188 protein-coding genes, 1 tRNA gene, 1 other RNA gene, 1 pseudogene, 1 riboswitch and 1 other annotated feature (2 of these 193 cut by a window edge) are annotated in these 230,686 nt (G+C 51.0%); of the genes and pseudogenes, 81 read left to right on the forward strand and 110 right to left on the reverse strand.

Translation table 11 applies throughout. The annotated features are described in order from the left end of the window. The 3 genes from lapD to AB1E22_RS05480 form a co-directional block, all read left to right on the forward strand. Nucleotides 1-916: the 3' end of a cyclic di-GMP receptor LapD gene (gene lapD / locus AB1E22_RS05470; RefSeq protein WP_367594426.1), read on the forward strand. The gene continues 1,022 nt to the left of window position 1, outside the view; the window shows 916 of its 1,938 coding nt (coding positions 1,023-1,938); the start codon falls outside the window, past its left edge; it ends in the stop codon at nt 914-916. A gap of 428 nt (nt 917-1,344) precedes the next feature. Continuing rightward, entirely contained in the window at nt 1,345-1,779 is a 435-nt protein-coding gene (locus AB1E22_RS05475; protein WP_367594427.1) for a winged helix-turn-helix domain-containing protein, read from the forward strand. Nucleotides 1,780-2,046: 267 nt separating this feature from the next. Then, entirely contained in the window at nt 2,047-2,952 is a 906-nt protein-coding gene (locus AB1E22_RS05480; protein WP_367594428.1) for a LysR family transcriptional regulator, read from the forward strand. 175 nt (nt 2,953-3,127) lie between these two features. Here the strand turns inward: AB1E22_RS05480 and AB1E22_RS05485 are convergent, their stop codons facing one another. From AB1E22_RS05485 to AB1E22_RS05505, 5 genes are all read right to left on the reverse strand, one after another. After that, nucleotides 3,128-3,463, reverse strand: coding sequence for a phage holin family protein (locus AB1E22_RS05485; RefSeq protein WP_367594429.1), 336 nt, complete (start codon nt 3,461-3,463; stop codon nt 3,128-3,130). Between the two features lie 75 nt (nt 3,464-3,538). After that, the gene (locus tag AB1E22_RS05490) at nt 3,539-4,558 is read right to left on the reverse strand and encodes an RHS repeat-associated core domain-containing protein (protein ID WP_367594430.1); all 1,020 of its coding nucleotides are present in this window, start codon (nt 4,556-4,558) and stop codon (nt 3,539-3,541) included. 76 nt (nt 4,559-4,634) lie between these two features. Next, complete coding sequence (locus AB1E22_RS05495) at nt 4,635-5,633, reverse strand: RHS repeat-associated core domain-containing protein (protein ID WP_367594431.1); 999 nt, start codon at nt 5,631-5,633, stop codon at nt 4,635-4,637. After that, on the reverse strand, nt 5,633-5,836 hold the full coding sequence (locus AB1E22_RS05500) for a hypothetical protein (RefSeq protein WP_367594432.1): 204 nt from the start codon (nt 5,834-5,836) through the stop codon (nt 5,633-5,635). The genes AB1E22_RS05495 and AB1E22_RS05500 overlap by 1 nt, the downstream gene beginning before the upstream one ends. An 89-nt stretch (nt 5,837-5,925) precedes the next feature. Further along, nucleotides 5,926-9,717 carry a hypothetical protein gene (locus tag AB1E22_RS05505; RefSeq protein ID WP_367594433.1) on the reverse strand — a complete coding sequence of 1,264 codons (3,792 nt, stop codon included), beginning with the start codon at nt 9,715-9,717 and terminating at the stop codon, nt 5,926-5,928. 316 nt (nt 9,718-10,033) lie between these two features. Here AB1E22_RS05505 and AB1E22_RS05510 point away from each other — a divergent pair, with 316 nt between their 5' ends. Next, nucleotides 10,034-11,767 (forward strand): hypothetical protein, encoded by a 1,734-nt coding sequence (locus AB1E22_RS05510; RefSeq protein WP_367594434.1) that lies wholly within the window; start codon nt 10,034-10,036, stop codon nt 11,765-11,767. Between the two features lie 118 nt (nt 11,768-11,885). Here AB1E22_RS05510 and AB1E22_RS05515 read toward each other — a convergent pair whose 3' ends face one another. Together AB1E22_RS05515 and AB1E22_RS05520 are read right to left on the reverse strand one after the other, a co-directional pair. Continuing rightward, nucleotides 11,886-12,236, reverse strand: coding sequence for a tryptophan synthase subunit beta (locus AB1E22_RS05515; protein WP_367594435.1), 351 nt, complete (start codon nt 12,234-12,236; stop codon nt 11,886-11,888). Between the two features lie 67 nt (nt 12,237-12,303). Beyond that, nucleotides 12,304-29,214 (reverse strand): retention module-containing protein, encoded by a 16,911-nt coding sequence (locus AB1E22_RS05520; protein WP_367594436.1) that lies wholly within the window; start codon nt 29,212-29,214, stop codon nt 12,304-12,306. A 403-nt stretch (nt 29,215-29,617) separates the two neighbouring features. On the opposite strand from AB1E22_RS05520, the gene AB1E22_RS05525 reads away from it, so the two are divergent. From AB1E22_RS05525 to AB1E22_RS05535, 3 genes are all read left to right on the forward strand, one after another. Further along, the gene (locus tag AB1E22_RS05525; RefSeq protein ID WP_367594437.1) at nt 29,618-30,961 is read left to right on the forward strand and encodes a TolC family outer membrane protein; all 1,344 of its coding nucleotides are present in this window, start codon (nt 29,618-29,620) and stop codon (nt 30,959-30,961) included. A gap of 116 nt (nt 30,962-31,077) precedes the next feature. Next, nucleotides 31,078-33,249, forward strand: coding sequence for a type I secretion system permease/ATPase (locus AB1E22_RS05530; RefSeq protein WP_367597335.1), 2,172 nt, complete (start codon nt 31,078-31,080; stop codon nt 33,247-33,249). Beyond that, complete coding sequence (locus AB1E22_RS05535; protein WP_367594438.1) at nt 33,236-34,618, forward strand: HlyD family type I secretion periplasmic adaptor subunit; 1,383 nt, start codon at nt 33,236-33,238, stop codon at nt 34,616-34,618. The genes AB1E22_RS05530 and AB1E22_RS05535 overlap by 14 nt, the downstream gene beginning before the upstream one ends. Nucleotides 34,619-34,803: 185 nt before the next feature. On the opposite strand, the gene AB1E22_RS05540 is transcribed toward AB1E22_RS05535, so the two are convergent. Continuing rightward, nucleotides 34,804-35,406, reverse strand: coding sequence for a helix-turn-helix domain-containing protein (locus AB1E22_RS05540; protein ID WP_367594439.1), 603 nt, complete (start codon nt 35,404-35,406; stop codon nt 34,804-34,806). A 917-nt stretch (nt 35,407-36,323) separates the two neighbouring features. On the opposite strand from AB1E22_RS05540, the gene AB1E22_RS05545 reads away from it, so the two are divergent. The 5 genes from AB1E22_RS05545 (at nt 36,324) to AB1E22_RS05565 (ending at nt 44,049) form a co-directional block, all read left to right on the forward strand. Then, nucleotides 36,324-37,109 (forward strand): winged helix-turn-helix domain-containing protein, encoded by a 786-nt coding sequence (locus tag AB1E22_RS05545; RefSeq protein ID WP_367594440.1) that lies wholly within the window; start codon nt 36,324-36,326, stop codon nt 37,107-37,109. Then, nucleotides 37,106-37,630 carry a hypothetical protein gene (locus AB1E22_RS05550; RefSeq protein WP_367594441.1) on the forward strand — a complete coding sequence of 175 codons (525 nt, stop codon included), beginning with the start codon at nt 37,106-37,108 and terminating at the stop codon, nt 37,628-37,630. The genes AB1E22_RS05545 and AB1E22_RS05550 overlap by 4 nt, the downstream gene beginning before the upstream one ends. Nucleotides 37,631-38,189: 559 nt before the next feature. Further along, nucleotides 38,190-40,238 (forward strand): EAL domain-containing protein, encoded by a 2,049-nt coding sequence (locus AB1E22_RS05555; protein WP_367594442.1) that lies wholly within the window; start codon nt 38,190-38,192, stop codon nt 40,236-40,238. 224 nt (nt 40,239-40,462) lie between these two features. Next, on the forward strand, nt 40,463-41,707 hold the full coding sequence (locus AB1E22_RS05560; RefSeq protein WP_367594443.1) for a sensor domain-containing diguanylate cyclase: 1,245 nt from the start codon (nt 40,463-40,465) through the stop codon (nt 41,705-41,707). Nucleotides 41,708-41,826: 119 nt separating this feature from the next. After that, nucleotides 41,827-44,049, forward strand: coding sequence for an EAL domain-containing protein (locus tag AB1E22_RS05565; protein WP_367597336.1), 2,223 nt, complete (start codon nt 41,827-41,829; stop codon nt 44,047-44,049). 55 nt (nt 44,050-44,104) lie between these two features. Here AB1E22_RS05565 and brnQ read toward each other — a convergent pair whose 3' ends face one another. The 11 genes from brnQ to xerD all read right to left on the reverse strand — a co-directional run bounded on the left by brnQ (nt 44,105) and on the right by xerD (nt 56,160). Then, nucleotides 44,105-45,274 (reverse strand): branched-chain amino acid transport system II carrier protein, encoded by a 1,170-nt coding sequence (gene brnQ / locus AB1E22_RS05570; RefSeq protein WP_367594444.1) that lies wholly within the window; start codon nt 45,272-45,274, stop codon nt 44,105-44,107. 300 nt (nt 45,275-45,574) lie between these two features. After that, nucleotides 45,575-46,000 carry a glutaredoxin-dependent arsenate reductase gene (arsC, locus tag AB1E22_RS05575; RefSeq protein WP_367594445.1) on the reverse strand — a complete coding sequence of 142 codons (426 nt, stop codon included), beginning with the start codon at nt 45,998-46,000 and terminating at the stop codon, nt 45,575-45,577. Nucleotides 46,001-46,188: 188 nt separating this feature from the next. Further along, nucleotides 46,189-46,262 (reverse strand) — tRNA-Gly (locus AB1E22_RS05580). A 268-nt stretch (nt 46,263-46,530) separates the two neighbouring features. Further along, nucleotides 46,531-47,730, reverse strand: a complete 1,200-nt coding sequence (locus tag AB1E22_RS05585; RefSeq protein WP_367594446.1) for an MFS transporter — start codon at nt 47,728-47,730, stop codon at nt 46,531-46,533. Next, entirely contained in the window at nt 47,727-48,974 is a 1,248-nt protein-coding gene (pepT, locus tag AB1E22_RS05590) for a peptidase T (protein WP_367594447.1), read from the reverse strand. The genes AB1E22_RS05585 and pepT overlap by 4 nt, the downstream gene beginning before the upstream one ends. Nucleotides 48,975-49,107: 133 nt before the next feature. Further along, nucleotides 49,108-49,818, reverse strand: a complete 711-nt coding sequence (gene actS / locus AB1E22_RS05595; protein ID WP_437178373.1) for an amidase activator ActS — start codon at nt 49,816-49,818, stop codon at nt 49,108-49,110. 120 nt (nt 49,819-49,938) lie between these two features. After that, on the reverse strand, nt 49,939-51,453 hold the full coding sequence (gene lysS / locus AB1E22_RS05600) for a lysine--tRNA ligase (protein WP_367594449.1): 1,515 nt from the start codon (nt 51,451-51,453) through the stop codon (nt 49,939-49,941). Nucleotides 51,454-51,462: 9 nt separating this feature from the next. Next, a protein-coding gene (gene prfB, locus AB1E22_RS05605) for a peptide chain release factor 2 (RefSeq protein ID WP_367594450.1) occupies nt 51,463-52,561 on the reverse strand; the annotation gives its coding sequence in 2 pieces (ribosomal slippage) (nt 51,463-52,485 and nt 52,487-52,561; 1,098 coding nt in all). 221 nt (nt 52,562-52,782) lie between these two features. Then, on the reverse strand, nt 52,783-54,516 hold the full coding sequence (gene recJ, locus AB1E22_RS05610) for a single-stranded-DNA-specific exonuclease RecJ (protein ID WP_367594451.1): 1,734 nt from the start codon (nt 54,514-54,516) through the stop codon (nt 52,783-52,785). Nucleotides 54,517-54,523: 7 nt separating this feature from the next. Beyond that, nucleotides 54,524-55,240 (reverse strand): bifunctional protein-disulfide isomerase/oxidoreductase DsbC, encoded by a 717-nt coding sequence (gene dsbC, locus AB1E22_RS05615; RefSeq protein ID WP_367594452.1) that lies wholly within the window; start codon nt 55,238-55,240, stop codon nt 54,524-54,526. A gap of 23 nt (nt 55,241-55,263) precedes the next feature. After that, on the reverse strand, nt 55,264-56,160 hold the full coding sequence (gene xerD, locus AB1E22_RS05620) for a site-specific tyrosine recombinase XerD (RefSeq protein WP_367594453.1): 897 nt from the start codon (nt 56,158-56,160) through the stop codon (nt 55,264-55,266). 100 nt (nt 56,161-56,260) lie between these two features. Here xerD and fldB point away from each other — a divergent pair, with 100 nt between their 5' ends. Then, a complete protein-coding gene (gene fldB / locus AB1E22_RS05625; RefSeq protein WP_367594454.1) occupies nt 56,261-56,782 on the forward strand; it encodes a flavodoxin FldB in 522 nt (173 codons plus the stop codon). Nucleotides 56,783-56,789: 7 nt separating this feature from the next. On the opposite strand, the gene AB1E22_RS05630 is transcribed toward fldB, so the two are convergent. Beyond that, the gene (locus AB1E22_RS05630) at nt 56,790-57,212 is read right to left on the reverse strand and encodes a protein YgfX (RefSeq protein ID WP_367594455.1); all 423 of its coding nucleotides are present in this window, start codon (nt 57,210-57,212) and stop codon (nt 56,790-56,792) included. After that, nucleotides 57,193-57,459 carry an FAD assembly factor SdhE gene (gene sdhE / locus AB1E22_RS05635; RefSeq protein ID WP_120064912.1) on the reverse strand — a complete coding sequence of 89 codons (267 nt, stop codon included), beginning with the start codon at nt 57,457-57,459 and terminating at the stop codon, nt 57,193-57,195. Before sdhE ends, AB1E22_RS05630 begins: the two co-directional genes overlap by 20 nt. Nucleotides 57,460-57,706: 247 nt before the next feature. On the opposite strand from sdhE, the gene ygfZ reads away from it, so the two are divergent. Further along, complete coding sequence (ygfZ, locus tag AB1E22_RS05640) at nt 57,707-58,696, forward strand: tRNA-modifying protein YgfZ (RefSeq protein ID WP_367594456.1); 990 nt, start codon at nt 57,707-57,709, stop codon at nt 58,694-58,696. Between the two features lie 42 nt (nt 58,697-58,738). Here the strand turns inward: ygfZ and trhA are convergent, their stop codons facing one another. Then, complete coding sequence (gene trhA, locus AB1E22_RS05645) at nt 58,739-59,392, reverse strand: PAQR family membrane homeostasis protein TrhA (RefSeq protein ID WP_367594457.1); 654 nt, start codon at nt 59,390-59,392, stop codon at nt 58,739-58,741. A 283-nt stretch (nt 59,393-59,675) separates the two neighbouring features. Between trhA and AB1E22_RS05650 the strand changes: the two genes are divergently transcribed. Together AB1E22_RS05650 and AB1E22_RS05655 are read left to right on the forward strand one after the other, a co-directional pair. Next, nucleotides 59,676-60,404, forward strand: coding sequence for a MurR/RpiR family transcriptional regulator (locus AB1E22_RS05650; protein ID WP_367594458.1), 729 nt, complete (start codon nt 59,676-59,678; stop codon nt 60,402-60,404). Nucleotides 60,405-60,569: 165 nt separating this feature from the next. Continuing rightward, nucleotides 60,570-62,003: a 6-phospho-beta-glucosidase gene (locus AB1E22_RS05655; protein WP_367594459.1), complete on the forward strand. Its 1,434-nt coding sequence runs from the start codon at nt 60,570-60,572 to the stop codon at nt 62,001-62,003. 42 nt (nt 62,004-62,045) lie between these two features. Here the strand turns inward: AB1E22_RS05655 and AB1E22_RS05660 are convergent, their stop codons facing one another. The 10 genes from AB1E22_RS05660 to AB1E22_RS05705 all read right to left on the reverse strand — a co-directional run bounded on the left by AB1E22_RS05660 (nt 62,046) and on the right by AB1E22_RS05705 (nt 74,419). Continuing rightward, nucleotides 62,046-63,512, reverse strand: coding sequence for a sensor histidine kinase (locus tag AB1E22_RS05660; RefSeq protein ID WP_367594460.1), 1,467 nt, complete (start codon nt 63,510-63,512; stop codon nt 62,046-62,048). Between the two features lie 3 nt (nt 63,513-63,515). Beyond that, the gene (locus AB1E22_RS05665) at nt 63,516-64,229 is read right to left on the reverse strand and encodes a response regulator transcription factor (protein WP_367594461.1); all 714 of its coding nucleotides are present in this window, start codon (nt 64,227-64,229) and stop codon (nt 63,516-63,518) included. An 83-nt stretch (nt 64,230-64,312) separates the two neighbouring features. Next, entirely contained in the window at nt 64,313-65,056 is a 744-nt protein-coding gene (locus tag AB1E22_RS05670) for an SDR family oxidoreductase (RefSeq protein ID WP_367594462.1), read from the reverse strand. Between the two features lie 107 nt (nt 65,057-65,163). Beyond that, nucleotides 65,164-68,037 (reverse strand): aminomethyl-transferring glycine dehydrogenase, encoded by a 2,874-nt coding sequence (gcvP, locus tag AB1E22_RS05675; RefSeq protein ID WP_367594463.1) that lies wholly within the window; start codon nt 68,035-68,037, stop codon nt 65,164-65,166. 115 nt (nt 68,038-68,152) lie between these two features. Next, nucleotides 68,153-68,542 carry a glycine cleavage system protein GcvH gene (gene gcvH / locus AB1E22_RS05680; RefSeq protein WP_367594464.1) on the reverse strand — a complete coding sequence of 130 codons (390 nt, stop codon included), beginning with the start codon at nt 68,540-68,542 and terminating at the stop codon, nt 68,153-68,155. A gap of 23 nt (nt 68,543-68,565) precedes the next feature. Further along, a complete protein-coding gene (gcvT, locus tag AB1E22_RS05685) occupies nt 68,566-69,663 on the reverse strand; it encodes a glycine cleavage system aminomethyltransferase GcvT (RefSeq protein WP_367594465.1) in 1,098 nt (365 codons plus the stop codon). Between the two features lie 435 nt (nt 69,664-70,098). Beyond that, nucleotides 70,099-71,301 (reverse strand): FAD-dependent 2-octaprenylphenol hydroxylase, encoded by a 1,203-nt coding sequence (gene ubiI / locus AB1E22_RS05690; RefSeq protein ID WP_367594466.1) that lies wholly within the window; start codon nt 71,299-71,301, stop codon nt 70,099-70,101. 23 nt (nt 71,302-71,324) lie between these two features. Then, complete coding sequence (gene ubiH, locus AB1E22_RS05695; protein ID WP_367594467.1) at nt 71,325-72,503, reverse strand: 2-octaprenyl-6-methoxyphenyl hydroxylase; 1,179 nt, start codon at nt 72,501-72,503, stop codon at nt 71,325-71,327. After that, on the reverse strand, nt 72,500-73,816 hold the full coding sequence (gene pepP / locus AB1E22_RS05700) for a Xaa-Pro aminopeptidase (RefSeq protein ID WP_367594468.1): 1,317 nt from the start codon (nt 73,814-73,816) through the stop codon (nt 72,500-72,502). The genes ubiH and pepP overlap by 4 nt, the downstream gene beginning before the upstream one ends. A 24-nt stretch (nt 73,817-73,840) precedes the next feature. Next, a complete protein-coding gene (locus AB1E22_RS05705) occupies nt 73,841-74,419 on the reverse strand; it encodes a YecA family protein (protein ID WP_367594469.1) in 579 nt (192 codons plus the stop codon). Between the two features lie 168 nt (nt 74,420-74,587). Here AB1E22_RS05705 and zapA point away from each other — a divergent pair, with 168 nt between their 5' ends. The 3 genes from zapA to AB1E22_RS05720 all read left to right on the forward strand — a co-directional run bounded on the left by zapA (nt 74,588) and on the right by AB1E22_RS05720 (nt 75,764). Beyond that, a complete protein-coding gene (zapA, locus tag AB1E22_RS05710; protein ID WP_139878673.1) occupies nt 74,588-74,917 on the forward strand; it encodes a cell division protein ZapA in 330 nt (109 codons plus the stop codon). A gap of 41 nt (nt 74,918-74,958) precedes the next feature. Then, nucleotides 74,959-75,142: non-coding RNA, 6S RNA (gene ssrS / locus AB1E22_RS05715), on the forward strand. 25 nt (nt 75,143-75,167) lie between these two features. After that, entirely contained in the window at nt 75,168-75,764 is a 597-nt protein-coding gene (locus AB1E22_RS05720; RefSeq protein WP_367594470.1) for a 5-formyltetrahydrofolate cyclo-ligase, read from the forward strand. 2 nt (nt 75,765-75,766) lie between these two features. Here the strand turns inward: AB1E22_RS05720 and AB1E22_RS05725 are convergent, their stop codons facing one another. The 3 genes from AB1E22_RS05725 to rpiA all read right to left on the reverse strand — a co-directional run bounded on the left by AB1E22_RS05725 (nt 75,767) and on the right by rpiA (nt 78,687). Continuing rightward, nucleotides 75,767-76,390, reverse strand: coding sequence for a DUF2238 domain-containing protein (locus tag AB1E22_RS05725; protein WP_367594471.1), 624 nt, complete (start codon nt 76,388-76,390; stop codon nt 75,767-75,769). 116 nt (nt 76,391-76,506) lie between these two features. Further along, the gene (gene serA / locus AB1E22_RS05730) at nt 76,507-77,745 is read right to left on the reverse strand and encodes a phosphoglycerate dehydrogenase (RefSeq protein WP_367594472.1); all 1,239 of its coding nucleotides are present in this window, start codon (nt 77,743-77,745) and stop codon (nt 76,507-76,509) included. Nucleotides 77,746-78,027: 282 nt separating this feature from the next. Continuing rightward, complete coding sequence (gene rpiA, locus AB1E22_RS05735) at nt 78,028-78,687, reverse strand: ribose-5-phosphate isomerase RpiA (RefSeq protein ID WP_367594473.1); 660 nt, start codon at nt 78,685-78,687, stop codon at nt 78,028-78,030. A gap of 166 nt (nt 78,688-78,853) precedes the next feature. On the opposite strand from rpiA, the gene argP reads away from it, so the two are divergent. Then, nucleotides 78,854-79,753 carry a DNA-binding transcriptional regulator ArgP gene (gene argP / locus AB1E22_RS05740; protein WP_271123477.1) on the forward strand — a complete coding sequence of 300 codons (900 nt, stop codon included), beginning with the start codon at nt 78,854-78,856 and terminating at the stop codon, nt 79,751-79,753. Between the two features lie 110 nt (nt 79,754-79,863). On the opposite strand, the gene AB1E22_RS05745 is transcribed toward argP, so the two are convergent. From AB1E22_RS05745 to tkt, 20 genes are all read right to left on the reverse strand, one after another. After that, entirely contained in the window at nt 79,864-80,598 is a 735-nt protein-coding gene (locus tag AB1E22_RS05745; protein ID WP_367594474.1) for an oxidative stress defense protein, read from the reverse strand. Nucleotides 80,599-80,706: 108 nt separating this feature from the next. After that, complete coding sequence (gene argO, locus AB1E22_RS05750; protein WP_367594475.1) at nt 80,707-81,342, reverse strand: arginine exporter ArgO; 636 nt, start codon at nt 81,340-81,342, stop codon at nt 80,707-80,709. A gap of 149 nt (nt 81,343-81,491) precedes the next feature. After that, nucleotides 81,492-82,352, reverse strand: coding sequence for a small-conductance mechanosensitive channel MscS (locus AB1E22_RS05755; RefSeq protein WP_367594476.1), 861 nt, complete (start codon nt 82,350-82,352; stop codon nt 81,492-81,494). Between the two features lie 159 nt (nt 82,353-82,511). Then, nucleotides 82,512-84,806: a formate C-acetyltransferase gene (gene pflB / locus AB1E22_RS05760; protein ID WP_367594477.1), complete on the reverse strand. Its 2,295-nt coding sequence runs from the start codon at nt 84,804-84,806 to the stop codon at nt 82,512-82,514. A 30-nt stretch (nt 84,807-84,836) separates the two neighbouring features. Next, nucleotides 84,837-86,045: a propionate kinase gene (tdcD, locus tag AB1E22_RS05765; RefSeq protein WP_367594478.1), complete on the reverse strand. Its 1,209-nt coding sequence runs from the start codon at nt 86,043-86,045 to the stop codon at nt 84,837-84,839. A 37-nt stretch (nt 86,046-86,082) separates the two neighbouring features. Further along, nucleotides 86,083-87,414, reverse strand: a complete 1,332-nt coding sequence (gene tdcC, locus AB1E22_RS05770) for a threonine/serine transporter TdcC (RefSeq protein WP_367594479.1) — start codon at nt 87,412-87,414, stop codon at nt 86,083-86,085. An 85-nt stretch (nt 87,415-87,499) separates the two neighbouring features. Continuing rightward, nucleotides 87,500-88,489 (reverse strand): bifunctional threonine ammonia-lyase/L-serine ammonia-lyase TdcB, encoded by a 990-nt coding sequence (gene tdcB / locus AB1E22_RS05775; protein WP_367597337.1) that lies wholly within the window; start codon nt 88,487-88,489, stop codon nt 87,500-87,502. 97 nt (nt 88,490-88,586) lie between these two features. Continuing rightward, the gene (gene tdcA, locus AB1E22_RS05780; protein ID WP_367594480.1) at nt 88,587-89,525 is read right to left on the reverse strand and encodes a transcriptional regulator TdcA; all 939 of its coding nucleotides are present in this window, start codon (nt 89,523-89,525) and stop codon (nt 88,587-88,589) included. A gap of 462 nt (nt 89,526-89,987) precedes the next feature. Next, entirely contained in the window at nt 89,988-91,067 is a 1,080-nt protein-coding gene (fbaA, locus tag AB1E22_RS05785; protein ID WP_367594481.1) for a class II fructose-bisphosphate aldolase, read from the reverse strand. Between the two features lie 98 nt (nt 91,068-91,165). After that, nucleotides 91,166-92,329: a phosphoglycerate kinase gene (gene pgk, locus AB1E22_RS05790; protein WP_367594482.1), complete on the reverse strand. Its 1,164-nt coding sequence runs from the start codon at nt 92,327-92,329 to the stop codon at nt 91,166-91,168. Between the two features lie 49 nt (nt 92,330-92,378). Beyond that, nucleotides 92,379-93,398, reverse strand: a complete 1,020-nt coding sequence (gene epd, locus AB1E22_RS05795; protein WP_367594483.1) for an erythrose-4-phosphate dehydrogenase — start codon at nt 93,396-93,398, stop codon at nt 92,379-92,381. Between the two features lie 317 nt (nt 93,399-93,715). Next, a complete protein-coding gene (locus AB1E22_RS05800) occupies nt 93,716-94,423 on the reverse strand; it encodes a nucleoside/nucleotide kinase family protein (RefSeq protein WP_367594484.1) in 708 nt (235 codons plus the stop codon). Further along, nucleotides 94,420-94,929 (reverse strand): MltR family transcriptional regulator, encoded by a 510-nt coding sequence (locus AB1E22_RS05805; RefSeq protein WP_367594485.1) that lies wholly within the window; start codon nt 94,927-94,929, stop codon nt 94,420-94,422. The genes AB1E22_RS05800 and AB1E22_RS05805 overlap by 4 nt, the downstream gene beginning before the upstream one ends. Before the next feature lie 15 nt (nt 94,930-94,944). Beyond that, nucleotides 94,945-95,916: a class II fructose-bisphosphatase gene (gene glpX, locus AB1E22_RS05810; RefSeq protein WP_367594486.1), complete on the reverse strand. Its 972-nt coding sequence runs from the start codon at nt 95,914-95,916 to the stop codon at nt 94,945-94,947. Nucleotides 95,917-95,918: 2 nt separating this feature from the next. Beyond that, complete coding sequence (locus tag AB1E22_RS05815; RefSeq protein WP_367594487.1) at nt 95,919-97,193, reverse strand: zinc-binding dehydrogenase; 1,275 nt, start codon at nt 97,191-97,193, stop codon at nt 95,919-95,921. An 11-nt stretch (nt 97,194-97,204) separates the two neighbouring features. After that, a complete protein-coding gene (locus AB1E22_RS05820) occupies nt 97,205-98,590 on the reverse strand; it encodes a PTS mannitol transporter subunit IICB (RefSeq protein ID WP_367594488.1) in 1,386 nt (461 codons plus the stop codon). Nucleotides 98,591-98,612: 22 nt separating this feature from the next. Beyond that, nucleotides 98,613-99,056: a PTS mannitol transporter subunit IIA gene (gene cmtB / locus AB1E22_RS05825; RefSeq protein ID WP_367597338.1), complete on the reverse strand. Its 444-nt coding sequence runs from the start codon at nt 99,054-99,056 to the stop codon at nt 98,613-98,615. A 357-nt stretch (nt 99,057-99,413) separates the two neighbouring features. Then, complete coding sequence (locus AB1E22_RS05830; RefSeq protein WP_367594489.1) at nt 99,414-101,417, reverse strand: TonB-dependent receptor domain-containing protein; 2,004 nt, start codon at nt 101,415-101,417, stop codon at nt 99,414-99,416. Nucleotides 101,418-101,505: 88 nt separating this feature from the next. Next, nucleotides 101,506-102,576: a YncE family protein gene (locus tag AB1E22_RS05835; RefSeq protein WP_437178374.1), complete on the reverse strand. Its 1,071-nt coding sequence runs from the start codon at nt 102,574-102,576 to the stop codon at nt 101,506-101,508. A gap of 230 nt (nt 102,577-102,806) precedes the next feature. Further along, nucleotides 102,807-104,798, reverse strand: a complete 1,992-nt coding sequence (gene tkt / locus AB1E22_RS05840) for a transketolase (protein ID WP_367594490.1) — start codon at nt 104,796-104,798, stop codon at nt 102,807-102,809. A gap of 263 nt (nt 104,799-105,061) precedes the next feature. On the opposite strand from tkt, the gene AB1E22_RS05845 reads away from it, so the two are divergent. Further along, nucleotides 105,062-105,820, forward strand: coding sequence for a M48 family metallopeptidase (locus AB1E22_RS05845; protein ID WP_367594491.1), 759 nt, complete (start codon nt 105,062-105,064; stop codon nt 105,818-105,820). A gap of 13 nt (nt 105,821-105,833) precedes the next feature. Here AB1E22_RS05845 and AB1E22_RS05850 read toward each other — a convergent pair whose 3' ends face one another. The 5 genes from AB1E22_RS05850 to AB1E22_RS21805 form a co-directional block, all read right to left on the reverse strand. Further along, nucleotides 105,834-107,123, reverse strand: a complete 1,290-nt coding sequence (locus AB1E22_RS05850; protein WP_367594492.1) for an HD-GYP domain-containing protein — start codon at nt 107,121-107,123, stop codon at nt 105,834-105,836. A 344-nt stretch (nt 107,124-107,467) separates the two neighbouring features. After that, the gene (gene speB, locus AB1E22_RS05855) at nt 107,468-108,388 is read right to left on the reverse strand and encodes an agmatinase (RefSeq protein ID WP_367594493.1); all 921 of its coding nucleotides are present in this window, start codon (nt 108,386-108,388) and stop codon (nt 107,468-107,470) included. 146 nt (nt 108,389-108,534) lie between these two features. Beyond that, nucleotides 108,535-110,511: a biosynthetic arginine decarboxylase gene (gene speA / locus AB1E22_RS05860; RefSeq protein ID WP_367594494.1), complete on the reverse strand. Its 1,977-nt coding sequence runs from the start codon at nt 110,509-110,511 to the stop codon at nt 108,535-108,537. Next, nucleotides 110,504-110,650, reverse strand: a complete 147-nt coding sequence (gene yqgB, locus AB1E22_RS05865; RefSeq protein ID WP_367594495.1) for an acid stress response protein YqgB — start codon at nt 110,648-110,650, stop codon at nt 110,504-110,506. The genes speA and yqgB overlap by 8 nt, the downstream gene beginning before the upstream one ends. Before the next feature lie 102 nt (nt 110,651-110,752). Beyond that, a complete protein-coding gene (locus AB1E22_RS21805) occupies nt 110,753-110,890 on the reverse strand; it encodes a hypothetical protein (protein WP_437178375.1) in 138 nt (45 codons plus the stop codon). Between the two features lie 422 nt (nt 110,891-111,312). Here AB1E22_RS21805 and metK point away from each other — a divergent pair, with 422 nt between their 5' ends. The 8 genes from metK to ruvX all read left to right on the forward strand — a co-directional run bounded on the left by metK (nt 111,313) and on the right by ruvX (nt 118,517). Continuing rightward, on the forward strand, nt 111,313-112,467 hold the full coding sequence (metK, locus tag AB1E22_RS05870; RefSeq protein ID WP_367594496.1) for a methionine adenosyltransferase: 1,155 nt from the start codon (nt 111,313-111,315) through the stop codon (nt 112,465-112,467). 391 nt (nt 112,468-112,858) lie between these two features. Then, a complete protein-coding gene (locus tag AB1E22_RS05875; protein WP_367594497.1) occupies nt 112,859-114,253 on the forward strand; it encodes a sugar porter family MFS transporter in 1,395 nt (464 codons plus the stop codon). A gap of 71 nt (nt 114,254-114,324) precedes the next feature. Then, the gene (locus AB1E22_RS05880; protein ID WP_367594498.1) at nt 114,325-114,840 is read left to right on the forward strand and encodes a SprT family zinc-dependent metalloprotease; all 516 of its coding nucleotides are present in this window, start codon (nt 114,325-114,327) and stop codon (nt 114,838-114,840) included. A gap of 92 nt (nt 114,841-114,932) precedes the next feature. Continuing rightward, nucleotides 114,933-115,640 (forward strand): deoxyribonuclease I, encoded by a 708-nt coding sequence (gene endA, locus AB1E22_RS05885; RefSeq protein ID WP_367594499.1) that lies wholly within the window; start codon nt 114,933-114,935, stop codon nt 115,638-115,640. Nucleotides 115,641-115,737: 97 nt separating this feature from the next. Continuing rightward, nucleotides 115,738-116,469, forward strand: coding sequence for a 16S rRNA (uracil(1498)-N(3))-methyltransferase (gene rsmE, locus AB1E22_RS05890; RefSeq protein ID WP_367594500.1), 732 nt, complete (start codon nt 115,738-115,740; stop codon nt 116,467-116,469). A 15-nt stretch (nt 116,470-116,484) separates the two neighbouring features. Continuing rightward, nucleotides 116,485-117,432, forward strand: a complete 948-nt coding sequence (gshB, locus tag AB1E22_RS05895) for a glutathione synthase (RefSeq protein WP_367594501.1) — start codon at nt 116,485-116,487, stop codon at nt 117,430-117,432. 102 nt (nt 117,433-117,534) lie between these two features. After that, nucleotides 117,535-118,098, forward strand: coding sequence for a YqgE/AlgH family protein (locus AB1E22_RS05900; protein ID WP_367594502.1), 564 nt, complete (start codon nt 117,535-117,537; stop codon nt 118,096-118,098). Next, nucleotides 118,098-118,517, forward strand: coding sequence for a Holliday junction resolvase RuvX (ruvX, locus tag AB1E22_RS05905; RefSeq protein WP_324118624.1), 420 nt, complete (start codon nt 118,098-118,100; stop codon nt 118,515-118,517). The genes AB1E22_RS05900 and ruvX overlap by 1 nt, the downstream gene beginning before the upstream one ends. A 108-nt stretch (nt 118,518-118,625) precedes the next feature. Here ruvX and AB1E22_RS05910 read toward each other — a convergent pair whose 3' ends face one another. Genes AB1E22_RS05910 through AB1E22_RS05920 form a run of 3 tightly spaced genes read right to left on the reverse strand, consistent with a single transcriptional unit; the run spans nt 118,626 to nt 120,361 of the window. Further along, nucleotides 118,626-119,069, reverse strand: coding sequence for a type II toxin-antitoxin system HicB family antitoxin (locus tag AB1E22_RS05910; RefSeq protein ID WP_367594503.1), 444 nt, complete (start codon nt 119,067-119,069; stop codon nt 118,626-118,628). Nucleotides 119,070-119,092: 23 nt separating this feature from the next. Continuing rightward, nucleotides 119,093-119,275: a type II toxin-antitoxin system HicA family toxin gene (locus AB1E22_RS05915; protein ID WP_367594504.1), complete on the reverse strand. Its 183-nt coding sequence runs from the start codon at nt 119,273-119,275 to the stop codon at nt 119,093-119,095. A 54-nt stretch (nt 119,276-119,329) separates the two neighbouring features. Continuing rightward, a complete protein-coding gene (locus tag AB1E22_RS05920) occupies nt 119,330-120,361 on the reverse strand; it encodes a type IV pilus twitching motility protein PilT (protein WP_367594505.1) in 1,032 nt (343 codons plus the stop codon). Nucleotides 120,362-120,376: 15 nt separating this feature from the next. Here AB1E22_RS05920 and AB1E22_RS05925 point away from each other — a divergent pair, with 15 nt between their 5' ends. The 5 genes from AB1E22_RS05925 to hemW are packed head-to-tail and all read left to right on the forward strand — an operon-like array spanning nt 120,377 to nt 123,687. Next, the gene (locus AB1E22_RS05925) at nt 120,377-121,081 is read left to right on the forward strand and encodes a YggS family pyridoxal phosphate-dependent enzyme (protein ID WP_367597340.1); all 705 of its coding nucleotides are present in this window, start codon (nt 120,377-120,379) and stop codon (nt 121,079-121,081) included. 24 nt (nt 121,082-121,105) lie between these two features. Further along, nucleotides 121,106-121,660, forward strand: a complete 555-nt coding sequence (locus AB1E22_RS05930) for a YggT family protein (protein ID WP_367594506.1) — start codon at nt 121,106-121,108, stop codon at nt 121,658-121,660. Beyond that, a complete protein-coding gene (gene yggU / locus AB1E22_RS05935; RefSeq protein WP_367594507.1) occupies nt 121,657-121,947 on the forward strand; it encodes a DUF167 family protein YggU in 291 nt (96 codons plus the stop codon). Before AB1E22_RS05930 ends, yggU begins: the two co-directional genes overlap by 4 nt. A gap of 17 nt (nt 121,948-121,964) precedes the next feature. Further along, entirely contained in the window at nt 121,965-122,558 is a 594-nt protein-coding gene (locus AB1E22_RS05940) for an XTP/dITP diphosphatase (RefSeq protein ID WP_367594508.1), read from the forward strand. Further along, nucleotides 122,551-123,687 (forward strand): radical SAM family heme chaperone HemW, encoded by a 1,137-nt coding sequence (gene hemW, locus AB1E22_RS05945; RefSeq protein ID WP_367594509.1) that lies wholly within the window; start codon nt 122,551-122,553, stop codon nt 123,685-123,687. The genes AB1E22_RS05940 and hemW overlap by 8 nt, the downstream gene beginning before the upstream one ends. A gap of 83 nt (nt 123,688-123,770) precedes the next feature. On the opposite strand, the gene AB1E22_RS05950 is transcribed toward hemW, so the two are convergent. Together AB1E22_RS05950 and sgrT are read right to left on the reverse strand one after the other, a co-directional pair. Next, complete coding sequence (locus AB1E22_RS05950) at nt 123,771-124,949, reverse strand: sugar efflux transporter (protein WP_367594510.1); 1,179 nt, start codon at nt 124,947-124,949, stop codon at nt 123,771-123,773. Nucleotides 124,950-125,130: 181 nt separating this feature from the next. Then, nucleotides 125,131-125,292 carry a glucose uptake inhibitor SgrT gene (gene sgrT / locus AB1E22_RS05955; RefSeq protein ID WP_367594511.1) on the reverse strand — a complete coding sequence of 54 codons (162 nt, stop codon included), beginning with the start codon at nt 125,290-125,292 and terminating at the stop codon, nt 125,131-125,133. 88 nt (nt 125,293-125,380) lie between these two features. On the opposite strand from sgrT, the gene sgrR reads away from it, so the two are divergent. The 4 genes from sgrR to thiQ all read left to right on the forward strand — a co-directional run bounded on the left by sgrR (nt 125,381) and on the right by thiQ (nt 130,584). Then, nucleotides 125,381-127,039 (forward strand): HTH-type transcriptional regulator SgrR, encoded by a 1,659-nt coding sequence (gene sgrR, locus AB1E22_RS05960; protein WP_367594512.1) that lies wholly within the window; start codon nt 125,381-125,383, stop codon nt 127,037-127,039. Between the two features lie 36 nt (nt 127,040-127,075). Further along, nucleotides 127,076-127,175, forward strand: a riboswitch (TPP riboswitch). 36 nt (nt 127,176-127,211) lie between these two features. After that, a complete protein-coding gene (gene thiB / locus AB1E22_RS05965; protein WP_367594513.1) occupies nt 127,212-128,195 on the forward strand; it encodes a thiamine ABC transporter substrate binding subunit in 984 nt (327 codons plus the stop codon). Then, nucleotides 128,171-129,808, forward strand: coding sequence for a thiamine/thiamine pyrophosphate ABC transporter permease ThiP (thiP, locus tag AB1E22_RS05970; RefSeq protein ID WP_367594514.1), 1,638 nt, complete (start codon nt 128,171-128,173; stop codon nt 129,806-129,808). Before thiB ends, thiP begins: the two co-directional genes overlap by 25 nt. A gap of 77 nt (nt 129,809-129,885) precedes the next feature. Continuing rightward, nucleotides 129,886-130,584, forward strand: coding sequence for a thiamine ABC transporter ATP-binding protein ThiQ (thiQ, locus tag AB1E22_RS05975; RefSeq protein ID WP_367594515.1), 699 nt, complete (start codon nt 129,886-129,888; stop codon nt 130,582-130,584). On the opposite strand, the gene AB1E22_RS05980 is transcribed toward thiQ, so the two are convergent. Both AB1E22_RS05980 and araC read right to left on the reverse strand, forming a co-directional pair. Further along, nucleotides 130,581-131,354 carry a DedA family protein gene (locus AB1E22_RS05980; protein WP_367594516.1) on the reverse strand — a complete coding sequence of 258 codons (774 nt, stop codon included), beginning with the start codon at nt 131,352-131,354 and terminating at the stop codon, nt 130,581-130,583. The genes thiQ and AB1E22_RS05980 overlap by 4 nt on opposite strands. 87 nt (nt 131,355-131,441) lie before the next feature. Further along, a complete protein-coding gene (gene araC, locus AB1E22_RS05985; protein WP_367594517.1) occupies nt 131,442-132,287 on the reverse strand; it encodes an arabinose operon transcriptional regulator AraC in 846 nt (281 codons plus the stop codon). Nucleotides 132,288-132,628: 341 nt separating this feature from the next. Between araC and araB the strand changes: the two genes are divergently transcribed. From araB to rluA, 6 genes are all read left to right on the forward strand, one after another. Continuing rightward, complete coding sequence (gene araB / locus AB1E22_RS05990) at nt 132,629-134,302, forward strand: ribulokinase (RefSeq protein WP_367594518.1); 1,674 nt, start codon at nt 132,629-132,631, stop codon at nt 134,300-134,302. Nucleotides 134,303-134,312: 10 nt separating this feature from the next. Beyond that, nucleotides 134,313-135,815 (forward strand): L-arabinose isomerase, encoded by a 1,503-nt coding sequence (gene araA / locus AB1E22_RS05995; RefSeq protein ID WP_367594519.1) that lies wholly within the window; start codon nt 134,313-134,315, stop codon nt 135,813-135,815. A 90-nt stretch (nt 135,816-135,905) separates the two neighbouring features. Next, nucleotides 135,906-136,601, forward strand: a complete 696-nt coding sequence (gene araD, locus AB1E22_RS06000) for an L-ribulose-5-phosphate 4-epimerase (protein ID WP_367594520.1) — start codon at nt 135,906-135,908, stop codon at nt 136,599-136,601. Nucleotides 136,602-136,677: 76 nt separating this feature from the next. After that, entirely contained in the window at nt 136,678-139,038 is a 2,361-nt protein-coding gene (gene polB, locus AB1E22_RS06005) for a DNA polymerase II (RefSeq protein ID WP_367594521.1), read from the forward strand. A 145-nt stretch (nt 139,039-139,183) separates the two neighbouring features. After that, complete coding sequence (gene rapA, locus AB1E22_RS06010; protein WP_367594522.1) at nt 139,184-142,090, forward strand: RNA polymerase-associated protein RapA; 2,907 nt, start codon at nt 139,184-139,186, stop codon at nt 142,088-142,090. Between the two features lie 137 nt (nt 142,091-142,227). Further along, nucleotides 142,228-142,887 carry a bifunctional tRNA pseudouridine(32) synthase/23S rRNA pseudouridine(746) synthase RluA gene (rluA, locus tag AB1E22_RS06015; RefSeq protein WP_367594523.1) on the forward strand — a complete coding sequence of 220 codons (660 nt, stop codon included), beginning with the start codon at nt 142,228-142,230 and terminating at the stop codon, nt 142,885-142,887. A 31-nt stretch (nt 142,888-142,918) separates the two neighbouring features. Here rluA and djlA read toward each other — a convergent pair whose 3' ends face one another. Further along, a complete protein-coding gene (djlA, locus tag AB1E22_RS06020) occupies nt 142,919-143,728 on the reverse strand; it encodes a co-chaperone DjlA (protein WP_367594524.1) in 810 nt (269 codons plus the stop codon). 182 nt (nt 143,729-143,910) lie between these two features. Here djlA and lptD point away from each other — a divergent pair, with 182 nt between their 5' ends. The 9 genes from lptD (at nt 143,911) to AB1E22_RS06065 (ending at nt 155,835) form a co-directional block, all read left to right on the forward strand. After that, nucleotides 143,911-146,343, forward strand: coding sequence for an LPS assembly protein LptD (gene lptD / locus AB1E22_RS06025; RefSeq protein ID WP_367594525.1), 2,433 nt, complete (start codon nt 143,911-143,913; stop codon nt 146,341-146,343). A 54-nt stretch (nt 146,344-146,397) separates the two neighbouring features. Then, entirely contained in the window at nt 146,398-147,690 is a 1,293-nt protein-coding gene (gene surA, locus AB1E22_RS06030; protein WP_367594526.1) for a peptidylprolyl isomerase SurA, read from the forward strand. Further along, nucleotides 147,683-148,672 (forward strand): 4-hydroxythreonine-4-phosphate dehydrogenase PdxA, encoded by a 990-nt coding sequence (gene pdxA / locus AB1E22_RS06035; protein ID WP_367594527.1) that lies wholly within the window; start codon nt 147,683-147,685, stop codon nt 148,670-148,672. The genes surA and pdxA overlap by 8 nt, the downstream gene beginning before the upstream one ends. Beyond that, entirely contained in the window at nt 148,669-149,493 is an 825-nt protein-coding gene (gene rsmA, locus AB1E22_RS06040; RefSeq protein WP_367594528.1) for a 16S rRNA (adenine(1518)-N(6)/adenine(1519)-N(6))-dimethyltransferase RsmA, read from the forward strand. Before pdxA ends, rsmA begins: the two co-directional genes overlap by 4 nt. 2 nt (nt 149,494-149,495) lie before the next feature. Next, a complete protein-coding gene (gene apaG / locus AB1E22_RS06045; protein ID WP_034498452.1) occupies nt 149,496-149,873 on the forward strand; it encodes a Co2+/Mg2+ efflux protein ApaG in 378 nt (125 codons plus the stop codon). Between the two features lie 4 nt (nt 149,874-149,877). After that, nucleotides 149,878-150,729: a bis(5'-nucleosyl)-tetraphosphatase (symmetrical) ApaH gene (gene apaH / locus AB1E22_RS06050; protein WP_367594529.1), complete on the forward strand. Its 852-nt coding sequence runs from the start codon at nt 149,878-149,880 to the stop codon at nt 150,727-150,729. 262 nt (nt 150,730-150,991) lie between these two features. Next, a complete protein-coding gene (tssI, locus tag AB1E22_RS06055) occupies nt 150,992-153,157 on the forward strand; it encodes a type VI secretion system tip protein TssI/VgrG (protein WP_367594530.1) in 2,166 nt (721 codons plus the stop codon). Nucleotides 153,158-153,226: 69 nt separating this feature from the next. Next, complete coding sequence (locus AB1E22_RS06060; RefSeq protein WP_367594531.1) at nt 153,227-155,275, forward strand: peptidase M23; 2,049 nt, start codon at nt 153,227-153,229, stop codon at nt 155,273-155,275. A gap of 14 nt (nt 155,276-155,289) precedes the next feature. Beyond that, complete coding sequence (locus tag AB1E22_RS06065) at nt 155,290-155,835, forward strand: hypothetical protein (RefSeq protein WP_367594532.1); 546 nt, start codon at nt 155,290-155,292, stop codon at nt 155,833-155,835. Between the two features lie 206 nt (nt 155,836-156,041). Here the strand turns inward: AB1E22_RS06065 and folA are convergent, their stop codons facing one another. Further along, nucleotides 156,042-156,521 carry a type 3 dihydrofolate reductase gene (folA, locus tag AB1E22_RS06070; protein WP_034459339.1) on the reverse strand — a complete coding sequence of 160 codons (480 nt, stop codon included), beginning with the start codon at nt 156,519-156,521 and terminating at the stop codon, nt 156,042-156,044. A 271-nt stretch (nt 156,522-156,792) separates the two neighbouring features. Between folA and AB1E22_RS06075 the strand changes: the two genes are divergently transcribed. Next, nucleotides 156,793-157,407 carry a LysE family transporter gene (locus AB1E22_RS06075; RefSeq protein WP_367594533.1) on the forward strand — a complete coding sequence of 205 codons (615 nt, stop codon included), beginning with the start codon at nt 156,793-156,795 and terminating at the stop codon, nt 157,405-157,407. A 34-nt stretch (nt 157,408-157,441) separates the two neighbouring features. Here AB1E22_RS06075 and kefC read toward each other — a convergent pair whose 3' ends face one another. From kefC to AB1E22_RS06115, 8 genes are all read right to left on the reverse strand, one after another. Further along, on the reverse strand, nt 157,442-159,301 hold the full coding sequence (kefC, locus tag AB1E22_RS06080; protein WP_367594534.1) for a glutathione-regulated potassium-efflux system protein KefC: 1,860 nt from the start codon (nt 159,299-159,301) through the stop codon (nt 157,442-157,444). Then, a complete protein-coding gene (kefF, locus tag AB1E22_RS06085) occupies nt 159,294-159,824 on the reverse strand; it encodes a glutathione-regulated potassium-efflux system oxidoreductase KefF (RefSeq protein ID WP_367594535.1) in 531 nt (176 codons plus the stop codon). Before kefF ends, kefC begins: the two co-directional genes overlap by 8 nt. Nucleotides 159,825-160,088: 264 nt before the next feature. Then, entirely contained in the window at nt 160,089-160,322 is a 234-nt protein-coding gene (locus AB1E22_RS06090; RefSeq protein WP_367594536.1) for a YgdI/YgdR family lipoprotein, read from the reverse strand. Between the two features lie 123 nt (nt 160,323-160,445). Next, nucleotides 160,446-160,934 carry a toxin-antitoxin system YwqK family antitoxin gene (locus tag AB1E22_RS06095; protein WP_367594537.1) on the reverse strand — a complete coding sequence of 163 codons (489 nt, stop codon included), beginning with the start codon at nt 160,932-160,934 and terminating at the stop codon, nt 160,446-160,448. Nucleotides 160,935-161,060: 126 nt separating this feature from the next. Beyond that, nucleotides 161,061-164,285, reverse strand: a complete 3,225-nt coding sequence (gene carB / locus AB1E22_RS06100; RefSeq protein ID WP_367594538.1) for a carbamoyl-phosphate synthase large subunit — start codon at nt 164,283-164,285, stop codon at nt 161,061-161,063. Nucleotides 164,286-164,300: 15 nt separating this feature from the next. Beyond that, nucleotides 164,301-165,449, reverse strand: a complete 1,149-nt coding sequence (gene carA, locus AB1E22_RS06105; RefSeq protein ID WP_367594539.1) for a glutamine-hydrolyzing carbamoyl-phosphate synthase small subunit — start codon at nt 165,447-165,449, stop codon at nt 164,301-164,303. 467 nt (nt 165,450-165,916) lie between these two features. Next, entirely contained in the window at nt 165,917-166,738 is an 822-nt protein-coding gene (gene dapB / locus AB1E22_RS06110) for a 4-hydroxy-tetrahydrodipicolinate reductase (RefSeq protein WP_367597341.1), read from the reverse strand. Between the two features lie 149 nt (nt 166,739-166,887). Then, on the reverse strand, nt 166,888-167,955 hold the full coding sequence (locus AB1E22_RS06115; protein WP_367594540.1) for a LacI family DNA-binding transcriptional regulator: 1,068 nt from the start codon (nt 167,953-167,955) through the stop codon (nt 166,888-166,890). Nucleotides 167,956-168,190: 235 nt separating this feature from the next. Between AB1E22_RS06115 and AB1E22_RS06120 the strand changes: the two genes are divergently transcribed. The 5 genes from AB1E22_RS06120 (at nt 168,191) to AB1E22_RS06140 (ending at nt 174,175) form a co-directional block, all read left to right on the forward strand. Then, nucleotides 168,191-169,366, forward strand: a complete 1,176-nt coding sequence (locus AB1E22_RS06120) for a Gfo/Idh/MocA family protein (RefSeq protein ID WP_367594541.1) — start codon at nt 168,191-168,193, stop codon at nt 169,364-169,366. Further along, entirely contained in the window at nt 169,363-170,430 is a 1,068-nt protein-coding gene (locus AB1E22_RS06125) for a Gfo/Idh/MocA family protein (protein ID WP_367594542.1), read from the forward strand. Before AB1E22_RS06120 ends, AB1E22_RS06125 begins: the two co-directional genes overlap by 4 nt. Further along, a complete protein-coding gene (locus AB1E22_RS06130) occupies nt 170,430-171,446 on the forward strand; it encodes a Gfo/Idh/MocA family protein (protein WP_367594543.1) in 1,017 nt (338 codons plus the stop codon). Before AB1E22_RS06125 ends, AB1E22_RS06130 begins: the two co-directional genes overlap by 1 nt. 100 nt (nt 171,447-171,546) lie before the next feature. Beyond that, complete coding sequence (locus AB1E22_RS06135; protein WP_367594544.1) at nt 171,547-173,088, forward strand: MFS transporter; 1,542 nt, start codon at nt 171,547-171,549, stop codon at nt 173,086-173,088. Nucleotides 173,089-173,098: 10 nt separating this feature from the next. Beyond that, on the forward strand, nt 173,099-174,175 hold the full coding sequence (locus tag AB1E22_RS06140) for a cellulase family glycosylhydrolase (RefSeq protein WP_367594545.1): 1,077 nt from the start codon (nt 173,099-173,101) through the stop codon (nt 174,173-174,175). Here AB1E22_RS06140 and AB1E22_RS06145 read toward each other — a convergent pair. Beyond that, nucleotides 174,161-175,180 (reverse strand): LacI family DNA-binding transcriptional regulator, encoded by a 1,020-nt coding sequence (locus AB1E22_RS06145; protein ID WP_367594546.1) that lies wholly within the window; start codon nt 175,178-175,180, stop codon nt 174,161-174,163. The genes AB1E22_RS06140 and AB1E22_RS06145 overlap by 15 nt on opposite strands. Before the next feature lie 198 nt (nt 175,181-175,378). On the opposite strand from AB1E22_RS06145, the gene AB1E22_RS06150 reads away from it, so the two are divergent. The 5 genes from AB1E22_RS06150 to AB1E22_RS06170 are packed head-to-tail and all read left to right on the forward strand — an operon-like array spanning nt 175,379 to nt 179,683. Then, nucleotides 175,379-177,124, forward strand: coding sequence for a class I mannose-6-phosphate isomerase (locus tag AB1E22_RS06150; RefSeq protein WP_367594547.1), 1,746 nt, complete (start codon nt 175,379-175,381; stop codon nt 177,122-177,124). A gap of 2 nt (nt 177,125-177,126) precedes the next feature. Further along, nucleotides 177,127-177,555 carry a PTS sugar transporter subunit IIA gene (locus tag AB1E22_RS06155; protein ID WP_367594548.1) on the forward strand — a complete coding sequence of 143 codons (429 nt, stop codon included), beginning with the start codon at nt 177,127-177,129 and terminating at the stop codon, nt 177,553-177,555. Nucleotides 177,556-177,564: 9 nt separating this feature from the next. Beyond that, complete coding sequence (locus AB1E22_RS06160; RefSeq protein WP_367594549.1) at nt 177,565-178,059, forward strand: PTS system mannose/fructose/N-acetylgalactosamine-transporter subunit IIB; 495 nt, start codon at nt 177,565-177,567, stop codon at nt 178,057-178,059. Nucleotides 178,060-178,070: 11 nt separating this feature from the next. Continuing rightward, complete coding sequence (locus tag AB1E22_RS06165) at nt 178,071-178,868, forward strand: PTS mannose/fructose/sorbose/N-acetylgalactosamine transporter subunit IIC (protein WP_367594550.1); 798 nt, start codon at nt 178,071-178,073, stop codon at nt 178,866-178,868. After that, the gene (locus AB1E22_RS06170; protein ID WP_367594551.1) at nt 178,868-179,683 is read left to right on the forward strand and encodes a PTS system mannose/fructose/sorbose family transporter subunit IID; all 816 of its coding nucleotides are present in this window, start codon (nt 178,868-178,870) and stop codon (nt 179,681-179,683) included. Before AB1E22_RS06165 ends, AB1E22_RS06170 begins: the two co-directional genes overlap by 1 nt. 61 nt (nt 179,684-179,744) lie before the next feature. Here the strand turns inward: AB1E22_RS06170 and AB1E22_RS06175 are convergent, their stop codons facing one another. The 3 genes from AB1E22_RS06175 to rihC all read right to left on the reverse strand — a co-directional run bounded on the left by AB1E22_RS06175 (nt 179,745) and on the right by rihC (nt 182,101). Further along, nucleotides 179,745-180,527 (reverse strand): glucose-6-phosphate isomerase family protein, encoded by a 783-nt coding sequence (locus tag AB1E22_RS06175; RefSeq protein WP_367594552.1) that lies wholly within the window; start codon nt 180,525-180,527, stop codon nt 179,745-179,747. Continuing rightward, on the reverse strand, nt 180,520-181,083 hold the full coding sequence (locus AB1E22_RS06180; RefSeq protein WP_367594553.1) for a glucose-6-phosphate isomerase family protein: 564 nt from the start codon (nt 181,081-181,083) through the stop codon (nt 180,520-180,522). The genes AB1E22_RS06175 and AB1E22_RS06180 overlap by 8 nt, the downstream gene beginning before the upstream one ends. Before the next feature lie 103 nt (nt 181,084-181,186). Beyond that, a complete protein-coding gene (gene rihC / locus AB1E22_RS06185; RefSeq protein ID WP_367597342.1) occupies nt 181,187-182,101 on the reverse strand; it encodes a ribonucleoside hydrolase RihC in 915 nt (304 codons plus the stop codon). 103 nt (nt 182,102-182,204) lie between these two features. Here rihC and AB1E22_RS06190 point away from each other — a divergent pair, with 103 nt between their 5' ends. From AB1E22_RS06190 to AB1E22_RS06220, 7 genes are all read left to right on the forward strand, one after another. Further along, nucleotides 182,205-182,936, forward strand: coding sequence for a FadR/GntR family transcriptional regulator (locus tag AB1E22_RS06190; RefSeq protein ID WP_367594554.1), 732 nt, complete (start codon nt 182,205-182,207; stop codon nt 182,934-182,936). 97 nt (nt 182,937-183,033) lie between these two features. Beyond that, nucleotides 183,034-183,933, forward strand: coding sequence for a 2-dehydro-3-deoxygalactonokinase (locus AB1E22_RS06195; protein WP_367594555.1), 900 nt, complete (start codon nt 183,034-183,036; stop codon nt 183,931-183,933). Beyond that, nucleotides 183,933-184,580 (forward strand): 2-dehydro-3-deoxy-6-phosphogalactonate aldolase, encoded by a 648-nt coding sequence (locus tag AB1E22_RS06200; protein WP_367594556.1) that lies wholly within the window; start codon nt 183,933-183,935, stop codon nt 184,578-184,580. Before AB1E22_RS06195 ends, AB1E22_RS06200 begins: the two co-directional genes overlap by 1 nt. 146 nt (nt 184,581-184,726) lie before the next feature. After that, a complete protein-coding gene (locus AB1E22_RS06205) occupies nt 184,727-186,127 on the forward strand; it encodes an MFS transporter (RefSeq protein WP_367594557.1) in 1,401 nt (466 codons plus the stop codon). A gap of 20 nt (nt 186,128-186,147) precedes the next feature. After that, on the forward strand, nt 186,148-187,857 hold the full coding sequence (gene ilvD, locus AB1E22_RS06210; protein WP_367594558.1) for a dihydroxy-acid dehydratase: 1,710 nt from the start codon (nt 186,148-186,150) through the stop codon (nt 187,855-187,857). After that, nucleotides 187,857-188,762, forward strand: coding sequence for a dihydrodipicolinate synthase family protein (locus tag AB1E22_RS06215; RefSeq protein WP_367594559.1), 906 nt, complete (start codon nt 187,857-187,859; stop codon nt 188,760-188,762). Before ilvD ends, AB1E22_RS06215 begins: the two co-directional genes overlap by 1 nt. Before the next feature lie 40 nt (nt 188,763-188,802). Further along, entirely contained in the window at nt 188,803-189,585 is a 783-nt protein-coding gene (locus tag AB1E22_RS06220) for an SDR family NAD(P)-dependent oxidoreductase (RefSeq protein ID WP_367594560.1), read from the forward strand. Between the two features lie 62 nt (nt 189,586-189,647). Here the strand turns inward: AB1E22_RS06220 and ispH are convergent, their stop codons facing one another. From ispH to ribF, 5 genes are read right to left on the reverse strand one after another with little or no spacing between them, the layout of a single operon-like run. Further along, nucleotides 189,648-190,598, reverse strand: coding sequence for a 4-hydroxy-3-methylbut-2-enyl diphosphate reductase (ispH, locus tag AB1E22_RS06225; RefSeq protein ID WP_367594561.1), 951 nt, complete (start codon nt 190,596-190,598; stop codon nt 189,648-189,650). Next, a complete protein-coding gene (gene fkpB / locus AB1E22_RS06230; protein WP_367594562.1) occupies nt 190,579-191,049 on the reverse strand; it encodes an FKBP-type peptidyl-prolyl cis-trans isomerase in 471 nt (156 codons plus the stop codon). Before fkpB ends, ispH begins: the two co-directional genes overlap by 20 nt. A gap of 3 nt (nt 191,050-191,052) precedes the next feature. Beyond that, nucleotides 191,053-191,559 carry a signal peptidase II gene (lspA, locus tag AB1E22_RS06235; RefSeq protein WP_367594563.1) on the reverse strand — a complete coding sequence of 169 codons (507 nt, stop codon included), beginning with the start codon at nt 191,557-191,559 and terminating at the stop codon, nt 191,053-191,055. Continuing rightward, nucleotides 191,559-194,375: an isoleucine--tRNA ligase gene (ileS, locus tag AB1E22_RS06240; RefSeq protein ID WP_367594564.1), complete on the reverse strand. Its 2,817-nt coding sequence runs from the start codon at nt 194,373-194,375 to the stop codon at nt 191,559-191,561. Before ileS ends, lspA begins: the two co-directional genes overlap by 1 nt. A gap of 28 nt (nt 194,376-194,403) precedes the next feature. Further along, nucleotides 194,404-195,336: a bifunctional riboflavin kinase/FAD synthetase gene (gene ribF / locus AB1E22_RS06245; protein ID WP_367594565.1), complete on the reverse strand. Its 933-nt coding sequence runs from the start codon at nt 195,334-195,336 to the stop codon at nt 194,404-194,406. A 326-nt stretch (nt 195,337-195,662) separates the two neighbouring features. On the opposite strand from ribF, the gene rpsT reads away from it, so the two are divergent. Continuing rightward, nucleotides 195,663-195,926 (forward strand): 30S ribosomal protein S20, encoded by a 264-nt coding sequence (gene rpsT / locus AB1E22_RS06250; RefSeq protein WP_034459390.1) that lies wholly within the window; start codon nt 195,663-195,665, stop codon nt 195,924-195,926. A 68-nt stretch (nt 195,927-195,994) separates the two neighbouring features. Here rpsT and nhaR read toward each other — a convergent pair whose 3' ends face one another. The 5 genes from nhaR to AB1E22_RS06275 all read right to left on the reverse strand — a co-directional run bounded on the left by nhaR (nt 195,995) and on the right by AB1E22_RS06275 (nt 201,691). Next, the gene (gene nhaR, locus AB1E22_RS06255; protein ID WP_367594566.1) at nt 195,995-196,882 is read right to left on the reverse strand and encodes a transcriptional activator NhaR; all 888 of its coding nucleotides are present in this window, start codon (nt 196,880-196,882) and stop codon (nt 195,995-195,997) included. A gap of 66 nt (nt 196,883-196,948) precedes the next feature. Continuing rightward, nucleotides 196,949-198,127 (reverse strand): Na+/H+ antiporter NhaA, encoded by a 1,179-nt coding sequence (nhaA, locus tag AB1E22_RS06260; protein ID WP_367594567.1) that lies wholly within the window; start codon nt 198,125-198,127, stop codon nt 196,949-196,951. A gap of 234 nt (nt 198,128-198,361) precedes the next feature. Further along, nucleotides 198,362-199,501, reverse strand: a complete 1,140-nt coding sequence (gene dnaJ, locus AB1E22_RS06265) for a molecular chaperone DnaJ (RefSeq protein WP_367594568.1) — start codon at nt 199,499-199,501, stop codon at nt 198,362-198,364. 100 nt (nt 199,502-199,601) lie between these two features. After that, entirely contained in the window at nt 199,602-201,518 is a 1,917-nt protein-coding gene (gene dnaK / locus AB1E22_RS06270; protein ID WP_367594569.1) for a molecular chaperone DnaK, read from the reverse strand. A 14-nt stretch (nt 201,519-201,532) separates the two neighbouring features. Continuing rightward, nucleotides 201,533-201,691 carry a hypothetical protein gene (locus tag AB1E22_RS06275; RefSeq protein WP_367594570.1) on the reverse strand — a complete coding sequence of 53 codons (159 nt, stop codon included), beginning with the start codon at nt 201,689-201,691 and terminating at the stop codon, nt 201,533-201,535. Nucleotides 201,692-201,814: 123 nt separating this feature from the next. Here AB1E22_RS06275 and satP point away from each other — a divergent pair, with 123 nt between their 5' ends. After that, complete coding sequence (gene satP / locus AB1E22_RS06280) at nt 201,815-202,381, forward strand: acetate uptake transporter (RefSeq protein ID WP_367594571.1); 567 nt, start codon at nt 201,815-201,817, stop codon at nt 202,379-202,381. Nucleotides 202,382-202,437: 56 nt separating this feature from the next. Here the strand turns inward: satP and AB1E22_RS06285 are convergent, their stop codons facing one another. The 3 genes from AB1E22_RS06285 to tal form a co-directional block, all read right to left on the reverse strand. Next, nucleotides 202,438-203,763, reverse strand: a complete 1,326-nt coding sequence (locus tag AB1E22_RS06285; RefSeq protein WP_367594572.1) for an MFS transporter — start codon at nt 203,761-203,763, stop codon at nt 202,438-202,440. A 125-nt stretch (nt 203,764-203,888) separates the two neighbouring features. Further along, entirely contained in the window at nt 203,889-204,476 is a 588-nt protein-coding gene (mog, locus tag AB1E22_RS06290) for a molybdopterin adenylyltransferase (RefSeq protein ID WP_367594573.1), read from the reverse strand. Between the two features lie 109 nt (nt 204,477-204,585). Then, nucleotides 204,586-205,539, reverse strand: coding sequence for a transaldolase (tal, locus tag AB1E22_RS06295; protein ID WP_367594574.1), 954 nt, complete (start codon nt 205,537-205,539; stop codon nt 204,586-204,588). Nucleotides 205,540-205,856: 317 nt separating this feature from the next. Between tal and AB1E22_RS06300 the strand changes: the two genes are divergently transcribed. Next, nucleotides 205,857-207,302: an alanine/glycine:cation symporter family protein gene (locus tag AB1E22_RS06300; RefSeq protein ID WP_367594575.1), complete on the forward strand. Its 1,446-nt coding sequence runs from the start codon at nt 205,857-205,859 to the stop codon at nt 207,300-207,302. A gap of 68 nt (nt 207,303-207,370) precedes the next feature. Then, nucleotides 207,371-208,144 (forward strand): peroxide stress protein YaaA, encoded by a 774-nt coding sequence (gene yaaA / locus AB1E22_RS06305; RefSeq protein ID WP_367594576.1) that lies wholly within the window; start codon nt 207,371-207,373, stop codon nt 208,142-208,144. A 32-nt stretch (nt 208,145-208,176) separates the two neighbouring features. Here yaaA and AB1E22_RS06310 read toward each other — a convergent pair whose 3' ends face one another. From AB1E22_RS06310 to yjjY, 7 genes and pseudogenes are all read right to left on the reverse strand, one after another. Continuing rightward, the gene (locus tag AB1E22_RS06310; protein WP_367594577.1) at nt 208,177-208,473 is read right to left on the reverse strand and encodes a DUF2502 domain-containing protein; all 297 of its coding nucleotides are present in this window, start codon (nt 208,471-208,473) and stop codon (nt 208,177-208,179) included. Nucleotides 208,474-208,688: 215 nt separating this feature from the next. Further along, the gene (thrC, locus tag AB1E22_RS06315) at nt 208,689-209,975 is read right to left on the reverse strand and encodes a threonine synthase (RefSeq protein WP_367594578.1); all 1,287 of its coding nucleotides are present in this window, start codon (nt 209,973-209,975) and stop codon (nt 208,689-208,691) included. Nucleotides 209,976-209,978: 3 nt separating this feature from the next. Beyond that, nucleotides 209,979-210,908 (reverse strand): homoserine kinase, encoded by a 930-nt coding sequence (gene thrB, locus AB1E22_RS06320; RefSeq protein WP_367594579.1) that lies wholly within the window; start codon nt 210,906-210,908, stop codon nt 209,979-209,981. Nucleotide 210,909: 1 nt separating this feature from the next. Beyond that, nucleotides 210,910-213,372: a bifunctional aspartate kinase/homoserine dehydrogenase I gene (gene thrA / locus AB1E22_RS06325; RefSeq protein ID WP_367594580.1), complete on the reverse strand. Its 2,463-nt coding sequence runs from the start codon at nt 213,370-213,372 to the stop codon at nt 210,910-210,912. 26 nt (nt 213,373-213,398) lie between these two features. Continuing rightward, nucleotides 213,399-213,515, reverse strand: a sequence feature (Thr leader region). Beyond that, nucleotides 213,454-213,522 carry a thr operon leader peptide gene (thrL, locus tag AB1E22_RS06330; RefSeq protein ID WP_072009468.1) on the reverse strand — a complete coding sequence of 23 codons (69 nt, stop codon included), beginning with the start codon at nt 213,520-213,522 and terminating at the stop codon, nt 213,454-213,456. (Overlaps the previous feature by 62 nt.) A 184-nt stretch (nt 213,523-213,706) precedes the next feature. Then, nucleotides 213,707-214,408 (reverse strand): tRNA/rRNA methyltransferase, encoded by a 702-nt coding sequence (locus tag AB1E22_RS06335; protein WP_367594581.1) that lies wholly within the window; start codon nt 214,406-214,408, stop codon nt 213,707-213,709. A 401-nt stretch (nt 214,409-214,809) separates the two neighbouring features. Beyond that, a pseudogene (yjjY, locus tag AB1E22_RS06340) lies at nt 214,810-214,951 on the reverse strand (protein YjjY). 219 nt (nt 214,952-215,170) lie between these two features. Between yjjY and arcA the strand changes: the two are divergent. Then, on the forward strand, nt 215,171-215,887 hold the full coding sequence (gene arcA, locus AB1E22_RS06345; RefSeq protein ID WP_120064781.1) for a two-component system response regulator ArcA: 717 nt from the start codon (nt 215,171-215,173) through the stop codon (nt 215,885-215,887). A gap of 83 nt (nt 215,888-215,970) precedes the next feature. Here arcA and creA read toward each other — a convergent pair whose 3' ends face one another. Next, nucleotides 215,971-216,441: a protein CreA gene (gene creA, locus AB1E22_RS06350; RefSeq protein WP_367594582.1), complete on the reverse strand. Its 471-nt coding sequence runs from the start codon at nt 216,439-216,441 to the stop codon at nt 215,971-215,973. Nucleotides 216,442-216,648: 207 nt separating this feature from the next. Here creA and robA point away from each other — a divergent pair, with 207 nt between their 5' ends. Beyond that, nucleotides 216,649-217,518 carry an MDR efflux pump AcrAB transcriptional activator RobA gene (gene robA / locus AB1E22_RS06355; protein WP_367594583.1) on the forward strand — a complete coding sequence of 290 codons (870 nt, stop codon included), beginning with the start codon at nt 216,649-216,651 and terminating at the stop codon, nt 217,516-217,518. On the opposite strand, the gene gpmB is transcribed toward robA, so the two are convergent. Further along, nucleotides 217,515-218,162 (reverse strand): 2,3-diphosphoglycerate-dependent phosphoglycerate mutase GpmB, encoded by a 648-nt coding sequence (gene gpmB / locus AB1E22_RS06360; RefSeq protein ID WP_367594584.1) that lies wholly within the window; start codon nt 218,160-218,162, stop codon nt 217,515-217,517. The two genes, robA and gpmB, sit on opposite strands and share 4 nt — an antisense overlap. A 51-nt stretch (nt 218,163-218,213) precedes the next feature. Between gpmB and yjjX the strand changes: the two genes are divergently transcribed. Further along, on the forward strand, nt 218,214-218,729 hold the full coding sequence (gene yjjX / locus AB1E22_RS06365) for an inosine/xanthosine triphosphatase (RefSeq protein ID WP_367597343.1): 516 nt from the start codon (nt 218,214-218,216) through the stop codon (nt 218,727-218,729). Here yjjX and trpR read toward each other — a convergent pair. After that, nucleotides 218,726-219,055 carry a trp operon repressor gene (gene trpR, locus AB1E22_RS06370; protein ID WP_367594585.1) on the reverse strand — a complete coding sequence of 110 codons (330 nt, stop codon included), beginning with the start codon at nt 219,053-219,055 and terminating at the stop codon, nt 218,726-218,728. The genes yjjX and trpR overlap by 4 nt on opposite strands. 100 nt (nt 219,056-219,155) lie before the next feature. After that, nucleotides 219,156-221,090: a murein transglycosylase gene (gene sltY, locus AB1E22_RS06375; protein ID WP_367594586.1), complete on the reverse strand. Its 1,935-nt coding sequence runs from the start codon at nt 221,088-221,090 to the stop codon at nt 219,156-219,158. A 230-nt stretch (nt 221,091-221,320) separates the two neighbouring features. Between sltY and ettA the strand changes: the two genes are divergently transcribed. Next, nucleotides 221,321-222,988, forward strand: coding sequence for an energy-dependent translational throttle protein EttA (gene ettA / locus AB1E22_RS06380; protein ID WP_367594587.1), 1,668 nt, complete (start codon nt 221,321-221,323; stop codon nt 222,986-222,988). 124 nt (nt 222,989-223,112) lie between these two features. Here the strand turns inward: ettA and nadR are convergent, their stop codons facing one another. From nadR to serB, 3 genes are read right to left on the reverse strand one after another with little or no spacing between them, the layout of a single operon-like run. Beyond that, nucleotides 223,113-224,345, reverse strand: coding sequence for a multifunctional transcriptional regulator/nicotinamide-nucleotide adenylyltransferase/ribosylnicotinamide kinase NadR (gene nadR, locus AB1E22_RS06385; protein WP_367594588.1), 1,233 nt, complete (start codon nt 224,343-224,345; stop codon nt 223,113-223,115). A 32-nt stretch (nt 224,346-224,377) separates the two neighbouring features. After that, nucleotides 224,378-225,760, reverse strand: a complete 1,383-nt coding sequence (gene radA / locus AB1E22_RS06390) for a DNA repair protein RadA (RefSeq protein WP_367594589.1) — start codon at nt 225,758-225,760, stop codon at nt 224,378-224,380. Then, nucleotides 225,760-226,737 carry a phosphoserine phosphatase gene (serB, locus tag AB1E22_RS06395; RefSeq protein ID WP_367594590.1) on the reverse strand — a complete coding sequence of 326 codons (978 nt, stop codon included), beginning with the start codon at nt 226,735-226,737 and terminating at the stop codon, nt 225,760-225,762. Before serB ends, radA begins: the two co-directional genes overlap by 1 nt. 180 nt (nt 226,738-226,917) lie before the next feature. Here serB and AB1E22_RS06400 point away from each other — a divergent pair, with 180 nt between their 5' ends. Both AB1E22_RS06400 and lplA read left to right on the forward strand, forming a co-directional pair. Then, the gene (locus tag AB1E22_RS06400) at nt 226,918-227,568 is read left to right on the forward strand and encodes a YtjB family periplasmic protein (RefSeq protein WP_367594591.1); all 651 of its coding nucleotides are present in this window, start codon (nt 226,918-226,920) and stop codon (nt 227,566-227,568) included. Between the two features lie 19 nt (nt 227,569-227,587). Continuing rightward, a complete protein-coding gene (gene lplA, locus AB1E22_RS06405) occupies nt 227,588-228,604 on the forward strand; it encodes a lipoate--protein ligase LplA (RefSeq protein WP_367594592.1) in 1,017 nt (338 codons plus the stop codon). Here the strand turns inward: lplA and yjjJ are convergent. Both yjjJ and deoD read right to left on the reverse strand, forming a co-directional pair. Beyond that, the gene (gene yjjJ / locus AB1E22_RS06410) at nt 228,601-229,929 is read right to left on the reverse strand and encodes a type II toxin-antitoxin system HipA family toxin YjjJ (RefSeq protein WP_367594593.1); all 1,329 of its coding nucleotides are present in this window, start codon (nt 229,927-229,929) and stop codon (nt 228,601-228,603) included. The genes lplA and yjjJ overlap by 4 nt on opposite strands. Nucleotides 229,930-230,064: 135 nt before the next feature. Continuing rightward, nucleotides 230,065-230,686, reverse strand: partial view of a purine-nucleoside phosphorylase gene (gene deoD, locus AB1E22_RS06415; protein ID WP_367594594.1) — the 3' portion only. It continues 98 nt past the right edge of the window; only the last 622 of its 720 coding nucleotides appear in the window; its start codon lies off the right edge, out of view — the gene reads right to left on this strand; the stop codon is at nt 230,065-230,067.

Consider the following 230,686-nt stretch of genomic DNA (forward strand, 5'->3'; position numbering starts at 1 on the left):
CCAGCAGCTTTCCGCGTTTTACGCCACCGGCATGTCCGACATTAACCCTGTCGCACACACCGGCATGGTTCCGTTTAGCTCCGGCGATGCTCCGCACGCGCTTATCGTTCAGGCGGACCGCGCCTTGATGGAAGCAGAAACGCGTACCACACACCAAACTAACGATGTGCCCGTGCCTGACAGCGCTGCGGCAGAAGACCAGCATCTGTGGTTTAACCGTCTTGAGAACGCGCTGAATAAAGAGCTGTTCCAGCTATTCTTCCAGCCGGTCGTGGACTGTAAAAATCCGCAAAAAATCATTCATTACAAAGTACTGTCGCGCATCGTTGATGAAGACGGGAACAGCATTACGGCGGGCCGTTTCTTGCCGTGGATTCACCGATTTGGCTGGAGCCATCGCCTCGATCAGGTGATGTTGAGCCTGACGCTGAAACAGTTGAAAACCTATTCAGGTTCGTTGGCGCTCAGTTTGTCTGGTCATTCGCTTGCCAATGAAGTGACCATTAAGCAGTTGCTTACTCCATTGAAAATGCACCCGCAGCTCGCCAGCCGGTTAATTCTGGAGCTGGATGAGAATCAACTGCCAGAGCCAGAACAGATGGAAGTGTTTGTTAAATCGCTCAATCAGTATGGCTGTCGCCTGGGTCTGCAACACTTCGGTAGCCGCTTCGATATGATCGGCCACTTCTCGCAGTGGGGTCTGGCTTACCTGAAAATCGACTCCAGCTATATCCGCCATATTGATGTCGAAAATGATAAGCGTCTATTTATCGATGTGCTGCATAACGCCACCAACAACATTGATTTGCCGTTGATCGCCGAACGCGTTGAAACCGAAGGTGAATTGCGCGTTCTGCAGGAAGTGGGAATTTATGGGGCGATGGGTCAGTTGTTGGGTGAACCTGCGCCGTTTTGATGTGAGAAGTTTTGATTCAACTGAAATGACCCCCTCCCAGCCTCCCCCTTTCCAGGGGGAGGAGTAGAACCAAGCTCCCTCCCCTTGTCAGGGGAGGGCTGGAGTGGGGTCAATTTCTTACCACAGCACCACCCGACACATACCCTCAGGAATAATTTTTCCGCAAAAATCATTTATATTTATGACGCTAATATATAAACTCTCTCGATATTATTATTTGTATGATTCCATACAAACATGGGTTTTCCTCATTTAGCTGAAAGTAAAAATGACTTCCTGCCAGACAAAAATGACATGTAATTTTTATGACTGAGTCACAGAGTCTATAATTAGAAAGTCAATGCGCCATATTTTTATAGTAAAAAAAACCACTTAATATAATCTTGATATTCAGACAACCCCTATTAATGGATCTGGATATAAATACTATGGCTATTTTTCGCATTGATAATAAATACGTGTTTAATGATTCGACCAAAGAAATAAAGAAACTGTATAGCAATAAAAAGTTAAAGCTCACCTTTATGCGCGCGCAATGCCTGTCTTATATACTTTCGCATGCGGAAGATGAAATCATTTCTAAGCATAGTGTATCGCAGGTGCTTTGGGGTGAAAAAAGCCCTTTCACCAGTGATGCCAGCCTGACACAGGCCTTATATTTAATCAGGCGGGATCTTAAAACAATTGGCATCGATGACTTATTTCTGACCGTTCCAAAGTTGGGGGTTGCAGTCAATAAAGAGTCCTTAATTGAAGTTCTCTGCGACAAGCCAGGTAAAACCCGGTTCAAAAAAACCCTATCTTATATTATTTTTATTGCTGTTTTTATGCTGATGACCGCAGGACTTGCTGTGTTTACTTAGATACCGCCTCATATTGATAGCATTTCAGGCAACGAATTGGAAAAAATGTTTTTTGTGATGCTCAATAGCACACGGGGTAATCGTCATTAAGAATTAGCAAAAGCGAAGCTTTTGTTTATGGCTGATTAAATATACATGCCAATATATCAAACTCATTAGCATTACCGATTCCCATTGGGAGTTATAACAGAAGTTGAATGTCTTATTGGTTTTCATAACCCATTTTTTCTAATTATACTGCTATTATTTTGTATAATGAGGTAAGAAATGACTGGCAGCAAAACAAAAGAGTTTGATTATAATTTGATCAAAACAATGAACGAAGTCATCGTCTCAGGAAACTTGTCCAGGGCCGCGACTAATCTCAATATTTCCGTTTCTGCCGTGAGCTCATCGCTTAAAAAATTAAGGCAACATTTTGGTGGCGATCTGTTCTACCGCACGGTAAATGGCCTTAAACCCACCAGTGCAGCACTTGAGATCCATCATTCCTTTTCAAAGGCAATTTTCATTATTGAGAATGTGGTCAGAAATAAAGAAGTGATGCACCCGGGAAATTCAACGCTGAAGGTAATATGTCCGGATATTCTGGAACCTTACTTTATTATTGAAAAAAATGAAAATATTGAATTCTCAAGTTATGGTAACAGCGACCATGATGACGTGATTCAACGTTTTTTGCATAAGAATATTGATATCCTCGTCAGTAATACGTTTTTGCATCATGAAAAGGTGGTGACTAAAAAATTGACCGTGCTGGATGATTTTGTGGTGGTTTGTAGCGCACACAGTATGCTGACCACTCAACAGGCATTTACGTTAACGCACTATTTCACCTATCCTCACGCCTGCTATTGCCATCCGCTTCTAGGGCCTGCGAAAACGCCTTTCGGCGGCCAGATTTATATCGACACTCCTTTCCCTGGCAAAATCAGAACGGCCTATATTTCATCAACCATTAACGGGCTGATTAATGCACTGGAGCACAGTGATATGCTGGCGATCTTACCGCGGAAAATCGCACATTATTTTATTCATCATCGCCAGTATCATCTTGCTGAATTTGAGTTACCTGCCGAAATAAAGATTATTTGTCCTCCGCTATATGTTAACTATCTACTCGACGAGACGAGAGATAAACCGATTAGCGAAATCATCAAGTGGAATATCTAGCCTCATAAACCTATATTTAATAATTAATCTCTTCATTCATGTTAATCAAGAAAACTGACTAACATTTAAACTCGCCATTTTAATATGACATACCAGCAGCGTATTTCACGCTTCAGGTATGTCATATCTTATTTAGAAATAATGATATTTCAGGATCGTCAATATTGTAGGGGAACTATCTATTTCTTGGCGGAGTGTTTTCAACCCAGTCAGCAAGTTTCTTTCCTAAAACATTCAGAATGGGTCCAGAAAAAACGCCTCCTAACCCGGCAAGAATCAATACTCTATTATCATTGATACTTCTGTTGATAAGAATAATACTCAGCATCGCTCCGCAGAAGCAGGAAACGATTATCTGCATAATACAGTTAATAATATCCTGCATGAAACTGTAGTTTACTCTCAGCATGATGTACCGAACAATGCCCCCCCAGGCTGACATCAGTAAAATGGAAAATATTATTTCATGATTCATCAACAATATATTATTGGCACCTTCTGTTACGCTCATTCTGTATTTCCTTATGAGTGATTAAAGTGCGGGGAAAGAGAGTTCGGCTTTCAATAGTGAAAGCCGATGTGAAAATTACTGAATGAAATCCATAGCATCATAAAGGGCGCGTTGCCAAATTGGGAATTTTGCCCGGTCAAAAAGAGGTAAGAACAGAGTGCCCCCGGCCAGATTAATTGCAGAACCGGCAGCGGTCACGCCAGCATTCTTGTATTCACCGGCCCTGAGCGACGTCAGTGCATCCCGCGCAAATACCCTAAATTCACGAAGTGAGGCAGCAGATTCCGTTCGTCCACCGGTATTAACGAGTCGGATATTTTCAGAAATGCTCTCAAAAGCAGATTCACTCAATCCGATTTTAGCGTTTTTCAATATCTGATTAACGGTGCTGACGCCCTGAATATAAATTGAATCACCATGGTAATTATCCGGTATACAGGCGGCTAAAATATCTCTGCGTGCAAGATCTGGATTATCTACAGCCACGATACTGCGTTTCGGCACAATATCCTGAGAAGTGGACGCAGCTTCCATTTTAGGCAACGCCAGGTTATCTGCGGCACTCGTTTCCGATGCCACCTCATCGACATGACGAAGTGCAGAAACTTTATTCCTTTTAAGCATTTCTTCTGGAGCCTGGACTGCATCGGCGGTAGCCGATTGCGCTTCCATTGCGCCGATATTTCGTCCTTTACCGTGAGTAACTTTTGGTGTGCTGCCAATTTCCTGAACGGTATCAAAAACCGTATCAATCGCAGTGAGTACTTTCTTAAACAATGCGTGGCCGCTCGGGTCAACATTATTTACAGGGTCGCCTTCACAATAGACATAAGCATTGATGCCCCCTTCTCCAAAAGGGCTAAAGCTATCGGGACAGGTAAAGCGCATTAATACCGGACTGTAAGCACGATAACCATTACCTAAATGCGTCGTTCCGGTTGTTGGATCGCGGCGTTCGCCGTTAAAACCCAGCAGATTAGCTTGCAGATTATTGGTCCCACCACAGGCACCGTAACTGAAAGTTTGTGATACTTTTCCATTTAAATTTAGCAGAGTGCTACCGGTTGAGCCGGAGCCAATAAGTTGTAATGACATTTTGATATTCCTTTAAAAATGAACGATTAAATATTACGCGGGTTAAACCGACGTAATGCCCTCTCTGGGAAACAGGTTATTGTTCAGCCTGCGGGGTCTTTTTAAAGTAAGCCGATTTATAGGATTGTTGATGCAGAGTGCGATTATTCATGCCAAAAATGCTCGCTCCCATAATCATCCCGTTATTACTCTCTTTTTCAGCTGACTTATCCGATGACGCGGCCTGATTTAACCCTTGCACGTCTGTATTGGCCTGCAATCTGGAAGGGTGGTACCCCATCGATTGAAGGAAGGTTCGTCGCGCAGGTGTGCCTTGCACGCCTGCTGAATTTCCAGTGTCAGGCTTCTGTACGGAAGTTAGCGTCCGGTTGCTGTTTAGCAAGCTGCCTGAATTAGCGTAGTTAATGCCTGTCGAATAAAGCGTGGTACTTTCCACCGGCCCATAGGCAGCCTGAGCGGACAAAAGCTGCTCAAGGGAATAGTTATCGGAGACGGCCATTTCGGCTGCGGCAATGGCGTTATTTTCCGCCACTTTTCTGCCTAGTTTGGTGTAGAAAGAGGCAGCCAGACCGCCATACTCCACTCCAAGCCCAATGGCCATTTGCCCCACGGTCATACTCGAGACCTGAATAGCCGTACCGATGGCGGCGTTAACAACGCCTAACGTAGCACTAGCGGAAGCCGGGATGACCGACATTTCCGCAGCGGTCCCTGCCACAACTGCCGCCGCAGTGGCACCGGTGCTGAGGGCGGTTCCCACGCCGCCAAAGGCCGCCGATGTGCTGGCGACAGAAGAGGCAGCGGCAACTTCTGTCGCCGCGACCGCTGCGCCGGCTTCCGCACCGGTCGCCACACCCGCCGCAACGCCTGTTTCCACGCCGATAGCCGCCACGGCCGTCCCCACTGCATCAATCGCGGCGGTAGCCAGTGAACTAAACAATGAGGCAAAAAAGGCAATCAGGAAAAAATGGCCTGTCGGATCGGTGTGATTGATCGGGTCTGACTCACAATAAACGTAAGGGTTGATCCCCCCTTTACCGAAGGGGCTAAAGCTGTCGGGACAGGTGAAGCGCATCAGAACCGGCTGTAAGCACGATAGCCATTACCCAGATGATTCACTCCAGTTAAAGGATCATGGCGCTGGCCGTTAAACCCCAGCAGGCCGCTATTTTTCTGGTCGGTGCTACCCCACGGTGAATAGTTAAAACGGGTGGTATTCCCCTCATGCAAGGCGCACAGGGGGGTACCACTGAGGAGATTGCCTGTTAATTTCAACATTATCTTCTTCCTTAAAAATTGTAAGTTACGCATCCGCTTTACAACGAATGCGTAATTAACTTAATGAAATAAATGACTTTACCTGGCCTTTATCCCTGAGTGACGAAGCTGTCTTCGCTGACCGCTGCGCTACCGCTATTTCCCGGAATAAATCGAGTGATTTTCTGAGTTTTACTGCACGCTTCATTCACCAGCCGTGTGCCGGTGTAGAACAGTTGACGGTCATCATCGACCAGCGATTGCATCACCAATGTGTTGAGTGCGTCGTAGTGATAGGTACTGAGCGGTTTGTTGCTGGTGTCCCGGACACTGGTCAGTCGCCCAAGCGAGTCATAGCTGAGCATTCGCCCTGCTTCGTCGCGCGTCATGCGGCCATTGCTGTCATATTCGAGGACAATATGGGCTGGATAGCAGGAGGTGAGAGTGTGTTTCACTTCGCTGAGCTGGGTCGGATCCTGTGGATTGGTAAACAGATACGTTGCGGTATCGGTACCTCCGCCAGCAATAACGGTGACGCACTGGGTGATGTTACTCAAGGCATCAAGGATAAAGGTCTGCGATTTCACCGGTTGGCCGTAACCGTCTACTGTCGGCTCACTGCCGCTGCATTCGTACTTTGTCAGTCGGTTACGAATATCATAGGTAAACGTCTCCGATCGGATGACAGTGCTGCCATCAGAAAGCTGGCGTGTGGCCACAAGATCGTCGGCCGTAAATGTTTGAACGATGGTCAACGCTTTACCGCCGGAAGGGGAAATGACCCGTTTAATTTCCCGATTAAAATCATCCCAGGTCAGCGTGGTCAGCAAGCTGCTCCCGTCTTTCGCCACGGCATTTTGCGAGCTCACTCGCCCGGCTGCATCATAGGATAAATGTACCGTCACCTGCGGATCGCTGATGGTGATAACCCGCCCAAAGCCGTCGTAATCCAGGGTTTGCACGTTGCCCGCCACATCAATGTATTTCAACGGCTGGCCCTGTAGCGTCCATGCATAGCTTGCTGTGTGCGTCTTTTTACCTGGCATGATGAACGTTTCTTGCTCAAGTTCTCCGGTTGGCCACCAGCTCATGGTTTTGCTCTGGCCTTTTGCCTGATGCGCCTCAAGCATTTTTCCCGTTTGCGTGGCGTAAACAAAACGTTGATCGATATCACCGCCGCTACTTTTCACCGAAGCAACAGCATCATCAAGCTCGGCAATATACGAATAAGTGAGCTGATTTTTCATGTTGTCACGGACGGTTGCAGGGGAAGTGCATGAGCCGGTGTAGGTATAAGTTTGGGTTCGCCCGCCGCTGGTGCTGGAGGTCAAGCGGCCCAGACCATCGAAGGTTTGGGTTCCCATCACAATGGCTTTCCCGCCCTTAGGGGTGACGGAAATAGAGGTGATCAGTTTATCGGTTGAGTTTGCGTCGTAGGTTTTTGTCACCACGGTGCCGTCAGGCAGTGTCTGGGTGAGCACGCGGCCAAAAGCGTCCCAGGTGTAATGCGTGACATTATTTTTAGTATCCACATGTTCACGCACACGCCCAAGGCCATCGTGACGCAGTTGCTGCATCGCAGCCTGTACGCCACTGGCTGTAGCTTTGGTGATTTTTTCAGGCAGATTGAGTTTGTTATAAAGCGTGTTTTGTCGAGCCAGCTTGAGCATATTGCCGCTGGTCACCTGCAACTGTTCCGTTTTTTCACGGGTAATTGGATCGAATTGCTGCTGATGCTGCTGGCCGGAACTCAGGACGTTCATGTAGTTCTGCCCCCAACTGTCAAATAGCGCATTCTGCGCCATCGTCATTCTGGAACTGACGTCGCCTGGTTTTTTGTAATCAATATCCTGCGTTTTGATCAGACGACTTGCCGCATCATAAAGGTGCTCTTTAATCTGATAGAACGCGCTGGCGCTATTCTCTTTGTCATTGATCCATTCCGTGAGCACACGCCCCATGCGGTCAAAGTTTTTACGGTGCGCATTCCCTTCGCTGTCGGTGTAGGTGGTCGTGATTTCACTTGCCATACCGCCGCTGGTTTTAATCGCATAAGCGATAGCCAGTTCGTTTCTGAAACTGTTATCCGGGTTGATGACACGGCGAATAAGACGCCCCAGTGAATCGTAGGTCAGGGCTGTTTTCACTCCCTGCGTATTGATAAATGAGCGCAATTTATTGGTGAAGCGGGAATGCTCTCTGATGGTGGTTTGCTTTGTGGCATCGTGGCCTGAGAAGGTGCGGGTATGAATCAGCGAATCACCGGATTTAACGTAGGTAAACGCATTTTCAGAGGTGGTTTGCTGGGTGCTGCCTACACGAATTTGCGCGTTTTTAATCCGGCCATAGCTCACTTTGTCTGAAGAGGTGACGTGATACGTTATCTCACGAACCAGATGGCTAACGCCGTCATGCAGACGGGTCATTTTCACCGGCACAATATGGTAGGGCGAACTGGTGCGGTCGAGGGTCGCTACCTGGTCGAATTTACTGTAAGTCAGCGTGACGGGAGTGGCGAAACTGGTAAGTGCGGGAGTGATTTTGCGGCTTTTCTCAAAACGCACAAAACCGTGTGGATCTGCAGGGCAGCCGACTTCCGCCGTTGCCTGAGTTTCGCCGGCTGCCGGGTAATAAATTATCTCGGTCATTGCGCCGCTGGGATCGACTTGCTTTGTCAAATTGCCGTGGGTGTCATATTCCGTAGTGGTCGTTTCAGAATATTTTTTTGACCCGCTATTAATCCAGGTAATCACCTGTTTTTTCAGGCATTGCAGCTGCGCTGGCTGCATGTCGAACCCTTTACCTGAATCTTCGTAATAGGTCATTGCGGTCTGTTTATTTTCACCACCCTGCTTTTCTTCCGACAGCGTCATTAAATGGTAATGGTTATAAACACGGCGTGTGGAAAGGGAGACCGATGAAGTGGTATCCACCACTTTTTCAGTACTTTCATAGGTATAAGTGACCGGCAGCGAATAGGTGAAATCGCTGTCTGCGCTCCAGACCGCGCTGCCACCATATCCCAGATAGTTATTGCTACTGTAGGAATACGTACGCACCAGATCAGGTTGCCCCATACCCGGTTGAATAGAGTAAGTGACCACCGCAGGAAGTGCTTTCTGGCCTGATGATGCCGGGAATTTCATCAAGTCCTTCTGATATGACACAGACTTTTTAAGCCCCATTGGCGTGGTCATCCCCGTCAGGATCGGGTTGCTCATCAAGCCGGAGGTATACGTCAGGTTCCAGGTTAAGGTGATGTCTGCGCTGGAATGGGTGAGCGCGGTCAGGAAGTTATTCTGCGTTGTCAGCGTAACGTTATACTTTTCGCTATTATTCGGCGTGAAATGGAAAATGGTATTTGCCAGATATTCCACGGAACAATGCACTTCATTGTCCATATCGACAATTTTCATTAAGCGCGGGGTGCCGTGACTACCATCCCATGTGAGTGTCAGATAATGGCCAAATGTACCGATGATTTTTACTGGTAAATAGAGATTCTGGCACACCAGCCCGAGAATTTCGGTCACACCACTTTTATGGACCACCTGATAACCTGAAGACGTTTTCGTCATGACAAAAGTTTTCAGTTTCATCTGCTTAATATTGATCGTATTGCCATTTTCGTTAACGACATAATGTTCACCAGTATTAAGCGTCACGCGTTTATTCTGGCTATCGTACATTGTCATCCCGGTAGTAAAACCGATACCAAAACCAATATTCGTTTCTGAAGTTGGAGAATAACTAATAGTAAAAGGGATTTCAGGCCCATTACCATTATTAGCGATAATACTTCCCAGGCTCAGGCTCGCACTATAAAGACCGGTACGCGGATCGACTTCATCGTTTACTGCGCTCATAAAATTATTGGTTTGCGTATAGTAATTCTTACTCATGATTAATTCCTTCATCTTTAATAACGTCATTGTAATAACCGCTATCCATTAAGGATTGTCGGTCTGCTTTTGATAATCATAACTATCGTTACAAAGATGAATAATAAAGGCATCATGAAATTAATCACGTCATCCTGCATCATGTTATCAATTTCTATTTTTAATAATCACAAAAACAACTGGTGATGATATAAAACAATAACAACCTGAGTATATTTGATGCGCAATGAGTTGCTTGAGTTTCCTGACCCTTTATTATCCACACCGTTGTCACCAATTTCGGTGGCGCGAAACTCAATCGAAAAGGATTATGATTATGGCTAATATATGGGCTAACTTTGACCACTTTGAAAAGCTGGATATTTTCTTTAAATATAATGATGCACAAACTGCCTTTGCGAATTATTCCAGTTCAAAAGTCACACAATTGACCGTAAAGGTCAGAGCCAGGGCGGTGGATAAAACTGGCAAAATATTGCCAATAACATCAGCTGATTTAAAAGCTATCGCCAGGCTTTGTGTCTATGAAAGTAACGGCACGTTCTATCAGGACAATAGTTCATGGACGTTGTATCAGCAGGCTGATATGCATGATTACCGGTCAGTATTGACAGAGAAAGTATCGGCTCCAAATATTTATAATATCTTTGGCACAGCTAAAGAAACGGGTGATGTAGAATGTGAGGTTTATATCGCACCAAATGGAACCCCATTTGATTTAATTAACATTGCAGTACAGGTTGACGTTCCTGGCCACGGGCAATCGAGCACAGCTAAAGATCGCGCTAAAGGCGTGTATCCGGAGTGTTATCTTTCCGTCACAGGGATTTCAAACGTCTGGGATGTCTGTAAAAACATCTCGAGCCTCGCTATTTCATTTGCTGACAGCTCAGGGGCAAAATCGACGATTTATGCAAACGGCCGTAATCAAGTACCTGTTATCATTTCGGTAGCTGCTGCCGATGCACAAGGTCACTATCTAAATCTGTTTGCCAGTGATTTTTATATTGAGAAAAATAAACATTACCCGACGCCGAGAATAGAACTTGTCAATGCACATAATAATGATGATGTGCTTTCTTTTGACGGAACAAAAGGCGTTTGCTATTCGTTTTCGGCCAGTGAATGGGGAAACCCGATCAGTTATACCTACGCGAAACGTATAATGTCTTCAGTGGACAACGGTATTTGCAATATTCCTGCTTATATTTCCAGTTACACGGCGAGTCCTGGCAAAGAGGTTGCAGTGCGTCTGAATATCCCTGGCTTTGCCTGTATTACTACAGCGATTACCTCTACTGGACAATGGGAGTCCTATACGACGTCTAAAGTTTCTTTAACTTTCCTGGAGAAAATAGATTACTCCGATGCTTCAAATTTGCAGATTGTTGATAAAGGGTGGACCACGCTCGATAGTAGTGTTCACTATACCTATCACCCGAATAGCTGGAAAGGGAAAAGCAAAGTACAGGATAATGGGACTGTCAGAAATAAACAGGTATTAATAAAACCCAACGTGGGTAATTCTGAGGTGAAATTCCTGAGCGAAAAAACCGTCGTAGACGATCGAGCTCATTACGCACCTTATAATACCAGCGATAAAATTGGGATGTTTGGTTATCCTGATAAACATTCCACGCAGACCTATGTTCAGTCTCTTCTTGATTATACTCCAGACCACGGCGGGCATATTGTCGCCTGGGGTGTTGAAGTTCCTGAAGATATGAAACAGTTCGGTTTTGCTCATACCTCTGGTCATGATTGTCAGAAAGAAACCAATTATGAACCGAATGGCTGGCATTATATGCTGGATATTAAAGAAGGTTGCGGGAGAATAACGTGGATCGCTTCCCCGAAAAAAGTCGCTGGTGCAGTCACGCTTTATGCCATGGAAGCGGCACATAGCGTCGATAACTCCGTTCACCACACCACTTCATGGCCACAAAAGACGCAGCCTGCTCGTGTTACCGTCTATGATAATTTCGGCAATAGCGGAACGTTCAGAATCTCCTGGGATCAGCGAACTTATAGCCCGTCTCTTTCCAGTTAATTCTGCCGATATTATTCTTTAATCACGCCCTGGCATTTTGTGTCAGGGCTTTTTTATTTTCATAATACCGTTGATAAATAAATCACTCCGCCCACTTTAGAGGTAAACACGACGGTATTTAAAAAATCCCCTGATCGTCGCTATTCAACAAATCCTCTAACCCGCCCAATCCCTGGCGCGCATGCGCACGATTCATCAACTTAACCTGCGCCATTGGCGGCAGATCGGTAATCGTAATCACCCCTTTTTGAATCAGTAAGAAGATCAGGTCGTCCAGCACGCGGACCATTTCAAGGTCGCTTCGTTGCAGTAGCTCTTTATGATGCAGGCTTTCATCAACCACGTTGCGGGCATTATTCCAGGCAGTGATCTCTGGCGTATCGGAAAAAATCTCGCCCGTCATGCCGGTAAACGGTGTTTTTTCGACGCGTATTAACTGGCCGTCGTCATTACGTTGAATGTAATACATTTTTCTACCTTTTATGGCATTGAATGGCATTTGAAACCACCGCCCGGTTAAGGGCGGTGTCGCTCAATTATGAATGGTAATGCTCAGGCTTTGGGATTAAGTGATCCAGTGAATGGGTTGAAGAGCCATACGAGTCCGCAATCTGCGGCACCGCCGATGCATCACCATGATGAGCAGGTGTTGCAGCCGTTGCCGCAGAACCCACTTTGTCATGATGTGAATCCGCGCCCTTAATCAACTGCGTAATATCGTCGCTATGATGCAGCTCATGCGCCAAATCGCTGAGATCAACTTTCCCATGATCGTTGCCCTCTTTACCGGTAAAGACCTTATGATCTTCCTCGCCAGACTTAACCTTCCCATCTTGATGAAGATTAAAGGAGAGCGAATCATCGCTGTCATCAAACAGGTTGCTTAAACCCTGATCGTGAGAAGCTGAAGTTGCCGCATGGTGTGATTTATCACTGCTATCCACGTCATGCTTTCCACGATGAGCAGGATCATCCATCGTGAAATCACTTTTTTGATGGATAACATCTGAGTTGCCATGGTTATCGTGAGCGATAACGGAAACATCCACGCTATTCTTGCCGATATTAAGATCGTGAGTATCAACCGGAATGTCATAGGTTAAGTGCCCATTATCGTCGTGCAGTACCGCGTCATAATGTTTGCCATTGATCGTGGCATTGATATGTTCGTTGGCCTGCACATCAGCGCTGTCGATATGGCCGGTAATATGAGTCACATGATGACGCGCTTCTTGCGAGTCCAGGTGGTCATCGCCGGTTACTTTATCGATAGTGATAGTGGCATCGGCGTGGGTATCCAGCTCGACTTTTTGCGTGTGCGAAGCCGTTGTAGTGTTGCCCGCGTCATCTGACACATGCAGGGTCACTTTCACATCGTTGGAGCCTTCATTAAACCACGCCTTGTCGACCGGCGTGGTGTACGTCAGATGTCCTGGCGTTCCCTGAACGTGTACCGTGATTTTGTGGCCGTTCAGCTCCAGATCCACGTCATCACCCGGCTTCGCATCCAGCCCTACCGTGCCGCTGATGGTGATGTGATCGGACTCTTTCGCGTTGATCACATTGTCGCCAGTCACCTTATCAATATCGATTGTGCCTGCAATCTGCGTATCCAGCGTGATGGTCTGAGAATGCTCAACGGCACTGACGTTACCCGCATCGTCTGAGACGTGCAGAGTCACTTTCACATCGTTGGAGCCTTCGTTAAACCACGCTTTGTCGACCGGCGTGGTGTACGTCAGATGTCCTGGCGTTCCCTGAACCTGTACGGTGATCTTATGGCCGTTCAGCTCCAGATCCACGTCATCACCCGGCTTCGCATCCAGCCCTACCGTGCCGCTGACGGTGATGTGATCGGACTCTTTCGCGTTGATTACATTGTCGCCAGCCACCTTATCGATATCGATTCTGCCTGCAATCTGCGTATCCAGCGTGATGGTCTGAGAATGCTCAACGGCACTAACGTTACCCGCATCGTCTGAGACATGCAGGGTCACTTTCACATTGTTGGAGCCTTCGTTAAACCACGCTTTGTCGACCGGCGTGGTGTACGTCAGATTTCCTGGCGTTCCCTGAACCTGTACGGTGATCTTATGGCCGTTAAGCTCCAGATCCACGTCATCACCCGGCTTCGCATCCAGCCCTACCGTGCCGCTGACGGTGATGTGATCGGACTCTTTCGCGTTGATTACATTGTCGCCGGCCACCTTGTCGATATCGATTCTGCCTGCAATCTGCGTATCGACGAAGATCTGATGGCTTTCCTGCGGGGTGGTGTAGTGGTTCCCAGCCGCGTCATTTACCGACACGCTGACCTTGATCTCGTTATTACCTTCACTGAGCCACGTTTGTTTCACCGGAACTTCATAGCCCAGGTGATCGCCCACTTTTATCACGTCAGTGGTGATGGTATGGCCGTTTATCTCCAGCGTCACCTTATCACCTTCGACGGCGTCTCCATCAACCGCGCCGCTCACCGTCAGGTGCTTCGCTTCTCGCGCGTTAACCACATCATCTGACGCGACAGTGTTAACGGTGATGGTTGCATCCGCATGGGTATCGAGCGTCACGACCTGGTTGTAGGCAGGGTTGAGGTGGTTACCGGCATCGTCAACAATCTGCACGTTGACGGTGACGTTATTCTCGCCTTCGTTCAGCCAGGTTTTATCCAGTTGAACGTCATAGCCCAGGTGACCATCAACGGTGACCACTTTCGTATGCGTAACGTGGCCGTTAACGTTCAGCGTTACCAAATCACCTTCCCGCGCATCGCCATCAACGGTGCCGGTCACGTGGATGTGCTGGGACTCTTTGGCGTTGATTACGTTGTCAGTGGCAATCGGAGCAATGTTAATCGAGCCAGTAATTGTCGTATCCAGCGTGATGGTGTGAGTATCGGTCGATGTCGCCGGGTTGCCCGCTTCATCTTGCCCGCTAACCGTCACCACTACGGTGTTGTCGCCTTCTTTTAACACGCTGTTGGCAACCGGAATTTCGAAGGTTCTGTTACCATGGCTGTCTTCAAGAACGACCCCACCCGTGACCGACTGGCCGTTGACCGTAAGTGTGATTGGGTCTCCGCCGTGGGCATCACCTGTGACCACACCGCGAAGCATCGTGGTGGTCGCGTGAGATTCTTCGATATTGACGCGGTTATCACCGGCAATCACTTTATCGAAGTGAATCTCGTTTTGCGCATCCTGATCGATACGGATATCCACGAAGCCGACGCCCGGCTGGGTGTTACCCACATCATCAACGGCGAGCACTTTATAGGTGATGTGCTGATCTTGCAGAAGCTCTGAGGTATTCACTTCACGTGTAAAGGTAAACCCACCTTTGCCATCGCTATGAAGTGTCGCAGTCAGATCATTACCATTTACGGTAATCACCATCGTGTCACCCTCTTTCACATCGCCTGTGACCGAGCCACTAATCGTTGTGGTTGGGTTATGGCTTTCGGCGAGGTTGAGCACGTTATCCCCTGACACATTATTCAGGGTTAAATTCACATCAGCATGGTCATCGATGGTGATCGTTTGATCTTCACTGTTGCTGAAGGCATTGCCCGCCTCGTCAGTGCCGGTGACCGTCACGGTGATATGTGGCTTGGCTGTTGATTGCGAGTCTAACTCGGCTTTTAAATCGGCCGTGTTGACCTTCATGGTGTAGCCAAGATCCCCGTTCATATAAGGAAGCTCGATTACTGTCGTGTGGACCGGGGTGCCGTTGAGTACGACCGTCACTTCATCGCCCACCCGAGCGTCTTTGCCCACGGTTCCGCTGATCTCGGTTTGATCTGCGGCAAGATCTTTCGCGCTCAGGATATTGTCGCCGGAGACCGTGTTGACGGTGATCGAAGCCTCGGCGGTAAAATCGGTAGTGTAATGCTGAGTCGCACCTTTATCGATGGTATTACCCGCAGCGTCATAGCCGTGAACGCTGGCGGTGATGGTGTCCCCCTTCAGCAGATCGCTGGTAAAGACATCTACGCTGTAATGCAGATTTTGATCAACAGTAACGTCTGGATAATCCACCCCGTTAACGTGAATAGTGACTTTGTCGCCAGGATGAACATCCCCGCCGACTTGCCCCGTGATAGTGGTCTTCGGATCATGGGATTCATTAAGGTTAATAACGTTATCTGGCGTCACTTTGTCGATAGTGACTGACGCATCAATATCGGTATCAACTTTCACGGTGGTATCGGCGGATTTAGTCGCTATGTTCCCGTGGTCATCGTGCCCGGTCACACTCACGGTGACATGCGGATCCTGACGCAGATCGTTAATGCTGACGTCTTTGCTGAATCTCATCACGCCGTTAGCATCAGTAAATACCTGAGTGGTGATCGCGTGGCCGTTAACCATGATGGTGACGTTGCTGCCGTCATGGACGTCTTTACCCGTCACGATGCCGCTCACCGGCGTTTTGCCCGTTTGTGATTCCACAATATTGATGGTGTCGTCACCGGCAATCTTATCCAGTTGGATATCGATGCTCACATCGGTATCCACGGTGACGGTGGTTTGCGGAGCATTATCCGTAAAGCCAGGCATTTTTACCGTGATATCAGGGTGCTGCATCAGGGTCTGCGTATCGACAGGGATTGCATAGCTGAACTCACCCGGCAGATTTGGGCGCTCAATGACGATGCCAGGATATTTAACCCCGCCAAGATAGACATCAATCGCCTCGCCACCATGAACGTCACCCACGACAGTGCCGCGTATCACCGTGGTTGTTGAGTGAGATTCGGCCTCATTAATCGTGTTGTCACCCGCCACCGGACTGATGGTAATAGTGGCATGAGGGTCGGTATGCGTTGGGGTGGTGGTTCCACCGTCGTGATGGCCAGTACCACCCGTTCCCGTGCCAGAAGATTGTGGATGAATCACCGCAGTCGCCGTTGCAGCATTACCGTATTGATCGTGACTGGTTACCTGAATGACAACATCAGTATTAGCATCGATTGCTCCGCGATTCAGTCCAGTATCACCGGTATCAGGAAGCCCCGTTTTCGGGTCGATTAAGTGGTCGGTGTTATACCCCAGTTTACCATCTGGCAATTTCTGGACTGTCGTATAGTATTTATCTCCACCGACGGTGATGGTCACCAAGTCACCGACTTTTGCATCACCATCAACATACCCGGCGACACGATAAAAATCCATATTGCCAGTAAGTCCTAGCTGGTTGTCATGGAAATTGACATCGGCACGCGTATCAATATTCACCACTCGGTCAAACTCGGCCAGGTGTGTATTACCCGCCGCGTCGTAACCCGTCACCTCTGCGTGAATCACCGGTTTATTACCAGCTGAAATCAAATCGTCGGTGCTAACGTCAATGCTGTAGCGTCCCTTATCATTAACGCTGCCGTAGTAGTGTTGCCCGTTAACGGTGAGATCGACTACATCGCCAAGATGGACATCCCCGGTCACATGACCCGTAATGGTTGTTTTTCCCTGATGAGCTTCTTCATTATTAATTGTGTTGTCGTCAGTAACCGGATCAATCGTGATCGTCGCAGTCGCACTATCATCCCTGGAAACATCGTGGTCGGCATGGGCCGTAACGGTGTTCCCTGCGTCATCTTTCGCATCAACAGTTGCAACAATATGCCCGTTGGCGAGCAGGTCAGATGTCTTCGCCTCGAATGAATAACCCAGTTTATTCCCCAGATAAGCCTGAGGTTCAACCTTCACATCGTACGTCACACCGTTAATCGTCAGATGGACGAAGTCACCAGCTTTCACATCCCCGGTTACCACACCGTTGATGACGGTGGTTGGATGTTTTTGATCTAATCCATTAAGAACGTCGTCCCCTGAGACTACGTTGATGGTGACCGTCGCGTCAGCGTGAGAGTCAATATCCACATGGTGATCGGCTGTGACAACTTTATGGTTAAGCGCTTTATCAGTCACATCAATGCTGGCGTGAATATTCGGATCCTGATGAAGATCCGTCGTTTCCACCATAATGTTATAGCCTTTGCTGCCATCAGACTGAAGCTGCACCGTTCCATGGTATTCGTGGCCGTTAATTTTCAACGTCAGCTCTTTGCCCACCTCGACTTCACCCGTCACTGTGCCGCTGACCAACGTGTAATGATGGTTCAGCTCTTCGTCATTCAAGGTGTTATCCGGCGTGACAGAATCCACGGAGATAGTCGCTTCAACGCGAGTATCAATAATAATCTTCTGCTCCGCGCCCGCCGTTGCCGTGTTATTGGCATTATCCGTGGCGGTGACCGTAACCTGTACGTTCGGGTCGGCCAGCAAGTCGTGGGTACTCACTTCGCGGTGGTAGACCAACTTGCCATTTTCACTGACCACTTTCGTCGTCAGTTCTTGCCCGTTAACCAGAATATGAACGTAATCCCCCACTTTAACGTCGCCGTCAACGGTTCCGCTGATCATGGTCGTCGATACTTTCGACTCATCACCATTAATCATATTGTCGCCCGCGATCGGGTTGATGGTGATGTGTGCCTCAGCCTTCAGGTCGATTTTTAAATCTGTCGTTACATCAATCGGGTGTTCGTTACCTGCCGCGTCGTAACCCACAACGTGGGCCGTCACCTTAACGGTGGTGTCGTTGTTGGTATCAGAAGATGCGCCTTTCTTATCTGACATCAGATCTTTGGTGTTCACATCAACGCTATAACCCAGGGCACCATTGGAGAATGGCAGCTTGATCACCGTCGTTTCATATTTGTGGTCATGCACGGTGACAATAACTTTATCGCCCTCGTGAACGTCACCGCTGACAGTACCGGTGATGCGGGTATGCGCCTGTTGTGACTCCGTAAAGTTGATGATGTCATCGCCCGTCACCTTATCCAGATGAATCACCGGATCGGCGTGGTTATCAATTTTGACATCGTGTGTTTCAGACTTCGTCAGTTCGTTACCCGCAGCATCATGCACTTTGACGGAGACCGTCATGGTGACGTGCCCGTCTACATCTTTGCTGTTGTCATTAAAGGCAGAAGGATCAACCGCGACCTGGTAGCCAAGCTGGCCTGGAGCAATAAAGATAACGTTGCCGTGGAAGTGTCTGCCGCCGATTTCGATATCAACTGCATCCCCAAACTGAGCGTCGCCACCCACCGTTCCGTGAACAAACTGCTTAGTAGCCGCCAGTTCATCGTGGTTCAGGATGTTATCTTTGGTGACATCAGCAATGGTGAGCGTGGCGTCAGCATGCGTATCCACAACCACGTCTTTATGCTCGGTCGACACCACTTCATTGTTGGCCGCATCATGACTGGTCACTTTGACCTGAACGTCATTACTGCCCTCTTTTAAAACCCCGACCGGCACGGCCACGCTGTAGCGCAGATGCCCATTCGCATCGGCATAGACTGTGCCTGGATAGTTGTTACCGTGCACGGTGACCATCACCGCGTCACCCGGCTGGGCATCTTCGCCTTTCACATGGCCGGTAATCAGGGTTTCGCGATGGGATTCATTGAGGTTAACAACGTCATCCCCCGCCACGGTGCTGATGGTCTGGTTGTTGTATGCGTGGTTATCGATATGCACCGTGTGCTCAGTGCTCACCGTCACTTCGTTATGCGCGGCGTCATGGGAGGTCACACTCGCGGTGAATGTTACATCTTTATCGACATTACCTTTGTTATCGCTGAAGTCAGACGTTTTCACCTCAATGCGGTAACCAAGATGACCGTGACCGTCCAGATCGACTACGTGACCGGTGCCAATAGGCTTATCGCCAATCTTCAGCACGACTTCATCGCCAACTTTCGCGTCAACGCCCACTGTCCCGGTAATCATCTGTTTACCCGCCGCCAGTTCGGCGTGGTTCAGGACGTTATCTGTCGTCACCGCGTCAATAGTGATGGTGGCATCAGCGTGGTTGTCGATATGTACCGTTTTATCGTAATGCGCGACAACTTCGTTACCCGCAGCATCGTGCGACGTGACTTTCGCATGAATGTTGACGTCGCCGTCGACATTGCCTCGGTTATGGCTGAACACCGCAGGATCGACATCAATTTTGTAGCCAAGCTGGCCCGGGCTCAATTCAACAACTTCACCTGGGATTTTCGTGCCATTGATCTCAAGAACAACTTTATCGCCAATTTGCGCATCACCACCGACGATACCGGTGACCGTCTGTTTCGCCGCATCCAGCTCGTCATGATTGAGAATGTTGTCCTGAGTGACGCCACCAATGTCGATGTTAGCCACAGCAAAGTTATCAATATGCACCGTATGCTCGGTGGTCTGAATCACTTCGTTTTTCACGTCATCAAAAGAGGTAACGGTGGCGGTGAATTTCACAGTGGTATCAATCTGGCCGCGGTTATCCGTCAGCGCGTAGGTGTCTACCGCAATACGGTACCCTAATTGATGGTTGCCCAAATCAATGACATTACCTGGATATTTATAACCATTGATCTCAATAACAACATCATCCCCGGCTTTGGCATCGCCACCCACCGTTCCGGTAATGAGCTGCTTCGGATTCGCCAGCTCATCCTGGTTAAGAATGTTGTCACTGGTCACTGAGTCAACGGAGATAGTGGCATGCGCCTGGGTATCGAGCGTGACATTGACATGCTCAACCGCGTGCGCGGTATTACCTACCCCATCATGGCTGGTGACCGTAACTTTAACGTCGTTGACACCATCGTGGAATTTCTCGGTTGGGACATGCACTTCGTAGCGAAGCTGCCCGTCGTCGCCCACAACCACTTTGCCTTTGAAGTCCTCGCCCTGCACTCGCACGACAACCGCATCCCCAGCCTTCGCATCAACACCGGTTACTACGCCGCTGATAAGCGTCGGCATGCGGGATTCATTCATGCTGATGGTGTTATCGCCCGCCACCGTTTCAACCGTCACGTGGTTGTTCGCGTGGTTATCGATATGAACCGTGTGCTCAGTGGTTTCGATAGCGGTGTTACCCGCCTGGTCATGGGAGGTGACGGTAGCGGTAAAGGTGACATCTTTATCCACTTCACCTTTGTTATCGCTAAAATCAGAAGGTTTCACATCGATGCGGTAACCCAAATGCCCCTTACCGTCTAAATCCACCACGGTATTTTGGCCGATAATCTTGTCGCCAATTTTCAGGACAACTTCGTCACCAACATGCGCATCCCCACCGACTGTGCCGGTAATCGTCTGCGTTTTCGCATTCAGTTCCGAGTGGTTCAGGACATTGTCTTTGGTAACAGCGTCAACAGTGATGGTGTCATTAGCGTGGTTATCGATAAACACGGTGCGATCGGCATGCGCGACCACTTCATTACCCGCGGCATCGTGCGACGTCACTTTCACATGGATGTCGATGCTGCCGTCCACTTCGCCTTTGTTACGGCTGAACACGCCTGGATTGACGTCGATGCTGTATCCCAGGTGGCCGTTAGGCAGGGTGCTGACTTCGCCGGTGAATTTCGTGCCATTGATGACCAGCTCGACTTTATCCCCGAGCTTCGCATCACCGGTCACTTCGCCGCTGATAGTCTGTTTATCCGCGCTCAGTTCATCATGGTTAAGAATATTATCTTGCGTGACATCGCCAATATTGATGGTGGCATGCGCCGTGTTATCAATCTGCACCGTGTGCTCGGTGGTCTGGATAACTTCGTTACCCGCCGGATCGTGAGACTTGATCGTCGCCTTCACTTTGACGCCGGTATCCACATCCCCCTGATTATTGCTGAATGCGGAGGAGTCCACCGGGATCTGGTAACCCAGATGACCGTTGCCCAGATCGATAACATGCCCGGTGAAATATTTGCCGTTAACGTTAAGGCTGACCACATCCCCGACGTGGGCGTCATCACCTTCTACCGTTCCGCTGACCAGCTGTTTTGGTACATTCAGCTCATCGTGGTTCAGCACATTGTCGTCGGTCACATCGTTAAGTTTGATGGTGGCGTCCGCGTGGGTGTCGAGCACCACGTCTTTGTGCTCCACCGCAATGGCTTCGTTACCCGCCGTATCGTGGCTGATAACCATCACCTGAACGTCGTTGTGACCTTCGATTAAAGTGCCCGTTGAAACGGCTACCTGGTAGTAAAGATGCCCATCCGCATCCGCTAACACTTCACCCGTGAAGTCTTTACCCTGCACAGAGACCACCACGCGGTCACCTTCCTGCGCATCTTTCCCGCTCACATGGCCGGTGACTAACGTCTCGTGCTGAGATTCCTGATGGTTAACCACGTCGTCGCCCGCGACCGTGCTGATGGTCAGGCCGTTATGCGCCTGGGTGTCCAGGAAGACCGTTTTGTGCTCAACCGCAATCGCGGTGTTGCCGACATTATCCGTGCCGGTGATCATCACCTGCACGTCATTGCTGCCTTCGGTCAGGGCAGAAGTCGGGACCGGTACGGTGTAGCGCAGGTGGCCGTTTTCGTCGGTAATCACTTCTCCACGGTATTCATGGCCGTTCACGCTGACCACGACTTTATCGCCCGCCTGGGCGTCACCGCTTACGGTGCCGCTGATCATGGTAGGCATGCGGGATTCGGTGGCGTTCACCGTGTCATCGCCCGCCACGGTTTCAATGGTCAGGGTATTCTGTGCCTGGGTGTCGAGCACGATGGTTTTGGTTTCCACCGCAATAGCCGTGTTACCGGCGTTGTCCGTGCCGGTGATCATCACCTGCACGTCGTTGCTGCCTTCATGCAGGGCGGAAGTCGGGACCGGTACGGTGTAGCGCAGGTGGCCGTTTTCGTCGGAAATCACTTCTCCACGGTATTCATGGCCGTTCACGCTGACCACCACTTTATCGCCCGCCTGGGCGTCACCGCTTACGGTGCCGCTGATCATCGTCGGCATGCGGGATTCGGTGGCATTCACCGTATCGTCGCCTGACACAGTTTCAATGGTCAGTGCGTTCTGTGCCTGCGTGTCGAGCACGATGGTTTTGGTTTCCACCGCAATCGCCGTGTTACCGGCGTTATCCGTGCCGGTGATCATCACCTGCACGTCGTTGCTGCCTTCATGCAGGGCGGAAGTCGGGACCGGTACGGTGTAGCGCAGCTGACCGTTGTCGTCGGTCACCCGGCTTTCAAAGCGCTGGCCGTTGACGTTCACCACCACGTGGTCGCCCGCGTGCGCATCACCGCTCACGGTGCCGCTGATCATCGTCGGCATGCGGCTTTCGGTGGCGTTCACCGTGTCATCGCCCGCCACGGTTTCAATGGTCAGGGCGTTCTGCGCCTGAGTGTCGAGCACGATGGTTTTGGTTTCCACCGCAATCGCGGTGTTGCCGGATGCATCGACGCCGGTGATCATCACCTGCACATCGTTGCTGCCTTCGGTCAGGGCAGATGTCGGGACCGGTACGGTGTAGCGTAGCTGACCGTTTTCATCAGTAACCACTTCTCCACGGTATTCATGGCCGTTGACACTGACCACCACTTTATCGCCCGCCTGAGCGTCACCGCTTACCGTGCCGCTGATCATCGTCGGCATGCGGGATTCGGTGGCATTCACCGTATCGTCGCCCGCCACGGTTTCAATGGTCAGGGCGTTCTGCGCCTGGGTGTCGAGTACGATGGTTTTGGTTTCCACCGCAATTGCGGTGTTGCCGGCTGCGTCGACACCGGTGATCATCACCTGCACGTCGTTGCTGCCTTCGGTCAGGGCTGATGTCGGCACCGGCACGGTATAGCGTAACTGACCGTTGTCGTCGGTCACCAGGCTTTCAAAGCGCTGGCCGTTGACGTTCACCACCACGTGGTCGCCCGCGTGCGCATCCCCGCTTACGGTGCCGCTGATCATGGTCGGCATACGGCTTTCGGTGGCGTTCACCGTGTCATCGCCCGCCACGTTTTCAATGGTGAAGCCGTTCTGCGCCTGGGTGTCGAGCACGATGGTTTTGGTTTCCACCGCAATCGCGGTGTTACCGACGTTGTCCGTGCCGGTGATCATCACCTGCACGTCGTTGCTGCCTTCATGCAGGGCGGAAGTCGGGACCGGCACTGTGTAGCGTAACTGACCGTTGTCGTCGGTCACCAGGCTTTCAAAGCGCTGGCCGTTGACGTTCACCACCACGTGGTCGCCCGCGTGCGCATCCCCGCTTACGGTGCCGCTGATCATGGTCGGCATACGGGATTCGGTGGCGTTCACCGTGTCATCGCCCGCCACGGTTTCAATGGTGAAGCCGTTCTGCGCCTGGGTGTCGAGCACGATGGTTTTGGTTTCTACGGCAATTGCGGTATTACCGGCTGCGTCGACGCCAGTGATCATCACCTGCACATCGTTGCTGCCTTCGGTCAGAGCAGATGTCGGGACCGGCACGGCATAGTGCAGGTGGCCGTTTTCATCAGTCACTACCAGACCGTTAAAGCTGTGGCCATTAACACTTACAACCACACCATCGCCCGCCTGAGCGTCACCGCTTACGGTGCCGCTGATCATGGTCGGCATGCGGCTTTCGCTGGCGTTCACCGTGTCATCGCCTGCCACGGTTTCAATGGTCAGGACGTTCTGCGCCTGGGTGTCCAGCACCACGGTTTTATGCTCCACCGCAATCGCGGTGTTACCGGATGCATCGACGCCGGTGATCATCACCTGCACGTCGTTGCTGCCTTCGGTCAGGGCTGAAGTCGGAACCGGCACGGTGTAGCGCAGGTGGCCGTTTTCATCAGTAACCACTTCTCCACGGTATTCATGCCCGTTGACGCTGACCACGACTTTATCGCCCGCCTGGGCGTCACCGCTCACGGTGCCGCTGATCATGGTAGGCATGCGGGATTCGGTAGCGTTCACCGTGTCATCGCCCGCCACGGTTTCAATGGTCAGGGCGTTCTGTGCCTGAGTATCGAGCACGATGGTTTTGGTTTCTACGGCAATCGCGGTGTTACCGGCTGCGTCGACGCCGGTGATCATCACCTGCACGTCGTTGCTGCCTTCGGTCAGGGCTGATGTCGGGACCGGCACGGCGTAGTGCAGGTGGCCGTTTTCATCAGTCACTACCAGGCCGTTAAAGCTGTGGCCATTAACACTTACAACCACACCATCGCCCGCCTGAGCGTCACCGCTCACGGTGCCGCTGATCATGGTCGGCATGCGGGATTCAGTCGCGTTGACGACGTTGTCATCCGCCACGGTGCCGATGGTCAGGGCATTGTGCGCCTGGGTGTCCAGCACGATGGTTTTGGTTTCCACCGCAATTGCGGTATTACCGGCTGCGTCGACACCGGTGATCATCACCTGCACATCGTTGCTGCCTTCGGTCAGAGCAGATGTCGGGACCGGCACGGCATAGTGCAACTGGCCGTTTGCATCCGCCACCACATCACCGCGGTATTCATGCCCGTTGACGCTGACCACCACTTTATCGCCCGCCTGGGCGTCACCGCTTACCGTGCCGCTGATCATGGTTGGCATGCGGGATTCGCTGGCGTTTACCGTGTTGTCATCCGCCACAGTAGCGATAGTCAGAGCATTGTGCGCCTGGGTGTCGAGCACAATGGTTTTGGTTTCCACCGCAATTGCGGTGTTACCGGCGTTGTCCGTGCCGGTGATTATCACCTGCACGTCGTTACTGCCTTCATGCAGGGCGGAAGTCGGGACCGGCACGGTGTAGCGCAGCTGGCCATTGTCGTCGGTCACCCGGCTTTCAAAGCGCTGGCCGTTAACGTTCACTACCACGTGGTCGCCCGCGTGTGCATCCCCGCTTACGGTGCCGCTGATCATAGTCGGCATGCGGCTTTCGGTGGCGTTCACCGTGTCATCGCCCGCCACGGTTTCAATGGTGAAGCTGTTCTGCGCCTGGGTGTCGAGCACGATGGTTTTGGTTTCCACCGCAATCGCCGTGTTACCGGCGTTGTCCGTGCCGGTGATCATCACCTGCACGTCGTTGCTGCCTTCATGCAGGGCACTGGTCGGGACCGGCACGGTGTAGCGCAACTGGCCGTTGTCGTCGGTCACCCGGCTTTCAAAGCGCTGGCCGTTGACGTTCACCACCACGTGGTCACCCGCGTGCGCATCCCCACTCACCGTACCGCTGATCATGGTCGGCATGCGGGATTCGGTGGCATTCACCGTGTCATCGCCGGCCACGGTTTCAATGGTGAAGCCGTTCTGCGCCTGGGTGTCGAGCACGATGGTTTTGGTTTCTACGGCAATTGCGGTGTTGCCGGATGCATCGACGCCGGTGATCATCACCTGCACGTCGTTGCTGCCTTCGGTCAGGGCAGATGTCGGGACCGGCACGGCGTAGTGCAGCTGATCGTTTTCATCAGTCACTACCAGGCCGTTAAAGCTGTGGCCATTAACGCTTACAACCACACCATCACCCGCCTGAGCGTCCCCACTCACGGTGCCGCTGATCATGGTCGGCATGCGGCTTTCGGTGGCATTCACCGTGTCATCGCCCGCCACGGTGCCGATGGTCAGGGCATTGTGCGCCTGGGTGTCCAGCACGATGGTTTTGGTTTCCACCGCAATTGCGGTATTACCGGCTGCGTCGACACCGGTGATCATCACCTGCACATCGTTGCTGCCTTCGGTCAGAGCAGATGTCGGGACCGGCACGGCATAGTGCAACTGGCCGTTTGCATCCGCCACCACATCACCGCGGTATTCATGCCCGTTGACGCTGACCACCACTTTATCGCCCGCCTGGGCGTCACCGCTTACCGTGCCGCTGATCATGGTTGGCATGCGGGATTCGCTGGCGTTTACCGTGTTGTCATCCGCCACAGTAGCGATAGTCAGAGCATTGTGCGCCTGGGTGTCGAGCACAATGGTTTTGGTTTCCACCGCAATTGCGGTGTTACCGGCGTTGTCCGTGCCGGTGATCATCACCTGCACGTCGTTGCTGCCTTCATGCAGGGCGGAAGTCGGGACCGGCACGGTGTAGCGCAGCTGGCCATTGTCGTCGGTCACCCGGCTTTCAAAGCGCTGGCCGTTAACGTTCACTACCACGTGGTCGCCCGCGTGTGCATCCCCGCTTACGGTGCCGCTGATCATCGTCGGCATACGGGATTCGGTGGCGTTCACCGTGTCATCGCCCGCCACGGTCTCGATGGTGAAGCCGTTCTGCGCCTGGGTGTCGAGCACGATGGTTTTGGTTTCCATCGCAATTGCGGTGTTACCGGCGTTGTCCGTGCCGGTGATCATCACCTGCACGTCGTTGCTGCCTTCATGCAGGGCAGATGTCGGGACCGGTACGGTGTAGCGCAGCTGGCCGTTGTCGTCGGTCACCCGGCTTTCAAAGCGCTGGCCGTTGACGTTCACCACCACGTGGTCACCCGCGTGCGCATCCCCACTCACCGTACCGCTGATCATGGTCGGCATGCGGGATTCGGTGGCATTCACCGTGTCATCGCCGGCCACGGTTTCAATGGTGAAGCCGTTCTGCGCCTGGGTGTCGAGCACGATGGTTTTGGTTTCTACGGCAATTGCGGTGTTGCCGGCGTTGTCCGTGCCGGTGATCATCACCTGCACGTCGTTGCTGCCTTCGGTCAGGGCGGAAGTCGGGACCGGTACGGTGTAGCGCAGATGGCCGTTTTCGTCGGTCACTACCTGGCCGTTAAAGCTGTGGCCGTTGACACTGACTACCACTTTATCGCCCGCCTGGGCGTCACCGCTTACGGTGCCGCTGATCATGGTAGGCATGCGGGATTCGGTAGCGTTCACCGTGTCATCGCCCGCCACGGTTTCAATGGTCAGGGCGTTCTGCGCCTGGGTGTCCAGCACCACGGTTTTATGCTCCACCGCAATCGCGGTGTTACCGGCAGCGTCGACGCCGGTGATCATCACCTGCACGTCGTTGCTGCCTTCGGTCAGGGCGGATGTCGGGACCGGCACGGTGTAGCGCAGGTGGCCATTTTCATCCGTGACCACCTGGCTGTTAAAGCTCTGGCCGTTAACGCTTACTACCACGTGGTCTCCCGCCTGGGCATCACCGCTCACGGTGCCGCTGATCAGGGTTGGCATGCGGGATTCACTGCTGTTAACGGTGTTGTCATCCGCCACGGCGCTGATAGTCAGGGCGTTATGTGCCTGGGTGTCGAGGGTGACTGTTTTGTGCTCAACGGCAATCGCTTCGTTACCCGCTACGTCATGGCTTACCACCTGGACCTGTACGTCATTGGCCCCTTCGCGGAGAAGATTAGTAGGAACGGGAACGCTGTAACGCAACTGGCCGTTGTCGTTAATCACCACGCCGTGGAACTGCTGACCCTGAACCGTCACAGTGACGGGATCGCCCGCCTGCGCATCTCCGCCAACAGCGCCTGTTACCAGCGTTGGCATACGGGATTCGGCACGGTTAACAACATCGTCATTTGCGACAGTTTCAATGGTGATGGAGTTATGAATATCCAGGTCAATATCAACGTGGTGATCGCTTGAGGCCTGAGTGGTATTCCCCGCTTCATCCGTTGATGTCACCGTGGCGTGGATGTTTTGGTTAGCCAGCAGCCCCTGGGTTGAGACATTAATCTGATAGCCCAGGGTGCCGTTACCGAGATCGATAACCACATCGCTGTACTCTTTTCCATCAACGGTTAGCGTGACCTTATCGCCAATTTTCGCATCGCCGGAAACATTGCCGTGGATTAAGGTCTGCGGTTGGTGGGATTCCGCGATATTAATAATGTTATCTGGGGTGACGCTGTCGATAGTGATGTGGTCTACCGGGCCGGTAATATCAATCTGCGCATCATCGGTACTTGTTGCGGTGCGCCCGGAGACATCGGTGGCCGTTGCCAGAACGGTAATTTTCCCTTCCACCAGGCCGCTGAGATCGGGCTGCGCTGTCCAACGACCGTTATTCACCGGAACATCAATCGTAATTGTGTTTTTTTGGCTATCGGTAAAAACAAGCGTGACGTGATTTTGGTTGCTGGTGCCGTTAATAGGCGTGTGGTTTATTTCATTTTTGTTAATAAAACCGTCGTTACCGGCAAAGTCGTTAATCTGAATCAGGGGAGGAAGAACGGGGGAAGAACTTGAAGTGAAATCTGTCGCTAATCCACCCTCTGGCAGGTGAAGTTCTGGAGTAGGTACACCCAGCCCTGCGGTATTGAAACCAGCCGTAGGATCAACCACTTGCCCGGTTAAATCTAGCTGGACGAGTGTGTGACCACCGCCACCGCCTTCAATTTGTACCGGCGGCTCATTACCCGCGGCGGTCGCTTCTAACGCTTGCGTCGGGTCAGCGCCGTCGGCAATGGATTTCTGTAACGATGCGACATCCTGAGTGTCATGTTCTGCGCTATTAACCGCATTCAGACCATGCTCAGACCAGTGGCTGTTGCGGCCGAGATCGAGAGTTTTGCCGTTCGGCAGGGCTACGCTTACCGCCCCGCTATCGCCTGTGACAATCTCTTCGCCACTGTAGATTCTGTCACCTTCTTTCAAGAGACGCTGCGAGCCATCTGCTTCAACTACATAAACCAAGCCAATGACAGCTTTAATCACACCGAGTAAATTGCTCACCGTTTCCTCTCTTGAATATCTTCGTTATTTTTATAAATGCCGCGTTAAATTAAATAATTTAATAACATTATTTTTTCATTCGAAACACATTGCCAAAATGGACAAGAATAGCCATTAATGGACATTCGCCATTTCGTAATAATTTAAAATGTAGAAAAAAACACAGTTATTAGATCTCTATTAGCGGAGACTTGACTGAGCATTAAATATAATCAAAAATGACGCAAAGTGAAACATCACATTACAAAACATTAAATGTCATTTCGAATGAAAGTTGAATTTAATGTAATCAGATAAACACCTCTGCACTTGTTAATTAATATGATGTTTCGTGTTAAAAACAGAAATGGAAATAAGGCGTGATATAGGGATATCGTTAACGCGCGTAATAAGGCTTCAAACAATGCAGAAGTTTTTATTTTTTTTACTTGGTTTTTTTTCAATACAATCTGTTAACGCAGAAAGCTTACAAAATACCGTTCAGCAAGCCTTATCCAGCCATCCAGAAGTTAATGCTTCGGTAAACAGCCGCTACTCCGCAGAACAGGATTTACGCGCGGCGCGCGGGGGTTATCTTCCGACGTTAAATATTGATGCCGAAGCGGGTCAGAAAAACGTTAACGATGCGACCACGCGTGCAGGCGGCAGCAACAGCGGGATGAACCTTTCCCCAAACGACGCCACCGTTAGCCTTAATCAAAATATTTTTGACGGCTTTGCCACGTCCAGCGAAGTGAACCGCCAGAAAGCCACGGTGAATTCCCGCTCGTTCAGCGTGCTGAATATCAGCGAAACAACGGCGCTTAACGTGGTTCAGGCTTATCTTGATGTGTTACAACGTCAGGAGTATGTCCACCTGGCACAAGATGATTTGGCAAACCATGAGCGTATTTACGACCAGATCCGTTTGCGTACCGATCAAGGCGTGGGCCGTTCTGGCGATTTAATGCAGGCGGAAGCACGTCTGGCACAGGCGCGGAATAATTTACTGACCGAGCAGACCAATCTCGAAGATGCGAATACCACGTTTATGAGCGTGACGGGCGAAGCGCCTGAAAACCTGAGCCTGCCTGAGAGCATCGATGCGTTTTTACCGACTTCCCTTGAAGACGCTAAGCGTACGATGGAGTCAAACAGCCCGCTGTTGAAATCCGCCAATGCCGATATTGAAGCGGCGCGTCAGCAGTATGAAGCCTCAAAATCAACGTTTTATCCGCGCGTTGATGTCGCGCTGTCTCGTAGCGTCGCGAATGACACAGACACCACGCGTGCGCATTCGGAAGAGTGGCAGGCGATGGTGAAGATGCACTACAACCTGTACCAGGGTGGAAGCGATAAAGCCGCGATGGAGTCTCGCGCATATCTGCAAAAACAAGCTCAGGATATTCGCAATAACACGCTGCGCCAGATGAACCAGGAAATGGGTCTGGCATGGTCTGCGTTAAAAAGTGCCAAAGATCAGCTCCCGGCAGCTGCGGATTACGCCGATCGTAGCGTAAAAGTGCGTACCGCTTATCAGGACCAATTTAGTCTTGGCGAGCGTACTCTGCTGGATTTATTGGACAGTGAAAACGAAGTGTTTTCATCTAAGCGCCGTTTAGTTGAATTACGTTATCTGGAAATTGCCTCGGGTTATCGTATTTGTGCCCGTTCCGGGGAATTATTAAAAGCCCTTAAAATTAATCCGGTCTCGGCAGGCCAACCTTTAGACTCCGCAGATAATAACGAATTACCTGAACTGAAATAACATCTCCTTAACTGAAATAGTTCCTCCGGGAGCTATTTCAGTATTCATTCGCTATTTATTTTTGCTGGATAGTTGCGTCAGGAACATTCCTATAAATGAATTCACAAGTTGAACACATGAATACAATGTCAGAGGCTCCTCCCATTGAAGAGTCGCATTATCATGATCCCCGCAGTCGCAATGATGATCCTTTACTCGATTGCCTGCTGGTTCTTTGCTCCGTTCACGGTAAATCTGCCAGCCGTTCGACGTTAAGTAGCGGTCTGCCGCTGGAAAACGATCGTTTGACGTTGTCTATTTTACCGCGTGCAGCGGCTCGTGCAGGCTTGAAAGCGCGAGTGATTAAACGTGCGCTCAATAAAATCCCTGCGATGTCGCTGCCTGCGATTGTTCTGCTTCGTGATGGCGGAGCCGCCGTGTTGCTGGCCTGGAATGAAAACGGCACCGCACGCATTATGCCAAGCGAAAGCGAAGGCGGTGAAATCACTATTGATGTGGCCGAGCTTGAACAAAACTATGCGGGCCAGGTGATTTTCGCGCACCCTCGCCATGAGTTTGATTTACAGTCTGAATCCTTCCTGCCGCGGACTAAATCCTGGTTCAAAGACACGCTGATGCTGTCGCGTTATTTGTACATGGATGCGGTGCTGGCGAGCCTGCTGATTAACCTGATTGCCCTCGGTACGCCGCTGTTTACCATGAACGTGTATGACCGGGTTGTTCCCAATCATGCCACGGTGACGTTGTGGGTTCTGGCGGTGGGTATTTGCCTGGCGTTCGTTTTTGATTTGATATTGAAAATGCTGCGCGGCGTTTGCCTTGATATTGCGGGTAAAAAGAGCGACCTGATTATTTCAGCCACGCTTTTCGAGCGCATTACCGGCATGGAGATGAAAGCGCGCCCTGCCCGCGTGGGGAGCTTTGCGCAAAATATCCATGAGTTTCAGTCGCTGCGCGATTTCCTCTCTTCGCTTACGCTGACCACGCTTATCGATCTGCCGTTTACGCTGGTGCTGTTGCTGGTGATGGCGATTATCGGTGGGTCGCTTGCCTGGATCCCGCTTCTGACCTTCCCTATCGCGCTGGCGATCAGTTGGGCACTGCAGAAGCCGGTAAACGCCGCCGTCGCTAAAACCATGAGTCTGGCAAGCGAGCGTCAGGCATTGCTGATCGAAACGCTCAGTGGCCTGGATGCGATTAAAGTGAACAATGCCCAAAGCGAGCGCCAGTATCAGTGGGAGCAAACGCTGGGGAGTTTAAGTCGCCTGGAATTGCGCGTTAAAACGTTATCCAGCTTTGCCAGTAATTTGACCGGCTGGTTCCAGCAAATGTCTGGCGTGGTGATGATTATCGTCGGCGTTTATATGATTATCGGCGGCAAGCTGAGTATGGGGGGATTGATTGCCTGCTACATGCTCAATGGCCGCGCGCTGATGCCGATGGGCCAGCTCACGGGTTTAATTGCCCGTTATCATCAGGCGCGTTTGACCATTAAAAATACCGAGCAAATGATGTCCATGCCGCAGGAACGCCGCGAGCATGAGCATCCGCTAAAACGTGAAAACTTCCGCGGTAGCATTGAGTTCAAAGATGTTGATTTCAGCTATCCGGAGCAGAAAAATCCTTCGCTGCAAAAGGTCAACCTGACCATCAAACCGGGTGAGAAAGTCGGTATTATCGGCCGCAGCGGGTCAGGCAAAAGCTCGCTCAGTAAGTTAATCATCAACCTCTACCAGCCTACCGCCGGGAACATTTTGATCGACGATGTGGATGCGCGTCAGTTAGACGTGAACGATCTGCGTCATAGCATCGGCTACGTTCCGCAAGACATTCAGCTATTTAACGGCTCACTGCGCGATAACCTGATTTGCGGTGCCCGTTATGTGGATGATGAAACCATGCTGCGTGCCGCTGAACTGGCAGGTGTGAACGAGTTCGCACGTATTCATCCTGATGGTTATAACCTGCAGGTGGGTGAGCGTGGTATGCAACTTTCAGGCGGGCAACGCCAGGCCGTAGCGCTCGCTCGTGCCCTGCTGCTAGAGCCGCCAGTGTTGCTGCTTGATGAACCGACCAGTTCCATGGACAACACCAGTGAAGACAAAATTAAACAGGCGCTGGTGCCGTTTGTCGCCGACAAAACCTTATTACTGGTGACTCACCGTGCGTCGATGCTCTCTTTGGTTGATCGCCTGATTATTGTTGATAAAGGACGCATTATTGCTGATGGCCCGAAAGCCATTGTTATGGATGCGCTGAAAAAAGGTCAAATCAATGCGTCTCGCTGATTTTATTGCACGTTTACCCCATTACCGTCAGCAGTTGCGCCACTATTTTCAGGGGCGTGATGAGAACCAGGCCGATAACATTAACGAAGTGAGTCATGCGCTTATCGATGATTCTCCGCGTGTGATTCGCCTGACGCTATGGACTATCCTGGTACTGGTAGTGATAGCGTTTATTTGGGCCGGTTTCGCGAAACTTGATGAAGTCACTCGCGGCGAGGGCAAAGCGATTCCCTCTTCGCGCCTGCAAAAAGTACAAAACCTGGAAGGCGGTATTGTCACGGAGCTGTTTGTTCATGAAGGGCAAATCGTTGAGGCAGGCGCGCCACTTATCCATCTGGATGACACTCGCTTTGCTTCAAACGTCGGCGAAACGGAAGCGGATAAACTCGGCTTACAGGCGAAAATCGACCGTCTGACCGCAGAGGCGGAAGGCAAAGAATTTATTATTGCCGATGATATTGCGAAGCGTGCGCCAGAGGTTGCTCGCGGGGAAGTCGACTTATTTAATAGCCGTCGCCGCCAGTTCCAGAATGAAATTGAAGGGCTTCAGGAGCAGTTGGTTCAGAAGAAACAAGAGCTGCGTGATTTCCAGTCCAAGCAGGCGCAATACAAAAACAGCCTGGGGTTGCTGCAACAAGAGATCAAAATGTCTGAGCCACTGCTGGCGTCTGGCGCGATCTCTAAAGTAGAAATCCTGCGTTTGCGCCGCACCGAAGTGGAAACCAAAGGGTTGTTGGACTCCGTTACGCTGTCGATTCCGAAATCTGATTCCGAAGCTAAAGAGATCGAAAACAAAATTGGCGAGAGCCGAAACCGTTTCCAGAGCGATGCGCTTTCACAACTTAACGAAGCCCGCACTAACCTGAGCAAAGCGCAAGCCACCGGTAAGGCGCTTGAAGACCGAGTGAACCGCACCATGGTTGTTTCCCCGGTTCGCGGTATCGTTCAGCAGATTATGGTTAATACCATTGGCGGCGTCATTCAGCCGGGCAGTGATTTAGTGGAAATTGTTCCGCTTGATGACAAGCTGCTGATTGAAGTGAAAATTCAGCCGCGTGACATCGCGTTCCTGCATCCGGGCCAGCATGCCGTGGTGAAATTCACCGCGTATGATTACACCACTTACGGTGGGCTTGACGGTGAGCTGGTGCAAATTAGCCCGGATACCGTAACGGATAAAGAAGGCCACAGTTATTACATTGCCCGCCTGCGTACGGATAAGAACTACCTGGGGACCAAAGAGCATCCGATGCTTATTATTCCTGGTATGGTCGCATCGGTTGATATTCTGACGGGCAAAAAATCGATTCTGAGTTATCTGCTAAAACCGATTATTCGGGCCAAAGCAGAAGCGCTTCGAGAGCGATAAGTGATAAAGGGTTTTGTACCCGACATCTCGTATTAAAGGGTGGATGGCGCGTTCGCTTATCCACCCTACAAAACCTTGCATCTATGTTTGCCTCAAATAAAAAAACCGCAACGTTATCCGTCGCGGTTTTTTTATTGGGCGATGAGTTCGAGGTATAAACTCTGCGCCCGCCTCAGCAAATTTGATTAGCCGTTAAACGAAGAGAGCTTGCCGCGATTTAGCGTTAACTTGCCCTCGTTGACTAACTCCTGAAGCACCTTATGAATCGCGCTACGAGAGATAAGGTTTCGGCTTAAAATAAAGGTATAAACCGATGTTTTTTCACGAATTTCAGGGTCAAGCGACCAAATGTGCTTAACGTGCTCGGTGACGATTTCACGAATCGTTTTGTGAGAGCGCATATTTTCACGCTGGAAATAGCGGTGTAGATGATTGGTTAAGATATTAAAGGCGTACTGCCACAAATTTCTCTTATTGAACATCTCGTTGGCATTGTTCGCACTCATCACCCACATCTCGCAGTCCGTATCACAACGCAGGTAATGAGACATGACATCATTACGCATCTGGGCCAGACCCAGTATCGCAGGCGCGGTGAAACTTATCGTGACCAGGTCGTTTTCTACGCGGTAAACCGAGACTGACCCTTTCTCAAGATAAAATATGTTGCCATCCTTTCTCATTTCGATGCGCTGACGTTTTTTTCTCAGTGAGAAATAGGCGTTTTCAGATTTTTTTATCTCGTCTCCAATGAGCGTTACAGATTCATCAAAATTCGGAGTGGACATCAGCTTCTCTTACTCGGGTTGTGGGATTGAGATTATCTCCTGTTGCGAAGCAAAGGAGACCGCTCTAAAGCCAGGGTTGTCAGGATTGCCGAAGGGTGACTTAAATGAATAACCTTATGACTTCCGTGCCAATATAATACATTACACCCGTGTACAACCGTAAAATTTAATACCGCGCAATAATATAACCACTGAAATAATAACTCGTAAAAATCACATTATGGCGCATTATTTTTCAAACTATCGCAACTGTTATTCCATAAACAGAGGCTATTAAAAATAAGTTGCAAAAGAACATATAGCAAATAAAATGGCCAAACAATTGAAAGCGCAATAACAGTATCAATCTTCTCTTTGAACCAGGCGATACCGTCCTGTTCGCGTTTCTTCATCTGTGCAATCAGTAATACTATTCTAAATAGCATAAACATCAGGGTTGAAACACCGTAGATGCATACTATTAATTGAAAGAGTTTATTCAATGGCCGCGCCCCATTGTTCTATTAAAACATCATCAACGATGAGTAAAGACGACCGAAATACTCAGGTATTAAATTTATTGGTACCCTTTTTTACGTTGAACGTGCGGCACTGAAAGACCCGCACCAGTGGGGGCCTCATGCCACTGCGTCAATGAGTATATTTATCTGATGCAAAAATGTAATGTTTTTAGTCTTTCTGCCCGACGCGTTATCTTTCTGATAGTAAAAAAAACACAAAAAATATTTAACCAATTGATTTTAAGTGGTATTTTTCGTATATAAAGTGTAAATGCTTTGTTGTTGGTTTGTGTCATCCTGAGATAAAAAGCTCAGGTATGAGGTAAAGCCACGAAAACACAGCGTTATTCCCTGTCCCATTATGCTTATAATGGCGCGTGTCAAAAACCTGCCTGGGTCAACGAGAGTGCTGGCAACATGTACGAAGCAGACAACTTATGTTATCTCATTGAAAATAAAATAATATTCATTCCTGAGAAGCAATGTCTGGTGCATGCAGACAGCCATGAGCAGATAAAACTCAAGCCAACGGCATCACAATGTCTGCTGTTGTTGCTCAGAAACCACGGTGAGATTGTTACTCAAAACGAGCTGCTGGCATTTGCATGGGGAGAAAGCCACAGGCAGGTGAGTTTTAACGCCTTTTATCAAAGTATTCTTTCGTTAAGAAAGTCTTTTCTACAAATGAATGTGGAAAAACAGATTATCACCACGATTCCTCGCAAGGGTCTTCTCATTGAGCAAGAAATAGCGGTTGAGGAAAAGATCGATCTTGTAAGCGAAATAGAAGCCGATCCTCTCCCCTTAGAAATCAGCAATGAAACGGCTGAAAATAAAACTAAGAATGCCAGGCCGGCTATTGTGAATATGACAGAAGCCCTGATAATTACGTTAACCGTGATAATTATCGGTGTGCTCCTCTACCCACGCATGTTTAGCCAGCAATATTTCTCGGGATATGTGTCTTCAAAGAAATACGATGGGCAATGTCATTATTTTTTTAACGGCGATGCCAGCAATCATATCCGCCATGAGCATTTCATTAAGGAACATCCCGACTTGTGCCGCGATGATAAATTCCTCTATGTTACGGCTTATCCCGAAACCAAAAACATTTCCGTTATTCTTTGCACAAACCGTATGGAGTTATCACACGATAACGCCTGTCAGTCCGTCTACTACCCTCGGTATGATAGTAAATGAAGCCATTCACAGCGATTGCCTCGTTAAGAACCCAGACGTGCGTCATTTTTGTCGTCTGCGCCGCGATTCTTTCAAGCCTTGGGCTTTATCTTTATCTGACGGCGAACGATCACCCGCACCACCTTGTATGCCGGGCGACGCTACAGGTGGTGAGAGACAATACGTCATTTCGTGGGATTGTTGATTTTAAATCTGAGGAGGGTGACGGCAAAGGCATCGCGCACATTAACGGCATTATCAATCTCAATCCGCATGAAGAGTACACCGTCCAGCGCACGATTCTTTTCACCCATTCTGACTACGGCCTGAGTCCGGTGTGGGTATCCCGCCAGATTATCATCTCAAATCGCGAAACCTCTCCCCCTGGCGTTCTCCAGCAATTCCTGCCGAATTTTTATCTGAAAAATTCTGATGTCACCGACATTGATATTTTTTCACTTAACAAAGAGGCCAATCTCATCACTCGCGAAGGCATTCCTTATCTGTATTGCCAGAAGTATTTGCTTCCTGAAGACGAGTAACACTTGAGCTTTTCTAACGCGAACTACGTCGTGCCCTCCCCTGCAAATCATCCTATCGCCCCTTTCTATATCAAAAATATCGCCTGAATATACTGTTCAGACCAGAGATTTACTTTCCAGCGACGTAAAAACAACATACATATTAACAACCATGTTCCTTATAAAAAGTAACAAGCCAATAGATTATACCGATCTGTATTTCATAAATTGATCACCCTAACCTATCAATTGCACCTATTAATTATTAGCTATTGATCGACAATACCGATCTATGTTTATATTTCGTACATAAAACTTGGAATTAATGACGCTTACATCCAGACATCTAAACCGCTTAACCGTTATTTCTTTCGATAAATTCTTTTTACGCGTCACCATTTTATAATTCAGAAGAAACATTTATATGTTCAATAAAAAAAACCATTAGATACCGCTGAATAAAACATCTGGCAAGGTTGCATTAGCAATGCATTAAAATCATAACTCAACGGTGGTTTTCACAATGGTTCGTGTGTGGTTTCATAACAATTTCATTTATCAACTGAACACCAGTAAGGTAATGTTATTTAACAATAATATTGTGAAATCCATTGTCGCCTGCTCCTTAGCTATTGTTCCCTTCGCCATTATTCGTGCGCTACTTCTTGTGTGCTCTGTTATTTCCAGCTATTTGGGATGGTCTGCTTTTGCGGGCTGGCTGGATCAACTACAACAAACGCTAATGGATTTCATGCCCATTCTGATGAATGCTTTTATGGCATTACATTGGGCAATTCGTAACCGACGTTCAGTTATCCATTTTCTTACAGTAAATATATGTAGCCTGCTATTTATCAGCCGCGCAATCAGCAATGACCGCCTGTTCTTCCTGGATATTTCGATCCCGGTCGCGCTGCTTTCAGGTATTATTGTTAACTCAATTTTGGACAAGTTTATTGAGCAGGTTGATAAACATTTAGGGACTCAAACAAAAAATACCAAAAACACCACGCTGTTCTTTCTTTCTATACTGATCATTTCATTCTGTACTTTTATTATTAGCTATCTGGCTCATCATTTATTCGCACTTGTGCCGGGCTACATTGACCATGCTCTTCAGCACAGTTACCCCACGTCATTCTCATCCGGGCTGCTCTACCTCTTTTTGCGATGCATCCCCTGGTTTTTCGGCGTGCACGGTTATTTTTTGTTCTGCGATATGGATGCAAACTTTATTGCTGAAGCCCAGGCGAACATTGCAGCGTGGCACGCCGGGCAGGCAGAGCTGAACATTCTAAGCCCGGAGTTCTACAATATATGGTGCACCATGGGTGGCACCGGCAGCACGTTGAGTATGCTGCTGTGTATCATCTTTTCTAAGGATAGCCCCCATCGCCATATCATCGGCCCCTCGCTTCCTCTGGCCCTCTTTAACATTAACGAGCCTTTGATTTTCGGCCTCCCTATCGTCATGAATCCGGTGCTGATTATTCCTTTTATTCTGGTACCCATCGTTTCATATATCATTGCTTACACGGCAACCGCGTGGCACCTGGTGCCAGCCATTTCCGTAGCGGTTAACTGGAGCGTGCCTCCCATTCTCAGTACCTGGATTGGTACCAACGGTTCGATGACGGCGATCATCCTGAATTTGATTATCATCGCGGTCGGGATGCTGATTTATGTACCGTTTTTACAACGCTGGACCATCAGCACCAAAAACAACCCGGAGCAGCATTTATTCTTGCAGCCGACTAACCTTGAGTTGATTCCTAACCACCGAAAACTCAATGAAGAGAAAGAGTATCTGGAGGCTCTGGAGCATGTTCACCAGTTACAATCCAGCGGGCATTTCATACTCTATTTCCAGCCCCAGGTTCGTCTTTCGGACAGGCGCATTATTGGGATGGAGGCGCTGATTCGCCATCAGGGTAACGACGGGAAAATTTCGCCCCCAACTTTCCTGCAATATTACGATCGCCTGCATGCAATGGCCGATATCGATTTCTGGGTGATGGAACAAGCCGTTAGCTACCTTCGTCAGCACCTGAGCCATTACACCGGAATGACGCTCTCAGTTAACGTTTCGCCGCAAACCTTGACCGACAAGCGCTTGTTTAATGTTATCTCACGTATTTTGAGCGAACCGTTGCCCAAGGGGTGGACGCTGGAAATTGAAATTACCGAATCGCAGGCGGTTAATGCCCCGGAACATGTTGCAGATATTCTCGTCCAGCTTAAACAGCGGGGGATCAGGATTGCTCTTGATGATTTCGGGGCAGGATATTCGACGCTCAACTACCTGACGCGCTACCCGCTGGACAAAATCAAGCTCGATCGCTCCCTGGTGCAGGGGCTCGCGAAAAAAGGTGGCCTGGCGTTTTTAAGGCAGGTTACAAAGCTGTGCAAGATTACTGAGTGCCATGTGGTGATTGAAGGGGTGGAAACGGAAGATGAACTGCGCCAGATCTTGATCGAGGGGGTGGAAACCGAACAGGAAATGGCGCTGGTGCGCTCAGCAGGTATTGAGCTGGCACAAGGCTATTTATTCTGGCGCCCGTTACCGATCAAGGAGATATGTCAGGTACTTGAAAAAAACAGTCACTCTCAGACGACAGCAGAAAAATAATGGCTCTGTAATTTTGCAACGACGTAAAAGGCGACCTTTTTTTTGTTTGCCTTTTATTTACGTAAAAGAATAAAAACCTCTTGAAGATAGTAAGTACATCGTTATTATCCACCGGATATTTAAGATTATAAAAATCCTGTACGCTCACAAGAGTAAATTTTACGTTAAATATGTTACTTAATTATGATATCCCGTTGGTTTTGCTCGCCCTAATAATTTCGAGCATGGCTTTTTATGTCTCTTTTTGGGTATGTAAAACAGGCGTACGTAAACCTCATTTCTGCTGGCCATTATTTAGTGGTCCAATGATGGGGTGTGGGATCTGGGTTTTGCATTATATGGTGATGCAGGCGCATCACCACAACCATGTGCTGCGCTACGATATTATGAAAACATTGCTTTCATTATTAATCGTCGTAGTCGGTTGCTCATTAGGATTCGGGTGTTTTTTATTCAAGAAATTGCGTAAAAATAACCATATTGTTGCGGCGTTGATATTTTCTGGCAGTGCAGCGGGCATGCATTATTTGGGTATGGCGGCGGTCATCAGTTCAGAAGACTGGAAGGTCAATAATGGTTACATCGCTTTATCACTAGGTGTCATATTTGTTACCTACTTAATTATGCTGCGATTAACTTACCAGATGTTGGTCATGACGCGGAGAAATGATAGTTTTGCTAACTTCTACCGGCTTGGTGCAACAACAGTGTTATGCATGGGTGTTTCTGCCATGCATATCTTAGGCACAAATCATACCCACAGCAGCGGGATGATGTCTCAGTCGATGGAGATGCATACTGTAGATTACATTGAAGATACCATCGCCATTCCGTTAGTGATGCTTGTTGGGCTGGTATTTCTGTTAGTCATTTTTATCTGGTTTTTTGATTTTAAAGAACGTTTAAGTAATGAAAAACTAAAAAAAGAGTTAATTGAAAAGAACTTACAATTAAAAAAAATGGCACAGCACGACTCATTAACACATTTGCCTAACCGTTTTTACCTGCAAAAGCATTTGAATACTTTGTTCAGTAAGCAGATTAACCCTTTATTTATTCTGTTTATTGATCTTGATGGTTTCAAACGTGTTAACGATGTCTGGGGACATGCCATCGGTGACGAGCTATTGGTAAAGATTTCCCAAATGCTCAAAGATGTTGTGGGCAATGAAGGCTTTGTTGCAAGGATTGGTGGTGATGAATTTATCATCGAGGTTAGCCAAAAAGAGAAGCAAGAGGTGATTAAAATTGCACAGAAATTGCTCTCGAAAATCTCAGGCCGTTACGAACTTTCGGCCACCACAGTAGACTTTTTGTCTGCCAGCATTGGGGTTTCGGTTTACCCTGAGCATGGTCAGGATGTCGCTACGCTTTTGAAAAAAGCGGATGTCGCAATGTATTACATAAAAGATAAAGGAAAAAACAACGTCACATTTTACGATGAAATTGAAATGCCATTACCTATTTGATAGTGAGTTTCATAGTAGTTGATTTAAAATCATCGAGTATAAAATACTCTTCCGTAAGCAATGGATGCTTGTAAATCATTCCAGTACGTGGAATTTGTGAATAAAAGCTGACATTGATGATGAAATTTTCTTCGCTTTACAACAAATATAAAGATAAATGGTGGGGACTACCACTTATCCTGCCTTCCATTCTATACCCCATCACTGAGCACATGAGCGCTTATGTTGTTGTCGATGGGTTTGAGATCTCTTTCTATTATCTCAATATGGCTCTTCTGACTGCCTTCACCATGATTTATGGTTTTAAGGCGATACCGGGAGTCATGGCCTGCATCTTTTTCCGGGTCTTCCCGGACAGAGGGTTAGAACCGGCATTTATGTCGATAATGCACTACTTTACCTCTGCCGCTATAAGTTGTGCCGCCTATTACTACTTTACCGGTAAAAGAGGCCGTGCAAGTTTTGGCCGCCATAGCCTGACCTGGCACCGCATTGTTTGGCTGGTATTTATTAATGCCACTCTATTCCTCAATTATTTCCAGGCAGTGCTCTATCTGGGAATGTTTGGCGGATATTCCCAAATGATGTACGTAAATCCTTTTACAACAAGTACATTAATTAACTATCAGGCAATGCTGGTAGGGAATATGACCGGATTACCTATGTTTTACCTGGTGATTCGTTCTATCAGAACGCCAACGTTTCTTATTAAATACTTTAATAAAACTCGCAATCAGGTCGCAGAAGATCTACGGATACCGGAAGTTATTTGCTTCCTGGGCGCTATAACATTGCTAACGGTATTAATGGTTTGGCCAAGAAGCCACACCTTAACCTTGATGAACTCTGTTTATACGCTGACCTTACTTTTACCGGTGATGATATGGGGAACGTTACGTCTGGGTCATGCCGCTATATCAATGATCTGGTGGGTTGTTTTGATCGTATTGTGCAATAACTTTCAGAGCTACATCCCTGAGGAAGCAGATTACAAATTGCATATTGCGGTTGCTACATCCAGCTTTGCTGCATTCTCTATTACCATCATTTTGATGGCGATAAATATTTCTCGTCAGCGTGTTTTAAATATTAAAACGAAACGGTTAATGAGTGTGGATCCGGTGGTGCATTTACCCAATTTATTGGCGCTAAATGCCGACCTCAATAAAAACACGATTTCTGTGTTATGCCAGCTGTATATGCCGGAGCTTGAATTACTGGGTCGCCATTATGGTTTACTCATGCAAATTGAGTACAAACAGCAATTAGCGCATTTTCTACAGCCCGTGTTGAATAGCGATGAACTGATCTATTCAAGTTCTGCCCACGATTTAATCGTTCGTTTATGCCCGACAAATGCTGAAAAACGAATCTCTGAACTGCATAACAGAGCGAAAAAATTCCGTTTTATTCGCGATGGCGTAAAACTCTATCCCCAAATCGGCTGTAGCTACTGCATCATTAACTACCCCGTTGGGCACCTTTATTTACTGATTGGGGAACTGCGTGCGTTGGCCGAGATCTCTCTTACGACAAATTTGCCTGTTGATATGAGAAAACAAAGCAGTCGCAAAGTGCAGAATCAGGTTAAAAGCAAAGTCGACATGATGCATCAGCTTCAACGAGCGCTAGAGCTGGATCGCTTTGAGCTCATGGTGCAGCCCATTGAGAGCAAAAACGGCGATCGCTACCATGAAGTGCTTCTCAGAATGCGCGGCAATAATGATGAACTCATTTTCCCAAATACCTTCTTGCCGCTGGCGAATGAGTTTGGCATGTCTTCAAGTATCGATATATGGGTTTTACATAACACCATGAAATTTATGGATGAAAATCGCCTTTCACAACCGGATCGGCGCTTCGCCATTAATCTCACCCCAGCCTCGATTTGCCGGGAAGATATGGCGCATCTGATTAAAAACTTGCTGATTCTGCACGGTATTTCACCCGAGCAAATTATTCTGGAAGTCACCGAAACTGATGAACTGACCAACAATGAGCAGGCAGCTAAAACACTGGATGCTTTACAGCGCCTGGGCTGCAAAATTGCGATTGATGATTTCGGCACTGGCTACGCCAGCTATGCCCGTTTGAAAAATATGCAGGCTGATATTCTTAAAATTGATGGCAGTTTTGTTCACAATATTCTTTCCAGCGAAATGGACTACAAAATCGTAGAATCTATTTGTGAGCTGGCGAGAATGAAGAATATGACTCTCGTGGCAGAGTTTGTTGAAACAGAAGACATTCGCCATGCGCTGTTCAGAATGGGAATCGATTATGTCCAGGGGTATTTGATCGGCAAACCCGCACCGATTGAAAACTTGCAGTCGGCCATCTAGTTTGTATGCCCTGCCAATAGATAGTTTTTGTTGGCAGGGCAAGAAGATAATTATTTTAGCTTTGAACAAAAAGACTAATAATCCCAATTCCTAATGCGCTATAAAATATTACTCGATAAAGGTTATGGGGAATCGTAACCACTTTCTTGATAATTCCCAACCCCACCACCACCAACGCCGCTGGATAAATAGCACATAATACGGGTACCGCCAGAGCGGTTAATACATTCAGGCCCAGAACTGATATAGCCGCAGAAACCACGAGTGAAGCAATAACCAGGAGGCCATAAGAGATATGGGTATTCTGGCTAAAATACCGCGCGGTACCGGTAGTCAGCCCAATAGCGGTCACCAAACAGGCAAGCGTAATAATCGTTTTAAGCAGCGCGCCGCCATAAACACCAAACACGGTATTCACATAGGCTGCCATAATCTGAAGCCCATTAGTGGCCCCAACGAGTGGGCTATGCGCCCCCATCGACAAATAACAGATATAAATCAATGTTAAACCGGCTGCGGCAATCACAGCGGCAATGGTGGAATAGCGAAATATACTGCGGTTACCGGCAATACCACGCTGCTTTAATGTATGTGTGATGATAGCCCCAAAACAAAGCGCACTGATCACATCTAACGTCTGGTAACCATTTATAAAACCAGTTCCAAATGCACTAACCTGATAGGCCGCCGTGGTTGGGGTTATATTTGCGATAGGATAATACCAGGCGCAAATACCAATAAAAATCAACGCGCTGATTTTTATTGGTGAAAGGAAAAAGCCGACAATCTCTAAAAGCTTACCTGGTTTAGCCAGCGTTATGCCCGCCAGAAAAAAGAAGATTAATGAAAATAATACCTTCCCTGCCCACGAGGGTGTTTCACCGTTGCTTATGATCTCATAACTAATTGATGCTGTGCGTGGTGTACCAAAGAAAACCCCGAGAGTGAGGAAGCAAATACTGATGAAAATTAAGCTAACGCGTTTCCCTAAAGGCCGCGTGAGCTCATTAATATCTCCGCCATTGATTGCCAGCGATATGATTGCCAGCGCGGGGAATAATACTGCGGTGATAATAAAGCCAAACCCGGCATTAAAAGAATTAGCGCCAGCCTGCATACCAACTAAAGGTGGAAAAATAATATTACCTGCACCAAGAAACAGCGCCAGCGTCATACATCCCAGAGCTATTGTCTCCGGGAAGGAAAGTTTACTATTTTTAGGCATAATTGTGTTATTTATGTAAATTAATATAAGTTGTGTGTTTTGCAGAATCAAATAGATCTTATTGCATCTTTCACGCTATTAAATTTTTAAAAAATGCCTAATTTTTTAAAATATTCTTGTACCTGTTCAAATAGAGAACGCTTCAAACGCTTTTCTGGAGTTTTTAACTGCTTGCGATTTTACCTCATGAAGTAGAGAGGCACTTTGTTTTAGGGGACAAGGAATGTAAGGCTCGCTGTTTCCTGTCACTGCCTGTCCCAAATTATGACCAAAACATCAGTGCATTGATTATTTAATAATCTATTTCAGTCGGTTACCTGCAACATCAATCACTTTTTCGCCATCTTCTTTAGCAAAAGCTCCTTTTTGATCACCCGGAAGAATATCTAGCACAACCTCCGAAGGGCGGCACAGACGCGTCCCCAGCGGCGTTACCACGATAGGTCGGTTAATCAGGATCGGATGCTCGAGCATAAGGTCGATAAGTTGCTCATCACTAAATTTATCTTCCGCAAGCCCCAGCTTTTCATAGGGTTCAACGTTTTTTCGCAGCAGTGCTCGTACCATGATCCCCATATCCACAACCAGTTTGACCAACTCATCGCGTGAAGGAGGGTTTTCAAGATAATGAATAACTGTCGGCTCAGTACCACTGTTGCGAATCATCTCCAGTGTATTACGCGACGTACCGCAGGCCGGGTTGTGGTAAATGGTGATTTTGCTCATATCAATATCTCATTACAAAGTGAAAGAGAGACGTAGCGCCAGCGCGACCAGCGTTACAAACAGAATAATACGTCCGGATTCTGCCAGTATAGGGGTACAGATTAGGAGTAACAGGATAATGAAAAAAGAAGGAAAGGCTTTTGTTTATTGGGTTAGCTGACGTGAGGAGGCGTTGCGAAAGGCTTGTCTGGAGCGGGTGAAGGGAATCGAACCCTCGTATGCAGCTTGGGAAGCTGCCGTTCTACCATTGAACTACACCCGCTTTGAAGTGCGTAGGCATTATAGACGTTCAATTTGCGCAGGCAAGCGCCTTTTCTGTTTATGTGATGGATTTTTAAGCGATTGTTTCTGCTCCATGCATTGCGCACGTCGTTTTCTGTCAACTCACATCTTTCCCGCTCTGGGCAACGACGTTTTGCTGCATTCTACAAAGTTCTAAAATGGCGATACTGAAAGAGATTGCCGCAGCGGGTAGCGCTGACGCTTACCCGACTTACATCAGGGGAAACCCATTGGTTTCCCCTTTATTTTTATGCGTAACTCTGCGCTTTTTTCGGGAATACAAACAGCGCGACGATCGGAGAGACAACCATTAGCGCAAACACCCAGATAAAGCCCATCGTGAAACCGCCGGTGGCATCGATTGACCAGCCGATCAACTGGCTGTTGGCGGTCGCGATACCGAAGGTGCACACCCAGAATGTTGACATGGTGTAGGTTACGGTTTGGGTATTGGCACCTTTTAGCATCTCTTTCGGAATGGAGAAGATAAAGGCAAACCAGGTCGCAAACACAAAACCAGTCAGGAACGAACAGACCAGAATCAGAATGTCATTGGTCGCGAACAGCATGACGAAGGTGGTAATCGCCATTACGATACTGGTGCTAAACAGCCAGTTTTTGTAATGGAAGCCTTTAGATTTGCAGAACGGGCCAACGATTGCCCCAAGCATAATCCCTACCTGGTTTACGGTGCCGCTCAAATGAGCATGCGATTCCGGTGGAAGATGTGCGTATTTTGCGTAATACAACGGCAAGAAGGTGAACATGAAAATCATCATGATCATCGCCCCGGTATATTGGGCAATCATCCCCCACACCACGCGATTAAAAATAGCATCTTTCATGACGCGCATTTTATCTACGCTGCCATCCTGCTGCGCCTGGCTCGCTGAAACTTCTTCGTCAGAGAAGAAGATGAACCAGACCGCGCCCAGCACCAGAGTAATCGCACCATAAACCGCCAGCAGATTTCTCCAGCCACCGAAATAGAGCGACAGGCTACCCGCCAGCGTCAGCGCAATGATAGTGCCGATAATATTGGAGGTGCAGTTCAGGCTGTTGAGCGCAGAGGCGGTTTTGTTATCAAAGTAGCGCGCGACGGTTGGCACCAGTGAAACCAGGCAAATTGCGCCTCCCAGGCCTCCCATAAAACGAATGACTAACAGCAAGTCAAAATTATTGGTCCACGGGATGAATACCGATAACCCCGTCAACACGCAGCCAAGAAGGTAGGATTTCTTTGCACCAAGCTGGGCGGTAAGAACGGACGTGCCGAAAGCACCGAGGATTTTCGCCCACAGGATGACGTTCGACATCAATGCGGCATGAGAAACATCGATATTAAAATCAGCCATGATTTGCGGCATGACCGCGCCAGTTGTTGCCCAGGCCGCACCAAAAACCAGGTAAACGGCATACAGAACAAACTCAATTATCCACTTATTCACGCAGCAACCTCATCAGCACTTAACGCAACAATTTCTAAAAGCATTTCGCTTGCCAGGCGCAAAGATTCTGCTGGCAGGAACTCTTTAGTTGAGTGGAAATTATGAGCGCCGGTAAAGATGTTTACCGTCGGCAGACCCGCAGGCGTGATGACGCTGCCGTCATATCCACCACGCATAATTAGCGGCTTCGGTTCAATTCCCAGGTTCGCCATAGCTTGCTGAACGCTGGCGATAATCGCCGGTTTTTTATCCAGACCCGCTTTAACATTATCGTAGATATCCGATAATTCCATGGTAATATTTTCCTGACCATAGCGATTTTGCAGTTTTTCAGTAATAGCCTGCAGGGTCGCTTTTCTATTTTGATAGCCGTCGATTTCGAAATCACGCAATGCAATTTCAAGCGTAGCGCTGACGGTATTACCCGACATTTTATTAACCCAGAAATAACCTTCACGCCCTTCTGTTAATTCTGGTCGTTCATTTTCAGGTAAAGCGTTAATAACTTCGTTAGCAATTAACAAAGCATTTACTAATTTTCCTTTGGCACTCATTGGGTGAGCGGTAACACCTTTGAAGGTCATTTTTGCACTGCCCGCATACCAGTTTTCAATAACGTATTCCCCGATGCCGCAGCAATCCAGGCAAATACCAAAATCAGCATTCAACTGCGCCACGTTTAATGCTTTGGCTCCGCGAATACCAATTTCTTCATCGGGTAATAACACGAGTTTAATATCGCCATGTTTGAAGTCAGGCGTCGCTATCATGTAGCGAATGGCTTCGACCGCCGCCGCGATAGCCGCCTTGTCATCAGCCCCCAGAAGGCTTGTGCCATCGGTGGTAATGATGTCCTGGCCAACATAGTTCAACAATTCCGGGAACGCCTCAACGGCAATCAGCTCGCCTGAGGCGGGAAGCACAATATCGGTCCCATCATACTTTTGCACGCGGATAGCATGCGTGTCACCAGTGTGATCGGGTGCGGTATCCAGGTGTGCGAAGAAGACAATCGATGGCATTCCTGTGCAGTTTGCCGGAAGGCTTAGAACAGTAATGGCATTATCATTAATCGTGGTTTCGACGGTGCTTTCAGCGGCAAACTCACCGGCAACTAATTGCGCTAATTTGTACTGATTTTCGCAGCTTGGGAGATGTTGATTTTCTGGAACGGAAGTGGTGTTAATTGTTGTATACCTGATAAAGGTATCTATTATTTGGTTTGCGTTAATACGTATTGTCATTATTGGCTATTTACCATTCATATTATAAATATATCTCCATGGCATTATTAGTCAGGAAAATTGAAAGGGAGGTGATAAAGATCAAGCGGGATTCTAATTATTAGCAGCCAAACAGATGCCTGGCTGCTGAAAATTAACAGGAGGGTTTACTGCCAGCCGGTGGTAAGTAGCGTTGCGGATCGATAGCTGTCGCGCGGTAACGAATCTGGAAGTGCAGATTGACCGAGTCTGAACCGCTGCTGCCCATGGTGGCAATTTTCTGCCCTGCGCTGACTTTCTGGCTGGTGTTTACGAGTGTGGTTTCATTGTGAGCGTAGGCTGTGATGTAGTCTTCACTGTGTTTAATCATCACTAAGTTGCCGTAACCCCGAAGCTGGTTTCCGACATAGACCACCGTTCCGGCAGCGGAGGCGTAAATGGGTTGCCCGCGCTTACCCGCGATATCAATGCCTTTGTTGCCGCCGTCGCTATTGGAGAAAGGCTCAATCACCTTGCCCGTTGTTGGCCACAGCCAGCATTTTGAGCCAACAGGCGGGGCTGCGACACTTGCGACACTGCTCGCAGAAGATGCACGTGGCTTAGACGTTTTCGCAACGGCTGTTTTTTTCGATGACGAAGAACTGGAACTGCCTTTGACGCGCAATTTTTGCCCGATTTCAAGGGTGTACGGAGCGGAAATGCCATTGAGACGCGCCAGTTCACCGACGCTTGAGCCGGTCATACGTGAGATACGGGAGAGCGTGTCGCCACGTTTTACGGTATAAACCGAACCACTGTAGCTGCCTGCGGATGCTTTAGAAGTACTCGCTTTATTGGATGAGCAAGCGACGAGTAACAGGCCCATGAGCAAGACAACGGCTTTGGGGGCCCACTTTCTGATTGTGCATTCCTTGCGCACACTAATCCTCTGAATGCGTTAAATAAAATGAAGAAGTTCCTCCCCGAAGGGAGGAACCAGAACGTCTTACTTAACCGGACGCAGAGCCGGGAACAGGATAACGTCGCGAATGGTGTGGCTGTCGGTGAACAGCATAACCATACGGTCGATACCAATACCCAGACCCGCCGTTGGTGGCAAGCCGTGCTCCAGTGCAGTCACGTAGTCTTCGTCGAAGAACATCGCTTCGTCGTCACCTGCGTCTTTGGCAGAAACCTGGTCTGCAAAGCGCTGCGCCTGATCTTCTGCATCGTTAAGCTCAGAGAAGCCGTTACCGATTTCACGGCCGCCGATGAAGAACTCAAAGCGGTCAGTGATTTCTGGGTTTTCGTCATTACGACGCGCCAGCGGGGAAACTTCTGCCGGGTATTCAGTGATGAAGGTCGGCTGAATCAGATGGCTTTCTGCCACTTCTTCAAAGATCTCAGTTACTACGCGGCCCAGACCCCAGCTCTTCTCAACTTTAATGCCGATAGACGCTGCGATTTCCAGTGCTTTTGCCATATCGTCCAGATCTGCAATATCAGTTTCCGGACGGTATTTTTTGATCGCTTCACGCATGGTCAGTTTTGCGAACGGCTGGTCGAAGTCAAAAATCTCTTCGCCATATTTCACCTGCGCGGTACCCAGCACGTCGTGTGCCAGAGTACGGAACAAGGATTCGGTCAGTTCAATCAGATCTTTGTAATCCGCATACGCCATGTAGAGTTCCATCATGGTGAACTCTGGGTTGTGACGCGGCGAAATCCCTTCGTTACGGAAGTTACGGTTGATCTCGAAGACGCGATCGAAGCCACCTACCACCAGACGTTTCAGATACAGTTCCGGCGCAATACGCAGGTACATATCGATGTCCAGCGCATTGTGGTGAGTGATAAATGGACGGGCAGAGGCACCGCCAGGAATCACCTGCATCATTGGCGTTTCAACTTCCATAAAGCCACGCTCTACCATGAAGTTACGAACGCCAGCCATGATTTGCGAACGGATTTTAAAGGTGTTGCGGGATTCGTCGTTAGAGATCAGATCCAAATAACGTTGGCGATAACGCGCTTCTTGATCCTGCAGGCCGTGGAATTTATCCGGCAGCGGGCGCAGAGCTTTGGTCAGCAGACGCAGTTCAGTACAGTGAATAGAAAGCTCACCGGTTTTAGTTTTGAACAGTTTGCCGCGCGCGCCAAGGATGTCACCGAGGTCCCACTTTTTGAATTGCTCGTTGTAGATGCCTTCTGGCAGGTCATCGCGCGCAACGTAAAGCTGAATGCGGCCGCCAACATCTTGCAGGGTAACGAAAGACGCTTTACCCATAATACGACGTGTCATCATACGACCGGCAACGGCCACTTCGATGCCCAGTTCTTCCAGCTCTTCGTTTTCTTTAGCGTCGAAGTCAGCGTGCAATTGGTCTGAGGTATGATCGCGACGGAAGTCATTTGGGAAAGGGATGCCCTGCTCACGCAGGCCAGCCAGCTTCTCACGGCGAGATTTCAGTTCATTATTTAGATCGACCGCTTCGGTGCCCTGTGCTTGTTGTTCAGACATGTTGGTTCCTCATAACCCTGCTTTCAAACTTGCTTCGATAAATTTGTCCAGATCGCCATCCAGTACCGCCTGCGTGTTACGGGTTTCTACACCGGTACGCAAGTCTTTGATACGGGAGTCGTCAAGGACGTAAGAACGAATCTGGCTGCCCCAGCCGATATCCGATTTGTTGTCTTCGAGCGATTGCTTCTCAGCATTTTTCTTTTGCATTTCCAGCTCGTACAACTTCGCCTTCATCTGCTTCATCGCCTGATCTTTGTTCTTATGCTGCGAACGATCGTTCTGGCACTGGGTCACAGTGTTGGTTGGAAGATGGGTAATACGTACCGCAGATTCTGTACGGTTAACGTGCTGACCACCCGCGCCAGATGCGCGATAAACGTCGATACGCAGATCGGCCGGATTGATTTCGATATCAATATCATCATCCACTTCTGGATAGATAAAGGCCGAGCTAAAGGAGGTATGGCGACGGCCACCGGAATCGAACGGGCTCTTACGCACCAGGCGATGAACGCCAGTTTCAGTACGCAACCAGCCAAATGCATATTCACCCTGAATGCGAATGGTCACGGATTTAATACCGGCAACTTCACCTTCAGACTCTTCAATAATTTCGGTTTTGAAGCCACGTGCTTCTGCCCAACGCAGATACATACGCATCAACATGCTGGCCCAGTCTTGCGCTTCGGTGCCGCCAGAACCCGCCTGAATATCGATATAGCAATCAGCGCTGTCATACTCGCCGGAGAACATACGACGGAATTCCAGCTGTGCCAGTTTGGCTTCCAGCTGATCTAACTCAACAACGGCTTCGTTGAAGGTTTCTTCGTCGTCGGCTTCAATGGCCAGTTCCAGCAGGCCGGAGACATCTTCAAGGCCCTGCGTCATTTGGTCTAATGTTTCGACAATCGCTTCCAGCGCGGAACGCTCTTTACCTAACGCTTGTGCGCGTTCAGGTTCGTTCCACACATCGGGCTGTTCCAGCTCTGCGTTTACTTCTTCCAGGCGCTCTTTCTTGGCATCGTAGTCAAAGATACCCCCTAAGAACGTCGCTGCGCTCTGTGAGGTCCTGGATGCGGTTTTTTACCGGGTTAATTTCAAACATGGTCTTTATTATCTTATGTTGGGGACTAAGACGAAAATGCGGTCGTAAACCGGAAAGTTTACCGGATTTACGACGTTTTTTATAGCATTCCCTGGCTTTAAATAGCCAAGTAATTGGTGTTGCAGCAAGGCGACCAGGGAGCTCATCCCGATGAGCTTACTTTAGTAACTGATTCGGGTGAGTAAGTGCAGTTAACGCCGCTGCAGCGTCCAGAACGCAGGCTATATAGGCCAAATATGATCGATGAGAAGTTGCACGCTTCGGTTGCCGCGGAATTCGTTTACGTCGAGCTTGAAGGCCAGCTCCACTTCACGCACGCCGTTATCCGGCCAGTATGCGGTATCTACGTTAAAGGCAATGCCGTCGATAAGCGGCCCGCCGCCGATGGGCTCAACCATGACTTTGAGGTGGCGCTCGCCCACCAACCGCTGCTGTAACAGGCGGAACTTTCCGTCAAAGAGTGGCTCCGGGAACATCTGCCCCCACGGCCCGGCATCACGCAGCATCTCGGCGGTTTCCAGCGTCATCTCTTGCGCGCTGAGTGCACCATCAGACCAAACCACACCCTGAAGTAGCGCGGGGTCGAGCCATTCACCTACCAGATCGCCAAAGCGCTGACGGAACTCTTCAAATTTCGGCTCTTCCAGGGATAAACCCGCCGCCATGGCGTGGCCACCGAATTTCAGCATTAAGCCAGGGTACAAGGTATCAAGGCGTTCAAGGGCATCGCGCATATGCAAACCTTGCACCGAACGTCCGGAACCTTTAAGCGTGCCGTCTCCCGCTGGGGCAAAGGCGATAACCGGGCGGTTAAAGCGTTCTTTAATGCGTGAAGCCAGAATCCCGACCACACCCTGATGCCATTCTGGGTGGTACATCGCAAGGCCATAAGGCAGCTCGTCATGGTTACGTTCGAGTTGCTGGCATAGCGTCAGCGCTTCGACCTGCATACCCTGCTCAATTTCTTTTCGCGTCTGATTTAACGCGTCCAGTTCATTGGCAAGCATGCGCGCTTCGCCGATGTTTTCGCTCAGCAATAAAGCAACGCCAACGGACATATCATCCAGACGCCCCGCCGCATTCAGGCGCGGGCCAAGAGCAAAACCTAAGTCGCTTGCGGCTAATTTTTGCGGCTCACGGTTGGCGACTTCGAGCAGCGCTTTTATACCCGGCCGGCATTTCCCCGCACGAATGCGGCTCAGACCCTGCCAGGTCAAAATACGGTTATTGGTATCGAGCGGTACAACGTCTGCAACCGTACCCAACGCCACCAAATCCAGCAGTTCCGCCACGTTGGGAATCGCCAGCCCTTGCTGTTCGAACCAGCCGCAGTCGCGTAAATGGGTGCGCAGCGCCAGCATTAAATAGAAGGCAACGCCCACGCCCGCGAGAGCTTTTGAAGGGAACTCACAGTCAACCAGATTCGGGTTGATGATAGCTTCTGCCGCCGGAAGTTCTGGCCCCGGCAAATGGTGGTCAGTTACCACGACCGGAATGCCCAGCTCATGCGCACGCTCAACGCCGCTATGAGATGAGATGCCGTTATCGACGGTCAAAATCATTTGTGCGCCGCGAGCATGGGCTTGATCCACCACTTCCGGGCTCAGGCCATACCCATCTTCAAAACGATTTGGAACGAGATAACTGACATTTTGGCAGCCGAGACTACGCAGACCCAGAACGCTTAGCGCTGTGCTGGTCGCGCCATCGGCATCAAAATCGCCCACGACGATAATGCGCAGGCCTTCGCGGAAAGCGTTGTGTAGCAGCTCAACGGCTTTATCCATACCAGATAATTGCTGCCACGGAAGCATGCCTTTCACGCTACGCTCCAGGTCTTGCTCACCGCGCACGCCTCGACTGGCGTAAAGGCGCTTTAAAAGCGGATGCAGTTGCTGGGATAACACCACTGATTCATCGACTACACGGCGGCGAAGTTGAGTTTGCTGTTTCACCCGTTAACTACCCACCGATGTTCGTAAGTTGCTGGTGCGCATCCAACATTTGCTTCATCTCTTTCGGCCCCTGATAGCCTGGGATCACTGTACCGTTGCTCAACACAATGGCCGGGGTTCCCTGAATGCCAAACTGCACGCCGAGGTTATAGTGATTCGCAATATTGGTGTTACAGGTAGCCCCCGCGACAGCCTCGCCTTTCATGGCGGCATCAAATGCTTTATTGCGATCTTTTGCACACCAAATCGCTTTCATATCGCTTTCAGTCTGACTTTGCAGACCCTGGCGAGGGAAAGCCAAATAACGCACGGTAATCCCCAATGCGTTGTAGTCTTTCATCTCTTCATGCAGCTTATGGCAGTAGCCACAGGTGATGTCGGTAAACACGGTAATGACGTGTTTCTCTTGCGGCGCTTTGTAGACGATCATCTCTTTTTCGAGGGCGTTAAGTTTGCCCACCAGCAAGGTGTTGGTGACGTTAACCGGCTGCGCGCCGCTCACATCGTACAGCGGGCCCTGAATAATATGTTTACCGTCTTCAGTCACATACAGAACACCGCTGTCGGTCAGTACCGTTTTCATCCCCGCAACCGGTGCGGACTGAACGTCAGCATTTTGCACGCCTAACTTAGCCAGAGACTGCTTGATCGCTGCATCGTCAGCATGAACAAAACCGGACACGGAGACCGCGAATATTGAGAGCAGCCACAAACGCTTTTTCATGATGATTCCTTATCTTCTGCCACTCACGCTCGTGGGTGGTGCTGTTGATGTAGCTGGCGCAAGCGCTCTGTCGCTACATGCGTATAAATTTGGGTGGTGGACAAATCGCTATGTCCAAGCAACATCTGTACGACTCGCAGATCCGCACCATGGTTCAGTAAATGTGTGGCAAAAGCATGCCGAAGAACGTGGGGCGAGAGCTTTTCGCTGTCTATTCCGGCCTGCACTGCGTAATGCTTAATGCGGTGCCAGAATGTCTGGCGCGTCATCTGCTGCGCACGGTTGCTCGGGAATACCACATCAATCGACACCCCATTGAGTAACCACGGGCGGCCATGTTCCAGGTAGTTTTCCACCCAGTAAACGGCTTCTTCCCCCATAGGTACCAGGCGCTCTTTATTGCCTTTACCGATAACGCGCACCACGCCCTGGCGTAGACTGACGTCACTCATGGTCAGGCCGACTAACTCCGAGACGCGTAGACCTGTAGCATACAATAATTCAAGCATCGCTTTGTCTCGCAGCTCAATAGGCTGATCGATACAGGGTGCCTGGAGCAGACGCTCAACCTGCGCTTCGCTTAAATCTTTCGGCAAACGCTGTGGTAACTTGGGCGATGAGAGCATGACGCTCGGGTCGTCTTCACGCAATTTTTCACGGTAGAGGTACTGAAACAGCCGACGCATCGCGCTTAGCATGCGTGCCGAGCTCGTTGCTTTATAGCCGCCTTCAAGGCGTTCAGCAAACAGTGATTGCAAATCGCCGGTTTGCACGTTTAGCAAATTCAAATCATGACGTGCCAGCCACTCCGCCACCATATTCAGATCCCGGCGATAGGAGTCTAACGTGTTTTGTGCCAGATTCCGCTCAAGCCAGAGCGCATCAAGAAATTGTTCGATTCGGGCCTGATCCTGTTCCACAACAGCCTCACTTTTGGTGAATTGTGTCCATTATGCATGATGCACAATGGGATCTGATACACTTGCCATCCTGCACGTTTTTAAAAGAGTTGTTAACGCGATGAACATTGGCCTTTTTTATGGCTCCAGCACTTGTTACACCGAAATGGCTGCCGAAAAAATTCGTGACATCATTGGCCCTGAACTGGTGACGCTGCACAATCTGAAAGATGATTCACCTGCCATGATGGAACAGTACGATGTGTTGATTCTCGGCATCCCTACCTGGGATTTCGGCGAAATACAGGAAGACTGGGAAGCCATCTGGGATCAGTTGGATACGCTGAATCTTGAAGGTAAACCCGTTGCGCTTTATGGCATGGGCGATCAGCTCGGCTACGGTGAATGGTTCCTTGATGCACTGGGTATGCTGCACGATAAACTTGCCCCACGAGGCGCTCAGTTTATTGGCTATTGGCCAACCGAAGGCTATGAATTTACTAGCCCAAAACCAGTCATTGCCGACGGGCAGTTGTTCGTAGGCTTAGCGCTTGATGAAACCAATCAGTACGATTTAAGCGATGAGCGAATCCAAAACTGGTGCGAGCAAATTCTTGCAGAAATGGCCGAGAAGTTTGCCTGATTCAGGCTTAAACTTCGCCGCTCCCGCTCGCCTGTTGTTGCAGCATCAGGCGGCGTAAATCTCGCCATTCGCCGGTATCCATGCTGTCAGCAGATAACCATAAATGCTGGCAGCGTTTACGACCTATACGGCGTAAACGCAGCATCATGCCACTGCGTAATACCCACGGCGTTCCCACGATTTCCCACTCCTGATTTTGCCAGCGTAGGTGATAATCGGTCAGGATTTTCATTTCACCCTGGCAGGCGTGAATGCGACGCTGACTGCGCACACTGTCAAAAACAACCAGTGAAAGCAGCAGCATCCAGATTAGCGTATAGCTCATCGGCCACGGCATCAGAAGCACAAACAGTGCAATAAGACCATGAACCAATAGTGAGAGCCATTGCGCCCGCCAGGAGACGCGGAGATCAGATTGCCACAGGACCACGTTCTTTATTCCGTGTCTGAATCAGTGTCACCATCCGTTGCAGCTCTGTATCTGCCGGTTTGCCATGATTCATTAACCAATTGAACAGGTCAGGATCATCACTTTCCAGTAAACGGACAAACAACTGTTTATCCTCAGGGCTTAACGAGTCATATTCATATTCGAAGAACGGCATAATAGAAATATCCAGCTCGCGCATTCCTCGGCGGCACGCCCAATGAATTCGGGCTTTGTTATTGATATCCATGTGCTCTTTCCTGGTTATCTGACAAAGAAGGTACAAATCTTAGTGTAACGTGTTTTCTCTGCACGCATTATACGAATGTTACCGTTTGCGCGCGTTATCGTGAGAAATTTATGCAATGCGTTGCTGTTGCATTAAGCTTGCGAGAAATCTCGTAAGCGCACGATTCGCCTTATCAAACTGCTTGCATTGGTTAATGGCTCTTTTACCATTGAGCCAATACATCTGCTCAACAACCTGGGACATAACTATGGCTTTCACTCCATTTCCTCCACGTCAGCCTACAGCCGCAGCCCGCCTGCCGCTAACACTCATGACGCTTGACGATTGGGCACTGGCGAACGTGACGGGCAACGATGCAGAAACTTATTTGCAAGGCCAGGTCACGGCTGATGTTGCACAGCTGGCGGCTAACCAGCACACCCTTTGCGCGCACTGTGACGCGAAAGGGAAAATGTGGAGCAACCTGCGCCTGTTCCGTCGCGGCGAAGGTTTTTCCATCATTGAACGCCGTAATCTGCGTGATGCGCAGCTTGTTGAATTGAAAAAATATGCGGTGTTTTCCAAAGTCACTATTGTCGCTGACGATGAAAGCGTGCTTCTGGGACTCGCCGGTTTCCAGGCTCGCGCAGCACTCGCCAATGTGTTCACCACACTGCCTGATGCAGAAAATCCTGTCGTACAAGAAGGTGGCACTACGCTGCTGTGGTTTAACCTTCCAGCCGAGCGTTTCATGTTGGTTACTGATGAATCTACCGCACAGGCATTAGCTGAAAAATTGCAGGGCGAAGCCCAACGTAATGATAGCCAACAATGGCTGGCGCTGGAGATTGAAGCCGGTATCCCGGTCATCGAACCGGTGAACAGCGCGCAGTTTATTCCGCAGGCGACCAATCTTCAGGCGCTTGGCGGTATCAGCTTCAAAAAAGGCTGCTACACCGGCCAGGAAATGGTGGCACGTGCGAAGTTTCGTGGCGCGAATAAGCGTGCGCTGTGGTTCCTCGCAGGCAAAGCCAGCCGCTTACCTGAAGCAGGCGAAGATTTAGAACTGAAAATGGGTGATAACTGGCGTCGTACCGGCACCGTGTTGGCTGCCAGCCAGCTTGATGATGGCCGTGTATTGGTTCAGGTTGTTATGAACAACGATCTGGAAGCCGACAGCGTATTGCGTGTGCGCGACGATAACGGCAGCGAGCTGGTTATTGAGCGTCTACCTTACTCCCTGGAAGACGAACAATAACAAATACTTAAACGTCGCTCCCGAATGCGGGGGCGACAGGCATTAATGAATATAAAGATAGATCGCGAGGAAGTGGCACACGCTGCCGCCGAGTACAAAACCGTGCCAGATTGCATGATTATAGGGGATACGCTTGCAGACGTAGAAAATTACCCCCAATGAATAAATCACGCCGCCGACGGCTAATAACGTAATACTGCCAGCGTCTAACTTCATTGCCAGTTGATAGACCACAGCCAGAGACAGCCAGCCCATCAGCAGATAAGTCACAAGCGAGAGCACTTTAAAGCGATGTGCAATCGTCAGTTTGAACAGAATCCCCAGCAGTGCCAGGCCCCATATCACCACCATCATGATGTGGGCAAAAGGCGAGTCCAGCCCAACAAGTAAAAATGGTGTGTAAGTACCCGCTATCAAAAGGTAAATTGCGCAGTGGTCAAATTTCTTCAGCCATCGTTTGGCGCGTTGATGGGGAATGGCGTGATACAGCGTTGAGGCAAGAAACAGCAAAATCATGCTGCCACCGTACAAGCTGTAGCTGGTTATCGCCGTTACGCTCGCGTTGCTATCAACCGCCTGTATCAGTAGCAAAACCAGCCCGACAATCCCAAACACTAGCCCAATACCGTGGCTAATACTGTTGGCGATCTCCTCCGCCAGTGAATATCCTTTCGTTACCAATGGTTTGTCAGCCATAAGGCTACTCCCGGTGAGACAAAAGATAGAAAATGCATCCCATCTAGCATAACTGAGAATGATTCCAGCTAACACATGTACGCCAAAATAAATCCATAACATGTAATAACCATAACCCTACAATTTATACATGAATATCCAACAAGTTCTGAACCACAATGCATGGGTGGGCGAAAGCTGGCCCGAATTATGGCAACATGTCGTTGGTCATTTATATTCAGCGTAATAAAAGAGTGGGTTACGATAAGCCCCTTCCCAATCGGAACATTCAGGAAAACCTACCATGTTCACTCATGCGGCAATTGCTAATCTCAACGGACTGGAAATGATGGTCTACAACTTTGTCATTAAGAACCGCGACAAAGTGATGTACATGACTATCCGCGAATTAGCCGATGCGGCGGGGGTTTCTACGACTACCGTGCTGCGCTTTTGCCGCAAGCTGAATTGTGAAGGGTATTCTGAATTTCGCGTTCGTTTTAAATTATATCTTGAACAAAATGATGAGCAGTTAGTTAATTTTGGCCCGTGTGAAATTATCAGCTTTTTTAAAAGTACTAATAATGAAGAGTTCGATAATTTAATCGATCAGGCCGTTGATATTATTTGCTCCTCCGAACGTATTATATTTGTCGGCGCAGGGACATCAGGTGCATTAGCAAAATATGGGGCACGTTTCTTTTCTAACGTCGGGAAATTTAGCAATCATATTGATGACCCCTATTTCCCTGTCACTAATGATATGGCAAAAAACGCGCTGGCAATTGTACTTTCGGTATCCGGTGAAACCGAAGAGATTTTGCGTTTCGCCAGCCAGTTCAGCCTGCACAACTGCAAAGTGCTCTCCATCACCAGCCATGAAAACTCAGCTCTGGCGAAGCTTGCCGACTTTAACATCTCCTGGCATATTCCTCTGACGCGCGTTGCCGGGGTGTATGACATCACGACACAAATTCCTGTCATTTATATTTTAGAGACCATCGGCCGTAAATTGGCTAAGAAAATGGCATAAAAAAACAGCCTGTTTTTTACGTGTAACAAATCACATTAACCGTGATTTGTTATATCGTGACAATTAAATCTCATTTGTTAGACTCCCCATCAGAGCTTATTACCGCAACGCTATTGTGTGACTTACCGCACATTAATAATGGCGCTAACAGTGAGATTAAAAAATATGAAAAAACTGACCTTACCAAAAGACTTTTTATGGGGCGGCGCCGTTGCTGCGCACCAGGTTGAAGGCGGCTGGAACAAAGAAGGTAAAGGCCCAAGTATTTGTGATGTGCTCACCGGTGGTGCCCACGGTGTACCTCGCGAAATCACTCAGGAAGTCGTGCCTGGCAAATATTATCCTAACCACGAAGCCATCGACTTCCACGGTCATTACAAAGAAGACATCGCGCTGTTAGCCGAAATGGGCTTCAAATGCTTCCGCACCTCTATCGCCTGGACGCGCATTTTCCCGAAAGGTGACGAGCAGCAGCCGAACGAAGAAGGCCTGAAGTTCTACGACGACATGTTCGATGAGCTATTGAAGTACAACATCGAGCCGGTTATCACCCTCTCCCACTTTGAGATGCCGCATTACCTGGTCACCGAATACGGTGGCTGGACCAACCGTAAAGTGGTCGATTTCTTTGTTCGTTTTGCTGAAGTGGTGTTTGAGCGCTACAAGAGCAAAGTGAAATACTGGATGACTTTTAACGAGATCAACAACCAGCGTAACTGGCGTGCACCGCTGTTTGGCTACTGTTGCTCTGGGGTGGTTTACACCGAACATGACAACCCTGAAGAAGTGATGTACCAGGTTCTGCATCACCAGTTTGTGGCCAGCGCCATGGCGGTGAAAATTGGCCATCGCATCAATCCTGAAACGAAAATCGGCTGTATGTTAGCGATGGTGCCGCTCTATCCGTTCTCCTGTAAACCAGAAGACCAGATGTACGCTCAGGAATCCATGCGTGAACGCTATGTCTTTACCGATGTGCAACTGCGCGGCTACTACCCATCTTATGTACTGAACGAGTGGGAACGCCGCGAGTTCAACATCAAAATGGAAGCCGGTGACGAGCAAATTCTGCGTGAAGGCGTGTGCGATTACCTCGGCTTTAGTTACTACATGACAAACGCGGTGAAAGCCGACGGTGGCAGCGGTGATGCGTTATCCGGCTTCCAGGGTAGCGTGCCAAACCCACACGTAAAAGCCTCCGACTGGGGTTGGCAGATTGACCCGGTTGGCCTGCGCTACGCGTTGTGCGAACTCTACGAACGCTACCAGAAACCACTATTTATCGTCGAAAACGGTTTTGGTGCCTACGACAAAGTAGAAGAGGACGGCTCAATCAATGACGACTACCGCATCGACTATCTGAAAGCGCACGTTTCCGAGATGGTGAAAGCGGTCACTTACGATGGCGTAGATTTGATGGGTTACACCCCTTGGGGCTGTATCGACTGCGTTTCGTTCACCACGGGTCAGTACAGCAAGCGCTACGGCTTTATCTATGTAAACAAGCACGACGACGGCACCGGGGATATGTCTCGTTCACGCAAGAAAAGTTTTAACTGGTACAAAGAAGTGATTGCCAGCAACGGCGAAAATCTTTAATTGCCAGAGCTTATGTTAGCCCCGTTCGCGGGGCTTTTTCATTTAGATCGGTAAACCAAATCGGAAACAGGCTCCGGTTTCAGGTCTTTCCACAAGCGTAATATCGCTGCCGTGGAGCTGGAGCATCTGGCGCACAATCATCAATCCTAGCCCTCCGCCCCTCAGCTGTGACTGGCTGGCAATGGACGGGCGAACAAATAGCCCCTCTTTTAATTCCTGCGCCACTCCCGGCCCGTTATCGCTGACCTGCACCAGCACTTTTTCGCCTTCCGCCCACAGGCGCACCGAGATGATCCCTTTTTCCGGGGCATGGCGAATGGCATTATCAAGAAGATTGGTGAGAACACGTTCGATCATACCAACATCCGCATCAATCATCGGCAGACCAGGCTCAATGTCCACCAGCATTTGTTGCTGACGGGTCTGTGCGGCCAGCTCGAATTTCTGGAACACATCCTGCAAAAGTTCGCTCAGGGAGAAATGCTCTTTTTGTGGTTTCACCACGCCATATTCCAGACGCGCTAATTCAAACAGCGACTGGGCAAGCGTACGCACTTTCTGGCTTTGCGCTAACGCGATATCCAGATAGCGTTTTTTATCTGAGTCAGACAGTGTCGATGACATCACCGACAGACTTTCCAGATAGCCATGCAGTGAGGTCAACGGCGTGCGTAAATCATGGGAGATATTGGCAATAAACTCGCGGCGGAGCTGGTCTTGTTGCGAAAGCCTGTGCCACTGTTCGGCAATCCGCCGCGCCATCATGACAACGCCCTGGCGCAGCAGACTTATTTCATCTTTATGATGCACGCTTTCCAGAGGTAGCGCCGCCACCGCCTGTATTTCCGCCATTCCTCCCGTTTCCACGGCATTTACCTGGCGTGAGAGCGAACGCAGCGGTCGAGTGATCCAACGAAACGCCAGCCCACCCACGATCAGACCCAACAGGGCGACTAAACTGATTGAAAGCAGAACGATTTTTAATAACGCGTTGAATTGCGCATCGCTATTTAACGCCGTGTATTTTTCACCAAGCAGGATGACGTAAAGATAGCCTTTAATTTGCCCGTCCTGACGCATAGGGGCGACGCTAAACACTTTTTTACCATCCAGACTGCGCGGATCGTCGCCATAAACCGGATATTGATGGTTGTTCAGGGCAGTCTGAACGGGCTGCAAGTCAACACGCTGGCGCTTGATATGCCCGGCAGGTGCGCCATCTCCAACGATATTTCCCTGATTATCCAGGAGATAAACTTCAACGCTTGGATTCACGGCCATAAGATGATCGAACAGCGTGCGCACTGAATCTTTATTGAGCCCATCCTGCCCAAGCAGCGGGTAGCTCTGGTTGATGTGCTGCGCAAGATCGGCTGAAAGTTGTTGGATCACCGCCTGGCTATACTGCGTGCTGGTACGAATTTGCAGCCAGCCCAACAATGAGCAGGAAGCGATAAGCAGCAGCGCAAAAACCAGAGTCAGGCGCTGGGAAAGGGTGAGTTTTCGCATGATTTACTCGCGTGAAGATGCGGTGAATTTATAGCCTTTACCCCATACCGTTAAAATAAATTCGGGTTCGGCGGGGTTATCTTCAATCTTGATGCGTAGCCGGTTGATGTGCGTGTTAACCGTGTGTTCGTAGCCTTCGTGCTGATAGCCCCAAACTTGGTTGAGGAGGTTAAGACGAGAGAAAACTTTGCCAGGATGTTTTGCAAAAAACCATAGCAGATCAAATTCACGCGGCGTCAGCTCTACAGGCTGTTCTCTCAGACGCACATCGCGGGAGAGGGGGTCGATACTCAGCCTTGCAAAAGTGAGCGTGCCTGCGTCCTGCCTCAGGTTTTGGCTCATCGCTTCCTGGCGACGAAACAGCGCTTTAACGCGAGCGACCAGTTCCAGCATTGAGAACGGTTTTGCCAGGTAATCATCTGCTCCCAGCTCCAGGCCTAAAACGCGATGCGTTTCGCTGGATCGCGCACTGATCATCACGATCGGCGTGTAACGCGTCATCGTCCGGGCATGGCGGCAAATCTCCAGCCCATCAACTCCTGGCAGCATGAGATCTAGAATTAACGCATCCCAACCGCCCTGTTTGAGCAATTCCAGCCCCAGGGAACCGTCCGCCGCATGGACAATTTCATAGCCCTCTTTTTGCAGATGTAACTGCAAAAGCTCGGCAATGTTTTCATCGTCTTCAACGATTAGCAGCTTTTTTGACGGATTCACTCGCACGCTCCCACATTTATGTCGTAATGAAAGTCTACACAACAAGCGTCCGGGAAGTTGTCACATTTTGTTGAAGATTGGTGCTATTTCCCGCCAGCCAGATCGAGGAAACTACCCGTGACGTAAGAGGCCTGATCGCTCAGCAGCCAGGCAATCGCCTGCGCGACTTCTTCTGGCTGGCCGCCACGCTTCATGGGTAAGAGATCTTTGACCCGATCGACTCGCCCCGCTTCCCCGCCAGACGCATGCATTTCGGTATAGATAAAACCTGGACGCACACCGTTGACGCGAATACCTTGCGCCGCCACTTCCACAGAAAGCCCGGTGGTCAGCGTATCCACAGCGCCTTTTGAAGCCGCATAATCGACATATTCACCAGGAGCCCCTAAGCGCGACGCTGCCGATGAAACGTTAACAATCGCTCCACCTTTTCCACCATGACGAATGGCCATGCGTTTGACCGCCTCGCGGCAGCAAAGGAAATAGCCGGTAACGTTAGTCGCCAGCACGCGATTAATTCGTTCCGCAGAAAGTTCTTCGATGGTGGATTGTTGAAACAGGATCCCCGCGTTGTTGACCAGGGCGGTCACGGGGCCGAAAGCATTGTCGATTTCGATAAACATCGCCATGACGTGTAATTCATCCGCAATGTCGGCTTTGATGGCAATAGCCTCACCGCCAGCCTCGCGAATAGTGTTAATCACTTCATCCGCAGCCTGCTTGTTGCGTTGATAGTTTACGACGACTTTGTAGCCAGACTGCGCCAACAGTAGCGATGTCGCTTTACCGATACCGCGGCTGCCGCCGGTTACGAGTGCTACGCTCATTTCGACCTCCTTTATGCCCCCAACAGACCCCCACCCAGCCTCCCCCTTGCCAGGGGGAGGAGCTAAAACTACTCCCTCCCCTTGTCAGGGGAGGGTAGTTTCAGAACTTACTGGTATTCGCTCATCGGCACACAAGAGCAGAACAAATTACGGTCACCGAACACATCATCCAGGCGCTTCACCGTCGGCCAGTATTTATTGCCATGGCCTGCCGGGAATACCGCCAGCTCGCGGGTGTACGGATGTGCCCAGTCAGCCACAATCTCATCCTGAGTATGCGGGGCGTTAACCAGCGGGTTATCTTCCAGCGGCCATTCACCACGAGATACGCGGTCGATTTCAGTACGGATTGTCAGCATCGCATCGATAAAGCGATCCAGTTCCAGTTTGCTCTCGGATTCAGTTGGCTCAACCATTAGCGTACCCGCAACCGGGAATGACATGGTTGGCGCATGGAAGCCGAAATCAATCAGTCGCTTAGCAATATCCAGCTCGCTGATGCCCGTCTCTTCCTTCAGTGGGCGAATGTCGAGAATACATTCATGCGCCACGTGACCGCTGCGCCCGGTATAAAGAATCGGGAAAGCAGACTTCAGGCGAGTCGCAATATAGTTAGCATTCAGGATTGCGACCTGGCTTGCTTTCTTAAGACCCTGCGCACCCATCATGCGGATGTACATCCAGCTAATTGGCAGGATAGATGCGCTGCCAAACGGAGCCGCAGAAACCGCCCCCTGCTGAGTCAACATCTCTTCAATTTGCACCACGCTGTGGCCTGGTACGAACGGAGCCAGGTGCGCTTTCACGCCGATTGGCCCCATACCCGGGCCGCCACCGCCGTGTGGAATGCAGAAAGTTTTGTGCAGGTTAAGGTGCGAAACATCTGCGCCGATGTAGCCTGGGGAAGTGATCCCCACCTGGGCATTCATGTTTGCGCCATCCAGATAGACCTGGCCGCCGAACTGGTGAACAATCTGGCACACTTCGCGGATCGTCTCTTCGTACACGCCATGTGTAGACGGGTACGTCACCATGATGCAAGACAGCGCATCTCCCGCTTGCTCAGCCTTAACACGCAGATCGTGAAGATCGATGTTGCCTTGTTTATCGCACGCAACAACCACAACTTCCATGCCCGCCATTTGCGCGGATGCCGGGTTGGTGCCGTGCGCAGAGCTTGGGATCAGGCAAAGATTACGGCTGCCTTCATTGCGGCTTTCGTGGTAGCGGCGAATTGCCAGCAGGCCCGCATATTCACCCTGTGCGCCGGAGTTCGGCTGCATACAAAGCGCGTCGTAACCGGTCAGTTTTACCAGCCAGTCTGAAAGCTGGGCGATCATCTGGTGATAACCTTCCGCCTGGTTTGCCGGGCAGAACGGGTGCAGTTCTGCGAATTCAGGCCAGGTGATGGGGATCATTTCAGCGGCCGCATTTAGCTTCATGGTGCAGGAACCCAGCGGGATCATCGCCTGATTAAGCGCCAGATCTTTACGCTCGAGCGAGTGCATATAACGCATCATTTCGGTTTCGCTGTGGTAGCGATTAAATACCGGATGGGTCAGGATCGCGTCTTCACGCAGCATTTCTGCCGGGATCGACAGGCTGTCGCCCGCCACGTTTTGATCTAATTTATCGATATCCAGGCCGTGGTTTTCGCCCAGCAGCACACCGAACAGCGCCTGCACATCTTCACGCGTGGTCGCTTCATCAAGCGTGATACCCACCGCATTCAGAATGTCGCTGCGTAGGTTGATTTCATTGGCTTCGGCGCGAGCCAGAACGGCGGCTTTATCCGTCACTTCAACACAGAGTGTGTCGAACCAATGTTTGTGGCGCAGTACCAGACCTTTTTGCTGCAGGCCAGCCGCCAGAATATCGGTCAGGCGGTGAATACGCCCTGCAATGCGTTTCAGTCCTGCCGGGCCGTGGAATACCGCGTACAGGCTTGCAATGTTTGCCAGCAAAACCTGAGAAGTACAAATGTTAGAGTTCGCTTTTTCACGGCGGATATGTTGCTCGCGAGTTTGCATTGCCATGCGCAGTGCTGTGCGGCCTGCGGCATCGCGGGATACGCCGATAATACGGCCAGGCATAGAGCGTTTGAATTCGTCGCGGGCGGCAAAGAAAGCGGCATGTGGGCCACCGTAGCCCATTGGCACACCGAAGCGTTGTGCGGAACCAAACACGATGTCTGCACCCTGTTTGCCCGGAGCCGTCAGCAGAACCAGCGTCATAAAGTCAGCGGCAACACTCACGATGACTTTACGTTGTTTCAGCTCGCTAATCAGGGCGCTGTAATCATGCACTTCGCCCGTGGTGCCCACTTGTTGGAGCAGCACACCAAACACATCCTGATGATCCAGCACTTTCGCCGCATCATCGACAATCACGTCAAAGCCAAAGGTTTCAGCGCGGGTACGCACAACGTCCAGCGTTTGCGGGTGAACGTCTGCGGCAACAAAGAAACGGTTAGCGTTTTTCAGTTTGCTGACGCGTTTTGCCATCGCCATGGCTTCAGCCGCTGCGGTCGCTTCGTCGAGCAAAGAAGCAGAGGCGATGTCCAGCCCGGTCAAATCCAGCGTTACTTGCTGGAAGTTAAGCAGCGCTTCGAGACGGCCCTGTGAAACTTCTGGTTGATACGGGGTGTAGGCGGTATACCAGCCTGGGTTTTCCAGCATGTTACGCAGGATCACCGGCGGGGTTTGCACCGCGGTGTAACCCATACCGATATACGTTTTAAAACGCTTGTTACGGCTGGCAATCGTCTTTAATTCAGCCAGGGCCGCGAATTCTGTAGCAGCCTCACCCACCTGTGGTGGCTCGGCGAGCTGGATATCAGCTGGAACGATTGACGCAATCAGCTCGTTTAAAGAACGAGCACCTACCGTCTCCAGCATTTCGTGTTGCTGTTGCGCGTTTGGTCCAATGTGACGGTCGATAAACGCTTCGTGATTTTCAAGCTGACGTAAAGACTGGGTCATGAGCGGTGATTCCTGAAACATGCGGGACTTTAGCGGTGGATGGCGCAAAGCTTATCCACCCTACAAATTCTGAGATGTTTTTCCCCCTCTCTCAGGAGAGGGGGAATAATAAGGATTACTCGTCTTCCAACAGGGCTGCATACGCGGTGGCATCCAGCAAACCGTCCAGCTCGGACTCATCGCTGGCTTTGATCTTAAAGATCCAACCGGCTGCATAAGGCTCGCTGTTAATCAGCTCCGGCGAGTCGCTGAGTTCAGTGTTAACTTCGATGATTTCGCCGCTGATGGGGGCGTAAATATCGGAGGCCGCTTTTACCGATTCGGCTACGGCGCAATCATCACCGGTGCTCACGGTTGAACCCACTTCTGGCAGATCAACAAACACCATATCGCCCAGCAACTCTTGGGCATGCTCGGTGATACCGACGGTGTAAGTCCCATCCGCTTCTTTACGCAGCCACTCATGCTCTTTGCTGTATTTCAATTCGTTCGGCACATTGCTCATTGTTTTTCTCCTGATTTCGAAATTCACTGCGCGACAGCTTTACCGCCGCGAACAAAAATTGGTTTAGTCACTTTTACCGGCATTTCTCGGTTACGGATTTGAACGATAGCGGTTTCGCCAATACCCGCAGGAACACGTGCCAGAGCAATGCTGTAACCGAGCGTAGGCGAGAAGGTTCCGCTGGTAATTACCCCTTCCTGGACGTTACCGGATTCATCTGTAAAACGGACAGGCAGCTCATTACGTAATACGCCTTTTTCGGTCATGATCAAGCCAACGAGCTGGTCAGTTCCTCTTTCACGCTGGAGTTCCAGCGCTTCGCGGCCAATAAAATCACGATCTTCAGGCTGCCATGCGATAGTCCAGCCCATGTTCGCCGCCAGAGGAGAGACGCTCTCGTCCATTTCCTGGCTGTAAAGGTTCATACCGGATTCCAGACGAAGCGTGTCGCGTGCGCCGAGGCCGCAAGGTTTCACGCCAATCTCTACCAGTTGTGCCCAAAACTCGGCCGCTTTTTCATTGGGCATCGCAATTTCATAACCCGCTTCGCCGGTATAGCCGGTCGTCGCAATAAACAGGTCACCGGCCTGAACACCAAAGAATGGCTTCATGCCAGCAACGGCATTGCGTTGCTCTTCAGTAAACAACTGCGCGGCTTTTGCCTGCGCGTTTGGCCCCTGAACGGCAATCAGCGACAGGTCATCGCGCACGGTAACGGAAACGGAGAACGGTTCTGCGTGTTGATTAATCCACGCCAGATCGTTTTCACGTGTTGCGGAGTTCACCACCAGGCGAAAATAGTCTTCCGTCTGGAAATAGATAATCAGGTCATCGATAACACCGCCGGAAGCGTTGAGCATTGCGGTGTAGAGGGCTTTGCCCGGCTGGGTCAGTTTGGCAACGTCGTTGGCGACGAGGTAACGCAGGAATTCGCGGGTGCGGCTGCCTTTCAAATCAACGATGGTCATGTGGGAGACATCAAACATTCCGGCATCGTTGCGCACCGCATGGTGTTCATCAATCTGCGAGCCATAGTGCAATGGCATCATCCAGCCATGGAAATCCACCATACGCGCGCCGCAGAGATTGTGCTGTTCAAACAAAGGGGTCTTTTGAGTCATTTTTTCCTCTTTAACCATCTGGTTGAAAAGCGCTGTTCGCTTTTCTTTTCGTCAGACGAAACCCAGCATCACTACCGATCCGGATAGTGACGCAAACGTTACCTTTTGCCTGAACTTACCACTGAATGAGGGAGTAAACCATAAGGTACAAACGGTCATTGCATTAGCTTATGACCAAAATCAGAGGTGCAGCTTGCAGAGTATTCGACTGGAAAAATGCGAGACACTACGCATAAACAAGAAGTGTTTTGGCGAGAATTTGGCGTTAGCTAACATTTATAACCATTCCAGAAACAAATTCACTACATCACGAAAAACGTGGGATGAGAAAAAGTAATCCGAAATAAGAGGTGAGATTAGAATTTTTCAAATGAGGAGGGTATTTCCCTTTCCAATAAGCGGAAAGGGAAATGTGACGCGGTTCTCAGAATAAATTTAACGCAGCCAGTGCGGTAAATCTTGTAGACCCATCGCCTGGCGAACTAATTGTTGTTTCACGCCCGGAAGGGTGTCTGCTAATTTCAGGCCGATATCACGCAGCAGTTTCTTCGCCGGATGACTTCCGGCAAACAGGTCTCGGAAGCCCTGCATACTGGCAAGCATCAGGGCGGCACTGTGTTTGCGGCTACGTTCGTAGCGGCGCAGATAGAGATGCTGCCCGATATCTTTACCCTGGCGATGCAAACGGCGCACTTCATCGATCAGTTCGGCCGCATCCATAAAGCCCAGGTTCACGCCCTGCCCGGCTAACGGGTGAATGGTGTGCGCAGCGTCCCCCACTAGCGCTAGACGATGCCCGGCAAAATTACGCGCATAACGGCCTGTGAGCGGGAAAACCTGGCGTTCACTTTCAACACTGCACAAGCCCAAACGCATATCGAATGCCACGGAGAGCGCCTGGTTAAATTCCTCAACGCCTGCCTGCTGCAAACGCTCAGCCTCCAGCGGTGGCAATGACCAGACGATGGAACACAAATGTGGGTCGCTTAACGGCAGGAAAGCCAGAATGCCGTCGCCATGGAAGACCTGGCGGGCAACTGCTTCGTGTGGTTCAGCGGTACGAATAGTAGCAACCAGCGCATGATGGCGATAATCCCAGAACGTCAGTGGAATGTCGGCCTGATTACGCAGCCAGGAATTTGCGCCATCAGCCCCAACCACCAGACGCGCGGTCAGCATTGCGCCATCTTTCAGCGTAATAAAGGCTTCGTTTTCGCCCCATGCCACCTGCTGCAATTCGGCGGGAGCCATCAGAGTGACGTCGCTGCACTGCTCGGCACGCTGCCACAGCGCATGATGAATGACCGCGTTTTCGATAATGTGACCAAGATGGCCGAAACCAAAGGATTTATCATCGAAAACGATATGCCCGAAGCTGTCTTGATCCCAGACTTCCATACCGTGATAGCAACTGGCGCGTTGGGCGATAATTTTCGGCCAGACGCCAAGATGAGTCAGCAGTTTTTCGCTGGCGGCATTGATGGCCGAAACGCGTAATGCTGGTGCAGATTCAGGGGCTAACGGTTGTGGAAGATGATTCTCTAGTACCGCCACTCGCAAACCACTGCCTTGCAGGCCGCAGGCGACCGCCAGCCCAACCATGCCACCACCCACAATTGCCACATCAACGCTTTGCAAAATGACTCTCCTGTAAACCTGTTTTAACGCGCAACCCAGCCAAGCGTGCGCTCTGCCAGCACATTACGCGCCGGAGTTAAATGTTCCATTGCCATCAGCCCCAAATTGCGCCCTACTACCAGCGGAGCCCAACGGTTAGCGAACAGTTGAACTAAACCGTCCGTCACGCCAATGGTAGCCATTTTATCTTCGCTGCGGCGCCGCTGATATTCAGCCAACACGCCATAACTGCCCACGTCTTGAGAGGCTTCGTGCGCAGCAGCCAAATTCTCAGCGAGCGACATTACATCCCGCAAACCAAGATTAAAGCCCTGCCCGGCAATAGGATGCAGGGTTTGAGCGGCGTTCCCCACCAGCGCAACGCGATGTGAAACCGACTGCGAAGCGGTGGTCAGCGCCAGAGGATACTGCGTACGCGCACCGGCGTGGGTGATGCGCCCAAGCCGCCAGCCAAAAGCATCCTGCAATTCATTGCAGAAACGCTCGTCATCCCACTGGGCGATCTCCGCCTGCGCGTCCAACGCCTGGCACCACACCAACGAACAGCGCCCGTCAGACATCGGTAGCATCGCCAGAGGGCCATGCTCGGTAAAACGCTCAAACGCGCGTCCGCTATGCGGTTCAGAAGTGGTGATATTGGCGATAACCGCCACCTGGCGGTAATCCTGCTGCTGCCAGGTGATTCCGGACTTCGCCGCAAGCGGGGAACGCGAACCGTCTGCCGCCACCAGCAATTTGCTTTCGATATGTTCACCGTTATCAAGCTGGACGCTGACTTTATCGATTTCACGAGTAAACGAGGCCACACGTTGCGGGCAATGCAACGTCACACCGGGCGCTTTACGCAGCAAAGCGAATAAACGCAGACCGACATCGTGCAGTTCGACTACCTGGCCCAGCGCTGGAATCTGATAATCCCGCGCCTCAAGGGTAACGAACCCCGCATGGCCGCGATCGCTAACATGCACGGTGGTAATTGCCGTCGCGCAATCTTTAATTGCAGGCCATACGCCGATACGAGTTAGCTGCTGGCAAGTTCCCTGGGCAATGGCGATGGCGCGAGCATCAAACCCAGGGTGTGCCGCCGATTCCGGCGCTGCCGCTTCAACTAAATGAACCGGCAGTTTTCCGCTCGTTAAATGTGATATCGCCAGCGCAAGCGTTGCACCAGCCATACCTCCACCGACAATAATTACGCTCATGACTGACGTGCCGCCGCCATAAGGGCTTCGATGTCGTCTGCCGATTTCACTACGCTGGCGGTCAGATTTTCGTTGCCGTCTGCGGTAATGAGAATATCGTCTTCGATACGAATGCCGATGCCGCGGTACTCAGCGGGGACATCTGCATCTGGCGAAATATACAGACCCGGCTCAACGGTGATAACCATGCCAGGTTCAAGCAGACGTGAACGATCCTGGCCGTAAACGCCAACATCATGCACATCGAGCCCCAGCCAGTGGCTTAGGCCGTGCATAAAGAACGGGCGATGGGCGTTTTCAGCAATTAATTTATCCACTTCGCCATTGAGAATGCCGAGCTTCACCAGCCCCGTCACCATGATGCGCACCACTTCTCCGGTCACGGCCTGCATGGAGGTTCCCGGACGGTAAAGTTTAAGTGCGGTTTCCAGTGATTCGAGCACGATGTCGTAAATCGCCCGCTGCGGCGCGGTAAATTTGCCGCTCACCGGGAAGGTGCGGGTGATGTCACCGGCATAGCCTTTGTATTCACAACCGGCGTCGATTAACACCAAATCGCCGTCGCGCATTTGGCTCTCGTTTTCGGTGTAATGCAAAATGCAGCCGTTTTCGCCGCTGCCCACAATCGTGTTGTACGACGGAAAGCGTGCGCCGTGGCGGTTAAATTCATGAAGAATTTCGCCTTCTAGCTGGTATTCATACATGCCAGGGCGGCATTTTTCCATCGCTCGGGTATGCGCCAGGGCCGTGATTTCCCCCGCGCGACGCAAAGCGGCTATCTCTTCTTCAGATTTAAACACCCGCAGTTCATGTACCCACGGACGCCAGTCGGTCAGTGTTGATGGAGCCGTTAGATTCTGGCGCGAACCATTGCGTAATTTTTCGAGTGCGGCAAAAACAATGCTATCGGCATAGTCGTATGCGCCCTGCGCGTGGTACACCACATCAAGCCCATTGAGTAACTGATGAAGCTGCTGGCCGATCTCAGAGAACGCCAGCGCTCGGTCAACGCCTAATTTTTCAGGAGCGGCTTCCTGCCCAAGACGGCGACCAAACCAGATTTCAGCGGTTTTATCGCGCAGGCGATTAAACAAAACGCTGTGATTGTGGGTTTCGTCGCTTTTAATCAGAACCAGTACGGCTTCCGGTTCGTTAAAACCGGTGAAATACCAGAAATCGCTGTTCTGCCGATACGGGTATTCGCTGTCTGCACTTCGTGTTACCTCGGGAGCGGCAAAGATGAGCGCGGCGCTTGCCGGAGCCATTTTGGCCAGTAACGCCTGACGGCGCCGGAGAAATTCGTGCTGATTCATCACACCTCCTGGGGCTTATTATTTTTAGTGTAGTGTTGGCTTCTGCACTTCTGGTGCGGTCGGAACCGGACGCGTAAAGGTGTCGTGGCACAGCAACGCCGCCACGCGCACGTACTCGACGATCTCTTCGAGCGACATTTCCAGCTCTTCTTGATCTTCGTCTTCGTCGTAGCCCAGTTGCGCAATGTTACGCAAATCGTCGATAGCTTCACCGGTTTCACCCGGGACTTTATCGAGTTTCGGCTGCGTTACGCCCAGGCCAAGCAGGAAGTGGTTTACCCAGCCCGCTAATGCATCGGCACGATCAAACACCGAAACATCGTCGCCATCCGGCAGATAAAGCTGGAACATAAAGCCGTCGTCTTCGAGGGTATCACCGGTCGCACCGTGCATTTGGCGCAGCGTGTCCGCAAGATTTTGGCTAAAGGCCAACCCTTCGTTAGTCAGGTCGTGTAGCAACGGTTGCCAACTGGTGTCTTTGTTGCCACCACACAGCATACCGCTGATTAAGCCGTGCATTTCTGCGGGCGTCAGGCCCACACCCTGTTGGTTCAATAGTTGGCCGACTAAGTCGTAGTCAGGCATCGTGTTCTGTATAGACATGCGCATTCGCCATCGTTGGCAGGGAGAGTTCATGTTATGCTACCACCAGGGACCCCAAGGCACCAGAAAAGGGCTTGTATCTTCATTTTGGGATAGCTATAGTGACGCCCCTTTCGTAACCTGGCACAGGTTAGCGGGAGGCTGGCGAGTTAACAGCAGGAAGGTGGCATGTCTGCACAACCAGTCGATATCCAAATTTTCGGTCGTTCATTGCGCGTGAATTGCCCGCCTGAACAACAGGATGCACTGAATCTTGCGGCGGAAGAGCTCAATCAGCGGTTGCAAGATTTAAAAGTTCGCACTAGAGTCACAAATACTGAGCAGCTAGTTTTCATCGCAGCATTGAACATTTGTTATGAGCTGGCTCAGGAAAAATCGAAAACCCGCGACTACGCAGCCAATATGGAAGAGCGTATTCGGATGTTACAGCAGACCATCGAACAAGCGTTGCTTGAGCAAGGTCGCATAACAGAAAGACAGGGTCCAAATTTTGAATAACACTTCACTGTTACCTATGGTAGAGTAACTTTGAAGAACAAATTTCTCTGAGATGTTTGCATGCGGGCCAGTCCCCTGAGCCGATATTTCATACCACAAGAATGTGGTGCTCCAGATTCTGTGAGCATGCTCGGTCCGTCCGAGAAGCCTGATGATTCTGACGCTACATTCACCTTGAACCAAGGGTTCAAGGGTTACAGCCTGCGGCGGCATCTCGGAGATTCCCTCTTTCTACCAAGTAGTCATCATCATGACGAAAATGCAGTTAATCCCATCGCTTCGACAAGAAATCCGACAGCACATTCGGCAACGACGCCGGACACTCACGCCAACAGAACAACAGCACTTTGCGGAATCAGCCGCTGCGCGCATGCTTGCTTACGAACCCGTAATGAAGGCGGCGACGGTTGCTACGTTTCTGTCATTTGATGGCGAGCTGGATACCACGCCGTTAATTCGTGCGTTGTGGCAGGCAGGCAAAACCGTTTATTTACCGGTTCTTCACCCATTCAGCAAAGGCAATTTGCTGTTTCTTCGTTATGCCAAAAACAGCCATCTGGTGATGAATCGTCTGAAAATTCTTGAGCCCAAGCTGGATGTCCGCGACGTATTGCCGCTAAATAAACTCGATGTGCTTATCACGCCCTTAGTGGCATTTGATGAGCAGGGGCAACGGCTGGGAATGGGGGGCGGTTTTTACGATCGCACATTGCAGAACTGGCAGCAGCACGGTGTTTGGCCGGTTGGGCTGGCACATGATTGCCAGCGCGTTCAGGCATTACCGACTGAAGAGTGGGATATCCCCTTGCCCGCAGTGGTAACGCCATCACGAATCTGGCAGTGGTAGCCTTACGCTGTAGGCAATCGCAGTAGCTGCTTCGTATGCCAATACTGCAGGAGCAAAACGGTGGTCAGCGCCCCCAGCAGTGCGCAAAACATATCGGATTGCGTATCCCACATGTCGCCCTGGGTTCCAAGAAATTCATCCGCACCCTGCCCAAGCGCCAGCGCTGCCGCCCATTCAATGAGTTCGTACAGAGCGCTGATAGCCAGTGCGACACAACAGACCAGAAATGCGACCATTTTACGCCCGCGAATATAACTTCCGCGAATCAGTATTTCCCGCGCAGCAAGTGCAGGCACTAATCCCTGGAAAAAATGGCCCAATTTGTCATAAGGGTTACGGCTCAAACCAAACCACTCCTGCACATCAAAACCGATCGGCACTTTAGCGTAGGTATACAAACCGCCGACCATCAAAATAATCGCATGCAGGAAAATCAAAAAATAGAGCAGTGGCGTGAGCGGGTAGCGCGACCGGGTGGCTAATAGCAGGGGAACAATAATAATGACCGGCGTCACTTCCATCAGCCAGGTCATGCGGTCTGCGGTACTAAAACCGGTATAGATAAGGATCATCAGGAGTATAAACGCACCGAATTTCACGAATGCGCTGGAAAACGTCGTTGTCATAGGGCTTCGCCGGAAAGCTAAAAGCCTAACTATCAGCCGGATAGGCCAGAAATACAACTTAGGAAAGGGATGAAATCGTAGCGCGGGGAGCCTTGGCTCGCTCCCCGGCGTAGAGATTAGTAAAGCAAACGAGCGCGGATGGTACCCGGAATCGCTTTCATCGATTTCAGCGCGGCTTCGGCAACATCTTCCTCAGCATCGACATCAATTACTACGTAACCCATTTTCGGGGTCGTTTGCAGGTACTGTGCGGCAATGTTGATGCCCTGGTCTGCAAAAATCTGGTTCAGTGCGGTCAAAATACCCGGGCGGTTTTCGTGAATGTGCAGTAAACGGCTGGTGCTACCGCCGTGCAACGGCAGGGAAACCTCAGGGAAATTCACCGCAGATAATGTTGAACCGTTATCGGAATATTTCGCCAGCTTGCCTGCGACTTCCAGGCCGATATTTTCCTGCGCTTCCTGAGTCGAACCGCCGATGTGTGGCGTCAAAATAACGTTATCAAACTCGCACAGCGGAGAAGTGAACGGATCGCTGTTGGTTGCAGGTTCTGTCGGGAAGACGTCGATTGCCGCCCCCGCCAGATGTTTACGCGCCAGCGCATCACACAGCGCAGGAATATCGACCACCGTGCCACGGGCGCAGTTGATCAACAGCGAGCCTGGTTTCATCAGTGCCAGTTCATTTGCACCGATCATGTTCTTGGTAGAAGCATTCTCAGGCACATGCAGGCTGATAACGTCGCTCATGTTAAGGAGGTCAGAAAGATGCTGAACCTGAGTTGCATTGCCCAGCGTCAGTTTGTTCTCGATATCGTAGAAGTAAACGTGCATCCCCAGCGCTTCAGCCAGAATCCCCAACTGCGTCCCGATATGGCCGTAGCCAATAATACCGAGCTTTTTACCGCGCGCTTCATACGAACCGACAGCCAGTTTATTCCACACGCCACGGTGTGCTTTCGCGTTAGCTTCAGGTACGCCGCGCAGCAGCAGCAGCAGTTGACCAATGACCAATTCAGCAACGGAGCGCGTGTTAGAGAACGGAGCATTAAACACGGGCACGCCACGTTTTGCCGCAGCATCCAGGTCAACCTGGTTAGTGCCGATGCAGAAACAGCCCACGGCCACCAGCTTTTCAGCCGCCGACAGAATATCTTCAGTTAGGTTAGTGCGGGAACGCAGACCGATGAAATGCGCATCACGGATCGACTCTTTCAAAGCATCGCTATCCAGCGCGCCTTTATGGTATTCGATGTTGGTATAGCCTGCTGCGCGAAGGTTATCCACGGCTTTCTGGTGTACGCCTTCCACCAGCAGGAATTTAATTTTGTCTTTATCCAGTGATACTTTTGCCATTTCCCGACCCTATTTTTTAGAACTGATGTTGTGCTGTGTGATAAGACACCCTTCTGCCAAAATATCAAAAAATACGGGCGGGGCAATATAAACGATTGCGCGGTCAACTTATTGAAAAAGGAATAAGCGGCGGCAGGCAGCATAAAATGCCAGGGAGAGGAGAAAAGCAGGAATGAAAAATAGGCGCTGGTTAAGAATGTGACATATGTCACCAAATTTGCCGTTAGATTATTTTGTCATTTTTTATTCATTATTTGGGGCGCATGACACGCCCCGGTCAGATCATTTCACTATGGTTTTCACACCATCGGCGGTTCCAATCAACGCCACATCCGCACCACGGTTAGCAAACAAACCAACCGTCACCACGCCTGGCAGGCCGTTGATAGCATTTTCCAGCGCGATAGGATCGATAATGCTCAGGCCATAAACATCCAGAATGATGTTGCCGTTATCAGTCACCACGCCCTGGCGGTATTCCGGGCGGCCGCCCAGTTTGACCAGTTCACGCGCCACACAGCTACGCGCCATTGGAATCACTTCCACCGGCAGAGGGAAATTACCCAGGACACCGACCTGTTTGGATGCGTCGGCGATACAAATAAATTTGTCCGCGACAGACGCGATGATCTTCTCGCGCGTCAACGCAGCACCGCCGCCTTTGATCATCTGCATCTGGCCGTTGATCTCATCGGCACCATCCACGTAGATCCCAAGAGAATCAACTTCGTTAAGATCGTAAACGGTGATCCCAAGGCTTTTCAGTTTTGCGGTGGAAGCGTCGGAGCTAGAAACGGCACCATCAATTTGATGTTTGATCGTTCCGAGGGCATCAATGAAGTGTGCGGCGGTAGAGCCGGTGCCTACGCCCACGATGGTGCCCGGCTGCACGTATTGTAGTGCTGCCCAGCCGACTGCTTTTTTCAGTTCATCCTGCGTCATGGTTATTTGCCTGTGCTGTGAAAACTGACGCGCATTATAGTGCATGCTTAATAAGAAAGTCCTCGCCAATGGCCGCACTCATCCGATCTTTATGGATTCAGTCTGGATTGGCTGCAAATTTATGTCATAGTGCTGACATAACTAAAACAGGAGTTAGCTAATAACAATGAAACGCCCGGACTATAGAACGCTACAGGCGCTGGATGCAGTGATTCGTGAACGAGGATTTGAACGCGCGGCACAAAAGCTCTGCATTACTCAATCAGCGGTTTCACAGCGTATCAAGCAACTGGAAAATATGTTCGGCCAGCCATTGTTAGTGCGCACGGTTCCCCCTCGTCCTACCGAGCAAGGCCAAAAACTTCTCGCGTTATTACGCCAGGTTGAATTGCTTGAAGAAGAGTGGCTGGGTGACGAACAAACCGGTTCTACGCCGCTGCTATTGTCGCTCGCGGTGAACGCCGACAGTCTGGCAACCTGGCTGTTGCCCGCGCTGGCGCCTGTTCTTGCCGACTCCCCTATTCGTCTCAATCTTCAGGTTGAAGATGAAACCCGTACCCAGGAACGCCTGCGCCGCGGTGAAGTAGTCGGCGCGGTTTCTATTCAGCCACAGCCGCTGCCAAGTTGCCTGGTCGACAGGCTCGGCGCGCTGGATTATCTGTTTGTCGGTTCGAAAGATTTTGCGGCGCGTTATTTTCCTAACGGTGTGACGCGCTCGGCTCTGCTAAAAGCCCCTGCCGTGGCGTTTGACCATCTCGACGATATGCACCAGGCGTTTTTACAACAGAATTTCGATTTGTCGCCGGGCAGCGTGCCATGCCATATCGTTAACTCGTCAGAAGCCTTCGTGCAACTGGCGCGTCAGGGCACCACCTGCTGCATGATCCCGCATTTGCAGATTGAAAGAGAGCTCAATAGCGGCGAGTTAATCGACCTGACGCCGGGCCTGATGCAGCGGCGTATGCTTTATTGGCATCGCTTTGCACCAGAAAGCCGCATGATGCGTAATGTGACCGATGCGTTGTTGGAATATGGGCATCGTGTCCTGCGCCAGGACGCTGAATAGAAAAAGGCCGCTAATTTAGCGGCCTTTTTTTTGTCGGATGACGCTAACGCTTATCCGACCTACATTTTACGGTTTTGTAGGGTGGATAAGCGCAAGCGCCATCCACCATTTTATTGAGCAGGCTGCTCGCTCTTAGCGCGTTCCAACTCAAACACTACATCAACCTGATCGCCAAACTGAATCGTTTGCTGATCGTAAGTATCCTGGGCTGAAACTGGCGCTGCCGCATCGGCCTTCATCATCCGCACCATCGGCGCTGGCTGGTAGTTAGAAACGTGATAACGCACGCTATAAACCGGCCCCAGCTTGCTGTTAAAGCCTTCCGCTAATAGCTTCGCCTGACGCATTGCATCATCGATAGCTTCTTTACGCGCTTTGTCTTTGTACTGCTCAGGGTTCGCGACCCCAAGCGAAACAGAACGAATTTCGTTAAGACCGGCTTTCAGCGCCTCATCAAGTAACTCATTCATTTTATCGAGTTTACGCAGCGTGACTTCAACCTGACGCACGGCGCGATAGCCTTTTAGCTGCGTCTTACCGTCTTTCAGGTATTCGTATTCTGGTTGGGTGCGCAAATTGGCAGCATTAATATCTTTCTTCTCAACACCGCTTTGCTGCAAGAAAGTCAGATACTGTGCCACGCGATCGTCAGCCTGTTTCTTCGCTGAAGCCGCATCTTTGGCAGATACATTTACTTCGATAGCAAGCGTAGCAATGTCAGGAACGGCATCCACACTTGAAGTACCGGATGTCACAACATGCGGGCCGTTTGGCAATTCATCGGCCAGCACCGGAACCGAACCAAATCCCACCAGAGCGGCTAATGCCAGGGTTTTAAACTTCACTGTAATTCCTCCATGCTACATTCCACTGTCATTACACCCGCAGAGAACACGGGTGTCTGGCTGGAAGCTTAGCCTGGAATAACAACTTGTCTATCGGAAAAAGGCGAATTAACTCAACAGAGAAGTCAGATGACGAACACCGTCAGCGGCGAGTTGCAATGCGATAAACCACATTACCAACCCCACTACCCCATTGATTATACGCTGGGCTTTCGCAGTGCGCAGGCGCGGTGCCAGCCATGCGGCAAGAATCGCCAGGCCATAAAACCACAGGATAGACGCGCTCACCGTTCCCAGCGCAAACCAACGTTTTGGCTCATCTGCCAACTGCCCACCGAGACTGCCTAAAACCACAAAAGTATCGAGATAAACATGAGGGTTAAGCCAGGTGACGGCCAACACGGTCGCAATGATTTTCCATCGCCCTTGCTTGAGCACTTCCGCAGAAGCCAGTTCTACACTGCTGCTCATCGCAGTACGCAATGCCCCCCAACCGTACCAGAGCAAAAAGGCCACGCCGCCCCAGGTAACAATCGCCAGCAGCCACGGCGACTGCATCAGAAGTGCGCTCCCGCCAAATATCCCGCCGCAAATCAGCAACAAATCACTTAATGCGCAAAGGGACGCAATCATCAAGTGGTATTCGCGACGAATCCCCTGGTTCATGACAAAAGCATTTTGCGGCCCAAGAGGCAGAATTAACGCAGCGCCTAAGGTAAGACCTTGAAAAAAATAAGATAACATGATGGTTCACTCTTCAATATTTAGCCCTGTTTAGCCATTGAGAGAGAGTGTAATGGGGAAAAATTATTAGAGGAAATGGATAATTTTAATGGTTTATCAGATTTACTAATAACTAGCAGGCCAGCCGAAGCTGGCCCAAGAAACCATGTTTACGCGGCTTCTGCTTCTCTTACGCGTCTGAAGTTCACGTCCATTTGTGGATAAGGGAAGCTGATACCCTGGGCATCAAACTCTTTCTTAATACGCTCCAGCACGTCCCAATAAACATTTTGCAGGTCGCCGCTGTTGCTCCAGGTGCGCACCACAAAGTTGATTGACGATGCACCGAGCTCGTTGAGGCGCACGGTCATTTCGCGATCTTTTAAGATGCGCTCATCGCTGTTGATAATATCCGTCAGGATCTTTTTAACCTGATCGATATCTGAGTCATACGCCACGCTGATAATAAACTCGTTACGGCGCACCGGCTCGCGGGAGTAGTTAATAATATTACCCGCAATGATTTTGCCGTTTGGCACCACGACGATTTTGCCGTCTACAGTGCGCATGGTCGTAGAGAAAATCTGTACGTTAAGCACGGTTCCGGCAATACCACCCAGATCAACATACTCACCTGCACGGAACGGACGGAAAGTGACCAGCAGCACGCCCGCAGCCAAGTTGGAAAGCGAACCCTGCAAAGCCAGGCCAATCGCCAAACCTGCGGCACCCAATACGGCGATAACCGACGCCGTTTGCACGCCAACGCGGCCAAGTGCGGCAATTAACGTAAAAGCGATAATGCCGTAACGCACCAGAGCTGAGAGGAAATCCGCAACCGTTGCATCGATATGACGAGCTAACATCACGCGGTTAATGCCGTTGGACACCACACGAGCGACGATCATGCCGACGATAATAATAGCAATCGCCGCCACAATGTTGACCGCATAGCTCAGCAGTAACGCCTGGTTGCGCACCAGCCAGCCCCCGGCATTATTAATACTGTCTACTACATTGAGATCTTCCATTCACGGTTCCTTGTTATTACTAAAATTCTGCACCCTAAAGGCACAAGTGAGACTTTAAAGGGTAATCAAAACAAGCGAATATGCCAAGGCGGTCACAAAAATGATTGAAAAATCAAACTGTACAGAGAGGGAAATAAACCCGCCGAAGCGGGCTATTAACTAAAGTGCATGGGTGAAAGTGCGGGAGATAACATCTTGCTGCTGCTCGCGCGTTAAGGCATTAAAACGCACGGCGTAGCCGGAAACGCGAATCGTCAGCGTCGGGTAATTTTCAGGGTGTTTAACAGCATCCATCAACATTTCCCGATTCATCACGTTCACATTCAAATGCTGCCCGCCCTCGGTTTTCACATCGTGATGGAAATAACCATCCAGCAGCCCAACCAGGTTTAACTGGCGCACGGCGTCATCTTTGCCCAGTGCCGCAGGAACAATAGAGAAGGTGTATGAGATGCCGTCTTTTGCATAACTGAACGGCAGTTTCGCCACCGACGTTAAAGAAGCCACGGCCCCTTTACGATCTCTGCCGTGCATAGGGTTAGCCCCCGGTGCAAATGGCGTTCCACCGCGGCGGCCGTCTGGTGTATTCCCCGTTTTTTGCCCATACACCACGTTTGAGGTGATCGTCAGGATCGATTGCGTCGGCACGGCATTGCGATAAGTCGGCAGCGCCTGGATCTTCTTCATAAAGCGCTCAACAAGATCGCAGGCGATAGCATCAACACGATCGTCATTATTGCCGTACTGCGGGTAATCCCCTTCGATCACAAAATCGAGCGCCAGCCCGTTATGGTCGCGCACCGGTTTTACAGTGGCGTACTTAATCGCGGAGAGAGAATCCACCGCAACCGATAATCCGGCAATGCCACACGCCATGGTGCGATAAACGTCCCTGTCATGCAGAGCCATCAGCGACGCTTCGTAGCTGTATTTGTCGTGCATGTAGTGGATGAGATTGAGCGCGGTTATGTATTGCGCCGCCAGCCAGTCCATAAAGTGGTCGAGGCTGCTCATCACCGTTTCATAATCCAGGACGTCATCCAGCAGCATGGGCATTTTCGGCCCGACCTGGATTTTGAGTTTTTCATCCATGCCGCCGTTGATGCAATACAGCAGCGTTTTTGCCAGGTTGGCACGTGCGCCAAAGAACTGCATCTGCTTACCGATAACCATCGGGCTTACGCAGCAGGCAATGGCGTAATCATCGCTGTCAAAATCGCAGCGCATCAGGTCATCGTTTTCATACTGCAACGATGAGGTTTCTATCGAGACTTTTGCCGCATACACTTTGAACGCTTTCGGCAGGGCTTCCGACCACAAAATAGTGAGATTCGGCTCCGGTGCAGGGCCCATGGTGTAAAGGGTGTTCAGATAGCGATAGGCGTTTTTGGTGACCAGCGTGCGCCCATCAAGCCCCATCCCGCCGATGACCTCTGTCGCCCAGATAGGGTCGCCTGAGAAGAGGGAATCAAACTCAGGCGTACGGAGGAAACGCACCATGCGGATCTTCATAATGAAATGGTCGACCAGCTCCTGGGCCTGAACTTCTGTCAGCAAGCCTGCTTTCAGATCGCGCTCGATATAAATATCGATAAACGTTGTGGTGCGCCCGAGGGACATCGCCCCACCGTTTTGCGATTTCACCGCCGCCAGATAGGCAAAATAGAGCCATTGCAACGCTTCCTGCGCGTTACGCGCCGGGCGTGAAATATCAAAGCCGTAATTCTCCGCCATCTCTTGAATTTGCAGCAGCGCACGACGATGCTCAGACAACTCTTCGCGCAGGCGGATTACCGCCTCCAGATTTTCACCGCGTTCGAGCTGGCCTTGTAGATCGGCAAACTGCAACTCACGCTCGCGAACCAGGAAAGCAATGCCGTACAGCGCCACGCGGCGATAGTCCCCAATGATTCGCCCGCGTCCGTAACCGTCCGGTAAACCGGTCAGCACGCCTGATTTACGGCAGCGCAGAATATCCGGTGAATAAACGTCAAATACGCCCTGATTATGGGTTTTACGCAGCGAGGTAAACTGGTATTCGAAGTCAGCATCCATTTCACGACCATAAGCCTCAAACGAGCTTTTGATCATATTGATTCCGCCGTAAGGATGCAGGGCACGCTTTAAAGGTTTATCAGTTTGCAACCCAACAATCTTTTCCCGCTCTTTAATAATATAGCCCGGCGCATGGGCGGTAATTGTTGTGGCAATATTCGTGTCGAAATCCACCGGTGCATGAGTAGCGTTTTCGATACGAATACCGTCCATCACTTTTTCCCAAAGCGCACTTGTGGCGGGAGTGGCTCCAGCTAAAAAAGATTCATCGCCTTCATACGGGGTATAATTCTGCTGGATAAAATCCCGAACATTTATTTTCTTTTTCCATTCGTCACCGGAGAATTTCTGCCAGGCATGGGAATAACTATCGATGTTAATATCAATATCCACATTCATTACTTCATTCCTTTAGACCAGATAATTAATTCAGGCGTATTGCGCTACCAGGCTCTCTTTTCCCAAATGCAGCGCATCAAGGGCAATCATTTTCTCTTCATTTGTAGGAATAACGGCGCAGAAAATAGGTGACTCAGGTTTTGAAATAACTCGCTCGCCTTCCCGGTTAGAGTATTTATTTTTTTCTTCGTCCAGAATAATGCCGAATACGCGTAAGTGCTCGCTGACCAGTTGCCGAATAAATATTGAGTTTTCACCAATACCGCCGGTAAAAATAACACCATCAAAGCGATTTAAAGATGCGGCATGCGCGCCAATAGTTCTGGCAATACGATGAACAAAGGTCTTAATAGTTAACTGCGCTCGAACATCGCCATTGTGCCTGGCTTTCTCCAGCGTCCGTAAATCCGAAGATAAACCGGAAAGCCCCAATAGGCCGGACTCCTTATTAACCACTTGTTCAAGGTCATCAAGAGATTGCCCGCTCTGGCGAGCAAGCCAGGCCATCGCGCCAAAATCCACATCACCGCAGCGCGTGCCCATAATCAGCCCTTCGAGCGGCGTCATGCCCATCGACGTATCGACGCTCTCACCATTCTGAACCGCACAAATTGAAGCCCCATTTCCTAAGTGAGCAATCACTAACCCCGAATTTCCTGGCTCCAGCCCTAATAATTCGGCGGCCTGCCGGGCGACATAGCGGTGCGAGGTGCCATGAAATCCATAGCGGCGCACGCCATACTCTTCGAAGTAACGGTATGGCAGCCCATACAAATACGCTTCAGGTTTCAGAGTCTGGTGGAAACTGGTATCGAATACTGCGACCTGTGGAACGCCAGGAAAACGTAGCAGTGATGATTCCACCCCGTGCAAATTGGCGTAATTATGCAAAGGCGCCAGTGGTGAAACCTGGCGAATTTTCTCAATCACGTCCTCAGTGATTAACACCGATTCACTAAATAAAGATCCGCCATGAGCAATTCGGTGGCCTATAAAAGCTACGCTATCAGATAAATCACGAATTTCGAGCTCCGCAGATATTGCTGCAAGTGCATCTTCATAATTCTGGCGAGCCAGAATTACTGGCTCCCCATCATTAACGATTATAAATGCACGCTCTGTATTAATCCCTTCGCAAATCCCGGATAAAAGCACATCGTACGTTTCTGCATCCAGTACTGAAAATTTAACCGAGGAAGAACCACAATTAATCGTCAGTACAACTGGGTAATCGTTCATTTTTAAGTTCCACTCATCCTGAGTAAATCACAAACAATCAGATTAATTTGTAGACAATATTAAGAATCGTCAACAATCCAATGACGGTGACAAAAATGTTCTCGGTTTTACCTTTGTATTTCGCAAGCGCAGGCGTTTTGCGAATTGCATACATCGGCAGCAGGCAAAGCAGTGAGGCGATAATTGGCGCACCCATGGCTTCAATTAAATCCAGGATGTTCGGGTTGGCGTAAGCCACAATCCAGGTGGAGCCCATGATAAAGATCATGCTGATAAAATTAAGTTTTCCGCCGGAAACTTTGGTTTTATCACCTTTATAACCAAACTTGAGGATCAGCCCGTTCAGCCCTTCCAGCGTGCCGAGGTAGTGGCCGAAGAAGGATTTGAAGATAGCCACCAGTGCAATCACCGACGCGCCATATTCCAGCGTAGTTGCGAAGGTGGATTTTGTGCCGGACATCGAAGAGAAGTGGTTTGCCAGATAAGAAAGCACGGGAATATTCTGCGCTTTCGCTTCGGCCATATTCTGTGGCGAGAGCGTAAACAGGCAGCTAAAGGCAAAGAACATCACAACGGCCACCATCAGGATGCTGGCGCGGGAAATAATCTTCGAGCACTTGTCTTCAGTAAACTGTCTGCCAAAGTCATGCTCGTACTCTTCGCGTTTGGACACCACAAAAGAAGAGACAATCGGTGAGAAGTTAAAGGAGAAGACCATAATGGAAATGCCTAGCCAGACAGTGACCAGAATGCCGTCGCTACCGGTGAAAGAGATGTCACTCAGGCTGGCTTGATCAATGACCGCAGAGTTCCAGTAAGGGATCAGCGACAGCGAAATCACGACGAGGCAGGCGATGAAAGGAAAGACCAAATAACTCATGACCTTAACCATCAAATCTTTACCGAAGAAGATGACAAAAGCCATCAACAGCAGCAAAAACAGCGCCACTACGCCACGGTTAAGCGGCATAAGCTGAAGCTGATTCTCCCAGAAAGTCATAAAAGTATTGGTAATCGTGACGCCATAAATCCAGAGCAGCGGGCAAATAGCAAAAAAGTACAGGAAAGTAATAACCACACCGCCTGTCTTACCAAAATGCTCTTCTACCGTTTCAGTGATATTTCCCGAAGGATTGCTGCCAGAAAGACAAAGGCGAGCCAGTGCCCGATGGCAATAAAAGGCTATCGGAAAAGCCAGGAACAGCATGATTACAATCGGAATTAAGCCACCGTAACCTGCGCGGATGGGGAAAAATAAAACCCCTGCGCCAATAGCGGTGCCAAATAACCCTAGAGTCCATGTGGTGTCAGATTTACGCCATGGCGCAGTGGCTTGTTGACCAATGAGGGTTGCATCAGTATTACTCATAATAGAGTTCCTTAAATTATATATCCGTTGCATTTCTGGCTACATTACTCATCATTGCCCTGCAGCCAGAATTATGGGGAGTATATCAAATATCTGCTGAGCCCGTAATTTGTGAAACACGCGAAAGATCGATGTTTCCACCTGAGATAATGCTTACTGTTTTACGCCCTTTAATATAATGGTCGAGCTTACCGCTTAATAAAGCCGCAGAGGCTAATGCTCCCGCACCTTCGGTAATCACTTTATTGCGTTGAATGAGCGCCACCATACTATTTTTGATTTCTTCTTCGCTGACTAAAATAATATCCGTCACTAATTTTTTCACAATTTCAAACGTTAAACGGCCCGGACGTGAAACATCGCAGCCATCAGCTAACGTACCTGCATTACGATGTGCCATCAGCTCACCTTTATAAAACGAGGCCGCCATTCCATGTACGTTTTCTGCCTGTACGCCGATAATATTGATTGTTGGGTTAATAGATTTTATCGCCAACGCAATACCGGCGATTAGACCACCGCCGCCAATCGGAACAATCACATTATCCACGTCATATAAATCTTCGAGAATCTCAAGGCCTATTGTACCTTGGCCGGCAATCACTTTTTCATCGTCATAAGGTGGAATAAAGATGCGCCCTTCCATCTCCACAATTTCGCTAACCTTGGCGATAGTGTCATTGAAATTATCGCCATGCATAACGACCTGCGCCGAATAATCAGTCGTTGCAGCCACTTTAGATTTTGGTGCGCCGTTAGGCATAACGACTTTGCCATCAATCCCCAGAATAGCGCAGGAAAGTGAGACGCCTTGCGCATGGTTACCTGCAGAACAAGCCACCACCCCTTTTTTTCTTTCTTCTTCAGTCAGGGAACTGAGCTTATTAAAAGCGCCACGTATTTTAAATGAACCTGTACGCTGCATGTTTTCAAATTTTAAAAATATTTCTCCCTGACAGCATTCGCTGAGATAATTAGACCTTGGCATTCCTGTCTTGTATATATAACCCGCTAATCTTTTTTTCGCTTCAAGAACATCAATAATAGTGACAGGGAGTTCATAATCGATATGCATGTTGACCTCAAGAATTAAAAGCAAAAATAATATCGGCGGTGACATTTTTAATATGCCACCTTGATTGAATTTTATATTTATCAGTTACTGGATAAAGCTACGCGACTTCAGTTAATTGAGTGCGTTGAAACTGGCTACGTAATGAATGTTTTCTGGCAAGCTCAACTAATGTCGCGGCAGATCGATTTATTCGATAATTTTTAGACCAAACCGCAGCGTAGCGAGCGACCGGTAACTTATCCTCAACGGGAACTTTAATAAATTGGTTAGAGCCAAACGGGGAAATCATATCTCGGGGAATAACCGTTAAGAAACCGGCATTAAGTACCAGGTTATAAATCGTCACTACCGAATCTGTTTTAACGATGTTTTCACTTTTGATGTTGTTCTTTTGAAGGGTAGTGAGAAGTTCACTGTAATAACCCATTTCCGTTTGCGGTAATACCCATTGCTCATGACTTAATGCGCTAAGCGTGGTCGTGCCTCTAATCACTCGCGTTCGGTTTGCTACCAGAATAAATTCTGACTCAAACAGAGGCTCAATGTGGAGATCCTGGAGCAGCATTTCATCGCTCAATGTTCCGATGGCAAAATCCAGGCGACCATCACGAATAGCGGGCAAGAAAGAAGAAAGCTGGGCTTCGAACATCGAAACCTGAACCTGCGGGAATAGCTCCTTAAATTCTTTCATCATTCCCGGTAAAAAAGTAAAACCGATAAGCGACGGGTAGCCAAATGAGACGTCGATAACCGTGTTGCCGATCATACCATTCATTTCGCTACACATATTTCTTAACTCACGCGTGATGGATTCTGCGTGAGTCAGGAGCACTTTTCCTGCTTCGGTTAATTTTACACCGGTATTTTTTCTGATAATTAGCTCTAAACCAAAATAGGTTTCCATGTCGCTAATAATTTTACTGACAGCGGGCTGAGTCAGGCTAAGTTGTTTTGCGGCTGAACCAAATGATCCACTTCTGACCACTTCCTGAAAAACAAGCAAATGCTGTGTCTTCGGTAATGAGTTATTGTCCATGAAGATCCGCGCCTAATTAACTTTCCCTGCGGCAGATGATAGCGAATTATGTGCTCGTTGTTATGTGCAGTGACTCACAATTACTTGCGCAATGATTGTATGCAAATCACTCGAACCATGGAAAATACATATAAATCATAATGTTATATATTGTTCATTTGCAATTTATATGACAAAGGTCAACCTTAATCTCGGGAATAAAATAAATTTATGGTGATAAATAAATCATATCTGTACAAATAACTTCCTTTTCTAAACGAATCTGAAATGAAAATAAAATATTCTCTTGAAGGCGCTGAAATAAAAGCCGCCCACTATTTATTCCTTTCATAAAATAACGCATCTGATATCAGTTTATTTGAAAGGAAGAGGGGATGACTTCGATAGCCAAAAAATTAATTTCCTCCAGGCACAAAAAAGCCCGCACGAGGCGGGCTTGATTCAAGCATTTAAAGCGTCAAATTACAGAACGTCGATTGCGTTCAGTTCTTTGAAAGCCTGCTCCAGACGGGTAATCATAGAGCTCTGCGCTGCACGCAGCCATACGCGTGGATCGTAGTATTTCTTGTTCGGCTGATCTTCGCCTTTCGGGTTGCCCAACTGGCCCTGCAGGTAAGCTTCGTTAGTTTTGTAGTAGTTCAGGATACCTTCCCAAGTTGCCCACTGGGTATCGGTATCGATGTTCATTTTAACTACGCCGTAGCTTACAGAGTCTTTGATTTCTTGAGCAGAAGAACCAGAACCGCCGTGGAATACGAAGTTCAGGCTGTTGTGCGGCAGGTTATGTTTCTTAGAAACATAGTCCTGAGAATCACGCAGGATAGTTGGAGTCAGAACAACGTTACCTGGTTTGTAAACGCCATGAACGTTACCGAAAGATGCCGCGATAGTGAAACGTGGGCTGATTGCGTTCAGTTTAGTGTACGCGTAATCAACATCTTCTGGCTGAGTGTACAGAGCAGAAGCGTCCATATGGCTGTTATCTACGCCATCTTCTTCGCCACCGGTGCAACCCAGTTCGATTTCCAGAGTCATACCGATTTTAGACATGCGCTCCAGGTATTTAGAACAGATTTCGATGTTCTCTTCCAGTGACTCTTCAGACAGGTCAATCATGTGAGAAGAGAACAGTGGTTTGCCGGTTGCTGCGAAGTGTTTTTCACCCGCGTCTAACAGGCCATCGATCCACGGCAGCAGTTTCTTAGCGCAGTGGTCAGTGTGCAGGATTACTGGCACGCCGTAATGTTCAGCCATCTGGTGTACGTGATGTGCGCCAGAAATAGCACCCAGGATTGCAGCACCCTGAGGAACGTCAGTTTTCACGCCTTTACCCGCGATGAAAGCAGCGCCGCCGTTGGAGAACTGAACGATGACTGGAGCTTTCGCTTTTGCAGCGGTTTCCAGTACGGCGTTGATAGAGTCGGTGCCTACGCAGTTAACTGCTGGCAGAGCAAAATTGTTCTCTTTTGCTACCTGGAAAACTTTCTGTACGTCATCACCAGTGATTACACCTGGTTTTACGAAATCAAAAATTTTAGACATGTTACGTTGTCCTGTATCGTTGGCCGTTAGAAAAACTGTGCCACCCGCGCCTGCAGGCGACTAAAAAACAACGGGCAGGAAACCCTGCCCGTAATCAATTACTTCTTAGCGCGCTCTTCGAGCATTGCTACTGCTGGCAGAACTTTGCCTTCCACGAATTCGAGGAATGCGCCGCCACCAGTGGAGATGTAGGAGATTTTGTCTTCAATACCGAACAGGTCGATAGCTGCCAGAGTGTCGCCGCCGCCTGCGATAGAGAATGCTTCGCTCTCTGCGATAGCGTTAGCAACGACTTCGGTACCTTTGCGGAAGTTCGGGAATTCGAACACGCCAACCGGGCCGTTCCACAGAATGGTTTTTGCATTCTTCAGGATTTCAGCCAGTTGTGCTGCAGATGCATCACCGATATCCAGAATCTGTTCGTCAGCTTTCACATCGTTAACAGATTTCAGCGTTGCGGTTGCTGATTCAGAGAACTCCGTTGCTACGCGAACGTCAGCAGGAACTGGGATATCACAGGTCGTCAGCAGGCGTTTAGCTTCATCAACCAGGTCCGCTTCGTACAGGGATTTGCCCACGTTGTGGCCTTGAGCAGCAATGAAGGTGTTCGCGATGCCACCGCCAACAATCAGTTGGTCAGCGATTTTTGACAGGGAATCCAGAACAGTCAGTTTGGTAGAAACTTTAGAACCGCCAACGATAGCAACCATTGGGCGAGCTGGTTCTTTCAGTGCTTTACCCAGCGCGTCCAGCTCTTCAGCCAGCAGCGGGCCTGCACAAGCGATGTCTGCAAATTTGCCAACGCCGTGAGTAGAAGCCTGTGCACGGTGTGCAGTACCGAAAGCATCCATTACAAACACGTCGCACAGTGCAGCGTATTTTTTAGACAGAGTTTCGTCGTCTTTCTTTTCGCCTTTGTTGAAGCGAACGTTTTCCAGAACAACCAGTTCACCCGCAGCAACTTCAACGCCGTCCAGGTAATCTTTAGCCAGACGAACCGGAGCAGACAATTTGTCTTTCAGGTAGTTAACAACCGGCAGCAGAGAGAATTCTTCGTTGTACTCGCCTTCAGTCGGACGACCCAGGTGAGAAGTTACCATCACTTTAGCGCCTTGTTTCAGGGCCAGTTCGATGGTTGGCAGGGATGCACGGATACGTGCGTCAGATGTCACTTTCCCTTCTTTAACTGGTACGTTCAAATCTGCACGGATCAGAACACGCTTTCCAGCCAGATCCAGATCGGTCATCTTAATTACAGACATGGTGAATCCTCTCGTTGATTCTTAAAGTTTTGCGGACGCTTTATGCGCCTTACCTGAAACCACTTGCGGCCATGACTAACGTCGTGTCGAGCATTCGGTTAGCAAAGCCCCATTCGTTATCACACCAGACTAAAGTTTTAATCAGATGCTGCCCACTGACCCGGGTCTGCGTGCCATCAACAATGGCGCTGTGCGGATCGTGGTTAAAATCAGTCGAGACCAACGGTAATTCCGTATAGTCAACTATACCATGAAATGAATCCCGTGCTGCTTTTTGCAGCAACTTGTTGACTTCACTGGCTTTAACTGCATTTTTCACTGTCACGCTTAAATCAATAGCCGTGACATTAATGGTCGGTACACGCACCGCAATCGCTTCAAAACGATCGTTAAATTGTGGAAAAATGCGTGTGATACCTGCGGCAAGACGCGTATCTACGGGAATAATTGACTGGCTGGCAGCACGGGTGCGGCGCAAGTCAGGGTGATAGGCGTCAATAACCTGTTGATCATGCATCGCGGAATGAATGGTGGTCACAGTGCCCCATTCAATGCCCCAGGCATCATCAAGCAATTTGATAATAGGAATGATGCAGTTTGTGGTGCAGGAAGCATTAGAAACAATGCGATGTTCAGCAACCACACTTTCATGATTCACACCGTAAACTACGGTGGCGTCGAGGTCGTTACCGCCAGGATGAGAGAAGAGGACTTTTTTGGCACCGGCGGCCAGATGCGCTTCACCGTCTGCACGGGAGCCAAACACACCGGTACAATCCAGCACCACATCTACGCCCAATTCACGCCACGGCAAATTCTCGATTTCCGGTTCGTGCAAGATACGGATGGTGTCGTCGCCTACCCATAGCTGGTTGCGTTCCTGACGGACGTCCCAGGCGAAGCGACCATGGCTGGTGTCATACTTCAACAGATGTGCCATACCCGCAGCATCAGCCAGTTCATTGATTGCTACGACGGTAATTTCCGCACGGCGACCGGATTCGTACAAAGCACGTACCACGTTGCGCCCAATGCGACCGAAGCCATTAATTGCTATGCGTACGGTCATATCTCTCCTGCCAGAATCCCTGGAACTTAGTGGCTGACAGAGTAATCCAGCAACCGCCTAAGGGGAATCCTCGCACTCTCGAAACTGCAATTGTTTGCTCAATTGTCGAACATTTATTCGACTGAAACGCTTCAGCTATGTTAAGCGATAAGCGGAATAAATGGAACGTTACCCCATGGCAGCAAACCAAACTTCTGACACAGGTCACAAATTTGATGGAATAAATGCAACAACAAAAGGTTAGAGGACGAATAATAGCCAGTTGAAATCAAGAATAATGGAAAAGGGACGGGCCGTTCTAACCGCCCGTATTGAGATTAATTTTGATGGTAACCGCCCTGCTCATCCATGCACAACAGCATGTCAGCGGGTTGGCTCTGCTCAAGAACACGCCGCACATTTTCCCCGTCGGTCACCCGGAAAAACTCCTCTGCCTGTTGTCGACTCAACCCTCCGCGCATTTTCCTGCCAATCAGACGTTCTGAAAGCCGTTCAGGTGGGGCCGAAATAAAGACTGAAAAATCACATAGCGCCCGCAGTGGCTGCCATTCAGGCTGATTGAGCAGCAACCAGTTTCCCTCAACCACGACAATCGGAGCCTTCACCGCGATCGCATTTTCCACCGGATCATGCAAATTGCGATCGTACTGCGGCCATTCACTTTCGGGCTGATGCAAAGTACGCAGCGCATCAGTTAGCTTTTGAACATTAAAAGTATGTGGTGCGCCTTTATGCTGCTTGAGATTATTTGCGAGCAGATAGTCGTTATAGTGGTGGAAGCCATCCATCGGTAAGGCCTGTAAAACAGGCAATGACGAATCTTGCACCATCAGATATTCCCAAAATGCCGCCAGAGTCGATTTACCGGTGCCGGGCGGAGCCGCCAGAAACACAACCAACCGACGCTGCAACTGCTTTTGTTTTTCGGCTAACTGTCTTAACAATGGTTTGTGTAACGCCTCGACCTCCTGGTCGTTAAATCGGGCGTGCGTCTCTAATCCATTAATCATTAATGTGACATTCACCAGACTAACTCCTTCAATAATGAAGTCACTGCCAGAGATAACGCCGTTTTCACGAGGTTGCCGTAACGCACTTCGGAATAAATAGAGAAGTCCGAATACTTCATGCTTTTAATTGCATTAAACAGCGTTGCGTTTTGGGTAATTGAATTAAGGTTCGCCATGAAATCGTAAGTGACGTCATCATGAAACTGAGGCGTCTCTTTGCTGTATTGCACAAACTCACAAAACTGAGCAAAACAGGTAATGTCGGCATACAGCCATTTATCCATTTTCCCCAACGCGTAAATCAGGCGTAGCGCAACGTCGATATCATCTAGCGGCCCACTTCTGGCAAGCAAGGGCTTAACGGCGTACTCGACTATCTCTTCATCATTATCAACAAATAACGAAGGCAGAAATTGCCTGATACCGGTTAGCAAAATATCGTGTGCGACGCTCATAAATGAGGCCAGATCATTTTGCGCTTCCAGCCTTTCAAGCACATCATCTTCGTTCAACGTGGTCATCAATAGCTCAGTACATTAAAGGTGATGTAGAGAGTCTATAATATTACAGGTGCGCTCTATACCATTAATGAAGAGCGTTTGAGTGCGTACCACATCACCTTCTTCACGCACGCCATACAGAATATCGCCTCCCGTAACGCCCGTTGCGGAAAATAAAACCGCCTCGCTTTTGACAATTTCATTCAGGCTATAAATACGGTTCACCTCGACACCCATTTCAGCGCAGCGTCGATGTTCTGAATCCGCAATCTGGCGATTGACGGGAGACTCCCCTTTTGCCTGGCAAAAATCTAATAACTCGACCTGCATTTCACCACCCAGCGCTTTCACAGCACACGCTGAAATCACCCCCTCTGGCGCACCGCCGATGCTGTACATCACGTCGTATTGGTTTTCCAGCAAGCACGTCATCACACTGGCGGCGACGTCACCATCGGGCAAGGCAATTACTTTCACCCCCAGCCTTGTGGCGACGGCGATAGCATCCTGATGCCGTGGTTTATCGAGCGTGACCATTCGTAGCCGCTCAAGCGGTTTGCCCAATGCCGCGGCAATATTTCGCAGGTTTTCTTCGAGCGTTGCCGCAAGATTGATCGCTCCTTTAGCTTTTTTGCCGACCACCAACTTCTTCATATACATGTCGGGGGCATGAAGCAGCGATCCTTCCGGCGCGCAGGCCATGACCGCCAGAGCGTTGTTTTGCCCCATCGCCACCATACGCGTCCCTTCAATGGGATCGACGGCGATATCGATTTTCGGGGATTGTCCATTACCTAACATCTCACCAATATAGAGCATCGGCGCATGGTCGATTTCCCCTTCACCAATGACAATCTTCCCCTGCATATCGATTTGATTAAGCGCATCACGCATCGCCTGCACAGCGACACCATCGATACGATTCTTGTCACCGCAACCGATGAGTGGCCAGGCAGCCAAAGCCGCCTGTTCCGTGGTGCGGAAAAAAGGATAAGCCAGCGTTTTCATGCTTAATTCTCCACGCCGGTATCAACGCCAAAATACGCTAACAGATATTTTTCTGCCGCTTCGTTCCATACACCGTGCGTTTCCGCAACCAGCTCTGCAAGGCGGTGGAATAAGGGATCGGTTTCCCCTAAGCGGGCAAAATCGATAATAGCGGTAAGGGGCATGGTGACGCCGTTGTAAATCAGCTTTTTGCCACCCGGAATATCCGGCAGATTAAGGACTGTTTCAGGCACCGCATCCAATCCGCCTACATGCGTAACCATAAACGAAGGCTGCAATCGCCCGCTGGCGGCAAGTTCAATCGCTTCGAGCATATCATCGGTTGAACCGCCAGAAGTGCCCACAATATGCGTGCTGCCGTAGTGCACATTGTAAAAATTAAACGGCACTTTGAAGTTTTTATCCGTTGGCCCGGCGAAGAAATTCAGGCAGCCATCGTCAGCCAGCAAATCGTCTCCAAGCTCAATGACTGCGGGCACTGCAGCATAGACGAAGACATCATCAAAACCCGCACCACCAGTCATATCTCGCAACGCAGCCACAGGGTTATCCAGGTGCTTGCTGTTCACATAAATTAGCTCAATGCCATTTTTTGCCGCCAACTCTACCGGCAGGAGTTTTTGCGCCTGCGCCAGTCGGGCTTCATCAATATCCACCACCACGACTTTGCCCGGCTTAATATTGCCGTTGATGGCGTAATCAATCGCACCGATCCCCATCGGGCCTGCACAGGCTAATAGCGCCAGATTACCGCCGGGTTTAATTCCCATGCGGTGTTCGTAGACATATTGCGTAGTGTGGTAGTTCGCTTTATACGCACCAATAATGCAGCACATAGGTTCAGCCAATGACGCTGCTGCAAAATAAGAGCCGTGATAAGGCAGAACGCATCCCAAATCAATTGCCTGCTTGGGGATGATCATATATGTCGCATTGCCACCAAAATATTCATAGCTGTATCCCGCTGAATATCCGCTTGGCAACCCCATTGCTGGCTGTAAAACAAAACGCTGACCTTTTTTATACCTTCCTGCCAGATTGTTTCCCACTTCAACAATCACCCCAGCACATTCATGCCCGGTAATAACAGGATGATTATTTAGGTCGTCAGGAACACGTTTATGATCGCTTGCCAGCAGTGCTGCTTTCCATGTTGATAAACAGACGCTATCAGAAATAACGCTCACCAATAATTCATCATCGCTAATTTTTGGTAATTCAAACTCACGGATGCGGACATCCCGCTTGCCATAAATGGCAGCAACTTTAGTTTTCATAGCAATCCTTATTATTTTACCTGGGCGGTTAATTCATTAAATAACGCGTCGAGTTTCGGGTCACCAATATAATTATTAATCAGTATCAGCGGTTTGTTCGTCACCATTTTAACGCGCCCTTCCAGGCTGGCATGCGTGACGATGATCTCTGCATGTTCAGGCACGTTTTCTATTGCATAGTGTTTTACTTCCGTTTCCATGCCCTGCTTTTGCAGGCGCTTCCGAAACGTGGTGGCTCCCATCGCGCTCGAGCCCATTCCCGCATCGCAGACAAACGCGACCAGTTTCACCGGGCCTGCACTCCACGCCCCTTCCTGCTTCATCGCTTTCATTGCGCTGGCTGTTTCATCAAAATTGTCTTCTTTCTCGGCCTCTTTGCTGCGATCAAGTTTCAGAATGAACGCGGTGATAACAAAGGAGACAGCGGTTGCCACGGTGACACCCGCAATGGTGGCAAAGAATGCACCGCGAGGAGTAAGGGCAAGATAGGCAAAAATAGAGCCCGGACTTGGCCCTGCAACCAGGCCACCACCTAACAGATTAAAGGTGTAAATCCCGGACATGCCGCCTGCAATCATGGCAATCAGCGTCAGCGGCTTCATCAATACATACGGGAAATAAAGTTCATGAATGCCACCGAGGAAGTGAATAATCATCGCTCCAGGAGCAGATTTCTTCGCCATTCCTTTGCCAAATACCGCGAATCCAAGCAGCAACCCCAGCCCTGGGCCTGGATTCGATGCCACCATAAAGAAGATAGATTTACCGGTATCAGACGCTTGCTGCATTCCGAGTGGATAGTAAACCCCCTGGTCGATAGCATTGTTCAGGAACAGAATCTTCGCCGGTTCGTTAATCAGGGATAGCAGCGGCAAATAACCGGTGCTGACCAATGCTTCAATGCACTCTTTTACAAAGTTGTTCGCCACTAATACCGCAGGGCCAATGACTTCGAAGGCCAACAGACAAAGCAGCATCCCGGCAATACCCAATGAGAAATTATTGATAACCATCTCAAAGCCTGGCGGAATACGCTTTTCCAGCGTTCTGTCGATAACTTTGATAACCCAACCGCCGAGTGGGCCCATGATCATAGCGCCGATGAACATCGGAATATCGGCACCCACAATCACACCGATAGTGCCAATCCCGCCCATCACCGCACCGCGTTTTCCACCAATTAAATGGCCGCCGGTCGAGCCAATCATCACCGGAAGCAAATAAGTGATCATTGGGCCAACTATTTTGGCGAAATGTTCGTTAGGTAGCCAACCGGTTGGAATAAATAGCGCGGTAATAAAACCCCACGCGATAAATGCGCCAATATTAGGGATAACCATAGCTGTAAGAAATCCGCCGAAAGCCTGGACTTTGGCACGAGCTGATTTATTTTTCATATTTATCCTGACGAGAGAATGATTACTCTTGAGTGATAATATCCATGAGTTGCCGCTCGGTACTCGCATTCAGCAAAGCATCAATCTTTGACTCTTCACAAAACATTTCGCTCAGTGCCTGAATGGCACCAATATGCTCATCAGAATCAGCCGCAGACAATCCGATTAATAACTTTACAGGCTCTTTATTTTCGCCAAAAGCAACGGCAGTGTTTAACAGCGTGAGTGACAATCCAGTTTTTATTGCTCCGCATTCCGGCCTAGAATGCGGCATAGCGACAAAGGGAGCCAGAATATAATACGGCCCCGTTTCCTGGGTGGTCTTTTTTATGGCAGTAATATAGCCAGAGGTGACATATCCTTTTTGCAATAGAACTTCCATTGAATAATCTATTGCCTGCTGCCAGTCAGAGGCAGAGTTTTTTATGGATATGGAAGCATCAGGGAAATAATCTATTAACCGCATACTGACTTCCTCGTTTGTAGGGTGTTTTTTATTTTTAATTAAAGTATGACGGCGCGGGAAATAAATCAAATGAGGTCTGGAAAGGAATGCATTTTTAAGTGAAAATAATTTACTCAATTAATTCAAAGCATTAGTTTTAATCAAAATAAAAAACACAATTTGTCAATAGACATAATTTGATGTCATTCACAAATATTCAATAATTGTTAATGGCAAAATTGCAATTCAGATCACAATAAAGATCTTGATTACCCCTATTTTTGAGATATACCGCCAAGTTAAATCAAACCACTTCAAAAGAAAAAAGCCAGTCACAGGTATTGCTGACTGGCTATTGTTTACCTAACAAGCTATCAATCAAAACTCAATGCGTGCACCCAGGTTGTAACGACGCCCTTCAACCAGGCCATAATCACCCCATTGGCTAACGCGCTGCGGATCGGCATCAAACAAGTTGTAAATTCCGGCCATCAATTGAGTGTTTTTGTTCAATTGATAACGAGCGCCGAGATCAACCATCGTCCAGGTATCGTAATCAATATGATCCCCGGCATCACGGTTGCTGCTGCGGTAATTGACTTTACTCCAGAGATCTAACGCATATGTCGCCGACCAGGTGAGTGACAGATTCGCCATATGACGCGGGAAATCATTCAGCGCATAGCCTTTATTCACGCCGGTTTTCTGCTCGCTGTGGTTATAGGTATAGTTGGCATTGGCTTTAACCGTTTCAGTCACCTGCCAGTCGGCATTCAGCTCCAGCCCGTAAACATCAGCTTTACCGACGTTAAAATATTTACTGATAGAGTCGGCTTTGTAGCCGTTCATCTGGCACTGGTGGGTCGCCGTTGTTTCACAGATCGTCTCTTCAGAGATTTTGTCTTTGAATTGGGTATAGAAAACCGTACCGTCTAATGCCAGTTTCTCAGCCGCCCAGTACAGACCTAGTTCGGAGTTAACACTTTTCTCAGGTTTGAGATCGTCGTTACCCACGGTCAAATAGGGGTACGGCGGTAAAGAGCCGCGTGGCGTCACGAAATTAGACGATGTTTCGCGCAGCTCCGGTTTTTTATAGCCCGCGGAGACGCCCCCTTTCAGTGCCCAGGCATCTGTTATCACCCAGTTACCATACAATTTCGGCGTAATATGTGTGCCGAAATAGTTATCACGATCTAAACGAGCCGAAGTGGTGAGAGTGAAATCGCCCAACTGCCAGCCGTCTTCTGCAAACAGCGCCCAGCCGTCACGGCTGATTTTGGTCACCGGTTCCACGCCCGGCGCTTCTTTACTCGAAACGGCAAACTGATCGTTAAGTTCCTCGCGAGTAAAATTGGCCCCAACGGTTAATTTATGGGCATCAAACGTAAACGTCGTCTGACTATTGGCAACGTAGTTTTCAGTCTGGATATACTGCGGCGCATCGTCGTTCAGGTTATATCTGGAGCGCCCTTTCTCGTAGTTAATGTAGTTTTTGGTCGCAATTGTATCTTCGGCGTACCAACCGCTGTGGCTGAGCGTGAACGCATCGCGATCAAACGTCCACTTCCACGGTGCTTCATCGCGGTTTTTCTTTTGTTTTCCCGTCACAACATTCAGGTCAAACAAATTCGTTTCATTTGCCGCAAGGCCAACGGTCATATCAATCGACTTGCGATCGTTTTTGCTAAAGTAATTATTACGTTCGTCATCGCGGCGGTTAAGCCAGTCAGCCGCGACGCTAACCCCCAGCACATCAGGTACGATTGGGCCCATGGCGAATAAATTCATCTGGTTGGTATTACCAAATGAACTGTCTTCCTGAATAAAGCTATTTGCGGCTAATGCGCCCGTCCAGTCAGCAACGCCATAGGGCTTTTTCGTAATAACGTTAACCACGCCGCCAATGGCATCAGATCCATAAAGAGACGACATAGGTCCACGAATAACCTCTATGCGCTCAATCGCTTCCATTGGTGGCAGGAAATTAACCTCTGCCCCAATATCCTGCCCGTAGGGACGCGCCTCTCCGGTATTCTGTTTAACGCTGTTGACCATAAATGCGGTATAGCTCGAATCCATCCCGCGCATCATAATATCGCCGGATGACATATCGCTTGATCCGGTGCCCACATTAACACCGGGCAAATCCTGAATAGCCTCCGCAACATTACGGTTGGGCTTTTCATCAAGCTGCTTTCTGTCGATAACGGAAATAGTCGCCGGTGCTTCTTTCTTTTCCTGAGAAAAGCCCGAAGCTGTCACCACCATTTGGTCTTCAGATTCGCTAACCGCTGTATTATTTTCTTCTGCTATTACCGGAAGCACCGTGCTTCCGGCGAAGACAACTAACCCTGCCAATGCCAAACGTTTATTGTTTCTCATTTTTTAATTACCTGAGATATTGAAAAAAGTCTGCTAGCCCTGTGAATTTCCACCACAGGGCTTTATTGTTCTTTTGATTTATATTGAGTTAAATCTTATTAAGATCGACTTTTATGATGTAATCCGGTTGGGTAAGCATCTCTTTTTCGCCCTGCTTTACGCTAGCATAAAGAGTGTTTCCATCGGGAGAAAGCGCAAGGCTGTTAGGCAGCGCCGTTGTCGAAATGCTGGATTTCACTTTATACGTTTTACTGTCAACGATACTGATAAGCTTCGCATTGCGGTGCGTGATATAAATTTCATGGCGAGCCGCGTTATAGATCACTGCCAGAGAGTTAGTCACATCGATACGATGGAGGATTTTCCCATCGTTAAGTGAAACGACTAATACATCAGGTAAATCGGGATCGGTAATAAATGCCCGCTCATTTTTATTATCCACAGCAATATTTAAGAAGAAGTGTTTTTTCTGCGGTTCAACTTTTACACGGGAAATAATTTTATTATCGCTGGCATCAAGCGTAATTAATTCCCCGATACCGTTAACGGCATAAATGCGACCTTTCTGCTCATCGATTGCTAACCCTGTTGGATATTCACCGACATTTTCAATGGTCGCAATGTGCTGCAGTTTTTGTGTATCGATAACCCAAATAATCCCTTTCTCAGCCACACCCGAAACATACAAACGCTGGTGCTTCTTATCCAGCACCATTTCTCGGGTATGAATAATCGCTTCAGGATTACTCATGTCGCTGAGTTGTACCGTCTTAATTTCTTTGCCATTACGGGTATCAATGAGCGTGACAGACCCTTCAAGGGTGTTACCGATATACAGAATATGGTTTTCTTGATCGAGCACGGTGGCAAATGCACGTCGGTCAGTGGCGATATTTCCCGTTGCCGCCAGTGTGTCCGGGCTCAGCGTGTAGACCAGGCCATGCGTTTTATCTTTATCAAATGAAGGGGCAGAGGCCACAAACAACACGTTTCTGGAGGCATCGAACGCCAGCTCGTAAACACCTTTTCCGGCTGGAACGGTGAGAAAATCCTTTTCGGGAAGCGGTTTTGCATTGATACCAAAGGAGCCCATCAACAGCGCAGCCGTTAAAGCAATGAAGCCCGAATTCTTGTAACCACACAAAGTATGTCGATTCATTTACTTATGTTCACATTAATTTACGTAATGCAAATGATAATGATTTTCACTTGCATGATCAACACAAATGAACAAATGTGAACAGTGGAGGTAGTGACTTGTTTTAAAAGGTATTTAGATGAATGCTGGGGATCATTGCAGGGCTAAGGCAGGGAGTTTGATTTTTTGACGGGAGGATTTTTGTATCTGGGGCATTAAAGAAAAGGCCAGCAATGCTGGCCTTATTCACATTACAGAACGGCTTTAGCCTGTTTCACCACGTTCTCAACGGTGAAGCCAAACTCTTCAAACAACTGCTCTGCCGGAGCAGACTCACCGAAGGTGGTCATGCCCACAACCGCACCGTTCAGGCCAACGTATTTGTACCAGTAGTCAGCAATGCTGGCTTCGATAGCAACACGCGCAGCAACCGCTTTCGGCAGCACGGCTTCACGGTAAGCGGGATCTTGTTTATCGAATGCATCGGTAGACGGCATGGAAACCACGCGCGCTTTGATGCCTTCAGCAGACAGTTGATCCCATGCCGCAACGGCCAGTTCAACTTCAGAACCGGTTGCGATCAGAATCAGCTCAGGCTGGCCTGCACAATCTTTCAGGATGTATGCGCCGCGAGCGATATCTGCAAGTTGCTGCTCAGTACGATCCTGTTGCGCCAGGTTCTGACGGGAGAAGATCAGCGCGGTCGGGCCGTCGTGACGTTCTACTGCGTATTTCCACGCCACCGCAGATTCAACCTGGTCACACGGACGCCACGTGCTCATGTTTGGCGTTACACGCAGGGCAGCAAGCTGCTCTACCGGCTGGTGAGTTGGGCCATCTTCGCCCAGACCGATTGAGTCGTGGGTATAAACCATCACCTGGCGTTGCTTCATCAGCGCTGCCATACGCACCGCGTTACGGGCATATTCAACAAACATCAGGAAGGTAGAGGTGTACGGCAGGAAACCACCGTGCAGCGCGATACCGTTAGCAATCGCCGTCATACCGAATTCACGTACACCGTAATGGATGTAGTTACCGGCCAGGTCTTCGTTGATGGCTTTAGAACCAGACCAGATAGTCAGGTTTGATGGTGCCAGGTCAGCAGAACCGCCGAGGAATTCTGGCAGCAAGTGACCGAATGCTTCGATGGTGTTCTGAGAGGCTTTACGGCTAGCGATTTTCGCAGGGTTAGCTTGCAGGTTCGCGATGAACTCTTGCGCTTTTGCTGCGAAATCAGCAGGCATATCGCCTTTCATACGGCGGGTAAATTCTGCGGCTTCCTGCGGGAAAGCTTTTGCGTAAGCTGCAAATTTCTCGTTCCATGCCGCTTCTTTAGCCTGGCCTGCTTCTTTAGCATCCCACTGAGCGTAGATCTCAGACGGGATTTCGAATGGCGCGTGTTTCCAGCCAAGCTGCTCACGAGTCAATGCGATTTCCGCATCACCCAAAGGTGCGCCGTGAGAATCATGCGTACCGGCTTTGTTTGGAGAACCGAAACCGATGATGGTTTTGCACATCAGCAGTGAAGGTTTGTCTGTGACCGCTTTAGCTTCTTCAACAGCGCGTTTGATTGCGTCTGCATTGTGGCCATCAACGCCGCGCACCACGTGCCAGCCGTAGGCTTCAAAGCGTTTTGCGGTATCGTCAGTGAACCAGCCTTCAACGTGGCCGTCGATGGAGATGCCGTTGTCATCATAGAAGGCAACCAGTTTACCCAGACCCAGCGTACCCGCCAGAGAGCAAACTTCATGGGAAATACCTTCCATCATGCAGCCATCACCCAGGAATGTGTAGGTGAAGTGGTCAACGATGTCATGGCCTGGACGGTTGAACTGTGCGGCCATAGTACGTTCCGCAATCGCCATACCAACAGCGTTCGCAACACCCTGACCCAGCGGGCCAGTCGTGGTTTCTACGCCAGCGGTGTAGCCCACTTCCGGGTGGCCCGGAGTTTTGGAATGCAGCTGACGGAAGTTTTTCAGTTCTTCAATCGGCAGGTCATAACCTGTGAGGTGCAACAGGCTGTAAATCAGCATTGAACCGTGGCCGTTAGAAAGAACGAAACGGTCGCGGTCAGCCCATGCAGGGTTCTGCGGGTTATGGTTCAGGAAATCGCGCCACAGGACTTCGGCAATGTCGGCCATACCCATAGGGGCACCCGGGTGACCGGATTTGGCTTTTTGTACTGCGTCCATGCTGAGTGCACGAATAGCATTGGCAAGCTCTTTACGAGAGGACATTTTGACTCCAGATCGGATGGTTGAAGGTCACGCCTTGACTACTATGCGTTATGGGCTACGCCCAAAAAATTGCCCTCAATGTACCGCAAGCGGTGTGTCATGTACATGGAGCATCCTTTTGTCCGGATAAGAAATCTCTGGATCCTGCTCGCATGTTGCGCAACTTAATGCGCAGCCGCGGTTAACTTCTTTATACTCAAACCAGTCACCAGCCCTCTCTGGCTGAATTCCCCTGAGCTGTGGTCACTTTTAAGGATATTGGCATGAAAATACGCCCAATTTTACTGAGCCTGAGCGTTGCTGCCCTACTGAGCGGCTGCCAGAATATGGACTCGAACGGCCTGATGGCTTCCGGAGCTGAAGCCTTCCAGGCATACACGTTAAGCGATGCGCAGGTGAAAGCACTTAGCGACAAATCCTGTGCCGAGCTCGACAGCAAAGCCACCATCGCTCCAGCCAATAGCGAATATGCGCAACGCCTGGCGAAAATCGCCAGCGCCCTGGGCGATAACATTAACGGCATGCCGGTGAACTATAAGGTTTACGTCACCAAAGAGGTGAACGCCTTCGCTATGGCAAACGGCTGTATTCGCGTTTATAGCGGCCTGATGGACATGATGAACGATAACGAAGTCGAAGCGGTTATCGGCCATGAAATGGGCCACGTCGCACTCGGCCATGTGAAGAAAGGCATGCAGGTCGCATTGGGCACTAACGCCGCACGCGTTGCAGCAGCTTCTGCGGGCGGAGTTATCGGTAGCCTGTCACAGTCGCAGCTCGGTGATTTAGGGGAAAAGCTGATTAATGCGCAATTCTCCCAGCGCCAGGAATCTGAAGCGGATGACTACTCGTATGATCTGCTAAGAAAACGTGGGATCAACCCGATTGGCCTGGCAACCAGTTTTGAAAAACTGGCTAAAGAGGAAGAAGGCCGCCAGAGCTCAATGCTTGACGACCACCCAGCTTCAGCAGAACGCGCACAGCATATTCGTGATCGCATGACGGCGGATGGCTTGAAATAATCGCGCGAGGCTCTTAGCTAGCCTGGGCTAAATCCATATCATCCGTGATAGCCATAACCTCTTGTCGGCCCGCCAGCAAGAGGTTTACCAGCTCGCTATCAAGTGAACCATTGGCGGCTTCACGAAGAAGAATTTCATTGACCTTCTCAGGAGGCATCGCGGTTCGGTAAGGGCGGTTTTCCGTCAGGGCGACAAACACATCCGCAACGGAAATGATGCGGCACTCCCGTTCAATTTCATCTCCTACAAGGCTAAACGGATAACCCATTCCATTGGGTCTTTCATGGTGCATTGATGCCCAGCGAGTGATATCGGCGATAGCGTCTATGGAGGAGAGAAGCTCAAAGGTGTGGTAACTGTGGCTTTTTAATGCCGCGATATCTTCAGCATCAAGTTTGCCTTCTTTATGCAATAAGCCCATCGGCATCGCCAGTTTGCCGATGTCATGCAAGTAGCCCGCTAATTCAATTTTCTTGCAGTCAACTTCCGAATAATTGCATTTTTCTGCCAGGAATCTGGCAACAATTCCCACATGCAGTGAATGACGGCAAGTGAAGTTACAGTGCATATCAATAATGTTATTCAGTAACAGTCCGTAATCCATTAGCTCATCGAGATTGATTGTCTTGCCGGCTATCGGTGAATAAATACTTAACAGGTGCAATGGCAAGAGCTTGCCTATCGCTAACCAAAAATAGGTTTTCTTTGCCAGGCGAAGAAACGCCTCCAGAACCCGCGGATGGAAAAATGTCTCCGCTTCATTTTTAATCAACTCTATGCAGCGTTCAATCGGCGCTTCATGCCCGCTTTTTCTCAACTTCAGATATTGAATATCGATTCGGTCGGCTAAATAAATGATGTGGCTTGCGAAGGGAATACGTTCATCGCCACAAAACTCGCCACGGCCATTATCCCATCGTTGGTGGTGATGACGGATGATAGATGCTTTATCTCTGAGCGAAGGGACCAGATTAAAAATAGAGGCACCATACGCTGCGTGGGCATGGCGATAAGGCTCTTGATCGTCGATGGCGATTAAATAATCTTTTTTTACCAAACCGCCAATATCATGAAGTAATGCAGAAATAAAAACATCTTCACGGTCTTTAGGTTCTAAATTGAGTTCTGCGGCAAGCGCATTTGCGATGAACGCCGTCCGCTTATGATGACCGTTCAGTTCAGGCGCACTGGTTTCAATAGCTAGCGCAATCGTTGATAAAACCTGAAAAAGATTTATTTCCACATTTGTTCCTATCGAACACCAGGAGATTAACATATCTGCATATAAAACAACCTCAAGCATGGCTTATATCAGCAATGTTTGATTTTATATGGACAAGTTTTAATTAGATGATGGGATGTGTTTATTTAAAGCATTTAATTGTTAATTAATTTCACACTTTATTGGCAAAATATCTGTATCTCACACAAAAAATATAAATTAATAGATGCTTACAGTTTTGATATTAATGTGCGCTGATTTAAACCAATTACCCAATGAAAAGCAATACGTAATTCAGCAGGGAGAAGATGGCTCTTACGGGGTAGAGCCAGGAATACGGGCTGCGCTCAACCACCAAAACGCACCTTAGTGCGTAGTGGTAGTGAACGCCGCCCTGGCTCAAAACGGCAAACGGGTTTGCCTGATTATTCGCCTTTCTTCGCAGCCTGGATGTACAGCATTTCCAGCGCTAATGTCGCACCGGCCAACGCAGTAATTTCAGACTGATCGTAAGCTGGAGAAACTTCCACTACGTCCATACCCACGATATTTAGATCTTTCAGGCCACGCACCAGTTTCAGCGCACGGTCTGTCGTCAGACCACCAATAACCGGCGTACCGGTACCTGGCGCGAAAGCCGGGTCCAGGCAGTCGATATCAAAGGTCAGATAAACAGGCATATCGCCAACAATTTGCTTCACCTGCGCCAGCACATCATCAACGGTACGGTCGTTAACCTGGCCCGCATCCAGCACGGTAAAGCCGTTGTCTTTATCAAACTCAGTACGAATACCGATTTGCACGGAATGGTTCGGGTCGATCAGACCTTCATTTGGCGCAGTGTAGAACATGGTGCCGTGGTCGAACTCGCAGCCGTTCGCGTAGGTATCAGTGTGAGCATCGAAATGCACCAACGCCATTTTACCGAAGTGTTTTGCGTGGGCACGCAGCAATGGCAGAGTCACAAAGTGGTCACCGCCGAAAGAGAGCATACGTTTCCCAGCCGCCAGCAGTTTTTCTGCGTGCGCCTGCAGACGTTCACTCATATCACGCGCATCACCGAAGGCGTAAACCAGGTCACCGCAGTCAACAACGTTCAAGCGCTCACGCACGTCGAAGTTCCACGGGAAGCGGTTGCCTTCCCATGCCAGGTTGGTAGAAACCTGGCGAATCGCCGCAGGGCCATGACGGCCACCCGCGCGACCTGAAGTCGCAGCATCAAACGGTACGCCAGTGATGACCCAATCGGCATCGCTGTCGTAGGGCATGAAGTTCAGCGGAAAACGCAAAAAACCGAAGGCGTTGGAAACCAGGGAATTGTCGTACTGATGGCCTAAGGTGCTCATTATCTGACCTCGCGGTAAGTGAATTTATGTCAAAAAAAAGTCCCTTCCGCGTCGTTAAACCCGACGAGGAAGGGACTGTATTCATTCAGACTGCTTGTTTGCGCGAATTATCGCCGTAATTTCGCTCGGGTTCAATAGCTCTTAATTTACTCGTCTTCGAGATAAGTATAGCCATACAAACCGGCCTCGAACTCTTCGAGGAACTGCTGCTGTAAGCCCGCATCCAGATCGGTCTGTTTCACCTGATCGCGGAAGTGAGTCAGCAGAGTGTTCGGGTCAAGCTGAACGTATTGCAGCATATCCGCCACGGTGTCGCCTTCGTCAGACAGCTCAACTTCCACGCTGCCGTCAGGGAACACGAACACGTCAACCGCTTCGGTGTCACCAAACAAGTTGTGCATGTTGCCCAGAATTTCCTGGTACGCGCCAACCATAAAGAAGCCCAACAGCGGCGGGTTTTCCGCATCGTATTCCGGCATCGGCATCGTGGTCGCAATGCCGTCACCGTCGATGTAATGATCGATAGCGCCATCGGAGTCACAGGTGATATCCAGCAGCACAGCACGGCGTTCAGGGATTTGGTTCAGCCCTTCAAGCGGCAGCACCGGGAAGAGCTGATCGATACCCCACGCATCCGGCATAGACTGGAACAGCGAGAAGTTGACGTAAATCTTATCCGCCATACGTTCTTGCAGTTCGTCGATAATCGGACGGTGCGCGCGGTTGCTCGGATCCAGCAGGCGCTGAATTTCATGGCACATGCTCAGATAAAGCTGCTCCGCCCAGGCACGCTCTTGCAGGGAATAACCCCCTGATGCATAGCCGGTGTGAATATCGTGCAGATCAATCTGGCTGTCGTGCAGCCATTCGCGCAACGAACGGCGGTTATTCGGCTGGTGCATTTCGCCCCAGGTTTCCCACATGCTTTGCAACGCACGCGGCGCGTCTTCAGCAGGTGCCGTTGGCGTCGTATATTCGTTACGCTCAACGCCGATGATATTAGAAACCAGCACGGTGTGGTGCGCGGTAACCGCACGGCCAGATTCGGTGATGACCGTTGGGTGCGGCAAACCGTGCTCTTCACACGCATCGCCAATCGCCCAGATGATATTGTTCGCGTACTCGTTCAGGCCGTAGTTCACCGAACAGTCGGACTGAGAACGCGTTCCTTCATAATCCACGCCCAGGCCACCGCCCACGTCGAAGCATTCGATGTTAACGCCCATCTTATGCAGTTCCACGTAGAAGCGAGCCGATTCACGCACGCCGGTAGCGATGTCGCGAATATTCGCCATCTGCGAACCCAGGTGGAAGTGCAGCAGTTGCAGGCTGTCGATACGACCCGCTTCGCGCAGCATATCAACCAGTTGCAGAACCTGCGTCGCCGCAAGGCCAAATTTGGATTTCTCACCGCCGGAAGACTGCCATTTGCCGGAGCCTTGCGATGCCAGACGCGCACGTACGCCAAGGCGTGGAACCACGTTCAGGCGCTCGGCTTCTTCCAGCACGATGCGAATTTCAGACATCTTCTCGATGACCAGATAAACCTTATGGCCCATCTTTTCGCCAATCAGCGCCAGGCGGATGTATTCGCGGTCTTTATAACCGTTACAGACAATCACCGAACGCGTCATGCCTGCATGCGCCAGCACGGCCATCAGCTCCGCTTTAGAACCCGCTTCCAGACCCAGCGGTTCACCGGAATGAATCAGCGACTCAATCACGCGGCGGTGCTGGTTTACCTTAATAGGGTAAACGAGGAAGTAGTTGCCTTTATAGCCGTAAGACTCACGCGCACGTTTGAACGCGGCGTTAATCGAACGCAGGCGGTGCTGCAAAATTTGTGGGAAGCAGAACAGTGCAGGCAAACGCTGCCCCTGTGCTTCACGGGCTTTTACGAGTTCAGCGAGATCAACACGCGCCTCTGGGACATCCGGGTCCGGGCAAACGGTAATGTGACCTAATTCGTTGACGTCGTAATAGTTATTGCCCCACCAGGCAATATTGTAAGTACGCAGCATCTTGCTGGCTTCCTGGGAGCTCATAGCAACCTCCTGCATGGAGCGGTGTACATCCTGCTCGCCCACTGACGAACCCGAAACAGAAGAGATTTTGTCAGACATGGCGAACCTCAAATTTAGACGAATGTGCAAAACAGTTGACTACTATCGCAGGGGTATCCCGCAATAACAACCCATTAACAGCGCGTAGCGGCAGCATAAGACGCTGACAGACAAACTGTGCGACCGGTTTCTTTTTCATATCATTGTAAAACACGTTACCGAACACCGTAGAACGGGTCAGCGAAACCTTGAGAATACTCCTGTCAGAGACAAGAGAGCCCTTGTTCAGTTATCACGGAGATCAGTGACCAGCCCGAGAGTCCTGAGAAGCGCCGAGATGGGTATAACATCGGCAGGAATTGATGCACGAAATGCAGGTTGCGAGGAGAAAGTGCACACCAGGGTGGCGCGCCAGATTGTTCAGATTACAGCGGTTCATTAATCGTATCACCTCCACGCATACGGTTTGCGTATGCGACAAGCCAAAGCTAAGAAATTTGCTCAACCCGGCTGGAAGTGGGCAACACAAAAATGTGTGCTTGTTGAATGAGCCGCGCGCGCCGCTTTATACCGATAACAGGCAAAAATTGCAAAGCAAAAATCCCTGGTTTGCGGCACTGTCAGTAAAATTTGCCATGTAAGATTACCCTCTGAAACTTGCGAGCAGAAAAATCACTGGTAATCTGATTAATGGATAACCTAGAATAGACGTCCAGATGTTAATCCATCTATACCGATTAACTGTTAGACTGCCTGAAATTAATCCTGTGGCTAGAACTCTTTAAATCAGTACATCGCACTGATACGAGCGCCAATTAGCAGCAGTCTGCACTAACCTAATTCTCTTAGGGTGAATAAAACATGGCTAAACACCTCTTTACGTCCGAGTCTGTATCAGAAGGACATCCCGATAAAATCGCTGACCAAATCTCCGATGCGGTGCTTGATGCAATCCTTGAACAGGATCCAAAAGCGCGCGTAGCGTGTGAAACCTACGTTAAAACCGGCATGGTCATGGTAGGCGGCGAAATCACCACCAGCGCATGGGTTGATATCGAAGAAATCACCCGTAACACCGTGCGTGAAATCGGCTATGTGCATTCTGATATGGGCTTTGATGCCAACTCTTGTGCGGTGCTGAGCGCTATCGGTAAACAGTCTCCTGATATCAACCAGGGCGTTGACCGTACCGATCCACTGGAACAAGGCGCGGGCGACCAGGGCCTGATGTTTGGTTATGCAACCAACGAAACCGACGTGCTGATGCCGGCGCCAATCACTTACGCACACCGTCTGGTTCAACGCCAGGCTGAAGTGCGTAAAAATGGCTCACTGCCATGGTTGCGCCCGGATGCAAAAAGCCAGATCACTTTCCAGTATGACGACGGCAAAATCGTCGGCATCGATGCGGTAGTGCTGTCAACTCAGCACTCCGAAGACGTTGCGCTTAAAACGCTGCAAGAAGCGGTCATGGAAGAGATCATCAAGCCAGTTCTGCCAGCAGAATGGCTGAATGCTTCCACCAAATACCACATCAATCCAACTGGCCGTTTTGTTATCGGTGGCCCAATGGGTGACTGCGGTCTGACCGGTCGTAAGATTATCGTTGATACCTACGGCGGCATGGCTCGTCACGGCGGCGGCGCATTCTCCGGTAAAGATCCTTCTAAAGTTGACCGTTCTGCGGCGTATGCGGCGCGTTATGTTGCGAAAAACATCGTTGCAGCAGGTCTTGCAGATCGCTGTGAAATCCAGGTTTCTTACGCAATCGGCGTAGCTGAACCGACTTCCATCATGGTTGAAACCTTCGGCACCGAGAAAATCTCTACCGAACAACTGACCCTGCTGGTACGTGAGTTCTTCGACCTGCGTCCATACGGCCTGATTCAGATGCTGGATCTGCTGCACCCAATCTATAAAGAAACCGCAGCATACGGTCACTTTGGTCGTGAGCATTTCCCTTGGGAAAAAACCGACAAAGCCGCCTTGCTGCGTGACGCTGCCGGTCTGAAATAAAACCTGTCCGTTAGCAAATGACAAAGGCCAGCGCTTCGCTGGCCTTTTTAGTTTCTGAACCTTCTTAACCCGCCTCCGACATCCCTCTCATCAAAAAAATAACATACAGTGGAAGCGGTTACATTGATGTTGTAAAGGCATTAATTAAGACTATTCTTCATGACAACAGTTTGTTGCTGCGCTAGTTACAAATTATTTCAGATTAGTCTTGCTCGCATTTTTTTGGTTCTATTTTCCACGCATAACGCTATGTTTTTACTCGCAAAATATCATTTACAGTTCTTGACTTTAGTGTAACCGATTACACTAACGTGAGTTGAATCACACAATTTTACGTGATGTTAACCTACTCTTAATACCGGTAAAGTTAATAATTCAACTGGAGAGCAGTATGCCTGAAATAAAAAAACAAGGGCGCTCGAACAAAAGCATGACCTTTTTTGTCTGTTTCCTTGCAGCCCTGGCCGGTTTGTTATTTGGCCTTGATATCGGCGTTATTGCCGGTGCATTACCGTTTATCGCTAAAGATTTCCAGATAACTGCACATCAGCAAGAGTGGGTAGTGAGTTCGATGATGTTTGGCGCGGCAGTAGGCGCTATCGGCAGTGGCTGGCTCTCCTTCCGTATCGGTCGTAAATACAGCCTGATGATCGGTGCTGTGCTTTTCGTTGCCGGTTCGCTGTGCTCTGCTTTCGCACCAAATACCGAAATCCTGATTATCTCCCGCGTGTTGCTTGGCCTGGCTGTTGGCGTTGCGTCTTACACCGCACCGCTTTACCTGTCTGAGATTGCACCGGAAAAAATCCGCGGCAGTATGATCTCAATGTACCAGTTGATGATCACCATCGGTATTCTTGGCGCTTACCTTTCCGATACCGCCTTCAGCTACAGCGGCTCATGGCGTTGGATGCTGGGGGTCATTACCATCCCAGCCATAATCCTGCTGGTCGGCGTATTCTTCCTGCCAGACAGCCCGCGCTGGTTCGCGGCAAAACGCCGCTTCCACGACGCCGAACGCGTTCTGCTGCGTCTGCGAGATACCAGTGCAGAAGCTAAAAACGAACTGGAAGAAATTCGCGAAAGTCTGAAGGTGAAACAAAGCGGCTGGTCACTGTTTAAAGACAACAGCCACTTCCGTCGCGCGGTATTCCTCGGGGTTCTGCTCCAGGTGATGCAGCAGTTCACCGGTATGAACGTCATTATGTACTACGCGCCAAAAATCTTTGAAATCGCAGGCTTCGCCAACACCACACAACAAATGTGGGGCACGGTAATCGTCGGGCTTATCAACGTGCTGGCGACATTTATTGCCATCGGTCTGGTAGACAGATGGGGCCGTAAACCAACACTGGTGCTGGGCTTCCTGGTCATGGCAGTAGGTATGGGCGTATTGGGTACCATGCTGCATATGGGGATTCATTCCCAGGGCGCGCAATACTTCGCTATCGCTATGCTGCTGATGTTTATCGTTGGCTTTGCAATGAGTGCCGGTCCGCTGATTTGGGTTCTGTGTTCTGAAATTCAGCCGCTGAAAGGCCGTGATTTCGGTATCACTTGCTCAACCACCACCAACTGGATTGCGAACATGATTGTCGGCGCAACATTCCTGACCATGCTGAACACGCTGGGCAATGCGAACACCTTCTGGGTCTACGCGGCGTTGAACCTGTTCTTTATTGTTCTCACTCTGTGGCTGGTTCCGGAAACCAAACACGTCTCCCTGGAGCACATCGAACGTAACCTGATGAAAGGTCGTAAGTTACGCGAGATTGGTGCTCACAACTAAGACACCCAGGCCCCTTTCCTTCACGGAGAGGGGCTTGCACCCCGCCCCACCTCGCACTATTCTTGCCCGTTATGAAATCCCCAAGACTCCCCATCGCCATCCAACAGGCCGTCATGCGCTGCCTGCGGGAAAAACTTCAGCAGGCGAATCTGCACTTAGGTCGCAACTATCCGGAACCCAAACTGGTTTACCAGCAACGAGGAACAGCGGCTGGCACCGCATGGATGGACAGCTACGAAATTCGGCTCAATCCGGTATTGCTGATGGAAAATCAGCAGACGTTTATCGATGAAGTTGTTCCGCACGAACTGGCGCACCTTTTGGTCTGGAAACACTTTGGCCGTGTCGCCCCACACGGGAAAGAGTGGAAATGGATGATGGAAAGCGTGCTCGGCGTTCCGGCCCGCCGTACCCATCAGTTTGAAGTGCAGTCCGTTCGCAAAAATACCTTTCCCTACCGCTGCCGTTGCCAGCAGCATCAGCTCACCGTCAGACGCCACAATCGGGTCGTTCGAGGCGAAGCGGAATATCGCTGCGTTCATTGCGGTGACCTGTTAAAACCAGAAGTTACAACTGCCTGTAATTGAAAATATTAATCGTAAAATTTCCTGATTAAGCTGATTGAATCCAGATAACTCGTGAGGTAGTGTGCGGGCTCATTTTTGTATGGATTCTGGAAATGTCTCGCAAATTCTCAATTGCTGTTGCAGCTTTTGCAGCGCTGATTTCTTTCTCTGCTTTTAGCACCGGTATCAATAATTTCTCTCAAGCCAAAGCGGCTGGCGTGAAGGTTAACGCCGATGCCCCGGGTGACTTTTATTGTGGCTGCAAGATTAACTGGCAAGGCAAAAAAGGCATTCCTGACCTTGAGTCCTGCGGTTATAAAGTCCGTAAAAATGAAAACCGCGCCACGCGCATCGAATGGGAACATGTCGTTCCGGCCTGGCAATTCGGCCATCAGCGCCAGTGCTGGCAGGATGGTGGACGTAAAAACTGCGCCAAAGATCCTGAATATCGCAAAATGGAAGGCGACATGCACAACCTGCAACCTGCAGTAGGTGAAGTGAATGCTGACCGCAATAACTTCATGTACAGCCAGTGGAATGGGGGCGAAGGCCAGTACGGGCAGTGCGAAATGAAAGTCGACTTCAAAGACAAAATTGCCGAACCGCCTGCTCGGGCGCGGGGCACCATCGCCCGCACCTACTTCTATATGCGTGACCAATATCAGCTCACCCTCTCTCGCCAGCAAACCCAACTGTTTGAGGCGTGGAACAAGCAATATCCGGTCACGGCGTGGGAGTGCGAGCGCGATGAACGCATCGCTAAACTTCAGGGCAATCATAACCCTTATGTGCTGCGGGCTTGCCAGGCACAAAACAGCTAACCTACACTAGCGGGAATTACTCATTTAGCGCGGTTTTCCTCCTTCTCCCCAGGATAGGGGACTAAAATCGCGCACCTTTGTCTGGATCATAAAAACTATGCGTATACCCCGCATTCATCACCCTGAATTACTCACCGTCGGCCAGGATGTAGCGCTTTGCGAAGATGCCGCTAACCACGTTGGCCGCGTACTGCGCATGAGTGCAGGCCATGCGCTGCAATTGTTCGATGGAAGTAATCAGGTTTTCGATGCTGAAATCGTTCAGGCCGATAAAAAAAGTGTGCGGGTAAAAGTACTTAACGCGAACATTGATAACCGCGAATCCCCGCTACACTTGCATCTTGGCCAGGTGATGTCGCGCGGCGAAAAGATGGAATTCACGATTCAGAAAGCCGTTGAACTGGGCGTAAACGTGATTACACCTTTGTTTTCTGAGCGCTGTGGCGTGAAACTGGATGCCGAACGCCTGAATAAGAAGCTCCAGCAGTGGCAGAAAATTGCCATTGCCGCCTGCGAACAATGCGGTCGCAACACGGTGCCAGAAATTCGCCCGGCAATAGATCTTGAAGCCTGGTGTGCGGAGCAGGATGAGAGCCTGAAATTAAACCTCCATCCACGCGCCAGCGCCAGTATCAATACCTTGCCGCAGCCTGTTGAACGAGTCCGCCTGCTGATTGGCCCGGAAGGCGGGTTAACGGCTGATGAAATTGCCATGACCGCACGTCATCAGTTTACTGATATTCTGTTGGGACCTCGCGTTCTGCGTACTGAGACTACCGCGCTAACCGCCATTACCGCGCTTCAAGTGCGATTTGGCGACCTGGGATAAAACCGGAGAAAAACAATGATTAAGCTCGGCATCGTGATGGACCCCATCGCAAACATTAACATCAAGAAAGATTCAAGTTTTGCTATGCTGCTGGAAGCCCAGCGCCGTGGTTACGAACTGCACTATATGGAAATGGCAGATCTGTATTTGATCAACGGTGAAGCGCGTGCGCGCACCCGCCTGGTCAATGTCGAGCAGAACTACGATAAATGGTACGAATTTGGCAGCGAGCAAGATATTCAGCTTGCCGATCTCGACGCGGTGTTAATGCGTAAAGATCCTCCTTTTGATACCGAATTCATCTACGCGACCTATATTCTTGAACGTGCCGAAGAACAAGGCACGTTGATCGTTAACAAACCGCAGAGCCTGCGCGACTGTAACGAAAAGCTATTCACCGCCTGGTTTGCTGATTTAACACCGGAAACGCTGGTCACACGCAATAAAGCGCAGCTTAAAGCGTTCTGGCAAAAACACGGCGATATTATCCTCAAGCCGTTGGACGGTATGGGTGGCACCTCTATTTTCCGCGTAAAAGAAGGTGACCCTAACCTCGGCGTGATTGCTGAAACGCTGACTGAACTCGGCAACCGCTATTGCATGGCGCAAAACTACCTGCCAGCCATTGTTGATGGTGACAAACGCGTTCTGGTCGTTGATGGCGAACCTGTTCCCTATTGCCTGGCTCGCATTCCGCAAGGTGGTGAAACGCGTGGCAATCTGGCGGCCGGTGGCCGTGGCGAACCGCGTCCGCTGACCGAAAGCGACTGGGAAATTGCCCGCCGCGTGGGTCCAACGCTTAAAGCGAAAGGTCTTATCTTCGTAGGTCTGGACATCATCGGCGACCGCCTGACCGAGATTAACGTCACCAGCCCAACCTGTATCCGCGAAATCGAAGCCGAGTTCCCGGTGTCGATTACCGGCATGCTGTTTGACGCCATTGAGAAGCGCCTCGCGAAGTAATCTCTGAGTGGCGGTAGGGAAACCGCCAGCTAGTGACAGCCTGCCACTTTCCCCGCATACTGGGTGCTGTCGCTTTTTCAACCGGGATCAGAACCTCTGACAATGAATTTACAGCATCACTTTCTAATTGCCATGCCGGCGCTCCAGGACCCACTGTTTAAGCGTGCTGTCGTTTATATTTGCGAATACAACGACGAAGGCGCGATGGGGATAATTATTAACAAACCCCTTGAAAATCTTCAGGTTGACGGTGTTCTTGAAAAACTAAAAATTGAACCAGAACCACGTGACCCAGCAATTCGCCTTGATAAACCTGTCTTTATTGGCGGCCCGCTGGCGGAAGACCGTGGGTTTATTCTGCATTCGCCACCAGATTGTTTTGCTTCCAGCATCCGCATTTCTGACGAAACCGTGATTACCACATCCCGCGATGTACTCGAAACCATCGGTACGGCAAAACAGCCTGCGGATGTAATTGTCGCGCTCGGTTACTCCTCGTGGGAAAAAGGGCAACTGGAACAAGAGATTCTGGACAATGCCTGGCTCACGGCCCCTGCCGATGCCTCTATTCTTTTCCATACCCCTATTTCCGAACGCTGGCGTGAAGCCGCTAAATTAATCGGAATTGATATTCACAATATGCCAAGTGAAGCGGGGCACGCTTAATGAGCAGTGGAACATTGTTAGCCTTCGATTTTGGCACCAAAAGCATTGGTGTTGCGATTGGCCAACGCATTACCGGTACCGCACGCCCTCTTACCGCGTTAAAAGCGCAGGACGGCACACCAGACTGGAACGTAATCGAAAAAATCCTTAAAGAGTGGCAGCCCGATGAAGTTATCGTTGGCCTGCCGCTGAATATGGATGGCACCGAACAACCGCTGACCGTTCGGGCTCGCAAGTTTGCCAACCGCCTGCATGGGCGCTTTGGCGTTAAAGTCTCTTTGCAGGATGAGCGCCTTAGCACCGTTGAAGCACGTGCCGGGTTGTTTGAGCACGGCGGCTTCCGTGCTCTGAACAAAGGCAGCATTGATTCAGCTTCAGCCGTGATTATTCTTGAAAGCTGGTTTGACTATAATCCCTGATTTTACCCGTCATACTTCGAGCTGTGAGGGTGTTGGCTGCACTCGCTTACCCACAGCTCGAATGATTTAGGGTATAAAATCATCAAGGCGGAAATCTCTAGCTGGCCGCTATTTTCGTTTAGCCTCAGTTAATTCATGCCTTGCCGCGACGGCCAGAAAATGGCTCCGATCGCGATAGCCCGATGCTGGCTGCTGCACACGGTTATCAATACGTTCCAGAAGCGCGTCCGGAAGCGAAATATTTATTCGCTGCTGTTTCCCTTCCAGGGCAGATAAATCGACATCCACCATCACCCATTGATTACAATGGGCGTAATCAGGATGAGCAGCATAAACAAAAGGCCCAGCATCTTTTATCAGGGTGATATCTACACCGCTTTTCACCATCATATCGGCAATCATTAAAATGGCTTCGCGCACTGTTACGGCAATTTCATCCTGATTATCCGCCGCTGAGACACAGCCAAATTTATCAACACACAACGCAGGCACAACCAGACCATACGCTTCGTTCTCATTTGCAGGCATTTCCACACCAACAGAAAAAAACATGAGTTACCTCCGGGAGCGTGGGATTAAATCCCCGCAAGTTTACGAATAAATCTGACAGTGCCGATGGGTAAATCTTTTTTAGGATGTGGAACCGGGAACGTATTCCCTGTATTTGGCGACCACCCTATCCAGTGGCTGCCACCAGTGTTTCTGACGGGTTCGCATCCTGCGGCCTTCAGTTCTTTTATGAGATCAGAAGATTTCATTGCTTCCCCCTGATCTGACAAAATCATACACACGCAAACACACACAAACAATATTTACGATGGCCATTTTTCATCCTGCCAATCACGATGGTTATCTTGTTTCTCCCCAAGCCTTCCCTGCGCCCGCATTACCACCTCACTCTGCGCAAAACTCTGCATGCCATACTGCTGTCCGGTTTGTATCTGCCCCGGTAATTGATGCGTTTTCCCTTCGCGGATAAGACTCGCTATGGCGGGCGTATTCACCAGCAATTCATATAGTGCAACTCGGCCACCGTGAAGGTCTGGCACGAGTTTCTGCGCAAGCACCGCTTTTAAACTTCCTGCAAGCTGGCTACGCACCATGTTTTTTTCCTCGGCGGGGAAAACGTCCACCAGCCGCTCCACTGCCTGTGCGGCCCCCCGAGTGTGAAGCGTCGCCAATACCAGATGCCCCGTTTCTGCGGCGGTCAGCGCAAGGCGGATGGTTTCGCTGTCGCGTAATTCCCCCAATAAAATAACATCCGGATCCTCGCGCAACGCAGCGCGTAATCCTGCCGCGAAAGAGTGACAATGCAGGCCGGGTTCTCGCTGTTGAATCAAACAGCGCTGTGAGTGGTGCACAAACTCAATTGGGTCCTCCAGGGTGAGAATATGCCCGTCCAGATTCTGATTAAGATGGTCCACCATGGCGGCAAGGGTGGTGGATTTCCCGCTGCCGGTGGCGCCGGTCACCAGAATTAAACCGTCAGGCAATTTGAGTAATTCGGGAATCAGCCCAGGGGCGTGTAGCGCATCAAGTTGTGGGCTGTGAGACGCCAGTAAACGCAAAGCGAGCGAGTACCCCTGCAACTGCCGGAAAGCGTTCGCTCGCAGGCGCATGCCTCCCTTTAGCGTGACCGCAAAATCCAGTTGCCCGTTATCTTTGAGGTGCTCTCTTTGCTCTTGAGTGATCCAGGCATCCAGCAGGGTATCGGGTTCGGGCGCACTTTCAGGCAGGTTTTCAAGCCGCCCTTGCCTGCGCCAGCGAGCAGGAAGCTTCGCGCACAGGTGTAGATCAGAGGCGTTATGCTTTACACTAAGGGCCACAATTTCTTCGATATCCATATCACTTTCCAACCTATGAACGAGATAGCGCACAATCTGGCACAGGTTCAGAATAAAATCCTGGCGGCAACTGAACGCTGCGGCCGTGCTCCAGAAGAAGTTACTTTGCTTGCAGTAAGCAAAACTAAGCCTGCGAGCGCCATCGCAGAAGCGATAGAGGCCGGGCAGCGCGCCTTCGGTGAAAACTACGTCCAGGAAGGCGTGGATAAAATTCGCTACTTTGCCGAAAACGGAGAAGTCGAGCTGGAATGGCACTTTATCGGCCCATTGCAGTCGAACAAAAGTCGCCTGGTGGCGGAGCATTTTGACTGGTGTCATACCGTTGATAGGTTACGCATTGCCGCTCGCCTGAGCGAACAGCGCCCGGCTGAACTGTCGCCGCTTAACGTACTGATTCAAATAAATATCAGCGATGAACAAAGCAAATCCGGTATTACGCTGAGCGAACTTGATGCTCTTGCAGCAGAGGTCGCAGCACTTCCGGGTTTGCTGTTACGAGGTTTAATGGCAATTCCTGCCCCTGAACCTGATTACGAGCATCAGTTAGCGGTTTGCCAGAAAATGGCCGACGCTTTCACATCGCTCAAAAACCGTTATGCAACGGTTGATACGTTGTCCCTGGGCATGACCGATGACATGGACGCCGCGATTGCCGCAGGCAGCACCATGGTGCGCATTGGAACCGCTATTTTCGGCGCGCGGGATTACTCCGCTCGCTAACCATTCTAATTATTGAGGAACGCCATGCTGACGTTGACTTTCCTGGTCAAGACACTGATTGAACTGTATGTGATGGTGCTGTTAATTCGCATCTGGATGCAGTGGTCACGTTGTGATTTTTATAATCCTTTTGCACAATTTATCGTCAAAATTACTCAGCCGATTGTTGGGCCGTTGCGCCGGGTAATTCCGTCTATTGGGCCGATTGATACTTCTTCCCTGCTGGTGGCGTTTATTCTCACCACGCTGAAGTATCCGATTCTGCTGCTGATTCAGGTGGGCGCCCTGTCGCTTGACCCAATGAATCTGCTGGTTGGTTTGTTATCACTGCTGAAATCTGCCGGTACGCTAGTGTTCTGGGTGATTATTATCCGTTCGCTGATGAGCTGGATTAGCCAGGGCCGCAGCCCAATCGAATATGTTCTGATGCAAATGACCGAGCCAATGATGGCACCGATTCGCCGTATTATTCCTGCTATGGGCGGCATCGATTTCTCTGCAATGGTGGTGATTTTGATCCTCTATGCATTGAATTACCTTGGCATGGATCTGTTCCCGGGGCTGTGGTATTTGCTGTGAGTGCAGTAAGTCTTAGCGCCGACGGGCTGGTTTTACGGCTGTATATTCAGCCGAAAGCCAGCCGCGACAGCATTATCGGGCTGCATGGCGACGAGCTAAAAGTCGCCATCACCGCCCCACCGATTGACGGCAAAGCCAACGCCCACCTGGTAAAATATCTGGCTAAACAGTTTCGCGTCGCCAAAAGCCAGGTGTTGGTTGAGAAAGGCGAACTGGGCCGTCATAAGCAAATTAAGATTATCGACCCGCAACACATCCCGACGGAAGTCGCGGCATTGCTCGAATAATTTCACAGGAATTCACTATGCAAAAAGTTGTCCTCGCGACCGGCAATGCCGGAAAGGTGCGCGAACTCGCTGATTTACTCGGCGATTTTGGCCTGGATGTAGTGGCACAGACAGAACTCGGCGTGGAATCAGTTGAAGAAACCGGCCTGACGTTTATTGAGAACGCGATTCTGAAAGCCCGCCACGCTGCACAGGTGACCGGTTTACCGGCGATTGCCGATGATTCTGGTTTAGCTGTAGACGTGCTGGGCGGTGCGCCGGGGATCTACTCCGCGCGTTACGCGGGCCTTGATGCCTCTGATCAACAGAACCTGGAAAAGCTGCTGGTGGCGCTGAAAGATGTGCCTGACGAGCAGCGCAAAGCGCGTTTCCACTGTGTGCTGGTGTATATGCGTCATGCTGAAGACCCAACGCCGCTCGTGTGTCACGGCAGTTGGGAAGGCCAGATTACTCGCGAATCAGCGGGGGCCGGCGGCTTTGGCTACGACCCGATTTTCTTTGTCCCGAGCGAAGGCAAAACTGCCGCAGAACTGACTCGAGACGAAAAACGCGCGATTTCCCATCGTGGACAAGCGCTAAAACTGTTACTGGAAGCAATGAAAAATGGCTAATTTGCCGCCACTGAGTCTCTATATTCACATCCCGTGGTGCGTGCAGAAGTGCCCCTACTGTGACTTCAATTCTCATGCACTTAAAGGCGACGTGCCGCACGACGAGTATGTCGCCCATCTGCTGCGCGATCTGGATAACGACGCGCCAATGGCGCAAGCACGTGAAATAAAGACTATTTTTATTGGTGGCGGAACGCCGAGCCTGCTTTCCAGCGAGGCGATGCAAACCCTGCTCGACGGCGTGCGTGCCCGTCTGCCGTTGGCAGCAGATGCAGAAATTACCATGGAAGCCAACCCTGGCACGGTAGAAGCAGACCGTTTTGTTGGCTACCAGCGCGCGGGTGTGAACCGAATCTCCATCGGCGTGCAGAGTTTCAGCGAGCCTAAACTCAAACGTCTGGGGCGTATTCATGACTCTGGCGAGGCAAAACGCGCGGCGAACCTGGCGAGCGGGTTAGGCTTACGCAGCTTTAACCTGGATTTAATGCACGGCCTGCCGGATCAATCCCTTGAAGAGGCGCTGGACGATTTGCGCCAGGCAATTGAACTCAATCCCCCGCATCTTTCCTGGTATCAGCTAACCATTGAGCCAAATACGCTATTTGGCTCACGCCCGCCAAAATTGCCGGACGACGATGCGCTGTGGGATATTTTCGAGCAAGGCGACAAATTGCTTACGGCCGCAGGCTATCAGCAATACGAAACCTCGGCCTACGCCAAACCGGGCTATCAGTGTCAGCATAATCTGAACTACTGGCGTTTTGGTGACTATCTGGGGATTGGCTGCGGGGCGCACGGCAAAGTGACATTCCCGGACGGGCGTATTTTGCGCACCGCTAAAACACGCCATCCGCGCGGTTATATGGAAGGGAAATATCTCGATCGCCAGCACGATGTGGAACAGGCAGACAAACCGTTTGAATTCTTTATGAACCGTTTCCGCCTGCTGGAAGCCGCGCCGCGGAATGAATTTAGTCTTTATACCGGGCTGGATGAGTCAGCAATTCGTGCGCAACTGGATGAGGCTATTACCAAAAATTATCTGGTTGAGACGCCGGAATACTGGCAGATCACCGAGCACGGTAAGCTGTTCCTCAACTCATTGCTGGAGCTGTTTTTGGCTGAGTAATTCTGTTGTAAATGGCGGGTGGCGCTGCGCTTACCCGCCCTACACAACCCAGTCCACCCGAAATTATTTTTAATTACAAAAACTTAAATATTCTTCACTCTACTAGTCAAAATCAGCGCCAGCACCGCAAGCCCGGCAATCAGCCAATATACCGAATAGTGGCCAAAACTTTCCGCCAGGGCGCCCTGAAGAACCCCCGCCAGAATCACGCCCGTCGAAATGCTATTGGTAAATAACGTGGTCGCAGAACCCGGTCTGCCCGGCATTAAATCCTGGAACCACAGCATGCCGATACCGGCGACAATCCCGATAAATACCGCGTTAAAGAGCTGGAGTAATATCAGCGCCGTGTGGCTGTGGAACAGAATCAGCCCCACATAGAACAGCACGCCCGCCGCCACCGCAATCACCATCATACGGCGTTTCCCAAAACGCTTCACGTAGTAACCTGCAAGGATCATCGCTGGGATCTCAAGGCCCGCCGCCGTTCCCATCAGAAGCCCGGCTAACGATTCCGGCAGCCCTAAATCGGTACTGATCCACAGCGGCATATCGATGATGTACATGGTGTTGCAGGTCCACATCAGCATGGAGGCGATAAATAGCATGCGTACGTTTTTATCTTGCCAGCCGCTGACCTGCGTGAGCGCCACATCTGCAGGCTGCTCAATTCTCTTAACCGAAGGGAGGGCGAAAAAGATAAGCGCCAGCGAGATAACAAAAATCCCCGCAGCGATAAGAAACATGGTGGTAAAACCGTAATTTAGCGCCAGCATAAACGACAGCGGCGGGCCAATAACCCAGGCAAGCGAAAGCTGCGCACGCATGATTGAGCTGAACATCACCACTTCGCGCGCCGAGTTATCCGCATACTCCCGAGCCAGGGCAAAAATTTGCGGCATCGCGGTGTTAGCAATAGAGGCGAACATCACGCCAATAGTGATTAACGTCAGGTAGTGGCGGTTAAAAGCAAAGAGCACGCAGTTTGCCACGGCCATTACGCAGCAAACCATAATCAGTTTGCGCCTGTCACCCCGGCTGTCGGAACGCTTCGCCAGCATCAGGCTGACTAAAATACCGGCGATAGCATTAACGGTGTAAAACAACCCGACCCAAAATGGCCGCACTTGCACTTCACGCGTTAAAAAAAGGCTAAGAGTGGGAGCCTGCAACGCGCCCGCAATCCCCATCATAAAAGCCACTACCATGAATGCAGCGTACACCGGATTAAGGCGTCGTCCTTGTGTCAAAAACCAGGCCATGCGGAAAGATCCTTTTGCTTGAGCGGGTGATTAAATTGCAAGCTCTCAACTATACCCTAACTTATTCAAGTTACAGCCAACACCCCTGCAGCTTGAAGAATGACGGGTATAAAAAAGCCAGCAGTAATAATCTGCTGGCCTGGTGAATTCACCAATACTCAGTCACACATGTATAGGTGAGTTAGTGCTTCACAGTCGCGGGGGTTGTCATCTCCCACTGCATTAAGTCTTCGAGCATCCTCAGACGTTGCGATGCTGTCAGGCGAGCCAGCCATCCAGCAGAAACACTTTGTGTTGCGGCAAAATACTGTTGATAAAACTTAACCACTGGCGACCGTTTCATATGCACCTCCTCACTTTCAACGTTGATGATTATTGACGTAATATGAGGAAAGTTAAATTGATGAGTTTCTGGCGGGAGTTCCTCTTTTATGTCTTCAGGTCGTCTGCAACAACAGTTCATACGCTTATGGCAATGCTTTGAAGGCAAGCCGCAGGAAACGACGTTAAATGATTTAGCCTCGCTGCTGAATTGTTCCCGGCGCCATATGCGGACTTTACTCAGCGCGATGCAGGAAAAAGGTTGGCTCAGTTGGAAAGCGGAAGCCGGCCGCGGCAAGCGCTCACAGCTTGAATTCCTTTATACCGGCCTTGCACTCCAGCAGCAGCGGGCAGAAGATCTTCTCGAGCAGGACAGGATCGATCAGCTCGTACAGATAGTGGGCGATAAAGCCGCAGTTCGTCAGATGTTGATCTCCCATCTTGGGCGTAGCTTCCGCCAGGGGCGGCATATTCTGCGCGTTCTCTACTATCGCCCCCTGCTCAATCTGTTGCCTGGCTCGGCGTTACGCCGTTCAGAAACCCATATTGCCCGGCAAATTTTCAGCGGATTGATCCGAATAAATGAGGAAAATGGGGAACTGGAAGCGGATATTGCGCACCACTGGCAGCAAATTTCCCCCTTACACTGGCGCTTTTATTTGCGCCCCGGCATTCATTTTCACCATGGCCGCGAACTGGACATGCTGGATGTCGTGACATCGCTGCAACGTATTAATGCCCTGCCGCTCTACTCACACATTACGCAAATTACCTCGCCAACCGCGTGGACGTTAGATATCACGCTTTCGCAACCGGATAACTGGTTGCCGTGGTTGTTGGGCAGCGTGAACGCAATGATCCTGCCCCGTGAATGGCAAACGTTAAACAATTTTGCCCGCCAGCCGGTCGGTTCTGGCCCGTATTCCGTGGTGCGCAATAACACCAATCAGCTAAAAATTCAGGCTTACGATGATTACTTTGGCTATCGCGCATTAATTGACGAGGTGAATTTCTGGGTGTTACCGGAGATCGGCGAGGAAGTCAGTTGCGCAGTGCAATTATCCGGGATGCCTGATAGCGAGAAAGCGGTTGAGAGCCGTCTTGAAGAAGGCTGTTACTACATTTTGTTTGATAGCCGCTCTCAATGCGGCAGCAATAAAGAGGTGCGCCGCTGGCTGAGCCACATTCTGGCCCCCATTCATCTGCTGTATAGCGCAGGCGAACAAAATCAGCAGTACTGGTTCCCGGCCTATGGTTTGCTCCCACGCTGGCACCATACGCGCCCGCAGCCGGTTCTTGAGAAACCCGCCGGGCTGGAATCCGTCACGCTGACGTTTTATCGCGATCACGTCGAGCACCGCGTGATCAGTAAAGTGATGGAAGCGTTGCTGGCGCGGCAAGGCGTTAAACTTATCGTCGAGGAAGTGAGTTATGAAGAGTGGCATCAGGGCGATGCGGAAAGCGATATCTGGCTAAATAGCGCAAACTTTACCTTGCCGCTGGAATTTTCCCTTTATTCACATCTTTATGAAGTGCCGCTGATTCAAAAATGTATCTCGATGGATTGGGAAACGGATACCCGTAAATGGCATAACGGCGAACTTTCTCTCCCGGAGTGGTGCCAGCAGCGCGTTGAAAATAATGATATTTTGCCCCTCATTCACCACTGGCTGCGTATCGAAGGGCAACGCAGTATGCGCGGTGTGAGGATGAATACCTTGGGGTGGTTCGACTTTAAATCCGCGTGGTTTGCGCCACCGGAACCGTAGAGCTTTCGCAACATTCACAAAGTCATTACAATGCACGCGTTCTCAACGGGGTGCTAAGACAAAAGTCTGGCTGAGATAATACCCGTCGAACCTGATCCGGATAACGCCGGCGAAGGGATTTGAGGCTCAATTCTCAAAGTCCTTTGCCACCCCTAATCCTAAGAGGTGCAAAGTGTTCAAAAAATTCCTGCCGTTACTGGCGCTCATCGCCGCCCCTGTTTTCGCAAAACCCCTGCTGACTGTTTACACCTACGACTCCTTTGCCGCCGACTGGGGCCCTGGCCCTGCGGTGAAAAAAGCTTTCGAAGCGGACTGCAATTGCGAGCTGAAATTTGTCGCACTGGAAGATGGTGTTTCCCTGCTGAACCGCCTGCGCATGGAAGGCAAAAACAGTAAGGCGGACGTGATTCTTGGTCTGGATAACAATCTGCTGGAAGCGGCGGCGCAAACCAAACTGTTTGCCCCGAGCAATGTGGATACAAGCGCACTGAAAATCCCTGGCGGCTGGAATAACAACACCTTCGTGCCGTTCGATTACGGCTACTTCGCGTTTGTTTACGATAAAAACAAACTGCAAAATCCGCCGAAGAGCCTGAAAGAGCTGGTCGAAAGTGACCAAAAATGGAAGGTGATTTATCAGGATCCGCGCACCAGTACGCCAGGGCTTGGTCTGCTGTTGTGGATGCAAAAAGTGTATGGCGACAAAGCGCCTGAAGCCTGGCAAAAACTGGCGAAGAAAACCGTCACCGTCACCAAAGGCTGGTCTGAAGCCTACGGCCTGTTCCTGAAAGGCGAAGGCGATCTGGTAATGAGCTACACCACGTCCCCGGCCTACCACATTATCGAAGAGAAGAAAGATAACTACGCGGCGGCGAATTTCAGCGAAGGCCATTATTTGCAGGTCGAAGTGGCAGGCCGCCTGGCTTCCAGCAAACAGCCTGAGCTTGCCGAAAAGTTCATGAAATTTATCGCGTCCCCTGGCTTCCAGAACACTATCCCAACCGGCAACTGGATGTATCCGGTGACCGATGTGAAATTGCCGGAAGGCTTTAACGGCCTGGTAAAACCGCAAACGACGCTGGAATACAGCGCGCAAGACGTTTCTAAACAACGCGCCAACTGGATTAACGAATGGCAACGCGCCGTCAGCCGCTAATTGCAGGCTGGCTGATCCCAGGGCTATGTGCCGCCACGCTGGTGGTGGCTGTAGCCCTCGCGGCTTTTATGGCGCTGTGGTTTAACGCGCCGCAAACCGATATCCGCGCGCTTTTGCAGGATAGCTATTTGTGGCACGTGCTGCGTTTCTCTTTCTGGCAGGCGTTTCTCTCTGCGGCATTGTCCGTGTTTCCGGCAATTTTTTTGGCGCGAGCGCTGTATCGCCGCCGGTTCCCCGGACGTGTTGCGCTCCTGCGTCTTTGCGCTATGACGTTGGTTCTGCCGGTGCTGGTGGCGGTGTTCGGTATTCTGACGGTCTACGGGCGTGAAGGCTGGCTGGCCTCCCTTTGTGACCGGCTGGGAATCGAGTGGGCGTTTTCGCCGTACGGCTTAAAAGGCATTTTACTGGCGCACGTCTTTTTCAATATGCCAATGGCGACACGGCTTTTGCTTCAGGCGTTAGAAAATATCCCCAGCGAACAACGCCAGGTCGCCGCCCAGCTTGGGATGCAGGGCTGGAATTTCTTTCGTTTCGTGGAGTGGCCCTGGCTGCGCCGCCAGATATTGCCGGCTGCTGCGCTGATTTTCATGCTCTGTTTCGCAAGTTTTGCCACAGTGCTTTCGCTGGGCGGCGGGCCGCAGGCCACCACTATCGAGCTGGCAATCTTCCAGGCGCTGAGTTACGACTACGATCCTGCCCGTGCGGCACTGCTCGCATTAGTACAAATGATTTGCTGTTTGGGCCTGGTGCTGATGAGCCAGCGGCTCAGCAAAGCGATTGCCCCAGGCATCAGCCAGATGCAAGGCTGGCGCGATCCGCAAGATAACCTGCGCCGTAAGCTTTGCGATGGGGTGTTAATTACGCTCGCCCTGCTACTGCTACTGCCTCCGTTGCTGGCCGTCATTATCGACGGGATGAATAGCGGTTTTAGTTCGGTGCTTTCGCAGCCGATTCTCTGGCAGGCACTGTTTACCTCGTTAAGAATCGCCGTCGGGGCGGGATTAATCTGCATAGCGATCACCATGATGCTGCTGTGGAGTTCGCGAGAGTTACGTCTGCGCAACCGGGCTTTCGCGGGCCAGGCGTTGGAACTCAGCGGAATGTTAATTCTGGCGATGCCCGGCATTGTGCTCGCGACGGGATTTTTCCTGTTGCTCAATAACACCGTCGGGCTACCGCAATCAGCAGACGGCATTGTGATTTTCACCAATGCTTTGATGGCGATCCCCTATGCGTTGAAAGTGCTGGAAAACCCGATGCTGGATGTCGCGGAACGCTATAACAAACTGTGCCAGTCCCTGAATATCAACGGGCTAAACCGCCTGCGTTACATTGAATTGCGCGCGTTAAAACGCCCGCTGGCACAGGCGCTGGCGTTTGCCTGCGTGCTGTCGATTGGTGATTTCGGCGTGGTTGCGCTATTTGGCAACGACGATTTCCGCACCCTGCCGTTCTATCTCTATCAACAAATTGGTTCATATCGCAGCCAGGACGGCGCCGTGACGGCGCTAATCCTGCTGATACTGTGCTTTGCTTTATTCACATTGATTGAAAAACTTCCGGGACGCCATTCCCAAAATCATTCGGGTTGCGGGAAGGCGGCAAGTGAATGAAGCCTGGAAGCATAGAAAACTATGTGACCTGGATGAAAGAAGGCAGCCAACGCACCTGCAACTTGAAGGAGAAGGGAATGCTAACTCTGACTGATATAACCTGGCTCTATCACCATTTGCCGATGCGCTTTTCTGTGAAGATTAATGCCGGAGAACGCGTTGCGGTGCTGGGGCCAAGTGGGGCGGGGAAAAGTACGCTGCTCAGTTTGATCGCCGGTTTTCTTACTCCCGCCAGCGGGCAGATTCTGCTGCACGGCGATGACCACACGCGTACCGCTCCGGCCCAGCGACCGGTGTCGATGCTGTTCCAGGAGAATAACCTTTTCACGCATTTGACGGTGCGCCAGAACATTGGCCTGGGGCTAAATCCCGGCCTTAAACTCAATGCCGCGCAGCTTGAGCGCCTGACGACAATTGCCCGCCAAATGGCGATAAGCGATTTGCTTGACCGACTGCCCTCACAGCTTTCCGGCGGCCAGCGTCAGCGCGTCGCCCTCGCCCGCTGCCTGGTGCGCGAGCAACCCATTTTGCTGCTGGATGAACCGTTCTCAGCGCTGGACCCGGCGTTACGTCAGGAAATGCTTCAATTGCTGGATGATCTTTGTCGCGAGCAGCAACTGACGCTGCTGATGGTTTCACACAGTATTGAAGACGCCGCGCGGATAGCGCAAAGAAGCCTGGTGGTGGTGGATGGCCGCATCGCCTGGGATGGCGATACGGCAACGTTATTGAGCGGAGAAGCCAGCGCCTCGGCGCTGTTGGGAATTGGCCGTTAAGCGTGGCCGGTGAGCACTTTCCAAAGAATAGTGCGATAAATCGGCATTAACGGGTGCATTTGAATCGCGACGAAACTGCCTACCGCCACTGCCGCCATAGTTGGCGCCAGCCAATGCAAACGGGCGCGAGGCAGATAGTGTGTTAAACGGTCACCACTCGATTTACCGCTACGCCACCAACGCCAGCACAACCAAGCCGCGAGCCAGATAACCAAAGCCACCAGCAGGAGCAGCCACTTAAAGCTGCTGCTTTGCATATCCGCAGGGATATCAATCGCCGCTCCGGCCAGAATCCCAGGCAGAAAATAGATCGGCGGCCAGAAGAGACAACCAATAATATTCGGGATGATAAATTTCGAAACCGGCAGGTCTAACATCCCCGCCACCATCGGCACCAGCGGGCGCGTCGGGCCAACAAAGCGGCCAACCAGAATAGTAAACATGCTGTGCTGATGCAGTGCGTGTTCAGTTTTATCCAGCAGCGCTTTGTTCTTTTTCATGAACGACCAGCGATGCAAAGGCCCTTTAAAACGGCCCCCCAACCAAAATGAAAGCCAGTCACCGAGCAGGCAGCCGACAATCCCCGCAGCCCAGGCATGATAAAAACCAACCTGGCCGCCACCGATCAGCGCGCCTAGCCCTGCCATCATCACGGTGCCAGGAAGGATGAGCCCAACCAGCGCCAGTGATTCCAGAAAAGCCACCAGCATCACCGCGATAAGTGAATACGCCACCGACTGAGTAATAAAGTGTTCCAGCAAAGCTTCCATAAAGCATCCGTCGAGAAACGAGTGGGCGATTCTCCTGAGTGAGTACTAACCCGTCAAGTCATCATTTGTATGAATCAATTATAGGATTCATTCACATCCCGCACGAAACTCGCTTGGACTGGCCCCGGTACATTTCTTAAATACCCGGGAAAAGTAGAGCTGATCTTCAAAGCCGACATTGCGTCCGACGCTGGCAATAGGCATGCGAGTGGTGCTTAACAGCAGTTTTGCCTGGAGAATACGTTGATCCTCACGCCAGCTTAAAACGCTGACGCCAAGCTGCTGACGGAACAGATGCGAGAGGCGTGAGGGTGACAAACAGACGTGCTGCGCAACGCTTGCTATATCAAAATGGTTATCGGCCAAATGGTCGCTGATGTACTGGCACGCATCACGGACACGGTTATCAAGCGGAGGATTTAGCGAGGCGTTGAGCACTTCCATTCGCCGCAATAACAATTGCTCCAGCAGGTTAATCGCCAGTAATTCTGCATAGCGCCCTTCCGCCTGCCCGGCTTCAATAATCTGACCAAAAAGCTGAGAAAAACTTTGCTGATGAGCATCATCCGGACGAAAAAACCCCGTATGCGCGAAGATAGGCTCCCAGTTTAACCACTCCTGCCAGTACGCCCGCGGGCGGAAGTAAACCCACTGGTGATACCACTCTTTGCTGTCTGGCGCGCGGCCATAGTGGTGCACTTCACCCGGTGGAAACAGCAAGATATCGCCGGGGCGACAGACGTAATTTTTCCCCTGATTATTAATCACCCCTTCACCGCGAATCGTTAAATTGAGGATGTAGCCTTTCATGCCAAGCGGGCGGTCGATGAAAAAATCCAGCGGCCCTTCGGCGTCAATCGGCGTTAATCCTGCCACCAAATGGGCGTTAAAAGAGTACCCCGGTAAGAGGGGATCATTTTGCATTTCAGGCATCACCAGGCTCGCTCTTTAAGGGGGCTAACGGGAACAATTTGTCCATATCCATGCATTTCGTCACAACGGCTGCACTGCTGAAACAATAAGCAGCCTGATTTTCATCATAAAGCCGCAATTTGCCTGAGAACATGCTTTTGAATAGGTAATCATGGCGTTTGGTGAAGATAACCAAAGTGTTTATAAAAGTAGCAGAAATGTCCACATCAATTATTTGCGGGGCGTCACACTTCTCCACCGCACAGCACATTTCTCCATAACTACAGCGAATACGACCTGACGGTTTCTCTGCATAAAAACTAATGTCATTTTCATAGATAACCAGGTCAGGGAGTTAAAAAATGTCGATTGCGCTGGGCCTCGATTTCGGTAGCGATTCCGTTCGCGCTTTAGCCGTGGATTGTGAAGAGGGTACCGAACTGGCAACAAGCGTTGAGTGGTATCCGCGCTGGCAGGAAGGCCAATATTGCGACGCCGCCAACAATCAGTTTCGCCACCATCCTCGGGACTACATTGAATCCATGGAACGGGCGATAAAAACCGTTATCGCCGAACTCACCTCCGAACAACGCGCCCAGGTTTGTGGCATTGGCGTCGACAGTACCGGCTCCACCCCTGCCCCCATTGATGCCAAAGGCAACGTGCTGGCTTTAACCCCTGAATTTGCCGACAACCCAAACGCCATGTTTGTGTTGTGGAAAGATCACACCGCCGTTGAAGAAGCGGAAGCGATCACCCGCCTGTGCCATCAGCCTGGCAAAAATGATTATTCCCGTTATATCGGCGGCATTTATTCGAGCGAATGGTTCTGGGCGAAAATTCTGCATGTCACTCGTGCCGACGCAAAAGTGGCGCAGGCGGCGGTTTCGTGGATCGAACTGTGCGATTGGGTTCCGGCGCTGCTTTCCGGCACCACTCGCCCACAGGATATTCGCCGCGGTCGCTGTAGCGCCGGGCATAAATCGCTCTGGCATGAAAGCTGGGGCGGCCTGCCTCCAGCCAGTTTCTTTGATGAGTTAGATCCGGTCATTAACCAGAGTCTGGCTTACCCAATGTTTAACGAAACCTGGACTGCCGATATTCCGGTGGGGAATCTCTGTGCTGAATGGTCTGAGCGTTTAGGTCTGCCGCAAAGCGTGGTGATTTCCGGCGGGGCGTTTGACTGCCATATGGGTGCCGTCGGCGCAGGTGCGCAGCCAAATACGCTGGTGAAAGTCATCGGCACATCGACCTGCGACATTCTGATTGCCGACAAAGCAACCGTGGGCGAGCGCGCGGTGAAAGGGATTTGCGGGCAGGTCGACGGCAGCGTGGTGCCGGATTTTATCGGCCTCGAAGCCGGGCAATCTGCCTTCGGCGACATCTATGCCTGGTTTGGACGCGTGCTCGGCTGGCCGCTGGAACAACTGGCGCAGCAGCATCCGGAATTGCGCGAGCAAATCAATGCCAGTAAGAAGCAACTTCTTCCGGCGCTGACGGAAGCCTGGGCGAAAAACCCATCTCTTGAACATCTTCCGGTAGTGCTTGACTGGTTTAACGGCCGCCGCACGCCGAATGCCAACCAGCGCCTGAAAGGGGTGATTACCGATTTAAACCTGGCAACCGATGCACCGGCACTGTTCGGCGGGCTGATTGCTGCCACCGCCTTTGGTGCCCGCGCCATTCAGGAATGTTTTACCGAACAAGGGATTCCCGTCACCCACGTGATGGCTTTGGGCGGTATTGCACGTAAATCACCGACGATCATGCAGGTCTGCTGCGACGTATTAAATCGCCCTCTTCAGATTGTTGCCTCCGACCAATGTTGCGCGTTAGGCGCTGCCATTTTCGCCGCCGTTGCCGCAGGCGAACACGCTGATATTGCCCGGGCACAGCTTGCGATGGCGAGCCAAATCGAAAGCACCTTACAACCGATCCCTCAACGCGCTGCGCGCTTTGAGCAGCTTTATCAACGCTATCAGCAATGGGCTGTCAGCGCGGAACAACACTATCTCCCTTCAGCCCTGAGCCATTAAGGACAAGACGATGAACATTTTTGAGCAATATGAAGTGTGGTTTGTGATTGGCAGCCAGCATCTCTACGGAGCGGAAACGCTGCGTCAGGTTAATCAGCACGCCGAGCAGGTGGTAAACGCGCTGAATAAAGAAGCCAAACTGCCGTGCAAACTGGTGCTGAAACCGCTGGGCACCACGCCTGACGAAATTACCGCTATCTGCCGTGACGCCAGCTACAACGATAAATGTGCCGGGATGGTGGTGTGGCTCCATACCTTCTCGCCGGCCAAAATGTGGATCAACGGCCTGAGCATCCTGACCAAGCCGCTGTTGCAGTTCCACACGCAGTTCAATGCGCAAATCCCCTGGGGGAGCATTGATATGGACTTTATGAACCTAAACCAGACCGCGCACGGCGGCCGCGAATTCGGTTTCATCGGCGCTCGTATGCGCCAGCAGCACACCGTGGTAACCGGCCACTGGCAGGATCCGCAGGCCCATCAGCGTATAGGTTCATGGATGCGCCAGGCGGTATCTAAACAAGATACCCGCCAGCTTAAAGTGGTACGTTTCGGCGATAACATGCGCGAAGTTGCGGTGACTGACGGGGATAAAGTCGCTGCGCAGATGAAGTTCGGCTTCGCCGTTAACACCTATGCGGTGGGTGATCTGGTGCAGGTCGTTAACGCCGTGAGTGACGGTGATGTCAACGCCCTGGTCGATGAATATGAAAGTAGCTATCGCCTGACTGCTGCCGCGCAGGTAAACGGTGAAAAACGTCAGAACGTGTTCGATGCCGCGCGTATTGAGCTGGGGATGAAACAGTTCCTTGAACAAGGCGGTTTCAGCGCATTCACCACCACATTTGAAGATCTTCACGGCCTGAAACAGCTCCCAGGTCTGGCGGTTCAACGTCTCATGCAGCAAGGCTACGGCTTTGCGGGCGAAGGCGACTGGAAAACCGCCGCTCTGCTTCGCATCATGAAGGTGATGTCGACCGGTCTTGCGGGCGGAACTTCATTTATGGAGGACTACACCTATCACTTCGAAAACGGCAACGATATGGTGCTCGGCTCCCATATGCTGGAAGTTTGCCCTTCAATCGCAACCGCTGAAAAACCGATTCTGGACGTGCAACACCTTGGGATCGGCGGCAAAGAAGATCCTGCCCGCCTGATCTTTTCCACTCAAACCGGCCCAGCCCTGAATGCGAGCCTAATCGATCTCGGCGATCGTTTCCGTCTGCTGGTGAACTGCGTTGATACTGTCGAAGCACCACATCAGTTGCCGAAACTGCCTGTCGCGAATGCGTTGTGGAAAGCGCAGCCGGATCTGCCAACCGCGTCTGAAGCATGGATCCTCGCCGGTGGCGCGCACCACACGGTGTTCAGCCAGTCGTTAACGCTCGACGATATGCGCCTGTTCAGCGAACTGCACGGCATTGAACTGAGCGTAATTGATAACGACACCCGTCTGCCCGCGTTTAAAGATTCTCTACGCTGGAACGAGGTTTATTACGGTTTTAAACGCTAATTATGTTTCCCCATTGACCCCCTCCCAGCCTCCCCCTTGTCAGGGGAGGGTTGGGGTGGGGTCAGTGGGTTTACAAGCTGAGGATCCAACATGTTAGAAGATCTCAAACGCCAGGTGCTGGAAGCGAACCTTGCCCTACCTAAAAATAATCTGGTAACGCTCACCTGGGGTAATGTCAGCGCCGTTGACCGCGAACGCGGCGTGTTAATCATCAAACCCTCTGGCGTCGATTACAGCATCATGACAGCGGAAGATATGGTGGTGGTTAGCCTGAAAACTGGCGAAGTGGTTGAAGGGAATAAAAAACCCTCTTCCGACACCCCTACCCATCGTCTGCTGTATCTGCAATTCCCGCACATCGGTGGAATCGTCCATACACATTCCCGCCATGCGACTATCTGGGCGCAGGCCGGGCAATCGATCCCTGCGACGGGAACCACCCATGCGGATTACTTCTACGGCGCCATTCCCTGTACGCGCAAAATGACCGACGACGAGATCAATGGCGACTACGAGTGGCAAACCGGGGAAGTGATTGTGAAAACTTTTGCTGAACGTGGAATAGATGCCGCACAAATGCCCGGCGTACTGGTGCATTCCCACGGCCCGTTTGCCTGGGGAAAAGATCCGGTTGATGCCGTACACAACGCCATAGTGCTGGAAGAAGTCGCCTATATGGGCATATTCTGCCGCCAACTTGCTCCGGAATTACCGGATATGCAGCAAACGTTATTGGATAAGCATTATTTGCGTAAGCATGGGGCTAAAGCTTATTACGGGCAGTAAGCACTGTATATAAAAGCAGTAATTCCGCACCGGGTAGTCTATAATCAGACCACTTTTCCTTTTATGAGAACGCAGCGTGTCGCAAGCTCGTCAGGGGTTTCTTTTAACTCGCCATTGGCGAGATTCCCCGCTCGGTACTGAAGTTGAGTTTTGGCTGGCAACGGACGATGGGCCGGTGAAAGTGCGTCTGCCGCACCAGGAATCTGTCGCCTTTATTCCGCAATCACAGCGTTCTGAAACCGAACGCCTGCTCGCTAACGAAAGCCAGTATCGCCTCACGCCGCTGCCTCTCAAAGATTTTCATCGTCAGCCCATTTGCGGGCTTTATTGCCGCCAGCATCGCCAACTTATGCGTATTGAAAAACTGCTGCGCGATGGCGGCATTACGGTTTATGAAGCCGATATTCGCCCACCTGAACGGTTTTTGATGGAGCGCTTTATTACCGCGCCGGTCTGGTTTAGCGGTGAGCCAAAAAATAACGTAATTGTTGAAACGAAACTTAAACCCGCACCGGACTATCGCCCGCCGCTGAAATGGGTGTCGCTGGATATCGAAACCAATCGTCATGGCGAGCTGTATTGCATCGGACTTGAAGGCTGCGGGCAGCGAATCGTCTACATGCTTGGCCCGGAAAATGGCGATGCCAGCGGGCTGGATTTTACACTGGAATATGTTGCCAGCCGCCCGCTGCTTTTAGAAAGACTCAACGCCTGGTTTGCCGAGCACGATCCTGACGTTTTGATTGGCTGGAATGTCGTGCAGTTCGATTTGCGTGTGCTGCAGAAAATGGCGGATCGCTATCAGGTGCCGCTACGTCTTGGGCGGGGAAACAGTTTGCTGGAATGGCGCGAGCACGGTTTTAAACAAGGCGTATTTTTCGCTCAGGCCGCGGGCCGCGTGATTATTGATGGTATCGAAGCGCTGCGATCCGCATTCTGGAATTTCTCTTCGTTTTCGCTGGAAGCGGTGTCCCAGGAACTGCTCGGTGAAGGTAAAGCCATTGATAATCCATGGCAGCGAATGGACGAAATCGATCGCCGTTTTGCCGAAGATAAACCTGCGCTTGCGAAATACAACCTTAAAGACTGCGAGCTGGTGACGCGGATTTTCCATAAAACGGAGCTGATGCCCTTCCTGCTTGAACGGGCAACGGTGAATGGTTTGCCACTTGATAAACACGGCGGTTCGGTTGCCGCGTTTGGTCATTTATATATTCCGCGTATGCACCGGGCGGGTTACGTCGCACCTAATCTTGGGGATGTGCCGCCGCAGGCAAGCCCCGGAGGCTATGTAATGGACTCGCGCCCCGGCCTGTATGACTCGGTGTTAGTGCTGGATTACAAAAGCCTTTATCCGTCGATTATTCGCACTTTTCTTATCGACCCGGTTGGCCTGGTTGAAGGTATGGCGCATCCGGAACCTGAACATTCGGTGGACGGTTTTCTAGGCGCGCATTTTTCCAGAACCACACATTGCCTGCCGGAAATCGTCGGGCAAATCTGGTCCGGCCGCGATGAGGCAAAGCGTCACGGAAATAAACCATTGTCCCAGGCATTGAAAATCATCATGAATGCCTTTTATGGCGTACTGGGCACCAGCGCGTGTCGTTTCTTTGATCCGCGTCTGGCGTCGTCGATCACCATGCGTGGTCATCAGATCATGCTGCAAACTAAAGCCTTGATTGAATCCCAGGGGTATGACGTGATTTACGGTGATACCGATTCCACGTTTGTCTGGCTCAAAAAAGCGCATTCCGAGCAAGACGCAGCGCGCATTGGTAAGCAGTTAGTCGACCATGTGAATACCTGGTGGAAGACTCATCTGCAAGAAACGCAGCAGTTGGATAGCCAGCTTGAGCTGGAGTTTGAGTCCCATTTTTGCCGTTTCCTGATGCCGACGATTCGCGGCACCGTTGAAGGTTCCAAAAAACGCTACGCCGGAATGATTCAGGAAAACGATAAGCAAAGGATGGTGTTTAAAGGGCTGGAAACGGTGCGCACTGACTGGACGCCTTTAGCCCAAACATTCCAGCAAACGCTGTATTTGCGGGTGTTTCGCAACGAGCCGTACCAGGACTATATTCGCGAAACCATCGCCAGTTTGATGGCCGGTGAGCTGGACGATCAGTTGATTTACCGTAAGCGGCTGCGTCGGCCGCTAAGCGAATATCAGAAAAATGTGCCACCACATGTACGCGCGGCACGTCTTGCAGATGAACATAATCAACGACTTGGCCGCCCGGCGCAGTATCAGAACCGGGGCACCATCAAGTATGTGATTACCACCAATGGCCCTGAACCGGTGGATTATCAGCAATCGCCTCTGGATTACGATCACTACCTGACCCGCCAGCTCCAGCCGGTGGCAGAAGGAATTTTACCTTTCCTTGAGGATGACTTTGCTACACTGATGACAGGGCAATTGGGGCTATTTTGACGGTGACTATCTCGTTTCCTTCCAGTACCATAGCGCCCTCCTGAATCATCCTTAAATCTACTTTTGAGCTACCGCCCCCTTATTGCGCGCGGTCGTTTTACTATTGCCTGCAAATCTTAGTAACTGATAATAGAGCCGAAATCTTATGCCTTTTACACTTGGTCAACGTTGGATCAGCGATACCGAAAGCGAACTGGGACTGGGTACCGTGGTCGCATTAGACCCACGCATGGTAACCCTGCTTTATCCTGCAACCGGTGAAAATCGTCTGTATGCCAGAAATGACTCGCCTATCACACGCGTGATGTTTAATCCGGGTGATACCGTCACCAGCCATGAAGGCTGGCAACTCAAAGTTGATGAAGTTAAGGAAGAAAATGGCTTGCTGGCCTACATCGGTACGCGTCTGGATACCGAAGAAGCCGGGACCATGCTGCGTGAAGTGTTCCTCGACAGCAAACTGGTCTTCAGCAAACCGCAGGACCGACTGTTTGCCGGGCAAATTGACAGAATGGATCGTTTCGCCCTGCGCTATCGCTCTCGCGTTTATCAAAGCGAGCAGTACCGTCAGCCGTGGAGCGGCCTGCGCGGCATGCGTACCAGCCTGATTCCGCATCAGCTTAACATCGCTCACGATGTCGGCCGCCGTCATGCGCCACGCGTTTTACTGGCTGATGAAGTGGGTTTAGGTAAAACCATCGAAGCCGGGATGATTTTGCACCAGCAACTGCTGGCTGGCAGCGCTGAACGTGTGTTGATCGTGGTGCCAGAAACCCTGCAACATCAGTGGCTGGTCGAAATGCTCCGCCGCTTTAACCTGCGCTTCTCTCTGTTTGATGACGAGCGTTATGCCGAAGCCCAGCACGACAGCGATAACCCATTCGAAACAGAACAACTGGTTATCTGTTCGCTGGATTTCGTGCGCCGCAGCAAGCAGCGTCTTGAGCATCTGTGTGAAGCAGAATGGGATTTGATGGTGGTTGATGAAGCCCACCACCTGGTATGGAGCGAAAACGCACCAAGCCGTGAATACCAGGCGATTGAACAACTCGCAGAACATATTCCAGGTATTTTGCTGTTAACCGCAACGCCTGAACAATTAGGTATGGAAAGCCACTTTGCACGTCTGCGTTTGCTGGACCCAAGCCGCTTCCACGATTTCGAGCAGTTTGTTGAAGAACAGCAGCATTACCGCCCGGTCGCCGATGCCGTGGCATTGCTGCTGGCAGGCAATCATCTGACCAATGAGCAACTCAACATGTTGAGCGATCTGATTGGCGAGCAAGATATTGAGCCTCTGCTGCAAACCGCAAACAGCACCCGTGAAGGGAGTGATGCGGCGCGTCAGGAGCTGATTTCCATGCTGATGGACCGCCACGGCACCAGCCGCGTGCTGTTCCGTAACACCCGTAACGGCGTGAAAGGTTTCCCGAAACGCGAACTGCATACCATCCGTTTGCCGCTGCCGATGCAGTACCAGACCGCGATTAAAGTGTCCGGCATTATGGCGGCACGTAAATCTGTGGAAGAGCGCGCGCGCGACATGCTCTACCCTGAGCAAATTTATCAGGAGTTTGAAGGCGATAGCGGCACATGGTGGAACTTCGACCCTCGCGTTGAATGGCTGATGGGGCACCTGACCAGCCACCGCTCTCAAAAAGTGCTGGTGATCTGCGCCAAAGCCACCACCGCACTGCAACTTGAGCAAGTCCTGCGCGAGCGCGAAGGTATTCGTGCCGCCGTGTTCCATGAAGGGATGTCGATTATCGAACGCGACCGCGCTGCGGCCTGGTTTGCGGAAGAAGATACCGGTGCGCAAGTTTTACTGTGCTCTGAAATTGGTTCCGAAGGCCGTAACTTCCAATTTGCCAGCAATCTGGTGATGTTCGATCTGCCGTTTAACCCGGATTTGCTGGAGCAGCGTATCGGTCGTCTGGACCGTATCGGTCAGGCGCACGACATTCAGATCCACGTTCCCTACCTGGAAAAAACCGCACAGTCGGTGCTGGTGAACTGGTTCCATGAAGGTCTGGATGCGTTCGAACACACTTGCCCGACGGGCCGCGCGATTTACGACAATGTCTATCCGCAACTGATCGAGTATTTAGCCGCGCCAGAAAACACAGACGGTTTCGATACGCTTATTAAGCAATGTCGCGAACAGCATGACGCCCTGAAACTTCAGCTTGAGCAGGGTCGTGACCGCCTGCTGGAAATCCACTCTAACGGCGGTGAGAAATCACAGGCGCTGGCAGAAGCGATTTCTGAGCAAGATAACGACACGAATCTGGTGAGTTTCGCGCTGAACTTGTTCGATATTGTCGGCATTAATCAGGACGACCGCGGCGATAACATGGTCGTCCTGACGCCAGGCGATCATATGCTGGTGCCGGACTTCCCAGGCCTTCCTGAAGATGGCTGCACCATTACGTTTGAACGTGATGTGGCGCTGTCACGCGAAGATGCGCAGTTTGTCACCTGGGAGCACCCGATCATTCGCAACGGCCTGGATCTGATTCTGTCTGGCGATACCGGTAGCTGTGCGCTATCACTGCTGAAAAACAAAGCGCTGCCGGTTGGCACGCTGTTGCTGGAGCTGGTGTACGTTGTTGAGGCTAAAGCGCCGAAACAATTGCAGCTTAACCGCTTCCTGCCGCCAACGCCGGTTCGTATGCTGGTAGACAAAAACGGCACCAACCTCGCGGCTCAGGTTGAGTTTGAGAGCTTTAACCGCCAGTTAAGCACGGTGAACCGCCATACCGGCAGTAAGCTTGTGAATGCGGTGCAGCAAGATGTGCATGCGATTTTGCAACTGGCGGAAGAGAAAGTCGAAGCCGAGGCACAAGTGCTGATTAAAGCCGCTCGTGAAGAGGCCGACGAAAAATTGAGTGCGGAACTTTCTCGCCTGGAAGCGCTGAGAGCGGTCAACCCGAACATTCGTGATGATGAACTCGAGGCTATCGAGAGCAATCGTCAACACGTGTTGGAAAGCCTTGCGCAGGCCAACTGGCGTCTGGATGCATTGCGCCTCATCGTTGTGACGCATCAGTAGTTTGCACACCGCTTTACTCAAATCATTCGAGTTGTAGCAAGGCGGCAAGAGAGAACATCCCCAGGAGCTTACTAAAGTAAGTGGCTGGGGTGGGCGAAAGCAGCCAACGCCGCTGCAGCTTGAAGGATGTAGAGTAAATGATTATGGAACCCTATAACCCGCCGACCGAGCCCTGGCTGGTCATCCTTTATCAGGATGAACACATTATGGTGGTCAACAAGCCTTCGGGTTTGTTGTCCGTTCCAGGACGTCTTGATGAACATAAAGACAGCGTGATGACGCGCATTCAACGCGACTTTCCGCAAGCTGAATCTGTACATCGTCTGGATATGGCTACCAGCGGCGTGATTGCCGTTGCGCTGACCAAAGCCGCCGAACGCGAGCTGAAGCGCCAGTTCCGTGAACGTGAGCCGAAGAAGCAGTACGTAGCGCGGGTTTGGGGCCATCCTCAGCCGGAAGAAGGTTTGATAGATTTACCGCTGATTTGTGACTGGCCGAACAGGCCAAAGCAGAAAGTGTGTTATGAAACCGGCAAGTCGGCGCAAACGGAATACCAGGTGCTGGAGTATGCAGCGGATAACACCGCTCGTGTGCAGCTAAAGCCGATTACCGGGCGCTCGCATCAGCTACGTGTTCATATGCTGGCGTTAGGCCACCCGATTCTGGGCGATCGTTTCTACGCGTCCCCGGAAGCGCTGGCCTTAGCGCCGCGCCTGCAACTGCATGCCGAAATGCTGACCATTACTCACCCTGAGTATGGAACGCCGATGACGTTTCGCGCCCCGGCTGACTTCTAAAAAAAAGCCTCTCAATCGAGAGGCTTCATCTTTATTTAAATCCCTTCGCCGTCTTAATCAGATCGTACGCTTTTTGAATTTCCTGCGCCTTCTGCTTAGCCATCTCCATCATTTCCGGTGGCAAACCTTTTGCGACCAGTTTATCCGGGTGATGCTCACTCATTAATTTACGGTATGCGCGCTTAATGGTAGTGGCATCATCGTTACTTTTAACGCCCAGAACGTTGCAGGCATCTTCAAGCGTTGGGCCACGCTGTTGCTGGAAACCGCCCTGCGATTGGTTGTAACCACCGCCGAATTGCTGACCGCCTTCCATCATTCGCAGGAATTGATCGAACTGGACGCGGGAAATACCCAGCTCTTCTGCAATAACGTACAACACTTCACGCTCGTTAGGATGCAAAGAGCCGTCCGCAAACGCCGCCTGAATTTGAATTTCAAGAAACATCCGAATCAGGTCAAAACGTCCAAAACATACGCTACGTAACTGCCGCATTTTCTCGCGCAGCGGGTAGCCGTTCTCTTTACCTACACGAAACGCATGCTGCGCCGCACTACGTGCATCGCCATGCAATTGCATACGATCCATCAGTAGCGAAGCAATCTGAATATCTGCTTCAGTAACGCGCCCTTTTGACTTAGTCAGATGGCCCATTACCTCAAATGTGGTGCTAAAAAACAGTGACTGACGCTGTTGCTGGTTAGAAAACCAGGACTGCTGACGACGGCTGCGCATTTTATCAATGGCATGGCCAATCAGTAACCCTATCACCACACCCCAGAAGCCACCGCCCATAATAAGTGCTATTGCGACACCGAGTACTTTTCCCCAATACTGCATATACTCCCCAAATCGTCATGCCGTCGGCTAGAATTTGCTTTATCATACCCGTCATTGATAGCGGTGCCTAACGGCAGACTGCTAACGGGCAGGATTAACACTAGCGCTGTGGTGACGAGTAAGTTAGTCTCTGACCGTTTGCCGACGCTAAGCCATTGATGATGGAACAACGAATAACACGTATGAAAAAACGTATTCCCACCTTGCTGGCCACCTTGATTGGCGCAGCGCTGTATAGTCAACAAGGTATGGCTGCCGATCTTGCGTCGCAGTGTATGCTGGGTATCCCTAGTTACAACCGCCCTTTGGTGGAAGGGGATACCAACAACCTGCCTGTTACTATAAATGCCGATCACGCAAAAGGAAATTATCCCGATGATGCGGTGTTCAGTGGCAATGTAGATATCCAGCAAGGCAATAGCCGCCTGCAATCTGACGAGGTGCTGTTGCATCAAAAACAGGTTGAAGGTCAGCCTGACCCGGTGCGTACCGTTGATGCCGTCGGAAATGTCCATTACGACGATAATCAGGTGATCCTCAAAGGCCCGAAAGCCTGGTCGAACCTGAATACCAAAGATACCAACGTCTGGGAAGGTGACTACCAAATGGTAGATCGCCAGGGGCGTGGTACTGCCGATCTCATGAAGCAGCGTGGCAATAACCGCTACACTATTCTGGAAAATGGCACCTTTACCTCTTGCTTACCGGGCTCTAATACCTGGAGCGTAGTAGGCAGTGAAGTGATTCAGGACCGTGAGGAAGAGGTTGCGGAAATCTGGAACGCCCGCTTTAAACTGGGCCCAGTTCCTGTCTTCTATAGCCCTTATTTGCAATTACCGATTGGCGACAAACGCCGCTCAGGTTTCCTGATCCCAAATGCGAAATACAGTACCAATAACGGCCTTGAGTTTACTCTACCGTATTACTGGAACATCGCCCCTAACTTTGATGCCACGATTACTCCGCACTATATGGAACAGCGTGGTACGCAATGGCAGAACGAATTCCGCTACCTCACCAAAGCAGGTGCAGGCATTATGGAATTCGACTACATGCTGTCAGATGACCAATACAAAGACGATCAAAAAGCCCTTAATCCTCAAAATCCAGATAAAGACGATCGTCGCTGGTTATTCTACTGGAACCATAGCGGTGTAATGGATCAAGTGTGGCGCTTCAATATCGACTACACCAAAGTCAGCGATCCAAGTTACTTTAACGATTTTACATCCCAGTACGGCTCAAGTACTGACGGCTACGCTACGCAGAAATTTAGTGTTGGCTATGCGGTTGAAAACTTCGATGCCACGCTTTCAACTAAACAGTTCCAGATTTTTGAGTCGCAACAAAATAGTGGGGCTAACTCTTACAGCGCGCAGCCGCAGTTGGACGTGAACTACTATCAAAATGATGTTGGCCCATTTGATACGCGTGTTTATGGCCAGGCGGTTAAGTTTACGAACTTTAATAACAATATGCCGGAAGCCACTCGACTTCATCTCGAGCCGACCATTAGCCTTCCGGTATCCAACGGTTGGGCGAGCCTGAATACCGAAGCCAAATTAATGGCGACGCATTATCAGCAAACAAATGTTGATCAATATCGAGCTTATGCCTTGCATCAATACCAGACCAACCCTAAGGACATCAATTATCAACAAAAACTTGCTGCTGCTGCTAGCTTAGAGGACTCAGTCAACCGTACCCTGCCGCAGTTCAAAATGGACGGAAAGCTGATTTTCGATCGTGATATGGACTCTGCTGCAGGCTGGATGCAAACCCTGGAACCGCGCGCGCAGTACCTCTACGTGCCATACCGTGACCAGAGCAATATCAATAACTACGACTCTGCTCTACTGCAATCTGACTACAGCGGCCTGTTCCGCGATCGGACTTACGGCGGCCTTGACCGTATTGCATCTGCTAACCAGATGACTACGGGCGTGACAACTCGCGTTTATGATAATGCAGCCGTTGAACGTTTTAACGTTTCTGTGGGTCAAATCTACTACTTCACGAAATCCCGTACCGGTGATGAAACTATCACCAATGAAAAAGGTGACGAAACAGGGTCTATCTTGTGGGCGGGTGATACCTACTGGCGCATGACCGATCGCTGGGGTTTACGTGGTGGCTTACAGTACGATACGCGTCTGGATAACGTAGCAACGGGTAACGGTGTTATCGAATATCGCAAAGACAACGATCGTCTGCTGCAATTTAACTATCGTTATGCAAGTCCTGAATACATTAGTGCAACAGTCTCAACCATTGATATTAAGGCACCTCAGTACGAAAACGGTATATCGCAAGTAGGCATGACAGCGAGCTGGCCGATTGTTGATCGTTGGTCTGTCGTAGGAGCGTATTACTACGATACCAAGGCACAACAAACCGCTGACTCCATGCTGGCCGTGCAGTACAACTCCTGCTGTTATGCGATTCGTGTGGGTTACGAGCGCAAAATTAACGGCTGGGATAACGGAAATGGCGAAAGCAAATACGATAACGTAATTGGTTTTAACATCGAGTTACGTGGCCTGAGTTCTAACTACGGCCTGGGCACACAGCAAATGTTGCGTTCAAACATTCTGCCGTATCAAAGCTCGATGTAATTCACTTTGACTTGAATTAGCAATCCGCTTCGCGGCTAAGTAAATGGAAAAAGTATGAAGAATTGGAGAACGCTGCTTCTCGGTATCGTCCTGGCGGCGAATACCTCTTTCGCGGCCCCACAGGTAGTCGATAAAGTTGCAGCCGTCGTAAATAACGGTGTGGTACTGGAAAGTGATGTTGACGGCATGATGCAGTCAGTGAAAACCGGTGCCCAGCAGGCCGGGCAACAACTTCCTGACGATGCGACTTTGCGCCATCAGGTGCTAGAACGTTTGATCATGGATCAAATCATTCTGCAGATGGGTCAGAAAATGGGTGTCAAAGTCAGCGATGAGCAGCTTGATAAAGCTATTGCTGATATTGCAGCTCAAAACAAAATGAGTATGGATCAGATGCGTAGCCGTCTGGCTTATGACGGGGTTAATTACAACTCTTACCGTGCTCAGATCCGTAAAGAGATGACGATTTCGGAAGTGCGTAACAACGAAGTTCGTCGCCGCGTCTCCATTTTGCCACAGGAAGTGGACTCCCTTGCGCAGCAAGTGGGTAGCCAAAATGACAGCAGTACCGAGCTGAATCTTAGCCACATCCTGATTCCATTGCCGGAAAACCCATCCTCTGCTCAGGTAGATGATGCAGAAAAGCAAGCGCGTGACATTGCTTCACAGGCGCAAAGCGGTGCAGATTTCGGCAAACTCGCCATCACCTACTCTGCTGACCAGCAAGCTCTAAAAGGCGGTCAAATGGGTTGGGGTCGCATCCAGGAATTACCGTCTATTTTCGCTCAGGCATTAAGCACCGCGAAAAAAGGTGATGTGATTGGCCCGATTCGTTCAGGCGTGGGTTTCCATATTCTGAAAGTGAATGATTTGCGTGGGCAGAGCCAGAGCATTTCTGTGACTGAAGTTCACGCTCGCCATATCTTGCTGAAATCGTCTCCTATCATGAGTGACGACCAGGCGCGTGCTAAGTTGACGCAGATTGCGGCTGATATTAAGAGCGGTAAAACCACCTTCGCAACGGCTGCAAAATCGTTCTCTGAAGACCCGGGTTCTGCGAACCAGGGCGGCGATTTAGGTTGGGCTGCGACAGACATCTACGATCCGGCGTTCCGTGATGCGCTCTCAAAAATGCACAAAGGCGAGTTGAGTGCACCGGTTCACTCTTCGTTTGGCTGGCACCTGATTGAGCTTTTAGATACTCGTAACGTTGATAAGACCGATGCGGCACAAAAAGATCGTGCATATCGTATGCTGTTCAACCGTAAGTTCTCTGAAGAAGCTCAGACCTGGATGCAAGAGCAACGCGCATCCGCTTACGTAAAAGTTATAGGTAGCAATGGTTAATATCCATCGTGTGGTCATCACTCCCGGCGAACCCGCCGGGATTGGTCCTGACCTGCTTATCGCGCTGGCAAGCCGCGATTGGCCAGTAGAACTGGTTGTCGTGGCTGCGCCTGAACTCCTTCAGGAAAGGGCTGCCCTTCTCGGCCTGCCTCTCACACTCAAAACATACCAACCCGATTCCCCAGCAAGCCCCCAAGTGGCTGGCACGCTCACCGTTCTCCCGATTGCATTACGTGCCCCTGTAATACCAGGTCAGCTAGATGTGAGAAACAGCGAGTATGTCGTTGAAATGCTAGCTCGCGCGTGTGACGGCTGTATTAACGGTGAATTTGCAGCTCTCATCACCGGGCCGGTTCATAAGGGCATCATCAATGATGCGGGCATTCCGTTTATTGGTCATACCGAGTTTTTCGAAGAGCGATCGCAGAGCGAAAAAGTCGTGATGATGCTGGCAACCGAAGAGTTGCGCGTGGCGCTGGCAACCACACATTTGCCGCTAAAAGCCATTAGTGACGCGATAACGCCAGATTTATTACGCCAGATAATCACCATCCTGTATCATGACCTGCAAACCAAGTTTGGTATCGCGCAGCCGCATGTGCTGGTTTGTGGCCTCAACCCCCATGCCGGGGAAGGCGGCCACATGGGTACTGAAGAGATTGATACCATCATTCCAGTACTGAATGAAATGCGTGGTCTGGGGATGAATCTTTCTGGCCCACTACCGGCAGATACACTGTTTCAGCCCAAGTATCTCGATAACGCCGATGCCGTGCTGGCGATGTACCACGATCAAGGTCTGCCAGTACTCAAATATCAGGGCTTTGGCCGTGCGGTAAACATCACGCTAGGCTTACCTTTTATCCGCACTTCGGTTGACCATGGAACCGCGCTAGAACTAGCCGGTCAGGGGAAAGCCGATGTCGGCAGTTTTATTACGGCGCTTAATCTCGCCATCAAAATGATTGTTAATACTCAATGAATACTCGTGTCCACCAGGGCCATTTAGCCCGTAAACGTTTTGGGCAAAACTTCCTTAATGACCAGTTCGTTATCGACAGTATTGTCTCTGCTATTAATCCACTTAAAGGCCAGGCGATGGTTGAAATCGGCCCAGGCCTTGGCGCATTAACCGAGCCTGTGGGTGAACGTCTGGATGAAATGACCGTCATCGAACTGGACCGCGATCTTGCAGCACGTCTGCAAACGCATCCGTTCCTGGCACCTAAGCTGACCATTTATCAGCAAGATGCGATGACGATGGATTTTGGAGAGCTGTCGCAAAAAATCGGTCAGCCGTTGCGCGTTTTCGGCAACCTGCCGTATAACATCTCCACGCCATTGATGTTCCATCTCTTTAGCTATACTGATGCCATTGCAGACATGCACTTCATGCTGCAAAAAGAGGTGGTCAACCGTTTGGTTGCAGGCCCTAACAGTAAAGCTTATGGTCGTTTATCAGTCATGGCCCAGTACTATTGCAATGTGATCCCAGTGCTTGAAGTCCCGCCGACGGCCTTTACACCAGCACCCAAAGTGGACTCCGCCGTTGTACGTCTGGTACCTCATGCAACGATACCGCATCCAGTAAAAGAGCTGCGTGTGTTAAGTCGCATCACCACTGAAGCCTTTAACAAACGTCGCAAAACGATTCGTAACAGCCTGGGCCATCTGTTCAGTGCAGAAGTGATGGCAGAGCTGGGAATTGATGCAACTTTGCGTGCTGAGAACATCTCAGTCGCACAGTATTGCCAACTGGCAAACTATTTGGCTGAGCACCCCGAGCAGCCGAAGGAGAGTTAACGATGTTAAATTCGCCCCGCGTATGCATTCAGGTACAAAGCGTCTATATCGAATCTCAGTCCTCACCGGAGAACGAACGTTTCGTCTTTGCTTATACCGTTACCATCCGCAACCTGGGGCGAACACCGGTGCAATTGCTTGGCCGTTATTGGCTTATCACTAACGGTAACGGCCATGAAACTGAAGTTCAGGGCGAAGGGGTGATTGGCGTCCAACCGCATATTGAACCGGGCAACGAATACAGCTACACAAGCGGTGCAGTGCTTGAAACACCGCTTGGCACCATGCAAGGCCATTACGAAATGGTCGACTCTCAGGGCGACGCTTTCCGCGTCGCTATTCCCGTGTTCCGTCTGGCCATTCCAGCCTTCATTCACTGATACGATGTCTACATACCTGATTGGCGATGTTCACGGCTGTTACGATGAACTGACCGCTTTACTGCAACGGGTTGAGTTTACGCCTGGCAAAGATACTTTATGGCTTACGGGCGACCTCGTCGCGCGTGGCCCCGGCTCGCTTGAAGTACTGCGCTATGTGCGTGGGCTCGGCGACAGCGTGCGAATTGTGCTCGGCAATCACGACCTGCATCTGCTGGCCGTTTATGCGGGCATTAGCCGTAACAAGCCCAAAGATCGCGTATCGCCTCTGCTTGAAGCACCCGATGCCGATGAACTGCTAAATTGGCTACGCCGCCAGCCGCTGCTTCAGGTCGATGAAGAGAAAAAGCTGGTGATGGCGCACGCAGGGATCACACCGCAATGGGATTTAAACACGGCTATGGCCTGCGCGCGCGATGTCGAAGCGGTGCTCTCCAGCGACAGCTATCCGCTGTTCCTTGATGCGATGTATGGCGATATGCCAAACAACTGGTCACCTGAACTTTCTGGCTTAGCTCGCCTGCGGTTTATTACCAATGCCCTGACCCGGATGCGCTACTGCTTCCCGAACGGGCAGTTAGACATGTACTGCAAAGACACGCCTGAAAGCGCCCCTGCGCCATTAAAACCCTGGTTTGCAATTCCAGGCCCGGTTACCGCTGAGTATTCCGTTATCTTTGGGCATTGGGCATCGCTGGAAGGCAAAGGCACACCTGAAGGGATCTACGGGCTGGATACCGGTTGCTGTTGGGGCGGTGAATTAACCTGCCTGCGCTGGGAAGATAAAACTTACTTTGTTCAGCCGTCGAATCGTAAAACCAGCCTCGATGAGGGCGATACGGCAATAGCGTCTTAATAGACGTTTTTTCATTCCACTGGAATTTGTCTGGCTCCCAGCCGAATAAATTCCAGCCCTGCTCTATGCAAGTTACACCCATTTCTTTTGTCTACTTTCCTACATTTCACAATGTGACACAGCTCACTTTAGCTTTTCCTCTGCCAGGATACCTTTCTGACATATTTATATCATTGATTTTATTATATTTATCTAAATTATGAGTCTCACAAAATTATAGGTTCATATCAATGATTCTATAATTCGTTGAAGGAATAACACCATGGCCAGTGACGTCACCCGCTTCACCTTTACCGCCGGGCGGACCCCGGATGACACCTTTGCCGTGGTGGACTTTCAGCTCACCCAGTCCCTCTCCTCCCTGTTCCGCCTTGAGCTGACCCTCGCCAGCAGCAATCCGGCCCTGGAATTCCGTAAAGTCCTCGACCAGGGGGGGACGCTGATTATCCGGCAGGGCGAGGAGATTAAGCGCCGCCTGCGCGGCATCGTGACCTTCTGCGAGCAGGGCAACACCGGTAAACACCAGACGCTGTATCACATAACCCTGCGCCCGGAGCTCTGCCGCAGCTTCCAGAATGTCGATATCCGCGCCATCTTTCAGACGCTGCTTAAAGAGACGGGTGTGCTCACCCATGACGCGCTGTTCCGCCGTCCGCACCCTTTCCGTGAGTTCTGCGTCCAGTACCAGGAAACCGACTTCGACTTCATCGCCCGGCTGGCCGCCGAAGAGGGGATTTTCTTCTGCGAGGAGGAATATCTGGAGCGCAACCTGCAGAAACTGACCTTCGCCGATGACAGCCGCGTGCTGCGCAGACTCGACCCGCTGCCGTACAACCCCAACGGTGCCAGTGAATCCAGCCGCTACTGCATCAACAGCTTCTGCCGCCGCGCGCAAATCCGCCCGGCGCAGGTCACCACCCGGGACTACACCTTTAAGGCCCCCCTCTGGCCCGGGCAGTTTAATCACCGCCCGTCGGAGATGCCCAACCAGCGGGCGGTGTATGAGATTTTTGACTATCCGGGGCGCTTCAAGGACGCACAGCGCGGGGCAGACTTTGCGAAATATCAGGTGGAAGGCTGGCGCAGCGATGTGGACTACGCCACCGGCACCAGCAACTCACCCCGGCTCCAGCCGGGGCGCTGCTTCAGCCTGACGGACCACCCGCGCGCAGACCTCAACGACCTCTGGCAGGTGGTGGCCTGTACGTTAACCGGCAGCCAGCCGCAGGCGCTCACCGGCAGCGAAGGCCAGGGCACCACGCTCACCAACAGCTTCAGCGTCATCCCCGCCGTTCAGACCTGGCGCTCACAGCCGCCTCTCAAACCGCGGGTCGACGGCCCGCCGGGGGAGGAAATCTTCTGCGACGAGCACGGGCGGGTGCGGGTGAAATTTGCCTGGGACCGCTACAACCAGGCGGATGCGAAAAGCTCGTGCTGGATACGCGTCTCGCAGGCGTGGGCCGGCGCCGGATTCGGCAATATCGCCATCCCGCGCGTCGGCCAGGAAGTGATTGTCGATTTTCTCAACGGCGACCCGGACCAGCCGATTATCACCGGGCGCACCTACCACGCCGGTAACCGCGCCCCGGGCGACCTGCCGGGCACCCGAACGCAGATGGCTATCCGCTCGCAGACCTACAAAGGCAGCGGCTACAACGAGCTGATGTTCGAGGATGAGACAAATCAGGAGCTGCTGTCGATGCATGCCCAGAAGGACATGAAGACGGTGGTGCTGAACAACCGTGACACGGAGGTGAAAGCCGACCACACCGAAACCATCGGCAACAACCAGAGCATCACCGTCGCACTGGGGCAGACGGTAACGGTGGGCAAAGAAAATGCCGCCGGACACGACACAACCCTCAGCGTCGCGCATGACCGGCAGACAAACGTCGGTAATGACCAGACGCTGAGGGTGGCACACGACCGCACAGAAAATGTTGGTCACGATGACGCGCTGTACGTGGCGAACGACAGAAAAATCACGGTAAAAGGAAAGCAGGCGCACACCACCACCGGAGACCACGTCAGCCTGGTGAAAGGGAAATACAGCCTGGAAGTGAAGGACGACCTGGCGCAGAAGATTGCCGGGGCGCTGGGCATTGACGTTCAGGGCGATATTGTCCTGAAAAGCCACAGCAAAATCACCCTGCAGGCGGGCGGCTCGTTTATCGTCATTCACCCCGCGGGTATCGATATCACGGGGCCGAAAATCAACCTCAACGGCGGCGGCACTCCGGGGACACTGGTCCCGACACTGCAGCCGGTGATGCTGAGTGCGCCGGCGGATGGAGGTGATGATGGGTTGTGCGAGTCACAGCAGGATGGTGGGGGAAGCGGTGGCGAAGGAAATTCCGGTGCTGGGAATGATTCTGGGCAGGATGAACCGGATAGCGAAGAACCCGCCACAAAGTTCCTATTTTCGTAATAGAAAATTTATTCAGATTACCGGTGCTCTACCCGGGATATTTCTTCTCTCTGATAAAGGATTATAAAAATGATTATCAGCCCTCCATTTCTGCTCGAGCAGGCAGATAGTGAAACCGACTCAGAATGGGTAAACAGAATGATGCCTGCTGATGCGCAACGAAGTTTCCCCATTAATAAAGGCCAGTCCTGGCACGGGGGTATTCATCTGACGGGTAGCTCATCAAATCCCGTAAGATGTATCGCAGATGGCAAAGTCCTTTCTCTGCGTCAGCCTGACCAGGCAAAACGCGATGTATCACCGCTCAATTACAACGGAGCGACCGATTACGGCTATGTCCTTCTGAAACATGAAACGGAAATCGGGAGCGGTGATAGCGGCAAGATTGTTTGGTATTCACTGTATATGCATCTGAGCAGGGTTGACGGGAATGCTCAGCCCGGAAAAACACTGCATCGCAAAGAGATAATAGGCATGGCAGGTATGGTGGATGATCAGAATGCACTTCATTTTCAGATTTTTTGTGACGATGAAAACCTTCAGAAAATCACCGGAAGAATTTCTCCAGACACAGACCTGACGAAAGATGGTCGGGTTGAAGTAGTTTATGGGGATATTCATTTTTTCTTACCTGCGGGAACCCCAGTTTATGAATCCGCCCCTCCGGATAATTCGCTGGTGAATAACAGTTCAGTGCTGGAAACCAGCGTACAGTTATATGTAACCATGCGTTTTGACAAGGGCAGTTGTACGATGACAACCCGCCAGGAGGATCCCATACTGCCCGATAATTATTCCGAAGTGGGTGAGCCTTTAGTTAATGCCGATGGTGAGGACTATGAATACAACCTGTATTCCAGTGCGCTGAAACTCTACCCGGCCAGCCCGAGTGCGGGATATGAAATGTTGCGTTTTGGACGGGTCATTAATACAGAATACGAAACGCTTAGCCCTGCAGATGCACCGCTGTGGCAGAAGGTGAATACCCCTGAAGGGAAAGGCTTCGTTAACCTTGGAGCCCGGGACATAAAAGTCTACAGCGACGGCGATTTCCCTCACTGGATGGGCTGGAAACTGGTGGATGATGATACCGACACGAACAGCCAGTGCAATTCACCCACCATTCTGTGCACAACACGCAGTGACTTAAATCGAATGATTTGTCATTTCCCTCTGGAGTGGGACAAGGCAACTGTAGATTCACGGTTTGAATGGCTGAAATCTCCTAATGATGTAAAGAATAAACCGATGGCAGAATGCGACCTTAACTTGCTGACGGAACACGGAAAAGCACTTTGTCTGGCTGAAAATCCGTTACCTTCTGGTCGGGTATGGCATTTTGAGCCGAGGGAGTTTATTGCACATTTCAGGAAGTGTGGATGGTTAGGACTAGATGATTTTGTACGTATTGTTCGTCGCAATGAGTCTCATGCATTGCAACCAAACTTAACCAAGGCAGAACTAGTTAGTTGGCTTACTACAGAAGGTAGAAAACCTTCAGGAGAAATAATTCGGCCAGATAATGTAGGTGTTAGTTTATCAAAAATCCTGTCAAAATATCTGATAGTAACCCCATTAAGAATGGCCCATTTTATGGGGCAAATGGCAAGGGAAACAGGAAGGTTTAAATTTTTTGTTGAAAATGGCGATTTGAATTATTTCAATATGTATGAACCGAGAACTACTCAAGGGATTAAATTAGGAAATACTCAATCAGGTGATGGTGCCAGGTTTAAAGGTAGAGGCACTGTACATTTAACAGGAAGGGAAAACTATTCGAACTATAGTAAATATAGATTTGGTCAAAGTTCTACCTTTTTCACAGAAGAGCCTAATAATATGCTACCTGCCATTGATTCATATTGCGCATGTGATGCAGGCGGTTATTTTTGGATTAGCAAGCAGAAATTCTCAAGAACATTCCAACCAATTGGAAAATTAAGTATAAATTACTGGGCCGATCAAGGTAGTAGTCAATATAATGCTTCACAATTAACAGGAAGAATAAATCCTGGCCAAGATGGTTTTATTTCTGTCAGATGGCCTGCTTTTGTTCATGCATGGTATGCACTTAATGACGACGTTAGTACCCCTGATGATTTCCGCCCTATTAAATAAACCCAAGAGGACTTATGAGACTTTTTAATAAAATGTGCATAATTATTTTCACCTCTCTTCTTTCTATTAAAACATCCGCCGGTGATTTAGATAATAAAAAACAAAATTTCATTTTCTGTGCAAAAATTGATACAGAAGCAGTTTCTGATTTATTTGATCATTTTAAAAAAAAATATAAAAACGATGACACATTCATACTGCTGGGTTCTAATTCAGAAGAGTTAAATTATACAGAAGGGAACAGTCGGGCTACAATAGAAGGATACATCTATATAATGAACACTAATCTCCTAAAATTAGATTCACTGTCAGTTTTGACAATAAAAAATAGAATACCCACAGATACAATCACCTATATCAGCCATAAAAATAAAATACTAGGTGGTATTTTCTACTCCAATGAATTTATGCCACTTGAGGAAAAAACCAAAGCACCAGCCAACCTAATTTATATAGGAAATGCCGGAGATATATTTCATCTAAAAACTTACCAATTTAAAGATAAAGAATGCTCTAGCCGTTTCCCTAAAGAAATCCTAGCCAACTTTATTGATGACTAATTATAGAAATGATTACTCGCTGTAATGAAAATAGTGGCGGAATGCTTATAAAGACATCCCAATATGTAAATCAGAAGTAAAGCTTATTTTTCATGGAACCCCTTCTTCGTTGTCATTAGTAGCAGCACTGCCGTATCAATTAATAAACAAAAAGCACTGGGGTAGCCTCACCCAGTGTTTTTTTCGTCATTCAATTCAATGCGGTCTTAACGACGCTCCAGAACCTCAAAGCAGTAACTGTGGGAGTTACTCTCATCGGCGTCGTGGAATTCACTGAAAGTTGACTGCCACTCATCCGGTTCGTAATCCGGGAAGTGCGTGTCGCCTTCCACTTCTGCGTCGATGTGCGTCAGATACAAACGTTGCGCTTTTGGCAGGAACTGTTCGTAAACACGTCCACCGCCAATCACCATAATCTCTTCTGCATCACCACAAGCCTTAATAGCATCTTCAACAGATGAAACCCACTCTACGCGGTCATCGGTACCCGGCTTGCTGCTAATAACAATATTCTTACGTCCTGGAAGCGGTCGACCGATAGATTCCCAGGTCAAACGCCCCATAACAACAGGTTTATTCAGCGTATTACGTTTAAACCAGGCCAGATCGGCAGGTAAGTCCCAGGGCATGGCGTTCTCCATGCCAATTACACGATCTACCGCTAATGCAGCAATCAGACTGATCATTCTATTAACCCAAGGGTGGTGAAAAAATTGCCGCCACTATACGGAAAGCGCATTCTTTCGTCGACTGTCCGCAAGCCTGTCCGCGAGAATTTTTTTGTTCTGCTACTGTAAACATGTAACGCACAGCTTCCTGATACAACAGGAACAATGAGTTAGCGTAAAAGCGCCAGAAATAACGTAAAAAATTCTTAACTGCGGCCTGCCATCCTCTATAAGTTTACGCAATAGCTGCGCTATAGTGCATTTTTCTTCATCTCTACCGGATAACACCATGCTGGAAACCACGCTTTTTGTCGCCACTCTTGCCACGTTGGGAATGCTTTCCCCTGGGCCTGATTTCTTTCTGGTCATTAAGAATGCGGCACGTTATCCGCGTACTGCGGCGATGATGACTTCATTGGGCGTTATCAGCGGCGTTGCCACGCACATGACTTATTGCGTCGCAGGTTTAGCGGTAGTGATTACGACAACACCGTGGCTGTTCGATGTTCTTAAATATGCCGGTGCCGCCTATTTAATCTGGATTGGTTTCCACGCGCTGTTTGCTCGCGGCGGCAGCAAGATGGATGTCAGCAATGTTGAGCGCCAGCAAACCACGCTGAAAAAAGCCTTCTTACAGGGCTATTTGTGTAATCTGCTGAATCCAAAAGCGACGTTGTTTTTCCTGTCCGTTTTCACTCAGGTATTGAGCGTGAACTCCGGCACCATGGAAAAACTCTGGTACGCTGGCGTAATCCTGATGCTGTCGGTTATCTGGTGGCCGTTATTGGTGGTGCTAATCCAAAGCGAACCCGTTCGCCGCGGCCTTGCCAAAGCGCAAAAGATTGTTGATAAGTTATTGGGTGGGATGCTAATTGGGCTTGGGATCAAAGTTGCGCTAAGTTGATTGTTTGGGCGGGTCAAAACCCGCCCATTGTTACTTACCCGACAGGTTTCACAGGCGGCTCATCCGCCAGTTTCCCCGAATGAATGCCCTCTTCCGTACCCTGCCAGCCGTGGCGCTGAATCACATTGAGATGCGCCCGGTCTTCGTTAATCACTTCGGTCAGCATAGCGCTGGTGCGTTTAAGAACATCGGCGCGCGATGACCAGTCCGGTGCGGGCACCATCTCTTCCACCATTTGCATATTGAAACGACGGAAATGGTCGGCTCGCTCACGCGCTTCATAACTCCCCACGCCCAAACCTTCCAGCGCACGGCGCCCTACCTTCAACGCGCTTTCAAAAGTTTCACGTTCCGGCTGTTCTACGCCTGCCTGGCGTAGACGAATGTAGTGGTCAAGATCGCGTGCGCGGGCAATCACTAGCAGATGCGGGAAGTGTTCCTGCGCAAGCTGAGTTAACTGCATATTGGCATCAGGATCGTCGATGGCGTTAATCAGCACCTCGGCTTTTGCGGCTCCCGCAGACTCAAGCAAATCCACGCGGGTTGCGTCGCCATAAAACACTTTGGTACCAAACTTACGCAAGGTTTCGATATGGTCAGGGTCATGGTCGAGAACCACCATTTTCACACCGCTGGTCAGCAGTAAACGCCCGGCGATTTGCCCGAAACGCCCGAAACCTGCGACGATCACTCGTGGCTGTTCTTCATCAATTTCATCCGCTTCCCGCGCCTGCTCTTTGCCTGATTTCTCCAGGCGATTAAGTAGCACCAGCAGCAACGGCGTTGCCGCCATCGACAGCGCGACCGCAAGCGTGAGCGATTTCGCCCAGCTATCATCAAGCACCTGCGCCATTTTCGCCGTTCCAAAAATCACGAACGCAAATTCACTCCCCTGCCCCAGCAAGACGGCAAACCAGCGGCGCTGTTTACCCGGCACATTCAACGGTTTTGCCACCAGCCAAAGGGTAATAATTTTAATCGCCAGGAAGCCGAACAGCAGCGCGATAATGCGCAACGGGTTTTCCAGCAGCGTGCCAAAATCTACCGACATTCCCACGCCGATGAAAAACAGCCCCAGCAGCAAGCCTTTAAACGGTTCGATATCGCTTTCAAGCGCATGGCGGTATTCGGAACTCGCCAGTAAAACACCTGCAAGAAACGCGCCCATTGCCATTGAAAGCCCGGCTTCTTCCAGCAATAAACCAAAGCCAAACACCATAAATAACGCCATGGCACTGAAGACTTCTCGCAGGCCGGAACGCGCAACAAAACGCATAACGGGGCGCGTGACGTAACGGCCTAACAGCACGACAATCGCCAATGCGCCCACAACTTTCAGCGCCGAAATAGAGAATGCCGCGAAGGTGGTTGTCGCCCCGCTGCTGGCTAACAAGGGAATCATCGCAACCAGTGGAATGGCAGCAATATCCTGAAAGAGCAGCACCGAAAATGCGCTGCGGCCCATTTGAGAAATGGTCAGATTACGCTCGTTCATGGCCTGCATGGCGATGGCGGTAGAAGATAACGCCAGCGTCAAACCAATTAACACGGCCACCTGCCAGCGCAAACCTAAGAACATGCAGAACAAGCCGAGGAGCAAACCGCACGCCAACATTTGCAGCGCTCCGCCGCCGAATACCGAGGCACGCAGCGTCCATAAGCGTCGGGGGTCAAGTTCCAGGCCAATGACGAAGAGCATCAACACCACGCCAATTTCCGCAAAATGCAGAATAGTTTCGGCGTCGGTCACCAGCCGCAATCCCCACGGGCCGATAATGCACCCGGCAATCAAATAGCCGAGCACGGAACCTAAACCGAGACGCACCGCAATCGGGACAATAATCGCGGCGGAGCCGAGGTAGATCAGCGCCTGAATCAGGCTATGGCTATCCATGGTTCGCCTCCCGCCAGTCGAGCAACCGTTGTTTGTACATTTCGGCTTGTACCTCGAGGGTATTTTCGTCACAGACAAAAGTGAAATGGATAGTAAAGTGCGGCAGCCAGTTCATGCCGCAATACAAAGCGGTCGCCTGCAAAGGCTGGCCGAGCACATCAAAACCAGGATGGTTACCCAGCTCAAAGTGATTATCACCCCCGCCCGTCGTCACCGCCCACATAACATTTTTACCGCGCAGCGCCACTCCTCCGCGCCCATACGCCCAGCCGTGGGAAAGCACTTTGTCGATCCACAGTTTCATCAGCGGCGGCGTGCTGTACCACTGCATCGGATGCTGCCAGATAACTAAATCGGCGCGGCTTAATGCTTCCTGTTCGGCAGCAATATCAATATTGAAATCGGGGTATAGCTCATAGAGCGAGCGCACTTCCACATCAGGCAAAAGCGAAGCCTGTTCGATCATTTTTCGATTGGCGTGAGAGTGTTGGGGATAGGGATGCGCATAAATAATCAAAATCATCGTTTTGCCTGTTTCCACTGCATTATCGTTTTATACCCTGGAAAATCCATATTGCAGGCAGACGGCAAGCGAAGGAATCCCGATGAGCCTACTCAAGTAAGTGATTCGGGTGACTGATAGCTGCCAACGCACCTGCAGGTTGAAGTATGCCGGGTATTATATTGTAAACAGTGTAGCCCTTCAGGAGAGCGGCAATAGTAACGGCAGGCAGTAATTTCTGGATACAGGAGAAGCAGTGGCGAATGCCACTGCGAAAGGGCGAGATTAGTTTTTCAGCTCATTCATCGATTTAACCTGATCCCGGTTAATCTGTTCTGTTTTGCCTGTTTCCGCATTTTCGTAGGAGACCAGACCGGTATCGTCATCTACCTCAGGTTTGCCATCGGTCACAATCGTTTTGCCATCGTTGGTTTTCACCGCCTGGTTAGACGAACAGCCCGCGACGGTAAACAGAGTTGCTGCTGCAAAAATAGAAGCCATCAAAATCTTGTTTTTCATGTTGTTCTCCCTTGGAGTAATCGTTTCTTATCATTTGAGTATTAAATGTAGTCCGACTCTCCGGTTTCGCGAGGAAATACAGAACACTCCGAAGCCAGGCCGCTGTAAATCAGCCTGAACGGTTTAACTTTTTTGCGGGAAACCGTCTTTAAAAATGACCGTTTGCAGCACCTTGCCTTGAGCGTCGTAGGTTTTCGCTTCGCCGTTCGCCACGCTATCTTTATAAGTGATAGTGGTGCGTAACTTACCGTCCTGCGTGTAGCCTTGTGAAAGCCCTTCGGCCTTACAGTTAATCAGCGGCGTATGCGTTCTGAGCGTGCCGTTTGGGTAATAAATATCGAGGTATTCATTAAAGCAACGGTTCTTCACTACCGTCTCGAACTTCTTCGCGCCGTTATCGTATTTTTCAACAAGTTTACCCTCAGGCACTTTATCCGCCACGCTGACAACCGGCACGGTCAGCTTTTTCTGCGGCTCCAGATCGTCTGTTAATCCTTTTGCATAATCTGGCGTCATGCCCATTGCATCGATGGTTTTAGTAACCGACGAGGAAAATTCTGCACAGCCAGACAGCAGTATGACGAGTGTAATCAGAGGAATTGAACGTTGCACGGCGAGCTCCTTTTTTAAGTATTTCCGTAAAATGGAACTAACGCCGGGCGCGGGCAACCCCCAAAACAGGTAGGAAAGGCATTAAAAAACCCGCCGAAGCGGGTTTTTGGGAGGAATCCGAAGCGATTACTTCGTGATTTGCGCGTGCATTTCCTGAACAGAGGTCACTTTTTCAGTGGCATCTGCATTCAGTGCCATCGCTGTAGCAAAGCCGCCGTTCAGCGTGGTGTCGTAGTGCACTTTATACTGCAGTGCGCTGCGGCGGATGAGTTTGGAATCCTCAATCGCCTGGCGACCGGCGGTGGTGTTGATGATGTAGGTGTATTCGCCATTCTTGATACGGTCCTGAATGTGCGGACGACCTTCATGCACCTTGTTCACCAGACGCGGGTTAATGCCTGCTTCACCCAACACAATCGCGGTACCGTGAGTCGCATCGAGGTCGAAGCCTTGCTTCAGCAGTTTCGCCGCAAGGTCAACCACACGCTCTTTATCACCTTCACGCACGGAGAGCAGCGCGCGGCCTGGTTTACGCATCGTAGACTGGCTGCCGAGCATCGCTTTAGAGAATGCTTCTGCAAAGGTGCGGCCCACGCCCATCACTTCACCGGTCGAGCGCATTTCTGGCCCTAACAGCGGATCAACGCCCGGGAATTTATTGAACGGCAGCACCACTTCTTTTACAGAGTAGTACGGCGGGATGATCTCTTTCGTCATGCCCTGCTCAACCAGCGTTTGCCCTACCATCACACGTGCAGCCACTTTTGCCAGCGCCATGCCGGTTGCCTTAGAGACAAACGGCACAGTACGCGCGGCGCGTGGATTCACTTCAATCAGGTAGACTTCGTTATCTTTCACCGCAAACTGCACGTTCATCAGGCCGCGAACCTGCAGCTCGAAAGCCAGCTTCTGCACCTGCTGGCGCATAACATCCTGGATTTCCTGGCTCAGCGTGTAAGCTGGCAGAGAGCATGCGGAGTCGCCGGAGTGAACGCCTGCCTGTTCGATGTGCTCCATGATGCCGCCAATCAGCACGGTTTCACCGTCGCAAATCGCATCGACATCCACTTCTACCGCATCGTCAAGGAAGCGGTCGAGCAGGACCGGCGCATCGTTGGAAACGCTGACTGCCGTCTGGAAGTAACGGCGTAAATCCACTTCGTCATAGACGATTTCCATCGCGCGGCCGCCCAGCACGTAGGACGGGCGAACCACCAGCGGGTAACCAATCTGCGCCGCTTTTTCTACCGCCATTTCGATGGTGGTAACGGTGGCGTTCGCAGGCTGTTTCAGTTTCAGGCGGTCAACCGCGTGCTGGAAACGCTCGCGGTCTTCGGCGCGGTCGATGGCATCCGGGCTGGTGCCGATAATCGGTACGCCAGCCGCTTCCAGTTCACGTGCCAGTTTCAGCGGAGTCTGGCCGCCGTATTGGACGATAACGCCTTTTGGCTTCTCGACGCGGACTATTTCCAGCACATCTTCGAAAGTAACCGGCTCGAAGTACAGGCGGTCGGAAGTGTCGTAGTCGGTAGAAACGGTTTCCGGGTTACAGTTAACCATGATGGTTTCGTAACCGTCTTCGCGCAGCGCCAGAGAGGCGTGAACGCAGCAGTAGTCAAATTCGATACCCTGGCCGATACGGTTCGGGCCACCGCCCAACACCATGATTTTGTCACGGTCGTTGTTCGGGTTAGATTCGCACTCATCTTCATAAGTGGAGTACATGTACGCGGTGTCGGTTGAAAATTCCGCCGCACAGGTATCTACGCGCTTATAAACCGGGTGCAGCTTATATTGCTCACGCAGCTTGCGGATTTCAGACTCGCGAACGCCAGCCAGTTTAGCCAGACGCGCATCGGCGAAGCCTTTACGCTTGAGCATGCGCAGGAAATCGTAGTCCAGACCGGTGATGCCAATCTCTTCGACTTTCTCTTCCAGGCGAACCAGCTCTTCGATTTGCACCAGGAACCAGCGGTCGATGTTGGTCAGGTTGAACACGCCGTCGACGGACAGGCCCGCGCGGAAGGCGTCAGCCACGTACCAGATACGCTCGGCACCAGCATCTTTCAGCTCGCGGCGAATTTTGGTCAGCGCTTCCGGGTCATCCAGATTCACTTTCGGGTCAAAACCGGTCGCGCCCACTTCCAGGCCGCGCAACGCTTTTTGCAGGGATTCCTGCTGCGTGCGGCCAATCGCCATCACTTCGCCTACAGATTTCATCTGCGTAGTCAGGCGGTCATTCGCGCCAACGAACTTCTCAAAGTTAAAGCGAGGAATTTTCGTCACAACGTAATCGATGGACGGCTCGAACGACGCAGGCGTTTTGCCGCCGGTAATGTCGTTCATCAGCTCGTCGAGGGTGTAACCCACCGCCAGTTTTGCCGCTACTTTCGCAATCGGGAAGCCGGTTGCTTTGGACGCCAGCGCAGAAGAACGTGACACACGCGGGTTCATCTCGATAACAATCAGGCGGCCTGTTTTCGGGTTAACCGAGAACTGCACGTTTGAGCCGCCGGTTTCGACGCCGATTTCACGCAGCACCGCCATCGAGGCGTTACGCATGATTTGGTACTCTTTGTCGGTCAGCGTCTGGGCTGGTGCCACGGTGATGGAGTCACCGGTGTGAATGCCCATCGGGTCGAGGTTTTCGATAGAGCAGACGATGATGCAGTTGTCGTTTTTATCACGCACCACTTCCATCTCATACTCTTTCCAGCCAATCAGCGACTCGTCAATCAGCAGCTCTTTGGTTGGAGAAAGATCCAGACCGCGCTCGCAAATCTCTTCGAACTCTTCACGGTTGTAAGCGATACCGCCGCCCGTGCCGCCCATAGTGAATGAAGGGCGAATAATGCACGGATAACCGACGTCAGCGGCAACCGCCAACGCTTCTTCCATATTGTGTGCGATGCCGGAACGCGCGGTGTCGAGGCCGATTTTCTTCATCGCCACGTCGAAACGGCGGCGGTCTTCAGCTTTATCAATCGCGTCAGCGGTAGCACCAATCATGGTGACGCCGAACTCGGCAAGCACGCCCTGGCGCTCAAGTTCCAGCGCGCAGTTCAGCGCCGTCTGGCCGCCCATGGTTGGCAGCACCGCGTCCGGGCGCTCTTTTTCAATGATTTTGCGAACCACTTCCCAGTGAATTGGCTCGATGTAGGTCGCATCAGCCATTTCTGGGTCGGTCATAATTGTCGCCGGGTTGGAGTTCACCAGAATGACACGGTAACCCTCTTCACGCAGCGCTTTACACGCCTGAGCACCGGAGTAGTCGAACTCACACGCCTGGCCGATAACAATCGGGCCTGCACCAAGGATCAGGATGCTTTTTATATCTGTACGTTTTGGCATTTTCTTAGCTCCTGATTATTTAGCGGTCTTGCGGTATTGCTCGATAAGTTCAATAAAGTGGTCAAACAGCGGCGCGGCATCATGCGGACCAGGGCTTGCTTCTGGGTGCCCCTGGAAGCTGAATGCGGCTTTATCAGTGCGATGAATACCTTGCAGCGTGCCATCGAACAGAGATTTATGCGTTACGCGCAGATTTGCAGGCAGCGTCGCTTCATCGACCGCAAAACCATGGTTCTGAGCGGTAATCATCACGCAATCGCGATCCAGATCTTTAACCGGGTGGTTGCCGCCGTGGTGGCCGAACTTCATCTTCACGGTTTTCGCGCCGCTCGCCAGAGCCAGCAACTGGTGGCCGAGGCAGATGCCGAATACCGGTACGTCTGTTTCCAGGAAAGATTTAATGGCGCTGATGGCGTAATCGCACGGCGCCGGGTCACCTGGGCCGTTAGACAAGAAGATGCCGTCTGGATTTAACTTCAGCACATCTTCCGCAGACGTTTGTGCCGGAACAACCGTCAGGCGGCAGCCGCGGTCAACCAGCATACGCAGAATATTGCGCTTCACGCCGTAATCGTAGGCCACGACATGGAACGGTAAATCTTCTTCTTTTGCCGCTTCCGGCAGCTCGCCTTCCAGCGTCCAGCTCCCCTGCTGCCAGGCGTAAGACTCCTGCGTGGTCACTTCTTTAGCGAGGTCCATACCGTTAAGGCCTGGGAACGCTTTCGCTTTTTCCATCGCCAGTGCGGCGTCCAGGTTATCACCGGCAATAATGCAGCCGTTTTGTGCACCTTTCTCGCGCAGAATACGGGTCAGCTTACGGGTATCGATATCGGCGATGGCCACGATGTTATGGCGCTTGAGGTAAGAAGAGAGGTCTTCGGTATTGCGGTAGTTACTGGCAATCAGTGGTAGGTCACGGATAACGAGGCCTTGCGCATGTACCTGGGAGGATTCTTCGTCAGCAGCATTGGTGCCGACGTTGCCGATATGAGGATAAGTAAGAGTGACGATCTGGCGGGAGTAGGAAGGATCAGTGAGGATTTCTTGATAACCGGTCATTGAGGTATTGAAAACGACTTCCCCAACAGCCTGACCCGATGCCCCAATGGCCCGACCGTGGAATTGGGTTCCGTCTTCCAGAACCAACAGCGCTGACTTAATCAAAACGTCCTCCAGGGAATAAACAGTCAATTTATTTGCATATTAATTCAAAACCATTTCCTGAATCAATGCAAAACAGCCTGTCATTTGGATTTTTGACAAACGGCGGCATTCTAGTGAGAGGCCGCCAAAAAGTCTACCATAAGTGCAACTTTTTATGTGTTTTTTAGCTCTCTGATGTAAAAAAGGCGAATTGACCGCTAAAATCAACAGCTAACTTACAGTGCGTAATCGGTTGCGGGGCTGAATGAGTGGGAATCTAAGGGTGGCGAGCGCTAAAAGTGGACCAAATGGTCAAAATTAACAATAAAACAACGAAGAAATGCCATAAAAATGATTTTTATAGGCACTTTGAACCTAAAACCCATGAAAGCACGTAAAATAAAAATAAATAAAAAGGGCAATAAAATATTGCCCTGTCAATCAAACAATTACGATTGTAATAACCACATCACGATGGGTAATAAAGTTTACAAATTATTGAGATCCAGCACGTCTCTCATATCATAAAGTCCGTTTTTCACGCCACTCAACCACAATGCAGATCTAACTGCGCCATTGGCAAAAGTCATACGACTGGATGCTTTATGGGTGATCTCAATCCGCTCGCCGATGTCCGCAAACATCGCCGTATGTTCACCGATAATGTCGCCCGCACGCACCGTGGCAAAACCAATAGTGCCTGGAACGCGCTCGCCGGTGTAACCCTCGCGGGAATAGACCGCGCACTCTTTCAAGTCTTTATCCATCGCCTGAGCAATGGCTTCGCCCATAGCCAGCGCAGTGCCGGACGGCGCATCCACTTTATGGCGATGGTGGGCTTCAATAATTTCGATGTCGGTATAGTCGCCCATCACTTTGGCGGCTTTTTCCAACAGCTTGAGCATCACATTCACGCCCACGCTAAAATTCGCGGCAAAGACAATCGGTACGTCTGCGGCAGCGTCGGTAATCGTCTGCTTGCCCGCATCGTCAAAACCCGTTGTGCCAATCACCATGCCTTTGCCGTGTTGACGGCAGAAAGCCAGATGGTTCAGGGTGCCTTCCGGGCGCGTAAAATCAATGAACACATCGAAGTCGTTAACGACCGCATCAAGGCTGTCACTGACGATAACGCCCGTTTTCGCCACACCCGCTAATTCACCGGCATCGCTGCCAACCAGGGATGAACCTGCACGCTCAAGCGCTGCACCCAGTTTTACGCCGTCCAGTTGCAAGGCTGCCTGAATCAGTTGTCGCCCCATGCGACCACCCGCACCCGCGATTGCAACGCGGACTTGTGACTCATCCATATCCACTCTCTTTTCTGTATTAATCTGCATAGATAACGTTCTCAGGTTAACCAGCCCCGCAAAGGGCCGCCACCCGAAAACAACGATAATAAGAAATTTATGACAAAACGCCGTAATTATCAGTAAAAGCCATTATTCCCGTAACAGAATCAGGGAATTGAATAAGATTGATACAGCTCCCGGCGCCGCCAGTTCACATCCACCACCGAGTTACCCGCAAGAATGGAACCCTGGAGCAATAAATTAAACCTCGGGCTCACTTCGCGCATTAAGCGGCTTTGCAGGATATAAACCGCTTCACTCCCCAATTCACGGCAGGGCTGATAAGCCGCGGTTAAACCCATGCGGTTTATCTCATCCATTTCATGTGCGTAGGCGCAGCTCATAATGGAAATATCTTCGGGAACCTGGAGATTGTGGTTTTTCAGCTCGCTAAGCACTGCCCTGGCGATAGCGCCCCCGCCACATAAAATGGCCGAAGGCAGCTCGGCGCGGGAGCGCTGCTGGAGGTATTTTTTGAAATTAGCCCGGGCTTCCGTTTCACCGTAGCCTTTGGTCACCAGCAAATGTTCAGGCTCATCAAAAATAAAATGATTTTCCAGGCACGCTCTTTTAAACCCTTCCAGCCGCTGGATCATGGTTTCCCGACGCAAATCGGTAAATAACAGCACCGGACGGTGGCCTTTCTCTAACAGGTAATTTGCCGCGCTATAGCCAATGGAATAATGATCCGGAGACACACAATCCAAGCGCATCTTTTTATCTCTGGCATTTATAGTAACAACCGGTTTATTGCTTTCTGCTGCCAGGCGATACAATGAATCGTCATCAATACCGATGATTATTATGCCGTCCACATCGGATTGATTAATTGAGCGCATAAATAAGGCCGTATCCGATTCCGTAATATCCAGAGCACATTTTTTAACGTGAACATCGTAACGCGACACTTCCGAAATAACGCCCTGGATCACTTCATAATAATAATGATCGCCATGGGGGGTAAAAGCCGCAGCCGGGGCACAAATTAATAATGAATTCATTAATAAACGGCTGGCGGGTATGTCACGTAAAATACCCATAATGCGAGCGTGGGAAAATACTTTCTCCTTGGCCTGCGGGCTAACATTACTTTTACCCGCCAGCACCCGAGAAACGGTACTCGGCGAAAGGCCACTTAACTCAGCTATCTGCTTGATTTTCAACTTGCCCGTCATTTTGTGATCGATGCCTCATCCGCAAAGTTAACTTCCTTTCACAGCTAACCCTTTATAATTCTGCCGTTTTTAATTCTCATTTCAGGTTGCCGATCTCGCCATGCAATTTCTGTCATAAATAGCGGTTGTGTGCAAAAAAAACCATAACTATGCTCTCAAAAAATGATTCTTGATGAAAATAAACAGTAACTTTTATTGTCCGTATCGAATTTTTTATTTGATAAGTGAGAGCCTAATGCAAAGAATCGCCATTATAGGAACGGGTAATATTTCCCATAATCACATTCAGGGTTACCTGCAATTTCCTGACCGCTGCCAGATTGTTGCGCTGGTAGATATTTACCCTGAAAAAGCCGAGGAAAAGAAAAAGCATTACGGGTTAACGCAAGCCACGGTCTACAGCAGCCACAAAGATATTCTTAACGATCCCGATATTGATGTTTTCGATATCTGCACCCCGCCTTATGTCCATGCCGCTATTTCTATTGATGCGCTGAATGCGGGTAAACATGTGCTGTGTGAAAAACCGATGGCGGCATCGCTGCAAGAGTGCGATGCAATGATTAGCGCTGCGCAAAGCAGTGGAAAAACGCTGTCGATCATTGCGCAAAACCGCTTTACCGATGCCTTCTGGCGGCTGAAAAAAGTGCTCGAAAGCGACCAGATCGGCAAAGTTTGCCACGCGCAGGTGGATTCCTTCTGGTGGCGCGGTCATTCCTATTACGACCTCTGGTGGCGCGGCACGTGGGAAAAAGAGGGCGGCGGCTGCACGCTAAACCATGCGGTTCACCATATCGACGCGATTCAGTGGATGCTCGGCTTCCCGTCAGAAGTGGTCGCCATCACCACTAACGTCTCCCATGACAACGCCGAAGTGGAAGATCTCAGCGCCGCCATTTTCAAATATGACACCGGCGCCCTAACCCAACTCACCGCGTCGGTCGTCCATCACGGCGAAGATCAGAAAATCGTGATTCAGGGCGAAAAAGCACGTATTTCCGCGCCGTGGGATAAATTCGCCAGCATATCTGCTCCGAACGGTTTCCCCATTGAAACTCGCGATACCTCGCTGGAAAACCAGCTTGAAGACAGCTATCAATCCATCCCGCGCCTTAACTGGACGCTGCATACCGGGCAAATCGAAAACTTCCTGCACGCACTGCACACCGGCACCGCCCCGTTAGTCGATGGCCCGCAGGGCAAGCGTTCGCTGGAACTCATCACTGCAATCTATAAATCCGCCATCACGCGCAGCATTGTTTCACTGCCCATTAACGCCAACGACCCCTATTACCAGACCGGCGGCCTGCTCAAACTGGCTCCGCACTTCTTTGAAAAATCGGCATCCGTGGAAAACTTTGCCAATGAAGACGCTATCCCGCTGGGTAAAAATATGGAGGCAGGATTATGAGCATTAAAGATGGGATGAATTACGCGCCAAAAGGTAAACCGCAGCCCGTGGTGCGGCCCGGTGATTTTACCTTTGCCGCAGCAGGACTCGACCACGGCCATATCTATGGCATGTGTAACGGCCTGATTGAAGCGGGTGCCACATTGAAATGGGTTTACGATCCTGACTCGCAAAAAGTCGAGCAGTTTCTTAAACAGTATCCGCAGGCAAAAGTCGCCCCTTCACTTGAGACAATCCTCAACGATAGCGGCGTGAAGCTCGTTGCCGCAGCCGCCATTCCCGCTGAGCGGTGCGCCCTTGGCCTAAAAGTCATGGATGCCGGAAAAGATTACTTCACGGATAAAGCGCCGTTAACCACGCTCGAACAACTGGCGGCGGCAAAAGCGAAAGTGAATGAGACCGGGTGCAAATACGCGGTCTATTACAGTGAACGCCTGCATGTCGAAAGCGCGGTATTTGCCGGGCAACTGGTGCGCGACGGTGCCATTGGCCGGGTGATTCAGACCCTGGGCATGGGGCCGCACCGCGAAGGGCAAGGCCGCCCGGACTGGTTCTATTTCAAAAAACGTTTCGGGGGCATTCTTTGCGACATCGGCAGCCATCAAATCGAGCAATTTCTTTATTACACCGGCAACAGCGAAGCCCACGTCGTCGCGGCTCAAACGCAGAATTTTGCCCATCCACAATACCCAGAATTTGAAGATTTCGGCGATGCGATGCTCAAAGGCGAGAACGGGGCCAGCGGCTATTTCCGCTGCGACTGGTTCACGCCTGGCGGGCTAAGCACCTGGGGCGACGGGCGTCTTACCCTACTCGGCACCGAAGGCTATATCGAAATTCGCAAATATGTCGACATCACCCGCCAGGAGCAGGACGTAGTGTATCTGGTGAATAAAGAGGGTGAATTCCGCTATCCGGTGGCGGGCAAAGTGGGCTTCCCGTTCTTTGGCGAGCTGATTCTTGATTGTCTGAATCGCACCGAAAACGCCATGACCCAGGCGCACGCTTTTAAAGCCGCCGAATTGTGTGTGCGGGCGCAAATGCTGGCAAACGGAGTGGCTTAATGAAGACATTGCAAGCCGCGGTCATCGGGTGTGGGGCCATCCACACCCTGCACGTCGAGGCGATTCAGGCGTATCCTGCCAGTCAGCTACGGGCGATTGCCGACACGGACTCAACAAAAGGTCGCAGGCTTGCTGAGCGCTACGGCTGCCGCTACTACGCTGATTACCGCACGATGCTCTACGACGGCGATATTGATGTGGTGCACGTATGTACGCCTCACGTGGCCCACAAAGAGATCATCACCGCGGCGCTTATCGCCGGGAAACACGTCTTTACGGAAAAACCGGTGGCGCTTAATCCAGGCGAGGTGAAAGAGATAAAAAACGTGCTGGCAGTCACCACCGGGCAGTTGGGTGTTTGTTACCAGAACCGCCTGAACCCCAGCAGCCAGAAAATCAAAGCGCTGCTGGAGAGCAACGCGTTCGGCAAAATGTTAAGTATTAAAGCCGTGCTGACGTGGAACCGAACGCATGACTACTACACGCAAAGCCCCTGGCGTGGGCGCTTTGCCAGCGAGGGCGGCAGCCTTTTGATCAACCAGGCGATTCATACCCTGGACTTAATGCAGTGGTTTGCCGGAGGCATCAAGTCAGTCAAAGGTGTCGTAGAAAGTAGTTTCCTGAGCGACGCAACACAGGCCGAAGACACCGCCATCGCCAATATGAAACTGGCTAACGGCGCGCGCGGGATCTTTTACGCCACCAACTGCAATACCACCGATTCACCGCTGTTTTTAGAGATCCACTGCGAAAACGGCCTGCTGCAACTTCATCACAATAGTCTGTGGTTTATTTCAGGCGATATTAAAGAACTTCTCGTCTGCGATGAAGCGCCCGGCGAAGATCAAAAATGTTATTGGGGAAGTAGCCATCAGCAGGCCATTAATAATTTTTATGCCGATTTAAAAAATAGAGATAACCACAGCTACGTGGATATTCATCAGGCAGAAATATCACTGCGCATGGTCGAAGCTATTTATCAGTCATCAATAACAAGGAATTGGATAGAGTTTTAAACATCATTCCATATACCCTAAATAATTCGAGTTGCAGCCAACACCCCTGCAGCCTGAAGTATGACGGGTATCCACCCTACGGCTTAAATGGAATAACAATATGAAACCTACAGAACGCAGAGTTGGCTATGGAACAGCCATAGGATATGGCGTCACCGATTTATTTGGCGGCGGCGCATTTGCGATTATTGGCACCTGGCTATTATTCTTCTATACCACCTATTGTGGATTATCGGTCCTGGAAGCCGGTTCAATATTTGCTATCGCCCGTGTCATTGATGCCGTATTAAGCCCAATAATGGGTTATATCACCGATAATTTCGCCAACACCTGGCTGGGTAGAAAATTTGGCCGCCGACGCTTCTTTTTATTACTCAGCGCCCCGCTGATGTTTTTATATGCCCTGCTGTGGGTCACGGATATGGGCTACTGGTATTATCTCGGCACCTATCTTTCCATTGAACTGCTGTCTGCCATGGTGCTGGTTCCCTGGGAAACCTTAGCCGCCGAAATGACTAACCGTTACAGCGAACGCGCCCGTTTATCAGGCGTGCGAATGATTTGCTCACAGCTTGGCGGTTTTCTGGCCGTCTCCGTGCCCGGCGTCATCATGCAGTTTACCGGCAAAGATAACTCCATGACGTACACCTACACCGGGCTGATTTTCTCGGCTATTTTTTGCATTGCCGTATTCACCACCTGGATGTGTACCTGGGAGGCCAAAGATGTGCGGGAAGAGTTTGAGCCCGAACCGGAAAACGCAAACAGCGGAAACTTGTGGCACCATTTAAAAAACCTGGTATTAGACCTGCTCTCCTCTTTTAAAATTAAGATGTTCCGCCAGCATATTATTATCTACATTGCCTCGTTTACCGCGATGGATGTCTTTGGCTCGGTATTTACCTATTACATCGTTTACGGTTTGCATCAGGATACCGCTGCGGTGTCGGGTTATTTAAGCGTCGCGGCATTTGTTTCTGTTCCGGGAACATTTGTATTCATGATGCTCCTCAGCAAATTTGACCTGTCACCTTCTGGTGCCTTGCGTTTATCTTATAGCTGCATTTTCGCGGTATTAGCCTTCTTATTTTATGCCTATGTCACCAACCTTAACGTATCGGTTCTCTTATTCTCTTCGGTATTTGTCGTGCTGGGTGTTTCCCGCGCGGGCCTTTATTTTATCCCGTGGAATATTTACAGCTTTATTCCCGATGTGGATGAAATCGTCACCAAAAAACGCCGGGAGGGAATATTCGCGGGCGTGATGGTGTTAACGCGCAAAAGCACCGTGGCACTGGCCATCATGCTGATTGGCGTGGTGCTGCAAGAAAGCGGCTTTGTAAAAGGCCAGGGTGAGCAGCCTATTGAAGCATTACACGCCATTGTTGGGCTAATGGTCTTTGCCACCGCCGCACTGCTGGCGATCAGCTTCTACATGACGTTCAAATTCAAACTGACCCGCGAATCCCACAAAACGCTGATTAAAGAGGTCGCCCGCCTGAAGCTCGGTGGAAACCTGGCGGACTGCGACATGGAAACCCGCAAGGTGATTAAAGACCTCACCGGATACGAATATGACAAAGTTTGGGGCAACACGCCGGGGCGCAAGTCCGCCGCCACGTTCACGCCTGAATCACCTTAGGAGCCAGATAATGCGCACACAATGGAGTAAACAGCAGGCCGCAGAGTGGCACAAAAATCAGGGCTGGATATGCGGGTTTAACTACCTGCCGCGCAGCGCCGTGAACTGGACGGAACTCTGGCAGCGCGAAACCTTTGACGCAGAAACTATCGAGCAGGAACTGGGTTGGGCGCAGGAAATTGGCTATAACCAGTTGCGCATCAATCTGCCGTTTATCGTCTGGCAGCATGACCGCGATGGGCTTCTGGAACGCATTGAGCAGTTTCTGGCTATCGCCCAGCGTCATAATATTCGCGTGATGCTGACGTTAATGGATGACTGTAGCTTCTCCGGCGACGAACCCTTTTTAGGGCCACAGAAAGCCCCCGAACCCGGCAAACATAACAGCCAGGCAGCGGCAAGCCCCGGGCGCAAAACGGTGTGTAACCGCGAGATGTGGCCGGAACTGGAACGCTATGTGCGCGACATTGTGCGCCATTTCAGAACCGACTCGCGCATCGCCATCTGGGATTTGTACAACGAGCCGGGCAACCGGGGAACCTTTGCCACCGGCCTTGAAGAAACGCAGTTCGACGAAAAACTGGAAGTGTTTGCGCAGGAATTACTGCCACAGGTTTTCGCCTGGGTGCGGGACGAAGATCCGATCCAGCCGCTGACCGTGGGCGCGTGGCATATTTCACAGGAGCCGGATCAACCCGAAAGCGAATTTTTCGCCCATCCGATCGATTTGATCGCCGCGCAACTGTCGGATGTTGTGAGTTTTCATGCTTATCTCGCCACACCGAAAATGCTCAAGGTTTTGCATTTCTGGCAAAAATTCGACCGCCCGATTCTGTGCACCGAATGGCTGGCGCGCCATGTCGGCAGCGTGATGGAGGAGCAGCTCCCGCTCTTTGCGGCGCTTAACGTCGGCTGCTATCAGTGGGGGCTGGTACGCGGAAAAACGCAAACCACCCTCCCATGGCCGTCGGTACGTAAAAGCGGCGTGGATTACGCCCATCTCTGGTTCCACGATGTGCTCGACGAATACGGCATTCCTTTCCGCCACAGCGAAATGGCGCTGGTACGCCGCTTAACGCGCCGGTGATCCAAACCCGCATGACTCCCGCACCACCAGCGTGGGCGGGAGAATAATGCGCTTCGGCGGCTCGTCATTGCCCTGAATACGGCTAAACAACAGCTCTCCGGCTTTGCGACCAATCTCTTTGGCGGCAACCGAAACGGTGGTTAGCGCGGGCTGAACCAGTGACGCTTCGGTGATGTCGTCAAACCCCACCAGCGCAAAATCCACGCCCGGCTGGCGGCCCATTTTGCGCAGCGTCTGCATCACGCCCAGCGCCACAATATCCTGATAACAGACCGCCGCTGTGATTTCCGGATAACGGCGGAACAACGCCTCCGCGACGCGCGCGCCGTCGCTTTGGCTCGCCCGCGACGAAACCACCCACTCACTATTTGGCTGAATGCGATGCTCCAGCAATTTACTGCTGTAACCGCCGATACGTTGTGCGCGGCTAATCGAGTTTTCACTCCCGCCGATAAACGCAATATGACGATGGCCCAGCCGCAACAGATGTTGTGTCGCCAGTTGCGTGCCAAGAAAGTTATCGGTGCCGACAAAATCAAAATCCACATCGTCCATCGGGCGCACCACCATAATCGCCGGAATATTGCGCCGCTTCAGGGTTTCAAAAAACAGCGGCGGCGTTTCCCGCGCCGCGCATAGCACCATGCCGCAGGCGTTATTGCGCATCAGGGAATCGACAAATTTTTGCTGGCGCTCGCCGGATTCTTCGCTATTTGCCAGAAACAGCAGCAAATCGTGGCGCTCCATTTCCTGGCTCAGGCCTGCCGTCATTTCGCCGTAAAACGGGTTGGTAATGTCGTGCAGCAACAGCCCTACCTGGTTGCTGGTGCGATTGCGTAAATTCGCCGCCGTCTGGTTGTAAACGTAGCCCAGATCATCCAGCGCTTTCAGCACGCGCTGGCGAGTGGCGTCAGAAATTCGCCCCCGGTTACGCAACACCATCGACACGGTAGCGGTGGAAACCTGCGCCTCTTTTGCGACCTGGGCAAGGGTAACGGTGCTCATTGGCACTCCCTGGAGTTAAGTTGTTTTCCTGAGATTAATCGAATAACCCAAAAATTGCATTTATCCGTGTGAAAGCCATCACAGATAACTCAGCTTTAGCCAACACCTTGTTAAAAATGGCGGGTTAATCGCGTTTACCACTCTGTTCAAAATGGGTTAATCGATTAATCTTAATTCATCAGCAACAGGGAGAATATTATGCATTCGGCATCCTACGATAAGTATCCCGAAGTCCGCGTTTCGGGGTTTGATCATCAGGCCTGGCAAGGCTGGCACGCGATAAAACAAGCCGTCAGGGAGCGACTCTCACGGGCCGGTAAAACCGTGCTGGTGATTGACTGCTACCCTGGCGTGCAGCTCGACGAACTCCATTCGCAACTCATTACCCCGTTGAATCCCGATTTAATTATCAACGCTGAAACAGCCCGCCTGAGCGAACAGCATCTCCATGATTTGCTGGCCCATAACCTGACAGACGACCGCGTGTTTGGGGTGCTCTCCTGCCATGAACTCACTGAGTTTTTCTGTGCCGATAAGCTGGCGCAGGCGCAAAGTGAAGTAAAAAACGCCAGCGGCCTGGTAGTGATTTACGGCCCGGGCGCGGCACTGATTCATGCCGGTGATGTGCTGGTTTATGCGGATCTCGCCCGCTGGGAGATTCAGCAGCGTTTTCGCCGGGGCGAGCTCGGCAACTGGGGCGCAAACAACGAAAGCGAAGATATTCTGCGCCGCTACAAACGCGCCTTTTTCATCGAATGGCGCGTGTTTGACCGCCATAAAACCCCGCTTCTCAAGCGTGCAGATTTCCTGCTTGATACCAATAACCCCGCCCAACCGGCGATGGTGAGCGGCGAAGCGCTGCGCCACGGCCTGCAACAAACCACGCAGCAGCCCTTCCGCGTGGTGCCATTCTTCGACCCGGGCGTCTGGGGCGGGCAATGGATGAAAGACAAGTTTGATCTCGATCCCTCAAAGCCAAATTACGCATGGTGTTTTGACTGTGTGCCCGAGGAGAACAGCCTGTTACTGCGTTTTGGTGATGTGCGGATCGAGATCCCCTCTCAGGATCTGGTGTTGCTCTACCCTCGCCCGCTGCTTGGCGAACGCGTTCATGCCCGCTTTGGGGCAGAATTTCCAATCCGTTTCGATTTCCTGGACACCATCGGCGGGCAGAATTTAAGTTTCCAGGTGCATCCGATTACCGAATACATCCAGCAGCATTTCGGGATGCACTACACCCAGGATGAAAGTTATTACCTGCTGGAAGCCGAACCGAGTGCGGAAGTTTATCTGGGCACCAAAACGGGAATCGATCCGCAAGAGATGCTCGAGGATCTGGCGAGCGCCCAGCGCGGTGAAAAAGCGTTTGATGATGAGAAATTCGTTAACCGCTTCCCGGCGCGCAAACACGATCACTTCCTGATCCCCGCAGGCACCGTGCACTGTTCCGGAAGCGGCGCGATGGTGCTAGAAATCAGCGCTACACCTTATATTTTCACCTTCAAACTCTGGGACTGGGGCCGGTTAGGGCTGGACGGCTTGCCGCGCCCGGTGCACCTGGAACATGGCGAGCAAGTCATTGACTGGCAACGCGATACCCAGTGGGTCACCGAACATCTGGTGAACCATTTTGAACCGATTGCCGAAGGTGACGGCTGGCGTGAAGAGCGCACGGGCCTGCACGAGCGCGAGTTTATCGAAACCCGTCGCCACTGGTTTACGCAACCCGTCACCCACCACACGCACGGCGGCGTAAACGTGCTGAATCTGGTGGAAGGCGCGGAAGCGCTGGTCGAAAGCCCGAGCGGCGCATTCGAACCGTTTGTGGTGCATTACGCCGAAACCTTCATCATTCCCGCCGCCGTTGGGGAATACCGAATTTCACCTTATGGCAGCGGAAAAGATCAGCAGCTCGCCACCATGAAAGCCTGGGTAAGGGGATAACGATGATCAACGTCATTCTGGCAACACACGGTTCACTGGCAGACGCTCTGCTGGCAAGTTCGCGCATGGTTTACGGCGAACTGCCGCACGTTTTCCCCGTCATGCTCACTGAAAATAAAGGCATCAACAGTTTTGGCGATGAGTTTGCAGCGGTGCTAAAGCAGGCCAGCAAAGGGGCCGATGGCGTGGTGGTGCTGTGCGATTTGCAAAGTGGCACGCCGTGGAACGTGGCTTGCCACCATGCCTTTAACCCAGATACCCAACCGCCCGTTACGGTGCTCGCCGGGGTTAATTTCCCCATGCTGCTTTTGAGCGATGAGATAAAAGATCTTCAGGATGTGGAGCAGGCCACCGCGCAGTTACTGGCTAACACCCAGGAGACGCTGGTGCAGGCCACGCTTGCTGAAACCGCACAGTCAGATGATTTCTAAGGGGCAACGATGAGCATTTCATTTGTACGTATCGACGACCGCGTGATCCACGGCCAGCTGGTCACCCGCTGGGCAAAAGAGCTGCCGTGCGATGGGATCATCGCCATCGATGATGCGGTTGCCGCCGATCCGCTGCTCTCCTCGGTGATGAAAGGGGCGGTGCAGGACATCAAAGTCTGGCTATTTGATACCGCCACTGCGATTGAAAAACTGCCGAAAATCATCGCCAGCGAGAAGCGCTACTTCGTGATTGGCAAATCTCCGGTGACGTTAAAACGCATTATCGAGGCGGGCATCAGCCTGCAAAACAGCAACAAAAAAATCAACGTTGGCCCGATGAGCGCGCGAGCCTCCACCACCACAATTGGCCCTAATCAGTCTGTAAACCCGGAGGAGATAGCCGCGTTCGACTACCTCGTGCAGCACGGGCACCAGATTGAATTTCGTCTGGTGCCCGATGCCAGCAGCTATAGCTGGCAGGACGCTCGCCAAAAACTCAAATAAAGGAGTGCACTATGGCTTTCGAAGCGGCTTTAATCGGCATTCTCTGTTACCTCGGCGCGTTGAGTAGCCCGTGGCTACTGGGGCTGACCGGCGGCTGGTATCTAATTACCCGCCCACTGGTTTCAGGGATGCTGGTAGGATTTATTCTCGGCGATGTGCAAACCGGGATTATCATCGGCGTGGCGGTTCAGGCCGTATACATCGCGATGGTCACCCCCGGTGGTTCAATGCCTGCGGATCTTAACTTTGTGGCCTTTCCGGCAATCGCATTAGGCATTCTTTCCAATAAAGGGCCAGAAGTGGCCGTGGCGTTGGCGGCCACAATCGGCATTGCCGGCACCGTGTTGTTCAACGCCATGATGGTGCTAAATTCCTGGTGGAACCACCGCGCAGATGTGGCTCTGGAAAAAGGCGACGAGCGCGGCGTGTATCTCAACAGCGCGATCTGGCCGCAGGCAACCAACTTCCTGATGCGTTTTATTCCGACGTTTATCGCGGTCTACTTCGGCGCACAGTACATCAACGCTTTTATGGACAGCCTGCCGCAGATTGTCTTGTCCACCATGAACGTGCTCGGCGGCATTTTGCCTGCGGTCGGTATCGCGATTCTGCTTAAACAGATCATCAAAAATTACAGCATGCTGATTTACTTCCTCGTGGGGTTTATCTGTATCGTTTTCCTGAAGCTGAACATGGTGGCGCTGGTGATTGTCGGGGCGCTGCTGGCGTTAATTCACTACAACTACAAACCTGAGCCGCAGGCTGAACGTGTAGCCTCAACGACGACAGATGATGAGGATGAATTCTGATGGAAGAACGTAAACTCACCCGCCAGGATCTGCGTCGCTGCTGGCGTAGCTGGATGATGTACAACCTCTCCTCCATGAGCTTTGAGCGTCTCGAATCTTTCGGCTTTTGTCTGAGTATGTTGCCGGTGGCGAAAAAGCTTTATCCCGACGAGCAGCAGCGCAAAGAGATGCTTAAACGTCACGCCTCGTTCTACAACACCGAGCCACAGCTTGGCGCGATCGTGAACGGCATGGTGTTAGGCCTGGAAGAGAAGCGCGCCAACGGCGAGCCGATAGACGGGGAAACCATCAACACCCTGAAAGTCGGCCTGATGGGGCCGGTGGCAGGCATTGGCGATTCGATGATTCCGGGAATGCTGATCCCGATTTTGCTCAGTATCGGCATGGCGCTGGCGGCGGGCGGGAATATCCTTGGTCCGCTCTTTTACTGCGTGGCGTGGCTGGCGATTATCATTCCCGGCTCGTGGTTCCTGTTCCTGAAAGGCTACCGCATGGGGTCAACTTCCGTTGAGATGCTGGTGAGCAGTAAATCAACGCGCCTGCGCGAAGCGTTATCGTTACTCGGCGTATTCGTAATGGGCGGCGTGGCGGCAAGCTATGTGAAACTCGGCACCGGGCTTGAGTTTGTCACTAAAGACGGGGTGAATATTCATGTTCAGCAGATGCTGGACGGGATTTTCCCAAATCTGCTGCCGTTACTGGTGGTAATTGGCACCTGGTATTTGATGGCTAAACGCGGCCTGTCTCCGGTGAAGGCGATGTTGATGCTGCTGGTTCTGGCGGCGGCTGGCGTGGCGGTGGGGTTGTTTGCTTGATATTTGTGTAGTGGGTGGCGGGTGGCGGCTTCGCCTAACCCGCCCTACGTTGGTCATCGTTTTATGGGTGGAAATTCACCCACTTCTGCACGGCTATTCCTGGCTTTGAAATAAACTGAAACCGCGCGGGGTCATCAATAAACTGCTGATATATTGGCTCATCGGTTATCCCAAACTCGGTATAGCGACGCGGGGAAGTCACCTGCAAACGTCCCGGCATATAGTGGCGATTATGCTGCCAGGCGATGTGCTCATCCTGCAATAGCGGGTACCAGGCCAGGCCTTTCATGGCGCGAACGGCGTCATATTCAAAGCCGTATTCCCGATCACACCAGGCACCAAATGTCAGCGGTTCATCAGGTGAGGCGGAGATCGTGGCGTGTGCCCAGCCCGGCGGCACTAACACTTTCTCCCCAGGCCCGGCGCACACCGCAAAACAACGTCCAGGATCGTCTGCGACAGACTCCTGCATATAAATAATCGCTTTGCCCTGCCAGATTTCATACAGCTCCGGCGGTGACCAGCCGCTGTGGCTGCTGATGCGGTGGATATGCCCCTGGCTGCGAATCGGCTCGTCGCCCAAACGCCCGGACGCGTAAGTGACCACGCCGAACAACAGCATGCGCTTTTTAAGCTCTTCTCGATCCTGCAAGCGCGCCACATCCATAACGATCGCATACACGTCTTCCGGCCCTTCGCACTGCGGGGATCGCAGCGAGGCGCGGATCTGATCGAGTTTGCGGATTTCCGGCAGCGGGCCAATCACCTCTTCGCCGTAGCTAAAACCCATCGGGTGGTGATGGACGGTCATATCCAGCCCATAATTCAACTGCTTCTCAGCCATTTTGCACCTCTTTGGCCTGGATTTTTCCCTCTTGCAAAACTACTCGCAGCGCAAAGCCTTGCGCCAGCGCGGCGTAATCATGCCCGGCCATCGTCGGCCAAACGGCAAGCGCTGAGAGAATGTCTGTTCCGGTGTTAATTAAACGGTGCGCGGTAAAACCAGGAATAATATGCACGGAACCCGGCGAGACATTTTCAAGCCGCGCTTCGCCGCGCTCGTTTTGTAGCAGCAATAAACCCTGGCCACGCAGGCCCATATAAACTTCACCCTGTTCACGCCTGTGGTGAAAATGGCCGCGCGTCATATAAAACTCGTCCCCGACTCGCCCGGGGTGCAGGTGCGTGGCGCCGACATACAGCTCGCCCTCTCCTTGCGGAGAATCCAGCATCTCGACTTCGTAGAAAGGCGTTTGCGCAGGAATTGCTTGCCATGCCGCGTGATCGTGAAAAATACCCACCAGATCGCCGCTGCGGGTAACCTTTTTGACAACATTCTCGGCCGTGAAATGGCCGTTTTGAAATGCCACGCTCGGTGGCACATTGAAAGGAATATTCATTTTGTTTCTCCGGCCCAAGGAGAACTGCTTAACCAGCATAGCAGGTTAATCGATTAACCCTATAACCAGGCCGAAGAAAGTCGATCTGCATCGCGTAAATTCATCAAGGTGCCAGAGGGAGCACTTCAGCGACCCAACGCTGGAAGCCTGGAACGTCAAGATCGAGCGCCACATGGGCGTTGGGCTGCCGTCCAAATCGCCCTTCGATATCCACTACCGTGGTGCCCGCGGTAAATTCCCCGTGCGTTTCCACCGCAACAAAGCACGGTTTGGTCTGGAAAAGTTCCGGTTTTATCAGCCAGGCGATGGCGCAGAGATCGTGCATTCTCAGGCCGGACGACATGCTGCCGCTGCGATAGTGGCTGAACAGCGCGTGGAGCATTTTCCCGGTTTTATTCAGCTCGGGAAGCGTCGCCAGGTACGCCGGGCTGAGCTGCGCCCGATTGGTGACGTCCAGGCCGCACATCACAATTTCCAGTCCGCTTTCGAATACGCGCGCGCCCGCTTCCGGATCGATAGCTATATTGAATTCAGCATTTGGTGTGAAGTTACCGCGCCCTGCCGAGCCGCCCATGATCACCAGGCGTTTGATTTTCGCTTTGCACGCCGGGTACTGCGTTAGCAGCAGCGCGATATTGGTCAGTGGGCCGATCGCCACCAGCGTCATCGGTTCAGGGCTTGCGTTTAAACACTCATAAATAGCCTGAAAAGCCGGTTTGCCGAGCGGCTGACGCTGGTGTTCAACAAAAGCGTACCCTTCCATTCCGGATTCGCCGTGAACATCAGCCGCATCGCGCAGTTTACGCACCAGAGGCGTGGCGGCACCTTGCGCCACCGGAATATCTTTCTGCCAGAAGTGCATCAGTTGCAGGGCATTGCGCGTGGTTTTCTCAACGCTAACATTCCCCGCAACGGTGGTCAGAAGTTTTAAATCAAGCTGGGGAGCAAAGAGCGCCGCAGCGATCGCCACCGCGTCATCAATACCGGGGTCGGTGTCGAGAATAATGGGCGTTTTAATCATAATTTTTTCTCTTCTCTTTTAAGCATATTAGGTACATACGGCGTGATTAGCTTACTATGTGAAGCTCATTTCTAAGTTCTAACTTGATCGAGAAAATGCGATGAAACTCCCGCAGGCAAACATTTCAGAATCCGTTACACAGCATCTTGCGCGGCGAATCATGCATGGCGATCTTGCGCCAGGGCTATCTTTACCTGGCGAGAACGAGCTGGCCGTTGAGTATGAAGTTTCCCGCACCTCAGTGCGCAACGCATTGCAAGTGCTTGCGGCAAAAGGGCTTATCTCCATTCAGGCCAAAAAGCGTAGCATGGTGAATAGCCGAGAACAGTGGAGCCTGTTGGATATTGACGTATTGGGTTGGCTCGCCGAAGGCGATCTGGATCTGCACCTGGTCGAGCAATTAATCGTGACGCGCCTTATCTTTGAGCCGAACGTTGCAACGCTTGCGGCGCTGAATGCCACCGGCCACGATTTGGCCGCGATGGAAGACGCGCTCCAGCTAATGCGCAAAGGCCAACTCGAAGCAGAACGCTCTTTGTTCGAAGAAGGGGATATCGCTTTTCACCAGGCGCTATTACGCGCCACGCACAACCCTTTCCTGCTCGCCCTGGGCAATGCGCTTTCTGCCGCGATGGCGCTCTCGTTTAAGCAAACGCTGGAAAAAGACGTACGCCAGACCAAAGCCGCCGTCGACGAACACTTCCTGTTATTTGATGCCATCCGCATGAAACAAGTGGAAAAAGCCCGCCTGCAGATGCGCAGCATTCTGCTCAATGCCGCCAAAAAACGTATCTGGCAGGATCGCCCGGAAATGTTCGACCACATTATTTGATCCTCAACTGACGTAATTTCGATCTCCCTCACACACTGTGTTGTTTTTTTGTTCTAGCATTCTTGTATTACAAGATTGCATGGTTTGTATTACCTGAATGAAAAATCACTGGATTGCTATCGATTGGGGCACGACTAACTTCCGCGCATTCTTAATGCAGGGGTCGCAGCACGTTTCCCGCATCAGTCAGCCTTTGGGGCTGTTGTCCGTTGAAAAAGGGCAATTTGCGCCGACGCTGCAAAACCTGTTGCACGCGTGGCTTGAAGAGTATGGCAGCTTGCCGATTGTTATGGCGGGCATGGTGGGTTCGCAGCAAGGCTGGCATGAAGTGCCTTACGCGCCGCTGCCGTGCAATACACAGGATTTAGCATCCCGCATGCTGGCTTTCACCACGCCGTGGGGCAGCCCGGCATGGATTATTCCGGGGGCAAGCGGCACCAGCTCGTTTTCCCAGCCAGACGTGATGCGCGGGGAAGAAGTACAACTGTTAGGGTTAGCGGCGCTGCGCCCTGCTACGCAACATATTGCGCTGCTACCCGGCACTCATAGCAAACATGCGCAGATGCTTAACGGTGAGATTGTCTCTTTCTCCACGTTTATGACCGGTGAGATTTTCTCTCTGCTTTCCCAACATTCCATTCTGGGCCGCGCATTGCCGGAACAGCAAGAAGATCGCCACGCTTTCTTATCAGGTGTTAAAGCCGCCGCGCAGGGTGCACCCTTCACCCATTTGATCTTCTCCGCCCGCACTCGCCGTCTGGCGGGCGAGCTTCCCGAATCAAGCGTTCACAGCTATTTGTCTGGTTTAACCATCGGCTATGAACTGTTGGCATTACCGGCCGGGCAACACGCCTGGGTGGTCGGTAGCCCGTCATTAACAGAGCGCTATCAACTGGCCGCAGGCCAGATGGATCTCAATCTTTCCCCCGCCAATGGCGATGAGTGCTTCATTCATGGTCTGTGGCACCTCTTTACCCGACTTCAAGGAAACGAATAATGAGCCCGGAAATTTTCATTGCCCAATGGCAAAAAGAGCCTCTCCCGCTGGTTGCTATCCTGCGCGGTATCACGCCTGGCGATGCGGTTGAAGCGGCGGAAATTCTGCTGGAAAGTGGTTTTCGCTATCTTGAAGTGCCGTTGAATAGCCCGTCGCCGCTGGAGTCCATCAGCCTGATGCGCGAAGTGGTTGGCGAGCGTGGCTACGTGGGTGCCGGTACCGTGCTGACGGTTGCACAGGTTGATGCCGTGGTGGAGTGCGGCGGGCAACTGATTATCTCCCCGAACTGCTGCCCGGACGTTATCCGCCACTCCAGCAAACTTGGGCTTATCAGTATGCCTGGGGTGATGACGCCAAGCGAAGCCTTCAGCGCCATTGCCGCAGGAGCCAGTTCCCTGAAGTTATTCCCCGCCGAACATATCACACCCGCGATCACCAAAGCGTTCCGCGCCGTCGTGCCACGCGAAGTGGCACTGTTGCCGGTCGGTGGCATTCAGCCAGATGCCGCGCAGATGCGCAGTTACATTCAGGCAGGAGCGAATGGCTTTGGGCTTGGCGGCGGGTTGTATCAAGCCGGAATGAGTATGGCTGTGCTGCGTGAACATGCGCAGGCTTACCAGCGCGCCTGGCATAAGTGTGCAGCGTAAATCATCACGAAATGATCGAAACAGGCCAGCCAGACCTGCCGGTTAGTCAACCCCAACACAGTAAAACTGAACCCGCAATCGCTACTGAATAAAACAATAAAAGGTCTGAGCATCGAACTCAGCCTCCCCTACAACTGGAGATGATCATGAGTGAAAGAATCGAGAGAAAATCAGCGGATCCCACCGCTGAGTCACGGGTCTACAGCAAAATTACCCGCCGACTTATTCCGTTTTTGATTTTGTGTTATTTCTTCGCCTACCTTGACCGTGTGAACGTCGGGTTCGCCAAACTGCATATGCAAGATGCGCTGAGTTTTAGCGATACGGTCTATGGCCTTGGGGCAGGAATTTTCTTCATCGGCTATTTCTTGTTTGAAATGCCAAGCAATTTGCTGATGCAGAAATTCGGCCCGCGCTTCTGGATTGCCCGCATTATGGCGACCTGGGCGGTGCTTTCCGCCGGCATGATGTTTGTCACCACGCCGACTCAGTTTTACGTGGTTCGCTTTTTACTCGGCGTGGCGGAAGCGGGCTTCTTCCCTGGCATCGTGTTCTATCTCACATTGTGGTTCCCGTCGTGGCGCTCTGCCCGCACGTTGGGGCTGTTTATTCTCGTCACGCCGCTATCCACGATTATCGGTAGCCCGCTTTCTGGCCTGATTCTCAAAATGTTCGAAGGCGTAGGCAGCCTGCACAACTGGCAATGGCTGTTTTTGGTCGAAGCAATTCCCTCGTTTGTGCTGGCCTTCGTGGTGCTGCGCTATCTTGATAACGATGTGAAATCCGCCAGATGGCTGACGGATGCCGAAAAACAGGTAGTGATTAATGACCTGGCAAAAGACGCCGCCAACCGTGCGCTGGCCAATCAAGGCAAAGTGGATAGTAGCCTGAAAGGCATGTTGAAAAACGGTTATGTTTGGCTGCTGGCGCTGGTCTTTTTCAGCTTCAACATTGGCTACTACGGCATTAACTTCTGGCTGCCGTCGATAATCAAAAGCTCCGGCGTGAGCGACGATTTCTATATCGGCCTGCTCGCCGCGCTGCCGTATGTCTTTGGCGCGTGCTTTATGGTGTGGAACAGCCGCCACTCTGACCTCAAACAAGAGCGCCGCTGGCACATCGCCATTCCAGCGCTGATTGGCTGCGTGGGCCTTGCGCTGAGCGCATATTGCAGCGGGTCCACCTTCTGGATGATGGCGTGGATTTGCGTGGCGATGTCCGGCACGTTGGCACTCATCCCTACCTATATCAGCCTGCCTGGCGCACTACTTTCCGGCACCGCCGCCGCTGCAGGTATCGCCTTCGTTAACTCCATTGGCAACCTGGCCGGTTTCTTTGGCCCAACGGTACTCGGCTGGCTGAAAGACACCACCGGCCGCACCGACGTGGGCCTATATATTCTGGCGGCCTTCCTGCTGTTATGTGCGCCATTAATTCTTACGCTGCCAGCCCGCCTGGCGAATCCGAAAAAAGTTGTTGCCGTACCCGAACAGAACGTTGCCCAGCCTGACGCTGCGCAGCCTTTCAACGCGACTATCGATCGCTAACGTTTAGAAGAGAAGAAACTATGAGTGGATGTGGCGGATGTGCCAGCTGTGGCACGCATTTCAACCCGATCCTCGAAGGTGATGACGGCGCGCTGAAACGTGCGCTGTATAAATCGATGGGGCATACCGATGAGCAATTGCGTAAACCGGTGATTGCCGTCGTGAACAGTTATACCAATGCAACGGCAGGCCATGCCAACCTGAACGAGCTGACCGCTAAAGTGCTCGAAGGTATTGATGAAGCCGGTGGCGTTGGCATGGTGTTTGGCACTATCGCACCGTGTGACGGGATCGCCGAAGGGCATCTGGGGATGCGCTATATCCTCGCCGCTCGCGAGGTGATTACCGCCTCAATCGAAGTGATGATGCGCGCCCACCGTTTTGACGGCATGGTGCTGCTGGGTTCGTGCGACAAAATCGTTCCCGCGATGTTAATGGCGGCGGCGCGTCTGGATATTCCGGCGATTATGGTTAACGGCGGCCCGATGTATCCAGCGGAATATAAAGGGAAACACTGGGACGGCAACATTGTTACCGAAGCTATCGGCTGGAAGAAACGTGGCGAAATCAGCGAAGAAGAGTTCGCGCATATCGAGAATATCGCCGAGCCAGGGCCAGGCTCCTGCACGATGTACGGCACGGCAAACACCATGTGCTGTATCGGCGAAGTGTTGGGGATGAGCCTGCCGGGCAGCAGTACCCTGCCTGCCGTGTCGCAAGAACGCCGCGACTGCGCCGTAGAAACCGGCCGTCAGGCCGTGGAACTGGTGCTCAACGGCGTCAATGCCCGCCAGATTATTACGGCGGAATCTATTCATAACGCGATGGTTTATCTGCTGGCAACGGGCGGATCGACTAACGCAATTTTGCACCTCCAGGCGATTCACTATGAAGCAGAACTCGGCCATCTGCCGCTTTCTGCTTTCGATAAACTTAGCCATAAAGTGCCGCTGGTGGCGTCACTCTATCCGGCGTCCGAACACGACATGATCGACTTCTGGGAAGCGGGCGGCGTGCAGGCGGTGGAGTATGAAATCAGCAAACTGATGCATCTGGACGCGCTGACCGTCGCAGGAAAAACCAAAGGCGAACTGCATGCTGAAGGCAAACGCAGTTGCCGCCCGGAAGTGATTCATACGCTCGCTATTCCCGTACGAAATGAAGCGGGCGTGGCCGTTCTGCACGGCAACTTATCGCCGTTAGGTTGCGTGGTGAAACCCGCTGCGGTGCCGGAAAATCTGATGGTATTCCGTGGCCCTGCGGTGGTATTCAACAGCGAGCAGGAGTCCGTGGATGCGATTATGTCCGGCCAAATCCAACCCGGTAGCGTGCTGGTGCTGCGCTATGAAGGGCCGAAGGGCGGGCCTGGCATGCCAGAGATGTATAAGCCAATGAAGTCGCTGGAAGGCATGGGGTTGTCCGATACCTGCGCCCTGATTACCGACGGGCGTTTCTCCGGTTCCAACCGTGGGCTTTTCGTCGGCCATATTTCGCCGGAAGCGGTAGACGGTGGCGAGCTTGGGCTGGTGGAGGATGGGGATGAGATCTCCATTGATATTCCCTCCCGCACCCTGACGCTGCATGTCCCGGAAACTGTTCTGGCAACGCGCCGTGAAAATTGGCAGCCGGTGAATAAAGAAGTGCCTCGCGGTTTCTTGCGGTTGTACCGCCGCTGGGCGCTACCTGCCGCGCAGGGCGCAGTGCTGGCCGACCGGGAGGAGGATGAGTGATGATTAAGCATTATTCTGCTCAGGAAATTATTGGCGTAAATCCGATTGTCGCCATGCCGTTTACCGCCAGCGGCGACATCGACGAAGCCAGTTTTGTGCGCCTGCTGGAGCAGCTCGCCACCAGCGGCGCGCAAGGCACCACGCTATTTGGTATCGCCAGTGAGTTTCCAAAGCTAACCGATGCAGAGCGCGATCGCCTGGCGCAACTGTTCGTCTCAACGCTTGCCGGGAGCCCATTATACAGGGCGATGTCGGTGACCGATCACAGCACTGAAGTGGCGGTGAAACGCGCCCGTTTCTACGCGGGCCTTGGCGTAGACGCACTCATGCTGCTGCCGCCCTTTTTCCTGAACCCCAATCCACAGGCGATTCAGGAGCATATTTTTGCGGTACTGGAAGCGGTGGATATTCCCGTTATGGTGCAATACGCGCCGGGCGAAACTGGCCTGCCGATAACACCGGAGCAAATGGCAGAGATCGCCGCGCGATACCCGCATGCGGTTTTCAAAATCGAATGTAATCCACCGGTTGAATACACCCGCGAGTTTCTCGCTAAAGCTCCGCAGGCCAGCGTACTCAACGGATATGCCGGTTTGTATATGCTGCAAATGCTGGCGGCGGGCGGTAAGGGCGTAATGCCTGGCTGCTCCTTTACCGAAGTCTATGTGCGAATTTACCAGCACTGGCAGAACGGCGAACAGCAGCAGGCTGAAGTCTTACACCAGTCTCTGCTACCGTACATCCAGCGCTGGATGACTCACTGCGAATACATTATTCAAGTCGAGAAAACAATTCTTCAACGTCGCGGGATTATTGCGACCGACTATTGCCGCCGCCCGGGTTGGAAACTTACCTCTGAAGACGAGCAGTTAATCGAGAGCTTCCTTACCGAATTTAAACTCTAAACTCAGGCTGCGGCGAACCCGCAGCGAGTTGAGGATCATTATGACCAGTCAAAAATCGGCACGCGTTGTGATTGTTACTGGCACCAGCCAGGGTATCGGTCAGGCCATTGCCCAGACATTTCTTGATAACGGCGATATTGTTATTGGCTGCGCTTTCTCGACGCTCGAAAAAGCCCCCAATGCCCGGAAAATGCTGGCTCAATATTCCGAGCGTTATTTCTATTTTTCCGTAGATGTCACCAAAACCGAGTCCATTAAACAGTTCGTGATAGAGGCCGAAAAGCTGTTTGGCCGCATTGATGTGGTGGTTTCCAATGCCGGGAAAAATGTCTTCAAAGGGATCGATTGTGAGGAGAGCGATTGGGCGCATAATTTCGATCTGAATTTACGATCCCACTGGTATCTGGCGAAATGCGCCCGCCCGGCATTAGCCAAAAGTAAAGGGACGATCCTGGTGATCACCTCAAATCACGCCTTCTCAACGATGCCTGGCTGCGCGCCGTATAACATCAGTAAACGCGCCCTGCTTTCACTGGTACAAAGCCTGACTATCGAGTGGGGGCCGGAAATTCGCACCGTCGGCATCGCACCTGGTTTTATCGATACCGATGGAAATCAGACGTGGTTTGACTCTCATGCAGATGGCAAAGCCGCACGGGAAAAAACCATCAAGAAGCATCCGGTCGGGCGCATTGGCCGTTCGGAAGAAGTCGGGGATTTGTGCCTGTTTTTATCCAGTGACAAAGCTGGATTTATTGCGGGTACCACGATTGTGATGGACGGCGGGCGCAGCGCGATTATGCAGGATGAAGACGACGTTTGATAAATCGCAGGCGTAAAAATGGGGAGCCGAGCTCCCCATTTAATTCTGTCTGAAGTGCGAGATTACTCGACTTCTTTTACATCCATACGCAGCTCGCGCGGCACTTCAAAAATGATATTTTCTTCGCGCCCCACCAGCTCACGGGTTTCGCTCCCGCCTAACTCACGCAGGCGCGCCAGAACGTTTTGCACCAGAATATCTGGCGCAGAAGCCCCGGCGGTAACGCCAACACATGCGGCACCTTTCACCCAGGATTCCTGGATATCTGTCGCATCGTCAATCAGATACGCGGCTTTGCCCATACGCTGTGCAAGCTCGGCCAGGCGGTTAGAGTTGGACGAGTTTTTCGAGCCAACCACCAACACCACATCCGCTTCATCTGCCAGGGCACGTACCGCTTCCTGACGGTTAGTGGTGGCGTAGCAAATATCGTCTTTACGTGGGCCGATGATTTTCGGGAAGCGTTTACGCAGCGCGTCAATCACGTCAGAAGTGTCATCCACAGAGAGCGTGGTCTGCGTCATAAACGAAAGTTTGGCTTCGTTTTTCACATCCAGTTTGCTGACATCTTCCGGCGATTCAACCAGATACATACCGCCTTTGGGGTTGCTGTATTGGCCCATGGTGCCTTCCACTTCCGGGTGGCCTGCGTGACCAATCAGAATGGATTCTTCACCACGGCGGCTGGCGCGCGCCACTTCCATATGCACTTTGGTTACCAGCGGGCACGTTGCGTCAAACACCGTTAAGTCACGGCCTTTCGCTTCGTTACGCACCGCCTGAGAGACACCGTGCGCCGAGAAAATCAGAATCGCGCCGTCTGGCACTTCGCTGATCTGCTCGATGAAAATCGCCCCACGTTCGCGCAGGCTGTCTACCACATAACGGTTGTGTACCACTTCATGACGGACATAAATCGGCGCGCCGTAAATAGCCAGCGCGTTTTCAACAATGCTGATAGCGCGGTCTACCCCGGCACAAAAGCCGCGTGGGTTAGCCAACAGGATCTGCATTCAACGCCTCCAGTACCGGGTCAATTTCCAGCACTTCGATATCAAAATGAATGGTTTGCCCGGCGAGCGGGTGGTTAAAGTCAACGGTGATGGAATCACCGTTAACGTCACGCACAACGCCTGGCATCTCGCTGCCATCCATTGCAGTGAACAGCATAATCGCCCCTGGAACCGGCTCGCCCGCATCAATAAATTCACGACGCGAGAAATACTGGATCATATCCGGGCTTGGAATACCAAACGCCGATTCCGGTGCCAGAGAGAACGCTTTTTTGTCCCCTGCTTTTAAGCCAACTAGCTGATCTTCCATGCCCGGCGACAGTGTTTCATCGCCCAGCGTGAAGAGTGCCGGTTTGCCGTTGTTGCGGGTCGACTCGGCGGTGGAGCCATCTTCAAGTTTCAGCGTGAAGTGCACCAAAACTCTGCTATTGGCCTGGATAGACGCAGCCATGGATTATCCTTTTTGCTTTGCGGGCTTGTCGGAGGAGACAAAGAACCCCTCCAGCACAATCAGCGCCGCACCGATACAGATTGCCGTATCAGCCAAATTAAAGGTGGCAAAGTGCCAGTCACCGACATAGAAATCGATCATGTCGACCACAAAACCGTGCCATAACCGGTCAAACAGGTTGCCGAGCGCACCGCCGATGATTAAAGCATAGGCGATGTTATTGAGCTTCTGACTGGCTTTGGCGCGATACATCAGCACCGCTAAAATCACGCAAATACCGATAGCGATACCCGCGAAGAACCAGCGCTGCCAGCCGCCTTTATCCGCAAGGAAACTAAACGCAGCGCCATAGTTACGGGCATAGTGCAGATTCAGCGACGGGAACAGGGATACGGTGTCCCCCAGCATGAAATGCTGGAGGATTAGGTATTTACTGCCCAGATCGACGATCAGTACTACGACCACCAGCCACAGCCAGCGCAGGCCGGTCGAACAAATCGATTTACTCATCAGGCAAATTTACGCTTTTCGCCGTCACCGGCTACGTTGCTGACACAGCGGCCGCAAATTTCTGCGTGTTCCGCTACCTGACCGACGTCGGTGGTGTAATGCCAGCAACGCGGGCACTTCTCACCGTCGGCTTTACGCAAGGAGACTTTCAGCCCTTTGATGATTTCGCTTTGCTGAGCGTCATCACCTGCCTGCGCATAATCGACAACTTCAGCGCCGGAGGTCAACAGGACAAATCGCAATTCTTCGCCCAGGCTGTTGAGCTTCGCAGCCAGTTCGCTGTCAGCATACAGAGTGACCGCAGCTTCCAGAGAACCGCCCACACGCTTATCAGCACGCGCTTGTTCGATCACTTTGTTCACTTCGCCACGTACGGTCAGCAGCGTGTCCCAGTAATCGTTGTTCATGGTTTCGCTGTCAGCCAGGCCGAACAGACCTTCGTACCACTCACCGGTGAAGACGTACTGCTCGCGCTCGCCCGGCAGGTAAGCCCAGATTTCATCGGCGGTGAAGGACATGATCGGTGCCATCCAGCGAACCAGCGCTTCAGCAATGTGGAACAGCGCAGTCTGGCAGCTACGACGCGCCACGCTGTCTGCTTTCGCGGTGTACTGGCGGTCTTTGATGATGTCGAGATAGAACGAGCCCATTTCGATGGAGCAGAAACGCATCAGGCGCTGCACCACTTCGTGGAAGTCGTAGTTTTCGTAGGAGGCCAGGATATCGGCCTGCGCTTCTTGCGCACAACCTACAGCCCAACGATCCAGTTTCACCATCTCTTCCGGTTTCACCATATCGGTTTCTGGATTAAACCCGTTCAGGTTTGCCAGCAAGAAACGCGCGGTGTTACGAATACGGCGATAAGAATCAGCGGCACGCTTGAGGATTTCGTCAGAAACCGCCATTTCACCGGTGTAGTCGGTAGAAGCCACCCACAGACGCAGAATATCCGCGCCCAGTTTGTTCATGACATCCTGCGGAGAAACGGTGTTACCGATGGATTTGGACATTTTGCGGCCCTGACCATCAACGGTGAACCCGTGGGTCAGTACCTGGCGGTAAGGCGCTTTACCTTTCATCGCCGTCGAAATCATCAGGGAAGACATGAACCAGCCGCGATGCTGATCCGAACCTTCCAGATACATATCTGCCGCGTGACCGTTGAATTCAGGACGCACATCAACCACAGATGAATGCGTAGAACCGGAGTCGAACCACACGTCCAGGGTGTCTGGCACTTTGGTGTAGTTGTCAGCATCGTCACCCATGATGTCGCGCGGGTCGAGATCCCACCACGCCTGAATGCCGTCTTGCTCTACGCGCTTAGCCACTTCTTCCATCAGTTCCAGCGTGCGCGGATGCAGCTCTTCAGTCTCTTTATGGACGAACAGAGACATTGGCACACCCCAGGTACGCTGGCGAGAGATACACCAGTCAGGGCGGTTGGCTACCATAGATTCGATACGCGCCTGGCCCCAGTCTGGGATCCACTGCACGCCTTTGATCTCTTTCAGAGACTGCGCGCGCAGGCCTTTTTGATCCATGCTGACGAACCACTGTGGCGTCGCGCGGAAGATGATCGGCGTTTTGTGACGCCAGCAGTGCGGGTAGCTGTGCAGCAGTTTTTCAACGTGCAGCAGAACGCCTTTATCACGCAGGATATTAACCACCAGGTCATTCGCTTTGAACACCTGAACGCCGTCCAGACCTTCATAAGTACCAGGCAGGTAGCAGCCGTCCGGGCCAACCGGGTTCGCGATTTCAAGATTGTATTTCTGGCTGATCACATAGTCGTCAGGACCGTGACCACCTGCGGTATGAACCGCACCAGTACCCGCTTCGAGCGTGACGTGCTCGCCCAGAATTGCCGGTACGTCGAAATCTAAGAATGGATGCTTAAAGCGCAGCAGTTCAAGTTCTGCACCGGTCGTGGTGCCGAGAACCTGCCATTCGCTGATGCCCGCGCTCTTCATTACGCTTTCGAGCAAATCTTTAGCGAAGATCAGTGCCTGACCGTCAACCTGCACCAGTACGTATTCGAATTCAGCATTCAGAGAAACCGCACGGTTAGCTGGCAGTGTCCACGGCGTGGTCGTCCAGATAACCAGAGAAACTGGGCCGTTTACTTGTGGCGCGCCAAACTTCGCTTTTACCGCATCGGCATCAACAGCCTGGAAGTTAACGAAGATGGATGGAGAAGTTTTGTCGTAGTACTCAACTTCCGCTTCAGCCAGAGCTGAACGGCAGTCAACGCACCAGTGCACCGGTTTAGCGCCTTTATGTAAGTGACCATTACCGATGATTTTACCGAGCGCACGGATGATGTTCGCTTCGGTGTTGAAATCCATAGTCAGATATGGACGTGACCAGTCGCCCAACACGCCCAGGCGGATAAAGTCTTCACGCTGGCCGTTAACTTGCTCTGCCGCGTATTTACGGCATTCGGCACGAAACTCAGCCGCAGTCACTTTCTCACCAGGTTTGCCGATGAGTTGCTCGACTTTCAGTTCGATAGGCAGGCCGTGGCAGTCCCAACCCGGAACGTACGGGGAGTCAAAACCGGAAAGCCCTTTGGACTTCACGATAATGTCTTTCAGAATCTTGTTTACTGAGTGACCAATGTGAATGCTGCCGTTCGCGTAGGGAGGGCCATCATGCAGAATGAAGGATTTTTTGCCTTTTTTTGCATTGCGGATGATGCCGTATAGGTCATCATCATTCCAGCGAGCCAGCATGCCCGGTTCACGTTTAGCGAGATCGCCACGCATCGGGAACCCTGTTTCCGGTAAATTCAGGGTAGATTTAAAGTCACTCATTAGATTCTCGGTTCCGTAGTTAGCTTGCTCAGGTATTAGGCCCAAAAAAATCACGGGCGGTTACCACATCTTTGGCGATTTGCGCTTTCAGTTCATCAAGCGAAGCAAACCGTTGTTCATTGCGTATTTTTTTACGTAGCACCACATCAATATGGTGCCCATATAAGTCCATTACAACATCAAGCAGATGGACTTCTAGCTGTTGGCGCAGACCCGCTACCGTGGGGCGTGTGCCTATGTTGGCGACACCCGGCAGCAGTTTGTCGCCAAGGCCTGCGACTTCTACCGCAAACACCCCTTTCACCGGGGATACCTGACGACGAAGCGGTAAATTCGCCGTTGGGAAACCAATCGTTCTTCCTAGTTCGTCACCGTGGACAACGCGCCCGGAGATGATAAACGGATGGCCCAGCAAACTTTCAGCCAGCGCTAAATCATCATCAGCCAGCGCCTGGCGCACTGCCGTGCTACTGATGCGCACGCCACCTTCGCAGAAGGTTTGCGTACTGGTGACATCAAAGCCAAATTCCTGGCCAGCCTTCTGTAATAACAAGAAATCCCCCTGGCGACCAGCACCAAAGCGGAAATCATCACCCACCGCGAGGAATTTAACCCCAAGGCGGTCAACCAGCAGTTCGCTGACAAAGTTTTGCGCCGTAAGTGCCGCGAAGCGGCGGTCAAACCGCACACAGAGCACGTAGTCCACACCACACTCAGCCAAATAACGCAGTTTTTCGCGCAGGCGAGTCAGACGCGCCGGGGCTTTTTCACCCGCAAACAGCTCAAGCGGTTGTGGTTCAAAGATCATGACCATCACCGGCAGATTGCGTGCACGCCCTTCCGCACACAGCCCTTTAAGCAGGGACTTGTGGCCTCGATGAACGCCATCGAAATTACCGATGGTGAGGACACACCCGTGATGGTTCTGGCGTAAATTATGTATGCCGCGTATCAGCTTCATGGCTGGCTCAAAACAGTGGAAATCGGCGGATTATATCAATTACCACGGTGAAGGTTAACCGGCGATTGTCCCCTTTGACATAAAGCGTTAAGGATTTCATCACACTGGCGTCTGGTTTCAATGGGGAAGCGCATCGCTGGACGATTTTTGTTGCTTAAAGCTGTATTCATGACCGTTAAGCTGGTAGAATCCGCGCCATCACAACGTAAGAGGCACCGGAAATTTAACGGCGCTTATTTGCACAAATCCATTGACAAAAGAAGGCTAAGAGGGCATATTCCTCGGCCTTTGAATTGTCTACATAGATCATATTTGGGAGTTGGACCTTGGCTAATATCAAATCAGCTAAGAAACGTGCTGTACAGTCTGAAAAGGCTCGTAAGCACAACGCAAGCCGTCGCTCTATGATGCGTACTTTCATCAAGAAAGTATACGCAGCGATTGAAACTGGCGACAAAGCTGCTGCACAGAAAGCATTTAACGAAATGCAACCAATCGTGGATCGTCAGGCTAGCAAAGGTCTGATCCACAAAAACAAAGCTGCGCGTCATAAGGCTAACCTTGTAGCGCAAATCAACAAACTGGCTTAATCGCCTTTTCGTTGGTAGCTTGAAAAAAACCGGCTTATGCCGGTTTTTTTATGCCTGAAATTCGCCGCTTACTTAAATAGCGCAGAGTAATCCCTGTTACAGACACGCTGCACCGCCGGATGCTGAATCATTCGTTCTGCAAATATCGCGTGATACTCTTCCATCACATTCTCAATACGCCCAATCTCAACAATGTTCTCATCGTTGTAGATATCCTGCCCGTACAGTGTCGGAGCCACGAAAATCGCGTTGTGCGCTGCACCAAATGCTTTCATGAGTGCCGCATCATCAAACTCACCGAGAATTTCAACGTTAAGCCCCTGCACGTTAATCCAGTTGAGGATCTTGCGCCCAAGCATTGAGCGGCGCCCTGGAATCAGTAAACGTCGGGATTCGAGACAGGCCGGGAAAGGCAGATCCGGCACTGGCTTCTGGCTCCAGAAGCTAATCCCACATTCGCCGATTTTCACCGAGAACAGCCCTTCCTGCTGCGTGGAATCAATCGGGCAGTCGGAGATGATCATATCCAGTTTGTGCTGGCTCAACTGCTCCAGCAGCATTTCGTGCGTCGACTCAAAGCAGCGCAGATGGATTTGCTCATCTTCAACCACCGCGGCATCGAGCACGCCACTGACCAGGCGTTTTGACAGCGCATCCGCAATCCCAACATCAAACAGTAAGCTGGATTCTTTGCGGTAGTTGACGATATCCAGCATCTCCTGGCTTAACGTGAACATGCGATCTGCATAGCGGAAAATAAGCTGGCCCAACTCGGACGGCACGAGCCCACGACCCTGGCGGCGAAAGAGTTTACCTTGCAGGCGCTCTTCTAAAGCTTTGATCTGACCGGTGATGGTTTGCGGCGTCAAATACAGCGCTTCGGCCGCGCCAACCACAGAACCTTCTCTGCAAACATGCCAGAAGTAGTAGAGATGATTGTAATTTATGTGTGACATGCGTTATTCGCTCCCTGATAAACCATCCACATGCTAACGGCTCCTGAGGAGCCGTTAGATGAAAAATCACTGGTGCTGCAACTGTGAGCTGAAACGGCTTCTCAACATGCAGTAGCCTACGACCGCAGAAAATAGCGATCCCAAGAGAATGCCCAGTTTTGCCCAGGTAATCAAAGCCGGATCGGCGCTATTAAATGCCAGGGACGCGATGAAGATAGACATTGTGAAGCCGATCCCACACAGCACACCGACGGCCATGATCTCTTTGCAAGTCGTCCCTTCTGGCAACGTCGCCAGTTTAAGTTTGAGGGCCGCCCAGCAAAACAGGCTAATCCCCAACGGCTTGCCGATAAACAGCCCAGCCATAATCCCCATCGGTAGCAGGGAGGTTAATCCAGCAAAGGTTACGCCACTTAATGACACGCCCGCGTTGGCAAAGGCAAACAGCGGTAGAATCAGGAATGCCACCCACGGATGCAGTACATGCTCCAGTTCACGCGCAGGTGAACGCCCCTCTTTTTCTTTCAATGGGATCAGGAAACCAATAATCACCCCTGCAAGCGTGGCATGTACGCCCGATTTCAGCACCGCCGTCCACAGCACGACCCCGACCAGAATATACAAACCGGTCCGACGCACATTGCAGGTATTCAGTAATGCCAGCACGGCAATAGCCCCGGCGGCAACAGCCAACGACAATAACGAAAGATCGTTGGTGTAGAACAGAGCAATAATAACAATGGCACCAAGGTCATCAATAATCGCCAGCGCCATCAGGAACACTTTGAGCGCAACCGGAACGCGATTCCCCAGCAATGCCAGAATACCTAGCGCAAAGGCAATATCGGTGGCCGCCGGAATCGCCCAGCCTTCACGAGTAATCGGGTCATGGAAATTGAATAGCAGGTAAATTGCCGCCGGGACAACCATCCCACCTAACGCAGCAATCACCGGGAACGATGCCTGACGGATACTGGCGAGCGAGCCACTCACCATTTCGCGTTTTACTTCCAGGCCAATCATCAGGAAGAAGATAGCCATCAACGCATCGTTCACCCACAACAACAGGTTTTTACTGATATCCAGAGAACCGATACGCACTTCGACTGGCGTATTCAAAAACGCCTGGTACAGCTCACTGGTTGGGCCCAGGTTAGCAAGAAGCATCGCCAGCAACGCGGCGGCGATTAAAAAAATGCCGCCTGCGGCATCGCTATGGAAAAAGTGTTTTAGTTTTGTTGTCATGCTTTCATCCCAGTTATTCAAACGCCTTAAATCATTTAGGGCTTTAATCTGTATTAAGCATAGCCCGCCCAACACATCGATAAAAGTAGTTTATTTTGCAATAAATAATCGGCAAAAACGAAATGACGTGAATATTACGCTAATCAATTTTAGGCGCATAAAAAAAGCCTGAATCAAAATACTCGATTCAGGCTTTTGCACTGCCCCTTTGGCATGACCCAAAGGAAAGTGAGATTAGCGGGTTAAGTCATCAAAGAACTTTTTCACACCATCAAAGAAGCTCTTTGAACGCGGACTGTTTTTTTCACCGCTTGGCCCACCAAAGCTTTCAGCCAGATCGCGCAGCAGCTGCTTTTGCTTTTCATTCAGACTGACAGGCGTTTCTACGACAACACGGCATAACAGGTCGCCCTGAGCCCCGCCGCGTACGGATTTAACCCCTTTACCACGCATTCTGAACAGTTTGCCGGTTTGGGTTTCGCCAGGCACTTTCAGATTCACACGACCATCAAGCGTTGGGACTTCAATTTCCCCACCGAGGGCGGCCATTGCAAAGTTAATCGGCACTTCGCAATAGAGGTTATTGCCTTCACGCTCAAAGATTGGGTGTTGCTTAACCTGAACCTGAACGTACAAATCGCCTGATGGAGCGCCGTGCTCACCCGCTTCACCTTCGCCTGCAAGACGAATACGGTCGCCGGTATCAACGCCCGCAGGGATTTTCACCGACAGCGTTTTGGTTTTTTCTACACGGCCATGGCCATGACAGGTGTTGCACGGATCTTTAATAATTGAACCGCGGCCCTGACAATGCGGACAGCTTTGCTGCACGGTAAAGAAGCCCTGGCGCATTTGCACCTGGCCTTGCCCATGACAAGTAGGGCAAGTTTGCGGCTTCGAACCGGCTTTCGCGCCGCTGCCGTGGCAAACGCCACACTCTTCAAGCGTCGGGATACGGATCTCTTTGGTCACGCCACGGACCGCTTCTTCCAGCGTTAAGTCCATGTTGTAGCGCAAATCGGCACCACGAGAGGCGCGTTGACGACGGCCACCACCGAAGATGTCACCGAATACGTCGCCAAAGATATCGCCAAAGTCAGCACCGCCGCCGCCAAAGCCACCGTGTCCGCCGCCACCCATACCGCCTTGTTCAAACGCGGCATGACCATACTGATCGTATGCGGCACGTTTTTGCTCGTCGGTAAGGATTTCGTAGGCTTCTTTAATCTCTTTAAATTTCGCCTCAGACTCTTTGTCACCCTGATTACGATCCGGGTGGAACTTCATCGCGAGGCGTTTGTAGGCTTTCTTGATTTCACGCTCTTCCGCGTTTTTCGGAACGCCTAAAACCTCGTAATAGTCTCTCTTCGCCATCTTTTTTGTCTGCCCCTAACATGCGTGCACGGGCGCAGAGGAAAACCTCGACGCCCGTGCTGATTACCAGTCAGATTAATGACTGCGCCTCAAAGGGCGATTATTTTTTGTCTTTAACTTCTTCGAACTCAGCATCAACAACATCGTCGTCTTTGCCTGCGTTAGTTGCGTCAGCCGCGTTACCTGCTTGCTGCTCAGCGTGTTGTGCCTGTGCCAGTTCCATCAGTTTCTGAGAAACCTGGGCCAGCGCCTGCATTTTCGCTTCGATATCTGCTTTGTCTTCGCCTTTCAGAGACGCTTCCAGTGCAGTCAGAGCAGATTCGATTGCAGTTTTGTCGTCAGCTGGCAGTTTGTCGCCTGCTTCTTCAACCTGCTTACGCGTGCTGTGCAGCAGATGGTCACCCTGGTTGCGAGTCTGAACCAGTTCTTCAAATTTACGGTCAGCTTCTGCGTTAGCTTCTGCATCGCGTACCATTTTCTGGATTTCATCTTCGTTCAGACCAGAAGAAGCCTTGATGGTGATCTTCTGCTCTTTACCGCTGTTTTTGTCTTTAGCAGACACGTGCAGGATACCGTCAGCATCGATATCGAAGGTCACTTCGATTTGCGGCATGCCGCGCGGTGCCGGGCTGATACCATCCAGGTTGAACTGACCCAGAGATTTGTTATCAGATGCACGTTTACGCTCACCCTGAATCACGTGGATGGTTACCGCAGACTGGTTGTCTTCAGCGGTAGAGAACACCTGGCTGTGTTTCGTTGGGATAGTGGTGTTTTTGTTGATGAGTGCAGTCATCACGCCGCCCATGGTTTCGATACCCAGAGACAGTGGGGTAACGTCCAGCAGCAGTACGTCTTTAACTTCACCCGTCAGAACACCACCCTGAACAGCAGCACCGATTGCCACCGCTTCATCCGGGTTAACGTCTTTACGTGGCTCTTTACCAAAGAAATCAGCAACTTTTTTCTGCACCATTGGCATACGAGTCTGACCACCAACCAGGATAACGTCCTGGATATCGGATACAGACAGGCCAGCATCTTGCAGTGCAACTTTCAGCGGCTCGATAGAACGGTTTACCAGGTCTTCGACCAGAGATTCCAGTTTTGCACGAGTCACTTTGATGTTCATGTGTTTTGGACCCGTCGCGTCTGCAGTGATGTACGGCAGGTTCACGTCGGTCTGTTGAGCAGAAGACAGCTCAATTTTGGCTTTTTCTGCAGCTTCTTTCAGACGCTGCATAGCCAGTGGGTCGTTACGCAGATCGATACCTTGATCTTTCTTGAACTCTTCCACTAAGTAGTTGATCAGACGGCTATCGAAATCTTCACCACCCAAGTGGGTATCACCGTTGGTTGCCAGAACTTCGAAGGTTTTCTCGCCATCAACTTCGTCGATTTCGATGATAGAGATATCGAAAGTACCACCACCCAGGTCGTAAACCGCGATAGTGCGGTTGCCAACTTCTTTATCCAGACCGTAGGCCAGAGCCGCTGCGGTTGGTTCGTTGATGATACGTTTTACTTCCAGACCTGCGATACGGCCAGCATCTTTAGTTGCCTGACGCTGAGCATCGTTGAAGTATGCAGGAACGGTGATAACAGCTTCAGTTACCGGTTCGCCCAGGTAATCTTCAGCGGTTTTCTTCATTTTTTTCAGCACTTCAGCAGAGATCTGCGGAGGTGCCATTTTTTGGCCTTTTACATCAATCCATGCGTCGCCGTTGTCAGCGCCGATGATTTTGTACGGCATGATAGCTTCGTCACGCTGAACTTCTTCGTCCTGGAAGCGACGGCCAATCAGGCGTTTGATCGCAAACAGAGTGTTCTGCGGGTTAGTCACTGCCTGACGTTTAGCCGGCTGACCTACCAGAATTTCGCCATCCTGGGTATATGCGATAATAGAAGGAGTGGTACGGTCACCCTCGGCATTCTCCAGAACGCGAGCAGTGGTGCCATCCATAATCGCTACACAAGAGTTGGTAGTACCCAGGTCGATGCCAATAATTTTACCCATCTAAACGTCTCCACTTAAAATTTGTCGTCATATGGTCGTGAACCTGTTATGCGGGCAAACAAGAGTCTTTCAACTGCCCAAACATGATTTTTTGCAGGCCCATCAACTGCGGTTGCATACAAGATGGGGTCACTCGGCTCGCCATCAAGGGGCAAGGTAAAAAAAATTTTCATCTTCACACCTGTTTAGATCATAGACTCCTGCCCTCCACCTGATTATGATGCCGCGCCCCGCTGCCCTTTAGCAGTTGTGCGGCAACGACATATATTCATTTTCAGACGAATTTTAGAGGAACTATGGGCAACACTAAGTTGGCTAATCCAGCTCCCCTGGGCTTGATGGGCTTCGGCATGACCACCATTCTGCTCAACCTGCATAACACCGGCATCTTCCCTTTTGATGTCAACATTCTTGCAATGGGCATTTTCTACGGTGGTATCGCACAAATTTTTGCCGGCCTGCTGGAATTTAAGAAAGGTAATACTTTCGGCCTGACAGCATTCACTTCTTATGGCTCTTTCTGGCTGACTCTGGTCGCCATTCTGATCATGCCTAAGATGGGTCTTGCAGACGCAGCAAACGCACACTTCCTCGGCGCGTATCTCGGTCTGTGGGGCGTTTTCACGCTGTTCATGTTCTTCGGCACGCTGAAAGCTGCACGCATGCTGCAGTTCGTGTTCGCAAGCCTGACCGTGCTGTTTGCCCTGCTGGCTATTGGCCACCTGGCAGACAACGAAGGCCTGGTTCGCATTGCAGGCTGGGTCGGTCTGGTTTGTGGCGCATCCGCTATTTACCTGGCAATGGGCGAAGTGCTCAACGAGCAGTTTGGCCGTACCGTGCTGCCAATTGGTGAAAAACACTAATTTTGCAAGCCATAGGGCTATGAAAACAAAAACGCGGAGCCTGGCTCCGCGTTTTTTTATGAATGTTGCAGCGGCCTTTCAACCACCTTTTGTTCATGCGTTAAATCATTACGCAGCCAAATCCCCAGCCCCAATCCTACCATCGCCAGGGCCAACACATACCAGGCCGGGCCCATCGGTGATACCGCCGACAGCATAGTGACGAAAATTGGCGTCAGTCCACCGAAAATGGCATACGACATATTGTAGGAAAATGAGATCCCGCTAAAACGCACTTCCGCCGGGAAGGCTCTGACCATGACGTACGGTACTGCGCCAACCACGCCAACGCTCAGACCCACTAGCCCATATAAGAAGAACAGATATTCAGGATGGCTTGCCGTCAGGTGATAGAACATCCAGCTACACACTGCCAGCAACACGCTTCCAACGATAAAAGTTTTACTTGCCCCAATACGGTCAATAACCAGCCCCGCCGCAATACATCCGATGCACAACATGACTATCGCAATACTGTTCGCTTGCAGCGTTAATGCAGGTGCTATACCCAACTGTTTTTGTAGCCACGTTGGTGCCATCAAAATAACCACCACAATCCCGGCGGACAAAAGCCAGGTCAGCAGCATTGAGATCACTACCGCCTTTTTATGATTCACAATGACGGATTTCAACGGTAACTCTTCCGCCAGTGCTTTGCGCTGCTGCATCTCAATAAAGATTGGCGTCTCTTGCAGCCAACGGCGCAGATACATCGCCACCAGCCCGAAAATACCGCCGAGGAAGAACGGAATACGCCAGCCGCCGTCGTGAATTGCCTGCTGCGTCATCGAAGTATTAATAATGGTCGCGACAACGGAACCCAGCAAAATGCCTGCGGTTAAGCCCGCGGTCAGCGTGCCGCACGCAATGCCGATTCGTTTATAAGGTACATGCTCCGCAACAAATACCCATGCCCCAGGCACTTCCCCGCCAATGGCCGCGCCCTGAAGAACACGCATCAAAAGCAATAATACAGGGGCTGCGATGCCAAGCGTTTCATAGGTAGGCAACATACCAATCGCAAGCGTTGGAAGCGCCATCAGTAAAATGCTCAGCGTGAACATCTTCTTGCGCCCAACCAGATCGCCGAAGTGCGCCATGATGATCCCGCCTAATGGACGCGCCAGATAGCCCGCAGCAAATATGCCGAACGTTTGTAGCTGACGAAGCCATTCAGGAATATCCGCCGGGAAGAATAGCGCCCCGACCACGGTGGCAAAGAAAACGAAGATGATGAAGTCGTAGAATTCGAGCGCGCCCCCCAGGGCGGCAAGGGTCAGGGTTTTATAATCCTGACGATTCAGAGGTCTTGTGCGTTGTGTTGAATGTAATTGTTGTGACATAAGAACCTGCGCATGAAGAGAAGTGTGATTATTACTTTCCATTTTGCTGTAAAGCAAAACTTACTATAACCAACCCCACTCCACATTCCAGACTCACTGCATCTTATGTCACAAACAGAAAGGATTCAGGATTTTACTTCGCGAATTGCACTTTTAGGACGAAAAGCTGCTACGACCTGGCTTTCCGTTTCGATGTAAGGGCCATCCAGCAACTGTACACAATAAGGTACACTCGCAAAGATACCCGGCACGACCACTTTGCCTTCGGCGTCTTTTACACCCTCCAGCGTTTCCTGAATGGACTTCGGTTGCCCCGGTAAATTAAGGATTAACGCCTGTTTGCGGATAACGCCAACCTGGCGAGAAAGTATTGCTGTTGGCACAAAGTGCAGGCTGATTTGACGCATCTGTTCGCCAAACCCAGGCATTACACGGTCAGCAATAGCAAGCGTGGCGTCAGGTGTTACATCACGACGCGCCGGGCCGGTACCGCCGGTGGTTAACACCAAATGACATCCCATTTCATCAACCAGCTCACAGAGCGCCTGTTCAATAAGCGGCTGCTCATCGGGGATTAAGCGCGTTTCAATGTGGAAAGGTGTAGTCAGGGTGCGTTCCAGCCAGTCAACCAGCGATGGAATGCCTTTATCTTGATAGACACCGCTTGAAGCGCGGTCAGAGATGGAAACTAAGCCAATGCGTAAGGTATTCATATCATTCCCGGGGAGTCAAAACTTTAACGGAATGATACACGGCGAAGAGCGTTGCAGACAGGGTATAACACTAAAAAGCGTGGCCGGAGAGCTCCGGCCACGGCAATGATTACAGCAGGTCGCCGATCATTTTTTCCAGTTTTTCCTGGTCGATAGCAAACTTACGGATGCCGTCAGCCAGTTTATCAACCGCCATTGGATCCTGATTGTGACTCCACAGGAACTCGGATTCGGTCATGCGCTCTGGGCGTGCTTTCACTTCGCCGGTGTAAGACAGTTTACGCTCAACCGCGCCTTCGCTTTCAGCCAGCTCTTTGAGCAGAGCAGGTGCGATGGTCAGACGGTCACAGCCAGCCAGTTCGATGATCTCGCCCAGGTTACGGAAGCTTGCACCCATAACGACGGTTTCATAACCGTGTTGTTTGTAGTACTGGTAGATTTCAGAAACAGAAACCACACCTGGATCTTCCTGCGGTGCGTACTCTTTCTTATCGGTATTCGCTTTGTACCAATCGAGGATACGACCTACGAATGGAGAAATCAGGAACACGCCCGCTTCTGCACAAGCACGAGCCTGAGCGAAGGAGAACAGCAGAGTCAGGTTACAGTTGATGCCTTCTTTTTCCAGTTGCTCAGCAGCACGGATACCCTGCCAGGTAGAAGCCAGTTTGATCAGGATACGGTCGTTGCTGATGCCCGCATCGTTGTAGAGTTTGATCAGATGTTTTGCTTTAGCAATACTGGCTTCGGTGTCGTAAGACAGACGCGCATCAACTTCAGTAGAAATGCGACCTGGGATCAGTTTCAGGATTTCCAGACCAATATTCACCGCCAACTTATCAGTTGCATCCACAACTTGTTGTTCACGGGAGCTGCTCTGCTCGCGCGCCCAGGCAACCGCATCGTCAATCAGTTTGCGGTATTCAGGGATCTGCGCCGCATTCAGAATCAGAGAAGGGTTAGTGGTAGCATCTTGCGGTTGATACAGCTTCATTGCCGCAATATCCCCGGTGTCCGCAACTACTGTGGTTAGCTGACGCAGGGAGGTCAATTTATCCGTCATGATAGTGTTTCTCGTTAGGTGTTACTTGTTAGGGGGATGTAACCGGTCTGGCTTGATGATATCACGACCCAATTCCGGTGCAACCGCAGTAATATAACCGTTAGCGGCAAGGAAACTTATCCCTATGAGCCCACTTCAGTAAGTATTGGGTGGTGAGTGTAAGCCACACCCGAATACTTGAAGGATGAAGGGTAACATCGGTAGGAACTGAACGCGGAATTGATAAATACCGTGTATTATTTGCCTGCAATCTAATGGAATATGAGCGGCCACAGCGTTTTAGCCGTGCCCGTAACGCATGCAAACGAGGGATGTTAATGACAGATTTCTTTCTGTTTATCAATGAAATACTCTGGGGTTCAATCCTCATTTATTTATTAGTCGGTGCCGGTCTGTGGTTCACCTGGCGCTGCGGTTTTGTTCAATTTCGCTATCTGACAAAAATACGCCGCATCGTTATGGCAAAAAATGATGCCGACCCTTCCGGACTTTCCTCATTTCAGGCTCTCTGCACAAGCCTTGCCGCACGCGTCGGCAGCGGTAACCTTTCAGGCGTAGCAATTGCTCTGACACTCGGCGGCCCCGGCGCGATCTTCTGGATGTGGGTCGTTGCGATACTCGGTATGGCGACCTCTTTCGTCGAATGCTCCCTTGCCCAGCTTTATAAAACGCGCGACAGCGAAGGCAACTACCGGGGCGGCCCGGCCTGGTACATGGAACGCGGCCTGGGAATGCGCTGGATGGGCGTGATGTTTTCCATCTTCCTGATGCTGGCGTTTGGCCTGATTTTTAACGCCGTGCAGGCGAACGCTATCGCCAACGCCGTTAATAACGCATTCGGAATACCGAAAACCTGGATCGGCATTTCGCTGATGGTCGTTACTGCAGGCGTCATCTGGGGCGGCATGCGCGGTACCGCACGAATTTCACAATGGTTAGTGCCATTTATGGCGCTGATTTGGGTGTTGATGAGTCTGGTCGTGATGGCGATGAATATTGAACGCCTGCCGGATGTCATCGCGCTGGTGTTCAAAAGCGCGTTTGGCTGGCAAGAAGCCGCTTCAGGTGCCTTAGGATTTACCATCAGCCAGGCGATCACGACAGGTTTTCAGCGCGGAATGTTTTCCAACGAAGCGGGCATGGGCTCCTCCCCCAATGCCGCTGCCGCTGCCGCAACCTGGCCGCCGCATCCGGCATCGCAAGGGCTTGTGCAGATGTTTGGCGTATTTATCGATACCATTATTATCTGCTCTGCCACCGCTGGAATTGTTCTGTTTTCGGGCATTCTGGACGCACCACACCCGGAGCTAAATGGCATCATGCTGGTACAACAGGCGCTTAGTAACGTCGTGGGCTCATGGGCGTCGGCCTTTATCGCATTGATTGTGATTCTTTTTGCGTTCACATCGATAGTCGCCAATTATGCCTATGCAGAAAATAACCTGATGTTCTTGCAGCAAAAAAGCCCTTTCGCCACGGTGCTATTCCGCTGCCTCGCACTGGTGATGGTGATGTTTGGTACGCTTTCGCCGCTGCCGCTGGTCTGGCAAATGGCAGATGTGGCAATGGCGTTTATGGCAGCAACCAATCTCACCGCCATTTTGCTGCTTTCGCCCGTCGCTCGCGATCTGAGTAATGATTATCTGCGCCAGTTGCGCCTTGGCGTAACGCCGGTTTTCGACCCAAACCGTTTTCCGGAAATTAAAAGCCAACTGGAACCGGGAATTTGGGACAACCCAACCGCCCCAGAAACTAAGCGCTAATCGCAACCATTGGCGGATACTTTCGGTAAATTTGCTAAAGTAGTGGCAAAAATCGGCAAGGAAAAGACATGCTAATTCTTATTTCACCTGCAAAAACTTTGGATTATCAAAGCGATCTTCCAACCGATCGTTTTACACAGCCAGAGTTACTGGATTACTCCCAGCAGCTTATTTCGGTAGCACGCAAGCTAAGCGCGCCCGACATTTCATCCTTGATGCATATCAGCGACAAACTGGCGTCGCTGAACGCCACGCGTTTTCACGACTGGCACCCGGATTTCACCCCAGACAATGCGCGTCAGGCGATTCTGGCGTTTAAAGGCGATGTGTATACGGGGTTACAAGCCGAAACGTTCAGCGAGGCAGATTTCGAGTTTGCACAGCAGCATTTACGCATGCTCTCAGGCCTGTATGGCGTTTTGCGCCCGCTTGATCTGATGCAGCCGTATCGTCTGGAAATGGGCATCAAACTTGAAAATCCGAAAGGCAAAGACCTGTATCATTTCTGGGGCGATACCATCACCGAGAAGCTCAATCACGCGTTGGCGGATCAGGGCGATAATATCGTAATAAATCTGGCTTCTGACGAGTACTACAAATCGGTAAAACCGAAAAAGCTCCAGGCAGAAATCATCAAGCCTGTATTCCTCGATGAGAAGAACAGCAAGTTTAAAGTCATCAGTTTCTACGCCAAGAAAGCGCGTGGTTTGATGAGCCGCTACATTATTGAGAATCGACTGACCAATCCAGAGCAGCTTACGGGATTTAATACTGACGGCTATTTCTTCGATGAAACAACCTCGAGTAAGAATGAGTTAGTGTTTAAACGCCACGAGCAGTAAAACAGAACGCCAGCGCAATGCTGGCGTTTTATTTAGTGGTGTTTTTTTTGCCCGTAGTGGTTACCGTTATCGTGATGATCTTTCTCATGATGGCGGTTGTCATGACGATCATCGCGATGGTCGTGCGGGTTCCATCGGTTATCACGCCATTCATAATGATCGTTCCACCAGCCACGATCGCGCCAGTGGCCGCCGTCCCAATAGTTTCCGTGATTATCTGTATCGCCAATCTGTAATTTCACTGCCGGGATAAGCGTGATTTCTGAGGCTTGTACCGCTAACGGAGTCACTATCAGAATTGATAACGCCAGAATCATTGATTTCAACATAAGTCACTCCTTACTATATTCACGCCCATTATGGGTTATTGAGGTAAGCATAGGCCTCAAAACATCGGGTTGTTATTCTCTGCAATCCTAATCTCTAACCTCCCGCATTTAATGGGAATTTCTGCGTTTTCCCTCCTTGTTTCCTGCACAATCTCTCCATGATTCAGGCGTAAAAAAGCCACTCCGCGGAGTGGCTCGATAAAGCGCAAAAAAGGTTATGCCTTGCTCATCATTAATTCACGCAGCGCGGCAAAATCCGCTGGCAGATTATGGGAAAGCAGCGGTAAATCAGCGCGTTCAGCAAGCTCAGCTGGCAACGGCAGGGTTTCACCCAGAATCTCTTCAACGCTTTCTTTGAATTTCGCGGGATGCGCAGTGCCCAGGAACAGGCCGTATTCGCCCGGCTGGAGCTGATCACGCAGCGCGCGATAAGCGATTGCCGCGTGCGGTTCAGAAACGTAACCCACCGCTTTCAGCTCACGCATGGTGGCTTTTGTGGTTTCATCCGTCACCGTCGCGTAACCCAGGTCGGTCAAACGCCAGATCTTACGGCGGAATAACTCCTCCACACGCGGCCAGTTGTTTGGCTGGCTAACATCCATGGCGTTAGAAAGCGTGGCAACCGTGGTTTTTGGCGTCCATTTGCCATCGGCCAGGAAGCGTGGAACGGTGTCGTTCGCGTTGGTTGCCGCAATGAAACGTTTGATTGGCAAACCGAGCGATTTTGCCAGCAGGCCCGCCGTTAAATCACCGAAGTTACCGCTCGGTACGGAAACTACCAATTGGTTACGCGCTTCTTGCGGCAACTGGGCGACGGCTTCAAAGTAGTAGCAAATTTGCGCCAGTAAGCGGCTGATGTTAATAGAGTTGGCGGAGTTTAAGCCCAGCGCGACTTTCAGCTCTTCGTCGTCAAATGCTTGCTTCACCAGCGCCTGGCAGGCATCGAAATCACCGTCGATAGCGACAGTTTCAATGTTGCCGCCCAGGGTACAGAACAGTTTTTCCTGAAGTGGGCTGATTTTGCCGCGCGGATAGAGAATCACCACGCGCACGTTTTTCAGACCATAAAACGCATGTGCTACAGCCGCGCCGGTATCGCCGGAGGTTGCGGTCAGAATCGTGACCGGTTTGTCGCCGCTGATATGGGTTAGCATCTGCGCCATAAAGCGGCCGCCGAAATCTTTAAACGCAAGCGTAGGGCCGTGGAATAACTCCAGGCAGCCAATATCTGGCTCAACACTTTTGACCGGTGCAGGGAAAGCAAATGCTGCACGGACGCGCTCGGCAAGCAATTCCTGGGGGATCTCATCGCCGATAAATGCAGACAAAATTTTGCTACTGCGCGTAACGAAATCCATCTTCAACATTTCGTCGATTTCAGTCAGCTCAAACTCTGGCAAGTCGTGGGGGAAAAACAGCCCTTGCTGTTTACCCAGGCCCTGCACAATCGCCTGGGCGAAATTGACCTGCTCGTTATGATCTTTAAGGTTATACAGTTTCATGCGTTATCCCAGAACTCGTGCGCCCGCCGTGTCCAGACGGCAAATATGTACAAAACCTTCCTGGTTCTGCAAATAGTGTTGGCTAAGCCAGTCAGCCACGCGTTGTGCGGTATCAGTGTTATCGCACAGTGCAAAGAGAGTTGGGCCGGAGCCCGAAATACCACTCGCCAGAGCGCCAATATCGGAAGCAGCCTGGCGCGCCTCGTTAAAGCGCGGCAAAAGTTTCGCGCGGTACGGCTCGGCAATCACATCGCGCATCAGCTTCGCTGCAAGCTGTGGCTGACGGGTGTGGCAGGCGTGAATAAATCCTGCCAGATGACGGCCATGGCTAATGCAATCCTGGCGGCGATACTGCGCCGGAAGAATGGCGCGTGCTTCAGCCGTAGAGACTTTAATTCCCGGGTAGGCCAGCACCCACAGCCATTCATCAAAACCGGGAACAGACTGGCTGATGATGCCATTTTCTTCAATCATCAGTTGCATGCCGCCCAGGAAACAAGGGGCAACATTATCGTAGTGAACGCTGCCCGAAATGCGCCCTTCCAGCTCACCCATCAGGCCCAGCAAACGGGTAGCGCTCAGCGGCTTGCCGCAGAATTCGTTCATCGCCATTAAACCGGCAACGACTGAACATGCGCTTGAGCCAAGGCCGGAGCCAATCGGCATGCTTTTTTCCAGCGTCATCGCTACAGGGATGTTTTTGCCGATTTCCTGACAGAAACGCTCCCAGCATTGATAGACGATATTTTCGCGCGGCTCCGACGGTAATTTACTGGCGAAGCGACCGATGTTATTCAAGCTGAAAGTGTCCGCCGCTTCGACAGTCACATAATCGCCAAGCAGCGAGCCATCAATGGGCGAAACAGCCGCGCCCAGCACATCAAACCCGACGCTCATATTGGCACTGGAAGCCGGGGCGTATACTTTAACCATCTTAAACTCCTAACTTCCATGACAAAGTGCGCAATAAGTCGGCGAAAACACCGGCAGCGGTGACATCATTCCCGGCTCCGTAGCCACGAAGAACGAGCGGCAACGGCTGGTAGTAGCGGCTGTAGAAAGCCAGGGCGTTTTCGCCGTTTTTAACTTTATACAGCGGGTCATTGCCATCTACCGCATCAATTTTCACTTTACAGCTACCGTCGGCTTCAATCACACCAACATAACGCAGCACTTTTCCTTCGTCGCGGGCTTTCGCCACACGCGCTGAAAACTCGTCATCCAACTGCGGTAAGCGTGCCATGAATGAGTCAACATCACCCGTAGAATCAAAAGACTTGGGTAATACGGGTTCGATGACAATATCGGAAAGCTCAAAGTTACTTCCGGTTTCACGGGCCAGAATCAGCAGCTTACGCGCCACATCCTGACCGGAAAGATCGTCACGCGGATCGGGCTCGGTGTAACCCATTTCGCGAGCCACTTTGGTCGCTTCAGACAGGCTCATGCCTTCATCAAGTTTGCCAAAGATAAACGACAGGGAACCGGAAAGAATCCCGGAAAAACGCTGTAATTCGTCACCTGCGTTTAGCAAGTTTTGCAGATTTTCAATAACCGGCAGACCCGCGCCAACGTTGGTGTCATAGAGGAATTTACGGCGCGATTTTGCCGCAGCGTTGCGCATCTGGTGGTAGTAATTCATTGTGGAGGTATTCGCCTTTTTGTTTGGCGTCACCACGTGGAAACCTTCGCCGAGGAAATCAGCGTATTGATCGGCAACGGCCTGGCTGGAAGTACAGTCGACAATGACCGGGTTTAGCAGATGATACTCTTTCACCAGACGAATCAGGCGCCCAAGGTTAAACGGCTCTTTCGCCTGCGAGAGCTCTTCCTGCCAGTTATCCAGATTCAGGCCGTGAATATTTGTTAAGAGCGCTTTTGAATTCGCAATACCGCACACGCGTAAATCAATATGCTTTTGCTTCAACCATACCTGCTGACGTTTTACCTGTTCCATCAGCGCGGCACCTACGCCACCGACGCCAATCAGGAACACTTCGATAACCTGATCGGTGTTAAAGAGCATCTGATGCGTTACACGCACACCCGTCGTCGCATCGTCATTACTGACCACGACAGAAATGGAACGCTCGGAAGACCCCTGGGCAATAGCTACGATATTGATGTTAGCGCGAGCAAGGGCGGCAAAGAATTTGGCAGAAATGCCACGCAGGGTACGCATACCGTCGCCGACCACAGAAATGATCGCCAGATGCTCCATAATATCCAGTGGCTCCAGCAGGCCCTCTTTCAGCTCGAGATAGAACTCATCCCCCATTGCGCGGCGGGCACGAGCGCAATCCGCCTGTGGCACACAGAAACTGATGCTGTATTCCGAAGAGGACTGAGTAATCAGCACTACGGAGATTCCGGCGCGGGACATCGCTGCAAATACGCGCGCTGCCATGCCAACCATCCCTTTCATGCCTGGGCCTGAGACGTTAAACATCGCCATATTGTTCAGGTTGGTGATGCCTTTAACGGCCAAACCGTCTTCATCGCTCTCCCCGCCAATCAAGGTGCCAGGCGCTTGCGGGTTGCCGGTATTTTTAATCAGACAAGGGATTTGGAACTGAGCGATGGGAGTAATAGTACGAGGGTGAAGAACTTTAGCGCCGAAGTAAGAAAGCTCCATGGCTTCCTGATACGACATCGATTTCAGCAACCTGGCATCGGGAACCTGGCGCGGGTCGCAGGTATAAACCCCGTCGACATCAGTCCAGATCTCACAACAATCTGCCCGTAAACAGGCAGCTAACACGGCAGCAGAATAGTCAGAGCCGTTACGCCCTAACACCACTAATTCGCCCTTCTCGTTTCCGGCAGTGAAACCGGCCATGAGAATCATATGATCTGCCGGAATGCGGCTTGCAGCGATGCGACGAGTGGACTCAGTAATATCTACGGTGGACTCAAGGTAATGCCCAACGGCGAGAAGTTTTTCTACCGGATTGATAACCGTCACGTTGTGCCCACGCGCTTTGAGCAACTCAGACATGATGGCGATAGAGAGTTTTTCGCCACGGCAGATAATTGCCGCGTTAATGCTATCCGGGCATTGTCCCAGCAGGCTAATGCCATGCAGGACATGTTTTAGCTGAGCAAATTCTTGCTCAACAAAGGTTTTAAGTTGTGCGAGTGGGAAACCGGGTTGAGCCTCAGCCAGGCCATTAAGCAGTTCGTTAAAAATACGTTCTGCATCGCTGATATTCGGTGCTGCATCCTGGCCGCCAATAGTTTTTTCAATCATGGCAACGAGGTGATTGGTAATTTTGGCCGGGGCAGATAACACGGTCGCAACCTGCCCCTGTTTGGCATTGCTTTCCAGGATATCGGCTACACGAAGAAAACGCTCCGCATTCGCCACTGAAGTTCCACCGAATTTCAACACTCGCATTTATTATTACCCTTGAGTTTTTAGTCCAAAAAAAAGCCCGCACTGTTTAGGTGCGGGCTTTTTTCGTTTTTCCTGTATGCGTCAGCCCGCACCGTTACCTGTGGTAATGGTGGTTGTAATAATTGTGGTCATTGGGCTGATACGAATCATGGATGTTGTGTGCTCGTAATATGATTTACCTATATTGACTAAAGTATCCGGCAGACTAAGTCAATTTATTTTTGATTTCGTCCCTATGTAGGGGAAGGCGGCTGAACGCTGATAAATCATTAAAAACACCGTTTATAACGCTGAAAAAATGGGGAAGTACTGCCCAATTTTCGCTGCCGTTAAATCAATTATCAGCATTTTCCGCTGGCAGTTTTTTTTCAATATCATGAAGCAAACGGTGCAGCATTGCCGTGTCACGTTGCGCTAGCAACCCTAAGCGCTGCTGCAACCAGTCGACCATTTTTTGGTCATCGCTGGCATCTACGCGCTCGAGCAATGCCGTGATCCTGGAACGCAGCGCACTCAATTGTTGAGCATCTACCGCATCATGTTCTGGCGCAGCAAGTTGCATCAGCGCTGACAGTTGATAGCAATAAACCATCACCGCCTGGCCAAGATTAAGTGATGGATAATCCGCAACCATCGGCACACCGGTTAACACATCCGCCAGTTCGAGTTCTTCGTTGGTTAGCCCGGAATCTTCGCGGCCAAAAACCAACGCTGCGGTGTTTACCCAGGTACGCTTTTCTTCCAACAGCGGAATCAGTTGCTGCGGGGTCGCGTAGTAGTGGAATTTAGCGCGGCTACGAGCGGTCGTTGCAATGGTGAAATCCACGTCATGCAAGGCTTCTGCAAGCGTATTGAAATGTTTTGCGTTATCAAGCACATCACCTGAGCCATGGGCCACCCATCGGGCCTCCGGTTGGCGATCAGCTTCGCTGTCAACAATACGTAATTCTGCAAATCCCATGGTTTTCATGGCGCGGGCTGCGGCCCCCACATTTTCAGCTCTGGCGGGAGCGACCAAAATAATTAAAAAACGCATTAAAACTCTCTTAAAAAAGTGTCCGATATTGGACATTCACAAGATCCAAATGATAATACGCATCAAAAATTTACATTAAGATAACATTCATCTATAAAATGTAGATAATGCGAATCATAAGCACCTTAAATACATATTGGTGGTTTGACCAGCGAACAAAGAAGCATTAACCAGACCTATCAGTTTGTTTTATATGGTAAAAAACCCATTCAAGCGCTATTAGCCATCAGATTTACGTTCTTTACTAATCAATTCATGTAACTATATTGATTATTAAAAAATTGTGACGGACGATGTCAAAACGCTACGATGATTTCATCAAACTGTTAACGTGCTACAATTGAATTTGATATATGTCAACGAAGCGTAGTTTTATCAGATGTCTAAAGCGGTCCTGCCTGTTATGTTGCTGTTAAAATGGTTAGGATAACAACCGTTTTTGACACCGTCGGGTCCAGAGGGAAAAGTGCCCACGACCAAGCTAATGATGTTGTTGACGTTGATGGAAAGTGCATCAAGAACGCAATTACGTACTTTAGTCATGTTACGCCAGGCATGTTAATTTTTACCGTTTATATTTCGAGTTACAGGTAGGCGGCCAGGGAGTGAATCCTCAGGAGCTTACTTAAGTAAGTGACTGAGGTGAGTGAGTGCAGCCAACACCCCTGTAGCTTGAAAGATGAATGATATGGCATGTATTAGGCAGGTCAGGGACTTTTGTACTTCCTGTTTTGATTTAGTTGGCAATTTTAGGTAGCAAACATGCAGACCCCGCACATTCTTATCGTCGAAGACGAATTAGTAACACGCAACACGTTAAAGAGCATTTTTGAAGCCGAAGGCTATGATGTTTCTGAAGCGACTGATGGCGCTGAAATGCATCAAATCCTTTCCGATAATGACATCAATCTGGTCATTATGGATATCAATCTGCCAGGGAAAAATGGCCTGTTGCTGGCGCGTGAATTGCGTGAGCAAGCCAATGTGGCGTTGATGTTCCTGACCGGGCGCGATAACGAAGTGGATAAAATCCTTGGCCTTGAAATCGGCGCAGATGATTACATCACTAAGCCATTCAATCCACGTGAATTAACCATCCGTGCGCGTAACCTGTTGTCGCGTACTATGAACCTGGGTGCAATCAGCGAAGAACGTCGTTCCGTTGAAAGCTACAAGTTCAATGGCTGGGAACTGGATATCAATAGCCGTTCATTGGTCAGCCCAAATGGTGAACAGTACAAGCTGCCGCGTAGCGAATTCCGTGCCATGCTGCACTTCTGCGAAAATCCTGGGAAAATTCAGTCTCGTGCTGAATTGCTGAAGAAAATGACAGGCCGTGAGCTGAAGCCACACGACCGTACCGTTGACGTTACGATTCGTCGTATCCGTAAACACTTCGAGTCAACCCCAGACACACCTGAAATCATCGCTACGATCCACGGCGAAGGTTATCGCTTCTGTGGCGATTTACAGGAATAACCTGTAATCAAATATGATTGTGAAAGGGCGGATTTTTAATCCGCCCTTTTCTTTTTTCGTACTTTTGTCTTTTCTAGAATCGTTTACTTCCAGGGCATAATGGGTACGGCACTCAGCGCGTTTTTAGGCGAACCTTCAACCACTTTGTCCGAGTACGCAAGATAAGCCAGCGTGTTGCGTTTTGCATCGTAGAAACGAACCACTTGCAGCTTCTTAAACACTAACGAAGTGCGCTTCTGGAATACGACATCCCCCTGCGTTTTACCCGCTTTGATCTTCTCGCTTAACTCAACTGGGCCCACTTGCTGACAAGAAATCGCCGCATCAGAGGTATCTTCAGCCAGGCCAAGGCCGCCTTTAATACCACCCGTTTTCGCACGGCTAATATAACAAGTGACGTTTTTTACATCCGGGTCGTCGAACGCCTCAACAACGATTTTATGGTCAGGGCCAAACACTTTGAAAACCGTGTCTACGGAGCCGATCTCTTCTGCCCGAACACCCAATGAAAGAAACAACAGTGAACTCAGCGCAACTAAAACTTTATATTTCATATTGTTACCAATAGTTAGGATTACCTTTAGGGATTATTAACACTTTGTGCTAAAAAATCGTTAAATATCACGTTATTAATAAAATTATCGGCATGAGTAACTGATTTTGGCACGTCTTGTTAAAAAAAACTCTGAATGCGATAACAACAAAAAGTGCTATCATCGCCCACATTAACGGCACTCACCGTGTCAGGATGAGGATATTATATGGATCAGGCTGGGATCATTCGCGATCTATTAACCTGGCTAGAGGGTCATTTGGATCAACCTCTGTCACTCGATAATGTGGCGGCTAAAGCAGGTTATTCCAAGTGGCACCTACAACGGATGTTCAAAGATGTTACGGGGCATGCCATTGGTGCCTATATTCGAGCACGTCGTTTATCAAAATCTGCTGTTGCGCTGCGTTTAACCGCCCGTCCTATACTGGATATTGCGTTGCAGTATCGCTTTGATTCCCAACAGACATTTACTCGCGCCTTTAAAAAGCAGTTCTCTCAAACCCCTGCGCTGTATCGCCGTTCTCCAGACTGGAGCGCTTTCGGTATGCGTCCGCCGCTGCGTTTAGATGAATTTACTCTTCCTCAGGCACAATTTATTACGCTACCGGAAATCCATCTGGTCGGTGTGACACAAAGCTATAGCTGTACGCTTGAGCAAATCTCTGATTTTCGTAATGAAATGCGTATCCAATTCTGGACACAATTCCTCGGAAACTCCCCGACGCTGCCGCGCGTGTTGTACGGGTTGCATGAGCCTCGCCCAAGCATTGAGAAAGATGACGAGCAGGAAGTTTTTTACACCACCGCGCTTACACCAGAAATGGCGAACGGGTTCCTGCCTGACTCTCACCCGGTCAAGTTGGAAGGGGGCGATTATGTGCAGTTCGACTATGAAGGGCCAGGCACCGGTTTGCAGGAATTTATCCTGACAATTTACGGCACTTGCATGCCGTCGCTGAACCTGACTCGCCGTAGAGGGAAGGATATTGAACGCTTCTTCCCGCAAGAAGAAGCGCGTGTTCAGGACCGACCGATGCAGATCCGTTGCGAATATCTCATTCCCGTCCGCCGTTAACGCTGTAGCTCATCCAATGCAGGGGCATCCAGATGCGAGATATCCCCTGCCATTTCAACCACCCAGCCAGAAGCCAACCACGGGCTTTGCTGGTGATCAACGCGGGAAATCGAACAGTTTCTTAAACGTAAGCGACGTTCAGCCCAGGCCGGTAACCCCAGAATCGTACTCACCAGGCAGCCTAGCGCCATACCGTGGCTAACCAGTAACGGGCGACTCCCCGGAGGTAAATCCAGGCAAGCATTGAGCGCTGCGTGCATACGCTCGCTCATTTCGAGCATGCTTTCTCCGTCCGGAATACGCCCGTCAGCGGTGCCATTCACCAGTTGGCGACGCCAGCCCTCTTCCTCTTCGCTTAGCGTATCCAGATTGCGGCGTTCAAGCACACCCATATCCAGCTCACGTAAGCGGGCATCCAGCGTGACATCAACGCCACACGCCTGTGCGATGATCTCTGCGGTGCGGCGAGTACGCCCTAAATCACTGGCAATCACATGTGTAATGCCTAACGTTTTAGCCCGCTCAGCCACCTGCTCGGCCTGACGTTCCCCTTTTTCAGTCAGCGCACTGTCTGACTGGCCCTGAATGCGGCGTTCTGCATTCCACTGCGTTTCGCCGTGGCGAACAAGGTATACCTGTAACATGCGTTTTATCCGTTATACTGCGGCAACAATTTCTTGAGAGTTTCAATGATTATGTACCATGTCGTCTGCGCAACAACCAATCCAGCAAAAATTCAGGCAATTTCCCAGGCGTTTGACGACATTTATGGTGTGGGATGCTGCCATATTGAACAGGTCTCCGTCGATAGTGGCGTTCCAGAACAGCCATTCGGAAACCATGAAACGCGAACTGGCGCACGATGCCGGATAATGAATGCGCGTCAGGTTCGGCCGGAAGCCGATTTTTGGGTGGCAGTTGAAGCAGGGATTGATGACGACAGCACATTCAGTTGGGTGGTTATTGAAAACCAAAGCCTGCGCGGCGAAGCCCGTTCGGCAACGCTCCCACTCCCGGCAATTATTCTTGAAAAAGTGCGTGCCGGCGAAGCGTTAGGGCCGGTGATGTCCGCCTATACCGGTGTCGATAAAATTGGCCGTAAAGAGGGTGCAATTGGGGTGTTTACCGCCGGAAAGCTAACTCGCAGTAGCGTTTACCATCAGGCGGTTATTCTGGCACTTAGCCCGTTCCATAACGAAGTTTATCGTTAATTTTTGCCGCTCAGCAATTCCTGCTCCAGCCAGGCACGTAACGCAGGCGGAGCAGATTTCAGGCTATTCGAACCACGCGTTATCGTGGCTATACCCGCGCCCAATTCATTTTTAAGCTCACGCTGGCTCATCTCACCGCGTAATAACTCTTCAACGATTCTGACCCGAGTCCCCAGGGCTGTGCGTTCGTCTGGTGTCAGCAACAGCATTAACAGCGGCATATGCAACTGGTTATCGAATGATTGCTGGAGCAACTCCACAAAGCGGAGCCACTCTTGATTGCTTTGCTCGGCATGCTCTGCCGAATATTGAGAATGCTGAGTCATGTTATGCCACCATACTATTCAACTAGTACGACAGGATAACATATACCCAAAATAATTCGAGTTGTGGCCAACACCGCCACAACTTGAAGAATGCAGGGTATCAATAACGGCGTTGCCACTCAGCGTCTGTCAGCAATGGCGCAGATTTCCCCATGAAGTATTGGTAGTACGCATCATAAGCCAGCACGTTTTTCACATATCCACGCGTTTCAGAGAACGGAATACTCTCGACAAACGCCACCGCGTCAATGCGCCCCGCGCTGTTGCCAAGCCAGGTCCTGACTCGTCCAGGCCCTGCGTTATACGCGGCAGAGGAGAAAATCCGGTTGTTCTCAAATTGCTGATAAACGGACTGCAAATACGTGGTACCAATATTAATGTTGGTTTCCGGGTCGAGTAGCTGGCTTGGGTTGCTGTAGCCTGGAATATTGAACACTTTTACCGTATGCGCGGCGGTCGTTGGCATCACCTGCATCAGCCCGCTCGCACCCACTGGCGATCTCACTTTCGGGTTCCAGGCACTTTCCTGACGGGCAATCGCCATCGCGTAACTTTGTGAGATATCTTTTCCGCTCACGTAGCGGGAGAAAATATCTTTATAAGCCAACGGGAAGCGCTCTTCGAGATGATCCCAAAGTTTACCGGCGATCGTTGCCTGCACGCTCAGATCCCACCAGCTTTGATCAAACGCGTAGCGGGCTAATCCTTCCTGCTCGGGTTTGCTGCGGCTGGTGATTAAATTCGCCCATTCGCTTCGCGCAGTGTTATCCATATTCCAGTACATCAGTTCGCGCACCCGTGCCATTTCTGGCCCCTGAACCAACGCGGGATTCACCGCTACCGCTTTGTCGACGCGCAGCGGATACTCTTCCCCTAAGCGTTGAGCTGCCACCATCGGATAAAACCCGCGCTGTTGCATTAACGAATGGAGGATCTCTTTTGCTTCCTCATCGCGTCCGCGCTCCAGCAGCAGATCCGCCTGCCAGTAACGCCATTCGTCTTTTTCTTTGGCTTCCATCGGCAAACGCGCAAGCCAGGTATTCAGGCCGTCACGATCGCCGCTGCCTAATGCCATACGTACCCGGCGTTCAACTAAGGTGGTGGAATTTGAGCGCATGATAACGTCATCCCGCCACGCGGCCTGGTCGGCAGTCACATCGTTGCCCATCAAGCCCCAGGCAACGGTGTCTCTGAGTTCCTGAGCCTGAGCGTCATTAAGCTGTTGCGCTTGCACCAGAGACGGGATCATCAGCCGGGCATTTTCCACGTCTTGCCGAGCAACGCGAGTGAAGGCAACGGCTGCAACCTGGCGCGTAAAGTCCGTTGCCCCAACGCTTCGGGCGAATGTCAGAACGGTATTCGGATCGTTTTGCAGGCTAATGAGCGCGCTGGAAATAGTCTGGTAATCCGCAGGCATTTGGCTGGCAAGATTGTTTACCAGCGAGGCATTGCCCTCTTTCATCGCGAGCCTAATCCGCTCCAGATAGGCCAGGGGGTCTTGTGTTCCGGACGCGCGCCATGCGGAAAACAGGCGATCGCAGCTCGACGGCAGATTTTTACCGGTTAGCCACAACTCTTTAGCGCCTGCCCAGGCGGCATCTGCCTGGCCGGTATTCCACTTCGCGTAGTAATAATTACACTTAGATTCGGTGGTGCCCGGCTGGTCTGGGCTAAACGCCAGTAGGCCACGCCAGTCCTCACGGCGCGCCAGTTCATTCACAAAGCGTGATTTCAGCGAACGGGCTGGCGGAAGCGTGGGGTTCGCCACAATAAACTGATTTACGACGAGCGTAGGCTCATTCATTAAATCGTCAGTTATCTGGCGATATTCGAGATAGGGATAGAGCGGATAATCCTGCAACGTGGGCAGCATTTGTTGCACCACATCCATTTGCTTGTTATCCCACGCTTGCTTGATTTGTGCGTATCGGTTGCGTTGTTCATCAAGCGAATCCGCTCGAGCCACGCCGGCGATGGTGGCCAGGCAAACGCCTGCAGCCAATATCCGCCATACAACTTGTCTGGCATTCCCCACAAGTTCTCCTCATCTGTTTCAAGGCGGCATCATGCCACCACGTTACCTTCATGCTAACCAAGGGGGCGCTATTGCGCCACGCTCGAACGGTATAATTTACGAATTACGACACTAAGCACGTACGGGCTAACACAACTGGCTCCCTGCTCTGGGCTTAGCTGGTGAAAACGGCTACACTTCGCCATTGATAAGCTCCCCCTTAAATCACGAAAAAGAGGCGAAGTCGCATTGTGGCTCAATTCGTTTATACCATGCATCGTGTCGGCAAAGTTGTTCCGCCGAAACGTCATATTCTGAAAAATATCTCGCTCAGTTTCTTCCCTGGCGCCAAGATTGGTGTACTGGGTCTGAACGGTGCCGGTAAATCCACGCTGCTGCGCATTATGGCCGGCATTGATACCGACATCGAAGGCGAAGCCCGCCCGCAACCGGGTATTAAAATTGGCTATTTACAGCAGGAACCACAGCTCAATCTGGAGCACACGGTTCGCGAATCTGTTGAAGAAGCGGTTTCTGAAGTCGTTAACGCCCTCAAAGGTCTGGATGAGGTGTATGCGAAGTACGCCGAACCCGATGCTGACTTCGATAAGCTCGCTGCACAGCAGGGCAAATTTGAAGAGATCATTCAGGCGCATGATGGTCACAACCTGAATGTCCAACTGGAGCGCGCGGCCGATGCCCTGCGCCTGCCAGATTGGGACGCAAAAATTGCTAACTTGTCTGGTGGTGAGCGCCGCCGTGTAGCTCTGTGCCGCCTGCTGCTTGAAAAACCTGACATGCTGCTGCTCGACGAACCAACGAACCACCTGGATGCAGAATCCGTGGCATGGCTCGAGCGCTTCCTGCACGACTTCGAAGGTACCGTTGTGGCGATCACCCACGACCGTTACTTCCTTGATAATGTTGCGGGCTGGATTCTGGAACTTGACCGCGGCGAAGGTATTCCGTGGGAAGGCAACTACTCCTCCTGGCTTGAGCAGAAAGACGCACGTCTGGCTCAGGAAGCCTCAACGGAAGCGGCTCGCCGTAAATCCATTGAGAAAGAGCTGGAGTGGGTTCGTCAGGGCGCGAAAGGCCGCCAGTCTAAAGGTAAGGCGCGTCTGGCTCGCTTTGAAGAACTGAACAACACCGAATACCAGAAACGTAACGAAACTAACGAACTGTTTATTCCACCAGGTGCTCGCCTGGGCGATAAAGTCGTTGAGGTTACCAACCTGCGTAAATCCTACGGCGACCGTCTGCTGATTGACGATTTGTCCTTCTCCGTGCCGAAAGGTGCGATTGTGGGGATCATCGGCCCGAACGGCGCAGGTAAATCTACTCTGTTCCGTATGATGTCCGGCCAGGAACAACCTGATAGCGGCACCATCGAACTGGGTGAAACCGTTAAACTGGCATCCGTCGATCAGTTCCGTGACGCAATGGATGGCAGCAAAACCGTGTGGGAAGAAGTTTCCGGCGGGCAGGACATCATGCGTATCGGCAACACCGAAATGCCAAGCCGCGCTTATGTGGGCCGCTTTAACTTTAAAGGCGTTGACCAGGGTAAACGCGTTGGTGAACTGTCCGGTGGTGAGCGTGGCCGTCTGCATCTGGCGAAATTGCTGCAAGTTGGCGGCAACGTACTGCTGCTTGATGAACCAACAAACGACCTGGATATCGAAACCCTGCGCGCGTTAGAAAACGCCCTGCTGGAATTCCCGGGCTGTGCGATGGTTATCTCGCACGACCGTTGGTTCCTGGACCGTATCGCGACTCACATTCTGGATTACCAGGATGAAGGCAAAGTTGAATTCTTTGAAGGCAACTTTACCGAATACGAAGAGTACAAGAAACGCACCCTGGGTGCGGATGCGCTTGAGCCTAAGCGTATTAAGTACAAACGTGTGACCAAGTAGTAAAAAGGGGCGCTCAAAGCGCCCCTTCTGTTTTGGCTGGGTCCGTTGATAATCCGCTGGATGGCGCCCCCCTACACCATGTAGGCCGGGAAAGCGCTGGCACCACCCAACAAATCAGCAGAGACTATGCCTGCCCGCCAATCATGTTTTTCACCAGCTCCACACAGCGTAAAAAACGCGAATCGTAGTCAGACTCTTCCACATGAACGTAGCTGATATTGTTTTCTTCTAGCATTTCGACCAAAAGATTCTGGAAGGACTTTCGGTCCGTATCACTGCCCAGGCTGCGCAATCCATCGGCCACCCACGGCGTGTTGTTCTCAAGCAAAATCACTAGATCGAAACGGTATTCGTCGATCAGCGCCTGCACAAACGGGTGTTCACGCCCTTCGTACTTTTTGCAAAACGCCTGCGTGGTGACAAAGTCGGTGTCAATAAACGCCACTTTATTGGCATATTTCACTGCAAAATCAACATACTGTGCATGGCCGATGGCGATTTTGTCATAGTCAGAATATTGCAGCGCCATTTCGTCACCGCCAAGGTGAGAAAAGACATAGTCCCGTCCATACTCCCAGGCACTGGTGGTGTTGAAAATGTTGGCGAGCTTATTCACCATCCATGATTTACCGCTCGATTCACCGCCAAGAATGGCCACAGTTCTGACAAAAAACGGTTTAACTTCTGTCGGAATATATTCCCAGTAACGGAACGGGTTTTCACGAATCTGCCCGCCGCTGATATTCATAAACGTACGTTTCGGATCGATAAGCACCGTTTCGATGCCGAGCTGCTCGATAAACCGCGGGGCATCGCCCTCTTCCGAGGTGTAAATACGGTCGGCATTAATCCCTTTGCTTTCCATAAAGGCTTTGATACCGCGGCTCCAGACATCCCAACCGTGCGGATACGGCTCCATGCCTTCTTCATTAAACGAATGAATACGAATGTTTTTCTGGTATTTAAAGGTTTGAAGCAGCCAGCGCAGGCGGTCACCGGTGGTGGGCTGTTGAGACATAGCGCTGTCTTCAAACAGCAGGCGGTCGCGCGTTTCGTCATAGCCCATGATGATATGCAGTTCATCAACCTGGCTTGCGGCGCGCTGGATTAAATAGATATGCCCGGTATGCAGCGGGTAGAACTTACCGAAAACCACGCCGACGGTTTTCTCGCGTCGTGGAAATTCCAGCCCCAGGAAACGGTGTAATGCTTCAAGTTTTTGGGCACTTGGGCTTTTGATTTTGGCATTTAGTAACTGGCTTAAATAGCCTTTGGTCATGCCGCAGGCTTCTGCAACTTGCTGCAGAGTCACGCTCTGCTGACGAATAGCGGTCTTCAGATATTCGAAAGACGACATGCTGCCTCCTGCAAAAATGGGCGAATAATCAATTATAAGTCGTCAAAAACTGAGAGTGCATCAGCGAGTTTTTTCACACCGAAAACCTGCATCCCTTCCGGTAGTTTTTTTGGTACGTTGGCCTGCGGAACAATCGCGCGTTTAAAGCCGTGTTTTGCCGCTTCGGAAATACGTTCCTGGCCGCTTGGCACCGGGCGAATTTCCCCCGCTAAACCCACTTCGCCAAACACCACGAGATCTTGAGGCAGCGCTCTGTTTCTAAGACTGGAAACCATCGCTAAGAGCAGCGCCAGGTCAGCACTGGTTTCGGTAACTTTCACCCCGCCAACCACGTTCACAAACACGTCCTGGTCCGCCATTTGCAAACCACCGTGGCGGTGGAGCACGGCCAGCAAAATCGCCAGACGGTTTTGCTCAAGGCCAACAGCGACACGGCGCGGGTTGGACATCATGGATTGATCCACCAGCGCCTGAATCTCTACCAGCAGCGGGCGCGTCCCTTCCCATACCACCATCACCGAGCTGCCCGGCGTGATTTCATCACCACGGCTGAGGAAGATGGCGGAAGGGTTACTCACTTCGCGCAGCCCCTGCTCCGTCATGGCAAATACGCCCAGCTCATTCACCGCCCCAAAACGGTTTTTATGACTGCGCAAAGTACGGAAGCGGGAATCAGCATCGCCGTCGAGCATTACCGAGCAGTCGATGCAGTGTTCAAGCACTTTTGGCCCTGCAAGCGAGCCATCTTTGGTGACGTGACCCACCATGATAATCGCCACGCCACGGGTTTTAGCAAAGCGCGTCAGATAAGCCGCAGACTCACGCACCTGCGCCACGCTGCCCGGCGACGATTGCACGTCAGCCATGTGCATGACCTGAATGGAGTCGATAACCATCAGCTTCGGGGCTTCTTCTTCGGCGATCATGCAGATTTGTTCGATGCCGGTTTCTGAAAGCATGTTCAGGTTGTTGGTGGGTAAACCCAGACGATGCGCACGCATCGCGACTTGTTGTAACGACTCTTCGCCCGTCACATACAGCGTTTTCATCTGTTCGCTGAGTTTGCACAGCGTTTGCAGTAGCAGCGTGGATTTACCGGCACCGGGGTTACCGCCAATCAGAATCGCGCTGCCAGGTACGACACCGCCGCCCAAGACGCGATCAAACTCTTTGAAGCCGGTGGAAAAACGTGGCAGTTCTTCGAGGCTAATATCAGAAAGTTTTTGTACTTTGCTGACGCCTGCGCTGCCAGCATAGCCGGACAAACGCTCGTTACGCGCAACGGTCGGAGAGGCGGCAATGCGCACCTCCGTGATAGTGTTCCATGCGTGACAGGCGCTGCACTGCCCCTGCCAGCGAGGATAATCTGCCCCACATTCATTACAGACAAATGCGCGTTTCGGAGCTTTCGCCATTAACGTTCTTCCTGAATAAGACTGCCGGAAAGAATACAGAATACACCCATCAAGTCGGCGTGACGGATGGTGATTTCTGTTTTCTCATTTACTTTTGGTTTTGCGTGGAAGGCAATGCCCAAACCGGCAGACTGAATCATCGGTAAATCATTTGCACCGTCGCCAATAGCGACAGTTTGCGCGACGGGGATTTCATATTTATCCGCCAGGCGCTTGAGCGTTTCGGCTTTAAACTGCGCATCGACGATTTGACCAATCACTTCGCCCGTCAGCTTGCCGTCGCAAATTTCCAGCTCGTTTGCCACTACCGCATGCAGATGCAGTTTTTCGCGCAGGTATTCTGCGAAGAAGGTGAATCCGCCGGACGCAATCGCCACTTTCCAACCCAATGATTCAAGCTTGAGAACCAGCGACGTCAGGCCTGGCATCAACGGCAGTTCATCACGAACCTGACGCAAAATAGAGGCGTTCGCCCCTTTAAGCGTGCCGACGCGTTGCCTCAGGCTGGCGGTGAAGTCCAGCTCACCGCGCATGGCGCGTTCGGTGACTTCAGCCACCATTTCGCCGGTTCCTGCCAGTTTGGCAATTTCATCGATGCATTCGATTTGGATGGCGGTGGAGTCCATGTCCATCACCAGCAGGCCTGGCGTACGTAAATGGGGAATTTTGCCAAGCGGAGCAACGTCCAGCCCAGCTTCATGAGCCAGTTTGGTCGCGCGCGGCGTTAAAGAGCCCGCCAGGCGAATTACCTGATAATCTTCAACACACCATGCGGTAACAATAACCATCGCCGCACCGAGCTTACGTTGATAGCGATTCAGGCACTCTTTATCCAGATTCCGACCATACAGAAGCCAGCCGCTGCGGCCAGCACGGTAATCGAGTGGCATAACTTCATCGCCACTTAACGATAGCGGCAACCCAGGCCAGAGGGAGACATCGGTGGGCAGGTCGCACCAGGTCAGACTATTTGGCATTACAGCTCCAGAATAAAGATAAAGGCCAGAGTATACCGATTCGCATTCGAGTTGCAGGTAGGCGGCCAGGACGCTCACCCCTGCAGCTTGAAGGATGAGGGGTATAAAACAACGCATGAGGCTACCTTGTCTGTGCGGCTTCTGGCAACATTAAAGTAATCAATTTTCCTAAGGTGCATTATGGCTCGGGCAAAAATGAAATTCAGGCTGCATCGTGCAGTAATTGTGCTTATCTGCCTCGCACTTTTAGTCGCGTTAATGCAGGGCGCATCGTGGTTTAGCCAGGGGCATCAACAAGCCCGTAATGTCCAGCTTGAAGAGCTGGCAAGAACGCTGGCACGCCAGGTGAGTTTTAACCTGCTACCAATGATGAAATCTGAAAATCCGGATGAGAAAAAGATCTCCGTCGTGCTGGCTTTATTAACTAAAGACAGCCGCATTTTGGATGCAGGCGTGTATGACGATAGCGGCGGCCAAATCGCCCGAGCCGGTGAAGGGATTGGTGTGCGCGACAGGCTTGCGCTGGATGGTAAAAAAGCAGGAAGCTATTTTAATCAGCAAATCGTGCAACCCATTGAAGATAAAGACGGGCCGGTGGGGTATTTGCGTATTACTCTCGATACCCACACGCTCGCCACCGAAGCCAAACAGGTGGATAACACGACCAACATTCTGCGCCTGATGATGTTACTGGCGCTGGCAATCGGCATGGTACTGACGCGTACGCTTTTACAGGGCAAACGCACCCGCTGGCAGCAGTCTCCTTTCCTTCTTACTGCGAATGCCGAAGTGAAGGAAGATGAAGACGATCAGAGCGCCACTAAACCTTAAATAAGAAAGGATTTCTGCTATGACAACGCTACGCCTGCTTATTTCTGATTCATATGATCCGTGGTTCAACCTGGCGGTGGAAGAGTGTATTTTCCGCCAGATGCCCGCCACGCAGCGCGTGCTCTTTCTGTGGCGCAATGCGGATACGGTGGTTATTGGCCGCGCGCAAAACCCGTGGAAAGAGTGCAATACCCGGCGCATGGAAGAAGACAACGTGCGGCTGGCAAGGCGCAGCAGCGGTGGCGGCGCGGTGTTCCACGATCTGGGCAATACCTGCTTTACGTTTATGGCGGGCAAACCGGAATACGATAAAAGTGTCTCTACCGCCATCGTGGTGAATGCGCTTAATTCCCTCGGAATTAGTGCGAACGCTTCGGGACGCAACGATCTGGAAGTCGCAACGCCCGATGGGGCGCGCAAAGTTTCAGGTTCGGCTTACAAAGAGACAATGGATCGCGGTTTCCATCACGGCACACTGTTACTGAATGCCGATTTAAGCCGCCTGGCAAATTACCTCAATCCTGATGAGAAAAAACTTCAGGCGAAAGGTATTACTTCGGTGCGCGGGCGCGTGGCAAACCTCAGCGATCTCCTGCCTGGCCTGACACATGAGCAAATTTGCGATGTGGTGCGCGAATCATTCTTTGCTTACTACGGCGAGCGCGTAGAAGCGGAGCACATCTCCCCGGATGCATTGCCAGATTTACCCGGCTTCGCTGAAACTTTCGCGCGGCAAAGCAGTTGGGAGTGGAACTTCGGCCAGGCTCCTGCCTTTAGCCATTTGTTGGATCAGCGTTTTACCTGGGGCGGCGTAGAGCTGCATTTCGACGTTGAGAAAGGGCATATCACCCGCACGCAGATATTTACCGACAGCCTGAATCCCGCCCCGCTTGAAGCGCTGGCGGCTCGTTTGCAAGGCTGTTTGTATCGCAGCGATATGTTGCAACAGCAGTGCGAAACGCTGATTGCTGATTTCCCGGAACAGGAAATGGAACTGCGTGAGTTGAGTGCCTGGATTGCACAGACGGTGCGTTAAGCGAGACGCTGAATACGAGTTTCAACTTCTTTTAGCTGTTGCGTCATTTGCAAAGCTTGTTCCCGAAACCCTTCGCTGATTTGCAAATTCTGGCTCACTTCGAGCCAGAAATGCTGAGCAAAAGGCAGCATTTCCAGCCAAATATCTTTAGGTATTTCAGGGTCTATCTGCACAGTTGTGGGCTGCTGGCGCATGCTACCGGCGCTGTTAGGAGCAAAAGCCATGGGTAGCATGTCGTAGACCGGGGCAAGCATGAGTGGCTTGTCCGAGAGAAAGAATGAAAGATTGCCCGCATGCATATCACTGTTAGCAATCAGTCGCCCAAATGCCCAAATTTTTTGGGTCAGCCGCAACGTAAATGGCTCAACCACTTTTTGCGCCAGCAATTCAGCTACGGCTGCCGGCCAGGGCTTCGGTCCACTGACAAATTCACACTGCACGGCTTCAAGGGAGACGATCCCTCTGCGCCCTTGCATACCGACACAATCAAAACGTACCACTTCAAGGAAAGTTTGCTGCTGTGCGGTTCTCAGCACGCGAGCCTGAGATGCGGGGATCTCCGCCTGGTTCAGAACATTTAGCGCGAGCGCTTCAGAATGCAGCAAATCACTCCAGCGCTGGCTATTTTCATTCTGCACGGGCGGAGTAAATTTGACGATAACCTGCGCAGCCCCGGATTCGGTCTGTGCATAGCAAGAAAATTTGGGTTGCTCGCCACCGGCAAACGACCCCACAACTTCACCAGCCAGCGCGAATTTTGCAAAATCCTGGTAGACCGCGAGTTTACTGGCTTCGGAAATTAACGGCTGGGTCGGCGCATCAAACCAACGGCGATAGCTCTGCTCGCCGACTAACCACCCTCCCAGATTTTCAGGTGCCTGCTGTGATAGCGCCCACAACACATCTTCTTCCTGCCACAAACGGATATCTTCCGGCAATCCTGAAAGCTGAGCGATTCGCCGCCCCCAGGCTCTTCCTAAAAAACCCTGGGGACGTAAATCGGTCAAATACCAGGGTAGTCCATCAAACCACTGAGTTTCGCCATTTTTTAATATCACCAGGCAACTGCCTTGCGGCCAAACCGGATACAACTGACCAAAATGCCAGGCCTGGCCTGCATCATCTATTTGCCATAGCGGGAACACCCGCATATTGCGTACAGGTCGAATCAAGGCATAGCGGGTTGCTCGGGCATGACCAAATTTAACAACATCGCTTTCAGCATTCACAAAGCGTGAGAATGTCGCCTGGCTAATACCCAGTTTCTGACGCAATAAACTCGCAGGCTGTGCCCCATGCAATAACAGATCTGTCAGCAGGCTCATATGAATAGATTCATGAATAGATACTTGAATAGATTTATAGCGCTAAATTATTGAAGGGTAAAACTAAGGGTTTTAAAGATGAAGAGAGTATGAATAGATAAAGATTAAGGGCGCAGTACAGCGCCCTTATAAAACTTACTCTTTGTCGCCCAGTAACACAGATTCAAGAGCAATCTTGATCATGTCGTTAAAGGTAGTCTGGCGCTCTTCTGCAGTGGTTTGCTCGTGAGTACGGATATGGTCAGACACTGTGCAGATAGTCAGGGCTTTCGCACCGAACTCTGCTGCCACACCGTAGATACCCGCCGCTTCCATTTCCACGCCCAGGATGCCGTATTTTTCCATTACGTCAAACATTTGCGGGTCCGGAGTATAGAACAGGTCGGCAGAGAAGATGTTGCCTACGCGAGCATCAACGCCCAGCGCTTTAGCCGCATCAACCGCATTACGCACCATGTCGAAGTCAGCGATAGCTGCGAAGTCATGGTCTTTGAAACGCAGACGGTTCACTTTGGAATCGGTGCAAGCACCCATGCCGATAACCACATCACGCAGTTTCACGTCAGCACGTACCGCGCCGCAAGAACCCACGCGAATGATTTTCTTCACGCCGAAATCAGTGATCAGCTCTTTGGTGTAGATGGAGCAGGACGGGATACCCATACCGTGACCCATTACAGAGATTTTGCGGCCTTTGTAAGTCCCGGTGAAACCTAGCATGCCACGCACGTTGTTAACTTCACGAACATCTTCCAGG

The sequence above is a fragment of the Buttiauxella gaviniae genome (assembly GCF_040786275.1).
Lineage (GTDB): Bacteria > Pseudomonadota > Gammaproteobacteria > Enterobacterales > Enterobacteriaceae > Buttiauxella > Buttiauxella gaviniae_A.

Coding starts and splice junctions, on each gene's coding strand:
- kefC (WP_367594534.1), bottom strand. CDS start 159,301: ATGGATAGCCATAGCCTGATTCAGGCGCTGATCTACCTCGGCTCCGCC.
- AB1E22_RS06165 (WP_367594550.1), top strand. CDS start 178,071: ATGGCTTTCGAAGCGGCTTTAATCGGCATTCTCTGTTACCTCGGCGCG.
- ygfZ (WP_367594456.1), top strand. CDS start 57,707: ATGGCTTTCACTCCATTTCCTCCACGTCAGCCTACAGCCGCAGCCCGC.
- AB1E22_RS06300 (WP_367594575.1), top strand. CDS start 205,857: ATGACAGATTTCTTTCTGTTTATCAATGAAATACTCTGGGGTTCAATC.
- surA (WP_367594526.1), top strand. CDS start 146,398: ATGAAGAATTGGAGAACGCTGCTTCTCGGTATCGTCCTGGCGGCGAAT.
- AB1E22_RS06125 (WP_367594542.1), top strand. CDS start 169,363: ATGAGCATTAAAGATGGGATGAATTACGCGCCAAAAGGTAAACCGCAG.
- thiP (WP_367594514.1), top strand. CDS start 128,171: ATGGCAACGCGCCGTCAGCCGCTAATTGCAGGCTGGCTGATCCCAGGG.
- trpR (WP_367594585.1), bottom strand. CDS start 219,055: ATGACTCAGCATTCTCAATATTCGGCAGAGCATGCCGAGCAAAGCAAT.
- dapB (WP_367597341.1), bottom strand. CDS start 166,738: ATGGATGAGTCACAAGTCCGCGTTGCAATCGCGGGTGCGGGTGGTCGC.
- ileS (WP_367594564.1), bottom strand. CDS start 194,375: ATGAGTGACTTTAAATCTACCCTGAATTTACCGGAAACAGGGTTCCCG.
- gpmB (WP_367594584.1), bottom strand. CDS start 218,162: ATGTTACAGGTATACCTTGTTCGCCACGGCGAAACGCAGTGGAATGCA.
- epd (WP_367594483.1), bottom strand. CDS start 93,398: ATGACCGTACGCATAGCAATTAATGGCTTCGGTCGCATTGGGCGCAAC.
- AB1E22_RS06285 (WP_367594572.1), bottom strand. CDS start 203,763: ATGTCACAACAATTACATTCAACACAACGCACAAGACCTCTGAATCGT.
- arcA (WP_120064781.1), top strand. CDS start 215,171: ATGCAGACCCCGCACATTCTTATCGTCGAAGACGAATTAGTAACACGC.
- metK (WP_367594496.1), top strand. CDS start 111,313: ATGGCTAAACACCTCTTTACGTCCGAGTCTGTATCAGAAGGACATCCC.
- fbaA (WP_367594481.1), bottom strand. CDS start 91,067: ATGTCTAAAATTTTTGATTTCGTAAAACCAGGTGTAATCACTGGTGAT.
- AB1E22_RS05505 (WP_367594433.1), bottom strand. CDS start 9,717: ATGAGTAAGAATTACTATACGCAAACCAATAATTTTATGAGCGCAGTA.
- AB1E22_RS05525 (WP_367594437.1), top strand. CDS start 29,618: ATGCAGAAGTTTTTATTTTTTTTACTTGGTTTTTTTTCAATACAATCT.
- AB1E22_RS06160 (WP_367594549.1), top strand. CDS start 177,565: ATGAGCATTTCATTTGTACGTATCGACGACCGCGTGATCCACGGCCAG.
- satP (WP_367594571.1), top strand. CDS start 201,815: ATGGGCAACACTAAGTTGGCTAATCCAGCTCCCCTGGGCTTGATGGGC.
- tal (WP_367594574.1), bottom strand. CDS start 205,539: ATGACGGATAAATTGACCTCCCTGCGTCAGCTAACCACAGTAGTTGCG.
- AB1E22_RS06200 (WP_367594556.1), top strand. CDS start 183,933: ATGAGCCCGGAAATTTTCATTGCCCAATGGCAAAAAGAGCCTCTCCCG.
- AB1E22_RS06115 (WP_367594540.1), bottom strand. CDS start 167,955: ATGACGGGCAAGTTGAAAATCAAGCAGATAGCTGAGTTAAGTGGCCTT.
- glpX (WP_367594486.1), bottom strand. CDS start 95,916: ATGAAAACGCTGGCTTATCCTTTTTTCCGCACCACGGAACAGGCGGCT.
- pgk (WP_367594482.1), bottom strand. CDS start 92,329: ATGTCTGTAATTAAGATGACCGATCTGGATCTGGCTGGAAAGCGTGTT.
- pepT (WP_367594447.1), bottom strand. CDS start 48,974: ATGACAATACGTATTAACGCAAACCAAATAATAGATACCTTTATCAGG.
- AB1E22_RS05930 (WP_367594506.1), top strand. CDS start 121,106: ATGCTGACGTTGACTTTCCTGGTCAAGACACTGATTGAACTGTATGTG.
- cmtB (WP_367597338.1), bottom strand. CDS start 99,056: ATGCGGTTAATAGATTATTTCCCTGATGCTTCCATATCCATAAAAAAC.
- AB1E22_RS06275 (WP_367594570.1), bottom strand. CDS start 201,691: ATGAAAATTTTTTTTACCTTGCCCCTTGATGGCGAGCCGAGTGACCCC.
- AB1E22_RS06120 (WP_367594541.1), top strand. CDS start 168,191: ATGCAAAGAATCGCCATTATAGGAACGGGTAATATTTCCCATAATCAC.
- rpiA (WP_367594473.1), bottom strand. CDS start 78,687: ATGACGCAGGATGAACTGAAAAAAGCAGTCGGCTGGGCAGCACTACAA.
- arsC (WP_367594445.1), bottom strand. CDS start 46,000: ATGAGCAAAATCACCATTTACCACAACCCGGCCTGCGGTACGTCGCGT.
- nadR (WP_367594588.1), bottom strand. CDS start 224,345: ATGTCGTCTTTCGAATATCTGAAGACCGCTATTCGTCAGCAGAGCGTG.
- creA (WP_367594582.1), bottom strand. CDS start 216,441: ATGAAATATAAAGTTTTAGTTGCGCTGAGTTCACTGTTGTTTCTTTCA.
- gcvH (WP_367594464.1), bottom strand. CDS start 68,542: ATGAGCAATGTGCCGAACGAATTGAAATACAGCAAAGAGCATGAGTGG.
- tdcA (WP_367594480.1), bottom strand. CDS start 89,525: ATGGACAATAACTCATTACCGAAGACACAGCATTTGCTTGTTTTTCAG.
- AB1E22_RS06170 (WP_367594551.1), top strand. CDS start 178,868: ATGGAAGAACGTAAACTCACCCGCCAGGATCTGCGTCGCTGCTGGCGT.
- thiQ (WP_367594515.1), top strand. CDS start 129,886: ATGCTAACTCTGACTGATATAACCTGGCTCTATCACCATTTGCCGATG.
- serA (WP_367594472.1), bottom strand. CDS start 77,745: ATGGCAAAAGTATCACTGGATAAAGACAAAATTAAATTCCTGCTGGTG.
- lptD (WP_367594525.1), top strand. CDS start 143,911: ATGAAAAAACGTATTCCCACCTTGCTGGCCACCTTGATTGGCGCAGCG.
- AB1E22_RS05705 (WP_367594469.1), bottom strand. CDS start 74,419: ATGTCTATACAGAACACGATGCCTGACTACGACTTAGTCGGCCAACTA.
- AB1E22_RS05565 (WP_367597336.1), top strand. CDS start 41,827: ATGAAATTTTCTTCGCTTTACAACAAATATAAAGATAAATGGTGGGGA.
- thrC (WP_367594578.1), bottom strand. CDS start 209,975: ATGAAACTGTATAACCTTAAAGATCATAACGAGCAGGTCAATTTCGCC.
- AB1E22_RS05815 (WP_367594487.1), bottom strand. CDS start 97,193: ATGAAAACTAAAGTTGCTGCCATTTATGGCAAGCGGGATGTCCGCATC.
- AB1E22_RS05555 (WP_367594442.1), top strand. CDS start 38,190: ATGTTATTTAACAATAATATTGTGAAATCCATTGTCGCCTGCTCCTTA.
- AB1E22_RS06175 (WP_367594552.1), bottom strand. CDS start 180,527: ATGGCTGAGAAGCAGTTGAATTATGGGCTGGATATGACCGTCCATCAC.
- AB1E22_RS05850 (WP_367594492.1), bottom strand. CDS start 107,123: ATGCTTGAGGTTGTTTTATATGCAGATATGTTAATCTCCTGGTGTTCG.
- serB (WP_367594590.1), bottom strand. CDS start 226,737: ATGCCAAATAGTCTGACCTGGTGCGACCTGCCCACCGATGTCTCCCTC.
- AB1E22_RS06150 (WP_367594547.1), top strand. CDS start 175,379: ATGCATTCGGCATCCTACGATAAGTATCCCGAAGTCCGCGTTTCGGGG.
- AB1E22_RS05515 (WP_367594435.1), bottom strand. CDS start 12,236: ATGTATTACATTCAACGTAATGACGACGGCCAGTTAATACGCGTCGAA.
- rsmE (WP_367594500.1), top strand. CDS start 115,738: ATGCGTATACCCCGCATTCATCACCCTGAATTACTCACCGTCGGCCAG.
- fkpB (WP_367594562.1), bottom strand. CDS start 191,049: ATGGCTGCGTCTATCCAGGCCAATAGCAGAGTTTTGGTGCACTTCACG.
- AB1E22_RS06310 (WP_367594577.1), bottom strand. CDS start 208,473: ATGTTGAAATCAATGATTCTGGCGTTATCAATTCTGATAGTGACTCCG.
- AB1E22_RS05540 (WP_367594439.1), bottom strand. CDS start 35,406: ATGTCCACTCCGAATTTTGATGAATCTGTAACGCTCATTGGAGACGAG.
- yqgB (WP_367594495.1), bottom strand. CDS start 110,650: ATGAAAAAGAAACCGGTCGCACAGTTTGTCTGTCAGCGTCTTATGCTG.
- tssI (WP_367594530.1), top strand. CDS start 150,992: ATGGCCAGTGACGTCACCCGCTTCACCTTTACCGCCGGGCGGACCCCG.
- apaH (WP_367594529.1), top strand. CDS start 149,878: ATGTCTACATACCTGATTGGCGATGTTCACGGCTGTTACGATGAACTG.
- araA (WP_367594519.1), top strand. CDS start 134,313: ATGAACATTTTTGAGCAATATGAAGTGTGGTTTGTGATTGGCAGCCAG.
- ribF (WP_367594565.1), bottom strand. CDS start 195,336: ATGAAGCTGATACGCGGCATACATAATTTACGCCAGAACCATCACGGG.
- yjjX (WP_367597343.1), top strand. CDS start 218,214: ATGTACCATGTCGTCTGCGCAACAACCAATCCAGCAAAAATTCAGGCA.
- AB1E22_RS05510 (WP_367594434.1), top strand. CDS start 10,034: ATGGCTAATATATGGGCTAACTTTGACCACTTTGAAAAGCTGGATATT.
- AB1E22_RS06130 (WP_367594543.1), top strand. CDS start 170,430: ATGAAGACATTGCAAGCCGCGGTCATCGGGTGTGGGGCCATCCACACC.
- kefF (WP_367594535.1), bottom strand. CDS start 159,824: ATGATTTTGATTATTTATGCGCATCCCTATCCCCAACACTCTCACGCC.
- AB1E22_RS05915 (WP_367594504.1), bottom strand. CDS start 119,275: ATGAAATCTTCTGATCTCATAAAAGAACTGAAGGCCGCAGGATGCGAA.
- AB1E22_RS05845 (WP_367594491.1), top strand. CDS start 105,062: ATGAAAATACGCCCAATTTTACTGAGCCTGAGCGTTGCTGCCCTACTG.
- AB1E22_RS05720 (WP_367594470.1), top strand. CDS start 75,168: ATGACGAAAATGCAGTTAATCCCATCGCTTCGACAAGAAATCCGACAG.
- djlA (WP_367594524.1), bottom strand. CDS start 143,728: ATGCAGTATTGGGGAAAAGTACTCGGTGTCGCAATAGCACTTATTATG.
- AB1E22_RS05950 (WP_367594510.1), bottom strand. CDS start 124,949: ATGGCCTGGTTTTTGACACAAGGACGACGCCTTAATCCGGTGTACGCT.
- carB (WP_367594538.1), bottom strand. CDS start 164,285: ATGCCAAAACGTACAGATATAAAAAGCATCCTGATCCTTGGTGCAGGC.
- pflB (WP_367594477.1), bottom strand. CDS start 84,806: ATGAATGTGGATATTGATATTAACATCGATAGTTATTCCCATGCCTGG.
- AB1E22_RS05925 (WP_367597340.1), top strand. CDS start 120,377: ATGAACGAGATAGCGCACAATCTGGCACAGGTTCAGAATAAAATCCTG.
- AB1E22_RS05475 (WP_367594427.1), top strand. CDS start 1,345: ATGGCTATTTTTCGCATTGATAATAAATACGTGTTTAATGATTCGACC.
- argO (WP_367594475.1), bottom strand. CDS start 81,342: ATGTTATCTTATTTTTTTCAAGGTCTTACCTTAGGCGCTGCGTTAATT.
- AB1E22_RS05725 (WP_367594471.1), bottom strand. CDS start 76,390: ATGACAACGACGTTTTCCAGCGCATTCGTGAAATTCGGTGCGTTTATA.
- AB1E22_RS06135 (WP_367594544.1), top strand. CDS start 171,547: ATGAAACCTACAGAACGCAGAGTTGGCTATGGAACAGCCATAGGATAT.
- AB1E22_RS21805 (WP_437178375.1), bottom strand. CDS start 110,890: ATGAACCGCTGTAATCTGAACAATCTGGCGCGCCACCCTGGTGTGCAC.
- speB (WP_367594493.1), bottom strand. CDS start 108,388: ATGAGCACCTTAGGCCATCAGTACGACAATTCCCTGGTTTCCAACGCC.
- rapA (WP_367594522.1), top strand. CDS start 139,184: ATGCCTTTTACACTTGGTCAACGTTGGATCAGCGATACCGAAAGCGAA.
- AB1E22_RS05910 (WP_367594503.1), bottom strand. CDS start 119,069: ATGTTTTTTTCTGTTGGTGTGGAAATGCCTGCAAATGAGAACGAAGCG.
- rsmA (WP_367594528.1), top strand. CDS start 148,669: ATGAATACTCGTGTCCACCAGGGCCATTTAGCCCGTAAACGTTTTGGG.
- AB1E22_RS05835 (WP_437178374.1), bottom strand. CDS start 102,576: ATGAATCGACATACTTTGTGTGGTTACAAGAATTCGGGCTTCATTGCT.
- sdhE (WP_120064912.1), bottom strand. CDS start 57,459: ATGGATATCAATAACAAAGCCCGAATTCATTGGGCGTGCCGCCGAGGA.
- apaG (WP_034498452.1), top strand. CDS start 149,496: ATGTTAAATTCGCCCCGCGTATGCATTCAGGTACAAAGCGTCTATATC.
- AB1E22_RS06190 (WP_367594554.1), top strand. CDS start 182,205: ATGAAACTCCCGCAGGCAAACATTTCAGAATCCGTTACACAGCATCTT.
- ilvD (WP_367594558.1), top strand. CDS start 186,148: ATGAGTGGATGTGGCGGATGTGCCAGCTGTGGCACGCATTTCAACCCG.
- trhA (WP_367594457.1), bottom strand. CDS start 59,392: ATGGCTGACAAACCATTGGTAACGAAAGGATATTCACTGGCGGAGGAG.
- AB1E22_RS05940 (WP_367594508.1), top strand. CDS start 121,965: ATGCAAAAAGTTGTCCTCGCGACCGGCAATGCCGGAAAGGTGCGCGAA.
- actS (WP_437178373.1), bottom strand. CDS start 49,818: ATGGGCCTGTTACTCGTCGCTTGCTCATCCAATAAAGCGAGTACTTCT.
- ispH (WP_367594561.1), bottom strand. CDS start 190,598: ATGCAGATCCTGTTGGCTAACCCACGCGGCTTTTGTGCCGGGGTAGAC.
- tdcD (WP_367594478.1), bottom strand. CDS start 86,045: ATGAACGATTACCCAGTTGTACTGACGATTAATTGTGGTTCTTCCTCG.
- lysS (WP_367594449.1), bottom strand. CDS start 51,453: ATGTCTGAACAACAAGCACAGGGCACCGAAGCGGTCGATCTAAATAAT.
- AB1E22_RS06090 (WP_367594536.1), bottom strand. CDS start 160,322: ATGAAAAACAAGATTTTGATGGCTTCTATTTTTGCAGCAGCAACTCTG.
- argP (WP_271123477.1), top strand. CDS start 78,854: ATGAAACGCCCGGACTATAGAACGCTACAGGCGCTGGATGCAGTGATT.
- AB1E22_RS05480 (WP_367594428.1), top strand. CDS start 2,047: ATGACTGGCAGCAAAACAAAAGAGTTTGATTATAATTTGATCAAAACA.
- AB1E22_RS05830 (WP_367594489.1), bottom strand. CDS start 101,417: ATGAGAAACAATAAACGTTTGGCATTGGCAGGGTTAGTTGTCTTCGCC.
- AB1E22_RS05755 (WP_367594476.1), bottom strand. CDS start 82,352: ATGGAAGATCTCAATGTAGTAGACAGTATTAATAATGCCGGGGGCTGG.
- AB1E22_RS05500 (WP_367594432.1), bottom strand. CDS start 5,836: ATGTTGAAATTAACAGGCAATCTCCTCAGTGGTACCCCCCTGTGCGCC.
- AB1E22_RS05545 (WP_367594440.1), top strand. CDS start 36,324: ATGTACGAAGCAGACAACTTATGTTATCTCATTGAAAATAAAATAATA.
- gcvP (WP_367594463.1), bottom strand. CDS start 68,037: ATGACCCAGTCTTTACGTCAGCTTGAAAATCACGAAGCGTTTATCGAC.
- robA (WP_367594583.1), top strand. CDS start 216,649: ATGGATCAGGCTGGGATCATTCGCGATCTATTAACCTGGCTAGAGGGT.
- brnQ (WP_367594444.1), bottom strand. CDS start 45,274: ATGCCTAAAAATAGTAAACTTTCCTTCCCGGAGACAATAGCTCTGGGA.
- AB1E22_RS06155 (WP_367594548.1), top strand. CDS start 177,127: ATGATCAACGTCATTCTGGCAACACACGGTTCACTGGCAGACGCTCTG.
- AB1E22_RS06180 (WP_367594553.1), bottom strand. CDS start 181,083: ATGAATATTCCTTTCAATGTGCCACCGAGCGTGGCATTTCAAAACGGC.
- AB1E22_RS05670 (WP_367594462.1), bottom strand. CDS start 65,056: ATGAGCGTAGCACTCGTAACCGGCGGCAGCCGCGGTATCGGTAAAGCG.
- endA (WP_367594499.1), top strand. CDS start 114,933: ATGTCTCGCAAATTCTCAATTGCTGTTGCAGCTTTTGCAGCGCTGATT.
- AB1E22_RS05560 (WP_367594443.1), top strand. CDS start 40,463: ATGGCTTTTTATGTCTCTTTTTGGGTATGTAAAACAGGCGTACGTAAA.
- lspA (WP_367594563.1), bottom strand. CDS start 191,559: ATGAGTAAATCGATTTGTTCGACCGGCCTGCGCTGGCTGTGGCTGGTG.
- AB1E22_RS05490 (WP_367594430.1), bottom strand. CDS start 4,558: ATGTCATTACAACTTATTGGCTCCGGCTCAACCGGTAGCACTCTGCTA.
- araD (WP_367594520.1), top strand. CDS start 135,906: ATGTTAGAAGATCTCAAACGCCAGGTGCTGGAAGCGAACCTTGCCCTA.
- ruvX (WP_324118624.1), top strand. CDS start 118,098: ATGAGCAGTGGAACATTGTTAGCCTTCGATTTTGGCACCAAAAGCATT.
- AB1E22_RS06065 (WP_367594532.1), top strand. CDS start 155,290: ATGAGACTTTTTAATAAAATGTGCATAATTATTTTCACCTCTCTTCTT.
- gcvT (WP_367594465.1), bottom strand. CDS start 69,663: ATGACTCAAAAGACCCCTTTGTTTGAACAGCACAATCTCTGCGGCGCG.
- AB1E22_RS06195 (WP_367594555.1), top strand. CDS start 183,034: ATGAAAAATCACTGGATTGCTATCGATTGGGGCACGACTAACTTCCGC.
- dnaK (WP_367594569.1), bottom strand. CDS start 201,518: ATGGGTAAAATTATTGGCATCGACCTGGGTACTACCAACTCTTGTGTA.
- AB1E22_RS05550 (WP_367594441.1), top strand. CDS start 37,106: ATGAAGCCATTCACAGCGATTGCCTCGTTAAGAACCCAGACGTGCGTC.
- AB1E22_RS06140 (WP_367594545.1), top strand. CDS start 173,099: ATGCGCACACAATGGAGTAAACAGCAGGCCGCAGAGTGGCACAAAAAT.
- AB1E22_RS05920 (WP_367594505.1), bottom strand. CDS start 120,361: ATGGATATCGAAGAAATTGTGGCCCTTAGTGTAAAGCATAACGCCTCT.
- yjjJ (WP_367594593.1), bottom strand. CDS start 229,929: ATGAGCCTGCTGACAGATCTGTTATTGCATGGGGCACAGCCTGCGAGT.
- dsbC (WP_367594452.1), bottom strand. CDS start 55,240: ATGAAAAAGCGTTTGTGGCTGCTCTCAATATTCGCGGTCTCCGTGTCC.
- dnaJ (WP_367594568.1), bottom strand. CDS start 199,501: ATGGCGAAGAGAGACTATTACGAGGTTTTAGGCGTTCCGAAAAACGCG.
- yaaA (WP_367594576.1), top strand. CDS start 207,371: ATGCTAATTCTTATTTCACCTGCAAAAACTTTGGATTATCAAAGCGAT.
- tkt (WP_367594490.1), bottom strand. CDS start 104,798: ATGTCCTCTCGTAAAGAGCTTGCCAATGCTATTCGTGCACTCAGCATG.
- AB1E22_RS05805 (WP_367594485.1), bottom strand. CDS start 94,929: ATGACCACGTTGAACGAAGATGATGTGCTTGAAAGGCTGGAAGCGCAA.
- radA (WP_367594589.1), bottom strand. CDS start 225,760: ATGGCGAAAGCTCCGAAACGCGCATTTGTCTGTAATGAATGTGGGGCA.
- AB1E22_RS06075 (WP_367594533.1), top strand. CDS start 156,793: ATGCTGGAAACCACGCTTTTTGTCGCCACTCTTGCCACGTTGGGAATG.
- araC (WP_367594517.1), bottom strand. CDS start 132,287: ATGCCTGAAATGCAAAATGATCCCCTCTTACCGGGGTACTCTTTTAAC.
- mog (WP_367594573.1), bottom strand. CDS start 204,476: ATGAATACCTTACGCATTGGCTTAGTTTCCATCTCTGACCGCGCTTCA.
- sgrT (WP_367594511.1), bottom strand. CDS start 125,292: ATGAAACGGTCGCCAGTGGTTAAGTTTTATCAACAGTATTTTGCCGCA.
- speA (WP_367594494.1), bottom strand. CDS start 110,511: ATGTCTGACAAAATCTCTTCTGTTTCGGGTTCGTCAGTGGGCGAGCAG.
- hemW (WP_367594509.1), top strand. CDS start 122,551: ATGGCTAATTTGCCGCCACTGAGTCTCTATATTCACATCCCGTGGTGC.
- pdxA (WP_367594527.1), top strand. CDS start 147,683: ATGGTTAATATCCATCGTGTGGTCATCACTCCCGGCGAACCCGCCGGG.
- AB1E22_RS05900 (WP_367594502.1), top strand. CDS start 117,535: ATGAATTTACAGCATCACTTTCTAATTGCCATGCCGGCGCTCCAGGAC.
- AB1E22_RS05485 (WP_367594429.1), bottom strand. CDS start 3,463: ATGAGCGTAACAGAAGGTGCCAATAATATATTGTTGATGAATCATGAA.
- AB1E22_RS06205 (WP_367594557.1), top strand. CDS start 184,727: ATGAGTGAAAGAATCGAGAGAAAATCAGCGGATCCCACCGCTGAGTCA.
- AB1E22_RS06400 (WP_367594591.1), top strand. CDS start 226,918: ATGGCTCGGGCAAAAATGAAATTCAGGCTGCATCGTGCAGTAATTGTG.
- AB1E22_RS06220 (WP_367594560.1), top strand. CDS start 188,803: ATGACCAGTCAAAAATCGGCACGCGTTGTGATTGTTACTGGCACCAGC.
- araB (WP_367594518.1), top strand. CDS start 132,629: ATGTCGATTGCGCTGGGCCTCGATTTCGGTAGCGATTCCGTTCGCGCT.
- AB1E22_RS05820 (WP_367594488.1), bottom strand. CDS start 98,590: ATGAAAAATAAATCAGCTCGTGCCAAAGTCCAGGCTTTCGGCGGATTT.
- AB1E22_RS05535 (WP_367594438.1), top strand. CDS start 33,236: ATGCGTCTCGCTGATTTTATTGCACGTTTACCCCATTACCGTCAGCAG.
- lplA (WP_367594592.1), top strand. CDS start 227,588: ATGACAACGCTACGCCTGCTTATTTCTGATTCATATGATCCGTGGTTC.
- fldB (WP_367594454.1), top strand. CDS start 56,261: ATGAACATTGGCCTTTTTTATGGCTCCAGCACTTGTTACACCGAAATG.
- AB1E22_RS05980 (WP_367594516.1), bottom strand. CDS start 131,354: ATGGAAGCTTTGCTGGAACACTTTATTACTCAGTCGGTGGCGTATTCA.
- folA (WP_034459339.1), bottom strand. CDS start 156,521: ATGATCAGTCTGATTGCTGCATTAGCGGTAGATCGTGTAATTGGCATG.
- pepP (WP_367594468.1), bottom strand. CDS start 73,816: ATGAATCAGCACGAATTTCTCCGGCGCCGTCAGGCGTTACTGGCCAAA.
- tdcC (WP_367594479.1), bottom strand. CDS start 87,414: ATGAGTAATACTGATGCAACCCTCATTGGTCAACAAGCCACTGCGCCA.
- thrA (WP_367594580.1), bottom strand. CDS start 213,372: ATGCGAGTGTTGAAATTCGGTGGAACTTCAGTGGCGAATGCGGAGCGT.
- AB1E22_RS06060 (WP_367594531.1), top strand. CDS start 153,227: ATGATTATCAGCCCTCCATTTCTGCTCGAGCAGGCAGATAGTGAAACC.
- gshB (WP_367594501.1), top strand. CDS start 116,485: ATGATTAAGCTCGGCATCGTGATGGACCCCATCGCAAACATTAACATC.
- tdcB (WP_367597337.1), bottom strand. CDS start 88,489: ATGCATATCGATTATGAACTCCCTGTCACTATTATTGATGTTCTTGAA.
- AB1E22_RS05530 (WP_367597335.1), top strand. CDS start 31,078: ATGAATACAATGTCAGAGGCTCCTCCCATTGAAGAGTCGCATTATCAT.
- nhaA (WP_367594567.1), bottom strand. CDS start 198,127: ATGACAACAAAACTAAAACACTTTTTCCATAGCGATGCCGCAGGCGGC.
- thrB (WP_367594579.1), bottom strand. CDS start 210,908: ATGGTTAAAGTATACGCCCCGGCTTCCAGTGCCAATATGAGCGTCGGG.
- nhaR (WP_367594566.1), bottom strand. CDS start 196,882: ATGTCACACATAAATTACAATCATCTCTACTACTTCTGGCATGTTTGC.
- AB1E22_RS06215 (WP_367594559.1), top strand. CDS start 187,857: ATGATTAAGCATTATTCTGCTCAGGAAATTATTGGCGTAAATCCGATT.
- AB1E22_RS06335 (WP_367594581.1), bottom strand. CDS start 214,408: ATGCGTTTTTTAATTATTTTGGTCGCTCCCGCCAGAGCTGAAAATGTG.
- AB1E22_RS05650 (WP_367594458.1), top strand. CDS start 59,676: ATGTTCACTCATGCGGCAATTGCTAATCTCAACGGACTGGAAATGATG.
- sgrR (WP_367594512.1), top strand. CDS start 125,381: ATGTCTTCAGGTCGTCTGCAACAACAGTTCATACGCTTATGGCAATGC.
- AB1E22_RS05880 (WP_367594498.1), top strand. CDS start 114,325: ATGAAATCCCCAAGACTCCCCATCGCCATCCAACAGGCCGTCATGCGC.
- AB1E22_RS05875 (WP_367594497.1), top strand. CDS start 112,859: ATGCCTGAAATAAAAAAACAAGGGCGCTCGAACAAAAGCATGACCTTT.
- rluA (WP_367594523.1), top strand. CDS start 142,228: ATGATTATGGAACCCTATAACCCGCCGACCGAGCCCTGGCTGGTCATC.
- AB1E22_RS05655 (WP_367594459.1), top strand. CDS start 60,570: ATGAAAAAACTGACCTTACCAAAAGACTTTTTATGGGGCGGCGCCGTT.
- AB1E22_RS05660 (WP_367594460.1), bottom strand. CDS start 63,512: ATGCGAAAACTCACCCTTTCCCAGCGCCTGACTCTGGTTTTTGCGCTG.
- AB1E22_RS05495 (WP_367594431.1), bottom strand. CDS start 5,633: ATGCGCTTCACCTGTCCCGACAGCTTTAGCCCCTTCGGTAAAGGGGGG.
- zapA (WP_139878673.1), top strand. CDS start 74,588: ATGTCTGCACAACCAGTCGATATCCAAATTTTCGGTCGTTCATTGCGC.
- AB1E22_RS06145 (WP_367594546.1), bottom strand. CDS start 175,180: ATGAGCACCGTTACCCTTGCCCAGGTCGCAAAAGAGGCGCAGGTTTCC.
- ubiH (WP_367594467.1), bottom strand. CDS start 72,503: ATGAGCGTAATTATTGTCGGTGGAGGTATGGCTGGTGCAACGCTTGCG.